Genomic DNA, 230686 nt, shown 5'->3' with positions numbered 1-230686 from the left:
CCGACCATCTGCGTGCCGTACGCCAGCGCCTGCTGGGTGTGGAACGTGCCGGTTTCACCCGTCATGCCCTGGGTGATGACCTTGGTGTTCTTGTTGACGAGGATGCTCATCTGCTTTTCGTCCTTACCGCCCCGGCGCAGGCCGGGGCCCAGTTGCGATACGGTTATGGCAGTGCGATGCGATCATACAGGTCATCCCAATCGGGATTCACCCCTTCGATCTCTCGCAGCTTCCAAAGCCGCTTCCAATTCTTCGTTCGCAGTTCGCGTTGCCGCGCTGCTTCCCAGCTATCATGCACCTCGTACCATACGAGCCGATGACAGCGGTTATCCCGCGTGAACCCAGCCACCACGTCGTTGCGATGTTCCCACACGCGCCGCGGCAAATTTGTCGTCGAACCGAGATAGATCGTTCCGTTCCGACCGCTGGCCATGATGTAGACGAAGGCTTGCGCTTCGATCACCCTGGCCAACCCAACTGGGCCCCGGCCTTCGCCGGGGCGGTGTTATTCCTTCAATAGATTACGCCAGGCTCTCGTCGATGCCCTTGCAGGCGACGAGCAGTTCCTTGACCGCGTCGACCGAGACCTGAAGATTCGCCTTCGCCTCATCCGACAGCTTGACCTCGACGACCTTCTCGACGCCGCCGGCGCCGATCACGACAGGCACGCCGACGTACAGATTGTCGATGCCATACTCACCCGAAAGGTGGGCAGCGGCGGGCAGGATGCGCTTCTGGTCGTACAGATACGCCTCGGCCATCGCGATGCCGCTGGTGGCGGGCGCATAATAGGCCGAGCCCGTCTTGAGCAGCGCAACGATCTCGCCGCCGCCGCCGCGCGTACGCTTGACGATCTCTTCGACCTTTTCCTTGGTCGAGAAGCCCATCTCGATCAGGTCGCTGACCGGGATGCCGCTGACGGTCGAATATTCCAGGACCGGGACCATGGTGTCGCCGTGGCCGCCGAGCACGAAGGTGTTCACGTCCTTCACCGACACGCCGAACTCCTCGGCGAGGAAGTGCGAGAAGCGCGCCGAGTCGAGCACGCCCGCCATGCCGACGACCTTGTTCGCCGGGAGACCCGAGAATTCGCGCAGCGCCCAGACCATCGCGTCGAGCGGGTTGGTGATGCAGATCACGAAGGCGTCGGGCGCGTTGTCGCGGATGCCCTCGCCGACCGCCTTCATCACCTTCAGGTTGATGCCGAGCAGGTCGTCGCGGCTCATGCCGGGCTTGCGCGCGACACCGGCGGTGACGATGATGACATCGGCGCCCGCAATGTCGGCGTAATCGTTAGAGCCCTTGATGTTCGCGTCGAAGCCTTCGACCGGGCCGCACTGCGACAGGTCGAGCGCCTTGCCCTGGGGCACGCCTTCGACGACGTCGAACAGGACGATGTCGCCCAGCCCCTTGAGCGCGGCGAGGTGCGCCAGCGTGCCGCCGATATTGCCGGCGCCGATCAGCGCGATCTTCTTGCGAGCCATTCCAATCCTACTCCGTAGTGGACGTGCGTGATTGGTCACGCGGCCTACGCCCATATGGGCGTCGGGGCAACCGATAATCCACAGAGTTTAAGATTTTAAACGATAATGGTTCGCAAGTGCATTAGGCTGTCACAATCCCGTCATCGGAGCCATGACCTTGGGCCAGATACTCCTCGGATCGCATCTCTTCGAGGCGGCTGATCGTGCGTTCAAACTCGAACCGCCCGTCCCCCGTTTCATAGAGTTCGGCAGGCTGGGCATCGGCTGCGGCGAGCAGCTTGACCTTGTGTTCATACAGCGCGTCGATCAGCTGGACGAAGCGCGCCGCCTCGTTGCGATTCTCCGGCCCCAGCTTGGGGATGCCCACCAGGATGACGGTGTGGAAACGCCGCGCCACCGCCAGATAGTCCGCCGCCCCCCGCGCCTCGCCGCACAGCCGCTTGAACGAGAAGACCGCGACGCCCTTCAGCGCCTTGGGGACATGCAGCACGCGCCCACCGACCTTCAGATCCTCCGAGGGCACATGCGCGGCATCCTCGACCGGATAGTCGGTCAGGCGGAAGAACGCCGCCGAGAGCGTTATCGTCGCCTTCGGCCCATTAGGTACCAGCCAGGTGTCCAGCCGCCCCAGCCGGTCGCGCCGGTAATCGGTCGGCCCGTTGAGCGCCAGCACGTCCAGCCGCGCCTCGATCAGCGCGATGAAGGGCAGGAAATGCTCGCGGTTGAGACCGTTCTTGTAGAGGTCCTTGGGCGGACGATTGGAGGTGGTGACGATCGTCACCCCCGCCTCGATCAGCGCGGTGAACAGCCGAGAGAGGATCATCGCGTCGGGGCTGTTGGTCACCATCATCTCGTCGAACGCCAGCAGCCGGACTTCCTCGGCCAGCGCGGCGGCGACGGGGGCGATCGGGTCGCCTGCCTGCTTGGCCCGCTCGGTGGCGATACGGGCATGGACCTCCAGCATGAACTCGGCAAAATGGACCCGGCGCTTGGCCTCGACCGCCACATGGTCGAAGAACAGGTCCATCAGCATCGACTTGCCGCGCCCGACATCGCCCCAGAGATACACGCCCTTGGGCGCGGGGGCGCTTTTACCCGTCAGGCGGGCGAAGAAGCCGGACTTGCGCGGGGTTTCGAGCTCGGTGGAGAGTTGTTCGAGTCGGGCGGCGGCGGCGGCCTGTTCGGGATCGGGGCGGAGCTCTTCGGCGGAGACCAGGCGGCGATAGGCGTTGAGGATGTCGGGCATATTAGGGGCGATGTCTGCCTCTGGTCCGGATGCGTCAACCCCCTCCGCCCTCACCCTTCCCACCCGCTCCGCCGGCGGGCCCCTTCCCTCTCCCGACGGGAGAGGGAGGGAGGCGCGTTAGCGCCGGAAGGGTGAGGGTATCCGGCGATTCCCACCGGCCACGAAAAAAGGGGGCCGTTTCCGACCCCCTTTCGATTTCCGTCGAACCAACCGGATCAGATGATCCGCTCGGCCTCCATCTTCTTGATTTCCGCGATCGCCTTGGCCGGGTTCAGGCCCTTGGGGCAGACATTCGCGCAGTTCATGATCGTGTGGCAGCGATAGAGGCGGAAGGGGTCTTCCAGCTCGTCCAGACGCTCGCCGGTCATCTCGTCGCGGCTGTCGGCCAGCCAGCGATAGGCCTGGAGCAGAATCGCCGGGCCGAGGAACTTGTCCGAATTCCACCAATAGCTGGGGCACGAGGTCGAGCAGCAGGCGCACAGGATGCACTCGTACAGACCGTCCAGCTTGGCGCGGTCGTCGGGCGACTGGAGCCGCTCCTTGCCCGAGGGGGCAGGCGACACGGTCTGGAGCCACGGCTTGATCGACGCGTACTGCGCGTAGAAATGGGTGAAGTCGGGGACCAGGTCCTTGACCACGTCCATGTGCGGCAGCGGGGTGATCTGGACGGTGCCCTTCACATCCTCGATCGCGGTGGTGCAGGCCAGGCCGTTGCGCCCGTCGATGTTCATCGCGCACGATCCGCAAATACCCTCGCGGCACGAACGGCGGAAGGTCAGCGAGCTGTCCTGCTCGGCCTTCATCTTGATCAGCGCGTCGAGCACCATCGGGCCGCATTCGTCCAGATCGATCTCGAACGTGTCGTAACGCGGATTCTGGCCCGAGTCGGGATCGTAGCGATAGACCTTGAACTTTTTCAGACGGCCGCCGGTGGTCGCCTTATGCGTTTCGCCCTTCTTGATGACGCTGTTCTTCGGCAGGGCAAATTCGGCCATGGTCACAAACCCGCTGGATAGGCCGACAGGCATGTCGGCAAAGGATCGCCCCCGCCGATACATGACAGGGGCGCTTGTCGCAAATGTCTTGACCGATTTAGGCGCTGCTTCAGATCACATCAAGAACGAGGCCCAGCTCGCGCGCCTCCTCGGCGTCGATATACCAGTTGCTGCGGGCCTTTTCCTGAAGCGTCTCGAAGGTCACCTTCGATCCGTTGACGATCGCGCGGAAGCCCTCCTCCTGGATCAGCACCGACTGCTCGATCTCGTGCAGCTTGGCCTTCAGCACCACGGGCAAGTTGGTGAGCGGGCCGGACAGGTCGATGCTGCCGCTCATCTGCCGCTCGTGCAGCATCAAACGGGTCCCGCGCGTCAGGAAACGATGCTCGACCGGAAAGGCCGACATCAGGGTCGCGCCCGCCGAATAGACCGCGACCTTGCCCAGGAACAGCGTGTCGCGGCCCGTATAGTCGCGGAGCAGCCGGATCGAGTCGCCCATCGCCCGCGCCATTTCCGGATCGCCGCCCAGCGTGGTGATCGACACCACCAGCGGGCCATCGGTGGGCGCAGCATCGAGCTGGTCCTTGAAGCCGGCATACATCACCTCGTCCACCGTGCCGTAAAGCTGGATGTGCGGGCGGGCGAGCAGCGGATAGTTTACCGCATTGTTGGGCTGGTCATGCATGGTGCAGCGAACCGGGAGCGGGGGCGAAGGTTCCGCGTCGTCAGTTCGGGCGTGGGCTTCGACTTCGCTCAGGCTGAACAGAGTTTGGTATCCAGCCCTTGCCCCCTCTGCTCAAATCCCACTCCCCACAGCCGTTCAGGCTGAGCCCTTCGGCTGGCTGGCAAGCCAGCCGCTCAGGATAAACTTCGGCGCTTTGCGCCGAAGTCGAAGCCCAAGGGAATCCCTACTTGGTCTTCGCCCGAGCATAGGCCTGCGTCCCGCGCGTCACCACGTCATCCCCGTCCACGATCTCGGCCACCGGAATATCCGGCAACGCCTTGATCTCCGTATAGAGCGGGGCGAAATCCGTCTCCAGCGTGGTGCGCAGCAGTTCCTCGTAACTCGGGATCACGAAATAATTCTGCTGGAAATCGTCGATCCGATACTCGGTGCGCATCACGCGGGCGAGGTCGAAGCCGATCCGGTTGGGGCTCTGGTCCTCCAGCGCGAAGCGGCTTTCCGAATAGCTCGACACGATGCCTGCGCCATAGATGCGCAGGTCCCCGTCCTCACGCACCAGCCCGAACTCGACCGTGTACCAATAAAGCCGCCCGAGATATTTCAGCGCATCCATCCCCAACGCGCGCTGCCCGCCGCGCCCATAGGCCGCGAGGTAATCGGCGAAGACCGGGTCGGCCAGCATCGGCACATGGCCGAACACGTCGTGAAAGACGTCGGGCTCCTGAAGATAATCGAGCTGGTCGGGCCGCCGGATGAAGTTGCCCGCGACAAAGCGGCGATTGGCCATATGATCGAAGAACACATCGTCGGGCACCAGCCCCGGCACCGCCACCACCTGCCACCCGGTCAGCGTCATCAGCCGTTCGGACAGTTCCTCGAAATCGGGAATGCCCGGCCGCGACAGCTTGAGCACGTCGAGACCGCGCAGATACGCCTCCGACGCGCGGCCGGGGAGTAGTTTGGATTGGCGCGCGAACAGCGTATCCCAGGTCGCATGATCCTCCGCCGTATAATGCTCCCATCCTTGCGGGATGGTCCAGTCGGCCCCTGCTCCTTCAGGCGGGGCGGCAAGAACATGGGTATCCTGAGCCATAAGCGGAGCCTATCATGAGGATGGTGACAAATGAAACCATATCGTGGCGACGGGTGGGCCGGGTTGCAAGGGGGGCGCTGGCAGCCATGGCGCTGCTCCTGGCCTGCTATGTCGCGGCAGGCCTGACCCTGGGGGCGATCCCTCGCCAGACCATCGCGGCTCCTGCCGCCGGGCCGGATGCGATCACCATCTTCGTCGAATCGAGCGCGATCCACACCGCGATCATCGTGCCCAAACAGGCGGCGGGGGTGGACTGGCGCGATTGGGCGCGGCCGCAGGATCTGCGCGACCCGCGCTATGCGGGCTTTCCCTATCTTGCCATCGGCTGGGGTGAGGCTGGCTTCTTTCGCGAAACGCCGCATTGGCGCGATGTTCGGCCGGGGACGATCCTGCGCGCTGCGCTGGGCAGCGCGCGGACGCTGATCCATGTCGACCATCTGCCGCTCCCCCGTGCCAATGGCGACGATGTGCGGATGATCCGCCTGTCGCCCGAGGCGTATCGCCGCATGGTCGCGTTCATCCAGGCAAGCTGGCGGAGGGATGGCGCACATTATCCCGGCTATGACCTGTACGATGCCTTTTACGAGGCGAAGGGGCGGTACAGCGCGGCTCATACCTGCAACAGTTGGACCGGTGACGCACTGGCGGCGGCGGGGGTGCGGATGGGGTGGTGGACGCCCTTTCCCTGGACGGTGATGCATTGGCTGTGATCCCGCCCCCGTCCAAGGCGCTCTGGGCTGCCGAACTGCCGCGTGCCCTATGGATGGGCGCGACCTGGTGGCGGCACCGCGCGGAACTGGCCGCCGCGCCGCATGGCGACGGGCGGACGGTGATGCTGCTGCCCGGCCTGGGCAATGACGATCTGTCGAACATCGTGCTTCGGCGCTATCTCGCCGCCAAGGGCTACCGCGTCCATGGCTGGGGACTGGGCCGCAATCTGGGCGTGCGCAGCATCGGACGGGACGCCGGGCGGCTGATCGCGCGGCTCGAGTCGCTGGCCGATAACGGCCCGGTCACGTTGATCGGCGTCAGCCTGGGCGGGATCATCGCGCGGATGGCGGCGCAGGCTCGGCCCGATCTGGTCGCGGGCGTCGTCACCATCGCCTCGCCCTATATGGGTCCGGCGCGGGCAACCAATGTCTGGCGCGCCTTCGAGCTTCTGACGGGCGAGCGGGTCGACGATCCGGCGGTCATCGCGCGGGGCGCGGTGATCGCTGGGCCGCTCCCCTGCCCTGCGGCGGCGATCTGGAGCCGGAGCGACGGGCTGGTCGCCGGCCGAATCTGTCGCGACGACACGATCCCGGCGGTCGAGGTCCGCTCCAGCCATTTATGGGTGCAACACCGGCCGCAGGTGCTGGCGGCGGTGGCGACCCTCCTGGCGGGATGGCCGCGCGTCAGCGATCAGTAACCGGCGCGATAGCCGTCATAGCCCTGCTGACTGGGTTGGCCCTGCTGACCTTGCTGGCACTGCTCGGGGTGCTTGCGACACTGTTTCTCGTAATCGCGCCGCTCGCGGCCTTCGCGCGCTTCCTGCTTGCGCATCTTGCGACCGTAATTGCGGTCGGCCTCGTCCTGGCTGGTCGTCGTCCAGTCGACCACCTGCCCGGCCGCCTGGAACGGTGCCTTCACGACGCTGGCAACCGTCTTCACACAGCCTCCGGTCGCCAACGGCAGGGTCAGAACGGCGAGTTTCAGGACGAGGTTACGCATGATCACGGGGTCTTTCAGCGGGCGCGCACGACGGCGTTGCGCGTTTCTACCCCGATTTGCGGGAAATCGGTGAAGAATCCGTCGATGCCCTGGCCCAGCGCGGCGCGAATTTCGCCCGCGACATCGCCATGTGTCTTGGGGTCGGTGCCTTGACGGAAGGTGGGCCGCACGAAAACATTCTCGGCACGGTACGTCCAGGGATGCACGCGAAGCCCCGCGCCATGGGCATCCGCCACTAGCGTCGTCGGGGCATCACCCTTCCACAGCATCGCCTTGTCGGGCCCGATCCCCCAAGCATAGGTGGCGACCTGGCTCAGCCCCTCGGGCGTCATCATCTCGGCATAGCTGGGCGCGGCGCCATCCGCCGGACCGCCCTCGCCCGCGACCAGCTGGATCAGGCGGATGCCGGTCATCGTCTTGAGATGCTTCAGGTTCTTCACCTCGAACGACTGGATGAAGACGGGCGCATCGGCAGTCTTCCACCCCGCCTTGTCGAGCGCGGCGACCAGCGGCGCGTCGGTGCCCTTGCCGATCGAGGCGAAATAGGTCGGATGCTTGGTCTCGGGATAGATGGCGATGGTCCGCCCCAACTCCTTCGACCGCTGCTTGGCGAGCGCGATGATCTCTTCCAGGGTAGGGATCTGGAATTGCCCGTCATAAGCCGTCGAGCGGAATTGCGGCAGGCGTTCGCGGGCACGCAGCGTCTTCAATTCGGCCAGCGTGAAATCCTCGGTAAACCAGCCGGTTTCGCTCTGCCCATCGATCGTCTTCGTCGTCTTGCGATCGGCGAATTCGGGGTGCGCCGCGACATCGGTCGTCCCCGAAATCTCGTTTTCATGCCGCGCGACGAGGTGACCGTCCTTGGTCGGCACCAGATCGGGCTCGATCACGTCCGCACCTTCCCGGATCGCCAGGTCATAGGCGGCCAGCGTATGCTCAGGCCGCTCCCCGCTGGCCCCGCGATGCGCGATGACGATGGGAGACGAGAGCGGTTTCGACCAATCGGCGGACATGGCCTCAGACTGCCCCAAGACCAAGGCGGCGGCAATGAGAGTGGTTCGCAAAGGGAAACGCAGGGAAATCATGGCGTTTGTTCATCCAACTGTAATCCCAAGGGGATGGCGCGATGCATTTCACAATCAATGGTCAATCGCATGACATCGAGGTCGATGTCCGCACCTCGCTGCTCGATCTATGTCGCGAACATTTGGGGCTGACGGGTTCCAAGAAAGGTTGCGATCATGGCCAATGCGGCGCCTGCACGATGCTGGTCGACGGGCGGCGGATCAATAGCTGCCTGACGCTGGCGGTGATGCATCAGGATGACGAGATTACCACGATTGAGGGTCTGGGCCAGCCGGGCAACCTCCACCCCCTGCAGGATGCGTTCGTGCGGCATGACGGGTTCCAGTGCGGCTATTGCACGCCGGGCCAAATCTGTTCGGCGGTCGGCATGCTCGACGAGGTGAAGAAGGGCTGGCCCAGCCATGTCACCGAAGATCTGGGCCATGCCGAACTGACCGTGGAAGAAATCTCCGAGCGGATGAGCGGCAATCTGTGCCGCTGCGCCGCCTATCCCAATATCGTCGACGCGATTCGCGAAGTCGCCGGGCAAGGTGACCGCGACCCCAATGAGGAAGTCGGCCAGGAGGTCGCGGCATGAAGCTGTTCGACTACGCCCGCGCCGACTCGATCGGCACCGCCACCCGCGACGGCGCGGTGCCGGGTGCGCGCTTCATCGCCGGGGGGACCAATTTGCTCGACCTGATGAAATTGCAGGTCGAGACGCCCGACACGCTGATCGACATCAGCCGCCTCGCCCTGACCGAGATCGAGGAACGCGAGGATGGCGGCCTGACCATCGGCGCGCTGGTGCCCAATAGCGACCTCGCCGCCGACCCCCGCGTGATCGAACGCTATCCGGTCTTGTCGCGCGCGCTGCTGGCAGGTGCGTCGGGTCAGTTGCGCAACAAGGCATCGACCGGGGGCAATCTGCTCCAGCGGACCCGCTGCTATTATTTCTACGACCCCGCCACCCCGTGCAACAAGCGCGATCCGGGCAGCGGCTGTTCGGCGATCGGCGGCGAGAACCGTATCCTCGCGATCCTCGGCACCTCGGACCAGTGCATCGCGACCCACCCCAGCGACATGGCGGTCGCGATGCGCGCGCTGGAGGCCGTCATCATCACGCGAAAGCCAGACGGCGATCGCCGCCGCATCGCGATCGGCGAATTCTATCGCCTGCCGGGCACCACGCCCGAGATCGAGAATGTCCTGGAGCCGGGTGAACTCATCACCCATGTCGAACTGCCTCCCGCCCCCGAGGGTAAGCAGACCTATCGCAAGGTGCGCGACCGAGCTTCCTACGCCTTTGCGCTGGTCTCGGTCGCCGGTATCGTGGCGGTCGAGGGCGGCAGGATCGCCTCTGCGCGTCTGGCCTTCGGCGGTCTTGGCCCGATGCCGTGGCGGAACGAGGCGGTCGAGGCCGCGCTGGTCGGACAGGAGCCCACCGACGCCGCCTTCCACGCCGCCGCCGATGCGCTGCTGGCCGACGCGCGGGGCTATGGCTCGAACGACTTCAAGATTCCGCTGACGCGCCGCACTTTGGTCGCGACGCTCAGTGAACTGACGCAGGAGGGCTGATCCCATGTTCGGATTCGGCAAGGACGACACGCATTCGCTGACCATGAATCAGCCGCATCCCGACAGCCTGCTCGATACGGGCGTGCAGGGGGTGATCTCCAAACCGTTGGATCGGGTGGACGGGCCGAAAAAGGTGACGGGAACCGCCACCTATGCCGCGGAATATGCCATCGAGAATATCGCGCACGGCGTGCTGGTCAGCGCCACCAAGGGCTATGCCAAGGTCAAGTCGATCGACACCGAAGCGGTGAAGGCCATCCCCGGCGTGATCGACGTCATCACCGACTATGCCAGCTTCATCCGCAACCCGCAGCAGGGCGGCGAGACCGAGGCCCCGACGCAGGGCGTACGCACGGTCGACTATTTCGGCGAGATCATCGCCATCGTCATCGCCGAAAGCTTCGAGGTCGCGCGTGATGCCGCCAAGCGGCTGAAGGTCGACTATGAGCCGCTGGGCGACGGTGCGTTCGACTATGAGGCGAACAAGGACAAGGCCGAACCCGCCCCCGATGGCCTGATCAAGGGCCATTACGACCAGGGCGATTTCGACAAGGCGTTCGAGAATGCCGCGGTCAAGATCGACGTCACCTATACCACCCCCAGCCAGAATTCGGCGGCGATGGAGCCCCATGCCTCGATCGCTGCGTGGGAAGAGGGTGCACTGACGCTGTACGGCGCGTACCAGATGCCGACCTCCGACGCACAGCAACTCGCCAAGGCATTGGGCGTGTCGCAGTCCAAGGTGCGGATCATCTCGCGCTATATCGGCGGCGGCTTCGGGTCGAAGCTGGGCATCGCGCCCGAAAGCGTCGCCGCCGCCATCGCCGCCAAGCGGCTGAACCGCCCGGTCAAGGCGGTGATGCTGCGCCAGCAGGTGTTCGACGCCACCGTCCGCCGCTCCAACACCGAACAGCGGATGCGGCTGGGCGCCGAGGCGGGCGGCCGGATCGTCGCGCTGGGACATGAGGCGATCACCTCCAACCTGCCCGACGAGGATTTCTTCGAGCCCGTCGGGATCGGCACGCACTTCCTCTATGCAGGCGAGAATCGGCGGATCAACCATGACGTGGTGCGGCTGAACTGGCTGCTCTCCGGCTCGATGCGCGCGCCGGGCGAGGCGGTGGGCATGGTCGGCATGGAATGCGCCATGGACGAACTGGCCGAAAAGATCGGCATCGACCCGATCGATCTTCGCAAGATCAACGATCCCGAACAGGACCCCGAACTCAAGGTCCCCTATTCCTCGCGCAACCTGACCCGTTCGCTGGAAGAGGGCGCGAAGCATTTCGGCTGGGACCAGCGTCAGGCGGCGGGTCAGCGACGCGAGGGCGACTGGCTGATCGGCATGGGCGTGGCGTCCGCCTGCCGCTCCAATCAGTTGCAGCAGTCCGCCGCCAAGGTCGAATTGCATCCCGATGGTAGCGCGACGGTCTCGTCGGCGATGACCGACATCGGCACGGGCAGCTACACCATCATGGCGCAGATCGCCGCCGAAATCCTCGGCCTGCCGGTCGAGCGCGTGACGATGGCGCTGGGCGATACCAACGATCCCCCTGCCGCCGGGTCGGGCGGATCCTGGGGCGCGGCTTCCGCCGGGTCGGCGGTCTATCTCGCCGCCGAGCGGGTGCGCGAGAAACTGGCCAAGGCGATGGGCGTGAAGGCCGATGATCTCACGCTCAAGGACGGCATGGCGATCGGAGACAATCGCTCGGTCCCGCTGAGCGAACTGGTCGGCAAGGACGGCCTGTCCGCGATTGGCGAGATCAAGCCGGGGCAGCAGGAAAAGCAGTTCCAGCAGGCCAGCTATGGCGCGCATTTCGCCGAGGTCGGCGTCAACGTCGTCACGGGCGAAGTGCGCGTGCGGCGGATGCTGGGCGTGTTTGCGGCGGGGCGCGTGCTCAACGCCAAGACCGCGCGCTCGCAATGCCTGGGCGGCATGACCTTCGGCATCGGCACCGCGCTGACCGAGGAACTCATCCACGACCCGCGCACCGGCAAGCTGGTCAACCATGACCTCGCTGAATATCATGTGCCGGTGAACGCCGACGTGCCCCAGTTGGAGGTGCATTTCCTCGACGAGCGGGACATCCATGCCAACCCGATCCACGCCAAGGGGATTGGCGAGCTGGGCATTTCCGGCGCGGCGCCGGCGGTGGTCAACGCCATCTACAACGCCACGGGCGTCCGGGTGCGCGAGATGCCGGTGACGCTCGACAAGCTGCTCGATCATCTCCCGGCGCTTTGATGAGCGACCATGACAGTGTCCTCGCCGCCGCTAGGGAATGGCGGGGCGAGCCGATGGCGATCGCGACGGTGGTGTCGACCTGGGGGTCGGCACCGCGTCCGCGTGGCAGCCATATGCTGGTCCATGCCGATGGCCGGTTCGAGGGATCGGTGTCGGGTGGCTGCGTCGAGAACGATATCCTCCACACCGCCGCGGAGGTGATCGCGGGCGCCCCGTTTCAGGTGAAGCGCTACGGCGTGGCGGATGCCTCCGCCTGGGAAGTCGGACTGCCCTGCGGCGGCGAGATCGCGGTGATGGTCCAGCCGGTATCGGCGGACGGCTTCGACCCCGAATTGTTCGACCGGATCGCCGAAGCCCGCGAGCAGGGCCGGGCGCTGACCGTCACCACCGACTTGGCCACTGGTCATTCCGACCTTCGCCCGGTCGAGACGGGCGAAGTCTTCGCCAACCGTTACGACCCGCCGCGCCGCTTGCTGATCGTCGGGGCGGTGCAGATCGCGCAGAGCCTGGCCCAGCTCGCCCAGACTTTGGGTATTCAGACGGTGGTGATCGACCCGCGTGCGCGCTTCCTGACCGAAGAGCGCTTCCCCGCCGTCACGCTCGACGATCGCTGGCCCGATGAGGCGGTGGCGGCCTATGCGCCCGGCCCGGCAACCGCCGTCGTGACGCTGAGCCACGATACCAAGATCGACGATCCCGCGCTGGTCGCCGCGCTCGCCACCGATACTGCCTATGTCGGTGCGCTGGGCAGTCGGCGCAGCCATGCGGCGCGGCGGGAGCGTCTGGCGGCGATGGGCGTTTCCCCTGAGGCGATCGACCGGATCGATGGCCCGGTCGGCCTGGACATCGGCGCGATCGGCCCGTCCGAGATCGCTCTGTCGATCGCGGCGGCGATGATAGGAGCCTTTCATGATCGACGCTGAAGATGTGGTCCTGGTCCTGCTGGCGGCGGGACAGTCGAGCCGCTTCGGGATGGAGAACAAGCTGGAGGCCGAATTCCTCGGCAAGCCGGTGGGTTTCCACGTCACCACCGCGCTGGAGAGCATCCCCTTCGCCGATCGCATCGTCGTCACCGACGGATGCCAGCTCGACTTCGCCTCGCGCGGCTACCGCGTGATCCACAATGACGACATCGCCAAAGGCATGTCCTTCTCGCTGCATCTGGGCGTGAAGGAGGCGATCAAGTCCGGCCCCAAGGCGATCCTGATCGCACTGGCCGATATGCCGCGCGTGACGGCGGCGCATATCTATCGCCTGTTGGACGCCTTTGACGGACCCAACGCGGTCGTAGTGTCGAGCAATGGCGAGCATCCCACCCCGCCCGGCGTCTTCGGATCGGGCCAGTTCGAGGCGCTGCTCAAACTGGAAGGCGATGAGGGCGGCCGAAAGCTGGTCGCGGGCGGGCGGCATGTCGTCACCGCGCCGGCCGAGCTGATCGACATCGACACGCCCGATGATCTGGAACGGCTACGCCAACTGGTCCACGCGCCCGAGCGGATCACTCGTGCCGTAGAGCATCGATCGGATTGAGCGCCGCCGCGCGTCGTGCGGGGAAATAGCCGAACACCACCCCGATCACCGCCGAAATCGCAAAGGCGATGACGTTGATCTGCGGATCGAAGGTCCACGGCACCTGCATCAACGGCACCAGCGCGGCGATGATTGCCTGCGCCAGGATCAGGCCGATGATCCCGCCCAGGCAGGACAGCACCACCGCCTCGACCAGGAACTGCATCAGCACCTCGCGCGCGACCGCGCCGATGGCCAGGCGAATGCCGATCTCGCGCGTCCGCTCGGTCACCGACACCAGCATGATGTTCATGATGCCGATGCCGCCGACCACCAGGCTGATCGCCGCCACCGCCGCGACGATCCGGGTCAGCATCGTCGTCGTGCTGGTCAGCGTGTCGCTGATCTGCTTGGTGTCGAAAATGTTGAAATCATCTTCCTTGCCGCCGGTAATGTTGCGCCGTTCGCGCAGCAGGTCGGTTAGCGAGGCCTGTACCGCGTTCGTCTGATAAGTTTGATCGATGCCGACCAGCATCAGGCGGATATCGCGGCTGCCGGTGAAGCGGCGCTGCACTGCCTTGATCGGCATGAGCACCACATCGTCCTGGTCGCCGAACCCGCCCTGCCCGCGCGTCGTCAGCACGCCGACCACATCGCAACTGATCGCCCCGATGCGGAAGCGCTTGCCGACCGCCTCGGTGCTGGGGAACAGGTTCTTGCGGACGGTATTGCCGATGATGCACACCGCCTTGCCCGACGCTTCCTCCGCCGGAGTCCAGAGCCGCCCCGATGCCAGCGGCCAGGGCTGCACCGTGAAATAGGCGAGCGTCGTGCCGGTCACCGTGGTCGACCAGTTCGCGCCTTCATAGATCGCGGTCGCGGTCGTCTGGGCCTGGGGCGCGACCGCCGTCACGCCCGCGATCTGGTCGGCGATCGCCTCGACATCCTCGGGCTTGAAGTCGGGCGGACGCGGGCCGCCGCCGCCGCGCCCGAAGCCCTGGCCGGGCCGGACCTGAAGGATGTTGGTGCCCAGCGACGATATGGACTGCTGCACCGCCGCCGTGGTCGCCTTGCCCAGTGTCACCATGGTCACGACCGCGCCGACGCCGATGATGATGCCCAGCGTCGTCAGGAACGACCGCAGCATATGCCGCCGGATCGATCGGATCGCGAGAAGAAGCGTGGTGCCGAACATCAGTGCATATCCGTCGCGGGCGCATCCGGCTCCGGCATGGTGCCCGGCCGGTGCTGTGCCTCTATCCGATCGACCAGCCCGTCCTTGAAATGGATGACGGTGCGCGCGAACGCCGCCATGTCGGGTTCGTGCGTGACCATCAGCACGGTGATGCCGCTGTCCCGGTTGAGCCCGGTCAGCAACTCCATGATCTCCACCGAGCGTTCGGAATCGAGATTGCCGGTCGGCTCGTCGGCCAGCAGCACGTCGGGGCTGGTGACGATGGCGCGCGCGATCGCCACGCGCTGCTGCTGCCCGCCCGACAGTTCGGCGGGGGTATGGTCCCACCATTGGTCGAGCCCGACCTTCTCCAGCGCCGCCATGCCCATCTCGCGCCGCGTCTTCTTGTCCTCGCCGCGATAGAGCAGCGGCAGCTCGACATTCTCCAGCGCAGTGGTGCGCGACAGAAGGTTGAACCCCTGGAACACGAAGCCCAGATAGCGCCGCCGCAGCATCGCGCGCTGGTCGCGGTCCAGCGTCTCGACATGATGGCCGCGGAACAGGAAATTGCCGCCGCTCGGGACGTCGAGACAGCCCAGAATGTTCATCGTGGTCGACTTGCCCGACCCCGAAGGCCCCATCACCGCGACGAAATCGCCGCCCGCAATGTCCAGATCGACGCCCTTCAGCGCCTGGAACTGGGTCGCGCCACTGCCATAGGTCTTGGTGACGCCGCGAAGCTGGATCAGGGGCGCGTCAGCCACCACCGCCGCCCCCGCGCTGCCCCTGACGACGCTGGCCGCCCGCCGCCGGCGCGCTCTGGCCCGCCGCAAGCTGGCCGGTGATGACCTGCATCCCCGGCTTCAGGCCGCCCGACAGGACTTCGGTCATCGATCCGTTGGTGTCGCCGGTGACGATCTGCACCGGCTGCGGCTTGCCGTCCGTACCCTGGACATAGACGGTCTGGGTCGCGCCGCGCTGGACGGTGGCGGTACGGGCCGCCCGGTCGCGGCGCGGACGGAAGGTCAGCGAGCCCGCAATGCCGCCGCCACCCTGGCTCGCCCCATCGGACGGCTGGAAGCGCAGCGCGGCATTGGGGATCAGCATGACGCCGCGCTTGTCCGAGGTCACGATATCGGCCGTCGCGGTCATGCCGGGGCGGAGTTGCAGGTCGGGATTGGCGACGGTCAGGTCGGCGGCATAGCTAACCACCTGTCCCGTGGTCGACGTGCTGCTGGCGGTCGAGGAGGTGGACGAGGTCGCCGCGCTGACCGTCAGGTTCGATCCCAGATCGACGCGGGTGATCGTCGCCGGGAAGGTCCGGCCCGGAAAGGCGTCGACGGTGAAATTGGCCTTTTGCCCGACCTTCACCTCGCCGACATCGGCCTCGTCGATCGCGACCTCCAGTTTCATCTGGGTCAGGTCTTCGGCGATGACAAACAGGGTCGGGGTGTTGAACGACGCCGCGACGGTCTGGCCCGGATCGACCTGCCGCGCCAGCACCACGCCCGACACGGGCGAGCGGATGATCGCACGCTGGCGCTGAGTCTGCGACTGGGCGAGCTGCGCGCGCGCGGCGGCGACATTGGCTTCCGCGACGCGGAGCGCGGCGACCGCCCGCTGGGCATCGGCGCGCCCGGCCTGAAGTTCGGTGCCGGAGGGCACTCGGCCGTTGGACAGCTTGTAAACTTCCTCCAGCCGCCGCAGCTGCGCCTGCGATTCGGCCACGGTCGCGCGCGCCTGCGCCACCTGCGCCTGGTTGGCGGACAGCGTCGCCTGCGCCGCCCGGATCTGGTCGTCAATCTGTTCGGGATCGATCAGCGCCAGCGCCTCGCCCGCCTTCACCCGGTCGTTCACATCCACCACGACCTTCGTCACCAGACCCGACAGCTGCGAGCCGACCGTCACCTGGTTGGTCGGGGCGAGTTTGCCGGTGGCCGAGACGGTCACGGTCAGGTTGCCGCGCGAGACGGGGGCGGTGGCATAGCCCGCCTGGTCCGACCCGCCGAAACAGCTTTTGAGCAGCAGCGCGAGCAGCAAAACGCCGAGGATCACGACGCCCCATTGCACCCATTTGCGCCAGCGCGGTTGCGGCTTCACGCCCAGGAAATCGTCGAGAGTCTGATCGGCCATCAGCGGTTGTCCGGGGTTTGCGTCGCGCGCGGCGGCGCTTCGGGGGTGGTGCTGTCGTCCCATCCGCCGCCCAGCGCGGCAAACAGCGCGACCTGCGCGGTGGCGGCGTCCGAGCGCGCCTGGACCAGCCCGTTCTGGGCGCTCAGCAACGACGCCTCCTGCTGCGACAGGGTGGTGAAATCGGTCAGGCCCGTGCGATACTGGCTGCGCGCCAGGATCGCCGAGTTACGCGCCGCGTCGAGCTGGATCGCGAACAGCCGCTCCCGCTCGCGCGCGGTGTTGAGCGCGACGATGGCGTTCTCGACATCCTCCAGCGCCAGCAGGACGGTGCCCTGATAGGCGGCATAGCTCTGATCGGCGAGCGCCTGGGCGTTGCGGACCTGGCTCCGCAGCCGGCCGCCGTTGAAGATCGCCTGGGTCAGCCCGGCGAACAGGCTGCCGGTGATCGCATCGCCGAGCGAGCCGATGCTGGTCGCCGCAGCGTTGATATTCCCGGAGATCGCGAGCGCGGGGTAGAGCGCCGCCTGCGCCACGCCGATCCGCGCCGTGGCGGCGGCCAGGTTGCGCTCGGCCGCGCGGACATCGGGGCGGCGCCGCAATATGTCGGCCGGGATGCCGACGCCGATCACTGCCGGTCCGCTGGGGATCGGTCGCGCCGCCTCCAGCCGCGCCTTGAGCGCACCGGGCGCCTGCGCGGTCAGCACGCCCAGGCGCGAGACGGCGGTATTATATTGCTGCTCCAGCGTCGGGATGGTGGCGGCGGTCTGCGCCCGCTGTCCCCGCGCCTGCTCGGCGTCGAGCGAGGAGACCAGTCCCGCCCGCACCCGGAAGCCCGCAATCTCCAGATTGTCGTCCTGCAACGCCAGGCTGGCCCGCGCATTGGCAAGCTGCGCCTGATAGGCCCGCGCGAGCATATAGTTGCGCGCCAGCTCGCTCTCGACGGTCAGCAGCGTCGCGGCATAGGTGAACCCCGCGCCCTCATAGGTCGCGCGCGTCGCCTCCACGGTGCGGCGCAATTCGCCGAACAGGCCGACCTGATAGCTGGCGGACAGGCCGACAGTGAAGCTGTTGCTGCCGCCCCCGCCGGTATCGACCACCGTGCCGTCGGGCAGGGTGAAGCTGCGCCCGCCGCCGCGCAGATTCTCGTTGCGCTGATAGCCGGTCGAACCGGACACGGTCGGCAGCAGCGAGGCGCGGCTCTGGATCAGGCTTTCGCGCGCCTGCCGCACTCGGGCGATGGCTTGCACGACATCCGTATTGGCGACCACCGCCTGCTCGACCAGTTCGGCCAGCAACGGGTCGTTGAACGACCGCCACCACCGGCCAAGCTCCTGTGCCTGCGCGTTAGCTGCGGGTACCGACCAATTGGCGGGCACCCCCAGCTCTTGGGGAGCAGCGGGACGGTAATCGGGGCCGACCGTACAACCAGACAAGGCGGCTGTGGCCAGGAGAAGGACGCGGGTGCGAGGCTTCATGGCGGCGAACCTGCCCCGCCGTTACGGGCCCGTCCAGTGCGTTTATGTCGCAAAATGTGACGGATGCGGCAGATTGCCGTCATCTCACATCGCACGTTTTGGCGGGGTAAAAGTTCCGCGTTGGTCAAAAATTCCTCCCCTGCAAGGGGAGGTGGCAGGGCGAAGCCCTGACGGAGGTGTGTCACACTCTCGATAGGATGGACACCCCTCCACCATGCTGCGCATGGTCTCCCTCCCCTTACAGGGGAGAAACAAGGGTCCTTACCGCCCCACCCAGTCAGACACCTGCTGCGCCACCTGGTTCGCCGCCTGGTTCAGCGCGGGGCCGACGCTTTCGGCGTCGATCTTGCCGACCGGCAGGCGTGCTTCGAAGCGACGCTTCTCGATGCTCGTCTGGCCGTCGCGTTGCAGGGCGGCGTCGAACATCACCACCGCCTCGCGCCGGGTCGCGTCCATGCCGAACTGGCGCAACTCGCCGCCCAGCCGATCGCCCGGATCGCCGATCGAATCGCGCGTCGACAGCACCACCCGGCCGGCCCGCGCGGTCAGCGTATCCGCCATCAGCCGCGCGAACAGCCGCGTCGGCGGCTCGGCCCATTGCGCGTCCTTGACATAGGCGATGCTGGTCGCGTCCTCCTGCACCGGCACGCGCGCGGTGGCGAGTTCCTGCGGCGCGCTGGGCACCTGAACGGTGATCGACTTGCCGCGCCCCGAATCCTGCGTCTGCCCCACCACGGGGGCCGACTGCGCCTGAAGCGTCAGCAGCGAGGGCGGCGGCTTGGCGCCGAAGCTGATGCAGCCCGCCAGCGGAAGCGAAGCCATCAGAACGATCAGCGGAGTCTTCATGACGGTCCTCATCGGCTTCCTCACTTGCCCTTATAGTCCGGCAGCTTCTGCTGCCCGATCAGCGACCCCGCGCCCTGCTGGTCGACCTTTTCGGCCACCGCCGACAGCGACTGGGTCATGACGCGCAGGTCCTTCACCAGACGATCCACCTCGGGCACCGTCTGCTTCGAGAAGGTCTGCAAGCCCGGCCGCGCATCGCCGATCGCCGAATTCAGCGTATCGGCGCTCTTCTGGGCCGAAGCGATCGCCTTGTTCAGATTGACCATGGTCGGCTTGACGTCCTCGGCGAGCAGGCCGTTGGTCGTCGCCGCCAGCTGGCCGATCGACTGCGCCGCATCGCCCGCCTGCTGGATCGCCACGCGGGTCTGCGCCAGCGTCGCCGCGATCTCCGGCCCGCGATCGGCCAATGCATCGGTCAGGCGGTTGGTATTGTCGAGGATGCCCGCGATCGACGCCTGGTTACGATCCGACAAGAGGCCGGTCAGCCGCTCGGTCAGCGTCGACAGCCGCTCCAGCAACTGCGGCGCGGAGTTCAGGATCGCGCCGATGCCGCCCTGCTTGGTCGGGATGACCGGCACGTCATAGGGGCAGACGGTCCGGTTCTCGGGTGTCGGACAAGTGATCGGCGGCGCACCCTTGCGCGCGCCATCGAGCGAGATGGTGCTGGTGCCCGTGAAGCTGGCCGAGATCGAGGCGGTGGTACCCTGGAGGATCGGCGTCTGGTCTTTGACCGCGACGCGGACCCGCACGAACTGCGGATCTGGGCGCCACAGGGCGATCTCCTTCACCTGGCCCGAGGGCACACCCGAATAGGTGACTCCCGAACCCACTGCCAGACCGTCCACCGACTGGCGGAAAAAGATGTCATATTGCTTCTCCGACGTACCGCCCAGCCGGGCGATCCAGACGGTGAAAAGCGCCAGCACGACGAGCAGGATCAGCACGACGGAGCCGACAAGGACGTGGTTCGAACGAGTTTCCATCAGCGTGTCCCTGGTTCGCCTCTCGCATGGGCATCGGCCTCACTCCCCTGCGAATGCTGGCCGGTGATATGGGCTTCGACTTCGGTCGGATGGCGCGCGGCGTCGGTGTCCGCCGAACGGGGCCGGACGTCGGCCACTTCATCCTTGGCGGCGATCGCGGCACGTCCGCGCGGCCCCTTGAAATATTCCTCGATCCACGGATGGTCGAGCGCGATCAGCTCGTCGATCGTCCCGACCGCGATCACCTTCTTGTCCGCCAGCACCGCCACCCGGTCGCAGATCGCATAGAGCGTATCGAGGTCATGGGTGATGAGGAAGACGGTCAGCCCCAGCGTCTTCTGGAGCGACGCGATCAACTGGTCGAACGCCGCCGCGCCGATCGGGTCGAGCCCCGCGGTCGGCTCGTCGAGGAAGAGCAGTTCGGGATCGAGCGCCAGCGCCCGCGCCAGACCGGCGCGCTTCTTCATGCCGCCCGACAGTTCGGCCGGATATTTGGGCCCGGCATCGGCCGGAAGGCCGGTCATCACGACCTTGTAGGACGCGATCTCGTCCATCAGCGCCTGGGGCAGGTCGCGGTAGAATTCGCGCAACGGCACCGCGACATTCTCCGCCACGGTCAGCGTCGAGAACAAAGCGCCGCCCTGGAACAGCACGCCCCAGCGCTTGCGCACATCGACCGCCTCGGTCGCTTCGCGCCCGATGGTCGGCTCGCCGAACACGGTGATGTCGCCCGCATCGGGGGTCTGGAGGCCGATGATCGTGCGCATCAGCACCGACTTGCCGGTGCCCGACCCGCCGACCACGCCCAGAATCTCGCCCTTGCGCACGTCCAGGTCGAGCCCGTCGTGAATCACCTGCTCGCCAAAGCTGTTGCGCAGGCCCCGGACCCTGATCAGATGTTCGTCCTGTTCGGCCATCAATCCCATCCGATCCAGGTGAAAAAAACCGCGAAGAACGCGTCGAGCACGATCACCAGGAAGATCGCCTGCACCACCGCCGCCGTGGTGCGCAGGCCGACCTGCTCGGCGTCGGACTTGACCTGCATCCCCTGGAAACAGCCCGCGATCGCGATGATTGCGCCGAACACCGGCGCCTTGATCAGTCCCACATACAGGTCGGTGATCGGCACCACCTCGCGAATGCGGGCGATGAAGGTGATCGGGGGAATACCCAGCGACACCGCCGCCAGGAAGCATCCGCCGATCATCGCGATCAGCGACGAATAGAAACCGAGCAGCGGCATCAACGTGACCGCCGCCAGCGTGCGCGGCAGCACCAATGCCTCCATCGGCGACACGCCGATGACGCGCATCGCGTCGATTTCCTCGGTCAGCTTCATCGTGCCGAGTTGCGCCGCAAAGGCCGAGCCGGAGCGGCCCGCGACCATGATCGCGGTCATAAGCACGCCCAGTTCGCGCAGCGTCAGGCGCCCGACCAGATTGATCGTGAACACCTCCGCGCCGAATTGGCGAAGCTGTACCGCGCCCTGTTGCGCGATGACGATCCCGATCAGGAAGCTCATCAACCCGACGATCGCCAGCGCGGTGACGCCGACCGTCTCGAATTCATGCACCACCGCATTGAAGCGGAACCGACGCGGATGGCGGATCACGGCCAGCGCGGCCAGCACCGTCGCCCCCATGAAGCCGAGCAGGCCGTACAACGTCTTGAACGCGGCGACGACCGCGTCGCCCACCTCCCCTGCCACGCGGGTAAAGGGGCTGATCGCATGGGGCCGCATCGCCACGGGTTGATCTGCCTCGACCACCTTGTCGAGCAGATGGCGCTGATCCTCGTCCAGTCCGTCGATCCGCGCATCGTTGCGCGCGGCGAAGCGGTGGACCAGCCAGGCGCCGACCGTGTCGATCCGCTCGACCTGCGACAGGTCGAGCCGCTGGACGGGTGCCTTCTCGCGGTCGAGCCGCTCCGGCAGGTCGCCCAGCGTCGCCAGCGACAGGCTGCCGGTAAAGCGCATCGCGCCACCGTTCGCCGGATCCAGCTGATAATCGGCCTTGGCGTTCATCACCTGCCTCTTTGAGCGAAAGCGAAGGTATCGACAAGGCGCTTCGTGGGAACGACGAATCGACCTCGACTGGTAATTAGACGTTTGCGTGACGTTTTCAAAGCAACCTGTCCACGGCGTGAAGGACTAGGCCGACGCTGCCGCCGACCAGCGTCCCGTTGATCCGGATATATTGCAGGTCGCGGCCCACCGCATTCTCCAGCCGCGAGGTGACCGTGTCCGCATCCCATCCGCGCACCGTCTCCGACACCAGCCGGACAATGCCGTCGCCATAATCGGCCGCGACACCCACCACCGCGCGGCGCACGAAACGGTTGATCGTCGCCGCCAGTCGCGGGTCGCCCTGAAGCGTCTGTCCCAGTTGGCGCAGCGTATCGCCCAGCCGCCCGGCGGTCACCGCCTGCGGATCGCGTGCCATGCGGAGCAGCGCCTCGCGCGCCTGTTCCCACAGTCCGTCGAGCCATCGCTGCATCGCCGGATTCGCGATCAGGTCGTTCTTCATCGACTCCACCCGCGCGCGCGTGTCCGGATCATATTGCAGGTCCCAAGCGAGCCGATCGAGACCTTCCTCGATCTTCAGGCGCAGCGGATGCTCGCGGTCCTCGGCGACATCGTGGAGCAGCTTGTGCAGCCCATCGATCAGCTTGTCGGCCAGCGTCTCGTCCAGCCCCGTCCAGCGCAGGATCGCCCCGGCGCGCTCATGCACCATCGCCCGGACGATCGGCTCATTCGCCTCCAGCGCGCTCGCCGCCCAGCGCAGCACGGAGTCGAGCAGTGGCAGATGCCGCCCTTCGGCGATGGTGGCCTTGAGCAACTGTCCCAGGATCGGCGACACCTCGGTCGCGCGGAGCCGGGAACCGATCCCCGCCTTGACCATGCCGCCCAGCCTTTGGGGATCGAAGGCGGTCAGCATTTCGGCGAACAGCCGCGACGCGCCGCGCCGGATGCGCCCGCCCTCCTGCGGCGGCTGCGCCAGCCAGCGCCCCGCCGCCCCCGCCACGTCCAGCCGGTTCATGCGCCGCGCGACGACGCGGGGGATCAGGAAATTGGTGCGCAGGAAATTGGCGAGCGTATCGCCGATACGATCCTTGTTGCGCGGCACGATCGCCGTATGCGGGATGGGCAGCCCCAGCGGATGGCGGAACAGCGCGGTGACGGCGAACCAGTCGGCCAGTCCGCCGACCATCGCGGCCTCGGCAAAGGCGCGGACGAAACCCCAGGCCGGATGCACCGGCTGCATCGCCCGCGATACCAGATAGAGCGCCGCCATAGCGACGAGCAGCCCGGTCGCCACGACCCGCATCTTCCGCAGGGCGGGTGGAACGGTCTGGCTACCCCCCGATCGCATCGCGACTTCCATCGAGCAGAACAATCCGCGAGCGGCGGGTTTGTTCAAGCGGAATCTTTCCTAAGCGTAACGAAACGGGGCCGCTCTCCATTCCTTCCCTGCGAAGAGAGGTGGCGCGCGTAGCACGCCTGAGGGGTGTTCCCCCCTCGACAACGCGACACCCCTCCGCCGGGCCTGCGGCTTGCCACCTCCCCTTCCAGGGGAAGAAAGCGCCTGTCACTCGGCCGGGCCGTAGCCCAGCTTGCCCGTCGCGGGCGGCAATGCGGGGCCGCCAGCCGGTCCCTCGATCACCGGCCCGCCGCCCAGTTCGTCGCCGGGCTTGTAGGTCAGCAGGCGCTTGCCGAGGCGCGGACCGATCCAGCGCTCGACCCCCACCGCCAGGCTGAATGCCGCGGGTACGATCAGCAGGGTCAGGATGGTTGACAGCGCCAGACCGCCGATCACCGTCACGCCCATCGGGCTGCGCCACGATCCGTCGCCGCCCAGCGACAAAGCGGTGGGGATCATGCCCGCGACCATCGCGACCGTGGTCATCACGATCGGCTGCGCGCGCTTGTGGCCCGCATCCAACACCGCGTCACGCACCGGCACGCCCTTGGCGATCTCCTCCAGCGCGAAGTCGATCAGCAGGATCGAGTTCTTGGCGACGATGCCGAGCAGCATCAAAAGGCCGATATAGACCGGCAGCGACAGCGGATTGCCGGTGAAGTACAGCGCCAGCAACCCGCCCAGCGGCGCGAGCAGCAGCGAGGCCATGTTGACGAAGGGCGGCAGGAAGCGGCGATAGAGCAGGACCAGCACCGCGAAGACCATGAAGATCGCCGAGATGATCGCCGTGAAGAAGTTGGTCATCATCTCGTTCTGCATCTTGGCCTGGCCCAGCACCATTTCGCTGACCCCCATCGGCAGATTCTTCATGATCGGCAGGTCATGGACCTTCTTCATCGCATCGCCGCTGATGACCCCCTTGGCCAGGTCGGCGCCCACCGTCACCTGACGCCGCTGGTTCACGCGGTCGATCTGGGTCGGCCCCGCGCCCAGTCCGATGTCGGCGACCACGCTCAGGGGCACCGAGCCGCCGGTCTGGGTCTGCACCGGCAGGTTCTGGATGGTCGAAAGCCGCGCGCGGGCATTCTGGTCCAGCGCGACGCGGATCGGCACCTGACGATCCGACAGCGAGAAGCGGGCCGAGTTCTGGTCGATGTCGCCCAGCGTCGCGATGCGGATCGCACTCGACAGCGCCTGGGTCGTCACGCCCAGATTGGCCGCGAGGTCGAGCCGCGGGCGGATGACGATCTCCGGCCGGTCGAGATTGCCGACGATACGCGGCGCGACCAGGCCGGGCACGGTCCCCATCTGCTCGACGATCTTGTTGGCGGTATCGCGCAGCACGGCGGGGTCGTCGCCGCCCAGGGTGATGGTCAGGTCGCGGCCGCTCGATCCCCAGCCGAATTGCGACTGGAACGACACGCGCGCATCGGGGATCGCCGCCAGTTCGGGAGCGAGCGAGCGTTCGAAGTCGGTGCTCTTCATCGAGCGATCCTCCTTCAACGTCGCGACCACCCGGCCATTGCCGACGCCGGTGCGCGAATAGACCGATTCGACATCGGGCTGCTTGCGCAGGAATTGCGCGACCCGCTTCACCACCTGATCGGTCTGGGCCAGCGTCGTGCCGGGCACCATCTCGATCTTGGCGACCGCCTGGTCATTGTCCTGCGGCGGCTGGAACGTCTTGGGGATGATCGCAAACATCGCGACGGTCAGCACGAAGGCGAGCACGCCGATGCCGATCACCCACAGGCGATGGTCGCGGAACCGCCCGAAGAACCGCCGGAAGACCCCGCGCCGCACCCCATCCGTGGGCCGATCATAGCGCAGCGACCAGCGAAGCGTCGCCATATAGGCGTCCATCAGCCGACCTTCGCCATGGCTGGCATGGCCGGCGGATTTCAGGAAATAGGCGGCGATCATCGGCGTGATCATGCGCGCGACCGCCAGGCTCATCAGCACCGAAACGACGACGGTCAGGCCGAAATTCTTGAAATACTGGCCCGGCACGCCCGGCATGATCGACACGGGCAGGAACACCGCGACGATCGCCATGGTGGTGCCCAGCACGGCAAGGCCGATCTCGTCCGCCGCGTCGATCGACGCCTGATAGGCGGATTTGCCCATGCGCATGTGGCGCACGATATTCTCGATCTCCACGATCGCGTCATCGACCAGCACGCCCGCCACCAGGCTGAGCGCCAGCAGCGTCATCTGGTTGAGCGTGAAGTTCATCAGGTCCATGACCCAGAAGGTCGGGATCGCCGACAGCGGAATGGCCAGTGCCGAGATCACCGTCGCGCGCCAGTCGCGCAGGAACAGGAACACGACGATCACCGCCAGCACCGCGCCCTCGATCATCGCATGGATGGCGCTTTCATATTGCTGTTCGGTATATTTGACGCTGTTCGAGCGGAGGACGAACTTCACCTCCGGATTGCGCTTTTCCAGCCCCTTCAGCTTCTCGACTGCCCCGTTATAGACGCTGACGTCCGAGGCGCCCTTGGCGCGCTGAAAGTCGAAGCTGATGACCTGCCGCCCGTCGACCGCCGCCTGCGAACGCTGCTCGGCATAGAGATCGCGGACCGTGGCGATATCGGCCAGCCGCACCGTGCGCCCGCCGCGAACGTTGATCTGGGTCTGGCCCAGGTCATAGGCGTTGCGAGCATTGCCCAGCACGCGGACCGCCTGCTCGGTGCCCGCAATCTCGGCCCGGCCACCGGCGGCGTTGAGGTTGGTCATGCGAAGCTGTGCATTGACCTCGCTGGCGGTCAGGCCCTGTGCCTGCAACTTCAGCGGGTCGAGGATAACGCGGATCTCGCGCGTCACGCCGCCGTTGCGGATGACCTTGGAAAGGCCGGGGACCGACAACAGCTCCTTGGTGACGTTGTTGTCGATATACCAACTGAGCTGTTCGGGCGTCATGTTGGACGCCACCGCCGAATAGCTGGCAAGGTCGTTATCGGTCGAATCGACGCGGATCACCTGCGGCTCGAGAATACCGTCGGGCAGCATCGAGCGGATCTGGGTGATCGCGTCGCGCGCATCGCTGACCGCGCGATCGATCGGCGTGCCGATGTCGAGCTGGACCAGCGTCTGCGACGTGCCCTCGGTCACGGTCGAGGTGATCTGGTCGACGCCCTGAAGGTTCCGCAACGCCGCCTCGACCCGCTGGGTGACCTGAGTCTCCAGTTCGGTCGGTGCCGCACCCGGCTGGTTCACGACGACCACGACGATCGGGAAATCGATGTCGGGATCGTTGTTCACGTCCATCCGCATGAAGCTGACGATCCCCGCCAGCGTCAGCGCGACGAACAGGACGATCGGCGGAACCGGGTTCCGGATCGCCCAGGCGGAGATGTTGCGGAAACTCATGTCACTTGGCCTCCCGGCCTGCGAGAATCGGACGGACCAACTGGCCAGCCGCCAGGAAGCCACCCGCCGAACGCACCACCCGCTCGTCGCCGTTCAGGCCCGATGCGATGGTCACGCCATCGTCCGATACCTGCCCGATCTTGATGTTGCGGCGCGCGACCTTGTTGTCCGAGCCGACGATATACACGAAACTGCCCTTGTCGTCGCTCTGGATCGCCGAGTCCGGCAGCACCGGCGCACGCCCCGCGCCGCCGCGGATCGTGGCGGAAGCGAAGCCGCCCGGACGCAGTTCGGGACTATAGGCCAGCGCGATACGCGCAACGCCCTGACGCGTCTGCGGGTCGATGACCGGCGACACCTGCCACACCTCGCCGTTGAAGCTCTTGTCGCCACCGACCGGGGTGACGGTGGCGGGCGCGCCGACATTCAGGCCGACCAAGTCCGATTCGGCGAGTTGCGCCCGCAACTCCATCTGTCCGCCCATCGCCATGCGGAACAACACACCTGAGCCCGAGCTGACGATCTGCCCCGGTTCGGCGGCGCGGGTCAGGATCAGTCCTTCGGCGGGAGCGCGAATGTCGAGGCGGCCGTTGCGCGCCTGCGCTTCCTTGTACGTCGCCTGCGCCGCGCGGACGCGGGCGGCGGCGGCATCGCGGGTCGCGGCCCGGCGCTGAAGATCGGCCTTGGAGATGAAGCCGCGATCGACCAGTTGCTGCGCGCGGTCGAGCTCGGCCTGCGCGATCTGCTGATCCGACTGCGCCACCGCGACCTGGGCATTGAGCGCCGAGGCGGTCTGGGTCTGCACCGAGCGATCGACCGTCGCCAGCACCTGTCCCGCGCGAACCCACTGGCCCGGTTCGACCAGGACGCGGGTGATCATGCCCCCCTCGCCCGCGACGCCGACCGGCATTTCCCGCCGCGCGGCCAGCGTCCCGGTCGCGGAGACGACGCGGCTGACCGTCTGCTGTCCGGGGACGACGACGGTGATGTTGGGAATCTGCGTGCTTGCGGACGCGCCCGCCGGCGAATCATGCTTCTTGCCGGCTAGCAGATACCAACCCAGCAGCGCCACGAGGACCAGCACCACCACGACCGGAATCCAACGGCGCCGCGCGGGTGCGGGGCCTTCCAGTGCCATGTGGCTGCCGCCGCCGATCGCCCCCGTTTCGTAATTCATGTTCGTCATCGATCCCCGATCCGCATCCTAATGTCGTGGCCCACGCCGCAGATGCGCCCAATTCGCGGCTGTATTATAGAAATACATCACCATGCTCAAGGGACTTTGCCTATTGGAAGATTAAGGCGGCTCTAAGATGCGGCGGGCGCGTTCATCGCACGTTTCGGCGTGGTCGGCCAAAGGCTCGGCAGCATCAAAGGGAGTTGATGATGAAGTTTTTCCTGTTCACCGCCGCACTGGCCCCGATCGCGGTCGCGTCGGGCGTCGCCGCCCAATCGCTACCCGCGCCGACCACGGTCGAGCCGCTGGTTCCGGCGGCCGGCACCGTGCTCGACGTCTCTGCGGAGGGGCGCACGACGCGCGTGCCCGACCTGGCGACGATCCGCGCGGGCGTGGTCAGCCAGGGTGCGACGGCGGCCGCCGCGCTGACCGACAATGCCCAGCGCATGGCGCGCGTGCTGGCGGCGGTGAAGCGGGCGGGCGTCGCCGACCGCGACATCCAGACTGCAACCGTCCAGCTCCAGCCGCAATATCGCTATGGCGAGAATGTCCCGCCGACGATCACCGGATACCAGGCGACCAACACGCTGAGCATCCGGTTCCGCGATATCGCGAAGTCCGGCACGGTGCTGGATGCGCTGGTGGCGCAGGGCGCGAACCAGATTGACGGCCCCAACCTGTCGATCGACAAGCCCGATGCGGCGCTGGACGAGGCGCGGACCGATGCCGTCGCCAAGGCGCGCGCCCGGGCCGAGCTTTATGCCAAGGCGGCGGGAATACGCGTCGCCCGGATCGTGTCGATCACCGAAAACGGCGCGGATGCGGGTGGTCCGGAACGGCCGATGATGATGGCGCGTGCGATGGCCGCCGACGCCTCGGCCAAGACCAGCATCGCACCGGGCGAGCGGGACGTGACGGTCAATGTCTCGGTCCGCTTCCTGCTGAATTGATCGCGCGCCCCCTTCGCCCGACGGCGGAGGGGGCGACGCCCGCCCCTGGTCGGGGCCGGACATTCGCCGTACCCGACATACAAAAGAGGCCGCCCGGCATCCCGGACGGCCTATTTGTTTCCGCTCGGAGCGTGTGAGTGCTTAGCGCACCCGACCGCGACGAACGAGGTTCACGATCGCCAGCAGGACGACGGCGCCCAGCAGCGAAACGAGGAACGAATAGAGCGACAGACCAGCGTTGTTGATCGAGCCACCGGCAAAGATCAGGCCGCCGATGAACGCGCCGATGATGCCGACGACGATGTTCAGGAAGATGCCCTGCTGGGCGTCAGTACGCATGATGATGCTGGCCAGCCAGCCGATGACACCACCGATGATAAGCCACAGGATAATACCCATTGTCTTTCCCTCCGTTGGGCCCGCGAGCGGGACACGGGGGAAAGACGTGCGAATGGCGGTTATTGTTCCGTCCCCGTACCGTCAATTCGATGAACTGATTTCGCAAACGATTTGGATGTCAATATTTCTGCTGGCGTTCGTAGAGCGAGCGATAATGCTGGATGCGGGTCACCCGCAGGCCGGGCATGCCCGAGCGATCGATGGCGCGCTGCCACCCGGCGAATTCCTCGACCGTCAGGCCATAGCGTTCGCAAACCTCGTCGACCGAGAGCAGTCCGCCATTCACCGCCGCGACCACCTCCGCCTTGCGACGGACCACCCAGCGGGTCGTGCTAGGCGGGGGAAGCGATTCGAGTGTCAGCGGTTCGCCGAGCGGCCCGATTACCTTGGCAGGCCGAATCTTCTGATTCTCGATCATCATACAACCTCTTTGGGGCTCCCTACCCCATGTCGTCTGTAAGGGACGTCCTGACGCAGGCCCTTCAACATCTCTTAAATCCGAAAGGTTAACGGTTTATTCATTCTTTCGCCACCGGGCCAGATATCGCGCCATCGGGCCGTTGAACGCGCCATCGAGCGGTGCGAACAGTGCCGGGTCGGGGGCGGCACGGACGAAACCCGCCTGCACCGCCGCCGTGCGGCTGGCAGCCTGCCGAGCCGTCGCACCGACCATCAGCACCGCCAGATCGGGCGGCAGCACCGTCAGTTCGGCATCCCGGTCAAAGCGGTTGAAGCTCAGGTCCAAAAGCGCAATCCATCCCGATCGTGAACCGCCCTGTTATCGGACGGATATGAAAGCCGGGTAAAGGGTGCAGGGCTTTTCGCACTTTTCTTGGGCCCCGACCCGATCCGCATGCCCCTGAACAGAGGCGCCTGCTTTGCAACCGTGGCGGGAAAAGCGTATGGGGCGTGCATGGAGCAGATGGTGGATTTTCAGCTTGGGGGCGATCCCCGGGCCCGTCGGATCGTGGTGGCGATGTCGGGCGGCGTGGACAGCTCGGTCGTCGCCGCGATGGCCCATGCGACGGGGGCCGAAACCATCGGCGTGACCCTGCAACTCTATGACCATGGCGAGGCTGTCGGCCGCGCGGGTGCCTGCTGCGCCGGCCGCGACATTCGCGACGCGCGCGCGGTCTGCGACCGGCTGGGCATCGCACACTATGTCTTCGACCATGAGGACAGTTTCCGCACCCAGGTCGTCGATCGCTTCGCCGACGAATATCTGGCCGGGCGGACGCCGATCCCGTGCGTCCAGTGCAATATGGGGCCGAAATTCACCGATCTGCTGAAGCTGGCGCGCGATCTGGGCGCGGATTGCCTGGCGACGGGCCATTATGTTCGGCGCGTCGCGGGGGTGAACGGTGCGGAGCTGCATCGCGGGGCCGATCCGGCACGCGACCAGAGCTATTTCCTGTTCGCGACGACGCAAGGCCAGCTCGACTTTCTACGCTTCCCGCTGGGGGCGCTGCCCAAGTCCCGCGTGCGGGAAATCGCCGCCGAACTGGGTCTTGGCGTCGCGGCCAAGCCCGATAGCCAGGACATCTGCTTCGTCCCCGATGGCGACTATGCGGGGCTGGTGAAGAAATTGCGTCCGGAATCGGATACGCGCGGCGACATCGTCGATCTGGCGGGCGCGAAGCTGGGCGAGCATCGCGGCCTGATTCACTATACGGTCGGCCAGCGGCGCGGGCTGGAGATCGGCGGCAGCCCCGAGCCGCTCTATGTCGTCCGGCTGGAGCCCGACACCAGGCGCGTCGTCGTCGGCCCGCGCAGCGCGCTGGCGGTCGAGGCGGCCCGGCTGACGGGCATGAACGTGCTGGGCCCGCTCGACGGTCCGCTCCTCGCCAAGGTCCGCTCCATGGCCAAGCCTGTTCCGGCGCGGATGGTCGGCGACCGCCTGGTCTTCGACACACCCGAATATGGCGTGTCGCCGGGGCAGGCGGCGGTGCTTTATGACGGCGACCGGGTGCTCGGCGGCGGCTGGATCGCGCAGACCGAGGCGGCACGGATCGCCGCCTGACGCGTTGATCCCGGCATGACCGGCCCCACCATCGAAGACCTGCGCCACCAGATGGAGGCGGCCGCCGAACGCCTTGATTTCGAGGAGGCGCGGGCCTTGCGCGACCGCATCAACCTGTTGCGCGGCGGGGCGGAGGATATGAGCGTCGACACCAGCGGCCTCACTCGGCAACAGCCGGGCGCCATGGGCCTGGGCACCAGCCAGTCCCGCCCCGAGCGCCCCGATGGCTGGGTGCCCCCGAAAAAGCCCGACCCGATGACCAAGGGTCGCGGGCGGCGACAGGGTCGATCCTAAGCCGCCAGGTCGAGACGGAAGAACTGGTTATGCGGGCTGGGCGAATAGTCCGCAAACGCTTCGCATGCCACGAACCCCGCGCTGCCGTACAGCGCGGTGGCGGGCGCATAAAACGGCGCCGTCCCGGTTTCGAGGCTCAGGCGCGCATAGCCGCGTTGCCGTGCCTGTTCGACGATGTGCGTCAGCACCCGTCGTCCCACGCCCCTGCGCCGTGCCGCCGGCGCGGCCCGCATCGACTTCACCTCGCCATGATCCGGCGCTAGCTGCTTCAGGGCGCCGAAGCCCATCAGGGTTTCCCCTTCCCACACCGTCCAGAAGGTCACGTCCGGGGCCGACAAGCCCGACGCGTCGAGCGCGAAGGAATATTCGGCCATTTCCCCTCGCAACTCGCGCAGGTGCAGCGCGAGCAGGTCCGCGACATAAGGCGCGCTCGGATCGTCCTGCCGTATTTCCATCATTCCCCCTTCGCTGTCGGCGAAATCCTACTGCCGTTCCCTCTCTTGCCAAGCCCGATCGCTATGGCTGCTCGGCAGGAACGAAGCGAAGCACCCCGGCCAGCCTTGCCGGCGCATGGGTGTCGCTGGGGTGATTGATGCCGTCATTGACCGGCACTTCGGCGAAATCAAAGGGGGACAGGCCGTCCAGACACGCGACGTTGACGCCATATTGATCGCGATTGGATCGCCTTTGATGATGGGTGTAGATGCCGCAGATCGAACAGAAGAAATGTTCGGCCACGCCCGTATTGAACCGATAGCGCGTCAGGCGATCCTCCCCGCTTAGGATCGTGATGCCGCCCATTTCGGCGGAGACGACCACGGCACCCCGCATTCGGCAATAGGAGCAATTGCAGCGCCGCACGCTATTCAGGCCGGCGCTGAGCGTCGCCTCGAAACGGACCGCACCGCAATGGCATTGTCCGGCCCAGCGATCCTTCCGCTCTTCAGCCATCACGACTCCGTCTCCCCTCATGGCGTCGGGACGAAATCATAGAGGGAAGGCGGTCCGATCCACCCCTCTTGCGCGCCCCGACCTGGCTTTCCCGTCAACGCCCCAAGGCGAAGGCTGCGCGATAGGCGGGCTTCACCGCCCCGGCGATCGCCCGCGTGACCGGCAGCGTCACCTCATAGCTGCCCTCGGCATAGGAGCCCGCGACATAAGGGTCGGCAAGCAATCCGATCCGGTCGATCGCGCGGCCGTTGGTCGATCCCAGCAATATGGTCAGATCCTTAACCGGCGGGCAGACATTCATCGAAGAGCCCTCGCCCTGGTTGCGCCGCCGCTGTTCGATCCGAAGATGCGCGCAATAATCGATCCGCGTCGCGCTTTGCAGCGCGGCGAGCGAGACGAAAACCGCCTTGGTGTCCAACCGCCGCCCCGCCGCCTTGTCCCAGAGCAGCGCCGACGAAGCAGGCTGTCCATGCGCCCCGCCCGTATAGTCATAGCTGTCGCTCGACAGGCTGAGGAAACGCGGCGTGTCGGTCACGACCTTCCACGTCTTTTCATAGGAATAGGGCCGGAACGGAAAGCCGGAAGCCTTGGCCTCGCGCCGATCCGATGCGGCGTCGTGCGCCGTTTTCCGTCGGAGATTGGCCGCTTCGCCATCGAGCGTGCGCTTCAAGGCGGGGATGCGCGCGACGGCGGCGGGGTACCGATAGGCGAATTCATAATCCGCAGTCTTGGCGTGGCTTGCCACCGTCTGCGCGGCCAGCGGGGCCGTCATTCCCCATAACGCCAGCCCGATCATTACCTTGCGCATCGCCCATCTCCTCCCGGAGCGAATATGTCTGGACCAGTCGGGCTGTACGGACGATGACCGGCCGCGTTCGTCTTGTTCACGACATGCCAAGAACGTATATCGAACAAATGGCGCAACTCGACACTCGTGAGAAGCTGGCGATCCTGGCGGACGCCGCAAAATATGACGCCTCCTGCGCGTCTTCGGGCACGTCCAAGCGCGACAGCCGCGACGGCAAGGGGATCGGCTCGACCGAAGGGATGGGCATTTGCCACGCCTATGCGCCCGATGGCCGATGCATCTCGCTGTTGAAGATCCTGCTGACCAATAGCTGCATCTTCGACTGCCATTATTGCATCAATCGCAAGTCGTCCAACGTCCGCCGCGCGCGCTTCACCACGCAGGAGGTGGTGAACCTCACCCTCGCCTTTTACCGGCGCAATTATATCGAGGGGCTGTTCCTCTCCTCGGGGATCATCAAATCGTCCAACTACACGATGGAGCAGATCGTCGAGGTCGCGCGGTCCCTGCGGGAGGATCATGGCTTTCGCGGTTATATCCATCTGAAGACGATCCCCGATGCCGATCCCGAACTGGTGCGGCTGGCGGGCGTCCATGCCGATCGCGTATCGATCAATGTCGAACTGCCCACGGTCGGCGGGCTGAAGCGGCTCGCGCCCGAAAAGGACGCCGCCCGGATCGAAGGCGCGATGGCGGAGGTGAAGACCGCGATCGACGATCGACAGGATGCGGCGAAGAAGTACAAGTCCGCCCCCGGCTTCGCCCCCGCCGGCCAGTCCACGCAGATGATCGTCGGTGCGGACGCCGCGACCGACCGCGACATCGTCGGGCGCGCGGCGACGCTCTATGACCGTTTCCGGCTGCGTCGCGTCTATTATTCGGCGTTCAGTCCGATCCCCGATGCGTCAGCCGTATTGCCGCTGCAACGGCCGCCCCTGATGCGCGAGCACCGGCTTTACCAGTCCGACTGGCTCATGCGCTTCTACGACTATCAGCCGCGCGAAGTGGCCGCCGCCGCCGATGAGGCGACGGGAATGCTGCCGCTCGACATCGATCCCAAGCTCGCCTGGGCGCTCAAATTCCGTCAGCATTTCCCGGTCGATGTGAATCGCGCGCCGCGCGAAATGCTGCTCCGCGTGCCGGGTCTCGGGGTGAAGGCGGTGGACCGGATCATCGCCAGCCGCAAATGGCGGCGATTGCGGCTGGAGGATATTGCGCGGCTGACCGTGTCGATCGCCAAATTGCGGCCTTTCCTGATCGCGGAGGACTGGCGCCCTGTCGCGCTGGCCGAGCAGGCGGACCTCCGGCCGCTGGTTAAGTCGCAGGTCAAACAGCTCGAACTTTTCGGCTGAGTGAGAGTGATTCGCGGGTGAAACGACCGCCGCGCTTCGGTGTTGGATGCGCGAAGGAGACAGGATCATGGCGACCGCCGACATCTATGCCGATCTGAAGCGCGATCACGACAAGCAGCGCGAAATGCTCAAGGAACTGGCCGAGCTGAAGGGCGACGGGGCCAAGCGCAAGAAGCTGTTCGAGACCTTTCGCATCGAGATTCAGAGCCACGCGGCCGCCGAGGAGGAATCGCTCTACGCCACCATGCTGGGCGAACCCGAACTGCGCGACGACGCCCGCCACTCGGTGTCCGAGCATAAGGAGATCGACGATCTGCTCGGCGAGATGATGGACCTCGACTTCGCCTCGGACGAATGGGAATCCAAATTCTTCCACATGCGTCATCGCTATGAACATCATATCGACGAGGAAGAGGAAGAGATGTTCCCCGCCGCCGAGAAGGAGCTCGACGACGCGACCGAGCAGAAACTGGCGGAGATTTATGAGACCCGCAAACCGATCGAGGCGAAGGAGGCCAAGGCCAACCCGCCCGGCGGAGACGAACGCGATTGATACCGGATGCCATGGAATTCCTCCCCTGCAAGGGGAGGTGGCAGGCCGCAGGTCTGACGGAGGGGTGTTCCGGGTCGCGAGCAAGGCGTACCTTTTCAAGTGGTAACACCCCGCCACCATGCTGCGCATGGTCCCCCTGCCCTTACGGGGGAGGAATAGGGGTCTTTCCATGCGCATCATAACCCTGTCCGCGCCCGATGACTTCGACGCCTGGCGTGAGGCGGCACGCGGGCTGATCGCCGACGGCGTGCCGCCCGATCAGGTCGTATGGCAGGTCGGCGATCAACCCGCCGACCTGTTCGGCTCGGTGGCCGATGACAGCCCGACCACCCCCGCCCCGCGCTTCACCGTCTCGCGCGGTTTTCTCGACCTTGCCCGCAGCGTGATTCTGTCCAACGACCAGGAACGTTTCGCGCTGCTCCACACCGCGCTCGACCGGTTGCGGCGACAGCCTCGGCTGATCGAGGATCAGGCCGACCCACTGGTCCGTCGTCTCGACCGACTGGCCAAGGCGGTTCGCCGCGACATTCACAAGATGCGGGCGTTCCTGCGCTTCCGCGAGACCGAGGATGACGACGGCCCGCGCTATGTCGCCTGGTTCGAACCGGAGCATCATATCGTCCGGGCCAATGCGGCGTTCTTCGTCAACCGCTTCACCACGATGCGCTGGTCGATCCTGACACCCGAGGTGTCGCTCCATTGGGACGGCAAGACGCTTGCCGAAGGACCGGGCGCCAGCAAGGCCGACGCGCCCGAGGGCGATCCGACCGAGGCGGTGTGGAAGACTTATTATGCCAGCATCTTCAACCCCGCGCGCGTGAAGATCGGCGCGATGTTGAAGGAGATGCCGCGCAAATACTGGAAAAACATGCCGGAAACCGCGTTGGTCCCGCAACTGATCGCAGGCGCGCAGGCACGGGAGACGGGCATGATCGACACGGCCAAGGTAGATGTCCGCTCGGGGCGCGGCGGCAATGCGCAAGCAGCCTGGGCGGCGCTCCGCGACGAGGCGATGGGCTGCACCCGCTGCCCGCTCTATGCGCCCGCAACGCAAACGGTGTTCGGCGAAGGCCCGGTGGACGCCCCGCTGATGTTCGTCGGCGAGCAGCCGGGCGACCAAGAGGATCTGGCGGGCCATCCCTTTGTCGGCCCGGCCGGACAGGTCTTCGACCGCGCGGTGGCGGAGGCGGGGATCGACCGCGCGCGTGCCTATGTCACCAACGCGGTCAAGCATTTCAAATTCGAACCGCGCGGCAAGCGTCGTATCCATAGCTCGCCCAATGCGGGCGAAATCCAGGCCTGTCGCTGGTGGGTGGAGCAGGAACGCCTGCTGATCCAGCCACAGGTGACGGTCGCACTGGGCGCGACGGCGGCGCGCTCGCTGTTCGGCAAGGTGATGACGATCGGGCGGGAGCGAGGCAAGGCGCTGACCCTGCCCGATGGCGGCACCGCGTTCATCACGGTGCACCCCAGCTTCCTGCTCCGCCTGCCCGATCCGGAGGCGAAGAAAGTCGAATATGCGCGGTTCGTGGAGGACTTGAAGCTGGCGGCCTCAGCGCTCCCGTAGCGCGGGGTACATTGTCGAGTGGTACCGCAACCACTTCTCACGACAGAGGCCGGGTGCAAGACACACCCGGCCCCGTCGAACAATCAGCCGTGGCAGGTGCAACCGGCGTGGTCGCAGCCATTGCCGCCCTCATGATGCTGGGCGCAGGCATCGCTGCAGAAGCTGCGGCCCTCGGCCTCGATAGCATTGTTGACGCTGACGATGCAGACGCAGTCGGCGCACGCACACTTCACTTGGTCGACGGTGACGGCCATTGGAATCACTCCTCATCTACGGATTCAGGTTCGAGCACATGGTCCATCATGTTGGTCAGCATGGTGCGGATATGGCAGTCGGGCAGTTCGTAAAGGACGTTGCGTCCCTGCCGGCTCTGCTTGAGCAGACGCCCGGCGCGCAGCAATCGCAGATGCTGCGAAACCAGGCTCTGGCTCACGCCTACCTCCTGCGTCAGCTCGCTCACGGTACGCGGCCCGTCCAGACACGCGACCACCAGCCTCAGCCGATTGGGTTCGCCGAGAAGACGAAACACATCGGCGAGCAACGCCCCTTCATCCGGTGTCATGCAAATATCAACATATGAACGCGTATGTTCACATGAAAGTTGATGTCAATCAACATTCCGATGCGGAGCGCCTGAATGGGCAGATTGCGGCGCCGTCCGTCACATCGTCCTCGGGTCCGGCCCGATCCGGCCGTCCTCATCGTCCAGCGCATCGATCGCCGCCATATCCTCGGCGTCCAGCGTCAGTCCGATCGCGGCGAAATTGTCCGCCATATGCGCCGCATCCGCCGCCTTGGGGATGACCGACAGGCCATGCGCCAGATGCCAGGCCAGCACGACCTGCGCCGCCGAGCGACCATGCTTGTCCGCAATCGCGGCGATCGCAGGCATCTTCAGCAGTTCGCCGCCCTGGTCCAGCGGGCTCCAGCTCTGGGTCACGATGCCCTTCGCCGCATGATATTCGCGCGCCTCGCGCTGCTGGAACCGGGGATGCAGCTCGATCTGATTGACGGCGGGCACCACACCCGTCGCCTCGATGATCCGCTCGAGATGTTCGGGCAGAAAGTTCGACACGCCAATCGATCTGGCCTTGCCCGCCTCACGCAATGCAATGAGGCTTTGCCAGGCCTCGACATAATCGTCCTCGGCCGGAACCGGCCAGTGGATGAGATACAGGTCGACCGCGTCGACGCCCAACAGCGCCAGGCTTTCGTCCAGCGCCGCCCCGGCGTCGCGGTGGCGGTCGTTCCACAGCTTTGTGGTCAGAAAGGCGTCGGTGTCGCGCAGCCCCTCACCCACGCCGCGCTCATTGCCATAAAGGGCGGCGGTATCGATCAGCCGATAGCCGGTATCCCATCCGCGCCGTACGACCAGCGCGACCTGCGAGTCCGGGATCTGATAGGTACCAAGGCCCAGTCGGGGCATGGCGCGGCCGTCATTCAGGGTCAGCATCGTCATGCCGTCCCAAACCGACCGGCTTGCGCCCCGGTTCCGATTGACCACTGCGGCCGGATCGCGCAAGTCGCTGGCCCCATGGTCGAACACATTCTTTCCGCGCTGGCGGGCTTTGCCATCTGGGTGATTTCCACCGGCGGCTATCTGGGCATCATGCTGCTGATGGCGATCGAGAGCGCGTGCATCCCGCTGCCGTCCGAGATCATCATGCCCTTCGCGGGCTATCTGGTGTCGACCGGGCAGTTCAATCTCTACCCCGCCGCGACGGCGGGGGCGCTGGGATGCAATCTGGGCTCGATCGTCGCCTATGAGATCGGCAAGCGTGGCGGGCGTCCGGTCGCGGAGCGATGGGGCAAATATCTGTTGATCGGTCCGGGCGAGCTCGACGCCGCGGATCGCTTCTTCGCGCGATATGGCTCGATCGCGGTGCTGATCGGGCGGCTATTGCCGGTCATCCGCACCTTCATCGCTTTTCCGGCGGGGGTGGCGCGGATGAAGCTCGTGCCCTTCCATCTCTACACCTTTCTGGGCAGCTGGCCCTTTTGTCTGGTGCTGGCGATCGTCGGGCGCGAACTGGGTGAGAAATGGGATTCGGACCCGCGCGTAAAGGCGTTCTTCCACCGCGCCGACCTGGCCATCGGGATCGTGCTGGTGGTGCTGATCGGCCTCTACGTCTGGCACCGCGTGCGCGGGCTCAAGCGCGCGCAGGACTGAACCAGCCAAAGGGTCAGCGGGATGGCCACCACCGCCCACAGGGCCAGGCCATTCCACGTTCTCCAGCCCCACCATTCGGACGCCACGGTGCGAAGGTCTCCATAGCGGAAATGCTGCTGGATCACCGCGTCCCACCAGACCCAGCGGAATGCCGATGGCGCGAAGATTTCCGCCGCCGCGATGGTCATGTTGATCCCGATCGACACCAGCAGGATCGCGGCGTTCAGCCCCCGCAACCCGACCGAGCGCGTCGCCGCCCAGAAGGGGGCCAGCCCGAGCGCCGCCACCCCGGCCAGCGGCATGGCATGACGCGGCCCGGTCGCGTTGCCGCCGTCCCAATAGACATAGGCCGCGTTGATCAGCAGCGCGATCACCGCCACCCCGCCCGCCGTCAGCGCGAGGCCACGCGTCTCCCGCTCCTCCGCCAGTCGCCACAAGCCCATGGGCGCCAGAAGCAGGATCGGCGCGACCCAGATCAGCCCGCGTGTCGGCCCGGCCAATATCGCCCATAGCACCCCCGGATCGGGCAGGGTCAGGCCGAACAGGCCCTGATTCATCCCCTCGAACCCCACCACACCCGAATAGCCGATGCGGAACGGCGTCCCGAAGGCGAAGATATTATAGCCCAGCAGCGGCAACAGTCCGATCACGCCACCGGCGATCATCGGCCACAACGCGGCAGGCCGACGGCGATGCCGCCAGACCGCCCATAAGCCGATCAGCGACCCGGCGAGCACCGCCTGATACTCGACCACCACGGCCCAGCCCAGCGCGAGCCCCGCCACCGCCAGCCACCGGCCTCCCCCTCGTTCGACGGCGGCCAGCGCGATGACGAACAGCGCCGCGACGCCGGCATGGCCCATCAATGTGGTCGAATAGCCCCAGATCGGGGTTCCAAGCGCATAGCCCAGGGCGGCGAACAGCGCCGCGCCGCTCTGCCCGGTCACGCGCCACGCCAGATCGAACAGCAGCACCGCCGCGATCGCGGTCAGCAGCGCCGATCCCAGCGCGGCGGCGACACGCGTCCGCAACCGTAGATAGCGAACGAAACCCTCGTCCCCCGCCGTCATCGCATGATGATCGGCCCGGTCGCCGGTGATGCCATCGACCAGTGCGACGGCGGGCAGCGCCATCAGGGTCATGCCCGGCGCCTTGTCGAGATAGGCATGGTCGCCGAACTGCGCCTTGTCGATGGTCAGCGGTGCCATGGGGTCGATCGTCGCCGTGCCATTCTCGACCATGCGGATCGCGGCGAACAGGCGGGTGGCGTTATTGGGATTCAACTCCCATGATCCGAACCAGCTGGCGGAGAACCAGATCAGCAGGAACAGGCCGATCCGAATGCCGCTCAAGCCCTGCCACCTGCTCATCGCCAACCCCCTCGCCTTGCCGCCGCGCGCTATCCGGCTGGCCGCCGCGATGCAAGGCAAGCCCTACCATCGACGGAGGGGCGTCAGGCTTGCGCGATGGGCAGCGCGCTGGTCGATTTGATCTCCGACAACGCCACGGTCGAATTGATTTCCTGCACCCCCGGCAGGTTCGACAGGCGCTCGAAAAACAGCCGTTCATAGGATTCGATGTCTGCCGCGACGATACGCAGCATGAAGTCGACCGAGCCCATCAGGACATGGCATTCCATCACCTCGGGGATTTCGCGGATCGCGGCGGCGAACTGGTCCAGATTCGCGCGGCCATGCGCGTTCAGCTTCACCTGCGCGAAGATTTGCGCCTTCAGCCCGACCTTCGCCCGATCGACCAGCGCCACGCGCCGCTTGATGATGCCATCCCGCTCCAGCCGATCGATCCGCCGCCAGCATGGAGAGGCGGACAGGCCGACCGCCTCGGCGATGGCGGCGGTGGACAGGCTGGCATCCTCCTGAAGCAGGGCGAGGATTCGCCATTCCCAAATATCGAGGTCGTGCGGCATGTTCATTCCGATAAGTGAAGCATCCGGGTCATTTCAACCGGATTTCTTACTTACGACCGTCAAATACGGCCAGTTTCGCCCGGCGTCATGCGCTATTCACTCTATTGCCAGACCATTCAGGGATCACACCATGTCGCTCACCACCCATCACCGCCAGGATCTGCCACCCGAAGAGGTGGTGACTTTCTACGACCGGGAAAGTGGTGCGCGGGGAATCATCGCACTGCACTCGACCGCCCTGGGGCCAGCGGCAGGCGGATGCCGGCTGTGGCGCTATGCCGATCATCAGGCGGCGACGCTGGACGCGCTGCGGCTGGCCGAGGGCATGGCGCTGAAGAATGCGCTGGCCGAGCTTCCCTTTGGTGGCGGCAAGGCGGTGATCTGCCTGCCCGACGGCCCCTTCGACCGTGCGGCGCTGTTCCGCGCCTTCGGCCGGGAGGTCGCTTCGCTCAAGGGCCGCTATGTCACCGCCGAGGATGTCGGGACCAGCGTTGCGGACATGAGCGAGGTTGCGACCCAGACGCACCATGTCGCGGGATTGCCTCCCAAGGGGGCGCAGCCGGGCGGCGATCCGTCGCCCTGGACCGCGCTGGGTGTGTTGCAGGCGATGAGGGCCGCCGTTCGGCATCGTCTGGGCGCGGATCTTTCGGATATGACGGTGGCGGTGCAGGGGCTCGGCCATGTCGGCTTTGCCCTGTGCGAATTGCTGCACGAAGCGAGTGCGACGCTGATCGTCGCCGAGCCGCGCAGTGAGGTCGCCGCGCGCGCCGCCGACCGGTTCGGCGCGATGGTGATGAGCAGCCGCGCCTTGCTGTCGGCCCGCGCCGATGTGTTCGCCCCTTGCGCACTGGGCGGCGTACTGAACGCGCAGAGCGTCGCCGACCTGAAAGCCAGCGTCGTATGCGGCGCGGCCAATAACCAGCTGGCCGACGACGCCATGGCCGAACGGCTGGCCGAGCGGGACATACTCTATGCGCCGGATTTCCTCGTCAATGCGGGCGGCATCGTCAATGTCGCGGGCGAATATCTGGGCTGGCGCAAGGCCGAGGTTCGCCGCCGCGTCCTGGCCATCGGCACGCGGATGGAGGACACGCTGGCCCATGCCGCCAGCGCCGGATTGACCCCGCATCACGCGGCCCGCGCCATCGCGCAGGACCGCATGGCGCGCGGCCCACGGGTGCAGGCGCAGGCGGCCTAAGCGGCCCTTTGGCTTTCGACGTCGCTCAGGCCGGACGGAGGGTAGGATAGACGCCTGACCTCCGTTCACCCCGAGCGACGTCGCAGCGCACGTTCCGCCCCATGAACGACACCCATTCCGCCCCTGCAAGGGGAGATAGTGAAGGGATGCCCTCCTATCGGAAGCGCGGATACCCCTCTGTCCGACCTGCGGCCAACCACCTCTCCATATGGGGGAGAGAAGGCTCCAGCCATCACTGATTCCGCGGTTCCTCGTCCCGCCTGCGCTGGGCATTGATCGCGCGGTTCTCGCGGGCGCGCTGGACGAAGCACCCCGTCGCGCCGCCCGCGCCCACCGCCGAGCAACTGCCGATGCTGTTGACGCCGGTTCCCTCATTCAGTGTGCCCGTCGAACGCGCCGCCCAGCTCTCATTCTCGGGCGTCACCTGAAGTTCGCGCAGTTCCTTGGGCACGCGGAATTGCTCCTCGGCGCTACGGCGAACGCAGACCACGATCTCATTGCCATTATTGTCGGTCGGGCAACGTTCATTGCCGAACAGGGTCAGCACGCCGTTGACTGGTGCATTGCGCGACACTTCCCCCGGCCCCTCGATCGGCCGGGCCTTGATCGCACCGGGCGCGGCGACCTGTTGCGCCAGAGCGGGTTCGCCCGCTGCGATCATGCCGAAACCCGCCAGCGCCGCGATGCGCCATGAACGGTGGAACATCCTCTCTCTCCCGCTCGCCCGGTGTCAGATTCGCTTGGCCGCGGCGATCGCGACCTTGCAGCCTGCCCGGATCAAACCATACATCACCGGATAGGCGATCGCCTCTTCCGCACCCGCGCCCAGCGCGTGGTCGCGATGCTCCAATTCTTCGGCCTGGAAATCGGCGATCGCGTTCGACAATTCGGGGTCGCTATCGCCCAGTTCGTCGAGCTGCGCCTGATAATGTTTGTCGATCTCGGTCTCGACCGCCGCCGTGCAGGCCATCGCCGCCTTGGGACTGATCGCCGCCGTGATCGCGCCCAGCGCAAAGCCCGCCTTGTCCCAGAAGGGCTGGAACAGCGTCGGGCGGACCCGGCGTTCGGCGATCATCCGGTCGAAAAAGGCGCGGTGCCGCTCCTCCTGCTCGGCCATGTGATGGATGGCGCGCGCAAAGGGGTGGCGGTCGCCCAACACGGCCAATTGCCCGGCGTAGATGCGGGTCGCGCCATATTCCCCGGCCTGGTCCACCCGGACCATCGCCTTCATCGGTTCGCGCCGGTCGCCCGGCATCCAGCGCAGCTGGCTCATCGTGCCTTCCTCATCAACACCAGGATCGCCGCCGCCCCGCCCAGCGAGAAGATCGCATTGAACCCGGCCAGCGAAATCCCGCCCAGGGTCCATTGCGCCACGTCGCAGCGGATGACCGGCGCCTTCAAGATCGCGTTCAGCCGGTCGGCCGCAGAGCCACCCGTGAAATCCACCGTCGAGGTGCAGGCGGTGAAACCCTGCCACCAGCCATATTCGACTCCGGCATGGGCGACACCGATCACCCCCGACACTGCGATCAACAACGCGGCGAGGATGACAAGCGATCCCCGGATGCTGCGCTGGCCGATGAAGAAGGCGGCGAAGGCAGGCAGCAGCGCGGCATAATGCGGCCAGCGCTGCCAATGGCACATCTCGCATGGATAGAGGCCGCCGAACAACTGGCTGCCCCAGGCGCCGGCCAGCAGCGCGAGCGGGAGGAAGAAGGCGATGAGGTTGGCCAGCCTCTCGCCGCGGGTACGGAGCACGGCCATGGTCACTTCACCGGCGGCTTGGTGGCGGCGGCGACCTGGGTGGGTCCGCCCAGCCGCGCGATGGTCTTGAGAGCATAGTAAAGCTGGAAGTCCTCGACCCCCTGCTTCTTCAACGCGTCGGGCGTCATCGCGAAACGCGGATCGTCCTTTGTATCCTCTTCCAGGATCGCGTTATCCGCCTTCACCTCGTTGATCAGGTGGCGGCGCAGATCGGCCTCGCGGAAGACGGGGCGCGTCTTGTAATCGGGGTCGGAAATCTGCGGCACCTTGATATCGGGCTCGATCCCGCCCTCCTGCACCGACCGGCCCGACGGGGTATAATAGCGCGCGGTGGTCAGGCGCAGTGCCGTCTCCGGCCCCAGCGGCAGCAGCGTCTGCACCGATCCCTTGCCGAAGCTGCGCTCGCCCATCACCAGCGCGCGGTGATGATCCTGGAGCGCACCGGCGACGATCTCGGAGGCCGAGGCGGTGCCCGAGTTGGTCAGGACAATCACCGGCAGGCCATGCGCGTCGTCGCCGGGCTTGGCATAATAGCGTTCGATGTCGGACTTTTCGCGCCCGCGCTGCGACACGATCTCGCCATGATCGAGGAAGGCGTCGCTGACCGCGATCGCCTGGGTCAGCAGGCCGCCGCCATTGTCGCGCAGATCGACGACATAGCCCAGCGGCCGGTGCCCCAGCGCCTTGTCGATCGCCATGATCGCCGCGCGCGTATCGGCGCCCGTATTCTCGGAGAAGGTGTTGATGTTGATATAGCCGACATCGCCCTTCACTTCCCATTTCACTGGGCGCTGGACGATGACCTCGCGCGTCAAGGTCAGCTCGATCGGCTTGTCGCGACCGGGGCGGACGATGGTCAGCTTGATCTTGGTGCCGGGCTTGCCCCGCATCTGGCCGATCGCCTCGTCCAGCGACTGGCCATAGATCAGTTTGCCGTCGATATGGGTGATATAGTCGCCCGACTTCACGCCCGCGCGACCTGCCGGGGTATCCTCCTGCGGTGCGATGACCTTGATCGCGCCGTCCTCCATCGACACGGTCAGGCCCAGCCCGCCATAATTGCCCTCTGTCTGGATTTTCAGATTGTCGAAATCGAGCGCATCGACATAGCTGCTATGCGGATCGAGCGCGGCCAGCATCCCCTGGATCGCGCCCTTGATCAGCGTGTCGTCATCGACCTTGTCGACATAATCGGCCTTGATCCGGTTGTAGACGTCGAGAAACCGGTCGAACTGGCGGACGGTAGAGCTGTCGACCGCCGCCATCGCGGAGGTGGTGATCGGCACCATGGCAAGCGCGCCGACGATGGCAGTAGCAGTCAGAAGCGGACGTTTCGGAAGCGTACGGGGCATCGAGGGTCCTGGACCAGAAAAGCGGTCCGCCTGTGTAGCGGGAAGCCGACTGCAATCAAAGCGCAACCGTGCTGAACGGGGGCCGAACGGCGGACGGGAAAAGGCGGGCGGCACGGCCCGCCAGCCCAACAGCCGTCCACGCTGGGCCAAGTTGAGGCGCACGCCCCGCCCTCACCCCAGAATGGCGGCAATATCCATCGGTCGCCCATCCCGCCGCAGTTCGACGGTCACACGCGGATCGACCCCGCCCCGTCCACGTCCCGCTCGGCCCAGCACCGCACCCGCCTCGACCCGCTGGCCTGCCCGGACCGCGATGCCGCCCAGGCCGGTGACCAGGCTTGTCCAACCCGCACCGTGATTGAGGATGACGATCCCGCCATAGCCCCGGAACGGCGCGGCATAGCGGACCTCGCCAGCGGCGGGAGCGACCACGGACGCATGGGGGACGGTGGTCAGGGTGATGCCCCGCGCCCGCACGCCCGAATCCGAAATCTCGCCAAAGCCGCCCGCAACCTGTCCTGCGACCGGCAGGCGATAGGCGCCTGCCGCGATCGCCGGGCCCGCTACGCCGGGCGCGAGCGGCCGAGCCACCGGCCCCGCCAGAGCGCGCAATTCGCTTTCGGTCGCACGGGCTTCGCCGCGTTCGGCCATGCGGTCGACGATGTCGCGCGCCGCCTCGCCCAATGCCAGGGCGCGGTTCGACTCGTCCACCGCCACCTGCCCCAGCGCATCGGCGCGCCCGCGATGACCGGCCTCCAGCCGCGCCAATGCCTGACGTTCGCCCTCCAGCTTGGTCGTGGTCGCCGCCAGCGCGCGGGCGGCCAGTGCGGCCTGGGCCCGCACGCGCCGGGTCGCGGCCAGTTCGGCCCGCACCGCCGCCGACCGCGCAGCGATGACCGGAGAAATGGTTCCGAAGATCGCCCGGACATGGGCCAGATCGGCGATCGAACCGGGCTGCGCCACCGCCGCGACCGGAGGACGCGCCGCCATGCTCTGCATCGCCGCCAAGAGATGCGCGAGCGGGGCCTGCGCCTCCGCCAGTCGCGCCCGTTGCTGCGCCAGAAGGCTGGCGACGAGATCGACCCGCGCGCGCGCCGCCGTCACGTCCGCCTCCGCCGCCGCGACTCGGGCGGCCATGGCGCGCTCCTTGGCCTGGGCGATCGCGGCGGCATCACGCTCCGCGCCCGCCTGTCGCTCCAGCGCCTGCGCCCGCGCGCGCGCCGCCGCCGCGCCCGTGCGGGCATCGGCCAGCCGTCGCTGATCGCCCGCAATATCGGTCGCGCCGAGCAGCAGCAGAGCCGCCAGCGCCATTCCGCTACGCCAGCCGCCCGCCATGCTCACCCCTCGCGGTGGTAGGGGTGGTTGGCCAGGATGCTGGTCGCGCGGAACAATTGTTCGGCGAGCATCGCGCGCGCCATCATGTGCGGCCAGGTCGCGCGGCCATAGGAAATGAGCAGGTCGGCACGCGCCCGATCGGCATCCTCGAACCCGTCCGCCGCGCCGATCATGAAGCGGCATTCGCGCACGCCATCGTCACGCCAGCGCTCGAGTCGCTTGGCGAAATCCATCGAGGACAGATTCTCGCCCTTTTCGTCCATCAGGACGAGACGCGCCTGCCCCTCCAGCGGTGGAACCTTGCCGCCGGTGTCGGGCAGTTCGGTGATCTTGGTCGGCCAGCCAATCCGCTTGAGATAGCGATCGACCAGCTCGGCCTCGGGCGAACGGCCGATCCGCCCGCGCGCGACGATATGCAGCAGCACGGGCGGGCTCTAAAGCGTCAGAGCTGGCGGTCGGCGGGACTCGGCATCGGGTTGCCGGCTCCGCCGGTTGGCGGAGTCGGCGCGTCGCCGAACGCCCACATACGTTCCAGATTATAGAAGGTGCGGACCTCGGGCCGGAACAGGTGGACGATCACGTCATTGGCGTCGATCAGCACCCAGTCGGCGGTCGGCAGACCTTCGATCCGCACCGAACGGCCGAACTCCGCCTTGATCTTCTCGGCGAGCTTCATCGCCATCGAGGCGACCTGCCGGGTCGAACGACCGCTGGCGATCACCATAAAGTCTGCGATCGACGACTTGCCCGCGAGCGGGATCGAAATCGTCTCCACCGCCTGGTCGTCGTCGAGCGAGGCGAGAATGAGGCGGTGCAGCGCCTCCACCTCAGCAGGATCGGACGGACGCGGCGATTGTGGGGAAGTGGCCAAGTGAGCTCCTGTTCAGGGGACGTTTCGGCCCATATGCCGAAACCAGTCCGGATCGCGGGCCCGAAGGCCCGTGGCGGAAGTCGGGTCGGGGCGGAAGCGCAACAGCACGAAGGCCGGCAAACTCCACATCGTCCAGTTCTTCGCCTGGTCCGGACGCCTCTGGAAACGCCTGAACCAGCCCAGCGCGGGTGTCGCGTGGGCGGCGGCATTGTACCCCGGACGGCCGATAACCGCAATCGGGATCGCGCGCGCAATCGATCGCCATCCGCGCCAGCGGTGAAATTGTTCCAGATTATCCTCGCCCATCAACCAGATGAAGCGATGGCCGGGGTAGCGGCGGGTGATCGCGCGCACCGTGTCCAACGTATAGCGGGTGTGCAGTTCCTGCTCGATCGCGCTGGCCCGGATCGGCGCGCGCCGAGCCATCCGCCGGGCCGATGCCAGCCGCGCGGCAAAGGGCGCCATGTCCCCCGCCCCATCCTTCAACGGATTGCCGGGGGAGACCAGCCACCACACTTCGTCGAGGTCGAGCGCGCGCATCGCGTCCAGCGTGATGCGGCGATGGCCACCATGCGCGGGATTGAACGACCCGCCGAGCAGGCCGATTTTCATCCTCGGATCTGGCCCCGCCCTCGCCCGATCCATTTATAGGTCGTCAGCCCCTCAAGGGCGACCGGCCCACGCGCATGGAGCCGCCCGGTGGCGATGCCGATCTCCGCGCCCAGTCCGAATTCGCTCCCGTCCGCGAACTGGGTCGAGGCGTTCCACAGCACGATGGCGCTGTCGACCTCGGCCAGGAAGCGCTCGGCCAGGGCCTCGTCCTCCGCAACGATCGCGTCGGTGTGGTGCGATCCGTGCGCGGCAATATGCGCCATCGCACCGTCCAGCCCATCGACCAGCGCGACGCTGGCGATCGCGTCGAGATATTCGGTGTCCCAATCCTCGGGCGTGGCGGACTCCAGTCCAGGAACGATCTCGCGCACATCGTCGTCGGCGCGCACCGTGCAACCGACATCGACCAGGGCCGCGACCAGTTCGGCGGGGTGGCAATAAGCGCGGTCGATCAGCAACGTCTCCATCGCCCCGCAAATGCCGGTACGGCGCATCTTGGCGTCGCGCACGATACGCGTCGCCATCGCATGATCGGCGGATCCATCGACATAGACATGGTTGATCCCGTCGAGATGCGCGAGCACCGGCACCTTCGCCTCGGCCTGTACCCGCGCGACCAGGCTCTTGCCGCCGCGCGGGATCAGCAGGTCGATCAGCCCATCCGCCGCCAGCATCGCGCCCACCGCCGCACGGTCGGTGGTCGGGACCAGTTGCACCGCGTCCGCCGGACCGCCCGCCGCCGTCCAGCCCTCGACAAAGGCGGCATGAAGCGCCCGATTGCTATGAACCGCTTCCGAGCCGCCACGCAGGATCGCGGCATTGCCCGCCATCGCGCACAGCGCGGCGGCATCGATGGTGACATTGGGGCGGCTCTCATAGACGATACCGATCACCCCGACCGGCACGCGGACGCGGGACAGGTTCAATCCGTTGGGCCGGGTCCGCTCATCGATCCGCTCGCCCACCGGATCGGGCAGCGCCGCGACGGCCTCGACACCGGACACCACGCCCGCAATCCGCGCCTCGTCCAGCTTCAGCCGATCGAGCATGGCGGGAGAAAGGCCGTTGGCGGCGCCGGCCGCCATGTCGCGCGCATTGGCATGGAGGATGTTCGGAGTCGCCGCTAGGATCGCCTGCGCACCCGCCCGCAGCGCAGCGGCCTTAGCGGCGGTCGGCATCTGCGCCAGCGTCCCGGCGGCGGAACGCGCGCGGCGTCCCATATCGGCGATCAGGGCGGCTATGTCGTGATGGTCGGCCATGACGGGTTCGCTATCACGGTCGGGGCGGGCGCGCCAAAACAAGATTCTTGGCAGGCTGCAAGCACAGATGCCCGGCCCGCACGCACGCCCCCCCCTCGCCGGGGTCAGCGCGCGCCACAAAGAAAAACCCCGGCGCGACCAAGGCACCGGGGTTTTCCATCATTATCATCACGCCCGGAGCATCGATACCCCGAGTCGCATCCGATCACTTGGGCGCGAGCACCATCAGCATCTGGCGGCCTTCCATGCGCGGATAGGCTTCGACCTTGGCAACCTCGGCCACCTGCTCGGCGACGCGCTGGAGCACGTTCATGCCGAGCTGGCCATGGCTCAGCTCGCGGCCACGGAAGCGCATGGTGACCTTCACCTTGTCGCCCTCGCCAATGAATTCGACCACCTTCTTCATCTTGGTGTCGTAATCATGGTCGTCGATGTTCGGACGCATCTTGATCTCCTTGATCTCCTGCGTCTTCTGCGACTTGCGGGCGAGGTTCGCCTTCTTCTGCGCCTCGTACTTATATTTGCCGACGTCGAGGAACTTGGCGACGGGCGGATCGGCGTTGGGCGACACTTCGACCAGGTCGAGGCCGAGCTCCTGGGCCTGCGCCATCGCCTCGCGCGTGTACATCACGCCAAGGTTCTCGCCCTCATGGTCGATCACGCGAACCTTGGGGCTTTGAATCCACTCGTTGAACCGAGGACCGTTCATCGGCGGCGCCTGCATCGGACGGCGCATCATGGGAGGACGTATGGGTATTTCTCCTGTGGCAATTACGATTTCAATATAAGCGATCGGGCACAAATTTGAAAGGGCGAGACAAACGTCCCGCCCTTTCCTTTAGCTTATGAGGATTCAGCCGCGCAGATCGGGCGGGGTCGCCTCGGCTCGCAGCATGGCGATGGCCTCGTCCAGCGTCATCACCTCCTGCGCCTGGCTGCCCAGACGGCGGACGGCGACCTTGCCCTCCTCGGCCTCGCGCTTGCCGACGACCAGCAGCACGGGGACCTTGGCGACCGAGTGTTCGCGCACCTTGTAGTTGATCTTCTCGTTGCGCAGATCGGTCTCGACGCGGATGCCCGCCGCCGCCAGCTTGGCCGCCGCCTCTTCCGCATAGCCGTCGGCATCCGACACGATCGTCGCGATCACCGCCTGCACCGGCGCGAGCCAGACGGGGAAGCGGCCTGCATAATGCTCGATCAGGATGCCGATGAACCGCTCATAGGAGCCGAAGATCGCGCGGTGGAGCATGATCGGGCGGTGCCGCTCGCCATCCTCGCCGATGTACGACGCGTCGAGTCGTTCGGGCAGGACCCGATCGGACTGGATGGTGCCGACCTGCCAGGTCCGGCCGATCGCGTCGGTCAGGTGCCATTCCAACTTGGGCGCATAGAAAGCCCCCTCGCCCGGCAGTTCTTCCCAGCCATAGGCTTCCGTGGCGAGCCCCGCCGCGACGACCGCGTTGCGCAGCTCCTCTTCGGCCTGGTCCCACATTTCCTCGGTGCCGAAGCGCTTTTCGGGACGCAGCGCCAGCTTGATCGAATAGGTGAAGCCGAAATCCTTGTAGATCCGGTCCGCCAGTTCGCAAAAGGCGCGGACTTCCTCGACGATCTGGTCCTCGCGGCAGAAGATATGCGCGTCGTCCTGGGTGAACTGGCGCACGCGCATCAGGCCGTGCAGCGCGCCGTGCGGCTCGTTGCGGTGGCAGCAGCCATTCTCATAAAGGCGCAGCGGCAGGTCGCGATACGACTTGATCCCCTGGCGGAAGATCAGGACGTGCGCCGGGCAGTTCATCGGCTTCAGCGCCATCCACTGCGCATCGTCCGACACCAGCGGGCCCTCGTCCTCGGTGTTGGGCACTTCGTCGGGGATGACGAACATATTCTCGCGATATTTGCCCCAATGGCCCGACTGCTCCCACTGGCGCGCGTCCATCACCTGCGGGGTCTTGACCTCGCGGTAGCCGGTCGAGTCGATCGCACGGCGCATATAGGCCTCCAGCTCGCGCCAGATGCGATAGCCCTTGGGATGCCAGAAGACCGAGCCATGCGCCTCCTGCTGGAGGTGGAACAGGTCCATCTCATTGCCCAGCTTGCGATGGTCGCGCTTGGCGGCCTCTTCCAGACGCGTCAGATGCTCGGCCAGCTGCTTTTTGTTGAGCCAGCCGGTGCCGTAGATGCGGCTCAGCATCGCGTTCTTCTGGTCGCCGCGCCAATAGGCGCCCGACACGCGGGTCAGCTTGAAGGCGTTGGGATCGAGCTTGCCGGTCGAAGCCAGATGCGGCCCCCGGCACATGTCGAGCCAGGCATCCTCGCCCTTGCCGGCGCGATAGACGGTCAGTTCCTCGGTGTCGGGTAGTTCGGCGGCCCATTCGGCCTTGAAGCTCTCGCCCTGCGCGGTCCAGCGCTCGATCAGCTGCTCGCGGGTCCAGACCTCGCGGATCAGCGGCTCGTCCTTGGCGATAATCTTGCGCATCTCGGCTTCGATCGCGGGCAGGTCCTCCTCGGTGAAGGGGCGATCCTTGGGGGCGAAGTCGTAATAGAAGCCATCGTCGGTCGCCGGACCGAAGGTGATCTGCGTTCCGGGGAACAGCGCCTGCACCGCCTCGGCCAGCACATGCGCATAATCGTGGCGCGCGAGTTCGAGCGCGTCGGCTTCGTCCTTCGCAGTCACCAGCGCCAGCGCGGAGTCGCCCTCGAACGGGCGCATGATGTCGCGCAGCTCACCATCGACGCGCGCGGCGATCGCCGCCTTGGCCAGACCCGGTCCGATCGCGGCGGCAATGTCCGCGGGAGTAGTTCCGGGCGCGACCTCACGGACGGAACCGTCGGGCAGCGTGATACGGAACATCGCGGACATGGATACTCTCTTCGATAAGGATAGGTGACGCACCGGCGGAGCCCGGCGCGGGGGCGCTCTATAGGGGAGAATGGCCGCGAGGTATATGGGGTGGCTGAGCGCCTATTGCACGCGGACGGCGGGCAGCATTTCCAGCGCCGGCCGGGCATACCAAAAGCCCTGGTGATAGCGCACACCCAGTTCGACCAGCGCGGCGGCCTCGGCCTCGGTTTCGATCCCTTCGGCGATCAGCAACGTGTCGAGTTCGCGGCACATGCCGACGATCGACCGGACGATCGCGCGCCGCCGCGCGTCGCTGTCAATGTCGCGCACCAGGGCCATGTCCAGCTTCACCTCGTCCGGGGCGAAGCGGACGAACCGGTCGAGCCCCGAATGCCCCGACCCGAAATCGTCGATCGCGACCGAAAAGCCGATCTGCTTATAGGTGTCGATGATCGAGGCGACGTGATCGGGCGAGCCCATTTCCTCGTTTTCGGTGAATTCGAAGATCAGGCGATCGATCGGCAAACCTTCGGCCTGGGCAGTACGCAGCGTCAACTGGATACAGGCCATCGGCGAATAGACGGCATTGGGCAGGAAGTTGATCGACAGTTTCGCATCAGCCGCCATGATCCCCGCGGCCATCGCCGTTTCGATCGCCTTGACCCGGCATGCCTGGTCGAACGAGTAGCGATTGGCCTCGTTCACCTGCGACAAGATGCTATAGGCGCTTGCGCCATCGGTGCCCCGGATCAGCGCTTCATAGGCGAAGGGGCGGCCGGTCGTCGTATCGACGATCGGCTGGAACGCCATCGCGAACGGGATCTCGAAATCGACACCGTCGCGGCATCCGCTGCATATTTTGCGCATTTCCATTCGGTTATCATAGAACCCAATGGTTAACGCCATTCCCCCTGGCAAAAGAAAAGGGCGGCGCCGGCCCGTCACCGACGCCGCCCCAGCCGGTCAGCGCCCGCCGCTATGACTGGCCTGCCCGCCCTTGGAGCCGGCTTCCGCCGCGCGCTCGGGGTCGTTCTTGAAGTTGCCGCCGCTTTCCTGACCGCCCTTGCGCCCGGCTTCGGAGGCCTTTTCGCGATCATTGGCAAAATTGCCCGGATTATTCTCGCGGCCGCCGCCGCCATTGCTGTCTGCCACTTTATCTCTCCTACTGCGCCCCCGGGCGGAAAGACGAAGCGACAGGACCTCAAGTTTCTAAAATTGCGTCAATAATAATATTCTGCATAACCGATGGATCATAATCTGATTTATGGACCGAAGCGGCAGCATGGATGCACCGCTTTACCCATATCATTATCGTCCGAAGACAAGAACGCACCGCTACATCACAAATATGGGACGACCATTGGCCGACCTCATGCAAGCGAGGATGGGATCACTGATCGATTGCGTAAGCCGCCATCAACCGGACATTCGTCTCGATCGGTTGCGGCGCCAAGTCGACCCGGATCGGGGCAGGAGGCGCAGGTGGTGCCGGTGGTGCCGGTGGCGCCGAGGGATAACCCGTTACGGCTTCCGGTGGGAGCATCTCGATCATGACTTCACGGTACTCGCTATCCTGCACGCGGATCAGCGGCCCCAACTTGCTGCCCGACCCCTCGGCGATCAGCGTCGCCTGCGTCCTGGCATTGGCCAGCGCGGCACGCATCGCCTGTTGCCGTGCGGTGGCATCGTTGCCCAGCCAGAACCGCGCAATGCTCGCCTGCAATCCGCCCAGACGTCCGATGAGGCCAACCAGCGTGCCCGCATCGGCAACGCGCGGCGTGACGACCGACACCGGCATCGTCGCGACATAGCCCAGGATCGCACATGGCCCGGTCGAGAGCTGTGGCGGACCATAGGAACTGGCATTGCATTCCCGCGAGCGGACCGGCGCGATGTCGAATTGCGACGCCCGAAACTCGACCGCACCGCGCAGCAGGCCTTGAACCCCGGCACGAATGGCCTGTGCCTGATCCCGCAGTTTGGCGGTCGCCTCGTCGGAGGTCACCCCCTCGCCGCGCACCATATAGCCGACCGTCACCCGGTCGGGCGGCGTACGCGCCGTACCCAAGGCTGACACCAGAATCTGGCGCGGCGGAAGTGCTTGCGTCTGCGCCAGTGCGCTCGTCGCCGACAGGCCCAGCAATCCGGCGAACAACGACGTTCTCATGGCCTTCCCCTCACACGATCCCGAACGGGACCAGATGATTGTCCTGGATATGCCCGACCCGAGCCCGCCCCAGATAGGGCACGCCCATCTCGCCGCACCAGCGCTGGATCATGAACTCCAGAGTCTCGCCCCATTCCGGGTCGTTGTCCTGTACGTTGCTGACCGCGCCCAGACGCACGCCCGCGACGCCCTTCAACTGGGTGGCATTGGCCATGGTGAACAGCATCCGGTCCACCGCATACATATGCTCGGACACTTCCTCGATGATCAGGACATGGTCGGTCAGGTCGGGTAGCCAGGGCGTGCCGATCAGCGCATGGAGGATCGACAGGTTGAACGCCGCCGCCGGGCGTTCATCGAGGCCGGGCTCCAGCCCCTGCCGGTCGCCGCCGGTCAGCCAGCCGAGCGAGCGCGCCACCGTCACGTCGCCGCCTTTGCGCCTGATGTCGCTCGCCATCGGCCCGTGCACCGGCCGCCCGATCCGCCGCGCGTACAGCGCCGCCAGCACGAAGCCGAGATCCGAGTAGCCGATATAGGTCTTGTGCCCCGCCGCCGCGTTCAGGTTCGGCATGACCCGCGACAGGATGCGGTTCGATCCATAGCCGCCGCGCAGGAACCAGATCGCGTCGATCCCGGGATCATTGGCGAATTCCAGAAAGGCCGAGGCGCGGCGCTCGTCACTGCCGGCGAAATGCCCGTCCTGTTCATAGCATTGCGGGTGAAAGACCAGGTCGACGTCGGGATAGGCGATCGCGGCGAACGCGCTGACCGGCGCTTCGGCGGCGGGGTTGCCGATGCTGGCGGGCGCCAGGATTCCGATCTTCATGTGCGCGCATTCCTCCGATCGGTCACCCGGCCGGGCATTGCCCTGCACGGCATATTTCCCGATAGCGTGTGCCGATGGACAACGGCAATTCCTGTTTTCTGGTGGGCATCGGCGGATCGGGGATGATGCCGCTTGCCATGATCTTGCGCGCACGGGGCTGGACGGTCGCGGGCTCCGACCGTGGGCTGGACCAGGGGCGGGTCGCGGCCAAGTTCGATGCGCTGCGCGCCGCCGGGATCGCGCTCTACCCCCAGGACGGATCGGGCGTGACCTCCGCCGATCAACTCGTCATCGCCTCCGCCGCGGTCGAGGAGACGGTGCCCGACATCGTCGCCGCCAACCGGCTGGGCTGTCCGCGCGCCAGCCGCGCCCGGATGCTGGCGAGCCTGTTCAACGAAAGCCGCCTGCCCATCGGCGTGGCGGGGACCAGCGGCAAGTCGACCGTCACCGGCATGATCGCCTTCATCCTGCACGAGACGGGCCGCGATCCGACCGCGATGAACGGCGCGGTGATGAAGGATTTCGTCTCGCCCGACAGCCCCTTTGCCAGCGCCCTGGTCGGCGGCGGCGAGGCGTTCGTCAGCGAGGTGGACGAAAGCGACGGTTCGATCGCAATCTACGACCCGGCGATCGCGGTGCTGAACAATGTCAGCCTCGACCATAAGTCGCTGGAGGAATTGCGGGCCCTGTTCGGCGGGTTCGCGTCGCGTGCGCGCCATGTCGTCGCCAATGCGGGGGATGCGGAGACGGCGGCGCTGCTGGCCGACCTGCCCAACCTCACCACCTTCGCGGTCGAGGGCGCGGCCGACCTGGTGGCAGAGGCACTGAAGCCCGAACCCTTCGCCATCGGCTTCGACCTGGTGACCGGCGGTGCGGGCTATCATGTGCGGCTGTCGGTGCCGGGTCGCCACAATGTCTCCAATGCGCTGGCCGCGATCGGGGCGAGCGTGGCGGCGGGCGTGCCCCTGATCGACGCGATCCGCACGGTCGAGCGCTTCACCGGGCTCAAGCGGCGGTTCGAGAAGGTGGGCGAGGCGAACGGCGTGACCGTGATCGACGATTTCGGCCACAACCCCGACAAGATCGCCGCGACGCTCGATACGCTTCACGCCTTTCCGGGCCGCTTGCTGATGCTGTTCCAGCCGCATGGCTATGGCCCGCTCAAGGTCATGCGGCATGAGCTGGTCGACAGCATCGCCACACGGATGAGGCCCGGCGACGTGCTCGCGATGCCCGACCCCGCCTATTTCGGCGGCACTGTCGCGCGCGAGGTGACCAGCGCCCACATCGTCGCCGATCTGCGGGAGCGCGGGGCCGATGCGCGTCATATCGCCGACCGGACGGCGGCGGCGGATGCGCTGGTCGCGGAGGCGCGCTCCGGCGACCGCATCATCGTGATGGGTGCGCGGGACGATACGCTCAGCCTGCTGGCGCAGGACATGGTGGAGAGGCTGGCCACGACATAGAAACACCAAACGTAAAGGACGCTTGACGTAAAGCGAGCTTTCCATGTAAAGTCTCCTTCACATTCGAAGGAGGTTCGCCATGCCTGCATTGTCCGCCAAACGCCGTTATCAGCGTCGGGTCATCGTCCTCGCCCTCATCTATGTCGCGTTGCTGTTTCAGGCTGTTTATCTGCTGAATCGGCATCTGGTCGAAGGGGCGGCGGCCTATGCGGTGGGCATTCTGCCCGCGCTGCCCGTGGTCGGTTTCTTCGGGGCGATCGGCCTGTTCCTGACCGAGGAGCGCGACGAATATCAGCGGATGCTGCTGGTTCGGCAGTCGCTGGTCGCGACCGGGCTTGCGATGACAGGCGCGACGTTGTGGGGCTTTCTGGAGGGGTTCGAGCTGCTGCCGCATCTGGTCGGCTATGCCTGGCCGATCCTGTGGTTCGGCGGTCTCGGGCTGGGAGCGTGCGTCAACCGGTTCGCCGAAGGTCGGGCGGAATGAACAACCATCTCCGCGCCCTCCGTGCCGAAAAGGGCTGGAGCCAGCAGGATCTGGCCGAGCGACTCGAGGTCAGCCGCCAGAGCGTCAACGCGATCGAGACCGGACGCTATGACCCCTCCCTCCCCCTGGCCTTCAGGATCGCCGAACTGTTCGGACTGGCGATCGAGGAGATTTTCATCAGCCCCTCGCGCGGCTGACCATCGGCGGTTTGGCCAATCCCCATCGCCGTGATAGGATCGGTGCGAACAGTCATTGGAGAGCCTCGATCATGTTCCATCGCCTGTTTACCGAGCATCCCGAAAGCGTCGGCGAGAGCTATGCCGAGCATTTCGGAGTCGCGGCGCGGTTCGGCGCGATCATGATCGTCGGCGGGCTGGGCGCGTTGGTCCATGCCGTCGTGCCGGGGCTGTGCACCACGACCGGCAGCGACACGATCGCGCGGCTGCATGCCGAGATGGTCGCCAAGCGGCGTAAACAGCAAGCGGCGCAGACCCAGATGAAAAGCGTGGAATATGTGATCTGAGGGGCGCCTCACTCCCCCCTCCGTTCAGCCTGAGCACAGTCGAAGGCCACACCTGACCCCGAAGACGCATCGGTTGCGAGGGACTGGCAGTCCTCGCCACGCGACACAAAAGCTTTCCCGGACAAGGCCCTTCACCGCTCGACGTGGGCGATATGGCCATGAAGCCGCTCGGATGAATGCGCGGGACATGGCCTTCGACTTTGCTCAGGCGGAACGGCGGTGGGGATCGTGCCGGTTTCAATCCCGGCGGTGCCATCCTAAATCCCGGTCATGACCGACACCCGAGCGTCCCGCCCCAACCTCGCCTATCACTGGACCGAGGGCACCGGCCCCGCCATCGTCTTCCTGCCCGGCTATGCCTCGGACATGCAAGGGTCGAAGGCGCTGGCGCTGGAGGCCTGGGCACGTGCGGAGGGCCGCGCCTTTCTGCGATTCGACTATGGCGGCTGCGGCCAGTCGGAGGGGGCGTTCGAGGATCAGGCGCTGGCGGATTGGCGCGACGACGTGCTGGCCATGCTCGACGATGTGGTGAAGGGTCCGGCGGTGCTGGTCGGATCCTCGATGGGGGGCTGGTTGATGCTGCTGGCCGCGCGCGCCCGGCCCGAACAGGTCAAGGCCTTGGTCGGCATCGCGCCCGCGCCCGATTTCACCGAGTGGGGATTTTCGACCGAGGAGAAGATGGCGATCCTCCAGGCCGGTCGGCTGGAGCGCCCCAATCCCTATGGCCCCGCCCCCACCGTCTATACCCGCCGCTTCTGGTCGTCGGGGGAGGCCAACCGCCTGACCTTCGGACCGATCGCGTTCGACGGACCGGTCCGGCTGTTGCAGGGCATGCAGGACAGCGATGTGCCATGGCACCGCACCACCCATCTGGCGCAGCTTTTCCGTTCAGCCGATGTGCAGACTCTGTTGATCAAGGACGGCGATCACCGCCTGTCGCGTGATGGCGACATCGCGCTGTTGATCCGCGCCGTGGAGGAAGTGTCGAGCCGCCTATGATCCTGTTCCCCCTCGCGCTCGCCGCCGCCGTCCAGACGGCCCCCAAAGCCAGCACCGGGCCGCTGCCCAAACCGACCGCCCCAGCCGCTTCGCTGCCCGACGATCCGCGCGAGGCCCGTTATGAGCGCTGCGTCGCCATGGCCGAGCGCAGCCCCGCCGCCGCGCGGTTGGAGGCGGGAAGCTGGACGCTGGCCGGCGGCGGCTATTTCGCGCAGCAGTGCCTGGGACTAGCCTATACCACCGAGCGGCAATGGCCGGCGGCGGCCAATGCGTTCGAACAGGCGGCCCGCGCCGCCGAAATCGCACATGACGTCCGCGCCGCCAATTACTGGGCGCAGGCGGGCAATGCCTTTCTGGCGGCGGGCGACGCGACCAAGGCGCGCGCGGCGCTGGATGCGGCCCTGGCCTCGGGCGACCTGACCGGCTTTGCGCGCGGCGAGGCGCAGCTCGACCGCGCCCGTGCGCTGGTTGCGGCGGGCAATCCCGGGGCGGCGCGGGTCGATCTGGACGCCGCGCTGGTCAGCGCCCCGGCCGATCCGCTCGCCTGGCTGTTGTCGGCGACGCTGGCGCGGCGGATGAAGGATTTGCCCCGCGCGCAAAAGGACATCGCCCAGGCGCTGGCCCGCTCCGCCGACGACCCCAGCGTCCAGTTGGAGGCGGGCAATATCGCCGCCACCGCCGGGGACGAGGCAGGCGCGCGAAAGGCGTGGAGCGAAGCCGCCCGGCTCGCCCCGCCCGACAGCCCGATCCGCGCCGAAACCGCCAAGGCGCTGGCGCAATTCCCGTCGCGTTGACCTTATCGCAGGTCAAGGCCGCCCGGAGTCATGCGGGCTAGGATGACGATCAATCAGGGGCGATCATCGAGGTCCGTACCCGCCGACCCGCCCCCCGCGCCACAGCCAGGAGCTTTCATGCGCTATCTTCACACCATGATCCGCGTCAGCGACCTCGACGCGAGCATCCGCTTCTTCGACCTTTTGGGACTGAAGGAGGTTCGCCGCATCGACAATGAGGCCGGACGCTTCTCGCTGATCTTCCTGGCCGCGCCCGGCGACGAAGGGCGCGCCGAGGTCGAACTGACGCATAATTGGGATCCCGAAATCTATACCGGCGGACGCAATTTCGGCCATCTCGCCTATCGCATCGACAATATCTACGAGACGTGCCAGCGTTTGATGGACGCCGGGGTGACGATCAACCGCCCGCCGCGCGACGGGCATATGGCCTTCGTCAAGACGCCCGACGGCATCTCGATCGAACTGCTGCAAGACGGTGCGCTGCCTCCGGCCGAACCTTGGGTCTCGATGCCGAACGTCGGAAGCTGGTAAGAGGCGTCCTTGGAAATCGTCCGAGTCCCCGTCCTCAGCGACAATTACGCCTGGCTGCTCCACCATGCGGGCCACACCGTCGCGCTCGATCCGGGCGAGGCCGCGCCGGTCGCCGCCGCCGCGACTGCGCGCGGCTGGACCATCGGACAGATCTGGCTGACACATTGGCACCCCGATCATGTCGGCGGCGCGGAGGCGTTGCGCGCCCATGGCGCCACGGTCGCAGGCCCGGCGGCGGAAGCGGACAAGATCGCGGGGCTCGACACGCGGCTGGCGGAGGGTGACCGGATCACCATCGGCGGCGCGAGCGCCACCATCTGGTCGGTCCCGGGACATACGGCGGGGCATATCGCCTTCCATTTCGAGGACCGCGCGGTGATCTTCACCGGCGACACGCTGTTCGCCATGGGATGTGGTCGGCTGTTCGAAGGAACGGCGGAGCAGATGCACGGCAATATGCGCCGCTTCGCCGCGCTTCCCGGCGACACGCGCGTCTATTGCGGGCACGAATATACGCTGTCGAACGCCCGTTTCGCAGCGGTGGCAGAGCCCGACAATGCCGCCATCGCCGAACGGCTGGTCGAGGTGACCGCGATGCGAGAACAGGGCGAGCCGACCATTCCGACGACCATCGCGCTGGAGCGGGCGACCAACCCCTTCCTCCGTTCGGTCGATCCGGCCGAGCTGGCGGAGCGGCGTGCAGCCAAGGACGCGTTCAAGGGTTGAGGGTAATGCTACAGGGGAATTTCGTGATGGAGGCTGAAAAATGCGTATCCTGACTTTGCTTCCCCTGACGACCATCGCCGTGGCGATCGCCGGGTGCACCCCCACCCCCGCCGAACGCGCCCGAATAGCGCAGGTCGCCGCGACCAACCAGGCCGACCTCGCCACCACCTTGCGCGGCCTGACCCCGGGCAAGCCGACCCAGTGCATCGGCCAATATACGACGCGCCAAGTGAACGCCTATGGCCCGACCATCGTCTATACGATCAGCCCACGCCTGAAATTCGTCAGCCAGACGGCGGGCGGGTGCGAGGGGATCGGGCAGCGTTCGCGCGGCGACATACTGGTCACGCGGACGACCACGGGCCAGCTCTGCTCGGGCGACATCGCGCAGACGGTCGACCGTAGTTCGGGCTTCTTCACCGGCAGTTGCAGCTTCGGGGAGTTCGTCCCCTATCGAAAGGAACGGTGATGCGCCGGCATGTCGCGACCGTCACCGCTCTGACGCTGGCGTTTACCCTGACGGCGGCCAAATCCGATCCCCTGGCCGGGCGCGTCGCCGGACCGCCTGCGCGGTGCGTCGATAGCAGCGTGGCCATGTCGGGCCCGTCAATCTACGACGACAATGTGATCGTCATCAACGGCGGCGGAAAACGCATGTGGAAGGCCAAGGTGCGCGGTCAGTGTCCGGGGCTCCGGCCGTTCAATACGCTGATCGTCGAGCGCTGGGGCTCGCAGATTTGCCGCAACGACCGGTTCCGGGTGTTGCAGCAGGGCATGTCGATCCCGTCGCAATATTGCTTCTTCGACGGGTTCGTACCTTACGACAAGGCCACGAGGTAAGGCGGCAAATGGGGGGCCCGGCGCATGACCGGGCCCCCGATGGTCACAGGACGAAGCGGCTGAGGTCGGTGTTCCGCGCCACCGCCGCCAGTTGCTTGTCGACATAGGCCGCATCGACGGTCAGAACCGTGCCCTGCCGATCCTCCGCCTCGAAGCTCACCTCCTCCAGCAGCTTCTCCATCACCGTCTGCAACCGCCGCGCGCCGATATTCTCGACTTGGCCGTTCACCTCCGCCGCGATCCGCGCAATCGCCGCGATACCATCCTCGGTAAAGGAGATTTCCACCCCCTCGGTGCCGATCAGCGCCTTGTACTGGGCGGGCAACGACGCTTTGGTGTCCGACAGGATCGCGACGAAATCGCTCTCGGTCAGCGCCTTCAGCTCGACCCGGATCGGCAACCGGCCCTGAAGCTCGGGCAGCAGGTCGGACGGCTTGGCGACATGGAAGGCTCCGCTCGCGATGAACAGGATATGGTCCGTCTTCATCGGGCCATATTTGGTCGAGACGGTCGTGCCCTCGATCAGCGGCAACAGGTCGCGCTGCACGCCCTCGCGGCTGACCGAGCCGCCGCGCACGTCCGACACCGCGATCTTGTCGATCTCGTCCAGGAAGACGATCCCGTTCGCCTCGGCATCGGCCAGCGCGGCGCGGCTGACCTCATCCTGGTCGAGCCGCTTGTCCGCCTCTTCCTCGACCAGCTTGGTCCAGGCGGCGCCGACCGTCAGCTTGCGCCGCTTGAGCGGCTGGCCGCCGCCGAACGCCTTGCCCATCATTTCGGACAGGTTGATCATCTGCGGCGCGGCGCCCGGAATCTCGAACGGCATGGCCGGGGCCTGTTCCAGTTCGATCTCGATCTCGGTCTGGTCGAGATGGCCGTCGCGGAAGCGCTGGCGGAACGCCTCGCGCGTCGCCTGGCTCGAATCCTTGCCGACCAAAGCGTCGAGCAGGCGGTTCATCGCCGCCTCTTCCGCCTTGTCCTTCACCGCGACGCGGCGGCGTTCCTTTTCCAGCCGGATGGCTTCCTCGACCAGGTCGCGCGCGATCTGCTCGACGTCGCGGCCGACATAGCCGACCTCGGTGAACTTGGTCGCCTCGACCTTAACGAAGGGCGCGTCGGCCAGCTTGGCCAGACGGCGGCTGATCTCGGTCTTGCCGCACCCCGTCGGGCCGATCATCAGGATGTTCTTGGGCGTCACCTCGTCACGCAAATCCGCGCCGAGGCGCTGGCGACGCCAGCGGTTGCGCATCGCGACGGCGACCGCGCGCTTGGCGTCGGCCTGGCCGATGATATGCGCGTCGAGCGCGGCGACGATCGCCTTGGGGGTCAACTGGTCGTTCATGGGAACCCTAAATTACTGCGCGCCGTCGATGGCTTCGAGCGTGACGCGGTCATTGGTGTAGACACAGACTTCGGCGGCGATCGCCATCGCCTTGCGCGCGATCGTCTCGGCATCCTGTTCGTAATCGACGAGCGCGCGCGCCGCCGCGAGCGCGTAATTGCCGCCCGACCCGATGGCACAGATGCCGTTCTCGGGCTCCAGCACGTCGCCGTTTCCAGTCAGGATCAGCGTCACGTCCTTGTCGGCGACGATCATCATCGCCTCCAGGTTGCGTAGGAACTTGTCGGTCCGCCAATCCTTGGCCAGCTCGACCGCCGCGCGCAGCAACTGGCCGTTATGCCGCTCCAGCTTGGCCTCCAGCCGCTCGAACAGAGTGAAAGCATCCGCCGTCGCGCCCGCAAAGCCGCCGATGACCGAGCCATCGCCCAGGCGCCGAACCTTCCGCGCATTGGGCTTCATGACCGTCTGGCCCATCGAAACCTGACCGTCCCCGGCCACCACCACCCGGCCGCCACGGCGCACCGAGCAAATCGTCGTGCCATGCCAGGTGGGCATGGCGTGTTCATTCCCGCTCATGCGAGGCGATATGGAGGTGGGTGGCGCCGGGTTCAATGGAGGGGATGGGTAGCCGATCAGCTGTCGTCCGTTCAGCCTGAGCGAAGTCGAAGGCCATGCGAGTCGCTTGCCGCACAAACCCATTGAAGAAGGATTCCCTTGGCCTTCGACTTCGCTCAGGCTGAACGGGGGCGGGGTTTGGGAGTTACTCCCCCAGCTTCTCGATCTTGTCCTTCAACGCCGCCAGTTCCGCCTTCAACGCGGCCATTTCCGCATCCTTGCCGCCGGTCGGGGCAGCGGCAGGCGCAGGTGCCGCCGCACCGGGCTTGAAGCCCTGCGTGGCGGCCTCGAACATCGCCAGGTTGCGCTTGGCGAGGTCGGCGAAGGGCGTGTTGGCGAAGGCGCCCTCGACCGCCGACTTGAACTGTTCCTGATTGCGGCGGAAGCTGTCCATCGACGCCTCCAGATAGCCAGGCACCATCGCCTGCATCGAGTCGCCGTACATGGAGATCAACTGGCGCAGGAAATTGACCGGCAGCATCGTCTCGCCCCGGCTTTCCTCTTCCATGATGATCTGGGTCAGGACATTATGGGTGATGTCCTCGTCGGTCTTGGCGTCGACGACCTTGAAGTCACGGCCTGCGCGGATCATCGCCGCCAGATGGTCGAGCGTGATGTAGGAGGAGGTTTCGGTATTGTAGAGCCGCCGGTTCGCATATTTCTTGACGATCACGACGCCGTCCGCTGCCTGCTTCTTCATCGATCCCCGCCTTTCATGATTTTGGTGTAGCCTAACGCCATGGATTTCGCATCGCAACACGGTCCGCGCCCCTTGCCGCTGTTCCTGGCGATGTTGCGCAGCGAGGCCGCGGAAAATCCCGATCTGGTGCAGCGCGCCATGGATGGGTTGCGGCGGTTCCAGGCGGCGAAACGCGAACGGCCGATGCGCGCGCTGCCCGTCCGGCGGCGGCGCGGACGGGTGCGGTTGCGCGATGCAGGAGGCGAAGGACGGCCGGTGCTGTTCATCCCCTCGCTTATCAACCCGCCGTCGATCCTCGATCTGTCCCGCGACCGCTCGCTGATCCGCTGGTTGCGCGGGCAAGGCTTCCATCCCTGGCTGATCGACTGGGGGACGCCGGGCGCGAAGGATCGCGACGTGGATGTGGCGGGCCATGTCGAGCGATTCCTGCTTCCCCTGATCGCGACATTCCCCGAGCCGCCGGTGCTGGTCGGCTATTGCCTGGGCGGGACCCTCGCGATGGCGGCGGCGGCGCGGAGCAAGGTGGCCGGGCTCGCCGCCATCGCAGCACCTTGGCATTTCAGCGGCTATGGCGACGAGGCGCGGGCCGCCATGGCCGCGCAATGGGCCGCGATCAAGCCGATGTCCGAGACGCTGGGCCTGGTGCCGATGGAGGCGTTGCAGGCGGGGTTCTGGCGGCTCGATCCAGCACGCACCATCGCCAAATATGCCGCCTTCGCCGACCTCGATCCCCGTAGCGACGCCGCGCGCCGCTTCATCCGGCTGGAGGACTGGGCCAATCAGGGCGCCCCCCTGCCCCATGCCTTCGGCCTGGAGCTGTTCGAGCACCTGATCGCCGAGGATCGTCCCGGTCAGGGACAATGGCGCGTCGGCGGCGCGATCGTCACACCATCGCAATGCGACGCCCCTAGCGTCGAGTTCGTCGCCACTGCCGACCGGATCGTTCCCGCCGCCACAGCCACCGGACTGTCCGACCGGCGAGCGGGTGGCACGGGCCATGTCGGCATGGTCGTCGGCGGTCGTGCGGAACAACAGCTTTGGCAACCGCTGGCCGACTGGATCGCGGGCCTGCCTGCCCCTAGATAGAGTGTAAGTAGAGAGGAGCCTTCATGACCGAGATCGTCATTACCGCCGCCAAGCGTACCCCCGTGGGCAGCTTCCTGGGCGCTTTCGCCGCCACGCCCGCGCATGAACTGGGCCGGGTGGCGATCACCGCCGCGCTCGAACAGGCGGGCATCAAGGGCGAGGATGTGTCCGAGGTAATCCTGGGCCAGGTGCTGACCGCCGCGCAGGGCCAGAACCCCGCGCGCCAGGCGTCGATGGCGGCGGGCATTCCCAAGGAAGTGCCTGCTTACGGCGTGAACCAGGTCTGCGGCTCGGGCCTCCGCGCGGTCGCGCTGGGGCTTCAGGCGATCGCCAATGGCGATGCGACCATCGTCGTCGCAGGCGGCCAGGAATCCATGTCACTTTCGCCCCACGCCCAGACGATGCGCGGCGGCACCAAGATGGGCCCGCTGACCATGGTCGACACCATGGTGCATGACGGCCTGACCGATGCCTTTGCCGGCTATCACATGGGCATCACCGCCGAAAATCTGGCCGAACAATATCAGGTGACGCGCGACGATCAGGACCAGTTCGCGGTCCGCTCGCAGAATCTGGCCGAAAAGGCGCGTGGCGAAGGTCGGTTCAAGGACGAGATCGCGCCCGTCACCATCAAGACCCGCAAGGGTGAGACGGTGGTGGCCGACGACGAATATATCCGCGCCGGCGCCACCATCGAGAGCGTCTCGGGCGTCCGCCCTGCCTTTAAGAAGGACGGCACCGTGACCGCCGCCAATGCCTCGGGCCTGAACGATGGTGCCGCCGCCCTCGTCCTGATGAGCCGCGATGAGGCCGAGAAGCGCGGCACGCCGGTGCTGGCGACGATCAAGAGCTGGGCTTCGGCGGGCGTCGATCCGTCGGTGATGGGTATCGGACCCGTCCCGGCCACCAAGCGCGCGCTGGAAAAGGCGGGCTGGAGCGTCGGTGACCTCGATCTGATCGAGGCGAACGAAGCCTTTGCCGCCCAGGCGCTGTCGGTTGGCAAGGAGCTGGGCTTTGATCCCGACAAGGTCAACGTCAATGGCGGCGCGATCGCGCTGGGCCACCCGATCGGCGCCAGCGGCGCGCGCGTGCTCACGACCCTGATCTATGAAATGCAGAAGCGCGACGCGAAAAAGGGCTTGGCCACGCTGTGCATCGGCGGCGGCATGGGAATCGCGATGTGCGTTGAGCGCTGAGCGCTGAGGCTTTCGCCTCGACCCAATCCGATCGGACTTGCGGGGGTATGACGGGTGCGTCGTACCCCCGCATTGTATTGGGCAGCAGGCTTTCGGAAGCCTGTGCACTGTGTGTCGACGACAATCCGTAAAGCGCTTCAAAGCGTATTGCTGTAATAATACAATAATATTGCGAATAGGAATTCGCGGCGTTTGCCGAATTCCGTGACGTTCCCACGTCACCAACAAAAGTTTCTTAAAATTGCGCAACTTAGCGCGAAGATGCAGTTTAGTGACAAACCTGTCACCAAGCTGCCACATCTTCGTCACAAATTACGGTTGCCGTTCGGTATCACCTTGTTTTTGATCGAATAATTTCTTTCCCTTGGCGCAGCGGACGCAATGATCCGCGCACAAGGGGGTAAAATAGAATGAAGATGCGTACCCTGCTGGGAGCGTCGGCGCTCGCCAGCACTCTGACGCTTTTGCCGGTTGCCGCTTTCGCGCAAACCAGCACCACCTCGACCACCGCGCCGGAGGTTCAGGAAGAGGATGCGGACACGACGTCCGACGCGGCGACGCCCGGCAATCGCGCCGGCGGCGGCGATGTCATCGTCACCGGCTCGCGTATCCGCCTGACCAACAAGTTCGACGCGGCCATCCCGGTCGAGACGGTCAACGCCGCCGAACTGCTGGGCACGCGCGGCGACGTTTCGCTGGGCGACGCGATCAGCCAGTTGCCGCAGCTCCGCAGCACCTTCACCCAGGCGAACTCGACGGGCTCGATCGGCACGGCCGGTATCAACCTGCTCGATCTGCGCGGCCTGGGCACGGCGCGAACGCTGACGCTGGTCAATGGTCGCCGTGTCGTGACGGCGGTGCCGGGCGCCTACACGCCCGACGTGAACACCATTCCGTTCGACCTGCTCGACGGTGTCGACATCATCACCGGGGGCCAGTCGGCGGTCTATGGATCGGACGCGATCGCGGGTGTCGTCAACTTCCGTCTGAAGCGCGATTTCGAGGGCACGCGCCTGCGCGCACAGAGCGGCGTGACCAGCTATGGCGATCGCGGCACCTATCTGGTCAGCGGGATCACCGGCGCGAATTTCGCCGAGGGTCGCTTCAATCTGACCGTCTCGGCCGAATATTCGAAGAGCAACCCGGTCTTCTATGACCAGCGTGACTATCTCGGTGCCTATGGCGGCACGCCGGGCTTCATCACGACGCAGATCACGAACGCACCGAACCGCAATTTCGACGGCATTCCCAATACCGGATACGTGCCGCGCGGCATCGTGTTCGGCAACCGCTCGATCGGCGGTACGGTCGTCACCGCCTGCCCGACGACGGCCACCGCCGCCAATGCGGCCCAGCGCGCGGCCATCTGCACCGGGCAAAACTCACCCACCGGCAGCCCGATCGCCTATAATTATCTGTTCCAGCCGGACGGCTCGCTGTTGCGCGATTCGCCGTCCACGACCGGCCTGGTCGACAACCGTGCAATTGGCGGCGGCGTCCTGGGCGGCGGCACCGCGACCGGCGTCGAAGGCGCGATGCTGATGCCGGGTCTCGACCGTTTCCTGGCGAACATCCTGCTCAACGGCGATATCTCGCCCGCGTTCAAGCCGTTCGTCGAGTTCAGCTTCGCCAACGTCAAGGCGACGCAGCAGTCGACCCAGCCCACCTTCACCGGCGGCACGCTGACCAGCACGTTCAGCGTCAACAATCCGTTCCTGACGCCAGCGGCCCGCGCGACGCTGGGAACGATTCTGGCCCCGGGCGCCACCTCGTTCACGCTCAACCGCTTCAACAACGATCTGGGCACCCGCGCCGAGTTCCACACCCGTCGCACCTATCGCGGTGTCGTCGGCGTACGCGGCGACCTGACCCCGTCGGGCGATCTCTATTACGAGATTGCGGGCAATTACGGCCGTACCGAGAATTTCTATCGCACCGGCGGCAACGTCCTGCTCGCCAATTATCGCAATGCGGTCAACGCGGTCGTGGCACCCAGCAACTATGCGGGATCCAACTTCGTCCTGAACTCGCAAGGCCAGCGCGTGGTCTGCGCGGTCAATGCCAATGCCAGCGCGGCGGACGACGCCCCCAACTGCGTGCCGCTGAACCTGTTCGGCCAGAATGCGGCCGATCCGCGCGCGGTCAACTACATCATGCACACCTCCACCCGTAACCAGTGGGCGGAGCAGATCGATGCGACCGCGTTCATCTCGGGCAATACGGGTTCGTTCTTCAACCTGCCCGGCGGTCCCGTCGGTTTCTCATTCGGCGGGGAATATCGCCGGGAGGACGCCTTCTCCGGCCAGGATGCGATCACGGCGGCAGGCCTGACCTTCCTGAATCCGGCGGCGACGTTCGATCCGCCCGCGGTCAACATCAAGGAAGCGTATGGCGAACTTCGTCTGCCGCTATTGGCCAATATCCCGTTCATTCAGGAACTGACGGTCGAAGGCGCGGGTCGCGTCTCCGACTATGGCGGCCAGACGGGATCGGTCTGGGCGTGGAATGCGGGCCTGATCTGGGCGCCGGTGCGCGACTTGCGCTTCCGTGGCACCTATTCGCGTTCGGTCCGTGCGCCGAACCTAAGCAACCTCTACGCCACGCAATCGACGACCTTCGTCTCGGTCGCCGATCCTTGCGACCAGCCCGGCGGCAACAACGCCAACAACAACATCACCTCGAATCCGAACCGCGTCCGCAACTGCGCGGCGGCGGGCATCCCGACGACGATCACCTTCACCGATCCGACGACCGGTGCACAGCTGGTACGCCCCTGGACCAACCAGTCGCCATCGACCCTGCCAGGCGTCAACCAGGGCAATCTGAACCTGACCCCCGAGGTCGGGAACAGCTTTACCCTAGGTCTGCTGTATCAGCCGCAGCAGGTTCGCGGCCTGGTCTTCAAGGTGGATTACTATAACATCCGCGTGTCGAACGTGATCTCGGGCCTGACCGGCCAGCAGATCATCAACCGCTGCTATGACGACGCCAGCGGTATCGACAATCCCTTCTGTGCGGCGGTGTTCCGTCGTCAGTCGGCCGATCCCGTTCAGAACGGCACCTTCCTGGGCCAGACCGGGCGCACGATCGACCAGACGCAGTTCTCCTTCTCGCAGGCGGGCAACGGCATCAGCTTCATCAACCAGCCGTATAATTTTGCGGCGCTGAAGACCAAGGGCATCGACTTCGACGTCCAATATGCCAAGCGTTTCAGCGAGAACGCATCGCTGAACGCCAATCTGACGGTCAGCTATGTCATCAATCGCCTGAGCTATTCCTATATCGCGGAGCCGGATCGCTACGATCGGTTCGACAGCACGCTGGGCGATCCGAACTGGCAGGGCCGTTTCAACCTGAACGGCAAGGTCGGCTTGGTCGATTTCGGCTATACCGCCCGCTATATCGGTCGCCAGATCGTCTCGGGCCTGTCCTATGAGACGTTCTTCGCCTCGCAAGGGCGTCCGGCGCTCAATCCGGATGCGCGGCCGTTCGTCTATTACAGCCCGATCGTCTATCACGACGCCCGGATCGGGGTGAATGCGACCGACAAGTTCCGCCTCTATATGGGCGTGGACAACATCACCAACCAGCTGCCGCCCTATGACCTGACGGGCACGGGCAATGACGCGATCTATCCGAATATCGGTCGCTTCCTGTATGCTGGCGTGGAAGCGCGCTTCTAAGACTTACGGTTACCCACAGCCTTAGGGGGTCGCCTCGAAAGAGGCGGCCCTTTTTTTATGCCCGCGCGAAACGCTGGGCCAGGCCGGTCAGCAGCTCATATTGCGACACGCCGGACAGGGCCGAAGCGACGGCCAGGTCATAGTCCATGCGCAACCAGTCGCCCTCCGCCAGCTCGGGCCGCGCGGTGACGTCGATCGCAAGCAGGTCCATCGACACGCGGCCCAATAGGGGCAGGCCGACACCCTCGGCCAGCGCCATCCCCAGCCCCGACAGCGCACGCCGATACCCATCGGCATAGCCCAGATTCAGGATCGCGACCTCGGTATCGGCCGGGGCCGTCCAGGTCGCGTTATAGCCGACCGTCTCTCCGGCGCGCACGGTGCGGCGTTGCAGGATCTGTGCCTCCGGACAGGCGACCTGCCGCAAATGCCCCGCCATTTCGGGGCGCGGCACGCCGCCATAGAGGGCGAGCCCGGGTCGGGTCAGATCGAAATGATAGTCGTCGCCCAGACCGATTCCCGCCGAATTGGCGAGGCTCATCCGCCGTGCGCCGGTCCGCCCTTTCAAGCCGGCAAAGGCGGCCCGCTGATCCGCGTTCATCGGCACATCCTCGTCGGCGCAGGCGAGATGGCTGAGCAGCGTCTCGATCTCCAGTCCGTCGAGCAGGCCTTCGCCCACCGCCCGGACCGAGACGCCCAGCCGGTTGATGCCGGTATCGACCATCACGTCGCAACGCCCCCCGCCGCTCTCGCGCCAGCGGGCGATCTGTTCGGGGCTGTTGAGGACGGGGCGCGCAACACCGGCGCGTGCCGCCTCGACATCCTCGGCGCGCAGCCCGTGGAGGACCGACACGCTCAGCCCCAGCGGCGCCAGCGCCAGCGCCTCCGCCCAATTGGCGACGAAGAAGTCGCGGCACCCCGCCCCGGCCAGCGTCTTCGCGACCAGCGACGCGCCCAGGCCATAGCCATTGGCCTTCACCGCGGCGCCGCACGCCGCCGCACCGCTCAATCGGTCGAGCGCCTGCCAGTTGGACACAAGCGCATCGCGGTCGACATGCAGGCGGAGGGGAGCGGCTATATCCATCACCCACCGGGCTTTAGGCCGCATTGCCGGGTGGGAAAAGGCGGGTTCGGTTTTTCCGGGCCCATCCCATCATCCGTTCAGCCGGAGCGAAGTCGAAGGCCACGCCAAGTCCTCGCCATAAGCCCGTGACGGGGGATTCCCTTGGCCTTCGGCTTCGCCCAGGCTGAACTCGCGTAGGATCAGGGGCGTTATCGCAGAACGCGGATGATCCCGGAAAAATCTACCGGCGGCTGTTCCTCGCCGACGAATGCGGCGTAGAGTTCGGCCGCGCGCTCACCCATCGGCGTGGTCGCGCCCGCGTCGTGGGCGGCCGCCATCGCCAGCTTCAGATCCTTGAGCATCAACGCCGCTGCGAAGCCGCCCTGATAGTCATGATCGGCGGGTGTCTCCGGCCCGACGCCGGGCACCGGGCAATATTTGGTCATCGACCAGCTCTGCCCTGACGAAACCGAGGCGATATCATAGAAAGTCTGCGCGTCCAGCCCCAGCTTCTCGGCCAGCACGAACGCCTCGCATGTCGCGATCATCGTCGCGCCGAGCAGCATGTTGTTGCAGATCTTGGCCGCCTGCCCCGCACCGTTGCCGCCGGCATGGATCACCGCCTGTCCCATCGCCGACAGGAAGGGTTCGGCCCGTTCGAAGGCTTTCTGCGCGCCACCGACCATGAAGGTCAGCGTCCCCGCCCTGGCCGCCGCGATCCCGCCCGATACGGGGGCATCGACCGCCATCATGCCCTTGGCCTGCGCGGCCTCGGCAACCCTCCGCGCGGTGGCGACGTCGATGGTGGAGCAGTCGATCAGGATGGCGGAGGGCGGTGCGGCGGCGAAGACGGCGTCGGCATAGACGCGCTCGACATGGGTTCCGGCGGGCAGCATCGTCACCACCGCCTCGACGCCTTCCATGGCCGCGACCGCGCTGTCGACGGGCAGGCACCCAGCCGCCTTCGCCGCCGCCAGCGCATCCGCCGACAGGTCGAAGGCGCGGACGTCATGCCCCGCCTTCGCCAGATTGGCGGCCATCCCGCCGCCCATATTGCCAAGGCCGATAAAGGCGATCCGCGCCATAGATGCTCTCCTGATGTCGTCGACTGCGAGACCGGGTTATTTCCCGGTCCAGTTGGGCGTGCGCTTTTCCACGAATGCCGCCATGCCCTCCTTCTGGTCGGCCGAGCCGAACAGGCCATGGAACAGCCGCCGCTCGAACTGGACGCCTTGCGCCAGCCCCATGTCGAAGGCGGCGTTGACCATCTCCTTGTTGGCGCGAACCGCGATCGGGGCCATTCCGGCGATCGTCGCGGCGGTCTTCAGCGCATCCTCGACCAGATCGGCGGCGGGCACGATGCGCGCGACGAGTCCCGCACGCTCAGCTTCCTCGGCGTCCATCATCCGGCCGGTCAGGCACATCTCCATCGCCTTGGCCTTGCCGACCGCATGCGCCAGTCGCTGCGACCCGCCCATGCCGGGCGTCACGCCCAGCTTGATCTCGGGCTGACCGAACTTGGCGGTGTCGGCGGCCAGGATGAAGTCGCACATCATCGCCAGCTCGCACCCGCCGCCCAGCGCATAGCCCGCGACCGCCGCGATGATCGGCTTGCGGGTACGGGTGAAGTCGTCCCAGCCGGAGAAATGGTTGCCGCCATACATGGCGGCGAAGTCCATCTCCTGCATCTCCTTGATGTCCGCCCCCGCCGCGAACGCCTTGGGGCTGCCGGTGATGACGGCGCAGCGCTGATCGGGATCGGCGTCATAGGCGCGCATCACGTCCAGCAATTCGGTCAGCAATTCGGCATTGAGCGCGTTCAGTGCCTGCGGCCGGTTGAGCGTCACGAGGGTCACCGCTTCGCGGCGCTCGACGATCAGTGTGTTGTAATCGGTCATGCTCGTCCTCTTCAGCGATCGTCGGGGGTCCAGGCCTGCGCATCCGGCAGCGGTGCGAAGATATGGTCGATCATCGTATCGGTGACGCCTTCCGGGGTCGCCGGGTTCCAGCGCGGGGCATTGTCCTTGTCCACGATCAGCGCGCGGACGCCCTCGATGAAGTCGGGCCGCTGCACCACGCGGCTGGCGACGCCGTATTCGCGGCGCATCTCGTCGGCGAACTCGGTGGTCAGTCCGCCCTCGTGGAGCAGACGCAGAGAGACCTTGCAGGCTTGCGGCGATTTGGTGCGGAGTATGGCCAATTGCTGCGCCGCCCATTCGCCGCCATCGGCTTCCAGGGCTGCGAGTATGTCCTCCAGCGTATCGGCGGCGAAAAGCCGATCAATGTCCCCCGCCCGCTCCTTGATCTTCGCCTCGGGCGCGGGAGTGGACAGGCGGTCGAGCGTCGCGGCGATGTCCTGCGCCGCCGCGACAATCGCGGCCTTGGCCTCCTCGACGGCCGAGGAGGACAGATAATGGGTGGCAAGACCCAAGGCATGGGCCTCCGCTCCGTCCAGCCGATGCCCGGTCAACGCCAGGAACACCCCCATCCGCCCGGGCAAGCGCGAGAGATACCAGCCGCCGCCGACATCGGGGAACAGGCCGATGCCCGTCTCCGGCATGGCGAACCGGGTATTTTCGGTCGCGACCCGAAAGCGCGCTGGCGCGGAAATGCCGACACCGCCACCCATGGTAATGCCGTCCATGACGGCGACGATCGGCTTGGCATAGGCAAACAGCCGGTGGTTCATCCGGTATTCGGCATGGAAGAAGCCACGGGCCGCCTCGCCATCGCCCGCCCCGCTTTCGGCGAGCAACCGGATGTCCCCGCCCGCGCAAAAGCCACGCCCTTCGGCATGGTCGATGATGATCGCCTCGACCGACAGGTCGCCGCGCCAGTCCTCCAGCGCGGCCAGCACGCCCTCGCACATCTCGCGGGTCAGTGCGTGAATCGCCCTTGGCCGGTTGAGCCGCAGCCGCCCGACCGGGCCTTCGCGGGTGACGATCAGATCCTGGGTCATACCCGTCCTTCTATCCTCTTCTTAGACCCCGGCGAAGGCCGGGGCCCAGATGCCGCGCATCACGTGGCGCGCCACCGGCCGGATGGCAACTGGACCCCGGCCTTCGCCTGGGTGTGCCAAGCGGACGGATCAGTCCTTCAACAAATCCCGCCCGACGATCATCCGCATCACCTGGTTGGTCCCTTCCAGGATCGAATGCACGCGCAGGTCGCGCCAGAAGCGTTCAATCGGGTAATCCATCAGATAGCCGTAACCGCCATGGAGTTGCAGCGCCCGATCGACCACCGAGGATCCGGTATCGGTCGCCAGCCGCTTGGCCATGGCGGCGAAGCGCGTCTTGTCGGGCGCACCCGCCGTGACCTTGGCGGCGGCGAGATAGAGCAGCGCCCGCGCCGCTTCCAATTCGGTCGCCATGTCGGCCAGGGTGAACTGGGTATTCTGGAACTCGGCGATCGCTTTCCCGAACTGGCGGCGGTCCTTCACATAAGACACCGCCTCGTCCAAGCAGCGCTGCGCGCCGCCCAGCGAGCAGGCGCCGATGTTCAGCCGCCCGCCGTCCAGCCCCATCATCGCGATGCGGAAGCCCTCACCCTCGGCGCCCAGGCGGTTGGCGACCGGCACGCGGACATTGTCGAACGTCACCTGCCGCGTCGGCTGCGAATGCCAGCCCAGCTTGCGCTCGTTCGCACCGAACGAGACGCCGGGCATGTCCTTGTCGATCACCAGACAGGAAATGCCCTTGGGCCCCTCCTCCCCGGTGCGGACCATCGTGACATAGACCTCATTCTCGCCGCCGCCCGAAATGAACTGCTTGGAGCCCGAGACGACATAATGATCGCCGTCCCGCACCGCGCGGGTCTTGAGCGCCGCCGCGTCGGAGCCCGAACCCGGCTCGGTCAGGCAATAGCTGGCCATGCGTTCCATGGTGACGAGATCGGGCAGATAACGCGCCTTCACATCCGCATCGCCGAAGCGGTCGATCATCCACGACGCCATGTTGTGGATCGAGATGAAGGCCGAGGTGGAGGGGCAGCCATAGGCCATCGCCTCCATGATGAGCGCCGCCTCCAGCCGCCCCAGTGCGATGCCGCCCGACTCCTCGGACACGTAGATCGCGGCGAAGCCCAGTTCGGCGGCTTCGCGGATCGTGTCGCGCGGGAAGATATGCTTCTCGTCCCATTCGGCGGCGAAGGGGGTGATGCGGTCGGCGGTGAAGCGACGCGCCAGTTCCTGGATCTCGCGCTGTTCGTCGGTCAGGTCGAATTGGGTCATATCTGCCTCAACCCATGGTCGGGATGACGAAGGCGTTGCCGCCATCGGGTGCGCCGTCCGGCCAGCGCTGCGTCACCGTCTTCACCTTGGTCCAGAAGCGGACGCCCTCCATGCCGTGCTGGTTCACGTCGCCAAAGGCCGAACGTTTCCATCCGCCGAAGCTGTGATAGGCCACGGGCACCGGGATCGGCACGTTGATGCCGACCATGCCGACCTCGACGCGCGCGGCGAATTCCCGCGCGGCGTGGCCGTTGCGGGTGAAAATGGCGACGCCGTTACCGTACTGGTGCTCGCTCGGCAGGCGCACCGCCGTCTCGAAATCGGGCGCGCGGACGATCTGGAGCACGGGGCCGAAGATTTCCTCGCGATAGCTCTGCATGGCGGGCGTCACCCGGTCGAACAGCGACGGGCCGATGAAGAAGCCCTCCTCATAGCCTTGCAACGTGAAGCCGCGCCCGTCGACCACCAGTTCCGCGCCCTCGTCGACGCCGGTCTGGATCCAGTCCTCGACGCGGCGTTTATGCGCAGCATTGACGACCGGGCCGTAATGCGCCTGCGCATCGGTCGAGACGCCGACCCGCAACGCATCGATCGCGGGGATCAGCTTTTCACGCAGCGCATCCGCCGTCTTGTCGCCCACAGGGACCACGACCGGCAGCGCCATGCACCGCTCGCCCGCCGAGCCGAAGGCCGCGCCCGACAGGTCGGCGACCACCTGGTCAAGATCGGCGTCGGGCATGACGATGCCATGGTTCTTGGCCCCGCCCATCGACTGGACGCGCTTGCCCGCCGCGACCCCGCGGCCGTAGACATAATGCGCGATGTCGGACGAGCCGACAAAGCTAACCGCGCCGATCGCCGGATGGTCCAGGATCGCATCGACCATCGCCTTGTCGCCGTGGACGACCTGCAGGATGCCCTCGGGCGCGCCCGCCTCGCGCATCAGCTCGGCCAGGCGCACCGGGACAGAGGGATCGCGTTCTGACGGCTTCAGGATGAAGGCGTTCCCGCAGGCGATGGCGACGCCGAACATCCACATCGGGATCATCGCCGGGAAGTTGAACGGAGTGATCCCTGCGCCGATGCCGATCGGCATGCGCATCGAATAGACGTCGATGCCCGGTCCGGCGCCTTGCGTATATTCGCCCTTCAGCGCGTGGGGGATGCCGCAGGCGAACTCGATCACCTCCAGCCCGCGCTGGATGTCGCCTTTCGCGTCGGCGATCACCTTGCCATGTTCGGACGAGAGCAGATGCGCCAGCGCGTCCATATTCTGCTCGACCAGTTCCTTGAAGCGGAACAGCACGCGCGCCCGGCGTTGCGGATTGGTCGCGGCCCAGGCCGGTTGCGCGGCTTGCGCAGCGGCGACGGCATGGTCCAGCACGGCGGCATCGCCCAACGCCACACGAGCCTGGACCTGGCCGCTATTGGGGTCGAAGACATCGCCATGACGGGCGGTGGCACTATCGGTCGCGGCAAGTCCACCGGCGACCATATGGTCGATCACGCGCATAATCTCTCCAGTCGCGGGTCTGATGCCCGACTCCTTCACTTGTAATTATATTGCTCCGGCCTGAAATCCAAGTCGCGTCCGAACAAAAGCGGCAAAGCCCCCCGCGAACCGCGTCTCAGCATGACCTGTTGAGCCACCACGACGCCCCGGCGCCGATCGCCGCCGCAGCCGATGCCCCGACAAGGGCCACCACGCCCCATAGGGGAAACAGCCAGGCACCCAGAACTGCCCCCAGCAGGAACCCGGCCCATAGCGCCAGATAGGGCACCCATGCCCAACGGCCACGCCCCGCGATCATCCGCGCCAGATGCTGCCCGATCTTGACCAGCGTTCCGGTCATATAGGTGACGCCGATGCTGACCTCTCCGTCCCGCTCGAAGGTCGCGTTGAGCGCCCCCATGGCGACGACCATCGCCAGTGCGGCCCTTCCGTCGGACCCGGCAGCGACGGCCAGAAGCATCGCGACCAGCAGCAGGACCGCGACCTGTCCATGGCGGGGCAGGGTCAGTCGGATCAGCGTGCCGACCATCACCCCGCCAACGAACAGGCCGATCAGCAAGGCAAGGATCGAGGCCGCAGCCGAAGGCCGCCCCGTCGGCACCACAAGATGCACCGCGAGCATCGTGCCATTGCCGCTCATGAAGGAGACGAAATAGCCGCCCAGATGCTGGAAGCCGATCGAATCGACATATCCCGCCAACAGCGCCAGACCGGTTGCGAGGGGCCAGAAGCGTCGATCGGATCGGATCATGGCCACGCGTTATAGCAGCGGGAAACCGCGCCGACACTCCCCGTCATCCGCGCACGACATTCGGAGGATGCCGGATCGAATCCGCGACCTCCCGCGTTCGGACGGCTCCAGCTTTGGGAGAGAGCATGGCCGGGGCGCTTGTGGAGATATGGTTGGCTGTATCGGCGCTGTCGTCGCTGATCATCCTGTCGCTGGCCATCGGGCACAGCGATCTGCGCGTGGCGCGATGGCTACGCCCGAAAGCGGCAAGGCTTGGCAAGGTAACCGCTAGGCGGCGCCCCGCGCTTCGCTGAACTCCATGGTGCGAAACCGACGCCGCCAGCCATTCCCTCGGGCCAAATCAGATCAGGTGGAATAACCGGTGTAACAGGCTCGGGCGGCGCGACCGCATCGCCATATAGCGCGCGCGATCATCGGCAAAGCGACGATAAAGCGCATCCAGCCGCTCCTCGCGCGGAAGGTCGGAAATGCGCGGTGGCGGCATATGACTGGCCATGATTACCCCCTCCTGTTGAGCCGTTCGATTTCAACGACGAATGGGGTCATTGGTTCCGTTTCGATGACAATGCGGTCATCGCCCAGGTAGACGTCAATGCCTGCTCCGTCCTCCGCACATTCGATCGGCAGCATCGGGGGGACGGGTTCCGTCGCCCGTTACATGAACGTCTCGTAAGATTTCCGTAAGGGGTGCGTCAGGGCATGGCCCCTATCGCCCGGTGCAATATCCAGTCCTTCGCGCCGAAAGAAGCCGATGCACGCCAACCCTGCCGACGAAACGCTACCCGAAACCCGTCGCCTCTCCTCCGCGCAGCAATGGCGCTGGGTCGGAATCGCCGCCGCCGTGCTGGTGGGTGCGCTGATCCTGATCACGGTCATCGGCAAGCTGACCCATAAGGAAGAGGTTCCGCCCGCCCCGCCGCCGGCCGGCACGCTGCGCCTGTCCAAGGAGCAATTGGCCGCGATGCCGATGATGCGCGTCGGGCTGGGTGCGTCGGGCGACCAGACGATGGCGACCGGCGCGATCACCGTCGATGCCACCCGCTCGACCCCGGTGCTGATGCCCTATGCGGGGCAGGTGGTGCGCGTGTTGGCCGATGCGGGCCAAGTGGTGCTCCAGGGTCAGCCGCTGCTGATGATCAAGACCAGCGATTTCGTCGATGCGCGCTCCGGCCTGTTCTCGGCCCAGGCCGCCTATCAGAACGCCCAGGCCCAGCTCGTCGCGGCGCAGCGCAATGCCGACCGCCAGCAGCAAATTTATGAAACCGCGGGCGGCGCGCTGAAGGATTATCAGCAGGCCAAGGTCGACCTCGCCGCTGCCCAGGCGACCGCGCGCACCGCCGCCGCCTCGCTGGGCGCCGCGCGCGACAAGCTGGCGATCCTCGGCAAGTCGCAGGGCGAGATCAACCGGCTGGAGAATACGGGCCAGGGTTCGGGCATCCACGACATCACCACGCTGGTCGCGCCGATCAGCGGTGTCGTCGCCTCGCGCGATGTCGCGCCCGGCCAATATGTCTCGCAGGGCGGCGACAAGCCGGTGATGACCATCACCGATCCTTCGCGCGTCTGGCTGGTCGCGCAGGTGGCCGAGAGCGACGCCGAAAATGTCCGCGTCGGCGATCCCGTCGAAGTCACAACGCCCGCCATTCCCGGCCGCGTTTTCCACGCCACCATCGACCTGGTCGGTGCCGCGCTCGATCCGGAAACCCATCGCCTGCCGGTCCGCGCCTCCATCCCCAACCCGGACAAGGCGCTCAAGCCGCAGATGTTCGCCAGCTTCGCGATCAAGCATCTGAACGCCGGCGAGGCGATCCGCGTCCCCGCCGCCGCCGTGATCCATGAGGGCGACAATGCCCGTGTCTGGGTGGTCCGGCCCGACGGCCTGCTCCTCGCACGCGATGTGCAGACCGGTGATTCCGCAGGCGGCCTCGTCACCATCACGTCGGGCCTGAAGCCGGGCGAGAAGATCGTCACCTCGGGCGCGCTGTTCGTCAACGAAGCGGGGATCGGCGAGTAATGAACCGCATCGTCGACTTTGCGCTGCGTCAGCGACTGCTGATCGTCGGCCTGTTCTTCGCGATGATCGTCGCTGGCGTCATCGGCTTCATCAACCTCAACATCGAAGCCTATCCCGATCCCGTCCCGCCGATGGTCGAGGTCATCACCCAGACGCAAGGGTTGTCGGCCGAGGAGATGGAGCGCAACGTCACCATCCCGATCGAGGTCCAGATGGCGGGCATCCCGCATCTGACCGCGATCCGCGCCATCAGCCTGTTCGGCCTGTCGGACATCAAGATCCAGTTCACCTACGACTACACCAACGAACAGGCGCGGCAGCAGGTCATCAACCGCCTGTCGCAGTTGCCGCCGCTGGCCGGTGGGGCGCAGCCGACGCTGTCGCCGACCTCGCCGGTGGGTGAAATCTATCGCTACCGCATCGCCGCGCCCAAAGGCTATTCGGTGATGGACCTGAAGACGCTGCAGGACTGGGTGCTCCAGCGCCGGTTCAAGCGGATTCCGGGCGTGATCGACGTCACCGGCTGGGGCGGCAAGCTGCGCGCCTATGACGTGGTGATCGACCAGAACCGGCTGAATGCGCACGGCGTCACCGTGGCGCAGGTGCTGGCGGCGCTGTCCAAGAGCGATGGCAATGTCGGCGGCCAGACGATCAACTTCGGCGAACAGGCCGCGATCGTGCGCGGCATCGGGCTGATCCAGTCGCCCGACGCGATCCAGAACGTGCTGGTAGGCCAGGCGGGCGGCGCGCCCGTGCTCATCAAGGACGTGGCGACCGTCAAGGTCGGCAACGCGCCGCGCATGGGCATCGCCGGTTACAACAATGACGACGACATCGTGCAGGGCATCGTCCTGATGCAGCGCGGCGCCCAGTCGATGCCGACGATCAAGGCCGTCCAGGCCGAGGTCGCCAACATCAACGACAGCGGCGTGCTGCCCCCGGGCGTCCATCTGGAGCGGATCTACGACCGCTCCGACCTGATCAACCTGACCATCCATACCGTCATGGAAAACATGGTGGTGGGCATCCTCCTGATCTTCGCCTTGCAGTGGCTGTTCCTCGGCAATCTGCGCTCGGCGATCATCGTGGCGGCCACCATCCCCTTCGCGCTGGCCTTCGCGATCCTGATCCTAGTGTTGCAGGGGGAAAGTGCGAACCTGTTGTCGGTCGGTGCGCTCGACTTCGGCCTGGTGGTCGATGCCTGCGTCATCATGGTGGAGAATATCTTCCGCCACATGGTCGAACGCTCCGCCGCCGTGGAGAGCGGCCAGGGCCGCTACACCATGGCCAGCCGCTTCGGCGCGGTGCTGGGCGCCTCGTCCGAGGTCAGCCGCGGCATCTTTTTCGCCGCCGCGATCATCATCGCCAGCTTCCTGCCGCTGTTCACCCTGACCGGCGTGGAGGGCCATATCTTCGGCCCGATGGCCAAGACCTATGCCTATGCGATCAGCGGCGGCCTGCTGGCGACCTTCACCGTCGCGCCTGTGCTGTCGACGCTGCTGCTGCCGGACAAGCTGGCCGAGACCGAGACCTTCATCGTCGGCAAGCTGCGCCGCGTCTATGAACCCGCCGCGTCCTTCGCGCTGCGCAACAAGATCGTGACGATCGGCGGCGCGGTGCTGATGCTGGGTCTCGCGGTGGTCGGCGTGCGGTCGCTAGGCATCGAGTTCCTGCCGCACCTCGAAGAAGGCAATATGTACATCCGCGCCACCCTCCCCTCCTCGATCAGCCTGGAAGCTGGCGAGAAGGTGACCAATGAGGTGCGCAAGATCATCGCCAGCTATCCGGAAACCACAGCGGTCCTGTCCGCCCATGGCCGCCCGGACGACGGTACCGACGCGACCGGCTTCTTCAACGTCGAGTTCTTCGTGCCGCTGAAGCCGTTCGATACGTGGCCGTCGGGCGTGACCAAGGAGAAGCTGATCGACGAACTGTCGGCCCGCCTCGCCAAGAAATATCCCGGCGTCGACTTCTCCTTCTCTCAGATCATCGAGGACAATGTCGAGGAAGCCGCGTCGGGCGTGAAGGGTGCCAATTCGATCAAGCTGTTCGGCCCCGATCTGGTGACCCTGGAAAAGCTGGCCAACCAGATCAAGGCGCAGATGGCCAAGGTGAAGGGCATCGAGGATCTCGGCGTGTTCGAAATCCTGGGCCAGCCGACCGTGCGGATCGATGTCGATCGCGCCAAGGCGGCCCGCTATGGCCTGACGCCCGACGACATCAATTCGACCGTCGCCGCCGCCATCGGTGGCCAGTCACCCGCCGACCTCTATGAGCCCGGCACCGACCGCCACTTCCCGATCATCGTGCGGTTGCAGCCGACCCAGCGCGACTCGCTGGAATCGGTGCGCAACATCACGATCGGCGCGCCTAGCCCCGACGGCAACGGGACCATTCAGGTGCCGCTGTCCGAGGTCGCCAATGTCAAGCTGACCAGCGGTGCCTCGTTCATCTATCGCGAGCATCAGGAGCGCTACGTCCCGATCAAATTCTCAGTGCGCGGCCGCGATCTGGGTGGCGCGGTCGAGGAGGCACGCGCGCGGATCAACCAGAATGTCCATCTGCCGCCGGGCTATCATCTGGAATGGGCAGGCGAGCTGGATAACCTGAAGAACGCGATCGCTCGCCTCGAGATCGTGGTCCCGATCAGCCTCGTGCTCATCCTGCTGCTGCTCTATGCCAATTTCGGCTCGATGCGCGACAGCCTGCTCGCCTTCTCCGCGATCCCGATGGCGGTCGTGGGCGGCGTGCTGGCCCTGGCGCTGACCGGTACGGCGTTCAGCATCTCGGCGGCGATCGGCTTCGTGGCCTTGTTCGGCATCGCGGTGATGGACGGCATCCTGGTCGTCACCACCTTCAACAACGCGATCGACGAGGGTGCACCGCGCGAGAATGCGCTGGCCACCACCGTCAAGAACAGCCTGCGTCCCGTCGTCATGACCTGTCTGGTCGCCGCGATCGGCCTGCTGCCCGCCGCGCTTTCGCATGGGATCGGCAGCCAGGTGCAGAAGCCCCTCGCGCTGGTCGTGGTGGGCGGCATGACGCTGGCCCCCGTGCTGATCCTGCTGGTCCTGCCGGTGCTCATCAGCCGCTATTCGACCCGCCTGCCGCTGTCGCAGCGCAAGAAGAAGCATGATCCGATGGTCGACGACCAGGACGATACCACCACTCCTGAATCCGGGGTTCCGGCATGAAGCGTTTCCTGACCCTGCCGCTGCTCGCCTGTGTCTCGGCGTGCGCCGTCGGCCCGCATGACCTGGATGCCCATGCCAGCCTGCCGCCACTGACGCCTGCGCCGGTGATCGCCCCGGCCAGCGGTCCGGCGCAGACGGTGTCCGCGCAAGTCGCACCCGAATGGTGGCATGCCTTCGGCAATGCGCAGCTCGATGCGCTGGTCGCCGAGGCGCTGGCGCACAATAACGATGTGGGCGTCGCAGAGGCCTCGCTTCGCCAGGCGCAGGAACAGGCGCGGGCGACGCGCGGATCGCTGCTCTTCCCGCAAGGGGGGCTGAGCTATCAGGCGCAGCGGACCCGCATATCCAACGCGCTGTCGCCAGCGGTCGCGGATCCGAACCAGCAGCTTTACACGCTGCACACCGCGCAGGTCAGCGTGTCCTATGACGTGGATGCGTTCGGCGGGAACCGGGCGCAGGTGCGCTCCGCCGTCGCTCGCGCCGAAGTCGAGCGGCATCAGCTCGACGCGGCGCGGATGACGGTGGCCGCCAACCTCGTCACCGCGCTGATCGAGCGGGCGAGTCTGGCCGAACAGATCGCCGCCGCGCAAACGGCGGTCCAGGTCAATCGCGACATCCTGTCGGCGCTGCAACAGCGCCAGCGGCTAGGTGCGGTCGGCGCGTCGGACGTGTCGACGCAACAGGCCGCGCTTGCCACCGCCGAGGGTGCCCTGCCCCCGCTGGTCCGGGCCGAAGCCGCGCAGCGCACCATTATCGCCACGCTGATCGGGCGTGCCCCGGGATCGGCCCTGCCGCCGCTACCGGACCTGTCGCAGCTGACCCTGCCGACCGAACTGCCCGCGATCGTGCCGTCCGACCTGGTCCATCGGCGACCCGACATATTGGCCGCCGAAGCGCAGTTGCAGGGCGCCGGGGCCGATGTCGGCGCGGCCATCGCGGCGCGCCTGCCCAGCATTCAGCTCTCGGCCAATGCGGGTGGCTCGGCGCAGAATTTCGGCGACATGTTCAAGAGCGGCAATCCCTTCTGGGCGCTGCTCGGCGGGATCACCCAGCCGCTGTTCCACGCCAATGCGCTGCGCCACCAGCAGAAGGCAGCGGAAGCCGCGCTGGAGGGGGCCAAGGCGCAGTACCGCGCGGCGGTGCTCCAGGCGTTCGGTAACGTCGCGGATTCGCTGACTGGCCTGTCCACCGACGCCCAGGCGCTGGACGCGGCGCAGCGGGCGAGCAACGCGGCGGGACAGGCGCTGACCTTCGCACGGCGACAGCTCACGCTGGGCGATGTCGGGACGTTGCAACTGCTCAACGCGACCGTGACCGATGCCCAAGCACGGTCGCAGCTGATCCAGGCCAAGGCGGCGCGGATGACCGACACGGTCGCGCTGTTCCAGGCGGCCGGGGGGCCGGTTACGGGGTCTTGAGGGATTTCCGGGGGATGAGGCTGATGCCGCCCATCCCCCACCTCCGTTCAGCCTGAGCGAAGTCGAAGGCCACGGGGTTAGCTCGCGCAGAGGCGCGGAGGACGCGGAGAAGGCGCTCTCTAAATTAACGCCTTCCCTTGATATCTTTTTTCCTTCCCCGGCGAAGGCCGGGGCCCAGCTGCCATGCATTTGAAGGCGCGCTGCGTCGGTACGTGGGAGCCCTTACTAGCGCACCGCGACTGGATCCCGGCATACGCCGGGGTGGTGGCAGGGTTGACGATCGGACACGTCACCTCTGCGTCCTCCGCGCCTCTGCGCGAAACCAATCTGCTTCACTCAGGCTGAAGTACAAAGAAAAAGGGGAAGGCCCTCGCCCTCCCCTTCCTATCAGAACAACCGGGTCAGCAGGTAGAAGCCCGCCCCCATCGCGGCTGAAGCGGGGATGGTGATGATCCAGGCGATCACCACATTGCCCGCCACACCCCAGCGCACCGCCGAGGCGCGCCGCGCCACGCCCGCGCCGATAATCGAGCCGGTGATGGTATGCGTGGTCGACACCGGAATACCCAGCGCCGAGGCCGCGAAGATCACGATCGAGCCCGCGGTCGAGGCGCTGAAACCCTGATGCTGCGACAGCTTGGTGATCCGGGTGCCCATCGTCTCGATGATCCGCCAACCGCCGGTCATCGTGCCCAGCGCGATCGCGAAGTAACAGGCGATGGCGACCCAGTGCGGCACTTCGAACGGGCCCGACAGGCGCCCGGTCGAATAGAGGAGGACGGTGATGATCCCCATCGTCTTCTGCGCGTCGTTTAGGCCGTGGCTGAGCGAATAGGCCGCCGACGAGACGAGGTGCATCGCGCGGAAGCTGCGCTCCGCCTGCCCCGCGCTCGATCGGCGCATCGCCCAGCTGCTCACCAGCATGACCAGCATCGCCAGGAACATGCCCAGCATCGGCGACAGCACGATGGCGAGCAGCGTCTTGTTCAGCCCCGCCCACTTCACCGCGTCCATGCCCGCATGGGCGACGCCCGCGCCGACCAGCCCGCCGACCAGCGCATGGCTGCTCGACGAGGGGATGCCGCGCAGCCAGGTGATGACGTTCCACGCCATCGCCCCGCCCAGTGCGCCGAAGATCACGGCGGGCGTCACGATGCTCTGGTCGATCAGCCCCTTGCCGATCGTCTCTGCCACCTTGTGAAGGCTGGGAAAGGCCACGGTCAGGAAATAGGCCGCGAAGTTGAAGAACGCCGCGAAGCCCACCGCCGCGACTGGCGACAGAAGGCGCGTAGCCACCACGGTCGCGATCGAATTGGCCGCGTCGTGCAGCCCGTTGAGATAATCGAACGCCAGCGCGACCAGGATCAGGCCGACCAGCAACGGAAAGGCGAGTTCGTGCATGTCCCTCGCCTCAGGCGTGGTCGATGACGATGCCGTCGATCTCGTCGGCGACATCCTCGAACGCGTCGAGGATGCGCTCCAGATGCTTGTACACTTCCTTCTCGATCACGAAGCGCAGCGTGTCGCGCTCGCCGCATTCCTCCAGCGTGCGCTTCAGGCCCGCCGCGTGCATCTCGTCGGCACGACCCTCCAGGCGGACCAGCTCCTCGGTCAGCGCGTGCAGGCGATCGCCGTTGCGCGCGACGTCGCGCATCAGCGGCATCGCCTCGACGGTCAGCTTGGCCGCCTCGACCGCGACCGCCGCCATTTCACGCATCTCGGGCGCGAAGCTGGTCAGCCGGTACAGGCCGATCGCGGTGGCGGCGGCGTGCATCTCGTCGATCGTGTCGTCCATCGATCCGATCAGCGAGGTGATCGAGGCGCGGTCGAACGGCGTCAGGAAGGTCGAGCGGACCGAGGTCAGCACCTGGCGCGTGATCTCGTCGGCGTCATGCTCGCGCGCGGCGACGACGGCGATCTCGTCGGCGGTGCCGTTCTTCGCGTCGAAAATGCGGACGGTGGCTTCGGCCCCCGCCAGGATGGTGGCGGCTTGCGCCTCGAACAGCTCGAAGAAATTCCCCGTCTTCGGCAGGAGGCGTTGGAACCAGGCGAACATCAGTCGGTAAACCCCGATAGTGATCCGATATCGTGCGCATTCTCTGCGCATGGCCGATCGGGCCACGGCGACACGCCGGACCGAAAAAGGTCATGAACCCGAGACTGCACGAACGCCGCCCCCCTGACCAGCCACGACGTCCACGTCAAGCAAAACCCTGTTACAACAATGTGACACTGGGCGCTCATGGCATGACCGGCGGATGGTAGGTCAGGGTGAAGGACAGCGCCCAGAGCAGCCCCAGGACGACCGGCAGATGGACGATCAGTTGCAGGAAACTGAACCCGACAATGTCGCGTGCCTTCAGACCCAATATGCCCAGAAGCGGCAGCATCCAGAACGGGTTGATCAGATTGGGCAGCGCCTCCGCCGCATTGTAGATCTGAACGGCCCAGCCGAGATGGACATGGAGTTCATTGGCCGCCTGCATCACATAGGGTGCCTCCAGCAGCCATTTGCCGCCGCCTGAGGGAATGAAGAATCCCAGGATCGCCGAATAGGCCCCCATGGTCAGCGGAAAGGAGCCCGGCGTGTTGAGCGCGACGAAGGCATGGGCGATCCGGTCGGCGACTCCGATACCGGCCGCGTTCTTCGCGCCGGTCAGCATCGCGGCGATCGCGGCATAGAAGGGATATTGGATCAGGATGCCCGCCGTTGCCGGAACCGCGCGGGACAGCGCGGTCAGAAAGCGCCGGGGGCGCCAGTGCAGCACCAGCCCCGCCATCAGGAACAGGAAGTTATAGGTGTTGAGGTTGGAGATCGCGATCATCCAGTCCTGCCGCGCGAACTCCTGGACCAGCCAGCCCACCGCCAGCGCCCCGATCAGCATGGTGACCAGCGGCGCATGGTCCAGCCACTCGCCCGGCTGGGTGGGCGGGGGCAGGTCGTCATCCTCGCGCGCAGGATCGATGCCCATGTCCTGCGCGGTCATCGCGGCGTCACGCCCCGGTGTGGAGGCCATGGCGATCGCGGTCGACAGCAGGATCAGCACGCCCGCGATCAGCATCGACTGCCACAGGAAGATGGTCTGGCTGAACGGAATGACCCCGGTGATGGGCAGCAGCGCGGGCGGCAGGCTCGCCGGATTGGCCTGCAACTGCGCCGAAGACGAGGACAGCCCCATCGCCCAGGTCGCGCCCAGCCCCAGATAGGCCGCTGCCCCCGCCGCGCGATAGTCCATCCGCAGGTCCATCCGCCGTGCGCAGGCGCGCGCCAGCAGCCCGCCGAAGATCAGGCTCAACCCCCAGCTCGCCAGTGAGGAGATCATGGTGGCCAGTGCGATCATCCCGATCGCGCCGCGTGCGGTGCGCGGTCGCCGCGCCAGCCAGTCGATCAGCCGCTGCACGGGGCCCGAGGTCGCGACGACGTAGCCGCCGATCGTCACGAACGCCATCTGCATGGTGAAGGGGATCAGCGTCCAGAACCCATCGCCGAAGCTCTTGGTCACGGCGGGGAGCGACGCGCCATTGGCCAGCGCCGCCACTGCGACCACGATCACCGCGATGGCGACGAAGATGAAGGCATCGGGAAACCAGCGCTCGGCCCAGGCGGTGAAGCGCAGCGCCAGCCGGGCCAGCGCGCCATCGCGGGTCCGCATTCCGCCCTCTTCCATGCCACCCCCGATGGTTTCGCACCGTCCCGACGGCGATGGCCGCCAGGCGCTGCCTGTCCGTTCGACACATCATGCGCTTCGCGACCCGACAGGGCAACATTATCCGATGACTGTGCTTTTGGCGCATCACCTCTGTCACGCGAGCGCCATAATGCGCCCCTAACGGCTCCGCCCACCGGGAGTATTGAGTAGTCGGGCGGCACGTAACCGCCCACCGGAGCTGGGGAATAATATGAAGTCGGTTATCAAGACCGCGGCGCTGCTAAGCGCTGCGTGGGGAACGCTGGCGGCCGTACCGGCCATCGCACAGACTGCCGATCAGGGCGCGGGCACAACCACCGCGACCGGGGATCAGGCCGCACCGCAGGAGGGTCTCGGCGAGATCACCGTCACCGCCGAGCGTCGTTCGGAAAACCTGAATCGCGTGCCGGTGTCGGTCGGCGTCGTCGGCGGCCAGGACCTGCGCGCCTTCCAGCAAGGCGGCGAAGACATTCTCGCGCTGTCGGGCCGCGTCCCCGGCCTTTATGCGGAGACCACCACCGGCCGTATCTTCCCGCGCTTCTATATCCGCGGCCTGGGCAATATCGACTTCTATCTCGGCGCGTCGCAGCCTGTGTCGATCATCCAGGACGATGTCGTCCTCGAGCATGTCGTGCTGAAGTCGAACCCGGTGTTCGACGTCGATCAGGTCGAAGTGCTGCGTGGTCCGCAAGGGTCCCTGTTCGGCCGCAACACGACAGCAGGCATCATCAAGTTCGACACGATCAAGCCGACGCAGAGCTTCCAGAGCCGTGCCACCGCCTCGATCGGCAGCTACAACACGATCAGCATGGACGCCGGTGTCGGCGGTCCGCTGATCCGCGACGTGCTGGCGTTCCGCCTGTCGGCCCTGGTGCAGCACCGCGACAACTGGGTCGACAATGTCTATTCGGGGCTTAGCGCCGATGGCACGCTGACCCCGAAGAAGGACGCGATGGGCGGCTTTACCGAGCGCGACGTTCGCCTCCAGCTGCTCTTCACGCCGACCGACACGCTGTCGTTCAACCTCGCCGGTCATGCGCGCTGGTATGACGGCACCTCGACCCTGTTCCATCGCGGCGCACTGAAGAAGGGTTCGCGCGACGTGTCGGCCGAGCCGCGCGACCAGGTCGCACTGGACGAAGGGCGCGGCAATCCGCAGTCCTATGACACGCAGGGCGCCTCGCTGCGCGCCGCCTGGGATCTGGGCGCGGCCGAGCTGACCTCGATCACCGCCTATGAGACCACGGCCGGTTTCAGCAAGGGCGACACCGATGGCGGCGCGGCGGCCAACTTCCCGGTCAACGGCGTGGCCAATGGCTATGGCCTCAGCCAGGGGCAGGTCCGGGGTCTCGACCAGTGGACGCAGGAAGTCCGCCTCGCCTCGACCTCGGGTGGCCCGTTCAAGTGGCAGTTCGGCGGCATCTATTTCGACAGCCGCGACATCACCGACTTCTATCAGCGCGCCTTCCTAATCGGGGCCAATCCGAACAACTGGGTCCGCCTGCACGACGTCAACACCTCCTGGGGGCTGTTCGGGCAGGTCAGCTATCAGGCGACCGATCGCCTGACCCTGACCGCCGGTGGCCGCGTCAGCGAGGATACCAAGCGCACCCAGTTGCTGCGCACCGCCGACAGCGCCGCAGGAGTCTCGACCTATCGCGGTCGTCGCGACGTGCGCCTGTCGGACACCAAGCCGAGCCTGGACCTGTCGGCGCTGTATGAAGTCACGCCTGAACTGAACGTCTATGTCCGCGCGGCCGAAGGCTTCCGTGGCCCGACGATCCAGGGTCGTTCGGCGGTGTTCAACTCCGACTTCACCACCGCGAACTCGGAAACCAACCTGTCGTTCGAGACCGGCTTCAAGTCGAAGCTGTTCAACAACACGCTGCGCCTGAACGCGGCGGCCTTTGCCTATCGCGTGAAGGGCATCCAGCTGAACGGCAACGATTCGGACGGTAATGGTGTGCTGTTCAACGCCGACAAGGCCGTTGCCTACGGCATGGAAGCCGATGCGCAGTGGTTGCCGGTGCGCAACCTGGCGCTGTCGGCGGGTGTCAGCCTGCTGCACTCGGAAATCCGCGACAAGCGCGTCTTCGCCCAGACCTGCGGCCTGAACGGCGTGCAGGTGTGCACCGTGCTCGACCCGTTCGTCACCCGCCGCGTGTTCGGCGCGAACGCCTATTTCGCGCAGATCGACGGCAACCCGCTGCCCAACGCGCCCGAGTACAATCTGAACCTGGCGGCCAAGTACGACATGCCGCTGGAGGGTGGTGGCAAGGCGTTCATCAGCACCGACTGGAACCTGCAGGGCTATACGAACTTCGTCCTGTACCGGACCAAGGAGTTCACCTCGAACGGCAATTTCGAGGGCGGTCTGAGCATCGGCTATACCGCGCCGAACGACGACTGGAGCCTGTCGGTCTTCGCGCGCAACATCACGAACGAGAAGAACCTGAAGGGCGTGATCGAGAACTATATGGCGGCCGTGTTCAACGAACCGCGCATCATCGGCATCTCGTTCAGCGGCAAGTATCGCTGATCGGCATGACCGGTTGATGGGAAAGGCCCGTCCCTCGGCGTGAGGGGCGGGCCTTTTCTTATGCCGTTATCCCAAGGTCCGTTCAGCCTGAGCGAAGTCGAAGGCCATGCCCCTCACCGGCCCCGAACCTTGGCCCGCGCATGACGCTCGGCATGGGCGAGCAGCGTGTCCAGATCCTCGCGCGCGATGTCGAAGCTTTCGTGCATGTCTTCCAGCGCGGCGTCGACATCCTCGGGCTGGATCAGGGCGACAGGCGTGGGCGGGATCACCACCGGCTCGTGTGGATAGCTGCGCCCCGTCGCGCGGTGGAAGAACATGCCCAACGCCACCAGCGCGATCGAATTGATCGCGACCGGCGCGAAGGCGAAGGCGAAGCCCGCCACATGGATGCCCTGGCTTCCGATCACAGCGGTCAGCGCCGCCGCCCCACCCGGCGGATGCAGGCAACGCGCCAGCGACATGACCAGGATCGCCCCGCCCACCGCGCAGCCCGCCGCCAGCGGGAGCGAGGGGATCGCCTGAAACATCGCCACCCCGACCAGCGTCGACAGGACATTGCCCCCGACAACCGACCAGGGCTGCGCCAGCGGACTGCTCGGAACGGCGAAGACCAGCACGGCGGACGCCCCCAGCGGCGCGACGATGATCGGCAGGTCGGGGCCGAGCGGCGGCAATCCGCCGCACACGACAATGGTCAGGGCGATGCCGATCACCGCCCCGATACAGGCGATCAGCCGCCCCGGCCATGTGGCCCCGGCCAACAATAGTCTGAAGAAGCGCATGAGCGTGCGTCTATGCCCGCGCGACCATCCTCGCCACCGCCAAAGCCTTGGGACAGACCTATTTTCTCTTCGCGATCAGGCCTCTGCCAGGAACGCCACGCCTGGAATGGCGAGGCTCTGCCCCGTTGCGGTCAATCGCCCGTCCCGGCCGATACGAAAGGCATTGACCGTCCCCGACCGCTCATTGGCGACCAGCATCTCGCGTCGTCCCTCGCGCAACAGGAAGAAACGCGGCCAGTTGCCGCCGGTCGGGACATGCTGCACCAGCGTGGGCTCGCCCCTGGCGTCGAGGGAGAAGACGGTGATGCTGTTCGCCCCGCGATTGGAGACGTAGAGCGTCCGTCCGGCACGATCGATCGCGATATGCGCGGCATAGGATGCGGGACCACCCTCGGGCACCAGCGCGTGCTCGCCCGCCGTGCGGAACCGGCCATCGGGCAGGGCGTCGAGGACGAACAGCCGCGTCTGCAACTCGCACGCGACATAAGCCCGCGCCAGGGTCGGATGGCGGACCATATGACGCGGCCCCGCGCCCGCCGGCGCGTTCCAGGCCACGATTGGTTCGGCGAGGGTTCGCGCGGCGGGATCGAAGCGATAGGCGAAAATGGCATCCGCCCCAAGATCGACCGCATGCAGCCAGCGCTGATCGGGGCTGAACCCCACCCAATGCGCATGCGGCCCGGCCTGGCGCTCGGCGTTCGGGCCCTTGCCCCGATGCTGGAAGATCTGTGCCTCACCCGGCGCACCGGTCCGCCGGTCGAGCCGGAAGAAGGCGACCGACCCGCTGGAATAATTGGCGACCGCCAAGCAGGCCGAGGAGCGGTCGAGCACGGCGTGACACGGGTCTGCGCCACCGGTCGAGGCCCCGCCCCGCGACCGCCAGCCGGGGCCATAGGCAGCGACCCGTCCCTCCGCCTGTTCGCGCAAGAGGTAAAAGGCGCCGCCCGGACCGTTCCCCACGCCATAGGAGGCATTGACGATGTCCGCCACGGGACGCCCGACGCGTCCGTTCGCGATCGGATACAGGCCCTTGCCGCCCTCATTGGCATAGGTGCCCGCGATCAGGCGATCGCTGCCCGGTCCTTGTGCCAGTGCAGGCTCGATCGCCGTGCTCAGCCCGATCGCGGCCACCCCGACCATGATCTCGCGTCGTGTGGTCGTCATGCCTCTCCCCTTTTCTTGTCGCCCCTTCAAACGACAAAGCGGCGGGGAAGGCAATCACCTTCCCCGCCCCCGGCATCAACGATGCGGTCAATCGATCAGATTGCGACCACGCCGCCGTCATTCTTGGTGATGACGATGGTCGCCGAACGCGGGCGGATCGTCGCCGCCGCGCTGCCGCCCTGGCTGTCGGGCCAGTTGCTGGTCGGTGCCGACGGGGTGGAAGCGCCCTCGCCCGGATGCTGGATGTTGACGAAGACCGAGGTACCGTCCGGCGTCGAGTGGATACCGGTGATCTCGCACTGCTTCGGCCCCACCAGGAAGCGCTTCAGCGTGACGCCCGGTGCCTTGCCGATCCGCGTGGCGACGGTGGCCGAGGCCCCGCCCGCGCTGCTCGTCACCGAACGCGTGCCGCCGTCACCGACCCGGCCGGGAATCGCGGCCAGCATCATGCAGTTGGTGACGTCGGTGAAGGCGCCGTCATCGGTCTGGATCCACATCACCGGCGTCGCCTGGCCAGCGACATTGCTCGGCAGGCTGAACCACAGGCCGTCGGGCGACGAGAAGTCGTTGGTCGCGTCCAGCCCCGACAGATTGATGTTGGTCGGATCGAGGTCCGCGCCCGCGCCGAAGGCATAGACGTCCCAGGTGAAGCTGGTCGCTTCGGTCGTGTCGCCGGTCTCGCGGAGGCGGATGATGTGGCCATTGCGGTTGCCGACCGAGGTCGAGGGCGGATCGACATAGGCGCGCGGATTCGCCGCATCGACACCGGTCTGGCTGCCCGACGCGACCGGCTTGCGCGAACTGTTGTTGGTCAGGGTGCAATACATCTCGCCGGTCGCCGGATTGACCGCGGTCCATTCCGGGCGGTCCATCTTGGTCGCGCCCAGCGCATCGCCCGCCAGACGGGTGTTGATCAGGACATCGGCCTGGTCGGCGAAGGGATAGACGCTGTTCGACGCGGTCAGTCCGTTCTGGCCGAACACCAGCGGCATCCACTGACCGGTGCCGTCCGCATTGAACTTGGCGACATAGAGCGTGCCGTTGTCGAGATATTTGTCGCCCACCGCCAGACGGTCGCTGGCGCTCGCATCCGAGGCGTTCCACGGCGTCGCCGAGACGAACTTGTAGATATATTCGTTCTGCGCGTCGTCGCCCATATAGAAGGCGGGGCGGACACCCGCGATCATCCGGCCGCTCTCACAGCCCTCATGGTTCATGCGGCCGAGCGCGGTGCGCTTGCGCGGCGTCGAGTTCGGGTTGAACGGATCGATCTCGACCACCCAGCCGAACTGGAACGGCTCGTGGCGGAAATCGGCCGTGCCATCGGCGGCGAGCGCGGCATTGGCGGTCGCGTTCCAGCGGCGGAAGACGGTGCTCGACGCGTCCGACGGCGTCACCGTGGTCCAGCCATAATTGCCCGAGCGGCCTTCGGTGATGCCATAGCGGGCCAGCGAGGTGTTCTGCTTGGGCGTCGTCGCGGTGCGCACGGCCGCGTCACCGCTCGCCCGGCGGAAATAGCCCGCCCAATTCTCTTCATTGGTCAGGTAGGTATTCCACGCCATCGTGCCGTTGGCGCAGTTGTTGATCGTTCCGCGCCCCATGGTGCCATCGGCCGAATAGGCCGTCTTCAGCCACGCGCTGCCCTTGACCGGGCCGCTGAATGCCATCGGGGTGTTGGGCGTGATACGACGGTTCAGCGTGGAGGTCTGGACATAGGTCCAGCCGCTGCTGCTCCGCGTCACCTCGATCACCGAGACGCCGTGGCACTCGATTTCCTTGATCGCCTCGCCTTCGGGGCGGGGCGCCGGGGTCTGGCCGTTGACGTGCAGATACTGCTCGCTGATATTCTCATGGTTGAGAACCAGCAGGCCGCGCGTGCTGTTATTTGGGTCTGGGTTGGTGCCCGATGCCGCCAGGCCGAAATAGCTCATGCCGTCATGATGGTCGCCCGCGCGCTGCGCGAAATTGGTATCGGTGCCGTTATTGGCATAGGCCGCGACACCCGAGGCGATCGGATCGCCCAGACGATAGAGCACGGTTACGCTATAGCCCGAAGGCACGGTGACGACGTCGGCTAGGCTGTGCGGGACGGCAGTGAAGTCCAGCGAGATCGGCGTAACGGTGACGGTCACGCTGTTGTTCGTGACCAAACCGTCGCGGCTGGTAATCTCCAGATTGAAGCCGAGCTGGGTCGCGGTGGCGACCGCAGGCGCGCGGAACGAGGTGACCAGTTGATTGGCGTTGGTCAGCGTGACCGAGAGGCCTGCCGTCTGGCTCCAGTTCACATTGGCGACCTGCCCGCTGCCCACCGTGCCGGTCAGGGTGACGGGACGCCCCGCCGCGACGCTGGCGGTGCTGCCCGCGGCGGTGGCGGTGACGGCTTGCGGATTCTCGTCGTCGCACCCTGCCAGCAACATGCCGCCGAACAGCGCCGTCGTCATCGCCGATACGCCGTGGCGCAGCGTCTGGCGGCGCGACAGGCGGGTGGCGATCAGGTCGCTCATATGCATATTGGCGGAGCGGTTGGTATCGATGTCGCCATCGTCATAGGCGATCAGGCTGTTGATATCCGACATGGAATGTCCCCCGGCACCGCGCGAGGAAAGGCGCGGTCTCTCTTGCGCCGTTTGCAGTCCAACCAAGTCATTCCGGCTTCATTTCGGCGTCATGTCGGTGACGACGGAATGACGCCCGTATGACATGGGCGTCATGATGGCCTGGCGCTTGACTCCCCGCGCCGATCCGGCTAGGCGCACCCCCGCATCCGAATGGGCTTGCCTGTTCGGATTCCGTCCAAGACAGCAGGTGCCGGGGAATATGCCCTGGCTTAATCTCCTGCCGAGACGGGGAAAAGGATTTTGCCGGTCGCTCCAGCATCGCTGGTCACGTCCGGTCTGCCCCGCGTTACTCTGACGCGTCGGTTGCCCATTCCCCATCGCTGGACACCCCGAGGGGTGGTCACACCCCCCGGTCAAGCAACCGGGATGACCGTTCGCGGTCGTTCCAACCATGGAGAATGGCATGGATCGCGATCAAAAGAGCCAGGCCGTCGCCGAACTGAACCGCAACTTCAACGAGGTTGGCGTGGTGGTCATCACCCGCAACCACGGCATGACCGTCGCCCAGTCGACGGCCCTGCGCACGAAGATGCGGGAAGCCGGCGCGTCCTACAAGGTCTCGAAGAACCGGCTTGCCAAGATCGCAGCCCAGGGCACCGACTATGCCGGTGTCGCTGACATGCTGACGGGTCCCGTCGGCATTGCCAGCTCGATCGATCCCGTGGCCGCCGCCAAGGTGGCCGTGGAATTCGCCAAGACGACCGACAAGTTCGAGATCGTCGGCGGATCGATGGGTGCGAATGTCCTTGATGTCGCAGGCGTGCAGGCGCTGGCGACTCTGCCCTCGCTGGACGAGCTCCGGGCGAAGCTGGTTGGTCTTATCGTCGCTCCGGCGACGAAGCTGGCCACCATCACCCAGGCTCCCGCGGCGCAGATCGCCCGCGTCCTCGCGGCTTATGCCGACAAGGACAAGGAAGCCGCCTGATCTTCGGGCGAATACGACGATTTGAACTGACACACTCGGGCCATTTTAGACGGCCCGTATTGGAGATAAGAACATGGCAGACCTGAACGCGCTGGTTGACCAGCTGAGCGAGCTGACCGTCCTCGAGGCCGCTGAGCTCTCGAAGATGCTCGAAGAGAAGTGGGGCGTCTCGGCCGCTGCGGCCGTTGCCGCTGCTCCTGCTGCTGGCGGCGCTGCTGCTCCGGCCGCTGAAGAGAAGACCGAGTTCGACGTGATCCTCACCGGCGACGGTGGCAAGAAGATCAACGTCATCAAGGAAGTCCGTGCGATCACCGGCCTGGGCCTGACCGAAGCCAAGGCGCTGGTCGAAGGCGCTCCGAAGCCCGTCAAGGAAGGCATTGCCAAGGACGAGGCCGAGAAGATCAAGAAGCAGCTCGAAGAAGCCGGCGCGACCGTCGAGCTCAAGTAATCGGACTGCGGGGGGCAACCCCCGCACCCGTTCGCTTGGCGAGCTAAAGAAAGGGCGGCCCCTTCGCGGGGGTCGCCCTTTTCTTTTGCGCGGCGCCACCAAGCCGGAGGCGCGCCACCGCCCCCACATCGGGGCGGTCGGCATTCCCATCCTACCCTGCGACCCGGCTCCATGGCCGCGCCGCGCGCATGTCCAGCCGGCACATATTCTTCAGCCCATGCCGCCGGATATAGGTCATCGCCCGCGCATCATAATTCGCCGCGCCTGGGTCGTCGAAATGCCAGTCGGGGGGATTGAAGGTCGAAAAGCCGTTTACCGTCGGCACCCGCCATTGCTCGGCCAGGAACATCGCATCGACATTGTGCGGATAGAGCGCGTTTAGCTCCGCATTGACATAGAGGGGCTCGCCCACCCGCGTCGCCACCGCGTAGAAGCCATCGCATTCCGCCGGTGGCGGCGGAATCGCATCGAGCGCCGTACGCTGAATCCGGCGGCTGAGTTGTGCGGCCGTCTCCGCCGTCAGATTTTCCGCGAACAGGAGCGCGACGATCGCCCCCGCCCACAAGGGTCGCGACCGCATCAGCGCGGCGGCGCGCGCTCGCCAGGCGCCCACCACGATCAGGAGGAACGGCAGCGTCAGCCAAAGCTGATAGCGGGACACGACCCGCATCCCCTTCGCCCCCGGCACCAGGAAGAAGACCAGGTTCCAGGGCGACACCTTCCCGAATTGCAGCGTCAGCATCCAGGCGACGATCATCGCCAGCGCAAAGGCGCGCCACAGGGTGGAGGGCACGGTGCCGTCCATCATGCGGCGACGCATGACGATTCCCCATGCCGCGACGATCAGCAAACCGCACAGGATGGGCGGGATCCCGACCTCATGCTCCCCGCGCAGCACACGGCCCGGCAAGGCGGGATCCTGCGGCATTGCCTCATGAACCATCGCCAGCAACGGGCGGAACAGCCAGCCCCAGAGGTAATTGTCCGGGCCGACATTGATCATGTCGATGACCGGGGTGATCAGATAGCCCAGCATATCGTCATAGGCCTCGCCCCCCGTTTCGTGCAGCTTGGGCAGATAGACGATGAGGAAAGGCAGGATCAGGATCGCGAAAGCGCCCATTCCCCAGGCGATCACGCCCGCATGCGCCCGGATCAGCCGCCACAATGCCGCGGGTCGGGCATGACCGGTCAGGATGCACCAGCACAGCACGAACAGGCAGGCCGAGAAGATGGTGAACCAGGCCATGTAATAAGAGGTCATCAGCCATGCCGCCATCAGCGCCGCCAGCGCCACCGCCTGTGCGCGTGCGGGGCCGCCCCGCCCCTCGGCCTCCGCTCGCACGCACCCGATCGTCAGCATCATCGCCAGTGGCAGCAAGCCGACGCTCTGCAACTGTGCATGGACGGCCTGCAGCCCGATATTGCTCGCGATCGTCCAGGATAGCGCGACGAACAGCCCCGCCTTTCGCCCCCAGCCCAAGCTCCGGACGACCAGCGCATAGGCAAAGACGAAGCCAATCGTCTTGAAGGTCAGAATGTTCAGCGTATCGGCATGAAAGGGATCGACGAAGATCCGCCAGAAGGAATAGACGAGGCCATAGAGGAAATAGCCGTCATTATACCCCAGCGTGCCGCGATAGGGGTGAAAGTAGAGCGTGCTATCCCATGCCGACACGCCGTGCAGCACGTTGCGCCAATGTTCGAGGATGGTCATCTCGATCATCGCATCCGCCCGGTCCCCGAACCCCAGATCGAAACCGCTGGCGATCGGCACGTGGAAGACGATGAGCATCGCGATCACATAGGCCAAGGCAAACGCCACCATGGCGGTGACGCGCGACGCGCCCCCGTGCGGTGCAGACAAGGGAGAAGGCTGAGGGGATGGCGATCGATCCATGCCGGTCGCCTATGGGTCCGGATCGTCCCTGTCGAGCCCACTGATCGCCCCCTGGGCGCCCGTTTGGACGAGGCCGTATCGTAACCCCATGGTTTTGCGAAAAGCCTTGCCATCGAAAAAATCACGTCAAGAATAGGCTCAGCATCTCTCCGAGGGACTGCCCCCTGTCCACGCCATGCCTCGCTTCCGCCATGTTGCCCCGCTCACTCCGTTGGCTGACGATGGCGAGCGCGCCGTGGCTGATCGCATCGTCCGCGACCCGCTATGATTGGTCGACGGCCGACCTGTCCTATCTCGATGGCTCGCCCTATCGTGCCGAAGCCGCACCGTCGCAGGCCCTGTGTCGAAAGCTGATCGACCGCGAACCCGCGGCATCCGAACGGCCGAGCGTGGCGCAGGCGACGGCGCTGAAGGACTGCGACAGCGAGGCCCTGCTCTACGGTATCGGGCGACCGGCCGATCCGATGGCGGCACGGCAGTGCGCCATGCTGGAACGTGACAGAGGGAGCGATAAGCCCGATCCCTATTTCACCGGTCCCGGCATTCTGGCGGTCGCCTATGCCAATGGCTGGGGCGGCCCGCGTGACATTGAGCGGGCGATCCACATGGCCTGCGGAATCGACGACGCGCCCGCCGCGACACAGGATCGGATCGCAAATCTGTCCAGGCTGTCCAACGCGTCGGGTGCCAAGCCCTTCGACATTTGCGCCGACGCCAGCAGTGGCGCGAGCGGTGGCCTCTGCGCTTCGCATGATGCGCGGCTGCAGGACCAGAGCCGGGCCCGCACCATCGCAATATGGCACCGCTCCTGGTCGGGGTCTCGCCGCACCGCATTCGATCGGGCTTATGCCAGCATGGCCGACTATGCCCGGACGGCCCATGACCTCGATTGCTTCAGGGGCACGGCGGCGGCGGAGTGCATGATCCGCGGCACCCAGAAGGACCTTGATCGCTTCCTCGCCAAGGCCGGTGCCCTGCTCGGCCGCCCCCCCCTCCACCCGTGCCTCCCATCGAGGCGCGAGCCAACGCCGCCACGGCTGCCGATTGGTGGGTGAAGCAAGTGGCCGAACTCGATAAGGACGACCGCCCGGACTTTCAGGACAACGGTCGCAAGACGGTTGCTGCCCGCGCCCGATTCGAACGCGATCTGCTCGCCTTTGCCGCAACCATCCCCGGCACAACGCCCCATCAGACGCGCCAGTTGTTCTCGAACCCGTAGGATCGGGGCAGCGACTCGCTTCCGACACCGGCCGGCAGCGGTGGACCGTCACGCCATGGTCTCTTGCAAGAGGTCTCTTCGAAAGCGACCGCCTATTCCCTGACACGCCTCACCGGCCAAGGCAGGTATCCGGTTTGGCGTCGACCAGCGCTCCAAACCAAATTCCCGGCGTTCGCCGAGTGGGAAGAAGGGTGCAAACGTCGCCCTAGCGACCATAGCCACCCATCTCGCCAAAAGGGGGGTGTCCAGGCAAGCCAAGGCGACGATCCTGACACTGACGCCCCGCTCAAGACCCCGAAATCTCGGAAGATTTACTCCGCCGCCTCGATCACGGCCGTCGTGTCTGGTTGGCTGTCCACGCGGTCCAGATAATGGTTGGCGATGATATAATGGGCTCGAACCGCTGCCGGATGGGTCGCTTTCTGGGCCAGTTCGAGTTCGGTTTCGGCACGCTGGTAGAAATAGTCTTCGTCAATCTCGGGGGACGTCATTTCAGGTCTCCGGGACCCGTCGGCGTGCCAATAACCCGCGCACCTCCGGGATCTTCTCCAATATTTGTATATGGTTGGAAGGGTGTTTCGGTTCCCATTCCGGAGCTTTCCACACCCTCCATTCGGCGCAAATCCGCCATTTTCGTCGCAATGCGTCATGCCCGCCCGACCCGATCGGTGTCTTTATCAAAGGATAAAGCGTCGCCCATAAAAAACCGCCGCCCGGTTTCCCGGACGGCGGCCTTTCGTTTTCAATCCGTTAGCCGGATCAGTCGTTCAGATACTCACCGGCATCCGCATCGGTGCCGTGACCCGAAGGCGCGACCTCTGCCAGCGGATCGTTGCCGGTGCCGACGTCTTCACGCGGCGAACGAGCATTTTCCGCTGCCCGCTGCTCGGCGGCGCTGACCGGTGCGATGATCGCCTCCGCCAACTTGCGCTGCTGCGCGCGGAGCGCGGCATCGCGGCTGGAGGCCGCCACACGCAGGCGGTTCATGCCCGCACCGGTACCCGCCGGGATCAGGCGGCCGACGATGACATTCTCCTTCAGGCCCATCAGCGTGTCCTGCTTGCCCTGGACCGCCGCCTCGGTGAGGACGCGGGTGGTCTCCTGGAACGACGCCGCCGAGATGAAGCTGCGGGTCTGCAGCGACGCCTTGGTGATGCCGAGCAGGACGGGCTTGCCCTGCGCACGGACCTGGTTCGCGTCGAGCTTGTCGTTGATCGCGTCCATTTCTTCGCGATCGACCTGCTCGCCCTTCAGCAGCGTGGTGTCGCCGCCGTCGGTGATCTCGACCTTCTGCAGCATCTGACGAACGATCGTCTCGATGTGCTTGTCGTTGATCTTCACGCCCTGGAGACGGTAAACTTCCTGGATTTCGCTGACCAGATATTCGGCCAGCGGCTCCACGCCCATCGTTTCCAGAATGTCGTGCGGATCGGGCGAGCCGCCGATCAGGTTGTCGCCACGCTTGACGTAGTCGCCTTCCTGAACGTCGATCACCTTCGACTTGGGCACCAGATACTCGACGACCTCGCCGCCATCCTCGGGCTGGATGCCGATCTTGCGCTTCGCCTTATAGTCCTTGCCGAACACGACACGGCCCGAGACCTTGGCGATGATCGCCGAGTCCTTGGGAACGCGTGCCTCGAACAGCTCGGCTACGCGCGGCAGACCGCCGGTGATGTCGCGGGTCTTGGCCGACTCGCGGGCCACACGGGCCAGAACGTCACCACCCTGCACCTGCGCACCGTCCTCGACCGAGAGCGTCGCACCCGGCGCCAGCATGTAGCGGCCGGCCTCGCCCGAATTGTCGTCGAGCAGGGTCATGCGCGGACGCAGATCCTCCTTCGACTTGGTCGAGGCGCGGTACTCGGTGACGACGCGCTGGGCGATACCCGTGGCTTCGTCGACCTGCTCGGTCAGGGTCTTGCCCTCGATGAGGTCCTGGAACTTCACCGTACCGGGGTTTTCCGTGATCACCGGCATGGTGAACGGATCCCACTCGGCCATGCGGTCGCCCTTCGACACGATGTGGCCATCGTCGAACAGGACGTACGCACCGTAGGGGATACGGTCGACCGACAGCTCACGGCCGTCCATGTCGACGATCGCGATCTCGCCCGAACGGCTCAGCACCACGCGGCGGCCACGCTGGTCGACGATCAGGCGCAGGTCGCGGAACTGGACGACACCGTCCACCGCCGCTTCCAGGTTCGACTGCTCGTTCAGCTGCGCCGCGCCACCGATGTGGAAGGTACGCATGGTCAGCTGCGTACCCGGCTCACCGATCGACTGCGCCGCGATGACGCCGACCGCTTCGCCGATGTTCACCGGCGTACCGCGGGCGAGGTCACGGCCATAGCACTTGCCGCAGACACCAACCTTCGATTCGCAGACCAGCGGGCTGCGGATCTTGACCGACTGGGTGTTCGCCGCCTCGATCTTGGCCACCATCGGCTCGTCGAGCAGGACGCCCGATGCGATGATGACTTCGCCGGTCTTGGCGTTGACGATGTCCTCGGCCGTGGTGCGGCCCAGGATACGTTCGCCGAGCGACGCGATGGTCGAGCCGCCCTGCACGATCGCCTTCATCTCGAGGGCGCGGGTCGTGCCGCAATCCTCTTCGATGATGACGCAGTCCTGCGACACGTCGACCAGACGGCGGGTCAGGTAACCCGAGTTCGCCGTCTTCAGTGCCGTATCGGCCAGGCCCTTACGCGCGCCGTGGGTCGAGTTGAAGTATTCAAGAACGGTCAGACCTTCCTTGAAGTTCGAGATGATCGGCGTTTCGATGATCTCGCCCGACGGCTTGGCCATCAGGCCGCGCATACCCGCCAGCTGCTTGATCTGCGCGGGGCTACCACGCGCACCCGAGTGGGCCATCATGTAGATCGAGTTGATCGGCTTCTCGCGGCCCTCCATCGGACCGTCCTCGTAATGCCGGACCGCCTTGATCTCGTTCATCATCGAGTTCGCGACCTGGTCGCCGCAACGGCTCCAGGCGTCGATCACCTTGTTGTACTTCTCCTGCTGCGTGATCAGGCCGTCCTGATACTGCTGCTCGAAGTCCTTCACCTGCTCGCGCGTCTCATCGACCAGACGATCCTTGTCCGGCGCGATGATCATGTCGTCCTTGCCGAACGAGATGCCGGCGCGGAACGCGTGACGGAAGCCCAGCGCCATGATCGCGTCGGCGAACAGCACGGTCTCCTTCTGGCCGGTGTGACGATACACCTCGTCGATCACCTCGCCGACGTCCTTCTTGGTCAGGACGCGGTTGACGATGTCGAAGGGCACCTTGTGGCTCTTGGGCAGGCACTCACCCAGCAGCATGCGACCCGGCGTGGTCTCATAGCGCTTGAGATACTGGTTGCCCTGTTCATCGGTCTGCGGAACGCGGCTGATGATCTTGGTGTGCAGCGTGACGGCACCGGCGAAGAGGGCCTGATGGACCTCTTCCATGTCCGCCAGCATCATGCCCTCGCCCGGTTCCTTCTGCTTTTCGAGCGAGAGGTAATACAGGCCCAGCACCATGTCCTGCGACGGCACGATGATCGGCTTGCCGTTGGCGGGCGACAGGATGTTGTTGGTCGACATCATCAGGACGCGCGCTTCCAGCTGCGCTTCGAGCGACAGCGGGACGTGCACGGCCATCTGGTCGCCGTCGAAGTCCGCGTTGAACGCCGAGCAGACCAGCGGGTGAAGCTGGATCGCCTTGCCCTCGATCAGCACCGGCTCGAACGCCTGGATGCCCAGACGGTGAAGCGTCGGCGCGCGGTTCAGCATGACCGGGTGCTCGCGGATCACCTCGTCCAGGATGTCCCAGACTTCCTTGCGCTCCTTCTCGACCCACTTCTTGGCCTGCTTCAGGGTCATCGACAGACCCTTGGCGTCCAGACGGGCGTAGATGAACGGCTTGAACAGCTCGAGCGCCATCTTCTTGGGCAGGCCGCACTGGTGCAGCTTCAGTTCCGGGCCGGTCACGATGACCGAACGGCCCGAATAGTCGACGCGCTTGCCGAGCAGGTTCTGACGGAAGCGGCCCTGCTTGCCCTTCAGCATGTCGGACAGCGACTTCAGCGGACGCTTGTTGGCGCCCGTGATCGTGCGGCCGCGACGGCCGTTGTCGAACAGCGCGTCGACCGCTTCCTGCAACATGCGCTTTTCGTTGCGGACGATGATGTCCGGCGCACGCAGCTCCATCAGGCGCTTCAGGCGGTTATTGCGGTTGATGACGCGGCGATACAGATCGTTCAGATCCGAGGTCGCAAAACGACCGCCGTCCAGCGGCACCAGCGGGCGCAGCTCGGGCGGGATGACCGGGATCACTTCCAGGATCATCCATTCGGGACGGTTGCCCGATTCGATGAAGCTCTCGACGACCTTCAGGCGCTTGATGATCTTCTTGGGCTTCAGCTCCGACTTGGTCGTCGCCAGCTCTTCCAGAAGCTGCACGCGCTCGCCCTCGAGGTCGAGGCTCTCGAGCATGATGCGGACCGCCTCGGCGCCGATCCCGGCCGAGAAGGCGTCCTCGCCATATTCATCCTGCGCGTCGAGCAGTTCGTCCTCGGTGAGAAGCTGATACTTCTCCAGCGGGGTCAGGCCCGGCTCGATGACGATATAGGCTTCGAAGTACAGCACGCGTTCGAGCTGCTTGAGCTGCATGTCGAGCAGCAGGCCGATGCGGCTCGGCAGCGACTTCAGGAACCAGATGTGCGCGACGGGGGCGGCCAGTTCGATATGGCCCATCCGCTCGCGGCGGACCTTCGACACCGTGACTTCGACACCGCACTTTTCGCAGACGATGCCCTTGTACTTCATGCGCTTGTACTTGCCGCACAAGCATTCGTAATCCTTGATCGGACCGAAGATGCGCGCGCAGAACAGGCCGTCACGTTCCGGCTTGAACGTGCGGTAGTTGATCGTCTCGGGCTTCTTGATCTCGCCGAACGACCAGGAGCGGATCTTGTCGGGCGACGCGATACCGATCTGAATCTGGTCGAAGGTTTCCGGCTTGGCCACCGGATTGGCGAAGTTGGTCAGTTCGTTCATTTTGCTTTCCTCACAGGGAGGGAAAATTCATCGGGCGAGCGAGAAAGGCGCCGGTGAGGCTGATCGCCCCACCGGCTTCACCTGTCTTACTCCGCCGCCTCGGCCAGACCGTCGTCCTGCGCCTCTTCCATCGACTTGAGGTCGACGTTGAGACCCAGCGAGCGCATTTCCTTGACCAGCACGTTGAAGCTCTCCGGAATGCCCGCCTCGAAGGTGTCGTCGCCCTTGACGATCGCTTCGTAGACCTTGGTGCGGCCGACCACGTCGTCCGACTTCACCGTCAGCATTTCCTGGAGCGTGTACGCCGCGCCATAAGCTTGCAGCGCCCACACTTCCATCTCACCGAAGCGCTGGCCACCGAACTGCGCCTTACCACCCAGCGGCTGCTGGGTGACGAGCGAGTACGGCCCGATCGAACGCGCGTGGATCTTGTCGTCGACCAGGTGGTGGAGCTTCAGCATGTAGATGATGCCCACAGTCACCTTGCGGTCGAACTGATCGCCGGTGCGCCCGTCGAACAGGTCCGACTGGCCCGAGGTGTGCAGACCCGCCAGCTCCAGCATCTCCGACACGTCGCTCTCGCGCGCGCCGTCGAACACCGGGGTCCCCATCGGCACGCCGGTGCGGATGTTCTGGACCAGCTCGGCCACTTCCTCGTCGTCACGCGCCTGGATGTCCTCGGCATAGTGATCGCCGTAGATCTCCACGAGCCGCGACTTCACCGCTTCCGGCACCGCGCCTGGCTTGGCGTCGGGGTTGGCTTCGCGCCAATCCTCGAGCTGCGCCGCGACCTGCATACCCAGGTTGCGCGCCGCCCAGCCGAGATGCGTCTCGAAGATCTGACCGACGTTCATGCGCGACGGCACGCCCAGCGGGTTGAGCACGAGATCGACCGGCGTACCGTCCGCGAGGAAGGGCATATCCTCCTGCGGCAGGATCCGGCTGATGACGCCCTTGTTGCCGTGACGGCCGGCCATCTTGTCGCCCGGCTGCAGCTTGCGCTTCACCGCGACGAAGACCTTGACCATCTTCAGCACGCCCGGCGGCAGCTCGTCACCACGCTCCAGCTTGTCGCGGCGGTCATGGAACTTGTCCGTGATCCGCTTGGCGGCTTCGTCATACTGGGCCTTGACCGCTTCCAGATCGCTCTGGCGCGCGTCGTCGGCGACGGCGAACTTCCACCATTCGTGACGATCGACCGATTCCAGCACCTCGGCATCAATGACGATGCCCTTCTTCACGCCCTTGGGCGCGGCGGTGGCGGTCTGGTCGAGCAGCATCTCGCGCAGGCGGCTCCAGGTCGCCCGGTTGAGGATCGTGCGCTCGTCGTCGGCGTCCTTCTTCAGACGCTCGATCTCCTCGCGCTCGATCGCCATCGCGCGCTCGTCCTTGTCGATGCCGTGACGATTGAAGACGCGCACGTCGACGATCGTACCGGCCACGCCCGGCGGCAGACGCAGCGAGGTGTCGCGCACGTCGCTGGCCTTTTCGCCGAAGATCGCGCGGAGGAGCTTTTCTTCCGGCGTCATCGGCGATTCGCCCTTCGGCGTGATCTTGCCGACCAGGATGTCGCCCGGCTCTACCTCGGCCCCGACATAGACGATGCCCGCCTCGTCGAGGTTGCGCAGCGCCTCTTCACCCACGTTCGGAATGTCGCGAGTGATGTCTTCCGGCCCGAGCTTGGTGTCGCGCGCCATGACTTCGAACTCGTCGATATGGATCGACGTGAACACGTCGTCCTTCACGATCCGCTCGGAGATGAGGATCGAGTCCTCATAATTGTAGCCGTTCCAGGGCATGAACGCGACGAGCGCGTTGCGGCCCAGCGCCAGTTCGCCGAACTCGGTCGAGGGGCCGTCGGCGATCACGTCGCCCGCCTTCACGACGTCGCCCACCTTCACCAGCGGACGCTGGTTGATGCAGGTCGACTGGTTCGAACGCTGGAACTTCATCAGCGTGTAGATGTCGACGCCCGACTTGCCCGCATCGACCTCACCGGTCGCGCGCACCACGATACGCGACGCATCGACCTGGTCGACGATACCGGCGCGCTTCGCCGCAATCGCCGCGCCCGAGTCGCGGGCCACGGTCTCTTCCATGCCGGTGCCGACGAAGGGCGCTTCCGCCTTCACCAGCGGCACGGCCTGACGCTGCATGTTCGAGCCCATGAGCGCGCGGTTGGCGTCGTCGTTTTCCAGGAACGGAATGAGCGAGGCGGCGACCGAGACGAGCTGCTTGGGGCTGACGTCCATCAGCGTGATCTGATCGGGCAGCGCCATCAGGAACTCGCCCGCCTGACGCGCCGAGACCAGATCCTCGGTGAAGCGGTTGTCCGCATCCGTCGCAGCCGAAGCCTGTGCAACGGTGTGCTTCTGCTCCTCCATCGCCGACAGGTACACGACCTCGTCGGTCACCTTGCCGTCGATCACCTTGCGGTACGGCGTCTCGATGAAGCCATATTTGTTGACGCGGGCGAAGGTCGACAGCGAGTTGATCAGACCGATGTTCGGGCCTTCCGGCGTTTCGATCGGGCAGATGCGGCCATAGTGCGTCGGGTGAACGTCGCGAACTTCGAAGCCCGCACGCTCACGCGTCAGACCGCCCGGCCCGAGGGCCGAGACGCGACGCTTGTGCGTCACTTCGGAGAGCGGGTTGGTCTGATCCATGAACTGCGACAGCTGCGACGAACCGAAGAACTCGCGCACCGCAGCGACCGCGGGCTTGGCGTTGATCAGGTCGTTCGGCATGACGGTCGAGACGTCGACCGACGACATGCGCTCCTTGACCGCACGCTCCATGCGCAGCAGGCCGACGCGATACTGGTTCTCCAGCAGCTCGCCCACCGAACGCACGCGGCGGTTGCCAAGATTGTCGATGTCGTCGATCTCGCCCTTGCCGTCCTTCAGATCGACCAGCGTCTTGACGACCGAGAGAATATCCTCGGTGCGCAGCGTGGTGACCGTATCCGGGCAGTCGAGGTCGAGGCGCATGTTCAGCTTGACGCGACCCACGGCCGACAGGTCGTAGCGGTCGGGATCGAAGAACAGGCCGGAGAACAGCGCTTCCGCCGTTTCCAGCGTCGGCGGCTCGCCGGGGCGCATGACGCGGTAGATGTCCGACAGCGCCTGCTCGCGCTCTTCGGCCTTGTCGGCCTTCAGCGTGTTGCGGATCCAGGGACCGGTCGCGACATGGTCGATGTCGAGCAGCTCGATCGTGTCGACGCCCGCCTTGTCCAACGCTTCGAGGTTCTCGGCGCTGATCTCGTCACCGGCTTCGACGTAGATTTCGCCGGTCTGCTCGTTGATCAGGTCATAGGCCGAATAGCGGCCGAAGATTTCCTCGGTCGGGATCAGCAGCTGCGACAGGCCGTCCTTGGCCGCCTTGTTGGCGGCGCGGGGCGAAATCTTCTGACCGGCCGGGAACACGACCTCGCCCGAGTTCGCATCGACGATGTCGAACATCGGCTTGGCGCCGCGCCAGTTTTCGGCCTGGAACGGGATCTTCCAGCCGCCGTCGCCGCGAACGAAGGTCAGGCGGTTGTAGAAATAGTTGAGGATCTCTTCCGAGTTCATGCCCAGCGCATAGAGCAGCGCCGTCACCGGCAGCTTGCGCTTGCGGTCGATACGGACGTTGACGATGTCCTTGGCGTCGAACTCGAAGTCCAGCCACGAGCCGCGATACGGGATCACGCGCGCGGCGAACAGATACTTGCCCGAAGCATGGGTCTTGCCGCGGTCATGATCGAACAGCACGCCCGGCGAACGATGCATCTGGCTGACGATGACGCGCTCGGTACCATTGATGAAGAAGGTCCCGTTCTCCGTCATCAGGGGCATGTCGCCCATGTAGACGTCCTGCTCCTTGATATCGATGACCGACTTGGCTTCGGTGTCGGGATCGACCTCGAACGCGGTCAAGCGCAGGGTGACGCGCATCGGCGCGGCATAGGTGATGCCCCGCTGGCGGCATTCCTCGACGTCGAACTTCGGATCCTCGAGGACGTAATCATCGAAGTCGAGATAGGCGGTGCCGGCGAAATCCTGGATCGGGAAGACGCTGCGCAGCGTCTTTTCCAGCCCCGAGACATGGCCCGTGGACTTGTCCGAGCGCAGGAACTGCTCGTAGCTTTCGCGCTGAACCTCGATCAGGTTCGGCATCTGCACCACTTCGTGGATGTCGCCGAATACCTTGCGGATACGCCGCTTGGCGGTGCCGCCATCGCCCTTGCGCGGGGCGGAGCCGCTGTCGATCGCCTTGGTTGCCATGGGTCTGTCTGCCTCGTCAGCCATAAATCACTGCCCGGATGCCTCCGGACCAGACGCAACGACAGACGCCGAAAGGCCGCTCGCAAATATATGCGGCGGCATCCGGCGTCCGTTGAACCAGCAATCCTCCATTCGACCGACACGCTGCGCGAAGGCGCATCATTTCCCGAAGATTGTGGTGAGTGACCGCGATATAGGAGCGATACCCCCCGGTGTCAAACCCGCCACGCACCCGCGCGGGGAAAGTTCCCGGAAAGCGCGCTATCAGGGCGGCTCTGCCATATATTGGCCGCATATCGCGGTACACAAGGGCTTGCATCCGCCGGTCTCACCGGGCACGGCTTAGCGGTCGGGCCGGTGGCCCGAACGGCCGGTGAAGACTATAGTTACCACGAGGAATGCCTTTCATGACATCGTCCGGGCCGCGTCGCATCGCGCGCCTCCTTGCCCTGACGCTGGCGCCGGTGCTCGCTCCGATGCTGGCCGCGCCCGCCCTCGCCCAGACCGCGCCCCAGGATGGCGACGCCGCCGCCCGCCCCTCCACCAATGGGCTGGACGGGTTCAGCCTGAGCCCGCGCACCACCACCCCGTCGAGCACCCAGACGCCGGTGCCGACGCCGCCCACGCCACGCCTTGTCCTGCCGAGCCAGGCCACGCCGGAGCCGACCCCGACCCCGCGCGCCACGCCGACGCCGCGCCCCACGCCACGCGCCACCCCGGCTCCAGCGCCCAGCCCGACCCCGGTCGAGGCGCCGACGCCCGCCCCTTCGCCGGAGCCGCCCGCGACCCGCTTGCCCGACCCCGAAACGCCGATTGGCGTTCAACCCGATCCGGGCGCGGAGGGGATGACGATCACCAATGGCCAGACGGCCAATCCCGCGATCGTCGCCCCCGGCACCGCCGCGCCGGAGGCGGGCGAGCCCGAGCGTGACCTTCCCTTCTGGCCGCTGCTGATCGGTACGGGGCTGGCCGCGCTGGCCATCGGCCTGTGGCTGGGCCGCCGCAGCCGTCGTCCCCAAGCCCTGCCCGCACCGACGATCGCCCCCGCCACGCCGCCCGCCGATCGCCCGGCCGAATCCGCCGCGCCCCGCGCGCCACAACCTGCCGCGCAGCCGGTCCCGGCCCAGCCCGCCGCCCCGCCGCTGCCGCCCGAACCCAGCTTCCTGTCGGTCGAGGCACGCCCGTTGCGCGTCGGACTGAACATGCTGACCGCGACGATCGAGGCGGAGGTGACGGTGCGCAACACCGGCGCGACGCCGATCGGGCGGGGCGCGGTCGATCTGCGGCTGCTCAGCGCGCATGCCGGGCTCGACGCCCAGTTGATCGAACTCGCGCGTCAGCCGCAGGGCCGCCCGATCGTGCCGCCCTTCGTCCTGGCCGCTGGCGAAAGCCGCACGGTGCGCGGCGTCACCGCCCTGCCGCGCGAGGCGATCCATGTGATCGATGCCGCCGGACGCCCGATGTTCGTGCCCATCTTGGCCGCCGCCGCGCATACCGACTGGGGCGTATCGCGCTGCGCCTATGCGGTCGGGCTGGAGCGGACCGATTCATCCAAGCTGTCGCCGATCTGGCTGGATCAGCCGGGGCGGATGTACGATCAGGTCGCCGCCAGGCCGCATGTCATGAAGGGGTGAAGCCGGGGTCGAGGCGTCAGCTTCGACCTGCGCGGCGCCTTTGGATCAACCCGCCCGCATATCCTCGGTAATGACGTGCGGCGCGGTCTCGCCGAAGCGACGGACCAGCGTCTCGAAACCCTGACCCTCGATACGGATTTCGTTGAAGGCGGGCGGCGTCTTGCGCGTTCGCTTGGACAGGGTGCCCGCGCCGATCATCCGGATGATCCAGCCATGGCGGTCCACCGGCACGTCGAACGGGTCGTGGACATGCCCCGACAGCACCGCATGCGCGCCTGCCGCCGCCAATTGCGTCAATGCCTCGTCGCCATTGCGGGTCTTGGCGGTCCCCTTGGTGCCGCCCTCGATCAAGGGGTGATGCGCGGCGACCAGGATCAGATGATCCTTGGGCGCCTGTTCGATCAGCGCGAGCGCGCGGCGAAGCGAGCCGAGGCTGACCCGCCCTTTCGACCAGTTCCACCGCCACTGCGCCCGCGCCGTGGTCTTGAGCGGCACCACCGTCACGCCCGGCAGGTCGAGCGGCTTCTCGATCATCCGCTCGACCGCCGCATAGCGCTGATAGGGCGCGAAGAACCGGCGGAACGGGTCCCAATAATAGGGGATGTCGTGATTGCCGACCTCGACCGTCACCGGCACGCCCAGCGATTGCAGCCACTCGCCCCCCGCCTGGAATTCGCGCTTGGTCGCCCGCATCGTCAGGTCGCCGGTCATGATGACCGCATCGGGCTTTTCCGCCGCCACCCGTTCGGCGAACCAGGCGAGGGCGGCGGGGTCTTCGGCACCGAAATGCACGTCGCTGACATGAAACAGGCGGATCATGCCGCGCGTCCTAGCCTTTGCGCGCGCATCACGGCAACTCGGCCAGTTCGCGCGGCTCGTGCATCGGACAGCCATTCACCCGGCCGCGATACTCGGCCGAGAAGCGATACGTATCCTTGCGCGCACGGTTGATATTGCCCAGCGGCCGGTGCGCCGCCAGTCCGTGCCAGATGCTGTAGGACAGCGCATCGTCGATCGCATTGGTCTCACCGTCGCGCCAGCTGATCTGCGGGGCGGCGGTGAAGGTCGCGACGGTGACATAGGGGCTGTCGTCTTCGCTCCACTCGGCGGTCGCATCCTCGATCGGCATGGCGTCGAGATCGCGATTGAGCTGGACGCGCAACTCCCACTGGCCGCCTTGCTCGATCATCACCTCGCGCACCACTTCACGCAGCGCATCGGGGCGGTCCTGCGTGTCGACCGTATCGCCGGTCAGCTGGGTCAAGGCGGGGCTGATCGGGAAGAGTGCGAACTTGGCGATATGATCGCCGTACCGGAACGGCGTCTGGCTGTAATAGGTCTCGCCCAGCGGATGGACCTGCTTGGCCCCGCCCAGCGTCTTGAGCGTCGCGCTTTCGATCCCGACCGTCTCCAGCGTCGCCTCGACCCCGCGCAGGATGCCCGACAGCAGCTTCTTGCCGCCCTCGAACTTGTCGGTGGTGGAAGCGAGCATCTTCAGATTCTTGGCAAAGGCATCCGCGGTCGGCGCGGTGAAGACCGGTGCGTTGGCCATTACGAAATCCTGGGTCGCATCGCCTTCTGAGCCGGGCAGCCGCTCGCCCTCGACCCCGATCACCTTCAGCGCCAGTCCGCGCGACAGGCCGATCGCATCGTCCAATATGTCGCCCGGATTGGTCGAGATGCGCGCCACCGCGTCATACTCGCCGGGCGTCGCGAACAGCCCCTGCGCCAGTTCGGCGGGGAGAGTCGCGTGGACCTTCAGCTTGCCCCGGATGATGCCATGCGCCTTGGCATGGACCGCGCGAACGCCGTGGCCATAGTCCTTTGAGGTGGTGTCGAGGATATGTTCGAACGACTGTTTCATCTGGTCGACGGTTTCGCCCTCTTCGGGCTTCACGTCTTCGACCTGGGGGGTGAATGGGACGGGGGTCTTCATCGGGGCTCTCCCTGCAAGCCTCCTCCAACCCATGTTGCCCGATAGCGTTCCTTGCGGGGAATGGGACGTGCTCGTCGCCAAAGCCCCCGCGCCGGGGAGTAAAGCGCGATCTTCCCCCCGCCCCGACGATCCGCTAACCGGGCCGACATGGCCTTTTATCACCCGCTCCTCTTCGCCCTCGATGCCGAGCGCGCCCATGGTCTGACGGTTTCGATGCTGTCGCGCTGGGGGTCGCTGGGCGCACCGATGGGGACCGATCCGGCGCGCTATCCCCTGCTGGCGACCCAGGTGGCGGGGATCGACTTCGCCAATCCACTGGGGTTGGCGGCGGGCGTCGACAAGAATGGCGAGGCGATCGATGGCTTTTTCGGCCTGGGCTTCGGCATGGTCGAGATCGGCACGCTGACCCCCAAGCCCCAGCCCGGAAACCCGAAACCCCGTCTGTTCCGGCTGGTCGAGGATAAGGCCGTCGTCAACCGCTACGGCTTCAACAATGGCGGGCTGGACGCCGGGCTGGCGCGTGCCAAGGCGGCGAAGCGCAAGGGCGTGCTGGGCATCAATGTCGGTGCGAACAAGGATGCCGCCGATCGTATCGCGGACTATCGGCACGGCGTGACCCAGGCCGCGCCGATCGCGGACTATGTGACGATCAACATCTCCAGCCCCAACACGCCGGGCCTGCGCGACCTGCAACACGGGCCCGCACTGGCGGAGCTGCTGGCGGCGTCGCGCACGGCGGCGGGCTCCGTGCCGCTGTTCCTCAAGGTCGCGCCCGACCTCGATCCCGGCCAGATCGACGAGATCGCCCGCGCCGCGATAGATCACCGGCTGGATGCGATCATCATCGGCAATACGACCATCACCCGCCCCGATGTGACGATCGCCAACGCGGCCGAAACCGGCGGCTTGTCGGGCCGCCCCCTCGCCCCGCTCGCCCGCGCGCGACTGGCCGATTTCCGCAAGGCGACCGGGGCTGCGATGACGCTGATCGCGGCGGGGGGCATCGATAGCGGGGCAGAGGCCTATGCCCGCATCAGGGCGGGGGCGAGCCTGGTGCAGCTCTATTCGGCCTTGGTCTATGAAGGCCCCGGCCTTGCGGCCCGCGTGCTGGCCGATCTCGACGCCCTTCTCGCCCGTGACGGCTTTGCGAGCGTGGCGGAGGCGGTCGGCGCCTGACGTTACGGCTTGGCGGCGGCCGATCCTTGCCGCTAGGATCGGCGGCATGAAGCACTGGCTCCTTTCCGTGGCGGCGCTCGCGCTGGCCCCCGCCGCCATCCTGAACGCCGCGCCGGTCGAGGCCCGAAAGCCCGCCCCCAAAGCCCCGACGACCGGCATGGTCAGCGCCGCCGACCCGCGCGCCGCCGCCGCCGGGGTCGAGATTCTGCGGGCCGGGGGGACCGCCACTGACGCGGCGATCGCCACCATGCTGGCGCTCAACGTGGTCGAGCCGCAAAGTTCCGGCATAGGCGGCGGCAGCTATTGGGTCCGCCATGCCGCGAAGGATGGGCGGATCGACAGCATCGATGCGCGCGAAACCGCGCCGATGGCCGCCACCCCCGATTGGTTCTACGGCCCAGACGGTCGCCCGCTATCCCATGCCGAGGCGGTTCCCGGCGGCCGCAGCGTCGGCGTGCCCGGCGCGCTGCGCGGCATGGCGCTGGCCCATGCCCAAGGCGGCAAGCTGCCCTGGGCACGGCTGTTTCAGCCCGCGATCCGGCTGGCGCGCCAGGGCTTTGCGCTGACCCCGCGCCTCCAGACCGCGCTCACCCGCTATGGCGCACATGTCGATGCCCCCACCCGTGCCCGGCTGACCGGGCCGGACGGACAGGTGCTGCCGCTGGGCAGCATCATCCGCAACCCCGAACAGGCCGCGCTGTTGGAGCGGATCGCCAGGCTGGGGCCCGACAGCTTCTATGTCGGACCGCAGGCGCAGAAGCTGGTCACGACCGTCAACACCGCCCAGCGCAACCCGTCGAAGATGACGACGGGCGACCTGGCCTCCTATGTGGCCAAGCCCCGCCCGCCGCTTTGCGCGACCTATCGCGGCTATCGCATTTGCAGCATGGCCCCGTCCTCGGGCGGCGGGTCGACCATGTTGTCGATCCTGAAGCTCCTCGAACGCTTCGACATGGCCAAGCTGGGCAAGGATTCGCCAGAAGCCTGGCATCTGTTCGCCGAGGCCTCGCGCCTCGCCTATGCCGATCGCGACATGTATCTGGGCGATCCCGATTATGTTCGGGTGCCGCTGAAGGGGTTGTTCGACCCTGCCTATATCGCCGACCGCTCCGCGCTGATTGAGCCCGACCGGACCATGGCGTCGGTCTCGCCCGGCACGCCCCCCGGCGCGCCGCCACGCGTGCGAGCGCCGGTCAGCGAGGTGCCCGGCACCACCGACCTCGTCACGGTGGACGCCGCGGGCAATGTCGTCGAGGTGACGACCACCATCGAGGGCTCGTTCGGATCGGGCCTGTCGGTCGACGGCACCATGCTCAACAATGAGCTGACCGATTTCGACATCGTGCCGGTCAAGGACGGCGATCTGGTCGCCAACCGGGTCGAGGGCGGCAAGCGCCCGCGCAGTTCCATGTCGCCGACCATCGTCTATGGTCCCGACGGCAAGGTCCGGCTGGCGATCGGTGCGGCGGGCGGCTCCACCATCATCGCGCAGGTCGCCAAGGCGATCATCGGCGTCATCGACTGGAAGCTGAGCGCGCAGGATGCGATCGCGCAGGGGTTACTCTTCGCGCCGTACAAGGTCGCCACGGTCGAGCGCGGCACCTCGCTGGAAGCGCTCGTCCCCGGTCTGCAGGCGCTGGGGGAGACGGTGACGGTCGCCCCGCTGGGCCTGAAGGCCAATGCGATCGAGCGCGTCGGCAGCCGCTGGGTCGGCGCCGCCGATCCGCGCAGCGAGGGGGTGGCGATCGACGTGACCGGTCGAACCACCGTCATCCAAAGGGTCGGCGACAAGCCGGGCCGCCCGGCCGAGTAAGCGCCACGCAAGCAAACAAAGAGCCCGATCGCGCGTTGGAAACGGCGATACGGGCCGGTGGGAGAGTCATATGCGAACGCTCGAATATTTCCCCAATCTCGTCAGCATGTTCTTCACCCGCGCCGCGGAGAAGGGCGATGCGCCCTTCCTCTGGCGCAAGGAAGCGGGCGAATGGCGCGCGATCAGCTGGGCCGAGGCGGCGCGGCAGGTGGCGAGCCTGTCGGCGGCCCTGCGCGCCACCGGCTTGCAGCGCGGTGACCGGGTGATGCTGGTATCCGAGAACCGCCCCGAATGGTGCATCGCCGACCTCGCCGTCATGGCCGCGGGCTGCGTCACCGTCCCGACCTACACGACCAATACCGAGCGCGATCATACGCACATCATCGAGAATTCGGGCGCGCGCGCGATCATCGTCTCGACCCAGAAGCTGGCGACGACGCTGATGCCCGCCGCTTTGCGCTCCAACCACGTCCAGACGGTGATCGGCATCGAGGCGCTCAGGCTGGGACCGAGCCAGATCGAATGCCATCAATATGACGCGATGATCGCCAAGCATCCGGCCGATCCGCAGCAGGTCGCCGCACAGGCCGATTTCACCCGCGAGGATCTGGCCTGCATCATCTACACTTCGGGCACCGGTGGCGCGCCGCGCGGGGTGATGCAGCATCATGGCGCCATCCTGCACAATTGCGCCGGATGCAGCACGATCATCGCCGAGGATTTCGGCTGGGACGACGAGGTGTTCCTGTCCTTCCTCCCCCTCTCCCACGCCTATGAGCACACCGGGGGCCAGCATTTCCCCATCGCGCTGGGCGGGCAGATCTATTACGCTGAGGGCCTCGACAAGCTCGCCGCCAATATCGAGGAGGTCCGCCCGACGATCATGTTCGTCGTGCCCCGCCTGTTCGAGGTGCTGCACACCCGCATCGCCAAGGCGATCGAGAAGAAGGGCGGGCTGGGCGCACGGCTGCTCGACCAAGCGCTGACGCTGGGCGCGCGCAGCTATAACGGCCGCTTGCGGCTGATCGATCGTCCCGCGCAGGCCGCTGTCGCCACGCTGTTCAAGCCCAAGATCGCCAAGCGCTTCGGAGGCCGGTTGAAGGCGATGGTCTCGGGCGGCGCGCCGCTCAACCCGGAGATCGGGCTGTTCTTCCACTCGATCGGCCTCACTTTGCTGCAAGGCTATGGCCAGACCGAGGCCGCCCCCGTCATCGCCTGCAACCGACCGCGCGCGGGGGTGCGGATGGAGACGGTCGGGCCGCCGCTGGCGGATACCGAGGTGCGGATCGCCGAGGACGGCGAAATCCTGGTGCGCGGCGAGCTGGTCATGCATGGCTATTGGCGCAACCCGGTCGAAACCGATCGGGTGCTCACGGACGGCTGGCTCCACACCGGCGATATCGGCGAGTTCGACGATGTCGGGCGCCTGCGCATCACCGACCGCAAGAAGGACCTGATCATCAACGACAAGGGCGAGAATGTCGCCCCCCAAAAGGTCGAGGGAATGCTGACCCTCCAGCCCGAGATCGCGCAGGCGATGATCGCGGGCGACCGTCGGCCCTATATGGTGGCGCTGATCGTCCCCGATCCCGAATGGACGGCGGAGTGGTGCGCCAAGTCGGGCACCGGCTGCAACCGTGTGGCGCTGGACGATGACCTGGATTTCCGCGCAGCGATCTCGGCGGCGGTCGACCGGGTCAATCGCGACCTGTCGGTGACGGAGCGCATCCGCCGCTTCATCATCGCGCACGAGCCCTTCTCGATCGAGAACCAGCAGCTCACGCCGTCACTGAAGATCCGCCGCCATGTGCTGCGCGAGGTGTATGGGGAACGTTTGGACGCGCTCTACAAGAATTGATCCTCCCGCAAACGGGGAGGATCGAACTTCAAACGAATCGTTGTGTAAACACAACAAGTCATATAGCTTGCTCATATGCATAATCGCATCGCCCTGTTCCGCAACGACCGCAACGTGTCGCGGCGCGAGCTGGCGGAGGCGGTCGGCGTCAATCCGCAGACGATCGGCTATCTCGAACGCGGCGACTATAAGCCCAGCCTGGAACTCGGCCTGAAGATCGCTGCCTATTTCGACGCGCCGGTCGAGCTGGTCTTCTCCCTTGCCCCCTTCCCCTCGCTCACCGACGCGCTGCGCCGGGACGGAGACGCATGATGGGATATCGTTGGGCCGGCCGCCATGACGGACCGATGCCGCATCAATTCCGGGACTGGGCGACATGGGCGGTCGCGTTGCTGGTCATGGCCAGCGACCTGCGACGCTCGTCGAGTTTTGCATACCCTTTCCGGATCGGGAGGACATGACATGACTGGCTATCGTGACGGGTATGACATCAACAAATGGCATGCCAACGGAATGAAACGGCGACCGCGGCGTTACTGGGTGCGTTGGTTGCTGGCGGGATCGACGGTCAGTGCGGTGGGCGCAACCGCTCTGGCGCAGGGGGATCATCCACCAATATTTTTCCTGGTTCTGCCCGGCTTGTTCGCGTCCTACTCCCCCTTTGCTCGCGACACTTGGGCCACGGCACGAGGCCGCGCTGTCTATGACGAATTCGAACGAACCGCCCTGTTGACCGCAACGGCCCGCGCCTTTGCGACCTATATCGGCCTGATCACGGTTCTGCTGGGCTGGTTGGCGGCCGCATCCCAAATGGGCTGGCCGATGCCGATCCGGCCGATGCAATGGGTCGGCTGGCTGCTGGGCCTTCTCATCATCGGCGTCAGCCTGCCTGCGACGTTCGCCGAGTTCATGGTTCCGATGCCTGATACGGAAGACGAGATGCTGTGACCTAGCGGCTTTTCCGAACGGATCGATGCGATGGCGTCTGGGCGCAGGGGCGTTCGATCCGCCGCACGACCGCCTGATGCAGGGGTACGCAAACCTTGTTGCCGCTGGTGGCGATCGTCAATGCGATGCCGACAGCCCACATAAGTCGGTCGGTTCGGTGGCCACGAGACGAGAATCAAGCGGAGTGATGCCCGCCCGCCTTTGAAGGGCAGGGCGGGCGGCACCCATCACGCCGGGGTCAGCAGCCCTTCCTTGGCGATCTTGTCGCGCCATACCAGCGGGGCCAGCGTGTGGACGTTCTGGCCTTCGGAATCGACCGCGACGGTGACGGGGAAATTCTCCACGTCGAACTCGTAGATCGCCTCCATCCCCAGATCCTCGAAGCCGACGACCTTCGATCCCTTGATCGCGCGCGCGACCAGATAGGCCGCGCCGCCGACCGCCATAAGATAGGCGGACTGGTATTCGCGGATCGCGTCGGTCGCCGCCGGCCCACGCTCGGCCTTGCCGACCATCGCGAGCAGGCCCTGGTCGAGCATCATGCGGGTGAACTTGTCCATGCGGGTCGCGGTCGTCGGGCCTGCCGGGCCGACCACTTCCTCGCCGACCGGATCGACGGGTCCGACATAATAGATGACGCGGCCACGGAATTCGACCGGCAGTTCCTCACCGCGATCGAGCATGTCCTTGATCCGCTTGTGCGCGGCGTCGCGGCCGGTCAGCATCTTGCCGTTGAGGAGCAGCCGATCGCCATGCTTCCAGTTCTTCACCTCTTCGGCCGTCAGCGTGTCGAGGTCGACCCGCTTGGCGGTCTGCAGGTCGGGCTTCCAGTCGACCTTGGGCGATTCCTCCAGCTTGGGCGCTTCCAGATAGACCGGGCCGGAGCCGTCCAGCGTGAAATGCGCATGGCGCGTGGCCGCACAGTTCGGGATCATCGCGACGGGCTTGGACGCGGCGTGCGTCGGCCAGTCGAGGATCTTGACGTCGAGGATGGTGGACAGGCCACCCAACCCCTGCGCACCGATGCCCAGCGCATTGACCTTGTCGAACAGCTCGATGCGCAGCGCCTCGATATCATTACGCGGCCCACGCTCTTTGAGCTGGCCCATGTCGATCGCGCCCATCAGCGATTCCTTGGCGAGCAGCACCGCCTTTTCCGCCGTGCCGCCGATGCCGATGCCCAGCATGCCGGGCGGGCACCAGCCCGCGCCCATTTGCGGCACCATTTCCAGCACCCAGTCGACGATCGAGTCGGACGGGTTCATCATCTTGAACTTGGACTTGTTCTCCGACCCGCCGCCCTTGGCCGCGACATCGACCGTCACCTTGTTGCCCGGCACCATCTCGACATGGAGGACCGAGGGCGTGTTGTCCTTGGTATTGCGGCGCGTGAAGGCCGGGTCGGCGAGAATCGAGGCGCGCAGCTTGTTCTCCGGGTGGAGATAGGCGCGGCGCACGCCCTCATCGACGACCTCCTGCAACGACCGGTCGCCCGACAGGCGGCAATCCTGGCCCCATTTGACGAAGACGGTGACGATGCCGGTGTCCTGGCAGATGGGGCGATGCCCCTCGGCACACATGCGGCTGTTGGTCAGGATCTGCGCGATGGCATCCTTGGCCGCCGGGCTCTTCTCCGCCTCATAGGCTTTGCCCAGCGCGCGGATATAATCCATCGGGTGGTAATAGCTGATGAACTGGAGCGCGTCGGCCACGCTCTCGATCAGGTCGGTGTCGCGGATCAGGGTCGTCATGACCGGCCTTTTGCGCCAGCGGCGCGGCGCGCGCAACGCCAAGATGCACGCTCAGGCGACGACGACTTCAATCATTTTTAACACCACATATGGCACGAATGGACCCTGTTCCCCGGGGATCGCAAATCGCGCATGTCGTCCGACACCACCGACCGAATACCGTTTCTGGCCCTGATCGGTCTCGTCGAGGACAATGACGAGTTCCTGGTCGCTTTGCATCTCCATCGCCTGAAGTTGCTGTGCCGGACATGGCCGATGGCGATCGCGCAGAATCTGGCGGCGATCGGAGTGATTCTAGGGCTCAGCGCCCTGAACGATCCACATGCGATGCTGGTCGACAAGGCGGTGGCGTCCGGGCCGATCCTCTTGGTGGCGATGCTGATCGGGGCCATGCTCCATCATGGCATCTCGCGGCAGAAGCCGCTCTATCGGCTGAAGCAGAATCTTAGCCTGTCGAGTCTCATCCTCGCCCTGTCGACCGCGCCCCTGCTCTTCATCGTCGCGCATGCCCATCATGGCGCAAGCGGCTGGGGATCGACGATGGCCCTCGCCTGCGCGATCTGGGTGACCGCGGCGATGCTGAATCCGGTACGCGCGGCCTTGATCGGCTATTCCTTCGGCCTGGCGTTCCTGGCCCCGATCGCGGCGCTGGCCTGGGGCATCCCGGTCCTGCCCATCCTGGCCGGGGTCATACCGGCCATGCTGGTGCTGGTGCTGAAGGCGCGGTGCATGGGGCAGCTCGACTATGAAACCGCGCGCGCCCGTGCCCGCGAATTCGGCCAGGGGGTGCAGGCGGTCAAGATGATCGCCGAATTCGAGGAGCATGGCACCGGCTGGTTCTGGGAGACCGATCGGCGGGGGCGGCTGACCTATTTGTCGCAGAAGGTCGCCGACGATCTGGGTGCGTCGGGCATTGAGTCAAAGGGACGGATACTGACCGAGCTGTTCCAGATGGATCCCTCCGCGCCGGGCACCGAGCGGACGCTGTCGTTCCACATCGCCTCGCGCACCAGCTTTTCCGACTATACCGTCTGTGCGGTGGCCGATGGAGCGGTCACGGAACGCTGGTGGTCGATCTCCGGGCGCCCGATCATCGACAGCGTCGGGCGATTCCGTGGGTTCATCGGCTCGGGCTCCGACCTGACCGAGAAGCGCCGGTCGGAGGCAGAGATCACCCGCCTCGCGCTGTTCGACAGCCTGACCGGGCTGGCCAATCGACAGCGGATGAAGCTGTCGCTCGACAAGACGCTGAAACAATCGACCCATCCCTATCGCCCGACCGCGCTGTTCCTGATGGACCTCGACCGGTTCAAGGCGGTCAACGACACGCTCGGCCATCCGGCGGGCGATCTGCTGTTGCAACAGGTCGCGCGGCGACTGGAGCGGGTGGTCGGCGATGTCGGGCTGGTCGGGCGGCTGGGCGGCGACGAGTTCCAGATCCTGCTGCCCGGTATCGATGCGCGCGACCGACTGGCCTCGCTCGCCAATGAGATCATCGCGACGCTGTCGCACCCCTATGAAATCCAGGGCAATGAGGTGACGATCGGCTGTTCGATCGGCATCGCCATCGCCCCCCAGGACGGGGCGGATTCGCAGACGCTGATCCGCAACGCCGATCTCGGGCTGTATGCGGCCAAGGGCGACGGGCGCGGCGTCCACCGCTTCTACGCCGAGGCGATGCTGGAGGGCGCGCGCAGCCGCAAGCGGATGGAAGAAGACCTGCGCCTCGCCATCGCGCAGGGGCAGTTCCGCCTGGCCTATCAACCGGTGGTGTCGACGCGCGATTCCCAGGTCGTCGGCTATGAGGCGCTACTCCGCTGGAACCACCCGACCCAGGGAGAGATTTCGCCCGCGCAGTTTGTGCCGGTGGCCGAGGAATGCGGGCTGATCGAACAGATCGGCGAATGGGTGATGCGCACCGCCTGTACCGAGGCGGCAAGCTGGCCCCGTCCCGCGCGGGTGGCGGTCAACGTGTCGTCGATCCAGTTCGCCAAGCCGCATCTGCCCGCGCTCGTCGCACAGGCGCTGGCCCAGTCCGGCCTCGCCCCGTCGCGGCTGGAGCTGGAAATCACCGAGAGCGTCTTCCTGACCGACAATCAGGAATCGGAACGCCAGTTCGCCGCGCTCAAGGCGCTGGGCATTCGGCTGGCGCTCGACGATTTCGGGACGGGCTATTCCTCGCTCGGCTATCTGCGTCATGCGCCGTTCGACAAGATCAAGATCGACCAGTCCTTCGTGCGCGGCGCGATCCGTACCGGCAGCCGCAACGCCGCGATCATCCGCGCGATCGTGACGCTGGCCGATACGCTGGGCATGGAGACCACCGCCGAGGGGGTCGAGATCCAGGACGAGATCGAACTGATCCGCGATCTGGGGTGCAGCCATATCCAGGGCTATGTCTATGGCCGCCCCGGCGATTCGTCGGAGGTGCACCGGACGCTGGGCGAGCTGGATGGCCGGGCCGAGCCGGTCGGGCTCAAATCGCTCCGCCGCCCGCGTGTGAAGATCCTGCGCACCGCGCAGATCCAGTCGGGCAGCGCGATGATCGACGTACGCATCCGCGACCTGTCCAACACCGGCACGATGGTGGAGGGCCTGCCCCCCGCCTATATCGTCTGCGGCGCGGCGGTGGGTGTGCGCATCGGCGGGGAGAAATTCCTGCGCGGCTATATAAGGTGGGAGCGCGAGGGCCGCGTCGGCATCGCCTTCGCCGCGCCCTTGCCCGATGATCACCCCTGGCTGGAAACCGGCGAGGCCGAGGAACACCAGCGTCATATCGCCTGATACGCCCCGAACGTCGCGGGATAGGAACACGCCCCTGCACGTTCGCGCCCCATGACATCCCCCGCCCCCACGCGCGAAGCCGCCTCGCCCCGCATACCGGCGCTCAGCCTGATCTTCGGCTATGGCCCGGCGCTGGTCCTGCCGCTCGCCGCGCTGGCCGCCTGGGTGCAGCTTCCCTTGGCGCTTCTGGTCGGACAGATCTGGGGCGCCGCGATCCTGATCTTCCTGGCGGGCGTCACGCGCGGGTTGAGCTTTTTCACGCCCGGCGGCCCGCACATCTCGCAGATGCTGACGATGATCCTTCGCTTCTCGCTGGGCCTGGTGGCGCTGATCGCGGGGCCATCGACGGGATTTGCCCTATTGATTCTGGGCTATGGGTCGATCGCGCTGACCGACCCCTGGATTGCGCGATGGGGCGGGGCGCCACGGCACTTCGCACGGCTTCGCCCCCCACAGATGGTGGTCGCCTTGGCCGGGCTGATCGCGCTGTTCCTACTGTCGCTCGGCTGACCGCCAGCCGCAAAAAAAGTTTTTTGGGGCTTGCGCTTCACGAACCCCGCAGCAATCCACGCGTCGCGGCTTTCGCGCGGTTCCAGGCCCGTTCCATTCGTCGCAACCAACCCCCTCGCCAGGCTTTAACCTCTTGCGATGGTCGCCGGGATTTTCCACTATGGATTGTGGAAGAGGCCGGGGGTGGCCCCAAGCACTGGTAGTAGGGGTCATGCTCACCAAGCATGACGGAGATGGAAAACAGGGCCCGGAATCGGGGCTTTTGGAACCGTCTCGCCCATGCTGCCATGACGCCTGCGCGTCGTGCCGGGGCCATGCCGACGACCCGAACGGGACAAGAACAAGGGAGCGGCATCGATGATGGATTTCAGGGATAGCCGGGATAGCGACATGACGACTGATATGCTTGAGAAAATGGCCGCGGCGGACACCAGCCCGGCACCGGCCCCGACGCCCGCCGATACCAAGTCGGTGCGCCCGCAGCCCTATCCGGTCGAGGTCGACCATGCCCGCGATGCGCGGCTGACCGATTTCGGCAAGGAAACGCTGAACGACCGCTACCTCCTGCCCGGCGAAAGCTATCAGGACCTGTTCGTGCGCGTCGCCTCGGCCTATGCCGACAATGCCGAGCACGCCCAGCGGCTGTACGACTATATCTCGAAGCTGTGGTTCATGCCCGCGACGCCCGTCCTGTCGAACGGCGGCACGGGTCGCGGCCTGCCGATCAGCTGCTACCTCAACTCGGTGCCCGACAGCCTGGACGGCATCGTCACCACTTGGAACGAGAATGTCTGGCTCGCCTCGCGCGGCGGCGGCATCGGCACCTATTGGGGCCAGGTGCGCGGCATCGGCGAGCCGGTCGGCCTGAACGGCAAGACCAGCGGCATCATCCCCTTCGTCCGCGTGATGGACTCGCTGACGCTGGCGATCAGCCAGGGTTCGCTGCGTCGTGGCTCGGCCGCCTGCTATCTCGACATCTCGCACCCCGAGATCGAGGAGTTCCTGGAGATCCGGAAACCCTCGGGCGACTTCAACCGCAAGGCACTGAACCTGCACCACGGCGTGCTGATCCCCGACGCCTTCATGGAGGCGGTGCGCGACGGCGCCGAATGGCATCTCAAGAGCCCGAAGACCGGCGAGGTCCGCGCCACGGTCGACGCGCGCGCGCTGTTCCAGAAGCTGGTCGAGACCCGTCTGGCGACCGGCGAGCCGTACATCGTGTTCGCCGACCATGTGAACAAGAACATGCCCAAGCACCACCGCGAGCTGGGGCTGAAGGTATCGACCTCGAACCTGTGTTCGGAAATCACGCTGCCGACCGGCATCGACCATAAGGGCAAGGACCGCACCGCCGTCTGCTGCCTGTCGTCGCTGAACCTGGAAACCTGGGACGAGTGGAAGGACGACAAGCAGTTCATCGAGGACGTGATGCGCTTCCTCGACAATGTCCTGCAGGACTATATCGACCGCCACGAGCCGGGCATGGAGCGTGCCGCCTATTCGGCCGGGCGCGAGCGCTCGGTGGGCCTGGGCGTGATGGGCTTCCACAGCTTCCTGCAGGCGCGCGGCATCCCCTTCGAGGGCGCGATGGCCAAGTCGTGGAACCTGCGCATGTTCAAGCACATCAACGCGCAGGTGAACCAGGCGTCGATGACCCTGGCGGTCGAGCGCGGGCCCTGCCCCGATGCGGCAGACGTCGGCGTGATGGAGCGTTTCAGCTGCAAGATGGCGATCGCGCCGACCGCGTCGATCTCGATCATCTGCGGCGGCACCAGCGCCTGTATCGAGCCGATCCCGGCGAACATCTATACCCACAAGACGCTGTCGGGTTCGTTCTCGGTCAAGAATCCCTATCTCGAAAAAATCCTGATCGCGAAGTCGAAGAATTCGGACGCGGTGTGGAACTCGATCCTCGAGCATGGTGGGTCGGTCCAGCATCTCGACTTCCTGAGCCAGGAAGAGAAGGACACGTTCAAGACCTCGTTCGAGATCGACCAGCGCTGGCTGCTCGAACTGGCGGGGGATCGCACTCCCTATATCGACCAGGCGCAGTCGCTGAACCTGTTTATCCCGGCCGACGTGGAGAAGTGGGACCTGCTGATGCTCCACTTCCGCGCGTGGGAGCTGGGCATCAAGTCGCTTTATTATCTCCGCTCCAAGTCGGTGCAGCGTGCCGGTTTCGCCGGGTCGGGCGGCGTCGAGGCGGACAACACGATCAGTGCACCCAAGTTCGAAATCGGCGAGACGACCGATTACGACGAGTGCTTGGCCTGTCAGTAAGCAGGCTTTGACAAGGCAGGCTGCCCTCACCCTCCCACCCGGCTTATGCCGGGCGGGCCCCTCCCTCTCCCGAGGGGAGAGGGGTGAAACAGCCTGATCCCTCTCCCTTGGGAGAGGGAGCGAGCCGCACAGCGGCGGAAGGGTGAGGGCAGGTGCGCCTTTATGAGAAACAACCGATCGGTACAGTTCCTCGCGCCCGTCAGCTCCGCCGCGACGCGTCCGAACCCGAACGCCGCCTGCTCCGCGCGCTGCGTGAAACCTATCCGCATCTGAAATGGCGTCATCAGACGCCGCTGGGACCTTTCTTCGCCGACATGCTGTGCTTTTCCGAAAAGCTGGTCATTGAGGTCGACGGCGATACACACGCCGTCGCGGAAGGTTATGATGCGTCGCGCGAAGCCTTCATGGCGCGCGAGGGGTATCGGACGGTTCGCGTGACCAACGCGGATGTGATGACCAACCTCGAAGGGGTCTTGGCCCAAATCTCCTTCTCCTTGCGGGAGAAGAATGGGGCCCGCGCGGCGCAGCCTTGTGAAGAGGATGCGGGTATGGCGCCCACGGAAAAGGGCGGCGCCGCATGACCGACACCGCCCTCACCCTTCCGCGACCTTCGGTCGCGGGCCCCTCCCTCTCCCACAACGGGAGAGGGGTTGAGGAATCACTCGGCCTCTTCGAACTGGTCGACGGCGTTCTGCGCGGTCGCCGACAGGCGGACCTGGTCGCCCTCGACCTCGGCGACCAGGCCGATCGGCAGGTAATGATGCTTGGCGCCCTGCCCGTCTTCGGTCTGGGGGCTGTCGTTCTTGGTCAGCTTGATGCGGTCGCCCTGAACGTGATCGACGGTGCCGACATGGACGCCGTCCGCACCGATGACTTCCGCATGTTCCTTGATCTGGCTGACATCGACCATTGTTCGTCTCCTGTGTTGGGTTCGGTTTCGGAACGCGCAACACCGGAATTGGTCGCATGACATCGGCGTTCATCATGTACGCGGTGGCCGGAATACTGGCCGGGATCGGCATAGGGCTGCTGCTTGCCCTGCGTCGTCCGCAGGAGCCCGCGCGCATTTATGTTTACCGCATGGCCGGAATCATGGCGCTGGCGGCCGCGATCGTGCTCGGCTTTTCGGCGACCGCACTGCGGCAGTGGAGCATGGGGACATGATCTTGATCGAGCGGCTCCTGGCCCTGATCGCGGCGGTGGCGGTGGTCGGCTTCATCGTTCTGGGCTTCCAAGCCTATGCCGATGTCGATCTCAGCCAATGTTTCCTCGAAGCCCGTAGCCGCCGCGCCAGCTTCATCCGTCATTATCTTTGTAGCCCCTATCTGTTGGCGGGCCGTCCCCGTGACTGGTTTGCCTTTGTCTGGCTCTGGTCGTTCCCCGTGACGATCGCCGCCTTTTCCGTTTCCGCATGGCGCCACCAGTGCCGTGCATCCCGCACCAACACCATTCGTCCGGAGTAACCCCGATGCCTCTCCTCCAAGCCTCCAAGCAGTATAAGCCCTTCGAATACCCCTGGGCGTTCGAATTCTGGAAGCGTCAGCAACAGCTCCACTGGCTGCCCGAAGAAGTGCCGCTGGGCGAGGATTGCCGCGACTGGGCGCAGAAGCTGACCGATCATGAGCGCAACCTGCTGACCCAGATCTTCCGCTTCTTCACCCAGGCGGACGTCGAGGTGCAGGACTGCTACCACGAGAAATATGGCCGGGTGTTCAAGCCGACCGAGATCAAGATGATGCTGACCGCCTTCTCCAACATGGAGACGGTGCACATCGCCGCGTACAGCCATCTGCTCGACACGATCGGCATGCCCGAGAGCGAATATGGCGCCTTCCTCGAATATGCCGAGATGAAGGACAAGCATGATTACATGCAGAATTTCGGCGTCGACAGCGACGAGGACATCGCCCGCACGCTGGCGATGTTCGGCGGCTTCACCGAAGGCGTCCAGCTGTTCGCGTCCTTCGCGATGCTGATGAACTTCCCGCGCTTCAACAAGATGAAGGGCATGGGCCAGATCGTCAGCTGGTCGGTGCGCGACGAGAGCCTGCACTGCGAAGGCATCATCCGCATGTTCCACGCCTTCTGCCAAGAGCGCCAGTGCCTGACCAAGGCGGTCAAGGACGACATCGCCGATGTGTGCCAGACGACGATCCGCCTGGAGGATAATTTCATCGACCTCGCCTTTGAGATGGGCCCGGTCGAGGGGATGAAGCCCAAGGAGATCAAGAAGTATATCCGCTACATCGCCGACTGGCGCCTGGGCCAGCTGGGCCTGAAGCCGATCTATATGATCGACGAGCATCCGCTGCCCTGGCTGACCCCGCTGCTCAACGGCGTGGAGCATGCGAACTTCTTCGAGACGCGTGCGACCGAATATTCCAAGGCGGCGACGCGCGGCCAGTGGAACGACGTCTGGGACGCGTTCGACACGCGGCAAAAAGCCAAGACCGCCAAGGCGGCCAACGAGGAGCCGGGCGAGACCGGCGACATGTTCTCGGCCGCGGGCGTCGCGGCAGAGTGATTGTCGAAAGGGCGGGCTTCGGTCCGCCCTTTTTTTCGTGCGAAGCCGCGATGGCGCGAAGAGGTGTGGTTCGCGCGGAGGACGCGGAGGAAAGAAGGCAGGAGGAGGATCTCCTCACATCCGTTCAGCCTGAGCGTAGTCGAAGGCCACGGGATAACGCCTGTCACACTATGAAATTGCAAGTTTGGCCTGCGGCCGTGGGGCTGCGGGGAGAGGGTTTCCCTTGGCCTTCGACTGCGCTCAGGCTGAACGGAGATTGGGAGAGCTGGCCGCGCGCCTAAATGATCTCCGCGCCCTCTGCGCCTCTGCGCGAACCACACCTCTTCGCGTCTTCGCGTCTTCGCGCGAACCAAAATCACCGCGCCGCCCGCGTCGGCGCATGGAAATCCGTCGGTTTCCCGGCAATCCACTTCAGAAACCGCACTATGTCCGGATGCGCCCGCAACACCGCGAAATCGCTGTAATCCCGCGCCAGTTCCGTATTGGACAGCGTCGCATGGATCGTGCGGTGACAGATGGGATGGACCGGCACCGTCTCGCGCCCGCCTTCGCTCTTGGGAACGGGGTGGTGCCATTCCACCTTCGCCCCCAGCGGACGGTCGCACAGCGCGCAGGATCGCGGCGGTGCCCGCTCTACCCGTTGGGCGGCGGCCGCCAGCCCCGCCTTTCGCTTCACCCGTCCGACCATCGCCATCGATATGGGAAGCCTGTCCACAAAGGAAAACGGGGCCCGGCATTGCTGCCGAACCCCGCCACCTTAAGCCAACTGGATCCCGATGGGATCAGAAGTGTGCGACGACACCCGCCATCGGGCGGAACGAATGTGCGTCGTCGAAGGTCGAAACTTCCATGCGGAGACGCAGACCCGAATTGCCGGTCAGGCCACCCAGACCGATGTCCTTCGGGCCGACTTCCGCGCCGACGCCGTACACGGTGCCGTGATAGTCACGCTTCAGGTCGCCAGCGACGCCCGGCGCGAAGTTGTGGAAGTTGTTCCAGCGATAGCCGACCTTGCCGTAGAACAGGCCGCTCTCACCGGCGCGGAAGCCCGCGCGGCCATAGGCGCCATACTGCCAATCGATGTCGCCCGACACGCCCTTGGCGACCGAACCCTCGGCACCGATGAAGACGGGGCCCAGCGGGACGTTGGCACCAACGATGCCCTCGACCAGCGCGCCGTCCAGGTTATAGCCCTTGGGCTGCGCGGGGATGCCGGCGACCGACTGGCGATCGAACTGCTCCCAACCACCCATGATCGCGACGTACGGCTCGATACCGAAGGCGCGGGTGCCGTCGGGAGCGGTCGCGGTGTCGGTGGCGGGGGCCGCCGTGGTGTTCATGTCCTGGGCCATGGCAGGCACGGCGACGAACGCAGCCGCCGCAGCGGCGACGAGGGAAAGCTTACGCATACGAGATACCCTTCTCTTATTCTATGTGGGGCGGCGGATCGAACCGCTCAGCCCAGGCCCGCTTAACCGGCAAATGAGCCAGGAGTTGCACGGGAAACGCGAATTCTGGTCGGCTTCCGCAAAGCTGTGCCAAGAAAGTCACAGTTCCTGTCACTTAGATGAACCAATTGGGGCAGAATGGGGCGATCGCGGTTTTCAGCCATTTTTCGGCCTTTTTTGTTGGGCTGAGCTCAGCGGACTGCGGTGCAGCGAAGCGAATCGCCGGTGGGCCGTGTCAAAACAACCTCACCCCCCTTGCCGCGAAGGTCATGGCCGAAGCCTGCATAGTGGATGCCCGAGGCGACAGGCTGTCCCGCCAGGCGCACTTCCAGATCGCCATCCAGGCGCAGCAGCGCGCTGTCGTCGCGATTGTCGAAGCGCACCCAGAACCGACTGCCATTCTCGCACTGGAAATTCGTCGAGATCATCGGCGGCATGGCCGAGCGGGGATCGGGCATGGTCGAGCATCCGACCAGCACGATCCCTCCCGCCGCCAGCGCCACGGGCAACCGCATCATGGCCGCAGTGCGGCGTCGTCGGCTTCGTCGATATCGCCATCGGCGACGCTATCGTCCTCGAAATCCTCCTGGAGATCGTCCTCGTCGATATCCTCGGCATCCATGTCGACCGAGGCATCGCTTTCGCCCACCTCTTCGGAATCCATGTCGAGTTCGTCGATCGGCTCGTCCTCCACCGTATCGTCGCCCAGATCGGGTTCGATATCGGTCAACAGCACGCCGTCCGTCGGTCCGTTGCGCGTCGCCTCCAGAATCTCGGCACGCTGGCTCTCGTCATAGCCTTCTTCGTCCCAGCCATCATCGCCGGGTCCCTGGCTGGGAACCTGATGTCCGCCCATGCTTGCCTCCTGTCCTGGGTGTCGGAAGCAAAAACGGTGGGGCGGGCCGGGCGGTTCCCGCCGGGCCTGCGTTACTGGGGCCGGAACATCCGCCCGCGTTCGGTCAGGGCCACCACGGCGAAGGCCGCACATCCGGCGATTAGGAAGCCCAGCGTCAGCGGCCGCGTCGTCCCGTCAAAAGCCTGCCCGATGCCCGCCCCAATCAGCGAACCGATGGTGACGCTGGTAAAGCCCTGTACGCTGGATGCGGTGCCCGCGATCCGCCCCATATTCTCCATCGCCATCGAGGAGAAATTGGAGGTCGCCAGACCGAAACACGCCATGGTGATCGCCTGGAGCACGGCAAAGACGATCAGCGTTTCGCCAAAGAATTGCGCGACCGCCAGATGGATCGCCGACACGATGATCAGGATGGTCACCGAACTATGGCTGATCAACCGCGTGCCCAGCCTCATGACGATCCGCGAGTTGAGCAGATTGGCCGCCGCCATCGTGACCGAGGTGGTAGCGAAGATCAGCGCGAGCAGCTTTTCGCGCCCGAACGTCTCCGCCATGATCGGCTGTACCGAATTAAGATAGCCATAGAGCGCCGCCATCAGGGCGGTCGCCGCCAGCGTATAGCCGAGCGACAGCCGGTCGCTCAGCGTCTCACGCCAGCCATCGAGGATACGCGACAGCGAGATGGGGAGTTGCGCCTCGGGCGACAGCGTCTCGGGCATCCGAACCGCGAACCAGCCGAGCACCAGCGCCGCCAGCCCGGCGATGGTCCAGAAGATCAGCCGCCAATTGCCGAACAGCAGCACCAGTTCCCCAAAGGCCGGGGCCAGGATCGGCACGATCATGAACACCATGAAGGCGATCGACATGACCTGCGCCATGGCGCGCCCGTGATAGCAATCGCGGACCAGCGCCACCGTCGCCACCCGCGTCGCCGCGATCGCCGCGCCCGCACAGACGCGCGCGACCAGCAACAGCGTAAAGCTACCCGCCATCGCCGCCGCGCCATTGGCGATGATATAGATGACCAGCGCGACGATCAGCACCCGCCGCCGCCCATAGCGATCGGCCAGCGGCCCATGGACAAGCTGCGCCACCCCGAATCCGATCAGGAAGGCGGTGACGACGAAAGGCCGTGCGGCCGCCGAAGCGCCCAACGCCTCGCCGATGGCCGGCAGCGCGGGGAGCATCGAATCGATCCCCAGCGCGGTCAACGCCATCAGCGCCGCGATCAGAAGGACGAATTCGACAAAGCCGATCGGCGCGCCGGGCGGCTCGGCCGCGACGGACGCCGCCGGAGCAGCGGAACGGGTTTCGGACATGATGTTGGTCACATAAGGGCGTTTGATTGGCAGGGGAACCGGAAAACCCGCTTCGATATCCAATGTTGCCGAGCAGAGGGGAAAAGATCGTCATCGACGCCTCTGTCCGTCGGATCGGCGATGCTGGCACCGGTGACGCGCCTGCCCGACGCCGATCTTTGCTGTTCGCCATGACGATGAAAGCGGACGTGGCGGCGGCATTCAGCGCACCGTCAGCTTGTGCGGCACAATCTCCGCGCTCAATTGTATCAGCGTTACGGAATGCCCGAAGGAGTTTTGCCGCCATGATCACCCCGCATCGTATCGGCCTGGCCCTGCCGCTTCTTGCCGCACTGGCGCTGTCGGGTTGCGACCGGCCCACCGAGGGGACGTCGGTGACGATCAACAGTTCGGACGGAGAGACGCTGGCCGCCGTCGATGGCCGGTCGGGCGAGGTCAAGCTGGCACTGCCCGGCTTCACGGGTGCGTTCAAGCTGCCCAAAGTGTCGCTGGAGGCGGATAATTTCGAGCTGAACGGCGTCCATCTCTATCCGGGGTCGAAGATCCGCAACGTCGATGTCGGCAATGGTCGCGACAAGGCGTTCGTCATGACCTTCGACAGTCCCGCCGATCCCGCCACGGTGCGCGACTGGTTCCGCGAGAAGATGGGCGAGGCCGACTTCACGTTGAGCGATCAGGGCGGCGTGCTGGTCGGCAAGACAGCGGAGGAAAAGCCGTTCCGCGTCGATCTTCGTCCTGCTGGTGGCGACCGATCGACGGGAACGATCACGCTGGGCGGATAAGCGGCCCTGTTCGGACGTCGCAAGCGCGCTATAACGATGACAGCTTGTTAGATTTTCTGGACATATTGCCATGACCGACACCCGCTCCGCCGAGGTTCCGACGCTCAGCCTCGCCGATCAGGACCGCGATCCCGAGGGCTTTGCCGCAGCCCTTGGCGAATCGTTCGAGCGGTTCGGTTTCGCGATCGTCGCGGATCATGGCGTGCCCGCCGACCTGATCGACCGGGCCTGGGCGCAGACCAAGGCGTTGTTCGACCTGCCTGAGGAAGAAAAGCGCGGCTATCACGTCCCCGGCGGCGGCGGCGCGCGCGGTTATACCCCGTTCAAGACCGAGATCGCCAAGGATGCCAAGGTCGTCGACCTCAAGGAATTCTGGCATGTCGGCCGCGAACTGCCCGAGGGACATCGCTATGCCGATCGGATGCCCGCCAATATCTGGCCCGAGCGGCCCGAGGGGTTCCGCGAGGATTTCATCCGGCTCTTCGCGGCGTTCGACCGCGCGGGCGACCGGCTGTTGTCCGCCATCGCCCGGCACCTGAAGCTCGATCCGCACTGGTTCGACCCTGCGGTGAAGGACGGCAATTCGGTCCTCCGTCTGCTCCATTATCCGCCGATCCCCGCCGATGCCGAGGGTGTGCGGGCGGGCGCGCATGAGGACATCAACCTCATCACCCTGTTGCTGGGCGCCGAGGAAGCGGGGCTGGAACTGCTGGACCGCGATTCGGGCGAATGGCTGGCGATCCGTCCGCCAGAGGGTGCGATGGTGGTCAATGTCGGCGACATGCTCCAGCGGCTGACCAACCATGTGCTGCCTTCGACCACGCACCGGGTCGTCAACCCGCCGGTCGAGCGGCGTGGCTTCTCGCGCTATTCGATGCCCTTCTTCCTGCACCCCGCGCCCGACTTCCTGATCAAGACGCTGCCCGGTACGGTGAGCGAGGGGCATCCGGATCGCTATCCGGAGCCGATCACCGCGCACGATTATCTGTTCGAGCGGCTGGTCGAGATCGGGCTCATCAAGAAGTAGGGGCCAGGCGAGGCGGAAGGGTGCAACCGCTTTGGGTGCCCCCTCCGCCAGGCCTTTCGCCTGCCACCTCCCCCTTGCGGGGGAGGATTTTCTCATCCCAAAATATGCATGAGCAGCGGCTGCCCGACCAGGCTCTGGCTCCCGCGCAAGCGCTCCAGTGCCTGGGCGACCGCGCGCTCCGGCCCCTCATGGGTCACGATCGCGATCATCACGCCGCCATCCGCCGCCTCACCCCGCTGGATCAGGCTTTCGATCGAGACACCGGCATCGCGCATCGCTGCGGCGATCTCGGCCAGCACGCCGACCTTGTCCTGTACCGTGAAGCGCAGATAGGCCCGCCCGCGCCGCTCGCCGCTATCGGCCTTGGCCGCAGGGGTTAGTTCGTGCGCGGGCATGGCGAAGGACGCACCATATTCGCCGCGCGCGATGTCGATCAGGTCGGCGACGACCGCGCTGGCGGTCGGGCCATCGCCCGCCCCCGCGCCCTGGAACAGCAGGCGACCGACGAAATTGCCCTCCGCCACCACCGCATTGGTCGAGCCGGTGACATGCGCCAGCGGATGGTCGAGCGGCACCAGATGGGGATGCACCCGCTGGAACAGGCCGTTCGCCCCTTCCTCCGCCACGCCGACGAGCCGCACGCGATAGCCGAGCGAGGCGGCCTGCGCGATGTCGGCGGCCAGCACATGCCGCACGCCGCCGATCGCGACATCGCCGAACGCGGGCTGCGTGCCAAAGGCGATCGCCGCCAGGATCGACAGCTTGTGCGCGGCATCCACCCCGTCAATGTCGAAGCTGGGATCGGCCTCGGCATAGCCCAGCGCTTGCGCTTCCGCCAAAACCTCCGCGAAGTCGCGGCCTTCGGCTTCCATCTTGGACAGGATGAAATTGCAGGTGCCGTTGAGGATGCCATAGACGCGCGCGATGGCATTGGCCGCCGCGCCTTCGCGCAGCCCCTTGATGACCGGGATGCCGCCCGCCACCGCCGCCTCAAACTTCAGCGCCGCCTTGGACGCCTCCGCCTTCTGCGCCAGTTCCAGCCCGTGATGCGCCAGCATCGCCTTGTTGGCGGTCACGAAGCCACGCCCGGCATCGAGCGCGGTCCGCGCTAGCGTCAGCGCGGGCCCGTCCGATCCGCCGATCAGCTCGACCACCACGTCCGCATCCTCGCGCGCGGCGAGCGCGGCGGTGTCGTCCACCCATTCGAAGCGCGACAGGTCGACGCCCCGGTCCTTGGTCCGGTCGCGAGCGGAGACGGCGACGATCTCGATCGGGCGACCGGCACGCCGGGTAATCAGCTCACGGTTCGCGTCGAGCAGGCGAATGACGCCGCCCCCCACCGTGCCGAGTCCCGCCAAAGCCACCCGCAATGCGTCGCCCATATCGTCTTCCTGTATCCGAGCGTTCGTAGAGCCCTGGCGGGTAGCGGATAGAAATGGTCGCTGTCGAGCCATGAGGCGACCTTTTATTGCTCGAAACCTGTGATCGCGCTAAAGGCCGTCCATGACTCCCCCCGATTTCGTGGTCATCGACGTCGAAACCGCCTGTTCGCGTACCAGCAGCATCTGCCAGATCGGTATCGTCGGCTATGCGGCGGGCGTGGAGGTGCTGGCCTATGAAACGCTGGTCGATCCATGCGACGAGTTCAGCAGCTTCAATATCGGCATCCACGGCATCACCGCCGATCATGTGCTGGGCAAACCCACCTTCGCGCATCTGCATCCCGAACTGGCGGAGCATCTGGGCGGGAGGGTGACGGTGGCGCATTCGGGGTTCGACAAGGGCGCGCTGGGCCGCGCGTGCGAGCGCGATGCCCTGCCCCCGATCGCGGCGCGCTGGTTGGACAGCGTGACCATCGCCAGACGGGCCTGGCCCGAACTGCCCAATCACAAGCTCAACACGCTGGCGGCGTTCCTGGAACTGGAGCATCGCCACCATGACGCGCTCAGCGATGCACGCGCCGCCGGGCAGGTGGTATTGCGCGCCATGGCGCAGACCGGGCTGACGCTGGCCGACTGGTTCACCCCGCCCCCCTCGGCACGCGCCCGGGCACGGCGACAGGCGGGCGGCTGATCGCCGTCAATCCTGCCGATCGGCGATGGGAGGAGCCGCGCTTACAGAGCGTGGTGGTCAGCGGTCGGACATTGCCCTTCCCCGGCTATCGCTTGGCGGCTTCCCCTTCCCAGCCTGGCCAGGGAGAGGAACGGCATTCCTCTGTTGCCGTCAGGGTTCGAGATGCCCCTGCGGCCCCGGCCCGTCGAGCGCGATGGGGACGCGGTGGCTCTTGTCGCGGGACTTGTCGACCAGCTTGCTGATTCCGATCCGCGCCTCATTGGCGAGGAGGAGAGCGGGGCCGAGGATATTCATCCCGGTCTGGCATCCCCATTGCGTCGCCGCGCAGGGCGTGCCCGACGCCCGCAGCGCCCCGATACCGGTCAGTTGCGGATTGGACGGCACCGGCCCCGCCGGCACCTCATCGGGCACATCTGGGATACGGTCGTCCGCCTGCCGCCGTCCGCAGACGATGACATCCTCCCTGGTGCCCGCGGAGGACGGACAGGGATCGCGCGCCAGGATCGAAAAACGTTCGCTTCCCGATCCCGTTGGCGGCGGCGCGGCGGGTGTCGCCTGAAGGGCGATCAGCAACAGGGCGATCATCGCGTGGCTCTCCTCGACGTCATGGCGCAGGCTTGCGCAGCGTCGGCCCGTGGCCGCCGCGCGGATTGGTGTCCATCGTCACCCCCGCAAGACCGCCCCCCACCTGGAAGGGCGACAAGTCCTTCAACGGGGTGCTGCGCGCGAGCAGGCGGGTCCGCTCCTCCATCACGCCCTCGTGGCGGGGATCGCCCGGCTCCGGCGGTATCTCAAAGGGCATGCGGAACCGATCGGCATTGCGGCGACCGCATACGGTGATGTCGGTCGCATTGGGATCATACACGCAGCGCCGCCGGATACCGGTCATCTCGCTCGTCTTCGCGATGATCGCGTCGACCGATGGAGACGGCGGGGGCACCGTGTCCTGACCCGGCACCGCCATCACCAACATGGCCCATATCATCGCCACCATGACACCCTCCCGGCATCGCGTTCGCCCGGACCATGAGGTCACGGACACATGGCGTCCTATCCCGTCCGCCATGCGAAGCCGATAATGTCATTACGCCTGTGTCATTTTTAGGGCGTCAGTCGATTTGCGTGCGGAACAGGGTCCGTGGCTTGCTGAGGCAATATTTGTCGCCGACCACCGCGCAATAGGTGCCGTCATTGGCGAAGGCCCGCGCCTTCGAATCGATCGGAACGCTATGATCCTGCGACAGGCGATAGGGCGAAGGGCGCGCTGTCCCGACGCAGCCCCCGGACGCACAGGTGGGCGTCAGGCGCGGCAATGGCATCGCATTGCCGCGATGCGCCTGCGGCGCGGCCAATATCAGCAGGATCGGCACCGGCACCATCACAATTCTCCCCTGTTCTCTTCGTTCAGTCGTGGCCGACCGGCTCCACGCCCAGCCGGGGAATCTCGATCGCGGGACAGCGGTTCATCACCACCTTCAGCCCGGCGGCCTCGGCGCGCGCGGCGGCCTCGTCGTTGACGACGCCCAATTGCATCCAGATCGCCTTCGCCCCGATCGCGATCGCCTCGTCCACGATGGGGCCGACCGCATCGGAGCGGCGGAAGATGTCGACGATGTCGATCGGATTGCCCAACTGGCCGAGTTCGCGAAAGACGAACTCGCCATGGACATGCTCGCCGGTGATCTGTGGATTGACCGGGATCACGCGATAGCCATGATCCTGCATCCGCTTCATCACGCCATAGGACGGACGGTCTGGCCGATCGGACGCGCCGACCAGCGCAATGGTGCGCGCATCCTGCAACAGGGTGCGAATATCGTCGTCATCGGTCAGCGGCATGGATGGTCCCCTTTGCGGACCGCCCACCCGGCATTTCGCACATACGGGATACAGGCGGTCTAGCCGCTTCCAACGCCCCGAAGACGCGCCGGTTTCATGCCTGGGACAGCCAATCCGCCACCGCTTCGGCCAGCGGTGCGAAGACACTATCCCCTTCCCCCGCCGCCGGGGGCTGCCCCGCGTCCGAGGCGGTGCGAATCGCGATGGTCAGCGGCACCCGGCCCAGGAACGGGATGCCCAGTTCCTTCGCCGCCGCTTCCGCCCCGCCCGATCCGAACGGATCGGAAATGCCGCCGCAATGGGGGCAGCAATAGCCCGCCATATTCTCGACCAGCCCGATGATCGGCACCCCCGCCTTGGTGAACAGGTCGATGGCGCGCCGCGCATCGATCAGGGCCAGATCCTGCGGGGTCGAGACGATCACCGCCCCCGCCGGGCGGTGCTTCTGCACCATGGTCAGTTGCACGTCGCCCGTGCCCGGCGGCAGGTCGAGCACCAGCAGTTCGGTCGCGCCCCAGTCGCCGTCGACCAGCTGGCTCAGCGCCCCCGCCGCCATCGGCCCGCGCCAGGCGATCGCCTTGTCCGGCTCGACCACTTGCCCCATCGAGAGGAGGGACACGCCGTAAGGCGTCGGCACCGGTTGCAGCTTGCCGTCCTGCGCCACCGGCTTCACCCCCTCCGCCGCCATCAGCCGGGGCTGGGAGGGGCCATAGATATCTGCATCGACCAGCCCGGTCTTCATGCCCCGGCGCGCCAGGGCGATGGCGAGATTGGCCGACAAGGTGGACTTGCCCACGCCGCCCTTACCGCTGGCGACGGCGATGATTCGACGCTCGCGCTTCTCGGCGGTCAGGACGACGCGCACATCCTCCGCGCCCGACTGGATCGCGGCGGCCTTCACCTCGTCCTCCAGCGCCTGCCGCCCCGCCCCGTCGAGCCCCGTCGTGTCGAGCACGACGCCCGCCCGCGCGCCCTCCATCCGCACATTCGCGCGCTTGCCCGCCACCGCGGCGACCGCCGCCCTTACCGTCTCGATGATGCTCATCAGGCGCAGATAGGATGCGATACGCGGCTTGGCACTGTTTTTGTCGGCGAACCGTTCCTATAACGATGAACATGAGAAAGCTGACGGGCCGGTTTCAACGCCCCCCCATTCTAGCCGCCGAAACGCCGAAGGGCCCCTGGGGCGGGTCCGGCGAGGACTCCGATGGCGGCCCCCGCAACCCCTGGGCTGTCCCCCCGGGCGGCCGCAAGGCCTCGGCCAAACCCACCGCGCTGGATGAATTCATCCGCAAGGCGCGCGGTTCGGGTGGCGGCGGTCCGGGCGAAGGGCCCGGCGGAACGGGGGGCGGCTTCGGCGGCATCCCCGGCGCGCCAGGCGGACGCACCCTTTGGGCGATCGGCGCGGCGATCCTGGTCGGCATCTGGGTGCTCTACACCTCGATCCACCCGATCGGCCCGCAGCAGCGCGGCGTCGTCACCTATTTCGGCCGCTATACCGGCACGCTGGAGCCCGGCATCCAGCTGACCGCCCCGGCCCCCTTCGCCAGCGTCCGGGTGCTGGACGTGCAGAAGATCCGTACCGAGAATTTCCCCGAAGGATCGGCGGCGAATCTGGTGCTGACCGGCGATCAGAACATCATCGACCTGACCTATTCGGTACGCTGGGACATCGCCAATCCGCGCGACTACGCCTTCCGTCTTGCCCAGCCGCAGGAAACCGTCCGCGCCGCCGCCGAAAGCGCGATGCGCGCCGTGATCGCGCAGACCACGCTGGACCAGGCGCTGGGTTCGGGGCGCACCACCATCGAGCAGCGCGTGCAGGAACTGACCCAGTCGATCCTCAACGAATATCGCTCGGGCGTCCGTATCCAAGGCGTCGCAATCAAGCAGGCCGCTCCGCCGCAACAGATCGTCGATGACTTCAATAAGGTGACGGCGGCGCAGCAGCGCGCGGTCGCCGATGTGAACCAGGCGCGCTCCTATGCGCAGCAGGTGATCGCGCGCGCCCAGGGTGAGGCGGCGCAGTTCGACAAGATGTATGAACAATATCGCCTTGCCCCCGAAGTGACCCGCCGCCGCATGTATTACGAGACCATGGAGGCCGTGCTGGCCAAGTCGGACAAGACCATCGTCGAGACACCCGGCGTCGTGCCCTATCTGCCGCTGTCCAAGGCGCGCCCCGCCGCCCCGCCGCCGCCTGACATCGCGACATCCGCCACCCCGGCACAGGGAGGCGGCCAGTGAACGGCCTGCCCCTTCGCAATCCGATCGTGCTGGGCGTCGCCCTGCTGGTCGCGGTGATCCTGGCGGCGGCGACCTTCGCCATCGTGCCCGAGACGAAGCAGGCGGTCGTCTATCGCTTCGAACAGCCCCGGCGAATCGTCAACGGCTATCGCCCGAACGAGGAACTGGGCCATAGCGGCGCCGGGTTGATCGCGCGGATCCCGTTCGTCGATCGCATCGTGTGGGTCGACAAGCGGGTACTCGACCTCGACTTGGAAAAGACCCAGGTGCTGTCGACCGACCAGCTTCGCATGAATGTCGATGCCTTTGCCCGTTTCCGCGTGATCGACCCGCGCCGGATGCTGGCGACGGCGGGCAGCGAGGACGGGGTCATCAACCAGCTTCGCCCGATCTTCGGCTCGGCACTGCGCAACGAACTGGGCAAGCGGCGCTCGTCCGAACTGCTCAGCCCCGAGCGCGGGCAGGTGATGGACGCGATCCAGGTCCGGCTCGACCGCATCGCGCGGCAGTATGGCGTGCAGATCGTCGATGTCCGCATCAAGGAAGCCGAACTGCCGCCCGGCACCCCGCTGGAAAGCGCGCTCAGCCGGATGCAGACCGCCCGCCAGCAGGAGGCGATCACCATCGCCGCACAGGGTCAGAAGCAGGCGCAGATCGTCCGTGCCGATGCCGATGCGCAGGCCGCGCAAATCTATGCCCAGGCCTTCGGCAAGGATCCGGGTTTCTATGATTTCTACCGCGCCATGCAGTCCTATCGCCATACCTTCGGCGCGGACGGCAGCACGCAGGAACATGGGAACACGCAGATCATTCTCTCGCCTGAGAACAGCTATCTGAAGGAATTCACCGCGCCGGGCCGGTAAGTGATTTCCACCTTTCGGCCCGTTCATATTCAAGCGATGTTCAGCAAAATCGTGACATATAGGCCACGGTCAAACTGAATTTTCTTCTTTGAGAGGACCCTAGCCCAGTGCGCTACGCCTACGCCATTACCAGTGCGCTTCTCCTCGGTGGCGCGACCGCGACCCTGGCCCTTCAGCCCGGGACCGCGCAGGTCGCGCAGAACGAACCGGGTGCGATCCAGGCCGTCGCACCGCGCGCCGGTGCGCCGATGAGCTTCGCCGACATGGTCGCCAAGCTGCAACCCGCCGTCGTCAACATCTCCACCAAGCAGTCGATCACCGTCAAGCAGCAGGCGAACCCATTCGCCGGCACGCCGTTCGAAGGGTTTTTCGGCCAGTTCGGAGGCCAGGCCGGACCGCAGCCGCAAAAGCGCGAAGGTGCTTCGTTGGGCTCGGGATTCCTGATCTCGCCCGATGGTTACATCGTCACCAACAACCATGTGATCGCGCCGGGCGCGCAGGGTGCATCGGTCGATTCGATCACCGTCACGCTCAACGACCGCAAGGAATATACTGCCAAGGTCGTCGGCCGCGACGAGACGTCGGACCTCGCCGTCCTGAAGATCGACGGCCAGAACCTGCCCTTCGTCCGCTTCGGCGATTCGTCGCGGGCGCGGCCGGGCGACTGGGTGCTGGCGATCGGCCAGCCCTTCGGTCTGTCGAGCACCGTCACCGCCGGTATCGTCTCGGCTGTGCACCGCGTCACCGGTCAGGGCGGCGCGAACGACCGCTTCATCCAGACCGACGCCGCGATCAACCAGGGCAATTCCGGTGGCCCGATGTTCGACATGAACGGCAACGTCATCGGCATCAACAGCCAGATCTATTCGCAGTCGGGCGGCAATATCGGCATCGGCTTCGCCATTCCGGCGGAGGATGCCAAGCCGATCATCGACCGGCTGATGAAGGGTCAGAAGATCGAGCGCGGCTATCTGGGCGTCCAGATCGGCGGGCCGGTCAATGACGATGTCGCCGCATCGCTGGGCGTGCCCAAGGGCCAGGGCGAGATCATCGCCAAGGTCGAGCCGAACGGTCCCGCCGCCAAGGCCGGGCTGAAGGCGTTCGACGTGGTGACCAAGGTCAACGGCCAGTCGGTGACGCCCGAGCAGACCCTGTCCTATCTGATCGCCAACGTCCCACCGGGCGGCCGTGTCCAGTTGGAGGTGCTGCGTGCCGGCAAGCCGGTGTCGCTGACCGCAACCGCCGCGACCCGCCCGTCGAACGAGGAACTCCGCTCGACCCTGGGCGATGGCTCGGACGCCTTCCCCGACAATGACGATGACGCACAGGTGGCGCCTACGGCGGGCGGCGGGCTGGGCCTGTCGGTCCAGCCGCTGACCCCGGCCATCGCTCGTGCGATCAACGTCGATCCCTCGACCCAGGGCGTCGTCATCGCGGCGGTCGATCCGTCGAGCGATGCCGCGTCGAAGCTGAAGCGTGGCGATGTTGTCACCGCGATCAACGGCACCGCCGTCCGCACCGCCGCCGACATCCAGCGGATCGTCGCCGAGGCCAAGGCGGCGGGCCGTCCGCAGGTGCTGGCCCAGATCACCCGTGCCCGCATTGCGGGTGCGCTGATCCCGCTGCGCATCAAGTAAATCCCCTTGTTCTTCCCTTTCCCGGCAGGAAAGGGAGGGGCGAGGACGGCGAAAGCCGATCATGAAAAGGGCCGTTGCATCCTCGCTATGCAGCGGCCTTTTTCTATTCCTGTTCGCATCCATCGCGGTAAGATGTGGGCATGGACGGCATCTTCATCGGCATGGGCGGCGGCAAGCCGCAGGCGATCGACCTCAAGCGCGCGAACCGGCACGGGCTGATCGCGGGCGCGACCGGCACCGGCAAGACGGTGACGTTGCAGACCATGGTCGAGGGCTTCTCGCGCGCCGGGGTTCCCAGCTTCGTCGCCGATGTGAAGGGTGACCTGTCGGGCCTGGGACTGGCCGGATCGGCACTGGGCAAAACCCATGCCGCCTTCGCGGCGCGCGCCGCCGAGCTGGGCATGACCGATTGGGCCTATGACGCAGCGCCGGTGCAGTTCTGGGATTTGCTCGGGCGTCAGGGGCACCCCGTCCGCGCCACCGTATCGGAAATGGGCCCGCTGCTGCTCGCGCGGATGATGGGGCTGAACGAGACGCAGGAGGGCGTGTTGACCATCGCCTTCCATCTCGCGGACAAGGAGGGGCTGCTGCTCCTCGACCTGGACGATCTCCAGGCGATGCTGGCCGAGTGCGCCGCACGGGCCGAGGAACTGACCACCACCTATGGCAATGTCTCGAAACAGTCGGTCGGCGCGATCCAGCGCGCGCTGCTGCAATTGCGCACGCAGGGGGGCGAACATTTCTTCGGCGAACCCGCGCTGGAACTCACCGACCTGATCGCCACCGATGATTCGGGGCGCGGCGTCGTCAACATCCTGGCCGCCGACCAGTTGATGGCGAGCCCCAAGCTCTACGCCACCTTCCTGCTCTGGCTGCTGTCCGAACTGTTCGAGCAGCTGCCCGAAATCGGCGATCCCGACAAACCCAAGCTCGTCTTCTTCTTCGACGAGGCGCATCTGCTGTTCGACGATGCCGCGCCCGCCCTGGTCGACACGATCGAGCGGGTGGTGCGGTTGATCCGGTCCAAGGGCGTCGGCGTTTATTTCATTACCCAGAACCCGATCGACGTGCCCGACAAGATCGCGGGACAGTTGGGCAACCGGGTGCAACATGCGCTGCGCGCCTTCACCCCGCGCGACCAGGCGGCGGTCCGCTCCGCCGCCGAGACGTTCCGCGCCAATCCGGGCGTCGACGTGGCGAGCGCGATCACCGAGTTGAAGGTGGGCGAAGCGCTGGTTTCGCTGCTCCAGCCCGATGGCTCCCCCTCTCCGGTCGAGCGGACGATGATCGCCCCGCCGCGCAGCCGGGTCGGCCCCGCGACCCCGGAGGAGCGCAAGCTGCTGATCGAGACCGACGCGGTCGGCGCGAAATACGATCAGGCGATCGACCGCGAATCGGCGGAAGAACTGCTTGCGGCCAAGACACAGGAAGCTGCTGCTGCGGCGGCGGAGGCCCGGGCGCAGACCGAAGCGGACAAACAGGCCGCACAGGCCGCCAAGGCGGACGCGAAAGCCGCCAAGGAAGCCGAACGCGCACGAATCGCCGAGCAACGCGAGGCGGCCAACTCCCCTTGGGCCAAGATGGCGACCAGCGCGGCGCGCTCGGCCAGTTCGTCGATCGGGCGACAGGTGGCCAATGAGATCGGCAAGCAGGTGTTCGGCAGCGGCTCGCGCCGGCGCTCGAACAGCGGTGGGGGGATTGTCGGTGCGGTGGTGCGCGGCGTGCTGGGGAATCTGTTCCGGGGATAGTCCCGCCCACGCCGCCGCCTACCCGAACCTCCGTTGGGCCTCGACGATGGCGAAGGAAACCACCCGCCGCAAAGTTCGCCGCCACCCCGGCGAAGGCCGGGGTTCAGCTGCGATGCGCTGTCGAAGGCGCGAGGCCTTTGCCTCCTTGCGCTCGCCGGATTTGGCGGCACCTGGACCCTTGCCTCCGCCGGGGTGAGCGCTTGAGACAACCGGATTCCCTTGGCCTTCGACTTCGCTCAGGCTGAACGGGGGTTGGGTGATTGTGCCCCGCCGCGCTCCCGCTAAGCGAAGTCGAAGCGCACCCCCTTCCCCTCGACCCGACATGAAATGCTAGGCGAGCGCGCCGCACTCTGCCACATCTGCGCGCATGAACCGCACGCCCACCGTCGCCCGCCCCGTTGCCGAACTCACCCTTCGCGGTATCGCGCTGGGCGGGATCATCACCCTGCTGTTCACCGCCGCTAATGTCTATCTGGGGCTGAAGGTCGGGCTGACCTTCGCCACCTCGATCCCGGCAGCGGTCATCTCGATGGCGATCCTGCGCTATCTGCCGAACAGTTCGATGCTCGAGAACAACATCGTCCAGACGGTCGCCTCGGCGGCGGGGACGCTGGCGGCGATCATCTTCGTGCTGCCGGGCCTGGTCATGATCGGATGGTGGCAGGGCTTTCCCTATCTCCTGACCGCGGGGATCACCGCGACGGGGGGCATATTGGGCGTGATGTTCTCGGTGCCGCTGCGCCGCGCGCTGGTGGTCGATACCGACCTGCCCTATCCCGAAGGGCGCGCCGCCGCCGAAGTGCTGAGGGTCGGCGCGGGCAGCCGCGAGGGCGAGGCGGAAAGCGCCATCGGCCTGCGCCTGATCGTCACCAACGCCCTCGCCTCCGCTGGGTTCGCGATCCTGACCCAGACCAAGCTGGCGGCCGCCGAAGCGGCCATCTTCTTCCGCACCGGGGCGGGCGCGACCGGGATCGCGGGCGGCCTGTCCTTTGCGCTGGTCGGGGTCGGGCATCTGGTCGGCCTGTCGGTCGGCTGTGCGATGCTGGCGGGCATTGCGATCGGTTGGTGGGTGGCGCTGCCCATCCTGACCGCCATGGCCCCCTCGACCGGGCCGGTCGCCGAATGGGCGAGCGGCGTGTTCAGCCGGGACGTGCGCTTCCTGGGCGCGGGCGTGATCGGGGTGGCGGCGATCTGGACGCTCCTCAAGATCATCGGGCCGGTGATCGGCGGTATCCGCTCCTCGCTCGCCGCCGCCTCGGCCAAGCGCGACGGCGCGGTGCTGGCGGTGGGCGAGCGCGACCTGCCGATCGGAATCGTCGCCGCCGTCGCGCTGGCGACGCTGGTGCCGATCGCCGGGCTGCTCTGGTCGGTGATCGCGGGCGGGCCGCTGGCCGCATCGGGCGTCGCGCTGATCGGCGGGGCCTTGCTGTTCATCCTGCTGATCGGCCTCGTGATCGCGGCGGTGTGCGGATACATGGCGGGCCTGATCGGCGCATCGAACAGCCCGGTGTCGGGGATCGGCATCCTCTCGGTCCTGGCCGCCGCGCTGTTGCTGGTCGGACTGTTCGGGCGCGGCACGCCGCCCGAAACCACGCAGGCGCTGGTCGCCTATGCGCTGATCGTCACCGGCGTCGTGTTCGGTGTCGCGACCATCTCCAACGACAATCTTCAGGATCTGAAGACCGGCGAACTGGTCGGCGCGACGCCGTGGAAACAACAGGTGGCACTGGTCATCGGCGTCGTCTTCGGCAGCCTGGTCATTCCCCCTGTCCTTGACCTGCTCAACGCGACGCTGGGCTTTGCCGGTACGCCGGGCGCGGGGCCGAACGCCCTGTCCGCCCCTCAGGCCGCGCTGATCTCGGCATTGGCCAAGGGCGTGCTGGGCGGTGATCTCAACTGGACGATGATCGGCATCGGCGCGGTTGTGGGCGTCGGCGTGATCCTGGTCGACGAGGTGCTGGGCAAGCTCGGCTGGATTCGCCTGCCGCCGCTGGGCGTCGGGCTGGGCATCTACCTGCCGATGACCGCGACGCTGCCGGTCGTGCTGGGGGCGGTGATCGGCCATGTCTATGACCGCTGGGCACGGCGGAGCGGCAATCCCGAAGCGGCCGAGCGGCTGGGCGTGCTGGCCGCCACGGGGATGATCGTGGGCGAAAGCCTGTGGGGCGTCGGCTTTGCGGGGATCGTCTACCTGACCAACTCGGACGCGCCCCTGGCCCTGGTCGGTGACGGGTTCGCGACCCCCGCGCTGATCGGGGGGACGTTGGTATTCCTTGGAATCGTGGCGGCGCTGTATCGCAATACGCGCCGCCAGGTCATAGGCTTGCCGCCAGCGGCACGCTGACGCCTACCATAAGAGCGAACACCATTTCTTACCCGTAAGGGGAGGTGGCAGGGCGCAGCCCTGGTCGAGGGGGTGTCCCGGTGAAAGGGGCGGGCCTCGCTTCCCCGGGTTCACACCCCTCCACCATGTTCGCACGGCCCCCCTCCCCTTACAGGGAAGGAATAGAGGGCGGCCGCCAGATCGTTACATTGCCGCCAGCAACTCGCTGATCTTCACGAAGGCGAAGCCGATCGAGCTGTCCGCGATGCCGTAGGGCAGGAACAGCGAATCGCCGTGCCGGATCGCGCCGCAGGAATAGACCACGTTGGGCACATAGCCCTCGCGGTCCTGATCCTTGGCGGCGAGGATCGGCAATTTCGTCCGGCCCAGCACCTTGGACGGATCGTCCTTGTCGAGCAGCGCGGCGCCGATCGAATATTTGCGCATCGCGCCGACGCCGTGGGTCAACAGCAACCAGCCCTCGTCCACCTCGATGGGCGGGCCGCAATTGCCGATCTGCACCAGCTCCCACGGATAGACCGGGGTCAGGATCTTCTCGCCCTCGTCCCAATGGGTCAGCGAGTCGGACTTGAGCAGGAACAGATTCTCGCCGTCCTGCCGCCCCATCATCATATATTGGCCCGCCACCTTGCGCGGGAACAGCGCCATGCCCTTGTTCCGCGCCGCCGAGCCGGTCATCGGCACCAGATCGAACGCGCGGAAATCGCGGGTGCGCATCAGTTCGGACTGGATGCCCGAGCCGTCATAGGCGGTATAGGTGCCGATCCATTCCACCGCGCCATCGTCATGCGTGAACTGGACGATCCGCATATCCTCCAGCCCCTTGGACTGGGCTTGGGTGATCGGGAAGATGACCGTGCCCGACAGCGTCGAGTCGCGGTGGCGATGCACCGTGATCGGGCCGCTGGGTGCATCCTCTTCGCCCCAGCCGTGCACGTCGGTCGCAGTCGCGAAAGGCGGCTCGGGCGCGAGGCGAAGCTGGTTCTGATCGTTGATGATGCCTTCGCGAAAGGCGACCGAGGAGATATGCCCCTCGCCCACCGCGCGCATCGACATCAGGATGCGCTGCGACCCCGGCTGGATGCCGGTCTGGTCGAAATGCGGCACCGCCGACGGGTTCATCAGCGCCGCGGCGGCGTAGCTGTATTCGTGGCAGAAATAGGCGCCGATCAGCTGGCGCTTCTCGTCCCCGATCTTCGACCCGTCGAGCTTCAGCAGATCCTCGATCTGGTCGTAACGGGTCATGAAGACGCGCCGCGTCTGCCAGTGCCGCGCCTCGAAATCCTTCAGCACGGTTTCCAGCTGGTCGCGCGCTTCCTGCGGCGTCATCGCCAGCACTTCGCCGACCAGCCGCTCGGTCCGGCTGGGCGGTGCCCCGTTGCCGCCGCCCCAGGCAATATGGAACGGCCGCACGACGACGCGGGAAGGATCGGCATGAAGCCGCAGCCGGTGGTTGAACAAATCCATCGCGCTACCGTCTCGCCACTTTAACCAAAAACGCTTGTCCCATCCCCTTTGCGCAAGGCGTTTCAGGCGATGTGACGATCGGCTCCTGCCATGGTTGCGGCGGAATGGCAAAGGCTAGCAATGGCGCAATTCGCCAGTTGCAGCGCAAGGATCGATTCGGCGCCCTGGTTCCGGTTGAGCCCGGTCGGCATCAACCCGTCGAAACAACCGCCGTCATGCGCGGTCGCCAGCGGCAGGTCGAGGTCGTTGGCCCCCAGGAACCAGCCATAGGCCCGCTCGGCTTCGGCAATCCAGCGCGGATCGCGCGTGGCGGCATAGGCCGAATGACAGGCCTCGACCGTCGCCTGCGCCTCCAGCGGCTGCTGGTCGAACTGCAACGGTTCGGCATAGGGGCGGCCGAAGCTCTCGCTGCCGACCGCGCGGAAGCGGCCTTCGGGCGAGGTCTGCTTGGCTACGATCCATTCGAGCGTCGAAATGCCGCAATCGATCAGGTCCTGCCGCCCCAGCGCACGCCCCGCCTCGATCAGCGCCTGAGGCACGCGGGCATTGTCATAGGCCAGCACGATCTCGAACCACTGCCATTCGGGCCGCCGTGCCTCTTCCAGCAGGGCGAGATGCAGGTCGGGCATCTTTTCGAGGATCGAGCGGGCAAGCTGGTGCCCCGGCCGCGCCTCCAGCATCGCGGCGGCGCCCAGCATCGCAAAGGCCTGGGCCCGCAGCGATCCCAGATCCAGCGCCAGCGAGGCGGTGGCATCGAACCACATCTGCGCCCAGTCGCGATGCTTGGCCAGTTGCGCATCGCGCGCGGTGATGCCCAGCGCCCAGAGGGTGCGGCCATTGGAGTCTTCCGACCCCACATCCTCGCACCAACTCCGGTCGAAGCGCATGAAGTTGCGATAACGGCGCGCTTCCGGGTTCCAGGCATATTGCAGGAACGAGGCGTAGATGGTCGTCCACTTGTCGCGCGTGACGGGGTCGATGTCCGGCGCCTGCGTCATGAAGATCAGCGCGCGGGCATTGTCGTCGATGCAATAGCCATGGCGGCGATCGGGCACCGAATAGATGGCGTGCTGCAGCATGCCGGTCGAATCGCTCATCCGCTCGACAGCGGAGAGGTCGGGCGACAGCGGCTTGATCGCGCTATGCTGCCCCGTCGCGATCCGGCGAGGGCGGGTGGTGATCGCGGTGCCGATCTGCTTGATCGCCCCTTCGGCCAGGCGCGGCCAGATCATGGTACGGCCACGGGCATAGGCACGGCGGGAGATATGATCACGGGCGCGCTCGTCGGTCAGCAGCCGGTCGATGTCGCGCGCAAAGGCCTGGACATCGCCAAAGGGTACCAGCACGCCATGCTCGTCCGCCAGAATCTCGGTCGCATGGACATAAGGCGTGGAGATCACCGCCTTGCCCACGCCCACGGCGTAGGACAGCGTCCCGCTCGTGATCTGGGCGGGGTTGGTATAGGGGGTGGCGTAGATGTCCGCCGCCTGGAGGTAATCGAGCAGCTCGTCATGCTCGACAAAGGCGTCGATGAATTCGACATTGTCCGACACGCCCAAAGTCGCCGCCAGCGCTTTCAGCCGGTCGCGATACGCCTCGCCCTCATGCGCGATCAGATTGGGATGCGTCGCACCCAGTACGACGTAGAGGAGTTCGGGATGGTTCTTCGCCACCGCCGGGAGAGCCTCGATGATCGTCTCGATCCCCTTGTTCGGCGCGAGCAGGCCGAAGGTCAGCACGACCTTGCGGCCTTCCCAGCCGAAACGCGGTTTCAGCGCGTCGGGCGACATGAGTTCGCGATCGGGCACACCGTGCGGGATCATCGCGATCTGGCGCGGATCGGCGCCATAGACCCGCTTGAGGATGTCGCAGCCCTTGTCGGCCATGACGATGATCTTGGCGCAACGGCGAAGCAGCCCCTCCATCACCCGTCGCTCGTCGGCCGAGGGCTTTTCCAGCACCGTGTGGAGCGTGGCGATCACCGGCAGCGTGGTGCGGTCGAGCAGCGCGAGCAGATGTTCGCCCGCCGCGCCGCCATAAATGCCATATTCGTGCTGGACCCAGATGGCCTGCGCGCCGCTCGCCTCGATCCGGCGGGCCATGTCGATATAGGCCGAGCGCTCATTCTGCGGAATGGCGGCCGTCACCGCCGGGGGATAGGCGTAACGGCCGGGATGATCGTCCATCGCATAGACGTCGACCGCCAGATTGGGATAGCGATCGCGAAGGGCCGAGTAGACGTCGGTGGTGAATGTCGCGAGCCCGCATTGCCGGGGCAGGAAGTTTCCGATCAGCGCCAGTCGTTCGATCACGGTTCCGTTCGCATCCGCCATATTGCCAGTCCTTGAAGCACGACATGTCGGGGCGGGTTTCCCACCGGACACATCGTTTCAAGGTTAACCCGCATTTGGCAGGAAGGTTGCAGACCGTATTACATATTTGCTGCACCGCAACCGTGTCTGGCGACCGGGCGCTGCAAAGGCCCGGTCTGCCGACGAAAAGGGCCGCTCAGGACCCTATTGCGAGGCGGAATATCCTATCGAAAGGGATTGTGACGGGGCGACGGCTTCTTGCCATCTAGCATCCGGTACAGCGTCCATTCCTCGACGATCTTCTTGCCGGGCAGATAGCACAGACCAATCTGCGCCTTGTCCGGCAGGGTCGCGACAACCGAGCGCCCACCCATCTTGCCGCAGAAGACTGAAGCGGGGTTGGATATGGCCTGTGCCGTGGCCGGTGCCGCAACGACGAGGCAGACAGGGGCAAGGGCGGCGATCGTCAACGTGGTCTTCACGACGGGTCCTCTATCTATGAGGCGACCCGTTTATCATGACACGCTGAACGACCGCTGACCGGCCCGGCCGAGGGCCGTCAGCCGCGGCCGCGATAGCCCGCGACGCCCTGGTCGGGCAGCCAGAGATCGGCGGGCGGGGCCGAGGACTGCCAGAACACGTCGATCGGGATGCCGCCGCGCGGATACCAATATCCGCCGATGCGCAGCCAGACCGGCTTCATCTCCTCGAACAGGCGCTCGCCGATGCCGACGGTGCAATCCTCGTGGAAACCGGCATGGTTGCGAAAGCTGCCCAGGAACAATTTCAACGACTTGGACTCGACGATTGACTCGCCGGGCACATAGTCGATGACGAGATGCGCGAAGTCCGGCTGCCCCGTCACCGGGCAGAGCGAAGTGAACTCCGGCGCGGCGAACCGGATCAGATAGGTACGCCCCGGTCGGGGGTTGGGAACATAATCGAGCACTGCCTCTTCCGGGGAAGCGGGCAGCGCGCTGGTCTGGCCGAGATGCTTCATGAAAGGCCATGTAGGATAACCATGCCCAAATCGCCAACGCTGATCCCCATTCTCGGCGACCAATTGTCGATGGATCTTTCGGCCTTGGACGGCGCGGACCCGAAACGCTCGGTCCTGCTGATGATGGAGGTGGCGGATGAGACGGGCTATGTCCGCCATCACAAGGCCAAGATCGCCTATATCCTGTCCGCCATGCGCCACCATGCCGAGGCGTTGCGAGAGGCAGGCTGGACGGTCGATTACATCAGGCTGGACGACGCCGACAATGCGGGCAGCTTCACCGGCGAGGTCGCGCGCGCGGTCGAACGCCACAGCCCCGAGCGGATCGTCGTCACCCAGGCGGGAGAATGGCGCGTCGCCGCCATGCTGGAGGCGTGGGAAACGATATTCGGCATTCCCGTCGACATCCGCCCCGACACCCGCTTCATCGCGACCCAGGCCGAATTCGAACAATGGGCGGAGGACCGCAAGGAACTCCGCATGGAGTATTTCTACCGGCTGATGCGGCGCAAGACCGGGCTGCTGATGAAGGGCGACAAGCCGGAGGGCGGAAAATGGAATTACGATGCCGACAATCGCAAGCCCGCGCCCAAAAAGGACGTTCCACCCGAACCCCTGCGCTTCGTCCCCGACCGGATCACCCGCGAGGTGCTGGAGATGGTCGCCGCACGGTTCGACAACCATCCCGGCTCGCTCGACGGCTTCGCCTATGCGACCACGGCGGAGGACGCGCAGAAACAGGCCGAGGCGTTCATGGCGAACGGCCTGCCCAAATTCGGCGACTATCAGGATGCGATGCTGACCGGACAGCACCAGCTCTGGCACTCGGTCCTGTCGCCCTATATCAATTCGGGGTTGCTCGACCCGCTCGAACTCTGCCGGATGGCAGAAGGGGAATATGAGGACGGGCGTGTCAGCCTCAATTCGGTCGAGGGCTATATCCGCCAGATCATCGGCTGGCGCGAATATGTGCGCGGGCTCTACTGGCATGTCGGGCCGGACTATGTGAACCGTAACGCCCTGCGCGCGACCCGGCCGCTGCCCGGCTTCTACTGGACAGGCGAGACCGACATGCACTGCATGGCCGAGGCGCTGGGCCAGACGCTCGATACTGCCCATGCCCATCACATCCAGCGGCTGATGGTGACGGGCAATTTCGCCATCCTGATCGGCGCGGACCCGGCGGAGGTGCATCGCTGGTATCTGGAAATCTATATCGACGCCTATGAATGGGTCGAGCTGCCCAATGTCGTGGGCATGAGCCAATTCGCCGATGGCGGCATCATCGCCTCCAAGCCCTATGTCTCGTCCGGAGCCTATATCAACCGCATGTCGGATTATTGCGGGGCGTGCCGCTATGACGTGAAGCAGCGGGTGGGCGAGAACGCCTGCCCGTTCAACGCGCTCTATTGGGATTTCCTGGCGCGGCACGAGGAGCGTTTCGGCGAGAATCCGCGCATGGCGATGCCCTATCGCAACTGGAACCGGATGGAGGAGGAGGAGCGGACAGCGATCCGGGCGCAGGCGGCGGGGTTTCTGGACGGGTTGGGGTGATTCCCTTTCCCTTCGACTTCGCTCAGGCTGAACGAGCGAGGGAGGAAGTCATTCACAACATCCGTTCAGCCTGAGCGAAGTCGAAGGCCACGTCCCACCCTCCCACCGGCCGGTAGAGGCTTGCGCGCTCCCGCTTGCGACCCCGCCCCCAACGCGCCTAGGTACGGACCCACCGACCGAGGAGCCTAGGATGCCGCCACTCATCACCCCGGAAGACCTCGCCGCGATGGCGGGCGAAGCGGATGTGCGCATCCTCGACGTCACCTATTTCCTCGACGATCCCGGCGACGCGAAGGCACGCCGCGGGTTCGAGGACGGGCATATTCCCGGCGCGCGCTTCCTGGCGCTGGGAGGGCTGGCCGATCCCGACAGCGACCTGCCGATGACCCTGCCCATGGCCGAGCATTTCGCCCATGCAATGAGCGAGGCGGGCGTCGGCCATGCCGACCGGATCGTCCTCTACGACCGTTCCCCGCTGCACAGCGCGGCGCGGGCCTGGTGGATGCTGACGCTGTTCGGCGCGAAGTCGGTCGCCCTGCTCGATGGCGGGCTGGAGGCTTGGACCGCCGCGGGGCATCCGGTCATGACGGGCCCGGCGGGCGCGGTCGATACGCCCGGCCTCTTCGTCGCCCATGCCGATCTGGCCCGGCTGCGCACGCTCCGCGAAGTCCATGCCCATGTCGATGCCGGGGACGCGCAGATCGTCGATGCCCGCTCGCCCGGCCGCTTCGCCGGTGCCGAACCCGAACCCCGCCCCGGTGTCGAGCCGGGCCATATTCCGACCGCGCTGAACCTGCCCTATTCGCGCCTGTTCGAGGCGGGTGGCCGGTGGAAGTCGCGGGACGCCATCGCGGCCGAATTCGCCGCCGCCGGGGTCGACCCGACCAGGCCGATGGTCGCCACCTGCGGATCGGGCATCACCGCCTGCGTGCTGGCCTTCGGGGCCGAGCGGATCGGCGGGACGATGCCGGTCTATGACGGCAGCTGGACCGAATGGGGCTCCGACCCCAGCACCCCCAAAGCGAAAGACGCGTGACGCCGATGACCGACGACGACCTGCCCATCAAGCCCGCCACCCGTCTCGTCCAGGCGGGCCGCCGCGCGGAATGGACGAAGGGCGTGGTCAACGTCCCCGTCTGGCGCGGCTCAACCGTGCTGTACGACAATGTCGCGCATATGCGCGCCACCGGTGCGGGCAACCTGCACGAAAAGCTGTTCTACGGCCGCAAGGGGCTGCCCACCCAATGGTCGCTGGCCGATGCGCTGACCAGCCTGGAGCCGGGGGCGGAGGCGACCTTCCTCTACCCTTCCGGCGTGGCGGCGATCGCGGCGGCGCTCTTGTCGGTCTTGTCGCCGGGCGACGAATTGCTGCTGGTCGACAGCGCCTATGATCCGACGCGCGGGCTCGCCACCGGATTGCTGGCGCGGATGGGGATCACCACGCGTTTCTACGACCCGCTGGTGGGGGCGGGCATTGCCGAGTTGATCGGTCCGGCCACCCGCGCGATCTTCCTCGAAAGCCCCGGCTCGCTCAGCTTCGAGGTGCAGGACATTCCCGCCATCGTCGCGGTCGCCAAGGAACGCGGGATCACCACGATCCTCGACAATACCTGGGCGACGCCGCTGTTCTTCCCGGCAATCGAGAAGGGCATCGACCTGACGGTGCTGGCCTGCACCAAATATGTCGTCGGTCATTCGGACGCGATGTTGGGATCGGTGACGGCGTCCCCGTCGCACTGGACCGCACTTCGCGACACCAGCTTCCAGCTGGGGCAGGTCGCCAGTCCCGACGATGCCTATCTGGGCAGCCGGGGCTTGCGCACCATGGGGGTGCGGCTGGCGCAACATCAGCAAAGCGCGCTGACCATCGCGAAATGGCTCTCCGAACAGCCGGGGGTGGCGCAGGTGCTCCATCCCGCGCTCCCCTCCTGCCCCGGCCATGCGATATTCGCGCGCGATTTCCTGGGGTCGAGCGGGCTGTTCGCCTTCGTCCTCGACGGCGGCAACGATGCGGCGCGCACCGCGATGCTCGACGGGCTGGCGCATTTCGGACTGGGGTTCAGCTGGGGCGGTTATGAAAGCCTGGCCATCCCCGCCGACCCGCACCGCTATCGCAGCGTCACCAAACGCGATTTCGCCGGACCTTTGATCCGGTTGCAGATCGGGCTGGAGGACACCGACGACCTGATCGCCGACCTCGACCGGGGGCTGGCCCGCTTCCGGGCCGCACGCGGATGACGCTGATCGAATGGCTCCAGGCGAGCGGCATCGAACTGCCGACCCGCATGGAGGCCATGGAAGCCGGAATCGCCTCCGCCCTGACGCTGGCGATGCTGGCTGGCGGGGTGGTGGCGGGACGCAGGATCGGCCCGCACGTCGCCGGGCTGGTCCAACGCTTTGCGGTCGCGCATGGCGAGCCGTTGCACGCGCGCATCTGTGCGATCACCCGGCATCTGACCGCCGCGTTCCTGCTGATGACGCTGGGCGCGATCTGGCCCTGGGAATCGCTGGCGGGGGTTCCGATCGGGCTGGCGCTGGGTGCGTCGGTGGCGCGGGCGGGGTTCCAGTTGCTGCGCGGGCTGAACCTGCCGCGCTGGCTGGCCTGGGTCTTTGCCATCGTCTGTTTCGTTGCGCTGTTCAGTCGCGAGATCGGCGGGCTGGAGCCGGTCACGCGGCTGGCCGAACAGATCGGCTTCACCGTGGGCTCGCGGCGATTCTCGGTCATGCTGCTGGTGACGATGCTGGTCACCGTGGTCACGATCCTGGCCGTGACCCGCGCAGTCACCCGAATCACCGAGCAATGGATCGGCCATGCGCGCGGGCTGGACCCCACGCAGAAGCTCCTGGCGCAGAAGCTCGCCAGCATCGCGATCGTCGTCATCGCCTTTTTCTTCGCGATGGATCTGCTGGAGATCGATCTGACCAGCCTGGCGCTCTTCTCGGGCGGGTTCGGTCTGGCGATCGGCTTCGGCTTGCAGAAGACGATCGGCAATCTGATCGCGGGGATCATCCTGTTGATGGATCGCTCGATCAAACCGGGCGACGTCATCGCGCTGCAAAGCGAGATCGGCTGGGTCAACAAGATCGGCGTGCGCGCCGTTTCGATCATCACCCGCGACGGCAAGGAGCATCTGATTCCCAACGAGAATCTGATGACTCAGGAGGTAGAGAACTGGTCCTATTCCGACCGCAACGTCCGCGTCCGCATTCCCGTGTCTATCGCCTATGACAACGACCTGAAGCTGGCCCAGGAACTGATGCTGCGTGCCGCCCGCGAATCACCGCGCGTGCTCAAAAGCCCCAAGCCGACCGTCTGGCTGATGAGCTTCGGCGACCATGCACTCCAGCACGAGATATTGGCATGGATCAGCGACCCCGAAAGCGGGGTCGGCAATGTCCGCTCCGATGTGCTCAACCGCTTGTGGTTCCTGTTCAAGGAGCATGGCGTCGGCCTGCCCTATCCACAGCGGGACATCCATATCCGCTCACTGCCGGGCGGGGTGCGGCATGAAAATTTAGGCGGATAACCTGTGTTATTCGCGCAACATCGCGTCACATGAAAGCCATTCGGTGTTAGATTATACTTGTGCGGCGCATCATGCCCTGCCAATCCTTCGGTCCTCGCAACGGATGACGGCTCGCCGGGCTCGCCCCGACATATAGAAGCCGCACCGACGCGGGGTTGCAGGTGAGAACATCGAATTTCCGTTTGAAAGGGAAACGATGCGCTTCTCCACGATCCTCCTTGGCGGCCTCTCGCTGGTCGCCGCGACGCCCGCCTTTGCGCAGGACAGCGGCACCGAAACCGCACCGCCCTCACCCATCACGGTCAGCGGCAGCGCGGCGATCCTGACCGACTATCGTCTGCGCGGCGTGTCGCAGACCAACAAGAACGCCGCCGTCCAGGCCGCGCTGACCATCGCGCATGAAAGCGGCTTCTACATCGGCACCTTCGCGTCGAACCTGGCCGGCTGGGGCACGTTCGGCGGCGCGAACATGGAGCTGGACGGCATTGCCGGGTACAAGCACACCTATGGCACCGCGACCGCCGATGTCGGCGTCACCTGGTACACCTATCCGGGCGGCGCGTCGGAAACCGATGTGGTCGAATTCTTCGGTCGCCTGTCAGGCACTGCCGGTCCCGCCACGCTGACTGCGGGCGCCTATTATGCGCCCAAGCAGACCTCGCTGGGCAACTTCTCCAACACCTCGTACAGCCGGGGCCAGCGTTGGGATAACATCTATCTGACCGGCGACGGCGCGGTCGGCATTCCCAGCACGCCGATCACCGCCAAGGCGCATATCGGCTATTCGAAGGGCAATCCGGGCCTGGGCCCGAACGGCACCAGCCTGTCGCCGACCGGCAGCTATTGGGACTGGTCGCTGGGCGCCGATGTCGCGGCGTACAAGAACCTGACCTTCAACGTGTCGTACATCGACACCGACATCACCAAGTCGAAGGCGGCCTATATCCAGCCGAACTTCTCGCAATATCAGACGCCGGGGGGCGCCTCGATCTCGGATGCGACGGTGGTGTTCTCGTTGACGGCCGCATTCTAAACGACATGGCTTTTCGGGGGTGAAGGGGCGGTGCCGGGAACGGCGCCGCCCTTTTCCATTTATGCCTTGGCTTCCGCAAGATGGCCTCCATAGACTGGCCGCGCCGATCCGGGTTCGGGCGTGCCGCAGGCGCGGATCGTGCATCGTCCAGCGAGTGGAGCGTCCGTCATGCCGCGTGCCTTACGCCTGATCGCCTTTATCTCCCCCATCGTGGCCACCTTCGGCGCAGGGCTGTCGGCTTTTCCCGGCCAGGCATCGGTTCCGGCTCCACCCACCGATCGCTCGCTGGTCGGCTGGACGCCCGGTGCGGTCCGCTGCGGGACCAGCATCGTCCCGGGGCAGCCCATCCGACGCCCGTGGAACACGCTCGCCTGGGGCACGCCGCCATCGTCGGACAGCATCACCTATCGATTCGACATCGACGCCAGCGGACGCCCGGTGTCGATCACGCGCGAGGCCCCGCGATTCATTCCTTTTGCCGAGGATGTCGGCCCCGCCTTGGCCGTCAGCCGCTTCGCCCCCGGCGCGCCGCAGCAGGGCTGCACCGTGACCTTCACCAAATGGAGCAGCACGCTGGCGCAGGCGGACGTGATCGAACTCATGTCCTATACCGTCCATCCCGACGCGGGCGTGCTGCCCAAGCCGGGCTGGGATCGTATCCGCAGCGTGGCGGGCAGCTGTTTCGACACGCCCTATCCCCAACCGCTGGTGCGCCGCTTTCCCGATTTTGCGGCGCTCCCCGCAACTCCGGGCGTGCCGAGCTGGTCGATGATCGCCTATGATCTGGATGCGGGCGGGAAGCCGTTGCGGCCACGCGTTTTCGCGGGCACCGGCAATGCCGCGCTCGACAAGGCATCGCTTGCCGCGATCCGCGGGTCGCGCTTCACCAGGGGCGCACGGACGGGCTGTTTCTATCCCTTCCGCCGGGCCCCCGCCAAGCTCGAAGCCCCGGCCATGCCGCAGGTGATTCACGACGCAAAAGTGGAGGGCGGGACCTGTCCCGACGAGCATGGCTGGACCAGCCCGCCGCAATTGCGCTTCTCCGAACCGTGGCGCCGCCGCTCGATCGAGGGCTGGGCGGTGATCCGCTATGACGTCGCCACCTGGGGCGAGTTGGGCAATATGAAGGTCATCGCCGCCCAACCATCCAGCGAATTCGGCGAGCAGGCGATGAACGTCCTGCGCACCGCCCGCTTCGCCCCCTCGGCGCGAGGCTATGTCGGTTGTGTCGACCGGGTGAAGTTCGTGATGGGGCCGGAGAATAAGTCCGCCATCAATGACGACGGCGAAGGCACACCGCCGCCGCCTGCCTATTGAGCAAGGAAAAGGGGCCGGGAAGCATCCGCCTCCGGCCCCTTTTCACCACATCCATCGGGATCAGTTGGTGGCGGCGCGCGCGTCCTGACCGTCGCCTTCGGGTGCGGCGACGATGTCGCGGGTGGTCGCGCCCTTGTCGACCACATTGGTCGCCGGATCGCCGACCGACGAGCGGATGCCCGGATCGGCGCTGTCGGCCCCGGCATTCTGCACCAGACCATATTCCGACTGGCTGCGCGCCGCCTGACCACCGAACAGCGCGTCCAACGTCTGCTGCTGGCCGCTGCGGGCCTGGACCGGCGCGGCGCCCGGCTGCGGCGGGACCAGCGCGAAATCGGGCGGGATGATCAGCGAGGGCTGACGTGCGACGGCGAATTCGTCGGGACGCGCCCGGTCGAGGCCGCGCCCGGCCCCACATCCCGTCAGCAACGCGGCGCAGGACAGACCTGCGATGACGGGCACCAACTTACGCATTGCTCTTCTCCACAGGAGCGGGCCGGTCGCGCACGAGAAGCGCGCGCGCCAGCAGAACCAGAACGCCTATCGTAATCGCCGCATCGGCGACATTGAAGACCAAAAAGGGACGCCACTCGCCGAAGTGCAGATCGGCGAAGTCGACGACATAACCGAAGCGCACCCGGTCGAGGATATTGCCCAGCGCCCCGCCCAGCACGCAGCCGAGCGCGACCTGGTCGACCGGGTTGCGTTCGCGGGTCATCCAGAAGGCCACCGCCAGCGCGATCGCGCCGGTCATCGCGACCAGCGCCCAACGCGAGGCGTTGCTGTCGGCGGTCAGCAGGCCCAGCGAGATGCCGTAATTGGGGACGAAGCGCAGGTTGAAGATCGGCGCGATCTCACGCACGTCGCCCAGCGCCCGCAGGCCCATCGGTCCGGTGATCGCCCATTTGATGACCTGATCGAGCAGGAACAGCGCGACCGCCGTCACCAGCCCCAGCCGGGGGAACTTAGCCATGCGCGACCACCTCGGCGCAACGGCCGCACAGATCGCCATCGACCGCCACATCGGGCAAATGCCGCCAGCAGCGGCCGCATTTGTGCTTCGTGGTGCGTGTCACCGTCACCGCATCGGCCTGCGCCACATCGGCGACGATGAACGCCTCCGCCAGCGCCTGGGCCTCCAGCGGCAGCGACGGCACCGTCACCTCGGCCTCGTTGGACGACCGCACCGTCTTTTCGCGGCGCAGCGGTTCGATCGCCTCCGTCACCTGCGCGCGAAGCCCGCGAGTCTCGGTCCAGCGCGCGATCAACGCCTCGTCCTCGCCCAGTTGGGGCAGCACCGGCCATTCGAGCAGATGGACCGAACCCTCTTCCGACGGGAAGCGCGACTGCCACACTTCCTCCGCAGTAAAGCACAGGATCGGCGCGGCATAGCGGACCAGCGCATGGAACAGGATGTCGAGCACGGTGCGATAGCTACGCCGCTTCGGATCGGTCGCGGCATCGCAATAGAGCGAGTCCTTGCGGATATCGAAGAAGAAGGCCGACAGGTCCTCATTCGCGAAATCGGTCAGCGCGCGTAAGTAGCGGTTGAACTCATAGGCGTCGGCCGCACGACGCAGCTCGGTGTCGAGGGCGGTCAGGCGGGCCAGGACGTAACGCTCCAGCTCGGGCATCGCGTCGAACGAGATGCGCTCCTCTTCCGTGAATCCGTCGAGCGCGCCGAGCAGATAGCGGAAGGTGTTGCGCAGCTTGCGATAGCTGTCCGAGGCGGTGGCGAGCACCTCCTTGCCGATGCGCACATCCTCGAAATAATCGGTCGAGGCCGTCCAGATGCGCAGGATGTCCGCGCCCGACTCGCCGATGATCTTCAACGGATCGACGACATTGCCCAGCGACTTGGACATTTTACGGCCCTGCCCGTCGAGCGCGAAGCCGTGGGTCAGCACCGCGTCATAGGGCGCACGCCCACGCGTACCGCACGACTCGAGCAGCGACGACTGGAACCAGCCGCGATGCTGGTCCGAGCCCTCAAGATACAGGTTCGCGCGGGTGCCCTCGCCATAGCGCGCCTCGATGACGAAGGCATGGGTCGAGCCGGAGTCGAACCACACGTCGAGAATGTCGTTGACGGGCTCGTAATCGGCCAGGGCGTAATCGGCCCCGAGCAGAGACTGATGGTCGGCGGTGAACCAGGCGTCCGCCCCGCCCTCGCGGAAGGCGGCGATGATGCGGGCGTTGACCGACTTGTCGTTCAGATATTCGCCGGTCTGGCGGTTCACATAAAGCGCGATCGGCACGCCCCAGGCGCGCTGGCGGCTGATGACCCAGTCGGGACGCCCCTCGACCATCGACCGGATGCGGTTGCGGCTGCGCTCGGGCACCCAGCGGGTCCGCTCGATCGCGTCGAGCGCGGTTTCGCGCAGCGTCGCACCGTTGCTCGCCGGCAGGGTGAGGAGCGGCGTCACGCCCGAGATCGGATCGACATTCGCCATCGCCACCGTGGGATCGAACGTCGCCTCGGCCCGGTCCATCGGGATGAACCATTGCGGCGTCGCGCGGAAGATCACCTTGGCCTTGGAACGCCAGCTATGCGGATAGCTGTGCTGGAAATCGTCCGACGCCGACAGCAGCGCGCCGACTTCGCGCAGGTCCGAACAGATCGGCCCTTCGGCGGAGACGAACTTCTTGTTGATGACGCTGCCCTGGCCGCCCAGCCAGGCCCAGTCGGTGCGATAGGTGCCGTCGCCCTGCACCGCGAAGACGGGGTCGATGCCATGCGCCTTGCACAGCAGGAAGTCGTCCTCGCCGTGATCGGGGGCCATGTGGACCAGGCCCGTACCTGCGTCGGTGGTGACGAACTCGCCCGCCAGGAACGGGCGGGGCTTGGCGAAGAAGCCGCCCAGCGCGTGCATCGGGTGCTTGGCCGTCGCGCCTTCCAGCACCGGCCCCTTCACCAGACCGATAAAGCCCTTCATCGTGATGCCGGTACGCTTGGTGAAGGCGGGCAGCAGCGGCTCGGCAACCAGATAGCGGCGGCCATCGCATTCGAAGTGCAGATAGTCGATCGCCTCGCCATAGCTCAGCGCCTGGTTGACCGGGATCGTCCACGGGGTCGTCGTCCAGATGACCGCCAGCGTGCCGACAAGATCGGGATATTCGGGGCAGGATGCGACCTCGAACCCGACATCGATCTGGGTCGAGACGATGTCTTCATATTCGACCTCGGCCTCGGCCAGCGCGGTCTTTTCGACCGGCGACCACATGACCGGCTTGGCACCGCGATAGAGCTGGCCCGATTCGGCGAACTTCAAAAGCTCGCCGGCGATCACCGCCTCGGCGTCATAGGTCATGGTCAGATAGGGGTTGGCCCAGTCGCCCATGATGCCCAGCCGCTCGAACTGCGCCTTTTGCGTGCCGACCCAGGTATCGGCATAGGCGCGGCACTCGGCGCGGAACTGCGCGACGGGCACCTCGTCCTTGTTCAGCTTCTTGGCGCGATACGCCTCCTCGACCTTCCACTCGATCGGCAGGCCGTGGCAGTCCCATCCGGGGACGTAAGGCGCGTCCTTGCCCATCAGGCTCTGCGAACGAACGATGATGTCCTTCAGCACCTTGTTGAGCGCATGGCCCATGTGAATGTCGCCATTCGCATAGGGCGGACCGTCATGCAGGATGAACCGCTCGCGCCCCTCCCGCTCGCGGCGGAGGCGGTCATACAGCCCCATTCTGGCCCAGCGATCCAGAATCGCCGGTTCCTTGGCGGCAAGCCCCGCCTTCATGGGGAAATCGGTCTTCGGCAGGAAGACGGTGTCGCGATAATCGGGCGCGTCGGTCATAGGGGACACGCCCTTAACGGGTTTAGGTTAACACGTCATGCCGGATTATGCGATGCCGGTGAAGGGCCCAACAGGGCGCGGGCCCGCGCGCAATCCGCGTCCATCTGCGCCACCAGGGCGTCCAGCGTATCGAACTTCGCCTCGGGCCGCAGATATTCGACCAATTCGACCGACAGCGCCTGGCCGTACAGACCCTCGGCAAAGTCGAAGAAATAGGGCTCCAGCAATTCCTTGGGCGGGTCGAAGCTGGGCCGGATGCCCAGATTAGCTGCGCCGTTCAGCACCCGCCCATCGGCCAGATGCCCGCGCACCGCATAGATGCCATAGGCGGGTCGCAGATATTGCCCCATGTCGAGATTGGCGGTCGGATAGCCGATCGTCCGGCCCAGCTTGTCGCCATGCTGTACCCTGCCCTCGATCGTGAAGGGCCGGGTCAGCAGCCGCGCCGCCGTGCGTGGATCGCCCGCAACCAGCGCGGTGCGGATGCGACTCGAGGAGATCGTCTCGCCATCCAGCGACACTGGCGCGACCGCATCGGTGGAAAAGCCAAGCACCCGCCCCCATTCGCGCAAGGTGGCGATGTCGCCACTGCGTCCGCGACCGAAGGTGAAGTCTTCGCCCGTCACCACGCCGCCGACCCGCAACCGGCCGAGCAGGCGCTCCTCGACAAAGGCTCGTGCCGACAAGGCCGCCAGTTCGGCATCGAAGCGGAACACCAGCATCGCATCGGCCCCGGCCGCCGCGAACAGCCGCTCGCGCTGGTCGAGCGTGGTCAGTCGAAAGGGCGCGGCATCGGGTTTGAAATAGCGGATCGGATGCGGATCGAAGGTCGCGACCAGGGCGGGCCGCCCCTCCGCACGGGCGCGCGCCACCGCGGCACCGACCACCGCCTGATGACCGAGATGGAATCCGTCGAAATTGCCCAGCGCGACGATACCGCCCGCCAGATGCGCCGGGATCGATTCCGCGCCGTCAACTCGCTGCATGGGCGCGCGCTATAGCAGGCCGGACCGAATTGGCTAGGCGCGTGACAGGACGCGGTTGCCGATCCCCTCGCCCGCCAGCATGCGCAGCCTTTCGGCACGGTCGAACGTCTCCTGCATCGGCACGCCGATCCCCACCGCGACCCCGGCGGACATGGTGACGACGCCGATCGGCTCGCCCGATCCGCGAAGCCGCAGCGTCCGGCGCTGCATCGCCGCGCGCGCCTCCTCCATCATCCCCGCCGCCATCGACAGGGGGCGACCACGCAGCACGAGGACGAACAAATTGCCCTGCCAGCGGATGATCTCCGCCCCTTCGCTCACCTGGCGCAGCGTGGCGACGAAGGCGCGCAGGACATTGTCGGCGACGGGACGACCATAGCGCTCGTTGATCCCCTCCAGATCGTCCAGGCTACAGGCCGCGATCACATAGCCATGCGGATCGGCCGCCAATCCCTCGATCAGCGCCCGCGCGCCCGTGCGGCTCATCACCCCGGTCAGCAGGTCGATGTCGTCACTGGGGGGCACCGATTCGATTCGGGTGCGCAGATGCGCGATGCTGCCCGACAATTCCTCCAGATCGCGCTCGGTCTTGGAAATGCGCGCGATCAACTGTTCCAGCAGCAGCGCGATCGCCGTCGAATCGGGGCCCAGATCATTGTCGCGGCGATGGGCGTCCGACAGGGCGGCGACGTCGCTGGTAAAATGGCCGGTGATCTGGCGCGCCTCGCTGGTCAGCGAGTCCAGCGCCTCGGCATGATCGCTGAGGTCCCGGTCGAGTTGCGCACGGTCGGGCAACGGCTCGATCGCTTCATGCGCGCGGACCATCGGCATGAGCTTGCCCACATCCTCCTCGGTCAGGCGGATACCGCCATCGGTACGGCGCGCGACCTCCTGTCCCAACGGGCCATAGGGATGGAGGACGGCCTGGAGCGCCAAGGCATAACTGTTCGTCGTGCGGGCCAGTCGATGTTGATCGAGGAACAGCAACGCCTCGCGACTGGCGTCGAACAATCCCGGCGGATCGATGTTCAGCCCATTTCGGCCTTCGCCCTCCCAATCCATGATCATCATGTGGCATCCGCCCTAAAGATGATGTCGGCCAAAGCCGCAATCTTTTCTCCTTACCCGATATTTACGATCGTTCAGGCCGCAAGTGAAGACGGATGGATAAAAAATTCAGGGAACGTCATTAACCGATCTTTACCATTGTCGCGGCCCTGTCACCTCGCCAGCGTCACAAAGGCATAGGCAGGACGGCCGTCCGAGGCAGGACAATGCTTTCTGTCAACTTCGCGCCAACCGATGAACGGGGGGACGATGGTATCCCCCTCCGCATCCATGTCGATCTCGGTCAGTTCGACCCGGTCGGCCTGCTCGCGAAACAGCGCGAAAATCTCCGCCCCGCCGATCACGGATATGGCGCCCTCCCCCGCCAGCGCCAGCGCGCCCGCGACATCATGTGCCACCTCCGCCCCCTGCGCGGACCAGTCACGGTCGCGGGTCAGGACAATGTGCCGCCGCCCCGGCAGCGGCGCGGGAAAGCTGTCAAAGGTCTTGCGGCCCATGATCATCGCCTGCCCCATGGTCAGCGCCTTGAAGTGTTTCAGATCGGCAGGCAGGTGCCAGGGCAATTGACCGTTGCGCCCGATCACGCCGTTGCGCGCGCGCGCCAGGACCAGCGTGATCATATCGCCACCGCCGCCTTGATATGGGGTTGCGCGACGTAATCGTGCAGCACGAAATCCTCGGGCTCATACCCGTCGATCGCATCCGGGCGGCGCAGGATTTCCAGCCGTGGCAGTTCGCCTGGCTCTCGCGCCAACTGCGTCCGCGCCTGGTCCAGATGGTTCAGATAGAGGTGGCAATCGCCACCGGTCCAAATGAACTCGCCGACCTCCAGATCGCATTGCTGGGCCAGCATATGGGTCAGCAGGGCATAAGAGGCGATGTTGAATGGCACCCCCAAGAAGATATCCGCCGAGCGCTGATAGAGTTGCAGCGACAGCCGGCCATTCGCAACATGGGTCTGGAACAGGCAGTGGCACGGTGCCAGCGCCATGGCGTGAAGGTCGCCCGGGTTCCAAGCGGATACGATCTGGCGCCGCGACGCGGGCTGGGTACGGATTTGCTCTATCAGTTCAGCGATCTGGTCGATATGGCGACCGCCCGCCGTCGCCCAGTCGCGCCATTGTTTGCCATAAACCGGGCCGAGATTCCCCTGTTCATCCGCCCATTCATCCCAGATGCTGACCTTTCGCTCCTGCAACCAGCGGATATTGGTGTCCCCGCGCAGGAACCACAGCAGTTCGACGATGATCGAGCGCAGGTGGAGTTTCTTGGTGGTCAGCACCGGGAACCCGCGGGCCAGGTCAAAACGCATCTGATGGCCGAAAACCGAAAGGGTGCCCGTACCGGTCCGGTCCATCTGCTGGACGCCGTGGGTCAGCACCCGGTCCATGAGGTCGAGATATTGCCGCATGACGTGGGCCTAGCGCCGTGCGGCGCGAACGCCAAGCCGCGCCGGAACGGAGCGGGACGAAGATGCCCGGACGCGCGGCGCGAGGCAGAGCGTGAAATGTCGCTTTCCCGCCCCAGCCCACGCCAGATCAAAACCCGCGACGACGCGTTTCGACTGTTCGCGGGGCTGGCACGCGGACGGCAAGAGGCGTTCGGCGTTGCCTTTTTAAGTCGGGAACGGACCATATTGGGATTGCGCCACGCCTGGGGGCGTGAGGATTCGGTGGTGGTCCCCCTCGTCCGGATCGCGCGGGACGCGCTGTTGCTCGCCGCGCGCGCGGTGCTGATCGCGCATAGCCACCCCGATGGCGACACCTGCCCCAGCGTCGCCGACCTGGCCTTGACCCGGCGGCTGTCGCAGGGGCTGGGCGCCCTCGACGTGGTGCTGCTCGATCACCTGATCGTGACCAGTGCCAAGATCGTCAGCCTGCGCGAACAGGGGCTGCTCTAGGGCGGCCCCTGACGGCCCTAGACGGGTCGCGTCAAAAGCCGAACCGCACCCGCCCGACGATCCGGTCCCCCGAATGCCGCGCATTGGCCAGCAGGAAGGCGGAAGCGTCCCGCTCCGACACGTCGGTCCCGACATAGTCCAACCCCAGCGTCACCGGCCCGGTCACATGCGCCACGCCCAGCCGCCAGTCGCTATAGTCGCCACCGGGACGAAGCCGGGCAGAACGAAAGGCGTTGTCGACCTGGCCCGAGGAATGGCCGACGCCCGCCGACAAGGTCCAGGGCGTGCCGGGAATGCCCGCCTGCGCCCCGACATGAATATAGAGATTGTCGCCGCCGATCGCATCCTGCGACGGCGCATAGTCCGCACCCGCATCGACCTGTACCGGGCCCAGCGTATAGGCCGCCAAGCCGCCCAGTTCGACATAATCGGCGTCGAAGGCCGCACCGCCGAACACATGGCCCGTCACCCGCCCCCGCACGGTGACGGAGCCCAGTCTGGTGCCCGCGCCCAGCGTCAGGTCGCCGACCACGCCCGCCCCGCCATGCCGATCCGATTCGCGCAAGGCGACGACACGCCCGCTCGCCTCGAACGGCCCGCTGGTCACGAAAATATCGGCGGAGGGCGATACCCGCCCCCCGCTCCAGCTCAGGCCACGGCGATTCTCGTCGCTATTCAGCTCCACCCCGATCACGGGGCCCTGCTGCGCGCCGGCAGGCATGGCGGCCAGCATCGGAGCCACCGTGACGATGGCGGCCCACATGGTCTTCATATCGATCTTCATCCAGCGCGCGTCTCGGCATGAAGGCGGTCCATCTCGGCGCGCAGCAAGCCATGGTCCTCCTGTGCGACCGCCTGCAGGTGGTCGCGGACCGAGTCCTGCCGCCGGGCGACCTCCTGCGCAATCGCGCTGCGGTTGGCGCTGCACCAGCCGGGACGACTGCCCTCGATCACCCCGTCACGGCTCGCGCTGCGCAACAAGGTGGCGCCGGTGCCCGCTTTCGCCTCGCGGTGGACGGTGACGTTGGCGCTCCACTGGCACCGCAGCGTCGAGGGCCGCCCGCCGGTGGCCACTGCGCCGATCTGCTTGTGGGTTACGCCGACATCGGCGCTGTAACGGACCGCGACCGGGCCGGAATGATGGTCCATCTGCATCCGATGTTCCAACGCCCCATCGGACGCCGCCATCGATCCCAGCATCAGCCCGGCCACCAAAAGCATGTTCATCATCGTCTCCATCTGCGGGGCCCCGACCCATGCTGGTCGGTGACCTGTCGGCACCGATCAGCGCCGATGGCGGACAATGTATGACAAAATTTTCATGATTCAATCTGTCGCCGCAGCGGTGACTTAGTTTTCCTTCGCTCGGCAGGGGCGGATGGCGGCCGGTTGGGGACGCGGCCGGGTCGCCCGGAACGCGGCCAGATACCCGCCGGCCGAGGGCATGTTCTCGAACGAGACCTGGGTGAAGCCCACCGCCTCGAACTCGCATTTCAGCAGCGCCGGGGGCGTACCATGGGCACGGATGCGGCGATTGGCGTCGACCACCACGACCAGCCCGTCGGGCTTCAACGCCGGATAGAGCCGCCAGAGGAACTCATAAGGCTGCTCGATCTCATGATACATATGCACCATCAGCACCCGGTCGAAACTGTTCGGCGGCAGCTTGGGATCGGCGGGCTCGCCCAGCCGGACGCTGACATTGTCCAGTCGCTCGCGCGAGACCCGCTCGGCCAGCCGATCGCGCCAGGCGGCGACGATGTCCTCGGCCAGGACGCGGCCGGTCTTGCCGACCCGCTGCGCCAGGCGGACGGTGTAATAGCCTTCGCCCGCGCCGATGTCGGCGACGGTCATGCCGGGATCGATCCGCGCCCGGTCCATCACCTGATCCGCCTCGCGCAGCCGGTCGCGCGCATCCTCGCTCGACCAGCGTGACGAGACGACATCGGCGACCGGCCGGTCCGCCGCCGGAAAGGGGCCGACCTTGTCGTCATCGTCGTCGCGCTGCTGGATCAGCGGTTTCGAGCCGTCGCACCCCGCCACCGCGCCCCCCAGCGCGATGACCAGTGCCGCCGCCATGATGGGCCCCCGCCGCCCCATCTTAATCGACATCTTCCACGGCGACGGCCTCGCCGGTCACCCGCTGCGACAGCGCCGCCGCCATGAACGGGTCGAGATCGCCGTCCAGCACGTCGCCCGGCGCGGTCGAGGTGATGCCGGTGCGCAGGTCTTTCACCAGCTGATAGGGCTGGAGGACATAGGAACGGATCTGGTGACCCCAGCCGATATCGGTCTTGGTCGCGTTCTGCGCGTTCGCCGCCGCCTCGCGCTCGGCCAGTTCGCGCTCGTACAGGCGGGCGCGAAGCTGGTTATACGCCTCCGCCTTGTTCTTGTGCTGCGATCGCTGATTCTGGCACTGCACCACGATCCCGGTGGGCAAGTGCGTGATACGCACCGCCGAGTCGGTGGTGTTGATGTGCTGGCCGCCCGCACCCGATGCGCGATAGGTGTCGATGCGCAGCTCGCTCTCGTTGATCTCGACCTCGATATTGTCGTCGATCACCGGATAGACCCAGACCGACGAGAAGCTGGTGTGCCGCCGCGCCGAGGAGTCATAGGGGCTGATGCGGACCAGCCGGTGAACGCCCGATTCCGTCTTGGCATAGCCATAGGCATTCTCGCCCTTGACCAGCAGGGTCGCCGACTTGATGCCCGCCTGTTCGCCCGCATGATAGTCGATCAGCTCGACCTTCATGCCGTGCCGCTCCGCCCAGCGCGTATACATGCGCTGGAGCATTTCGGCCCAGTCCTGGCTCTCGGTGCCGCCCGCGCCCGAATTGATCTCGATATAGGTGTCGTTGGCGTCGGCTTCGCCGGCCAGCAGCGCCTTGACCTTGTCCGCCTCTGCCCGCTTGGCGAGTTCGGCCAGGCTGGCGACGGCTTCCGTCTCCAGTTCCTCGTCGCCCTCCATCTCGGCCAGTTCGATCAGCTCGACCGTGCCCGACAGCTCGTTCTCGATCGCGCGGGTGGCGGTGATGGCTTCGTCCAGACGGCGACGCTCGCGCATCACCTCCTGCGCCTGTTTGGGGTCGTTCCACAGCGCCTGATCCTCGACGCGCGCGTTCAACTCGTCCAGGCGGCGCAGCGCGCGGTCCCAGTCGAGGAAGCGGCGCAGCAGCTCCAAAGCGTCCTTGATCGTATCGACATGAGCCTGCGCTTCAGCGCGCATGAATATTCTCCGAATCGGTCGTACGTCCGCCCGGCGGGCGAACATGATCTATATGGGAAGCGGGCTAGTAGATTCCGCCTTCCCTTTGCAAGAAATCGCTGTCGCGCGGGGGCGCGGGCGTCGCCGGACCGGTGGGGGTCGGCGGCGTTTCGACGGTCGCCTGGGTCCGGCGGGCGCGGCGGCGCGGTTCGCTTTCGGGCTTGAACGCTTCCCAGATGACGGCGGGCTTGGGATCGTTGCCGGTCGGGAAGGTGCCATAGACCGGCCGTCCGCTCGACCGGTCGATCCGCACCATGCGAATGCCCGGCGGCGCGCGGAAGGGCAGCTTGTCGAGCCCCTCATAGGCCTTTTCGGCGAATTGACGGAAGATCGGCACCGCGATCGTCCCGCCCTGCGCATAGCCGCCCAGCGAACGCGGATGGTCGTAACCGAGATACAGGCCGCCGACGAATTGCGGCGTGCCGCCGACGAACCAGACATCAGTCGGTCCATTGTTGGTGCCGGTCTTGCCGAACATCGGGCGGTCCAGATCGCGCAAGCCCGTCGCGGTGCCGCGCTGGACCACGCCCTCGGTGATATGAACCATCTGATAGGCGGTCATTGCGTCCAGCACCTGACGCTGGCGAGAGATCGGGCGCGGCATCGGCTTGCCGTCATAATCGGCGGCGTTGCACCGATCGCAGGCATGCCAATTTTCCGGCCAGATCACCTTGCCGTGCCGGTCCTGGACGAAATCGATCAGCGAGGGATCGCCGCCGCGCCCGTTATTGGCGAGGATCGCATAGGCGTTGACCATCTGCCCCACCGTCGTCTCGCCCGCGCCCAGCGCATAGGCGAGATAGGGCGGGAAATCGCCGATCCCCATCTGCTTGATCATCGCGACGACATTCTTCATGCCCACGGTCGCGGCCGTCCGAACGGTCATCAGGTTGCGCGACTGCTCGATGCCCCAACGCATGGTATGCGGGCCGGCCCCGGCCGAATTGCCGAAGTTGCGGAAGCATTTGGTACCGAGATTCGCCCCCTGATCGACGCAGAAGGGCCCGTCGACGATGATCGAGGCGGGCGTCATGCCATGGTCGAGCGCGGCGGAATAGACGATCGGCTTGATCGTTGAGCCCGGCTGGCGCTGCGCCTGGGTGGCGCGGTTGAACGCCTGGAGCCGCGCGTCGAAGCCGCCCTGCATCGCCAGCACCCGGCCGCTGGCAGGTTCCTCGACCACGAAGCCGCCCGAGATGCGCGGGATCGAGCGCAGGCCGAGCACGCTGCCCTCCGGCGCGACCGCAACGATGTCGCCGACCTTCAGCGCGCTGAACGCGGTCGCCGCCGTGCCCCGGCGCGGCATCTGCGCCAGGCTGCGCGGCAGCGTGCCGGTGCGGCCATTGGCGAAACCGATCGTCGCCTGCCCCGAATCCTTGGCGGTGACGATCCCGGCCCGCCAGTCGCGATAATCGAGACCGATATTGGTGTTCAGCAGCACCTGCTGCCAATTGCCGTCTTCCACGTCTTCGTGCCGGATCGGCCCCGACCAGCCACGCCCGGCGTCGAACCGGACGAGTCCGTCGCGCAACGCCTCGGCCGCCAGATCCTGAAGCCGCGTATCGAGCGACGTGCGCACCCACAGCCCGCCGTCATAGACGCTGTTCGGCCCGCTTTCGGCCTTTTCGCCGTAGCGCTTGATCAACTGTCGGCGGACTTCCTCGACGAAATAGCCGCCAACCTGCGCATATTTGGGGGTCCGGCGCAGCACCGTGCCCAACGGCTCGTCCATCGCCGCCTGATATTGCGCACGGGTGATGAAGTCGTTGCGCAACATCTCGCCCAGCACATAGGCGCGGCGCTCCAGCGCGCGGTCGGGGTGGCGGACGGGATCGTAATTGGACGGCCCCTTGGGCAGCAGCGCCAGATAGGCCATCTGCCCCAGCGTCAGCTCGTCCAGTTCCTTGTCGAAATAGGCATGCGCCGCCGCCTCGACGCCAAAGGCGTTCCGCCCCAGCGCGATCTGGTTCAGATAGAGTTCCAGAATCTGCTGCTTGGTCAGCGCATTCTCGATCTTATAGGCGAGGATCGCCTCGCGAATCTTGCGCGTCGGGGAATAAGCGTTGCCGATCAGCAAATTCTTGGCGACCTGCTGGGTGATGGTCGATCCGCCGCGCGCGCGCCGGCCGGTGCCGAACTTCTTGGCATAATCGAGCACCGCACCCGCCAGCCCCGGATAATCGACGCCGCCATGCTCGAAGAAGCTCTTGTCCTCCGCCGCCAGAAAGGCGCGGATCAGCAGCGGCGGATATTCGCGGAACGACAATTCGACCCGGCGCTCGCGCGCATAGGACTGGATCGGCGCGCCGTCGATGCCACGAACATGGGTGGGCAGCGGCGGTTCATAGGCCTTGAGCGCATCGACCGAGGGCAGGTCGCGCATGAACAGGAACCAGAACACCCCCGCCCCGATCGCCAGGAGCAGCGCGAGCGCGGCGAGCAGCCGCACCCACCACCGCTTCCACAGGGGACGACGCGACGTTTCGGGGGTTGCGGGCGGGGAAGAAGGTTCGACGGCCATGGCTTTGCGCGGGACCGTGTAGCAGGTTCGCCCCCGCTTGCCACCCGCTTGACTTTACTTGGGCATCAGCAGCCGGGCGGTTCGTCGCGCGGCTCGCCCGGATCGGGATAGCGCGCACCGACATGCGCCTCGCCTCGCGACGCAGCCAGCCGTTCCTGCCGATGCCGCTCGGCATAGGCGGCCAGCCGCTCCGCATCGCGCGTGCCGTGGCAGGCGGGGCAGCTCACCCCCTCGACATAAAGCGGCGAGGCGAGGTCCTCCGGCCCAACGGGCATCCGGCACCCATGGCACAGCGCGTGGCTTCCCTGCGCCAGCCCATGTCCGACCGCCACCCTCGCATCGAACACGAAGCATTCGCCCTGCCAGCGGCTCTGCGCCTCGGGCATGGTCTCCAGATATTTGAGGATGCCGCCATCGAGATGGAAGACGTCCTCCACCCCTTCCGCCTTCAGAAAGGCGGTCGCCTTTTCGCAGCGTATGCCGCCGGTGCAGAACATCGCGACCCTGGCCTTGCCCGCCATCAGCTCGTCGCGATTCTCGCGGAACCAGCGGGGGAAGTCGCGAAAGCTCTTCGTGCCGGGATCGACCGCACCGTCGAACGTGCCGATCGCCACCTCGTAATCATTGCGCGTATCGATCAGGACGGTCTGCGGATCGGCGATCAGCGCGTTCCACTCCTCCCCCGCGACATAGGTGCCGACCTCGCGCGTCGGGTCGATGCCCTCGACACCCATCGACACGATCTCGCGCTTCAACCGCACCTTCATCCGGTGGAACGGCATGGTCTCGGCGGTCGAGTCCTTGTAGTCCAGATCGGCACAGCCGGGCAGCGTGCGGATATGCGCAAGCAGCGTCTCGATGGCGTCGTGGGTGCCCGCGACAGTCCCGTTGATCCCCTCGTTCGCGAGCAGCAGCGTACCGCGAATCCCGTTGGCCTCGGCGACGGCCAGCAACGGTGCGCGCAGCGCGGCGGGGTCGGGGAAGCTGGCAAAACGATACAGGGCACAGACGCGGATCATGGCAGGGCCCTTACGCCGATCCGACGAGCGCGGCCAGATGCCTGCCCTGTGGGCCGTCATGGGACGAGGCCCTCTTTACCCGGAATATCGCTGGTCGAAGAGGCGGCTGGCGTCGTCGACTACTCCGTCGCCCCCTACCGCGCCGCCATCCGCCGCGCGAAGTGAACCTCCACCGCCTGCAACACCGCCTGCGCGATCCGCTCCCGGCCATCCTTGCTGTCGAGAAAGGCCGCGTCCTGCATGTTGGAGATATAGCCCGTCTCGAACAGGATCGACGGCATGTCCGGCGCCTTGAGCACCATCAGCGAGGCCATGCGGTGGAAGGTCGGCTTGACCGGGATCAGCGGCTGCGCCTCGCGGCCCAGCAGGCGTGCGAAGCTGGCCGAGGCATTCATCGTCTCGCGCTGGGTCAGGTCGATCAGGATCGAGGAGACGTCGCTGTTCCCGCCCAGATCAACCCCCGCGATCACGTCCGCCTTGTTCTCGCGCGCCGCCAGCCGTGCGGCTTCCTTGTCCGAGGCGACGTCGGACAGGGTATAGGCGGTCGCGCCGCGCGCCTCGCCCGCGCCCGCACTGTCGCAGTGGATCGAGATGAACAGATCGGCATGCAGCCGCCGCGCAATGCCATAGCGCTCGCGGTGGAGGATATAACGGTCGTCCTCCCGCGTCAGGGCCGCGCGCACCCGCCCCGACGCGACCAGCGTATCGCGAATCGCCTTGGCGATGGCGAGCGTCACGTCCTTTTCGCGAAGCCCCGTCTGCGGATTGATCGCACCGGGATCGACCCCGCCATGGCCCGCATCGATCACCACCAGCGGGCGATTGTCCGCCCCCCGAACGCGCGGCAGGGGCAGCGTGCGCGAGGGGCTCGGCACGGGGACGGTCAGGGTGTAGTTCGGCTTGCGCTGAAAATGGAACGGGAAGAAGTCGAGCGCACCGGCAAAGCTCGCCTGGGTGTAGCCCTTGTTCACCGGCTTGAGGGTCAGCGACAATTGCCGCGCTTCGTCATCGAACCCGCCGTCGAAGATCGCCGCGTCCTGGGCCAGGGCGAAGGTCAGCCGGGTGACGCCCGGCCTGACCAAACTCTGAGTTAGTCCGCGTACCGCGCCCTCGCTGACCGGAATCCTGCCCGGCGAAGCCCCGGTCACGTCGATCGCCACCCGGCGCGGCTCGTTCAGCATGACGCTGCGCGCACGCTTGACCGGCGAATCGAACCGGATAAGCAACTGCGCCCCCCGCACCACGACCTTCTGCACCGTGGCCGCGAACGCGCTGACGGGTGCGAGGAACCCGAACAGAAAAGCAAACAGCATCAACACGACCCGGCAACCATGCCGCGCCCGCCCGCCGCTGGTCCAGCGAAAAGCCATTACCGCACACCCTTTTTGGCGACCTCATAGGTCGACAGTCGGGCATAATGGACCGTGGCTGACGCGGGACTTTCCATAATTGGTTAACCGGCAATTCGGCATTTTGGTCACGGCAAAAACGGCAGATTCCCGCCTGTTGCGCAAACGTTCCGATGATGCTAGCAATCCGGTGGACCCCGGCCTCGATCACCTCTCCCAAACGATCGGGACGGGGCCATCTCCAAAAAGGACCGGGACGGCGATCCGATTCGCGCCCGGACCAATCAGGTTGACGCTCGCATGACGCATATGATCCACCCCGCTGACCGACCGGCCTTTGCCGGCGGGATCGCGGTGTCGTGGGTCCGCACCGGCCCCGTTGCCGGCGCTGTGGCTGCGGCCGACACGCATTCCGTTTTTTCCAGCGGACCGGCGCCCCGCGCCGCCGCCCACCTTATTTACCGCGCGCGACGGCTGCCACTGGGCCCGACGCGCGCGTGGAGACTTCATAATGACCACGCGTATGCTGATCGACGCACGCCACCGGGAAGAAACCCGCGTGGCCGTCGTCAAGGGTAACCGGATCGAGGAATTCGACTTCGAATCGGCCGAGCGCAAGCAGCTCAAGGGCAATATCTACCTCGCCAAGGTGACCCGCGTCGAACCGTCGCTGCAGGCGGCGTTCGTCGATTACGGCGGCAACCGTCACGGCTTCCTGGCCTTTTCGGAAATCCACCCCGACTATTACCAGATCCCCAAGGAAGATCGCGAAGCCCTGCTCCGCGAAGAGGCCGAGCATGCCGCCGAAGAGGCCGCGCTGCGCGCCGAACTCGACGCCGAGGATGACGAGGATCTGGACGGCGAAGGCGAGGACGATCACGCCGACGACCATCACGACGACGAGGATGGTGACGCCGCCCCGCGCCCCAAAAAGTCGACCGTCAACGACGATCAGGTCGAGGCGCTGCGCCAGCGTCGCCAGAATCTGCGCCGCCGCTACAAGATCCAGGACGTCATCCACCGCCGCCAGGTGCTGCTGGTCCAGATCGTCAAGGAAGAGCGCGGCAACAAGGGCGCGGCGCTGACCACCTATCTGTCGCTGGCGGGCCGTTACTGCGTGCTGATGCCCAACACGTCGCATGGCGGCGGGATCAGCCGCAAGATTTCGAACGCGGCCGATCGCAAGCGGCTGAAGTCGATCATGGCGGACATGGCGCTGCCCTCGACCATGGGCTGCATCGTCCGCACCGCCGGGCTCCAGCGCACCAAGACCGAGATCAAGCGCGACTTCGACTATCTGGCGCGCCTGTGGGACGGCATCCGCGAAAAGACGCTGCATTCGTCGGCGCCCGCGCTGATCTATGGCGACAGCGACCTGATCAAGCGCGCGATCCGCGACATCTACAATCGCGAGATCGAGGAAGTGATCGTCGAGGGCGAGGAAGGCTATCGCCAGGCGAAGGACTTCATGCGCCTTCTCATGCCCGCCCATGCCCGCCGGGTGAAGCAGTACGCCGACGCCGTGCCGCTGTTCCAGCGCGCGCATGTCGAGGATCAGCTCGCCGCGATGTACAATCCGGTCGTGCAGCTGAAGTCGGGCGGCTATCTGGTCATCAACCCGACCGAGGCGCTGGTGTCGATCGACATCAACTCCGGGCGTTCGACCCGCGAGCACAATATCGAGCAGACCGCGACCGCGACCAACCTGGAAGCCGCGCAGGAAATCGCGCGCCAGCTGCGTCTGCGCGACATGGCGGGCCTCGTCGTCATCGACTTCATCGACATGGACAACAACTCCAATGTCCGGAAGGTCGAGAAGGCGATGAAGGAGGCGCTGAAGAACGATCGCGCCCGTATCCAGGTCGGCCGCATCTCGTCCTTCGGCCTGATGGAGATGAGCCGCCAGCGGCTGCGCACCGGCGTGCTGGAAGCCTCGACCCGCCCCTGCCCGCATTGCGAGGGCACCGGCCTGGTCCGCACCGCCTCGTCCTCGGGCCTGTCGGCGCTGCGCCTGATCGAGGACGAGGCCGCACGCGGCCGCGGCTCGATCCTGACGCTGCGCGCCAGCCAGGAAGCGGCCGTCTATGTCCTGAACCGCAAGCGCGCGGACATCGCCGAGATCGAGGATCGCTACGGCGTGACCGTCGAGATCATCCCCGACCGCGAGGAAGAGGGCGCGCGCATGACGGTCGAGGCATCGGGCCCGCCGCCGGCCTATGCGCCCAAGATCGACATGCTCCTGCCCGTCGAGGAGGATGAGGACGATCTGATCGACGAGATCGAGGAGGAAGAAGAGGAAGAGGTCGAGGAAGAAGCGACCGAAGCCCCTGCGCCTCGCGAATCGCGTGAGGACGGTGAAGGCGGCGGCCGCAAGCGCCGTCGCCGTCGTCGCGGACGTCGCAATCGCGGCGGGGCGGAAGACGCCGTGCAGGGCGAAGAGGCCGATAATGGCGAGCACACCGAACTCGAAGAAACCGACGAGGTCGAGGACGAGACGGTCGAGGCGAACGACGTCGAGGCTCGTGAGGCCGAGACTGGCGAGACCGAAGCGGGCGAAGCGCGCGAAGGTGGCCGCCGCCGCCGGGGTCGTCGCGGTCGTCGCGGTGGCCGTCGCCAGGACAATGGCGCGACGGAGGCCGGTGAGGCTTCGACCGAAACCGCTGGCGAAAACGACGTCGCCGAAGCGCCGCTGTCCGTCGAAGAGCCGATCGAGGCGGGCGATGCCGCACCGGTGACGACGCCGCTCGCGGTGGCCGAGGCGGAGGCGACTGAAGCCCCCAAGACCCGCCGTCGCCCGCGCGCTCGCAAGGCCGCTCCGGCGGTGACCGAGACGGTCGAGACGCGGGTGGGGGAGGCCCCGATCGCCGAGCCGGTCGTCGAGGAAGCTCCTGCGGTCGCAGCGGAGGCGGAAGCCCCCGCCAAGCCCAAGCGCGTCCGCAAGAAGGCTGCCCCCAAGGTCGCCGCCGAGCCGGTCGTTGAAGAGGCCCCCGCCCCCGAAGCGGAAGCCCCCGCCAAGCCGAAGCGCGTCCGCAAGAAGGCCGCTCCGAAGGTCGCCGCCGAGCCGGTGGCCGAGGAAGCACCTGCAGTCGAAGCCGAACCCGCTCCGGCGGCGGAACCGGCGGAAGCCGATGCGACCTCGTCGGAAACGCCGCGTCGCGGCTGGTGGCAGCGCACCTTCGGCGCCTGATCCCCGCCACTCTCAAACGCGAGACGCCCTCCTTCCCCGCGGAAGGGGGGCGTTTTGTTTTGGGAGGCCGCTCCTCGCGCCAATTGATCCGGCCCGAAGCCTATCACCCCTCCCCGATCGCCCGCGACGCGGTGCATAGCTTCGCCCGGCCTCGAAGCGGCATCGGCACCGGCGCGCTTGCCCCATGCGGGCCATCGCGAAACGCCAGCAGGCGAAAGACATGCGCGATGCCGCCCTGCTCGACCCAGACCAGCCACAGGTCGCGCACGCGATAGGCGCGCAGGAATCGCGTTCGCGGCGGTGAGCCGGGCGACACCATGTCGGATCCGTTGAACGGCGACCCCGCCTCTGCGACGGGGTTCCCTATCGCATGACGCAGAGCCTGCCGGACCGAAGGGGGAAGGTCGGCCATCCGCCGCATCTCGGGTCCCGCCCCCTTGATCGGGCAGCCTGGCAGGTCGGGCATGGGCGCGACCCATGGCCTGGCCGGTCGATCGGCGATCATCGCCATCATCATCGTGCCACCCATTTCGTTCGCCGGGCGTTCAGTCGCCCGATGCCAAGGCTGACCGGTCCCGCCCCAATTGCAAAGCCGGTTGTGTCCGCAGGCCGACCCGCCGATAGAGGAAGCATGAAGCGTCTGATCGCCGCCTTCGCCGCCACGATCCTGCTCTGGGCGCAACCCGCCGCCGCGCAGTCCATCTTGCGCGATGCCGAAACCGAATCGCTGTTCGCCGACATGTCCGCGCCGATGATCAAGGCGGCCGGGCTGTCCCCGCGTGACGTGAAGATCGTCCTAATCAACGACGATTCGATCAATGCCTTCGTCGCGGGTGGGCAGATCGTCTATGTCCATTCCGGCCTGCTCCAGGCGGCGGACAATGTGAACGAGGTCCAGGGCGTCGTCGCGCACGAGCTGGGCCATATCGCCGACGGCCATGTCATCCTAAGCGAGCAGGCGATGAAGCCCGCCATGAAGATGCAATTGCTGTCGATGGTGCTGGGCCTCGCCACCATTGCCATGGGCGGCGGTGCGGCGGGCATGGGCGTGCTCGCGGCGGGGCAGCAGGCGGCGATGGGCCAGGTGCTGGCCTTCACCCGCAATCAGGAATCGGCCGCGGACGCGGCGGGCGCGCGCTACCTGACGACCGCGGGGGTGACCGGCAAGGGAATGCTGAGCTTCTTCAAGAAGTTGCAGAACCAGCAATATCGTTATGGCTATGTCAATATCGATCCGTTCGCCCAGACCCACCCGCTCTCCTCGACGCGTATCCAGGCGCTGACCGCCGATCTTCAGGCCTCACCCGCCTGGAACAAGCCGATCGACCCCAAATTGCAGGAACGCTTTCTGCGGGTGAAGGCCAAGCTGTACGGCTATATCTCGCCGCCCGAGACGACGTTGCAGAAATTCCCCGACAGCGACCAGTCGGTCTATGCGCATTATGCCCGCGCCTATGCCTATCACAAGGCGGCCTATCCCGACAAAGCCGATGCCGAGGCGAGCGCGCTGATCGCCAAGGATCCCAACGATCCCTATTTCCAGGAAATCCAGGGCCAGATCCTGCTGGAGGCGGGCAAGCCGCAGGACGCGCTGGCCCCCTTGCGCGCCGCGACCATGGGATCGGGGCAGAATGCGCTGATCGCCACCACCTTCGGCCATGCGCTGATCGCGACCGAGGACAAGCGCAACCTGCCCGAAGCGGTGAAGGTGCTGAAGGTCGCGGTCCAGCGGGACGAGGACAATCCGTTTGCCTGGGTCCAGCTCGGCACCGCCTATGAGCAACTGGGCGACACGCCGCGCGCCGCGCTGGCCACCGCCGAGCGGGCCAGCATGATGGGCGACACCCGCACCGCCATCCAGAGCGCGCGCTACGCGCTCGCCAACCTCACCCCCAACACGTCCGAATGGATTCGGGCGCAGGATATTGCCATGACCTCTGCCGACGCCGCCGCCAGTTCGAAGAAGAAGCGCCGCTAATGGGCGTGAAGACATTGGCCGCGGTGGCGGTCGTCGGTGGCCTGGTCGGCGGCGGCACCGCATTGGCGCTGGCCCCGCTGGTCGCGCCCGGCGGCGCATCGGGCGACAGCGTGCGCGTCTATCTGCTGGACCATCCCGAAATCATTCCGGAAGCGATGCAGCGGCTTCAGGATCGCGAACAGGGCAAGGCGGTGGCCGCCATCGGTGGCGACCTGACCAAGCCCTTCGGCAGCGCCTATACCGGCAATCCCAGGGGCGATGTGACGCTGGTCGAATTCTATGACTATAATTGCGGCTATTGCCGGGCCAGCCTGCCGCTGCTCAAGCAATTGACGGACGCCGATCCCAAGCTCCGCATCGTCTATCGCGAATTGCCGATCCTCGCGCCGTCGAGCAAGGCGGCGGCGCGCGCCAGCCTGCTCGCCGCGACGCAAGGCAAGTTCGCCGCATTCCACGACGCGCTCTACGCCGGGGGGCCGGTCAGCGACGCGACCATCGCGGCGGCGGCGGCCAAGGCGGGCGTCGACATGAGCAAGATGGCCGCCTTCCAGCCCCAGGCCGATGCCGAAATCCGGCGCAATCTCGAGGCTGCGGGACGATTGGGTCTGACCGGCACGCCGAGCTGGATCGTCGGCAACCGCATCCTGTCGGGTGCGCTGCCGCTCGAGGAATTGCAAAAGGCCATCGCCGCCGCGCGAAACGGTTGATAAAGCGGCGATCTTCCAACGGGGGACTGCCGCATGACCGACCCGATCCTGTCCGTCGAGGGCGTGACCAAGACCTATAAGAGCGGGGTGACCGCGCTCCAGCCGGTCGACCTGACCATCCGGCGCGGCGAGATTTTCGCGCTGCTCGGCCCCAATGGCGCGGGCAAGACGACGCTGATCTCGATCGTGTGCGGCATCGTCACCCCCTCTGCGGGCGCGATCCGCGTCGCCGGGCATGACGCCCTGCGCGATTATAAGGGCGCGCGGCGGAAAATCGGGCTGGTGCCGCAGGAACTGTCGGTCGACATGTTCGAGCGGGTCATCGACACCGTCAATTTCAGCCGGGGCCTGTTCGGCCGGGCACCTAACCCCGCTTATGTCGAGCAGGTGCTGCGCGACCTGTCGCTGTGGGACAAGCGCCATGCCAAGCTGATGGAACTGTCCGGCGGCATGAAGCGCCGGGTGCTGATCGCCAAGGCGCTGTCGCACGAACCCGACCTGCTGTTCCTCGACGAACCCACCGCGGGCGTCGATGTCGAGCTGCGCCGCGACATGTGGAAGCTGGTCCATCGCCTGCGCGAGCGCGGCGTCACCATCATCCTGACCACCCATTATATCGAGGAGGCAGAGGAAATGGCCGACCGGGTGGGCGTGATCGCCAAGGGCCGCCTGCTCCTGGTCGAGGAAAAGGCCGAGATGATGAAGAAGCTCGGCAAGCGCGAAATGGTGCTGACGCTGGCCGAGCCGATGGCGGCGATCCCACCCGCGCTGGCCGAATGGCATCTGGCGCTGGAGGATGACGGCAAGCGGCTTCGCTACATCTTCGACGCGCGGGCCGAGCATACCGGCATCCCCTCGCTGTTGCGGATGCTGGGCGTACTGGGGATCGGGTTCGTCGATCTGGAAACCTACAAATCCTCGCTGGAGGATATTTTCGTCGATCTGGTTGAGGGGACGCGCGCATGAACCTGCATGGCATATGGGCGATCTATCGCTTCGAAATGGCGCGGTTCCGGCGGACCGTGTGGACCAGCCTGATGGTGCCGGTCATCACCACGACGCTGTACTTCGTGGTGTTCGGCACCGCGATCGGATCGGCGATGAACCAGGTGTCGGGCGTGCCTTATGGCGCGTTCATCGTGCCGGGGCTGATGCTGCTCTCCATCTTCTCGGAAAGCATCCTGAATGCGAGCCTGGGCATCTACATGCCCAAATTCACCGGCACCATGTACGAGATATTGTCCGCGCCGCTGTCACCGATCGAAACGGTGCTGGGCTATGTCGGCGCGGCGGCGAGCAAGTCGATGGTGATCGGACTGGTCATCCTCGCCACCGCCTATCTGTTCGTCGACCTGTCGATCCTCCACCCGATCGCGATGATCTTCTATCTTCTGCTGGTGGCGGTGACCTTTTCGCTGTTCGGCTTCGCGATCGGCATCTGGGCGCGCGGGTTCGAGCAGTTGCAGGTCATTCCGCTGCTGATCGTCACGCCGCTGACCTTTCTGGGCGGCGCCTTCTACTCGGTGACGATCCTGCCCGAGCCATGGCGGACGGTGACGCTGTTCAACCCGGTCGTCTATCTGATCAACGGCTTCCGCTGGACCTTCTTCGGCACGTCGGACGTGACGCCGGGGGTCAGCCTGGGCGTGACGGGGCTGTTCCTGCTGGCATGTCTGGCGTGGATCGGCTGGATCTTCCGCACCGGCTGGCGGCTGAAGAACTGATCCTCTCGAACGTCGCCCCGGCGCAGGCTAAGGCCTCTGGCAAGCACACCGTTCCACCTTCAACGGCGTAGCGTCCCGCTCAGCAATGGCGTGACGACGAGGCCGTTCAGGTCCACCAGCACATGGACCAGCATCACCACCCACAAGGCCCCGGTCATCAGGTACAGCCCGGTCATCACCGCCCCCAGGGCGGTAGTGGCGATGATCCCGGCCCAACCCTGATAGCGATGCATCGCCCCGAACAGCAGGAGCGACGCCAGGAAACCGACCCCCGCCTGCCCCGTCACCATCGCGATCAACAGCGGCAGATAGAGGCGGAAAAACGCCTCTTCCGTCACGCCCGCCATCACGCTGAGCGCCGCGCCATATTTCAGTTCGCGCCGTTCGCGGGGAAGAAGGGCCGACACATCGCCCAGCGGCTTGCGCTTGCGCAGGCGTGCCAGCACCGCCCCCGCCACGAGCCCACCGACCGCACCGCCGATCAGCATCGGCCGTATCGCATCGTCGTCGTGGAAGATCGACGGCATCGCACCCGCCAGCCCGCCAAACTCGCCCGGCATGACCGCCATCGCCTCCAGCCGCCCGAGCAGGAGCAGTCCGACCAGCACCGGCGCCAGAAAGGCGAGCGCCGAACGGGCCAGCCACAGCCGGAACCGCATCCGGCGCGAGTGACCATCGTTCAGCGCCTTGAACCGCCGATACTCGCCCAGATCGCCCTTCTGAAACCACCATATCCCCGCCAGCGAGGCGAGGAGGAGGACGGCGGCGAGGATCATAGGCGATGCTGCCCCTTCACCCAGCGGACCGTGCCGGACGAGGCGCGCATCACGACGCTCTCGGTCGTCATCACTTTGGCGTGCCGCTTCACACCCGCCAGCAGCGAGCCATCGGTCACGCCGGTCGCCGCGAAGATGCAGTCGCCCTGCGCCAGTTCGGTCAGGTCATATTGCTTGTCGAGATCGGTCACGCCCCATTTATGCGCACGAGACCGCTCGGCGTCATTACGGAACAGCAGCCGCCCCTTGAACTGCCCCCCAACGCAGCGCAGCGCGGCGCAGGCCAGCACTCCCTCCGGCGCGCCGCCCGACCCCATATAGACGTCGATCGTCGTTTCCGGGTCGGTGGTCGCAATCACGCCCGCCACATCGCCATCACCGATCAGCACCACGCCGCAACCCAGCGACCGCAACTCGGCGATCAGCCCTTCGTGACGCGGACGGTCGAGCACGCAGACCACGATATCGCCGGGCTTCACCCCCTTGGCCTCGGCAATGGCGCGAATATTGTCGCTGGGGCTGCGGTCCAGGTCGATGACGCCCGCCGGATAGCCGGGGCCGACCGCGATCTTGTCCATATAGACGTCGGGCGCGTTGAGCAGATGCCCCTTCTCCGCGATCGCCAGCACCGCCAGGCTGTTCGGCCCCGCCTTGGCGCAGATGGTCGTGCCCTCCAGCGGATCGAGCGCGATATCGATCTCCGGCCCCTGACCGGTGCCGACCTTTTCGCCGATGAACAGCATCGGCGCCTCGTCGCGCTCGCCCTCGCCGATGACGACGGTGCCGTCCATATCGAGTTCGTTGAGCGCGGCGCGCATCGCCTCGACCGCGGCCGCATCGGCCGCCTTTTCGTCACCCCGACCGACCAGCGTGGACGCAGCGATCGCCGCCGCCTCGGTCACGCGCACCATTTCGAGGACGAGGACCCGGTCGAGGACATGGCTGGCGGTCTGATGGTCGATCTGGCTCATAACTCTCCTGACGCCAAGGCGTTTGTTGAACATGTTTTACATGCCTTATCGCGCCGGATCGACGAGGAATAGTCCGAAAGCTTCGACGTCTGCGGCGGAAAGGGTGATCGGGGCGTTTGACCGATCCATGTTGCATCCTCATGATCGCCCACCATGCCCGACCCGATGATCGCGCTCGACCATCTGTGCCGCCGCTATGGCGCGGTGACGGCAGTCGATCATGTGTCGTTGACGATCGCGCGCGGTGCGTTCGTTGCGCTGGTCGGTGCGTCGGGATCGGGCAAATCGACTTTGCTGCGGACGATCAATCGGCTGGAAACACCCGATAGCGGTCACGTCTTCATCGACGGGCGCGACGTCATGGCGGAGCCGCCCCACGCCCTGCGCCGCCGAATCGGCTATGTCTTTCAACAGCATGGCCTGTTCCCTCACATGACGGTGGCGGCCAATATCGCGATCGGCTTCCGCCTGACCGGACGCACGACAGGCGGACGGGTCGAGGAGATGCTCGATCTGGTCGACCTGCCCCGCGATGTGGCGAACCGCATGCCCGATGCCCTGTCGGGCGGTCAGCGCCAGCGGGTCGCGATCGCCCGCGCCCTGGCGACCGAACCGCCGATCCTGTTGCTCGACGAGGCGTTGGGCGCGCTCGACCCGGTGACCCGCGATGCGGTGGCGGGGCGGTTGGTGGCGCTTCATGAAAGACTGGGGCTGACGACGCTGCTCGTCACCCATGACATGGCGGAGGCGCTGCTGACGGCGGACCGGGTGCTGGTGATGGAGCGCGGGCGGATCGTCGCCGACGCCACGCCCGCGCAACTGGTCGCGGGCGAAGGCGGCGCGGCGGCGCAAGCGCTGATGGCGGTGCCCCGGCACCAGGCCGAGCGGCTGGCGGCGCTGCGGGCATGAGCGGTTTCCTCGACGCCCTGTCGCGCATACCCCCGCTCCTCGCCCAGCATGTGCTGGTCAGCATGGCCGCGCTGCTGCTCGGCATCGTCATCGCGGTGCCGCTGGCCTTTGCCTGTGCGCGGCGACCGGGCCTGTCGCGGGTCGCGCTGGGCCTGGCAAGCCTGGTGCAGACCATTCCGGCGCTGGCCCTGCTCGCGCTCTTCTATCCGGTGCTGCTCAGCCTGTCGGGGTTGGTCGGCGGCGGGATACCGGCGCTGGGTTTCCTGCCGTCCCTGCTGGCGCTGACGCTGTATGCGCTGTTGCCGATCCTGCGAAACGGGGTGACGGGGCTGCTCGGGCTCGATCCGGCGGTGTTGCAGGCCGCCGACGCCGTGGGGATGACACGGGGCCAGAAGCTGCGTCTGGTCGAGGCTCCACTGGTCGCACCGGTGCTGGCGGCGGGTATCCGGACGGCGGCGGTGTGGACGATCGGCGCGGCCACGCTGTCCACCACGGTCGGGCAGCCGTCGCTCGGCGATATGATCTTTGCCGGGCTGCAGACCCAGGCCTGGACATTGGTGTTGGCCGGATGCGTGGCGGCGGCGGCGCTGGCGCTGGCGGTCGATGCGTTGATCGGGCTGATCGAGCGGGGTCTGGCACGTCGCAAGCGGGGCCTGTGGATCGGCGGGCTGGTCGCGCTGGCGCTCGGCTGCGGGCTGGCGACGCAACCGCTCTGGCCGCATGGGGGCGAGCCGCGCCGCGAGGTCGTGATCGGCGCCAAGAATTTCTCCGAGCAATATATCCTCGCCCGACTGATCGGCGACCGGCTGACCCGTGCGGGCTATTCGGTCAGCTATCGCGACGGGCTGGGTTCGGCGGTGTCGTTCGAGGCGACGGCGGCGGGCCGGGTGGACGTCTATGTCGATTATGCGGGGACGCTGTGGACCAGCGCGATGCACCGGCATGACTCCCCGGCTCGAAACGCGATGCTGGCGGCCCTCGAACAATGGACGGCGACCCGCGATGTCACGATGCTGGGGCCGCTGGGGTTCGAAAATGCCTATGCCTTTGCGATGAAGACGCCGCTGGCGAACCGGCTGGGCGTGCGGTCGCTGACCGAGCTGGCGGGGGTCGCGCCGCGTCTGAAACTGGGCAGCGATCTCGAATTTCTCGGCCGGCCCGAATGGGCGGCGGTGCGCGATGCCTATGCGCTGCAATTCGCCGGCATGACGCCGTACAGCCCGACCTTCATGTACCGCGCACTGGATAGCGGGCGGGCGGATGTCATCTCCGCCTTTTCCTCGGACGGGCGGATCGCGGCGGATCGACTGACGGTGCTGAGCGATCCGAAGCGGGCGATCCCCGGCTATGACGCGGTGTTGCTGGTGGCGAAGGATCGCGCCGGCGACTCGAAATTCGTGGAGGCGCTGCGCCCGATGCTGAACCGCATTCCGGTCGAGGCGATGCGCGAGGCGAACTACCGGGTCGACCGCGATGACGCGGCCAAGGAAAGCCCGGAGGCTTCGGCGCGCTGGCTGGCGAAGCGGGTCGGTTTGTAGTTTGGGTTCACGCGAAGCCGCGATGCCGCGAAGCAGGGAAGATTTTGTTCGCGCGGAGGCGCGGAGAACGCGGAGGCGTCGTACCAAGCGGCGAGCTCAGCCCACTCCCCCGGCCGATGCTGAATACAGGAGGACGCAAAGCGCGACCTCTCTCTGCGTCCTCCGCGCCTCTGCGCGAACCCAATAACTCTTCGCGCTTTCGCGGCTTCGCGTGAACCAAGATGACGATCCGGCCCGAACCGGATCGTCATGGCCGGAATCAATCCCGCAGCAGGTCGTTGATGCTGGTCTTCGAGCGGGTCTGTGCATCGACGCGCTTGACGATCACCGCGCAGTACAGGCCCGGCTTGCCATCCACCGACGGCGTCGTGCCGGGCACCACCACCGAATAAGGCGGCACATGGCCGCGGAAGACTTCGCCCGTCTCGCGATCGATGATCTTGGTCGAGGCCCCCAGATAGACGCCCATCGACAGCACCGCGCCCTCACCGACGCGAACGCCCTCGGCGACTTCGGCCCGCGCGCCGATGAACGCGCCGTCCTCGATGATGACGGGACCGGCCTGGAGCGGCTCGAGCACGCCGCCGATGCCCGCGCCGCCCGACAGGTGCACATTCTTGCCGATCTGGGCACAGCTACCGACCGTCGCCCAGGTGTCGACCATCGTGCCCTCACCGACATAGGCGCCGATATTGACGAAGCTGGGCATCAGGATCGCGCCCTTGGCGACATGCGCGCCGCGCCGCACGACCGAACCGGGCACCGCGCGGAAGCCGGCAGCGCGGAATTCGGCTTCCGACCAGCCGCTGAACTTCGACGGCACCTTGTCGAACCAATGGCCCGCACCGGGCCCATTGTCGATCAGGACATTGTCGTTGAGGCGGAACGACAGCAGCACCGCCTTTTTCAGCCACTGGTTGACCGTCCAGCCGCCATTGCCATCGGGCTCGGCGACGCGCGCCTCGCCCCGGTCGAGCAGCGCCAGCGCGCGGTCGACGGCGATCCGCGCCTCACCCTGGGTGGCGAAATCCAGCTCGGCCCGGTTTTCCCAGGCGGCATCGATGGTGGCGGCCAGTTCGTGAGCCATCGTCAGTCCTCCAATATGCTCGTCAGCCACGGCGTCAGCGCGTGGACGGTGTAGTCGATATGGTCGCGGGCGGCCTCGGGCCCCTGTTCGGAGCCGTTGTCGACCCACACGGTCGTCATCCCGATCGCCTTGGCGGGGATCAGGTTGCGCGCCATGTCCTCGAAGAAGATGGCACGGGTCGGATCGATGTCGAACGCCGCGCACAGCCCCGCATAGGCGGATGGCTGCGGCTTGGGGACGAGACCCATGGCGGTGATGTCGTGCACCGCCTCGAAATGGCTGCCCAGCCCCAGCCGGTCGAGCACCTTCAGCGCATAGGGCTTGTCGCCATTGGTGAAGACCAGCTTGCGCCCCGGCAGCTTCGCCAGCGCGGCGGCGAGCGGCGCGTCCTGTTCCAGCACGTCCATCTCGATATCGTGGACATAGGCCAGGAAGGCGGCGGGATCGACATCATGCTCGGCCATCAGCCCGGCCAGCGTCGTGCCGTGCGCGTGGAAATATTCCTTCTGCACGCGGAACGCCTCGGCAGGCTCCAGCCCCAGCAGCTCGCCGACGAACGCGGTCATTCGCCGGTCGATATGCGCGAACAGATTGGCGCTCGCCGGATAGAGCGTATTGTCCAGATCGAAGATCCAGGCGTCGATATGGGCAAGGGCGGGCAGCATCGCGGCCAGCGTTTAGGCGCGCGGCCGAAGCGTCGCAAGCCGTGCATCGCGGATCGGGCCATCATCCGGGCGCGATCGTCCCGACTTGTCCTTTCCCCCTCTCGCGCCCCCTTCGCACCGGGTGCAACCCGCTCTATGACAATCCGACAAGCCAAGGGCGCGGGGCGAAGGGTAAAATGGCGGGGATCGGTTCGGCGCGCGGAATGGCGATGGGGGGCATGGCCTGTGCCATGACGGCGATGCTGTCGGCCTGTGGCGGGGGTGGCGGCGTCCAGTCGACCCCGACACCCCCGACCGTCACGCCGACACCGACTCCATCCCCCACGCCGACACCGGCACCGGCACCGACGCAGAATTACGACACGGCGGGCTACCGCGCGACGAGCGGCGCGGTGTCGATGAACGCGCTGGCCGCCTATCAGCGCGGGGCGACCGGTGCGGGCGTGACGCTGGGCGTGATCGATTCGGGGCTCGATACGCGGACCGGGCTGTTCACCGGACGAATTGCCAGCGCCTCGACCGATCTCGCGGGCACCCGGGGCACCGGGGACGAGGATGGGCACGGCACCGCCGTCACCTTCACCGCCGCGGGCGGACGCGGCGGCAACCGCGCCCAGGGCGTGGCGTTCGATTCGACCATCCTGGTCCTGCGCGCTGACGAGCCGGGCAGTTGCGGGACGAGCAGCGGCACCGATGGCGGGCTGGGCGGCAAATGCTCCTTCTCCTCCACCTCGATCGCGCGCGGGCTGGACGTCGCGCGGCAGGCGGGGGCCCGGGTGGTCAACATCTCGCTCGGCTCCAACGACACCCCGCCCTCCGCGCTGCTGGCCGCGATCAACCGGGCTACCGCCGCCGGAATGGTGATCGTCATCTCCGCCGGGAATGACGGCGAGTCTGATCCCACCTTGCTGGCGCAGATCGCGAACAATGATTCGGTGGCGCGCGGACAGGTCATCATCGCCGGATCGATCGGACAGAGCGGCACCATCTCTTCCTTCAGCAACCGGGCGGGTCAGTCCGCCGCCCATTATCTGACCGCGCTGGGTGAGCGGGTGGAGGCCCCGGATGCCAGCGGTACGCGGCTGCTCTGGTCAGGTACCTCTTTCGCCGCGCCGCAGATCACCGGCGCGGCCGCGCTGCTGGCCCAGGCCTTTCCCAATCTGACCGGGGCGCAGATCGCCGACCTGCTGCTTCGCACCGCGCGCGAGGCGGGGACCGGCGGGACTGACAGCATCTATGGCCGGGGCACGCTGGACCTGACCGCCGCCTTCCAGCCGGTCGGCGCGATGAGTGTCGCGGGCGGCACCGCCGCGGTGTCGATGACGGTCAATGCGCGGCTGTCTCCCGCCATGGGCGATGCGCGGGCGCAGGGGCTGAATCTGGTCGCGCTGGACGGCTATGCCCGCGCCTATCAGGTCGATCTGTCCGCCACCGTGGCGCAGGCGAGCCCCCGCGCATTGCTCGCCCCCGCGCTGCTCGGCCGGATCGAGGGCGCGGCGGTCCGCGAAGGAGCCCGCACGGTTGCGCTGACCAGTGCGGTGCAGATGCCCGGCGAAGCCCGGCTGCGTGCCATCGTCCCCGCCGATGCGCCCGGCGCTACCCGCCGGATCGTCGCGGGCAGCGTGACCCAAATGCTCAGCCCGGACACGATCGTCGGGTTCGGCTTCGCCAGCGGCGGGGACGCGCTGATCTCCGGCTGGACGGGGCAGTCGGGCGCAGCCTTTCTACTCGCGGATCCCGGCTTCGGCGTCGACCGAGCGCCCCGCGCCTCGGCCGCGCTGCATCACCGGCTGGGCGGCCTGGGGGTGAGCATGATGGCCGAGAATGGCCGTTTCGCCGCCCCCGCCCCGGGGATGGTCGCGCCGACCTATGACCAGGCCAGCCTGGCAGTCGACCGGCCGCTGGGGCCGGTGGCGTTGATGATGGGCGTCACGCGACTGGCCGAGCGATCGACCGTGCTGGGCGGCTGGTTCGGCGGCGCGCTGGGACAGGCGCGGGGGACGAGCTGGTTCGCCGACACCTCCGCCCGGTGGAGCGATGCGGGCGGCGGCTGGGCGCTGGCGATGCGCTGGCGCAGCGGATGGACCCGCGCCGATGGCGGACTGGGCGGCGGGATGCTGGCCAGCCGGTCATGGTCGGTCGAGGCGGGCAAGCGCGGCCTGTTCGGCGGCGACCGGATCGACCTTCGCCTGTCCCAGCCCTTGCGGGTGATGGCCGGTGGGCTCGACCTGCGCCTGCCGTCGCATTGGGACTATGCCGGGGTACAGGTCGATGGCTGGACCACCAACCGCCTGTCGCTCGCCCCGACGGGGCGCGAGTTGTTGGCGGAGCTGCGCCATGCGGTGCCGCTGGGCGCCGGGCAATTGTCGACCCATCTCTTCTGGCGGCGCGATCCCGGCCATATCGCCGCCCTGCCGCCCGAGCGCGGGATGGCGATGAAGTATGGCTTGACCTTCTGATACGCGGTCTTGGCTGGCGTGGACGACGGCGCGTCCCCATCTTACTGTCATGACACGCTATTCCTTGCTCGATCTGGTGCCCGTCATCGAAGGTGGCACCGTGGCGCAGGCGTTGGCCAACGCCGCCGACCTCGCCGCCCATGCGGAGGCAAGCGGCTTCCACCGATATTGGACCGCCGAGCATCACGGCATGACGGGCATCGCATCGGCCGCAACGGCCGTGGTGCTGGCGCATGTCGGTGCGGCGACCAGGACGATCCGGATCGGTGCGGGCGGCATCATGCTGCCCAATCACGCACCGCTGACCATCGCCGAGCAGTTCGGGACGCTCGATGCGCTGTTCCCCGGCCGGATCGACCTGGGGCTGGGCCGCGCGCCCGGATCGGACCAGCGCGTCGCCCGCGCGCTGCGCCGGACGCTGGACAGCGATCCCAACGCCTTCCCGCGCGACGTGATGGAGCTGCAAAGCTATTTCGCCGATGACGGCCAGACCGGCATCGTCGCGACGCCCGGCGCGGGTGCACGGCCGCAAATGTGGATTTTGGGGTCGAGCCTGTACGGCGCGCAACTCGCCGCCGCGCTGGGGCTTCCTTACGCCTTCGCCTCGCATTTCGCGCCCGACGCGCTGGACGATGCGCTGGCCATCTATCGGCGGGATTTCCGGCCCTCGGCGGTGCTGGACAAGCCCTATGCGATGGCGGGGTTCAACGTCTTCGCCGCCGATACCGATGAGGAAGCGGAACTACTGGCGAGTTCGCAGCAACAAGCCTTCGTCGCCCTGCGCACCGGTCGCCCGGGCAAGCTGCCCCCGCCCGTCCCCGGCTATCGCGATAGTCTCGGCGTACAGGGCGCGGCAATTCTCGGATCCGTCCTGTCCTGCTCGGCGATCGGCTCGCCGGAGACGGTAGAGCGTCAGCTTGCCGCCTTTGTCGAGCGGACCAAGGTCGATGAGGTGATGGTGGTGAGTGCGATCTTCGACCATGAGGCGCGCAAGCGCTCGATTGGCATTGCGGCGCGGGCGATGGATGCCTTGGAGACGGTGACGGCCTGATCCTGGAATTTCGTGCGGAGGCACGACGGCGCGGAAATTTTGTTCACGCGGAGGCGCAGAGAACGCGGAGGTGTCGTACTTGGCGGCACTGCCCGTCCTTCATCCTCACCGGCTCGTGAGGAAGTATCGAGCGCGCCGCTCGGCACACCCCCTCCGCGTTCTCCGCGCCTCCGCGTGAACCAGCCTCTTTCTTTTCTCTTCGCGTAAACCGGAGAGCCGGAAGGTCCTACCCGACGGCCGCCGGAAGCCGGAGCCGCACCAGCAGCCCGCCCAGATCCTCGCTTTCCTCCAGCGACACCGTACCGCCGTAAATCTCCGCCACGTCGCGCACGATGGCGAGGCCCAGGCCGGTGCCGGGCTTGCCCGTGTCGAGCCGGACGCCGCGGTCGAAGATGCGGACGCGTTCGTTCTCGGGAATGCCGGTACCGTCGTCCTCGACCAATATCTCGACGAACCCGGCCTGGGCGCCGACCGTCACGAAGACGCTGCCGCCGCCATATTTGGCCGCGTTCTCGACCAGATTGCCCAGCATCTCGTCCAGATCCTGCCGCTCGACATGGACCGCCAGGTCCTTGGGCCCGTCAATGTCGATACGGACATGGCGATAGAGACGGCCCACCGCGCGCTCGACCGATTCCAGGCTGGGCCAGACATCCGCCCGGCTATGCGCGGAGCCGCGCCGCCCGACCGCACGGGCGCGGGCGAGATGATGGTCCACCTGCCGCCGCATCGTCCGCGCCTCACGGATCACAGTCTCGGACAGATCTTCGGACTTGGCGGTCGCGGCGTTCATGATGACGGTCAGCGGCGTCTTGAGCGCATGGGCGAGATTGCCGGCATGACGCCGCGCTTCCTCGGCCTGCTTCTCGTTATGCTCGATCAGCGCGTTGAGTTCCTCGACCATCGGCGCCACTTCGTTGGGCATCGCATCGGAAATGCGATTGGCCCGCCCGGCGCGCATCTCGGCAATCTCCTCACGCACCCGGCGAAGCGGATAGAGGCCGTAAAAGGTCTGCATCGCGGCCATCAGCAACAGGCCGACTCCGAGCAGCGCGAAGCTGCGCACCAGGGTCCGGCGAAGCGCCCCGATCTGCGCATCGAGCCCCGTCGTGCGCTGCGCCACCTGGAACCGCCAGCGCACGTCCGATCCGGGCAGTTTCACATCGCGTTCGACGATGCGCAGCCGTTCATCGGGAAACTGGTTGCTGGTATAGACGTGGATCGTATCGTCATTGTGTGGCGTGCCATAGGCCAGATGCCGATCCCACAGCGACCGGGACGGAAAGGGATCATGCCCCTTGCCCGACACCTGCCAATAGACGCCCGATCCGGGTTCCAGAAAACCCTGATCGGCGGGTTCGCGATTGAACCAGACCTCGCCCTGCGAATCCACCGCGGCGGATACGAGCAGGGATTGCAGCACATAGGCCTGGCGATCGTCGAAATTCTGCGTGACCGCCGTCACCAAGACCCGGTCGAGTGCGAAGCCGCCGCCGGTCAGCAGGACCAATATCCACGCCGCCGCGATCAGGATCATGCGACGCGACAGCGATCCCGTCCGCAGGGTCGGGCGCGAGGTGTGTCCGTCCTTCACGAGGAACTGGCCTTCAGGCCACTGCGCCTGCCGCGCCGCCCGCTGCCGGATCGTCCAGGCTGTACCCCAGGCCCCGGATAGTCGTGATCACATCCTGGCCCAGCTTCTTGCGAATACGCGTCACGAACACCTCGATCGTGTTCGAATCCCGGTCGAAATCCTGGTCGTAGATATGCTCGATCAGCTCGGTACGGCTGACCACCTTGCCCTTGTGATGGAGCAGATAGGAGAGCAGCTTATATTCCTGCGCGGTCAGCTTCACCGGCTCGCCCGCGCGGGTGACCTTGCCCGAACGCGTGTCGAGGCGGACATCGCCCGCCGTCAGCTCGGACGAGGCATTGCCGCTGGCGCGGCGGATCAGCGCGCGGAGGCGGGCGATCAGTTCCTCGGTCTGGAACGGCTTGGCGACATAATCATCGGCCCCAGCATCCAGCCCGGCGACCTTGTCCGACCAGCTGTCGCGCGCGGTCAGGACGAGGACCGGCGTGGTCTTGCCCTCCTTGCGCCACCGGTCGAGCACCGTCAGCCCGTCGATTTCGGGCAGACCCAGGTCGAGGACGATCGCATCGTAACTCTCGGTCGAGCCCAGGAAATGCCCCTCCTCGCCATCGGTGGCAAGGTCGATGGCATAGCCCGCCCCCTCCAGGGTGGACTTCAACTGCTGGCCGAGATTGGGCTCGTCCTCGACGATCAGAACGCGCATCGCAAAACTCCTATCATTCCCCTTTGGCGGAAGCGGCGGCGGTCAGCCGTCGGTCCGGCCGATGACCTTGCCGGTACGCCCGTCCACTTCCACCCAGATGACCGTTCCATTGCGCAGGAATTTGAGCGTGTAAATCTGCGCGCTCGCATCATAGTCGAAACCGATATATTGCGAATCGCGCATAGTGGGCACGACCCGCTGTTCGATTTCACGTAACGACAAATTGCCTTCCCGGCGCGCCTGGAACGCACGCATCTGGTCACCGCGACGCTGATCGGGGGCCATTCCCATCAAAGGCTCGACCATCGGCGGCGAACCCATTGGTGCGGCAAGCAGAGCCAAAAGGACGGTCATCGACATGAAACTGGCATAGCGGGCAACCGTTGAACAGCCTCTGAATGGATCATACAGCGGCGCGACAGCGCGCGAGGCGCTTGCCCGGTTCCCCCCGCGCCCCTAACTGCAATGCCATCATGGCAGCACCCGTTCTTTCCTACGAAGACCTGGGCCTTGTTCAAGGCTCGGGCTGGCTCTTCCGGCATCTCGACATCCATATCGGTCCGCGCGACCGGCTGGCGCTGATCGGGCGTAACGGGGCGGGCAAATCGACGCTCCTGAAGCTGATCGCCGGGATCATCGATTCGGACGAAGGGCGGCGTATGATCGTGCCCGGCACCCATGTCGTTTATCTCGAGCAAGACCCCGACCTGACCGGCTGCGCCACGCTGATGGACTATGTCCTGTCGGGCGAGGGGGCGCCGGAAAGCTATGAGGCGGAGGCGATCGCCGGACAGCTGGGCATCGACCTGGCCCGCGAGGCCGCGACCGCCAGCGGCGGCGAGAAGCGGCGCGCCGCGATCGTGCGCGCGCTGGCGATGAACCCCGACGTGCTGCTGCTCGACGAGCCGACCAACCATCTCGACCTCGCCGCGATCGAATGGCTGGAGGACTGGCTAAAGCGCTTCACCGGCGCGTTCGTCGTCATCAGCCATGACCGCACCTTCCTGACCCGCCTCACCAAATCGACGCTCTGGCTCGACCGCGGCCAGATGCGGCGCAACGAGGTGGGTTTCGGCGGCTTCGACGCCTGGACCGAACAGGTCTATGCCGAGGAACAGCGCGCCGCCGAGAAGCTCGACGCCAAGCTCAAGATCGAAGAGCATTGGCTCCACCGGGGCGTCACCGCGCGGCGCAAGCGCAACCAGGGCCGTCTGGAAAAGCTGCACCAGATGCGCGCCACCCGCGCCGCGATGATCGGGCCGCAGGGCGCGGCGAAGCTGGGCATCGCGTCGGACGATGTGAAGACCAAGGAGGTCATCAAGGCCGAGCATGTCACCAAGCGCTATGGCGACCGCACGATCATCAAGGACCTGAGCCTGAAGGTGACGCGCGGCGACCGGATCGGCCTGGTCGGCGCAAACGGCGCGGGCAAGACGACGCTGCTCAAGCTGCTGACCGGCGAGATCGAGCCGGACGAAGGCACGGTCTTCCTCGCCAAGACGCTGGACGGCGTCATCATCGACCAGCAGCGCAAGCTGATGGCCCCGGAAAAGCGGGTGCGCGAGGTGCTGGCAGACGGCGGCGACTGGATCGACGTGCGCGGGGTCCGCAAGCATATCCACGGCTATCTCAAGGAGTTTCTGTTCGACCCCTCGCTGGCCGAGGCGAAGATCGGGACGCTGTCGGGCGGCGAGCGGTCGCGTCTGCTGCTCGCCCGCGAATTCGCCCGCGAATCCAATCTGCTGGTGCTCGACGAGCCGACCAACGATCTCGACCTGGAGACGCTCGACCTGCTTCAGGAGGTGATCGGCGACTATGACGGCACCGTCCTGATCGTCAGCCACGACCGCGACTTCCTCGACCGCACGGTGACGGTGACGCTGGGGCTCGACGGGTCGGGCACGGTCGATGTGGTGGCTGGCGGCTATGCCGATTGGGTCGCCAAGCGCAAACAGCCGACGGAAGCGAAGAAGGCCCCGGCCAAGGCCGCCCCCTCCCCCGCCGCCCCCGCACAGGCCAAGACCAAGCTGAGCTACAAGGACCAGCGCGACTACGAACTGCTGCCCAAGCGGATCGAGGAACTGGAGTCGGGAATTGCACGCGACGAGGCGAAGCTCGCCGACCCCGACCTCTATGCCAAGGACCCCGCCCAGTTCGACCGGTTGATGAAGGCGATCGAAAAAGCGCGCGAGGAAAAGGACGCGGCCGAGATGCGTTGGCTGGAACTGGCCGAACAGGCGGAGGCGCTGGCGGGGTGACCCCCCGCCCCGCGCGCGTCAGTTGGTGATGCGCGCGGTCGCCACCGCATTCTGGAACAGCGCGTCGAGAGCGCTGTATATGTCCTGGTCGGTCGTGACCTTGGTATAGAGGCCGGCGGAGGCGCAGGCCTTCAGCGCCGGTTCGACCTTGTAGAGATAGGGCGCGACCGCCGATTGCCCGAACCGGTTACCGGTCAGCGATTCCGGCAGATATTCCGTATAGAGCACCGCGATACGAACGCCGCGCGCCTTGATCATGTCGCATTTGGCGGTGTCGATCACGACCTCCGGCTGGTTGTTGGTCCGGCGTTCGTCGCGCACCCCGTCGGTGACGATGAACATCACCGCCTGCGGCGCATTTCTGTTGATCCCGGTGCCGGGGTCGGTGATCAACTGGCTGTTCATCTGTTCCATGGCGTCGCTCACCGCCGTGTCATTGTCCCCATAACCCGGATCGGTCGTCTTGCAGGCCGAGGTGGGGCACCCGTTCTTGTAGAATTGATAGGGGACCAGGTCCTGCGTGGTCTGCGCCGCATCGGCCATTCTGTCGGTTCGCCGCTGAAGAATGGAGAACGCACCCTGTCCGCGGAAGGTCGCGATCGCGATCCGATAGTCGGCGCCATTCTTGCTCGACGTGCTGGTGGCGTTCGCGGCAAGCTTGGACACCGCGCGTCCCTCCTCATCGATACGCAGGGGCAGGCCATAGGATTTGGCGACGCCGTACAGGTCCGTCATATTGCCGTTCCTGTCCCGCCCCATCGGCGTGCCGGTGACCGTATGACAGGCGAATTGGCAACCGCTCGAATTGCTGGCCGCGACCTTGGCCAATCCGGCGGTGGTGGTGGGCAGCGCCATCGAGTTGGACACGTCGAGCAGCATGTAGAAGTCGATATCCGGCGCGGTCGCGTTGGTCGTCGCCGACTTGCCCGAAATGGTCAGGTTGTTCAGCCCCATGACGCGGGCAAAGACGTTGCTCGATGTCGCGCGATAGCTGACCGTCGCGGTCCGGCGGCCACTGGCGTCGGTGGGGGCCTGGATCGTCAGGTTGAACAGCGTGATCCCGCTGGACCTGATCAGGGACGCCGATTGCAGCACGAAGAACTGCCGGGCGACATAGGCCGCATAGCCGTCATCCGCCTGCATCGCGCTCTTGCTGACCGCCAGCAGGGCGGCGGCGTCGGCAATGGCATTCAGCTTGGTCTGCGACTTCATGGCGCGGGCGTAATCGACCCCCATGCCGATCGAGCATGTCAGCGGCGCCAGTGCCAGCGCGAACATCATCATGACGTTGCCACGACGCTGGCGGAGCATGGTACGGAGCGAAAAGCTCCGGGTAATGGCCATGGTCACAGACAGTCCGGACAATTGATCTGGTCGGTGTTGCGGGGGATCATGTAAAGCGAATCCTTGAGCGCCAGCGGCCCGATCGCCCCGAAGGAATTGGGCGGGCGGTAGGCATAAGTGACTTCGGCAAACAGGAAATAGGTGCCGTTCAGTCGCATTTCGGGCGGAATGGTGATCGCACTGCCGCGGGCATAGGGCGCGATGTTCAGGCCCCGGCTCCACATCACGCTCGTCCGGCCGTCGACCGTCCCGACCTGGGTGACGCGGACCGTCGCCCCGCTCGCGGCATAGGGCAGCAGCACCTGCGTCGCGAGTTTCAGATTGTCGTCGACCTCGCGCGCAGAAATCTGGCTGGTGGTGTTCTGCGAGATCAGGTCGCTGGCCGCACGGGTGGCGATCGTCACCTTGCGGTTGCAGGCGATCCCGTCCTGAAGCTGAACCCCGCCCAGATACAGAACCAGCATCACCGGCAGGGTCAGCGCGAACTCGACCATCGCGACCCCGCGCCGGTCGCGCATGGCCGCGACGCGGCGCGACAGGCCCCGGATCACGTATAGGCCTCGGACTTGGAGACCGAGGTCGCCATCAGGACGGTCTGCCCACTGCCCTTGCCGGTCAGGTCGGCGTTCGGCGCGACTCGCATCGGCCAGAGATAGATGAAGCGGACCATGACCAGCGCCCCTTGCTCGCCCAGATCATAGGAAAAGCTGTTGGTCGGCTTTCCATTCGCATCGAAGGTCAGCGACATGGCATTGCTGCCCAGTGCGGTGCCGGTCGCGGCACTCTTCACATCGACGTAAAGCCGGGCGCAGGACATGAACGAGGGCAGCGCGGCGCATCCGTTCCGACGGAAGCGCTCGGCGAGCTGGGCCTGGGTCATGCCAGTGCCGCTGCCCTGTATGTCGCCGGCCTGGGCCTGGCCGGTGATGACGCTGCGCGCCGCGACCTCGACCGCGCTCTCCAGCGCCTCCTGCGCCAGATAGGCCAGGCTGGCCTGCATGATCGCGAGCAGCAGCGCGATGAACGGCGTCGCGACGAGCGCGAACTCGACGATCGTCGCCCCACGCGAATCGAAAAGGATCGAACGCGAAGGGCCGGAGCGACGGCGCGGGAGGGAGGGGAATGGCATGTCTGGGCAGGTCTCTTGCCTGCCCATATCGGTCACAACTCGTTAAAACTTCCGCAAGCGATCGCGGACCCGAAACGATTTTTTCGTTACGGACCCGATATTTCCGCCCTATCGAAGCGCACGGGCATAGAGCGCCAGCGTCCAGCCCATGGCCTGGAGAAACAGGGCCGGATCGTAACGCGGCCCCTCATCGCGCAGAAAGGCGTGCTGCCCCGCCACCTCATGCCATTCGTACGAAGCGCCGACCTCTTCCAGCCGCGCACGGATCGTCTCACGCCCGGCATAGGGGACGTGCGGATCCTGCCGCCCCCAGACGAACATCGTCTCCGCCTTCAATTCGGCCATCCGCGCCAAGCTGTCGTCCGAACGCCCTTCGCCCAGCGTGCCCGAATGGATGTCGGTCGCATAGAAACAGGCCGCCGCCGACACGCGCGGGTCGAGCGCGGCGCGATAGGCCAGATGCCCGCCCAGGCACACGCCGAACGTCCCGAGCCGCCCATTGCAGGCCGGATGCGCCGCCAGCGCGCCCAGCCCCGCCGCCGCATCCGCGTCATAGGCCGCAACCGGCTTGGTGAATTTCAGGTCGTTGCCGCGATCCGTGCCCGGCTTGTCATAGGCCAGCACCGTGCCCGCCGGTTCATATTCATGATAGACCTCGGGCACCGCCACGACATAGCCCTGTCCCGCCAGCATCGCCGCCAGCCGCCGGATCGGCGCGGTCACCTGATAGATTTCGGAAAACAGCATGACGCCGGGAAAGCGCCCCTCGATCGCGGGGCGGAAGATATGCATCCGCATCGTGCCCGATCCGGGCACCTCGACATCCTGGAACTCGTCGCTGCGTATGATCATGGCGGGCCTTCCTTTGCTGGGCAACGTCCTTCGCATCCCGGCGCGGCGGCGGCAATCGGCCTGGTTGCGCTTGCGGGGGGCGTCAGGCCATTATCGTGCCGGTGATGGAGCGGGGAACGAGACGACTGGCGTTGTTGAGCGCGGCCTGGACAATCGGGCTGATCGCATCGGGATGCCACCCCTTCGACCGGGCGACATGGTGGATGGAGATCGCGCCTGTGCTGATCGCACTGCCTCTGCTCTGGGCGTGGCGGCGGCACTTTCCGCTGACCGAGCTGGCAATGCTGCTGATCGGGGTGCATGGGCTGATCCTGATGCTGGGCGGCGCGTACAGCTATGCGCGGGTTCCCGCCGGAGGCTGGGTGCAGGACTGGCTGCATCTGGCGCGCAATCCCTATGATCGGCTCGGCCATTTCGCGCAGGGCTTCGTGCCCGCGATCGTGTTTCGCGAATGGCTGGTCCGGCGCGGCGGCTTGACGAAGGGCGGGATGCTGACCCTCTTGGTCCTCGCCTGCTGCCTGGCGGTCAGCGCGACCTATGAACTGATCGAGTTCGGGGCCGCCATGGCACTGGGTCAGGGAGCGGATGAGTTTCTGGGGACGCAGGGTGATCCCTGGGATACGCAATGGGATATGCTGATGTGCCTGATCGGCGCGGTAACGGCGGTGTCGACGCTGTCGCGCGTCCACGATCGGCAGATGGCGGGCCTGGTGAGGGGGCAGGCACGGGGGGATGATTCCATGCCCCACCGGTGGTAGAAGCACCGCACCCGAAACCCGGAGTTCTCGACATGGTCCAGCGGCACCGCTGACGCGGCACAGGTCATCACGGCGGTACGAACCGCCTCCCCTGCCCCCAATGTTTTCGAGAAACTTATGCCACGTTTGCAGAACAAGACGTGCGTCGTCACCGGCGCAGGCCGCGGAATCGGCCATGCCATCGCCCGCCGCTTTCACGAGGAGGGCGCGACCGTCATCCTGACCGACCGCGACAGCGAAACGGGATCGCACGCCGCCGCGGCGATGGGATGCCGGTTCGAACCGCTCGACGTCACCGAGGAAGCGGACTGGACCCGGCTGGCCAGGATCATACCCGTCGCCGATGTCGTCGTGAACAATGCCGGGATCACCGGGTTCGAGCATGGCCCCGTCGCCCACGACCCGGAACATGCGAGCCTGGAGGATTGGCGCGCGGTACACCGGGTCAATTTGGACGGCACCTTTCTGGGATGCCGCTATGCGATCGGCGCGATGAAGACGAAGGGAACGGGCGCGATCATCAATATCTCGTCGCGCTCGGGCCTGGTCGGTATTCCGGGGGCAGCGGCCTATGCCTCGTCCAAGGCGGCGATCCGCAACCATAGCAAGACGGTCGCGCTTTACTGTGCACAACAGGGATGGACGATTCGCTGCAACTCGGTCCACCCGGCCGCCATATTGACGCCGATCTGGGAGCCGATGCTGGGTGAAGGCGCGGAACGCGATGCGCGGATGGCGGCCCTGGTCGCCGACACGCCGCTCAAGCGCTTCGGCGATGCGGATGAGGTCGCGGCAATCGCGGTCATGCTCGCCTCGGACGAGGCGACCTATGTGACCGGTGCGGAGTTCAACATCGATGGCGGCCTGCTGGCCGGGTCGGCGGCGACGCCCGGTTGATTTTCGGCCGCGATCGCAAGGTTATGGCGTCCGGCGATCGTGGCCGATAGGCTGGTCCCATGAATCGCAACCTTATCGAAGACCGCCCGACCTTCGTCACCCATCTGGAATGCTCGCTGACCGGCGAACGCTATGAGGCGGACCGGCTTCACGGCCTGTCGCGTGCGGGACGACCGCTGCTGGTACGGTACGATCTGGAGGCGCTGGGCCGGGCCGTCTCCCGCGACGCGATCGCCGCGCGTCAGACCGATTTGTGGCGGTGGCGCGAACTGCTCTCCGTGCGGCGAACCGAAAGCATCGTGTCGCTGGGCGAGATCGAGACGCCGTTGGTCCCCATCCCCCGTTCGGGCGGCGCGTCGGTGCTGGTCAAGGATGAGGGGCGGCTGCCGACCGGATCGTTCAAGGCGCGCGGACTGGTCATGGCGGTGGCGATGGCGCGCGAACTGGGCGTGACGCGGATCGCCATGCCGACCAACGGCAATGCGGGCGCGGCGCTGGCCGCCTATGCCGCGCGGTGCGGAATCGAGACCGTCATCCTCTGTCCCGAGGAAACGCCCGAGGTGAATGTCCGCGAAATCGCCGCGCAGGGCGCCCGCGTGTGGCGGGTCAATGGCCAGATCGACGAATGCGGCGCGATCGTCGGGCGCGGCGCGGCTGAGGGGCGCTGGTTCGACTTCTCGACGCTGAAGGAGCCCTATCGGATCGAGGGCAAGAAGACGATGGGCCTGGAACTGGCCGCGCAGATGGGCTGGGAATTGCCCGATGCGATCTTCTACCCCACCGGCGGCGGCACCGGCCTGATCGGCATGTGGAAGGCGTTCGACGAGATGGAACGGCTGGGCTGGATCGGCTCGAAACGCCCGCGCATGTATGCGGTGCAGGCGAGCGGCTGTGCGCCTATCGTCCGCGCCTATGAAGCGGGCGAGGAGCATGCCGAGCGCTGGGAGGATGCCGCGACCGTGGCGGCGGGCATCCGCGTACCCAAGGCGGTGGGCGACTTCCTGATCCTCCGGGCGGTGCGCGAGTCGGGCGGGGCCGCGCTGGCGGTCGGCGACCCGGCGATCCTGAAGGCGGTGGAGGATTGCGCCCGGCGCGACGGATTGCTGCTCTGTCCCGAGGGGGGCGCGACGCTGGCCGCCTATCATCAGGCGGTACGCGACAATCTGGTCGATGAGGATGAGCGGGTGGTACTGTTCAATTGCGCCACCGGGCTGAAATACCCGTTGCCGCCTGCGGGGCAGTGGCTGGACAAGAACGGGCCGATCGATCTGGACGCGCTGTAAGCCCAACCTCCGTTCCCATGGAGCGAGGTTTGGAAGTGTTATCCGATCGCCAACCGGATCCCCAACGCCGCCAGCAGCGCCAACGGCATCGCCACCGCCCCAACCTTGAGGAAGGCGAGGAAACTCACATCCTCTCCTTCGCGCCGGATCGCCTGAAGCCACAATATCGTCGCCAGCGACCCCGTGACCGACAGGTTGGGGCCAAGGTCCACGCCGATCAGCAGCGCGTCGGTGACGATCTGGGGCGGCTGCGCCTGCGCGATGGCGCTGCTGGCGACCAGGCCTGCGGGCAGGTTGTTCATCGCATTGCTGACAAAGGCGAGGATCGTGCCCGACACCGCCGCCGCACGCGTCGGATCGGTCAGCATGGTGCGAAGCCCCCGCGCGACCCAGGCGATCACGCCCGTCCGGTCCAGCGCCTCGACCAGTATGAACAACCCGGCGACCAGCGGCAGCACGCCCCAGGACACCGACTTGGCCAGCGTCACAGGCGATCGACCCGCGAGCAGCGAGACGATCACCGCCGTCGCAATCCCCGCCAGCGCGGTGGGCAGGCCCAGTTCCACGTCCAGCGCCGACATGGTCAGGAGCAGCAGCGCTGTCAGCATAATTCCCGCCATCGCCAGCTTGCCCCCGGTCGACAGGGCGTCGCGCACCACATCGGCCTCGCAATTCCCCGCGATCCGGGCCCGCTGCGTCCAGCGCAGCACCGCGTAGGTGACCGAGATCGACGCGATCGAGGGCAGTGCGAAGGCCTTCATCCACGCCCCCAGCGGCGGCATGTGCCCGCCATAGAGGACAAGATTGGCGGGGTTGGAGATGGGCAATACGAAGCTGGCGGCATTGGCGATCAGCGCGCAGGCGAACAGCAGGGGCAGCGGATCGGCCTTGGCCTTCTTCGCCGCGACGAAGACGGCGGGCGTCAGGACAACGGCGGTGGCGTCGTTGGACATGAAGGTCGTGACGACGACGCCGGTCGCATAGACCAAGGCGAACAGCCTGGCCCGCGACCGCCCCGCCATGTTGACCGCCGTTGCCGCGATCCAGTCGAACGCGCCATGTTCGCGCGCGGTCTCGCTGAGCAGCATCATGCCGATCAGGAAGAGATAGACGTCGAGCCCCTTGGCAACGGCCTGCCCCGCCGCGTCCCATGGCATGAGGCCGAGCAGGATCAGCAACGCCGCCCCCGCCACCGCCCAGATCCATTCGGGCCAGCGCATCGGCCGCGCGATCACGCCCGCGGTCGACAGTCCCGCAATCGCCCAGGTCGTGCCCGTTGCCAGCGTCACCATCGGCTTCATCCCCCTGCGGGCCGGGCTGGCCCCTTTCGACATCGCGCGCGATAGGCGAGAGGCGGAAGCCGTGGCAATGCCCACCGCCCGTCATCGCCCATCGACGACCGCGCTCCCAACCCGATAGCGAAACAAACGATCCGATCCGGCCGGGACCCGGCCCGGGATTTCACCGATTTCAGCCAAACGTCATGCTGGCGCTGCCACCCTGCCGCGCGAGTGTGCCGGAACGGATGAAGACGGGATCGGGTAAGACACTCTGCCTATCCCTCCGGACGGTCCGTGGCGAAGGTCGACCCCACCACCCCGGCGATGGCCGGGGACGGTGTGACGGGTTTCGCCATCCTACTCCCCCGGAAAGGAGGAGGAGAAGGATGACCCGATCAGAACGACTTGGATACGCCGACGAAGAAGCCGCGACGCGGACCATATTGCGGCGCGCCGACGCCCACGCCGCTTCCATCGCGGATTTCATAGTCATGGTCGAACAGGTTGATGACATCGAAGCGTATGTCGATGTTCGGCCCCGCAAGATGCTGGCTCGCGGTCAGGTTGAACTGCGCATAGGGTGACAGCTTGGCCCCGTTGGGGATGGAGTGGACGTCGTCGTCCCGCCGCAGCCCCGAGCCGTAGATCATGCTGCCGCCCAGCTTGGTCCCCTGACCAAAGGCATAGGACAGACCCGCCGAACCGGTGAACGTCTGGTCGTGATCCAGATAGATGTAATGCCGCGCGATATAGTCCAGATCGTCCTGGCCGAAGCTGAACTGGCTGGAGACGATGTTGCGCCCCTTGGCCTTGGCCGCCGCGAAATTGGCATAGGCGAGCAGGCCACCGCGCGCATAGCTCATATTCGCCTCGATCCCGCCGATACGTCCTTGACGATAGTTGAACGGGGTCAGGATGATGGGCGCGCCGAACTGCCCCTCGTCGATCAGGTTCCTCGAGATGCGGTAATAGGCGTCGATGCCATAGGTGAAATAGCGGCTGAGCCGGGCCTGGAACCCGGCGTCGAAATAATCCTGCCGCTCGGCATAGGGCACGTCATTGGCCGTGACGGACGGATAGGCGCTGGTCCCGATGAACTTACCGATGCTGGTATTGCCGACCAGTTCGAAGGGCGGCGGCACGAAATAGCGCGAATAGCCCGCATGCAGCGTATAGACCCCGTCCGGCTGCCACACCAGATTGACGCGCGGCGACAACTGCCCCTCGCGCCGATAGCCGTTATAGAGGTCGTAGCGCCCGCCATAGTTGAGGGTCAGCTTGGGCAACAGCTTCCACTCGTCCTGAAGATAGGCACTGAAGCTGGTCGCGGTCTTGCCGCTATTGTCGACGATCGCGATGGGCTCGCCCGCCTGGTTGCCGCCTGCATCGACCGGGAAGACGTTGGTCGTCGTATCGCTGGTCGAACGGTCGCGCGTCACCAGCAACCCGCCGCGCAGCGTGTGCGCATCGCCCAGATGATAGACGGCATCAACCTGTCCGCCGATCGCGAAGTCCTGCTTATAGGCCTGCTGTGCCTGCCCATTATAGAGCAACTCGCCGAGCACATCGGGTCGATAGCGCAGCGAGGAATAGCGCGCGAACAGCGACGCCTGCACGGTGAAGGGCTCGGCATCGTGCAGGAACGCGACCTGGCCGAAACCGGTCTTCTCCAGCTGCGTCTCGTTCAGCTTCTCGCTGGGGAAAGCGCTCTGCCCGCCCACGGTCCACGTCCCGCTCGGCTGTTGGCCCACGGGGTTGGGAATCCGGAACCACTGGTTGGAATAACCGCCGACGAACGACACCCGGTTCTGATCATCGAGGATATGATCGACATAGGCAAAGCCCTGATACTGATCGGTATCGTCATGGACCGGGTTGGACCGGCCATCGACGCTCTCGATGCCCAGCCCGCTATGCCGATAATCGCCCGAGACGAAATAGTTGGTGCTGCCCGAGGAGCCGCCATAGGTCAGGCTCGGCTGGATGGTGTTGTGGCTGCCGCCATAAATGGAGGCGGTGCCGCCATTGTCGAACAGCCCGCTCTTGGTGGTGATGTCGATCACGCCCGCGGTGCGCAGGCCATATTGCGCAGGCAACGCGCCGGTCAGGATGTTGACCTTGTCGACCAGGCGCGGCGACAGGGTCTGGCCGAACACCGCCAGCCCCTCGGGCAGGATGGTGCCGTTGATGCGATATTGCAGGCCGTTATGGTCGTCGCGGACGTGGAACTGGCCGAACCCGTCCTGTACGACGCCGGGGGCCTGGAGCAGGATCTGGTTGAACTGCTGGTTCTCGCCGCCGGGCAGCGCCTTGATCGTGTCGCTGGTGATCTCGTAATTCGACGCGCCCAGGCTCGGCTGGATATGCGCGCGCGCGGTGTCGAGCCGCTTGGCGGTCACCACGATGTCGCTGGTGTCGTCGCTCGCCTTGGTCTGGTCCGTATCGGGCGTGGGAACGCCACGCGTCTGGGCCAGTGCCGGAAAGGCTATTGCGGACGACGCGACACAGCACAGCAGGGCATAAAGACGCATAGACATACTCGCATGATATATAGTCTCCCGGTGATGCCTGCTTCGCTGCGCCGCAATGCGAAGGCAAGCCGAGTCGCGCTCCATGACGCATTTGTAAGCGAGCCATCATGCGCCCGGCCGCCATGGTCAGGGCCGCCGAACCCCGCTATGCTACGGATATGGCCGAACGTTTCGAGAGACACCGCCAGCCCTGGCGGCCCGACGAGATTCAGAAACTCCACACGCTTGTCAAAAAGGGCATGGCGCTGAAGGCGATCGCCAAGGCGCTGACCCGCAGCGAGGAATCGGTCAAGGCCCGCGCCAAGGAAGACGGGCTGTCGATCGCCAAGCTCCACTAGGGGCCGATCGACCTGGGGCAAGGGCTCCTATCGGATGATCCGTCCGATCCGTACCAAAACCCCGCTGGGATCGCTCACCGCGAATTCATAGGTGCCCCAGGGCTTGGCTTGCGGCGCGTCGGGCTCGATGATCCGGTCGCGCACCCGGTCGGCGACCGCATCGACGTCCTCGACATAGAGATACAGGCCGAACGGATTGTTCTCCACTTGCGCAGGCCAGCCGGGCATGTGGTTCAGATGCAGGTGCCAGCCGCGTCCGTCCTCCAGGATGCGATACGCACCGAAGTCCGCCGCGACCTCAAAACCGAGCAGCCGGTAGAAGGCGGTGCTGTCATCCATATCGCTGGTGGGGACGATGGCGACGCAATGGTGGTTCATGGCCCTACCCTTTCGACGGGACGATGCGGCACCCTGCCGCGCCGTGCCCGCCAAGGCCAGTGCTAGAGCGGATCGCCGTCGCGACAGCGTTCCCATTCGACCGGATCATGGGCGCAGGTGATCGCCACTTCGTCCCGCCGCTCGATCGACAGCGCGCGCAGCCGCCTCTGATTGGACAGGCGGGCGGTCGCATCGACCTCCATCAATCGCTGATAGGCGCGCAGGCCCGGCGTGCAGCGGCGCTTCGCCGTGCGCATCTCGCCCCGGTAGAAATAGGCATCCCCCGCATGGAGCAACCAGCGGCCGCCGGCCTGCCGGATCGCGACGCCCGCATGGCCCCAGGTGTGACCCGGTAGCGGAACCAGCAGGATTTCCGGTGGCAGGCCGGCCAGGTCGCGCACCGCGTCGAACCCGAACCAGCCTTGCCCTCCCGCGCTGTGCAATTGCCACCGCGCGACCTCGTCCCATTGCGGTGCGCGCCAGCGATTGCGCGCGACGACCCCGGCATGGGGGCCCGCCGCATCGTCGAATTCGCGGCGCATCACATGCACCGTCGCATTCGGGAAATCCTCCAGCCCGCCGGCATGATCGAAGTCGAGATGGGTCAGGACGATATGGCGCACATCGTCGCGCCGATATCCCATCGCCTCGATCTGGCGGACCGCCGTCTCCTCCTCGCGCAGGCGGATGTTGAGCATCGCGCGCCAGGGCACGGGAATACGCGGATCGGGTCGGCGATGCGGATGGGCGACGTCGCGCAGGCCATAGCCGGTATCGACCAGCACCAGTCCGCTCGCCTCGGTCTCGATCAACAGACAGTGGCAGACGAGATGGCCGAGCAATCCCCGGCTTCGCCCGTCGAACAACGCACCGCCCAGCGGGCAGTCTGTACCGCAATTGAGATGGTGAATCCGCATCCCATCCCAACCCGACCCCGTAATCCCGGTTCCTATAATCCTTTTCTTACAATCGCTTGAACACACTGACCTGGATCATGAGCGGGAAACGCCCGCCCCGCCCGACGCGCTCATGGATCAACGTCATGGGAGGCTTTTCATGTCGGCCGGACTCTTCGCCATGCTGTTGGGCCTCGTCTTGCTGGTCGCCGGGGTGCCGCTCGTCACGGGCTATTTCGGCTTCGTCCACCACGAGCCGTTGCGGGCATCGACGCTATGCTGAGGCCAGAGCGCCCGCCATCCCCCCCATGTTGAGACATCAGACCGTGATCAGGCTCTCTGCCGCTGCGGTAACCTGCGCCAGCCGTTCGGCCAGTTCGCGCTTCCGGAACGGCTTGGTCAGGCGGGCCAGCGACGGCGCGACGCCGTCCGTCTCGGCATAGCCCGACACCAGCAGGATCGCCACGCCGGGCCGTCGCGCCTGGACCAGACGGGCGAGTTCGGTGCCCGACAGACCGGGCATCAGATGGTCGGTCACCAGCAGGTCGAATGCCACCCCTTCATCGAGCAACGCGATCGCCTCCTCGCCCGACGCCGCCTCGACCACGTCATAGCCGAGATCGGCGAGCATGTCGGCGGTGGTATGGCGCACCAGTTCCTCGTCATCGACCAGAAGCGCACGCCCGCTACGCCGGGTCGGCCCCGCACAGGGGATGTCCGCCACGCCCTCATGCCGCGCCAATCCGCTGACCGGCAGGAACAGCGCCACTTCGGTCCCCTGCCCCGGCTCGCTATCGATGGCGAGCGCGCCGCCCAGTTGCAGCGCCAGGCCATGCACCATCGACAGGCCCAGCCCGGTTCCCTTGCCAACCCCCTTGGTCGAAAAGAACGGCTCCACCGCGCGGGCCAGCGTGGCCGCGTCCATGCCGGCACCCGTATCGGTGACCGACAGGCGGATATAGTCGCCCTCCGCCACCGGCAGGCCCAGTTCCGCCCCCACCCGCTGCTGGCGAAGCGCGATGCGCAGCCGACCGCCCTCCGCCATCGCATCGCGCGCATTCACCGCCAGGTTGAGCAGCGCCATTTCGAGCTGGTTGGGATCCGCATCGGCGGGCGGCAGGCCGGGTTCGACATCGACCTCGACCGCGATCTGCGGGCCGGTGGTGCTGGCGACAAGCTCGCCCATCCCGGCGACCAGCTCCGCCAGATCGACCGCGATCAATTGCAGCGGCTGGCGACGGGCAAAGGCGAGCAGCCGCTGGACCAGCAACCGCGCCCGCTCCGCCGACTGGGCCGCCCCCGCGATCAGCCGCTGTTCGCGCTCCCCGCCCAGCCCCTTGTGCTGCAACAGGTCGAGCGTGCCGACGATCGGGGTCAGCAGATTGTTGAAGTCATGGGCGACGCCACCGGTCAGTTGGCCCATCGCCTCCATCTTCTGTGCCTGACGCAAGGCGGCCTGCGCTTCGGCCAGTTGCGCCTCGCCGCGCAACCGCTCGGTGACGTCGGCGACGAATTGATAGACGCCGACCTGCCTGCCCTCCTCGTCGAACAGGGGATGGAAGCTGATCGAATAGGAGCGACGGGTACGGTCCGGGTCGCCGAATTCGTCGACGAAGCTGACATGCTCCCCCTGCATCCCGCGCATCCAGCCCGCACGCACCTCCTCGCGCAGGCCGGGCCGGTCGGCGAGCAGATCGAGCATATTGTCGCCGGTCTTCGGACGCACGCCGAAGACGCGCTCGAACTCATTGGCATTGGCGAGGTTCAGGCCCAGAATGTCGAACTTCATATCGACCGCCATCACCATGATGTCGGTATTCTCGACCATCGTCGCCAGCATGTTGCGCTCGGCGGTCCGCTCCGCCACCCGCTGTTCCAACGTCATGTTCAGCGCGTGAAGCTGATCCTCGGCAAGCTTGCGGTCGTGAATGTCGACCGACGAGCCGAACCAGCGGACGATCCGGCCGCTCGCCGGGTCGCGATAGGGATGCGCCCGGTCGAGGAACCAGCGATACTCGCCCGATGCCGAACGGATGCGGTGCTGGCATTTGTGGACGCCGCCACTGTCGCGTGCCGCCTGGAACGAGGCGACGACGTGCGGCGCGTCATCGGGGTGGATATGGGCCGCCGCGATCTCGGCCGGCGTCAGCGATTCGAAGGGCGCCCCGGTATAATCGGAGAAGCGCCGGTTGAGGAATTCCATCCGGCCATCGGCGTCCGCGATCCATATGATCTGCGGCACCGCATCGACCATCAGCCGGAAATGGGTTTCGCTGTCGACCAGCGCCGTCTGCGCCGCGACCTGGTCGGTCATCTCCGCCAGAACGCACAGTACGCCCCCCGGCCGGCCGTCGTCGTCGATCACCGGCGAGTAATCCAGATTCAGCCAGACCCGTTCGGCGACGCCGTCGCGATAGAGCGTGAAGGGCCGGTCCCGAAAGCTGAGCGTATCGCCGGCCAATCCGGTGCGCATCACATGATCGTTGAACTCGACCGCTTCGGGCCAGGCCCGCCGCACCGGCGTCCCCAGCGCATCGGGATGCCGCCCCCTCGCCATCCTGGCATAGGCGTCATTGTACAGCATGACGCCCTCTTCACCCCATAGCAGCACCATGGCGACGGGCGATCGCAGCACGAGCAGCGTCGCGGCGCGCAGCGAGGCGCTCCACCCCTCCAAGGGGCCAGGCGTCCCCTGCGACCAGTCCCGCCGCGCGATCAACGCACCGCACGGCCCAGCGCCCAACAGGCTGTCGCGAAAGCTGGAAACCAGGGCCATGCGGGGATCGACCGTCCTTCACGCCGCACCGCCCAATCGGCCACGGGGTTAACCCGTGATAGACGATCGAACATCGCGATGCACCGCCCTTTCGACAGGATCGCGGCTCGCCCCCGGCCTCAAGAATCTGTAGCACGAGGAAAAACAGATATGGGAGTGGGCATGAGCGATCTGGAACAGGCGACGGTCCGCCGGGTGACGTGGCGGCTGATGCCGCTGCTCGGCCTGCTGTATCTAGTCGCCTATATCGATCGGCAGAACATCTCCTATGCCAAGCTGCAGATGGTGGACGCGTTGGGGTTGAGCGAGGCGGCGTTCGGCCTGGGCGCGTCGCTGTTCTTCATCGGCTATTTCCTGTTCGAGGTGCCGAGCAACATCCTGCTCCACCGGGTCGGCGCGCATCGCTGGTTCGCGCGGATCATCGCGAGCTGGGGCGTGGTGACCGTGCTGCTGGCCTTTACCCCCAACGCCACGATCTTCTACCTGCTGCGCTTCCTGCTGGGCGTGGCGGAGGCGGGGTTCTTTCCCGGCGTCCTCTATGTCCTGACCCTGTGGTTCCCGGTCCGTTACCGCGCACGGGCGGTCGGCCTGTTCATGCTGGCGAGCGCGGTGGCCAATGCGGTGGGCGGCGCGGTCGGCGGGCTGTTGCTCGACCAGGACGGCACGCTCGGGCTGGCGGGATGGCAATGGGTGTTCCTGGCGACCGGCCTGCCCGCCGTGGCACTCGCCCCGATCGTGCTCTTCGCCCTGCCGCGCACGCCCGAGGTCGCGGCTTGGCTGACCCGGCCGCAAAAGGACTGGCTGGCCGCCGAACTGGCGACGGGACAGGCGGAATCGGCGCATGGCGGCACCCTGTCGGTGCTGCGCGATCCGCGCGTGCTGCTGCTCTGCCTCGTCTATATCGGCTTTCCACTGGCGGCTTATGGGCTCAGCTATTGGTTGCCGACGATCGTGCGGGGGTTCGGGGTGTCGAACACGGTCAACGGGCTGCTCGGCATCATTCCCTGGACGCTGGTCGCGATCGCCTTATGGGCGGTGCCGCACCATGCCGCGCGGTTCCGCAATCCGGTCTTTCATGCCGTCGGACCGGCGCTGGCGGGGGCCGTCCTCTTGGTCGCGAGCGTGATGGTCAGCTCGATCCCCTTGCGCTTCGCCTGCCTCAGCCTGGGGGCCGCCGCGATTTTCTCGGGCCAACCCGCCTTCTGGACCCTGCCGCCACGCTTCCTGTCGGGCGCCCGCGCCGCCGCGGGCTTCGCCGCGATCAACTCGGTCGGCAATCTGGGCGGCTTCATCGCCCAGGCGATCGTGCCCGCGATCCGCGACCGGACGGGCAGCGATGGCGCGCCGATGCTGTTCCTGGCCGCCTGCCTCGCTCTGGCGGCACTGGGCGTGCTGCTGGTCGAGCGGATGCTGCCGAAGCCCGCATAGCCCGCCCGGCACCGGGCGAGGATCAGGCCAGGCTGATCCGCCGTCCTTCGCGCGCGGAGCGATAGATCGCCTCGATCACCCGCATATCCGCCAGCCCCTCCTCGCCCGCCACCAGCGGCCGGGTGTCGTTCAGGATACATTCGGCCAGATGGTCGAGCTGCCCGGCATGCTGCCCCTTGCCCGCGGGCACTTGCCGCTCCTCAGTCCGGCCGTCGCGGCGGATCCACATTCTCTGCCCCTCATAGGACGTGGCGGGCTCCAGCTCGATCCAGCCTTCGGTCCCCGTCACCCGGTACATATTGTGGTTCGAACTATAGCTCGACACGCAGGTCGTCTCGATGCCCGAGGGAAAGCGCAGCAAGAAGCTGATCCGGTCCTCGACGGTGCGAAAGCGCGGGTCGTTGCGGTCGGTCGCCTCGATCGCGCTGACCTCGACCGGTTCCTCACCGGTCAGGTAGCGGACGGCGTTCAGGCTGTAGATGCCGATGTCCATCAGCGACCCCCCGCCCGACAGCGCCCGGTCCAGCCGCCACTGATCGGGCCGCGCGTTGAAGCCGTGATCGGCGGTGATGATCCGGGTCGGCCCGACAAAGCCCTTTTGCGCCAGGTCGATCGCCAGCCGGTTGTGCGGCTCGAACCGGGACCGGTATCCGATCATCAGCTTGCGCCCCGCCTTGCGACACGCCTCGATCATCGTCCGGCATTCGGCGACCGATACCGCCATCGGCTTTTCGCACATCACATGCTTGCCCGCCTGGGCCGCGCGCACCGTATATTCGGCGTGCATCGCATTGGGCAGGATCACATAGACGACATCGACGTCCGGATTGTCGCGAATGCTGTCGAACGTGCGGTAGCTGTAGCGGTGGCTTTCGGGCACGCCATATTTCTCGCCGAAACGCTTCAGCTTATCGGGCGTCCCGCTGACCAGCGCGGTCAGCCGGGCATGGTCGCACTCGGCGAATTTGGACATGATCAGTTCGGCGTAGCTGCCCAGGCCGACGATCGCATAGCCGATCTTGCGCCCGCGCGGCGCGGCGCAGGCATTGCCCGCGGCAAGCGCCAGGCCCGCTCCCAATCCCGCGATGACGGTCCGACGGTCGGCGTTGCGCATGATCCTCTCCCATTGGCATGACCGGCGATATTGGCCAGCCTTGTCATGAAGTTATCATGCTCGCCCGCGCGGCACCACTGACATGGGCTAGACGGTCACCGCCGTCGCCTGTCGCCCCTCCTGCCCGAAAATGCGCAGATAGCGCGCGATCTCGCTCGGCTGGCCGGTCGCCTTGGCGGGATTGTCGGACAGCTTGACCGCCGGTCGGCCATCCGCGCTGATGACCTTGGCCACCAGCGAGATCGGCTCCAGCCCCGCCTCGCCCGCCGGATCGCATCCCCGGAAATCATTGGTCAGGTTGGTTCCCCAGCCGAAGCTCATCCGGACCCGGCCATGGAAATGGCGATAGGTCGCCTCGATGGTGTCGATATCCATGCCGTCGGAGAAGATCAGCAGCTTGCCACGCGGATCGCGGCCATGGGCGCGCCACCAGTCGATGATCTGCTCGCCGCCCTCGATCGGCGGCATCGAATCGGGGCGAAAGCCCGTCCAGTCGGCCAGCCAGTCGGGGGCGTGGCGCAGAAAGGCGCTGGTCCCGAACGCATCGGGCAAGGCGATCAGCAGGTTGCCGTCATACAGCGCCTGCCATTCGGCCAGCACCTTGTACGGCGCCGCCGCCACCCCCGCATCGTCGGGCGCGAGCGCGGCCATCACCATCGGCAGCTCATGCGCGTTGGTGCCGATCGCCTCCAGGTCATTGTCCATCGCCAGCAGCACGTTGGACGAGCCGATGAAGCGCGCGCCCAACCCTTCCTTCAACGCCTCGACGCACCAGCGCTGCCACAGAAAGCCGTGCCGCCGCCGCGTTCCGAAGTCGGAAAGCACCAGGTCGGGCAGTTCGCGCAACCGCTCGACCTTGTCCCACAGCTTGGCCTTGGCGCGGGCGTAGATAATGTCGAGTTCGAACCGACCCTTGCCCTTCAGCGCCGCGCGCGAACGGAGCTCGTTGACGATGGCGAGCGCAGGGATTTCCCACATCGTCGTATGCGCCCAGGGCCCTTCGAAATGCAGCTCGAACTGGCCATCGACGGTGCGCAGTTCATATTCGGGAAGCTGGAACCGGGCGAGCCAGTCGATGAATTCCGGCTTGAACATCCGCTGCTTGCCGTAAAAACTGTTACCCGCCAGCCAGATCAGCTCCTTCTTCGTAAAGCGCAGCGTGCGGGCATGATCGAGCTGTTCGCGCAACTCGCGCTCGTCGATCACCTCGGCCAACCGGACCGAATGGCTGCGGTTGATGAGCGAGAAGGTCGCATGCACATCGGGATGCAGTTGCCGGATCATCTGCAACATCAGCAGCTTGTAGAAATCGGTATCGAGCAAGCTGCGCACGACCGGGTCCAGCCGCCAGCCATGGTTGTAGACGCGGGTGGCGATGTCGGTGACGGGCATGATCGGTCCTTGGCCATGGCGCTGCGCATGCGACGGGAGGTACCGACGCCGGAACGCGGCACCCCGTGCATCCGGTTGCAAGACCATGATCGCGCCCGGATGTCAGCCCCTTTGTGTCTTTGTCCGCCCCTCGCCGCCTGCTTGGCGAGCGTCCGTGGTCGCCCTATGCCGACCTCCCCCATGCGATCAGGACGCGACACTCTTCGATGACATCTCCCACCCCTGGCCTGTTCGGCCATATCGAGCGGCTTCATGGCGACCGTCCTTGGGGCACGATGCTGGATGCCGGGACGGGGACGGGATCGCTGCGCTGGATCGCCACGCTTCCGACCGAGCGCTGGACCGCCGTGACCGGGGCGGCGGGCTATGCCCGGCAATTGCGCGAACAGACCAGGGCCAGCCGCCGTCCGGGCGACCGCATCCTGCTGGGCAATTGGGAACAGCCGACACTGCTGGCGGGCGAGCGATACGACACGGTGCTGGCCGACTATCTGCTGGGCGCCATCGATGGCTTCGCGCCCTATTTTCAGGACCGCCTCTTCGCCCGCCTGCGCCCGCTGACCGCCGGGCGGCTCTATATCGTCGGACTGGAACCCTATGTCACCGCCGAGCCGCCCATCGACCCGGCGGAGCGGATCATATGGCGGATCGGGCGGCTGCGCGATGCCTGCCTGTTGCTGGCGGGCGAGCGGCCTTATCGCGAATATCCCGCCGACTGGGTGATGGACAATCTGCGCCGCTCCGGCTTCCGCCCGGTCGATCTGCAGCATTTTCCGATTCGCTACGGCACGCGCTTCGTCGAATCCCAGATCGCGATGCTACCCCCGCGCCTGGCCAAGCTGACCGATCGCGCCCTTGCCGCGGCCATGAACGCCCAGGCGGCGGCCCTGCGCGAGGAGGCATTGGCGGTGATCGCGGAACAGGGCGCGCTGGCCTGCGGGCGCGACTATGTGATTGCGGCGGAGCCCGAATAGGCCGACCATGAATCGTGCCGTGTCGGCGGCAGGTTCGAAGGGATCACATTCGACCAGGCCCTTTGGACGACGTGGCACCAGGCATCCGCACCATCGGATGCCGAAATCAAGTGACCGGTCGCGCCGGAGTGCCCCAGGTCGGACGCGAGGCGCCGGTCCATGTCTCGACCAGACGGTGTTGCGCCCTGGCCGAGAGTCCCCGCCATCGCGCCTGCTCGCGCGGCGACAGCGCATAGAGGGTCCAGCCGCGCATCCTCATACATTGTTCGATCGTGTCGGGGACGGGCGCGATCGGCTTGGGCAGGTCGGGGGCGGTTTCGTCCGGCGACATCAGGGCGCGGTCGGTCTCGATCATCGGTCCCGTGGTGATCGCGCGACAGCGTCGCAGGTCGGCGTCCCGCCCGGCGATGGTCGCGCCCGGACGGTTGTAGAAATGACCGGGCGGAGGTGCCGGGACGGGCAAGCCCTGGCCCATCAGGGACGTAGTCGCGATGAGCAGACGAAGCATCCGGGCATCTTCCTCCTTCCCGTCCGGGGAGCGGATCGGCCACCGCCCCCCGGCTCAGCCGGATCAGAACGCGATGGCGAGCCCCGCGCGATAGGCCTGGTTGCGGACATCCGAGCGCGCGACCGTGGTGTCGGCCGCGACCGAGACCGTCATCCTGCCCGTGCGATAGGACAGCCCCGCCGACAACTCGCCCCAGTCGCGATCCTGCGTCGCGACGGCGAAGGGAATGCGCAGCGCGGTGCCGTTCGCGAAGCCGACAAAGGCCACGTTCGGGCGATCCTCAAAATCATGGACATAATAGGCGGAGGCGAAGGGGCGCAGGCCCCCGGCATCGCCATCGAGTTGCAGGCCCGCACGCCCCTGCACGCTCAGGAAACTGTCCCGATCATAGGCCAGGGCCGGGCCGGTGCCGCGCTCGGGGGTCGGGGTGAAGTCGATCCGGTTGGCGCGCATCGACACGCGCGGGCCGAAGCGCAACGCCTCGCTGCCCGCCTGATACGCCGCCCCCAGTTCGGCCGACAGCGCCAGGGCGTTGTCGCGAGCGCGCAGGTCATAGGGCGTGCCGAGGAAATCGCCGGTCCGACGGGTGGTCGACTGATAGACCCCGGCGCTCGTCTGGACGTCGAGTACGGGGCCCAGCGATCCGCCGACACGCCCGTATAGCGTCCCCTGGATCAGCTCGCCGCGCGCCGACTGGCCCAGCCGGATCTTGCCGTCCAGTTTGGAATAGGACAGGCCGAAGCCGAGCATCACGGCATCGCTCGCGCGCGCCTCGACACCGGTCGCGACATAAAAGCCGTCGAACCGGTCACGCCCGCGCGGGAGCGTGCCCGGCATCGCCGCGCCCGATCCGTCGATATAGCCGCCCGCCAGATACATGGCCGCATTTTCGGGCAGCACGCCTTCGCGCAAGGTCGTGGCCGGCGTGTCGCTGACCATCGCGGCCTGACCGGGCATCGCGATTTCGTTGGCGGCGAACTCCATCGGCTTGCCGATCATCGCGATCGATCCCCCCTGGAACCGATCGGGGGCCATGGCGGCGATACGGTCGCGGTAGAAGCGGGCCATATTGTCGGTCGCGGTAGTGCCGATCGCACGGCGCATCGTCTCCGAACGCGGGGCCAGCGACTCCAGCGTCCCCTGGATCGTCGCGACCGACTGGAGATCCAGCGGGTCATACACGCCGGACAGCGCCGCATAGGCCGAGCGATTGCCGTCGAGCAGACGGCCATAGGCCGCCTGGACCGGCGTCGCCGCCAGCTTGGCATAGGAGGATGCCGCGACGCTCGCGGTCACCGTGGTCGCGGCATAGGAGAGTTGCGGATAGAGGATGGCGCTGAACGCGGTCGCATCCCCGAACCCGCCAAAGACCCCGCTGCTGGCGGTCAGCACGGTGTAGCGGTCGCCGAAGCGCGGCACATGGCCCAGCGGGCGCAGCGTGATCGTGCCGCCCCCCAATATCGCCTGGTTGGCGATCAGCAGGTCGGAGGTGCCGTTGGCGCCGATGTCGACGACATAGTGGCTGCCCGCGGCCAATATGGCGGTGCCGGCCACGCTCAGCGTGCCGATCGCCCCCGCATTGCCGGGGGACAGGATGCCCCCGCTTTGTACCGACAGCGCGGCCAGCCGGCCATTGCCGCCGATGGCCCCGCCGGACGCGGCGGTCAGTGCGGAGCGGGTCAGCGCGCCGTTGACGGTCAGCAACCCCTGTTCGACCCGCGTCGGGCCCGAAAAGCTGTTGCTGCCGGTCAGGATCAGCTCGCCGCCGCCGCGCTTGGTCAGCCCGCCGATATCGCCCGAAAAGCCCGCCAGCACCGCGGCCGAATAGCGGTCGCGCGCATCCTGGATGTCGTTGCTCCAGACATCCACACCGCCCGTCGCGACATTCACCTCGCGCGTCTGGCGCAGCGCGGTCGGCCCGCGCAGCGCGACCTCCATCTGCGGCATCCCCCAGCCCGAGCGCAGGTCGACCCCCGGCGTATCGAGGTCCTTGGAACTCGACACCAGAATATCGGAAATCAGGCCGGTATTGTAATCGGGAAAGCGGCTCATGAGCACCGCGGCGAAACCCGAGACGTTCGGGGCGGCCATCGACGTGCCGGTCAGCGCAGCATAGCCGGGGCCGGTCAACGTCAGGAACTGCTTCATATCCGCCTGAAGCTGGGCATTGGCCTTGGTCAGCACCGCCCGGGAGAAATCGACGCCGAGCAGATCGGCATTGCTCGCCACGATCCCGGCAAGGCGGCTGGTATAGCCGTCCGGATCGCCACCGGCGAAGCGGATGCCATAAGCCAGCGAGATGCCGACCGCCTGCTGCGCGAGCAGCGTGCTTTCCGCATCCTCGTCGAAGGCGGCACGGGTCCGCTGCGCGGCGGACTTGCGGCTGAGATAGCCGTTGAGCACGCCGATCCAGGCATTGACCGCGGCATTCTGAAGCGTGGCCAGGGTCGTGGCGCTATAGATGGCCGGATAGGCGGCGCGGGTATATTTGGCGCGGATCGCGGCGACGTCGAGCGTATAGGTGGCGACACCCGAGACGATCGCGCTGCCCGGCGCCGCGACGCACCAGGTCGCGGTCTGGCCGCACAGGCTGGAACTGGGCGCGGCGGTCCCGTCGGCCAGATAGTTGGCGACCGACAGCCAGTTGGAGCGCAACCGCATGTCGCTCAGCGGGGTGACGGCATCGATGCTGGCATGGACGCCGCCGCCATTGCCCGCCGAAAAGACGACCAGCACGTCGTTCTTCAGGACCGGATCGTAAAAGCCGTTCAGCGTCTGGGCGAACTGCGCCCGCGCCGTCGCGAGCGAGACGGTATAGGGCAGCGTGGTGCCCGATCCCCAGCTATTGTTGATGATCCGGACCCGACCGGTGCTGGCAAGGCCGACGATATTCTCCTGCGCATTCGCGACGGGCAGGTCGTCCAGGACGCCGTCGCGCCACCACAGGAAATCGCCCGCCGCGAAATTGGTCGTCGCGGCCAGGATGTTGGCGCCATAGGCGTTGCCGAACATCACGCCGTTCGCCAGCCGGTCGCCCGCCGCGGTCCCGGCGACATGCGTCCCATGGATTTCCCAGGGGCGGCGTGGATTGACCCGGCCGTCATTGCCGTAACCGGACGGCACATCGGTGCGATAGCCGGTCAGCTTACCGGTACCGGCGAACAGCGGATGATCGAAGGCGACACCGGCATCGTTGATCCCGATCGTCTGACCGCGCCCCGTCAAGCCCAGCACATAGGCATATTCCATGCCCAGCGCCGCCTTGGAATAATCGACCCTGAACTGCGCATCGTTGCGCCACGATGCGAGGGCGGCGTTATAGTCGGCGGTCTGCTGGCCATTGGCCAGGATGTAACCACCCGGGGGCGGAGGCGGCGGAGTCGCCTGGGTCTGTGCCTCGGCGGGCGACAGGGACAAGGCCCCGCTCAGGGCAGCGCCAGACAGGGCGATACGCAACAACGTACGATAGGACTTCACGGTCATGCAGAATTTCCCCGGTCGGACGCCTGTCGCGCCGACCCCGATTCCCGCAATCATGACAGTTTTGGTTTAATGACAATGCTTTGTCGGCGGATTTTCTGACTATTATGGTCAGAATGGCAAAATTGTCACAGAAGCCTGATTTTTCTTATGAATATGAGAATCAAGGATAAAATTTGCTCAGCTTGTGATCCAGGGCGGCGACCGCCACGAAGGCTGGTCGCCCGGTACGACAGAACCGGGAGGCTGTGAGTAACTTCGGCTTTTTCGCAATGACTTAACAGGATGTCGGCGCGATGTTTGGGCGGGGTGTCGGCGCTGCCGCGCCGGGCGATAGCGCCTCCCATTCCTGAACGGCCAGCCCCGCGTGGACGCCCTTCATCCCCGACGCTTCCATTACCGCACGCAGGCAACGGGTCGTAACGGTGGGGAAACGGACCGTCTGGAACCCGTCTATCCCGGTCGGATAACGGGCCGCGATTCGCCGCCAGCCCTTATCCCAATATTCCAGATGCCAGGCCGCAGGCGGGGCGACGCCTTCGCTCGCCCCGGCGGGATGGTCGGCGAAGAAGCGGATGCGGCTGGCGTTCAGCGTCACCGGCGCGGGCCAGCGATATTCGATCCAGGCGCTCGGCGGGTTCGCCTGCGTCCAGTTGCCCCACATGTCGGGCGGCAGCGGGCTGGTACGCACCACACCATCGTTCAGCGCCGCGATCCAATATTGCACCGGCCCCGGCGCGTTGGAGGCGGTGGCAAAGGCGCCTGGAGCGACATTGCGCGTCGGCCGGGGCGGCGGAGCAGGGGCCTTGGTCGGTGTGACCGGGCGGATCGCGGGGGGTGAGACGCTGTCGTCCCAGCGCATCGGATCGATCGCGACCGAGCGGCGGAAATGCCCGCCCCCCGTCGCATCCGCCGTATGATAGGCGAGATACCAGCGCCCCTTGAACTCCACGGCTCCGGCATGGGAGGTGGTCGACGATACCGGTCGCAGCACCACCCCGCGATATGTCCATGGCCCCATCGGCGAGGGCGCGGAGGCATAGGCCTGGCACGCATGGTACAGCGTCGGGGTACAGGGACTGTCGGGCCCGGCGTTGTTGGCGGCGTAGAGCAGATAATAGGTGCCGCGCCGCTTCATGATCCAGGGCGCCTCGAAGAAGCCGGTCGCCCCGGTGACGACCCGTTCGGGGCCCTTGGGGGTGACCATATCGGCGGCCAGCTCCATCGCCCGCAGCCGCCCGAAGGTGCCCCAATAGATATAGACGCGGCCGTCCCCACCCTTGGCATCGTCGATCAGAACGCTGGGGTCGATATTCTGGATGTCGTTGGCGACGGGCGTCTGCTGCGAGATGATCGGCCCGGATGGATGCGCATCGCGCCATGGCCCGGTCGGGCGATCGGCCACGGCCACGCCGATCGCGAAACGATCCTTCGCTCCGCCGCCCCGCTGGAGCACCGGCGCATAGAGATAGAAGCGCCCATCCCGCCCCTTCACCATCTGTCCGGCATAGGCACGACCCGGCTCGGCCCAGGCGAATACCGCCTCGGGCCGGGCGATGGCGGGGTCATGCCGCCACACGCCGCTGGCGGGGTCTTTCGTCGACAGCAGCTGCCACTCGTTCATGATGAAGTCGTTGACGCCTTCGGGCGCCTCGTCCCGCCCCGCCAGGATCCAGAGCGTGTCCCCATCGACCAGCGGCGCGGGATCGGTGGAAAAATAGCGCCCGTCGGACAGGATCGGATTGCCAGCCGCACGGACCGTTTCCGGCGTCGAGGGCGCGAGAAGCGCAGCGAGGAGGATGGGGATCATGGCGCGCATCCTGACCCGCCCCATCGAGTTTGTCGATATAGTATACGGTTCTGTCAGGGTATCGCCAGTATCGCGGTACTGGGGCAATGGTCGGGCACTGCCCCCGGCCCGCGTCGATAAACCAGCCGTACCCGGCTAGGTCCCGTGGGGATACAGGCGGCGAGATGATAGTCCTTGGCCAGCACGTCGCTCAGCACCTTGCGCGTGGCGGGGTTGCCGAAGGTGAAGCGGGGATAGTCGTCGACGATCGCGCCCGGCCGCGCGGCCAGGATGCGGCGGATTTCGAAGACCGGATCGACGCCGAGCGCGGCCGCGCGCGCCTCGTCGCTCGTATTAAGATGGCCGGGAAAGACCCATTTCGACGGCAGGCAGCTATGGGTCAGCATGTAGAGCGCCGGATAGCCGTCATAGACATAGAGGCAGCCGCGATCCGGCATGGCCGCACGGGCGATCGCCATCGCCTCCGCCGCGCCGCCCTTGGCGCGTTCGCTCAAGGTCAGCACGATCTGTCCGGCCACCGCGATCACCAGGATCAAACCCAGCAGCCAGCCGCGCCGCCAGCGCCCCAGCGCGGGCGCGGCGGCGAGGGTCGCGGGCAGGACGATGGGCATGGCGTAATGCGGGCTGCCGAACCGGCCATAGAGCAGGACCGCGACCGCCGTCACCGCCAGCCAGACCAGCAGAAAGCCGAACCCGTCACGCCGTTCGGGCGCGACATGCCGCCATGGCCGCCCCAGCGCGATGACCAGGCCGAGCGGTAACAGGATGCCGACACAGCCGGCCAGCCCCTCCAGCTCGGTCGCCAGCGGCCGCGCCGCCTGTCCGCCGAGCGAGACCAAATTGGCGAACAGCCACGCTTCGCCCTGCCCCATCGCGGCATAAGCGCCCCAGGCCGCCAAGGTCGGCAGCAGCGCCAGCGCGACCCAGACCAGCGCCATGACGGCCAGCCGGACCAGCGGCACTTGGCTGTGCCAGCCGAGCCACAACAGGATGCAGCCAAAGGCGATCCCCTCGGGCAGCACCGAATATTTGATCTGGAGCGCCAGCCCGACCGCGCTCATCGCGCCCGCGCCACAGGCGAACAGCCGCCCCCGCCGCTCGACCGCGCGCAGCACCAGGCTCGCCGCGACCAGGATCAGCGCATTGTAGAAGACGGGCGACTGCCCCCCTTCCCCCTCCATCAGGTTCAGCCACAGAATATAGAGGATCGCCGCGCCGATCGCGGCGGCTGGCGGGGCGAATGCCCGCGCGATACGCTGCACGCCGTACGCGGTGGCGACGACGAATCCCGTCGCGACCAGCTTATAGGCGAGGAAACCCCCTTCCCCAAATATAGCGCCCAGCGCCCGCGCACCGGCATAGATCAGGAACAGCCCGATCGGCTTGCGATCGAAAATGTCGACATAGGGTAGTGCGCCGTGCAGCATCCGATCGCCGACCAGCAGATAGAATTGCTCGTCGAACCCGATCACCGGATTGCCGAAGCCCTGCGCCCGCACGATCACCGCCACCAGCGCCAGCAGCCCCCAGGTGGCGACCGGCCCGATCCCGCGACCCTGTCCGCTCATGTCGTTCATGCCCGGCGGGTGGGTCGCTTTGCGGGCAAAGGCAAGCGGAATTGGCGCGGGCCGGCAGGACAAGGGGTGGGACGCCGCGCGACGGCCGAACATGACAGCGACGTCACCAGTGCTTATAGGCGGGAATATCGACCATTTTCTCTGGCCGATCTATGGATGGGGTGATGGGGCGACTTCCGCGACGATTGGGGCACGGCTTGGGGCGGGCGGCACCTTGCGCGTTCTGACTTTTCTGCACAGTTTCGAGCCTGGTGGGGTGGAGCGGATCGCGCTGCGCCTCGTCCGCCGCTGGCGCGAGACGGGGATCGATGCGCCGCTTTTCCTGGGGCGGACCGATGGGGCGATGGCCGAGGATGTCGGCGCGGGCCTCGATTATCTGAGGCCGCCCCGCCGCTGGCCGGGGATCGCGCATTGGGAAACGATCTGGATGGTCCTGACCCTGCCGCGCGTGGTGCGCGCGGTGCGGCCCGACCTGCTGTTCTGCGCGGGCAATACCTATGCCTTTGTCGCGGTCATGCTGAAGCTGGTGCTGGGGCGGAACTGCCCGCCGATCGTCGCCAAGATCAGCAACAATCTGGACCGGGCCGACGCCTCGCCACTCTACCGGCTCTTCTATCGTTTCTGGCTACGTATCCAAGGGCTGGCGATCGACCATTTCGTCGGCATGGAAAAGCCGATGCGTGCCGAGATCATGCAGGGCGTGCGCGTGTCCCCCGCCCGTGTCGCGATCATCCCCGACCCCGCCTTGTCCGAGGCGCAGATCCTGGCGCTGCGCGAGCCGGTCCCGGCGCCGATCCCCGCCCCACCCCCGCCCCCCGCACGCCGCTTCGTCACCATCGCCCGGCCGGCCCCACCAAAGAACCCCGCGCTGATGCTGCGGGGTTTCGCGCGGGGAGCGGCCCCGGCGACACGCTGACCCTGTTCGGCGAGGGGGGGGGGGGGGGGGGGGGGGGGGGGGGGGGGGGGGGGGGGGGGGGGGGGGGGGGGGGGGGGGGGGGGGGGGGGGGGGGGGGGGGGGGGGGGGGGGGGGGGGGGGTTTCGCGCGGGGGAGCGGCCCCGGCGACACGCTGACCCTGTTCGGCGACGGGCCGGAGCGCCCCGCGCTGGAGGCGCTGGCATCGTCGCTGGGGATTGCCGGACGGGTCGATTTCCGGGGCTATGTCCCCAACCCCGCCGCGCTGCTCAGCCAGTACGACATGCTGCTGCTGTCCTCGCATTATGAAGGCGTGCCCGCGGTGATCCTGGAGGGGCTGGCGGCCAATATCGGCATCATCGCCACCAATTGCAGCCGGTCGATGGCGACCCTGTTGCAGCAGGGTGCGCTGGGGACCTTGGTCCCGGTCGGCGACGAAGCCGCCTTCGCCGCCGCGATCGCCACCGCCCGTCCCCATAGCCAGGATACCCGGCGCACGCTGCATCAGGCGCGGCGCTTCACCATCGAACATGGCGCGGACCATTATATCCGGGTGATGCGCGGCGTCCTGCGCACCCGAAGGGCCCCGGCCCCGATGCTAGCCGAGCCGGCAACGCCGACGCGCTGACCCGGTTCGGGCCGCTCGCGAAGATGTCGCACGAGGAGGATGCGACGAAATGCTTTCGCTTGCCCGACGCTATAAGTCGTTCGGATCGCGCTCATTTTGTCCATGCCGCGATCTCTTCAACATGCACGTCAAGCTCTTCCCGGAAAAATGCCTTAATTGTGACATGGTTGCCACAGTATTTGCCGACTTCACGTCGGCGATGGGAGTGGCTGGACGATGGGATGCAAAGGGAGCGCGCAGGCCATGCGCCGCGCGGCATGGTCGATCGTCGCGATGGGGTTGTCAGGGCCGGCCTTCGCGCAAGACGAGGCGAGCCCCGCCCCACAGACGGACGCTCCACCCGCCGAAGTCACCGTCACCGGCAAGCGCATCCCCGGCTCGGTCATCGGCGCGGTCGCACCGGTCGCAGTGCTCGATGCCCAGGCGATGGAGGCGATGGGCGCGACCAGCCTGAGTGACCTGTTGAAGAAGGTGAAGGCGCTGACCAGCTCCGTCAGCGGGGGCGAGCCGGTGATGCTGCTCAACGGACGACGCGTCTCGGGCTTTTCGGAGTTCCAGTCGCTGCCCTATGAGGCGATGGAGCGGGTCGAGGTGTTGCCCGAACAGGAGGCGGCGCGCTTCGGCTATCCGCCGACGGTGCGGGTGATGAACTTCATCACCAAGAAGAAATTCCGGGCGGTGACGGTGCAGCAGCTCCCCAGCCTGATGACGGACGGTGGCGGCGCGACCAACTATGCCGAGATCACCTCGGCCCGGATCGACGGACCGCGCCGCCTGACCTTCAGCGCGACGCACCTGCATGTCGATCCCGTCTTTCAAAGTCAGCGCGACATCGTTCCCGACCCCGATATGATGTTCGCGACGACAGGCAATGTGACGGGTGTTGGCGGGGCCAGCCTGGACCCTCGGCTCGACCGCCTGACCGGACGCGCGGTGACGGTGGCTGGGGTACCGACCGATCCGGCCGCGCGTCGTTCGCTTGACGCCTATGCCGATAGCCCGGTCGCGGTCACCGATCCGGGCCGCTATCGCACGCTACAGCCGCTGACCGACACGATCGAGGCCCAGGGCGGGCTGGCTTCGCCCATCGGCAAGACCATGTCGGGATCGCTGACGCTGTCGATGAAAGCCGATCGGAACAAGGGGCTGAATGGCCTTGCCCCCGCGACGCTGCGCGTGCCGGGCGGATTGGGGGCGTTTCCCTTTGCCGATGATACGCTCCTCTATCGCTATCTGCCCGACAGCGTGCTGCACCAGCGGACGACCAGCATGGCGCTGCATGCAGGTGGCACCCTGTCCGGCGATGTACGCCGCTGGACCTGGACTGTGACGGGCAATTACGATCGGCTGGTGTCGCGCAGCATGTCGGAGACCGGCGTGCCGTTGGGCGCGTTGCAGGCCGCGATCAATGCGGGCGGCGATCCGATGGCGACGGTCGATCCGGCGATCGCGACCGCCCGTACCGTCAATCGCAGCCGGGCGGCATCCGACACGCTGGGGATCAAGGCGACCGCCAATGGCCCAGTCGTCCGCCTGCCCGCGGGCGAAGCTCAGCTGACCGTCACCACCGATTACAGCCGAATCGACAGCGATGCGACGACCAACCTGGCCCTGATCTCACCGGAGCCGTTAGAGGGTGTCGAGCGCACTATGCGCGGGGCTAGCATCAATGCCAGCGTCCCCCTCGCTTCGGCGCGGGAAGGCGCGCTGTCGCTTCTCGGCGAGTTGCAGTTGAGCGCCATGGCGGGCGTATCACAGGTGTCGAATTTCGGACGCCTCAACACATCCAATTGGGGTTTGAACTGGACGCCGTTCGGCCCGGTTCAGCTCAACGCCTCGGTCAATGTCGCGCAGACCGCACCCGCCGTCACGCAACTCGTCGCGCCGGTGCAGGCCACGCCCAATACGCCCTTTTTCGACTATGTGACCGGGCGCAGCACGCTCGTCACCACCCTGCTCGGAGGCAATCCCGACCTGGCGCCCGAACGGCGGCGGATCACGACGCTGGGCATCGCGGTACAGCCGATCAAGGACAAGGACATCCGCTTCGGCCTGGATTATCTCGATACGCGGATCGACAATCAGGCCGCCTCGCTGGGCGGGGCGACCCCGGCGTTCCAGCGGATCTTTCCCGACCTGTTCGTCCGCAATGCGCAAGGTGCGTTGACCAGCGTCGATCTGCGCCCGGTCAACCTGGCGTTCGAGCGCGAGCGCAAGCTGCGCCTAACCCTGACGTTCAGCGGCCCGCTGGGCAAGAGCCCGACGCCTCCGGCCGCGCCGCCCGCCCCCGACTCCGCCAAGGCCAGCCCGCCGCCTCGCCCGCCCAAGCGCCCCCTATCTGTCGGTCACGGCGACGACCAATTACCGACTGGAGGACCGGTTGACGCTTAGGACCGGGGGGCCGGCGCTCGATCTGCTCGACGGTGCGACGCTGAACGGCACGGGCGGGCGTCCGCGCTGGGATGTCGATCTGAACGGCTTCTTTTCCTATGGGCCGTTCAATGCCGGTATCTTCGGTCGCATCCAGGGGCCGAGCCGTATCCGCAGCGACATCGCTGCCTCCGACCTGCGCTTTTCGGGGCTGACCTCTCTGGGGTTCTTCAGCTCGATCGACGCACACAAGCTGATCGACAAACCCTGGACGGACAAGATGCGCATCCACTTCATCGTGGACAATCTGCTGAACGATCGGATCAACGTCACCGACCGCAACGGCGATACGCCCAACCGCTTCCAGCCCGCCTATATCGATCCCGTCGGGCGGTCGATCCGGATCGGGGTGCGCAAGCTGTTCTGATCCCGCCCTTCCCCGTCAGGGGAGGGGCGGGCCGAGTCCTACAGGCCGAGCGCCTTCGTCACCTCCGCCCAGCTGACATATTTGAAATTCTGGGTATCAGGCGCATTGTCGCCGTCCTGCGCCACGAACAGCCCCTTGGGATAATCGGGGCCGAAATCGCCCAGCGCCAGCTCGATCCCGTCAGTGTCGCTGGTCCCGTCGATCGCACCCCCGCCGATACGGAAGCGTCCGGCATAGATCACGCCCGGCAGGCGGTAGAGCGTATAGGCGTTGTCGCCCTGGCTGGAGACGACCAGATAGCCGCCCTTCGCGCCCCGGGGTGCCAGCGCCAGCCCCTCGGCATCGGCGACGAGGGTGCGGCCATCGACCTGGGCGATCGGGGTGGCGGTGCCGGGCGCGGCGGGGTCGGCCGCAAAGCGCCACAGCCCGACATCCTCCTCGGCCACGTAAAGCAGGCCCGTGCGATCATCGACGACGCAGCCCTCGGCCTGGGTGCCCAGCTTCATGCTACGCACCGTCTCTACGCGCGGGGTGGCCCCGGACAGGTCGATGCGGACCTGGTCGATCCGCCCGTCCTTCAGCACGATAAAGCCGAACAGCACCTTGTCTCTGGCGCGGGTCCACAGGCACATGCCATAGGCCTCCCCCGCCCCCACCGGATAGCGACCCATCGGCACCAGTCGGCGGGCGACGGTGTCGAGGGTGAACAGCGCGACATGCGCCTGTGCAGTGTCCGCCCGGTCGCTGGCGGCGACGATCACCCGGCCTCCCGTCTCACGCAGATCGACATTGTTGAGCCGCGCGGCGGGGGTGAAGGACAGGCGCTTGCCCTTCAGGTCATAGACATGGATGCCCGCCTGCTTGTCGGTGCCGATCACCAGGCTGGCAGCGGGATTGGCCGCGTTGCGCCAGATGGCGGGATCGTCCGCCGCATCGGAGCTGCTGTCGACCGGATCGGTCTCCGCGCTTGCCGCAACCACCGGTGCCTCGGCGGTCGGCGTGGCCGCTGGCACGCTGGCGCATCCTGCGAGCAGCAGCGCAAGGAACGCGGCCCTCACAGCTTCACCCGCACGCCACCGAACACGGTGTAGCCGAACTTCTCATATTCATAGGTGCGGAACCGCTCGCCAAAATAGCGCACGCCCGGCGTGTTGGTCAGGTTCTTGCCCTCGGCGAACAGGTTGATGCCACGGGCGAGCTGCACGCTGCCCGTCACGTCGAGCTGGCCGCGCCCCTCCCAGTACAGGTCGAGCGCGGGGTTGTCGGCGTTGATCTCGTCCAGATAGTCGCTGCGCTTGGTATAGGCGACGCGGACATTGACCGGCCCTCGCTCGTAGAAGACGCTGGCATTCCACATATGCGTCGACTGGCCCGGCAACGCGAAGCGGCTGCGCCCGCCATAGACGGCGTCGAAAGTCGCATGCCCCTTGGTATAGGTGTAATTCGCAAACACGCCGAGCCCGCTCAGCACGCCCGGCAGGAAGCTGAAATGCTGCTGCCAGTTCAGCTCGACGCCGTAGAGCTCGCCCTTGCGCGCATTGATCGGACGGCTGAGGATCGCACCGCCCACGCCGTTGTAAATGCCGGTGTTGTTGAGCGTGTAGCGATAGTCGGACAGATCCTTGTAGAAGCCGTTGACCGAGATCACGCCCAGCGGCCGGATGTAATATTCCAGCCCCGCATCGGCATTGTTCGACAGGGTCGGCTTCAGGTCGGGATTGCCGAACTCGACCCGCACCGTGTTGCCTTCGCTCGTCTCCAAGACGCGGGGCGCGATCTGCGGGAAGTTGGGGCGATTGATCGCCCGGCTGAGCGCGGCGCGCAGGATCAGGTTGGGGGTGAAGGCCTGGCGCAGCGTCAGGTTCGGGAAAAAGTCGGTATAGCCATTATGCCCGCGTGCGGTCACGACCGCGCCGGTGCGCGAGACGCTGGGCGCTTGGGCGTCGAAATCGGTGGTCTCGACGCGCAGACCCGCGATCAGGGTCGTGCCGTCCTTGACGTACTTCGCCATGCCGAACAGGCCGAAAATCTTTTCCTCCGCCGTATAATCGGCGGTCAGCGACTGGGGCAGACGACGCTCGGACGCGGCCTTGGTCGCGTCGAAATAGGCGTCGGCCAGCCCGGTATCGAACCGCTTGCCGAGATCATAGTCGAAATTGCGCGAATCCTCGTCGGACAGCAGCCCGGCCAGGCTCTGGCTCGGCGCGGCGGACGAACGGCGATCGCGGAACCGCTCCTCATCGGCATTGATATGCCGTTCGCGATATTTGCCCCCGGACGAGAAAGTGACGGTGTCCCCCACCGGCAGGTCGGAGCGCACGGCGACGGTCAGTTCGTCATTCTTGGTCGTGTTCGAGCGATAGGCGTTTTCGCGGAAGGCGAAGGTGCCGGTCTGAAGATGCTCCTTCGTCGTGAACAGCGAATAGTTGGGCAGGTCGGCATTGCTGAAATCATAGGACAAGGTCGGCCGCAGCGAGGAACGGAACAGCAGCTCGTCCCGGCGCGGATAGGTTTGCGAGCTTTCGCTATAGGCGACATCGGCGCGGATCGTGCCCTCGCCCAGCCGCTGTTCGATGCCTGCGGTCGCCGACCAGATCTCGTTGACCTGCTTGCGGTGGCGCACCTGCTTTTCGATGCGGGTGTTGCGATAGGTGGCGGCACGGTCGGTCGATCCGGCCTGCAGCGTGCCCTCGCTCCACAGGATACCGATGCGGTCGCGGAACTCGTCATCCTCGAACCGGGCATAGGTGCCGCGCACCCAGGCGTGCGTCGCGTCGGTCGGGCGCCATTCGAACGCGCCCGTCCCTGCGATCCGCTGGCGCTTGGTGTCGTAATCCTTGAACAGCGTCTCGGTGACGCGAAGGCCGGCGGGCGTTTGGCTCCAGGTGTTCTCGACATTGTCGGGGCGGCGATGGGTGCGCGAATAGCTGCCCGAGAAGAGCAAGCCAAACTGGCGATCGGGGCCGAACGTGTCGCTGACCGCGGCCGATCCGCGATAGTCGCTGCCCTTGCCATATTGGTTGTAGCTCGCCCCCGCCATGCCGGTCAGCGCAAAGCCCTTGCGGTCGAAGGGCGAGCGGGTGGTGATGTTGACCGCGCCCGCGATCGAGTCCGCATCCTGATAGGGGAGCAGCGACTTGGTGACTTCCAGATTGGCGACGATGTCGGACGGCAGCGTGTCGAGGTCGACCGCGCGGGTCGTCGGGTCGACCGAGGGGATCTGAATGCCGTCGACCGACACGGCCGACCATTCGGACGGCGCACCGCGCACGTTGATATAGCGGCCCTCGCCCTGGTCGCGCTCGATG

The 230686-nt window shown here is 66.3% G+C and carries 211 protein-coding genes (2 of these 211 cut by a window edge); 86 read left to right on the top strand and 125 right to left on the bottom strand.

What is annotated here, in order from left to right:
• From sucD to phhA, 7 genes are all read right to left on the bottom strand, one after another.
• Positions 1-110 carry the beginning of a succinate--CoA ligase subunit alpha gene (gene sucD, locus ACWPWT_RS07900; protein ID WP_042484035.1) on the bottom strand. The gene continues 775 nt to the left of window position 1, outside the view, so only the first 110 of its 885 coding nucleotides appear in the window; its start codon is at positions 108-110; the stop codon falls past the left edge of the window.
• 53 nt (positions 111-163) lie between these two features.
• Positions 164-463 (bottom strand): GIY-YIG nuclease family protein, encoded by a 300-nt coding sequence (locus ACWPWT_RS07895; protein WP_454279233.1) that lies wholly within the window; start codon positions 461-463, stop codon positions 164-166.
• A gap of 58 nt (positions 464-521) precedes the next feature.
• Complete coding sequence (mdh, locus tag ACWPWT_RS07890; protein ID WP_261268936.1) at positions 522-1484, bottom strand: malate dehydrogenase; 963 nt, start codon at positions 1482-1484, stop codon at positions 522-524.
• Between the two features lie 121 nt (positions 1485-1605).
• Entirely contained in the window at positions 1606-2730 is a 1125-nt protein-coding gene (gene zapE / locus ACWPWT_RS07885) for a cell division protein ZapE (RefSeq protein ID WP_454279232.1), read from the bottom strand.
• Positions 2731-2945: 215 nt separating this feature from the next.
• The gene (locus ACWPWT_RS07880) at positions 2946-3725 is read right to left on the bottom strand and encodes a succinate dehydrogenase iron-sulfur subunit (RefSeq protein WP_261268934.1); all 780 of its coding nucleotides are present in this window, start codon (positions 3723-3725) and stop codon (positions 2946-2948) included.
• Positions 3726-3834: 109 nt separating this feature from the next.
• Positions 3835-4410 (bottom strand): ClpP family protease, encoded by a 576-nt coding sequence (locus ACWPWT_RS07875; RefSeq protein ID WP_454279231.1) that lies wholly within the window; start codon positions 4408-4410, stop codon positions 3835-3837.
• 223 nt (positions 4411-4633) lie between these two features.
• Positions 4634-5503 carry a phenylalanine 4-monooxygenase gene (gene phhA / locus ACWPWT_RS07870; protein ID WP_454279230.1) on the bottom strand — a complete coding sequence of 290 codons (870 nt, stop codon included), beginning with the start codon at positions 5501-5503 and terminating at the stop codon, positions 4634-4636.
• 86 nt (positions 5504-5589) lie between these two features.
• Here phhA and ACWPWT_RS07865 point away from each other — a divergent pair, with 86 nt between their 5' ends.
• Both ACWPWT_RS07865 and ACWPWT_RS07860 read left to right on the top strand, forming a co-directional pair.
• Complete coding sequence (locus tag ACWPWT_RS07865) at positions 5590-6213, top strand: TIGR02117 family protein (protein ID WP_454279229.1); 624 nt, start codon at positions 5590-5592, stop codon at positions 6211-6213.
• Positions 6174-6911, top strand: coding sequence for an esterase/lipase family protein (locus ACWPWT_RS07860; RefSeq protein ID WP_454279228.1), 738 nt, complete (start codon positions 6174-6176; stop codon positions 6909-6911). Before ACWPWT_RS07865 ends, ACWPWT_RS07860 begins: the two co-directional genes overlap by 40 nt.
• Here ACWPWT_RS07860 and ACWPWT_RS07855 read toward each other — a convergent pair.
• Together ACWPWT_RS07855 and ACWPWT_RS07850 are read right to left on the bottom strand one after the other, a co-directional pair.
• Complete coding sequence (locus ACWPWT_RS07855; RefSeq protein WP_261268929.1) at positions 6905-7213, bottom strand: hypothetical protein; 309 nt, start codon at positions 7211-7213, stop codon at positions 6905-6907. The genes ACWPWT_RS07860 and ACWPWT_RS07855 overlap by 7 nt on opposite strands.
• 14 nt (positions 7214-7227) lie before the next feature.
• Positions 7228-8226, bottom strand: coding sequence for a glycerophosphodiester phosphodiesterase (locus tag ACWPWT_RS07850; protein ID WP_454279227.1), 999 nt, complete (start codon positions 8224-8226; stop codon positions 7228-7230).
• Between the two features lie 113 nt (positions 8227-8339).
• On the opposite strand from ACWPWT_RS07850, the gene ACWPWT_RS07845 reads away from it, so the two are divergent.
• Genes ACWPWT_RS07845 through ACWPWT_RS07825 form a run of 5 tightly spaced genes read left to right on the top strand, consistent with a single transcriptional unit; the run spans position 8340 to position 13631 of the window.
• Positions 8340-8876 carry a 2Fe-2S iron-sulfur cluster-binding protein gene (locus tag ACWPWT_RS07845; RefSeq protein ID WP_454279226.1) on the top strand — a complete coding sequence of 179 codons (537 nt, stop codon included), beginning with the start codon at positions 8340-8342 and terminating at the stop codon, positions 8874-8876.
• Positions 8873-9856: an FAD binding domain-containing protein gene (locus ACWPWT_RS07840; protein WP_454279225.1), complete on the top strand. Its 984-nt coding sequence runs from the start codon at positions 8873-8875 to the stop codon at positions 9854-9856. The genes ACWPWT_RS07845 and ACWPWT_RS07840 overlap by 4 nt, the downstream gene beginning before the upstream one ends.
• Before the next feature lie 4 nt (positions 9857-9860).
• The gene (locus ACWPWT_RS07835) at positions 9861-12101 is read left to right on the top strand and encodes a xanthine dehydrogenase family protein molybdopterin-binding subunit (protein ID WP_454279224.1); all 2241 of its coding nucleotides are present in this window, start codon (positions 9861-9863) and stop codon (positions 12099-12101) included.
• The gene (locus tag ACWPWT_RS07830) at positions 12101-13024 is read left to right on the top strand and encodes an XdhC family protein (RefSeq protein WP_454279223.1); all 924 of its coding nucleotides are present in this window, start codon (positions 12101-12103) and stop codon (positions 13022-13024) included. Before ACWPWT_RS07835 ends, ACWPWT_RS07830 begins: the two co-directional genes overlap by 1 nt.
• Positions 13011-13631 carry a nucleotidyltransferase family protein gene (locus ACWPWT_RS07825; protein ID WP_454279222.1) on the top strand — a complete coding sequence of 207 codons (621 nt, stop codon included), beginning with the start codon at positions 13011-13013 and terminating at the stop codon, positions 13629-13631. The genes ACWPWT_RS07830 and ACWPWT_RS07825 overlap by 14 nt, the downstream gene beginning before the upstream one ends.
• Here the strand turns inward: ACWPWT_RS07825 and ACWPWT_RS07820 are convergent.
• The 11 genes from ACWPWT_RS07820 to ACWPWT_RS07770 form a co-directional block, all read right to left on the bottom strand.
• A complete protein-coding gene (locus ACWPWT_RS07820; protein WP_454279221.1) occupies positions 13600-14805 on the bottom strand; it encodes an ABC transporter permease in 1206 nt (401 codons plus the stop codon). The two genes, ACWPWT_RS07825 and ACWPWT_RS07820, sit on opposite strands and share 32 nt — an antisense overlap.
• Positions 14805-15548: an ABC transporter ATP-binding protein gene (locus ACWPWT_RS07815; RefSeq protein WP_454279220.1), complete on the bottom strand. Its 744-nt coding sequence runs from the start codon at positions 15546-15548 to the stop codon at positions 14805-14807. Before ACWPWT_RS07815 ends, ACWPWT_RS07820 begins: the two co-directional genes overlap by 1 nt.
• Positions 15541-16917, bottom strand: coding sequence for an efflux RND transporter periplasmic adaptor subunit (locus ACWPWT_RS07810; protein WP_454279219.1), 1377 nt, complete (start codon positions 16915-16917; stop codon positions 15541-15543). Before ACWPWT_RS07810 ends, ACWPWT_RS07815 begins: the two co-directional genes overlap by 8 nt.
• Complete coding sequence (locus ACWPWT_RS07805; protein WP_454279218.1) at positions 16917-18392, bottom strand: efflux transporter outer membrane subunit; 1476 nt, start codon at positions 18390-18392, stop codon at positions 16917-16919. The genes ACWPWT_RS07810 and ACWPWT_RS07805 overlap by 1 nt, the downstream gene beginning before the upstream one ends.
• Before the next feature lie 261 nt (positions 18393-18653).
• Positions 18654-19238 carry an ABC-type transport auxiliary lipoprotein family protein gene (locus tag ACWPWT_RS07800; protein WP_454279217.1) on the bottom strand — a complete coding sequence of 195 codons (585 nt, stop codon included), beginning with the start codon at positions 19236-19238 and terminating at the stop codon, positions 18654-18656.
• Positions 19239-19258: 20 nt separating this feature from the next.
• Complete coding sequence (locus tag ACWPWT_RS07795) at positions 19259-20221, bottom strand: MlaD family protein (protein ID WP_454279216.1); 963 nt, start codon at positions 20219-20221, stop codon at positions 19259-19261.
• A complete protein-coding gene (locus ACWPWT_RS07790) occupies positions 20221-21147 on the bottom strand; it encodes an ABC transporter ATP-binding protein (RefSeq protein ID WP_454279215.1) in 927 nt (308 codons plus the stop codon). Before ACWPWT_RS07790 ends, ACWPWT_RS07795 begins: the two co-directional genes overlap by 1 nt.
• Complete coding sequence (locus ACWPWT_RS07785) at positions 21138-22244, bottom strand: MlaE family lipid ABC transporter permease subunit (RefSeq protein WP_454279214.1); 1107 nt, start codon at positions 22242-22244, stop codon at positions 21138-21140. The genes ACWPWT_RS07790 and ACWPWT_RS07785 overlap by 10 nt, the downstream gene beginning before the upstream one ends.
• Positions 22245-22341: 97 nt before the next feature.
• Entirely contained in the window at positions 22342-23547 is a 1206-nt protein-coding gene (locus ACWPWT_RS07780) for a DUF445 domain-containing protein (RefSeq protein ID WP_454279903.1), read from the bottom strand.
• A 261-nt stretch (positions 23548-23808) separates the two neighbouring features.
• Complete coding sequence (locus ACWPWT_RS07775) at positions 23809-27015, bottom strand: efflux RND transporter permease subunit (RefSeq protein ID WP_261268914.1); 3207 nt, start codon at positions 27013-27015, stop codon at positions 23809-23811.
• A gap of 1 nt (position 27016) precedes the next feature.
• A complete protein-coding gene (locus tag ACWPWT_RS07770; protein ID WP_261269052.1) occupies positions 27017-28192 on the bottom strand; it encodes an efflux RND transporter periplasmic adaptor subunit in 1176 nt (391 codons plus the stop codon).
• A 206-nt stretch (positions 28193-28398) separates the two neighbouring features.
• On the opposite strand from ACWPWT_RS07770, the gene ACWPWT_RS07765 reads away from it, so the two are divergent.
• Entirely contained in the window at positions 28399-29142 is a 744-nt protein-coding gene (locus ACWPWT_RS07765) for an SIMPL domain-containing protein (RefSeq protein WP_454279213.1), read from the top strand.
• 141 nt (positions 29143-29283) lie between these two features.
• Here ACWPWT_RS07765 and ACWPWT_RS07760 read toward each other — a convergent pair whose 3' ends face one another.
• The 3 genes from ACWPWT_RS07760 to ACWPWT_RS07750 all read right to left on the bottom strand — a co-directional run bounded on the left by ACWPWT_RS07760 (position 29284) and on the right by ACWPWT_RS07750 (position 30286).
• Positions 29284-29541, bottom strand: coding sequence for a GlsB/YeaQ/YmgE family stress response membrane protein (locus ACWPWT_RS07760; protein ID WP_230482577.1), 258 nt, complete (start codon positions 29539-29541; stop codon positions 29284-29286).
• 118 nt (positions 29542-29659) lie between these two features.
• Positions 29660-29959, bottom strand: a complete 300-nt coding sequence (sciP, locus tag ACWPWT_RS07755) for a CtrA inhibitor SciP (RefSeq protein WP_261268912.1) — start codon at positions 29957-29959, stop codon at positions 29660-29662.
• 96 nt (positions 29960-30055) lie between these two features.
• Positions 30056-30286, bottom strand: coding sequence for a hypothetical protein (locus ACWPWT_RS07750; protein WP_454279212.1), 231 nt, complete (start codon positions 30284-30286; stop codon positions 30056-30058).
• Between the two features lie 168 nt (positions 30287-30454).
• On the opposite strand from ACWPWT_RS07750, the gene mnmA reads away from it, so the two are divergent.
• Both mnmA and ACWPWT_RS07740 read left to right on the top strand, forming a co-directional pair.
• Positions 30455-31561 (top strand): tRNA 2-thiouridine(34) synthase MnmA, encoded by a 1107-nt coding sequence (mnmA, locus tag ACWPWT_RS07745; protein ID WP_454279211.1) that lies wholly within the window; start codon positions 30455-30457, stop codon positions 31559-31561.
• Between the two features lie 15 nt (positions 31562-31576).
• Positions 31577-31855 carry a UvrB/UvrC motif-containing protein gene (locus ACWPWT_RS07740; RefSeq protein ID WP_261268910.1) on the top strand — a complete coding sequence of 93 codons (279 nt, stop codon included), beginning with the start codon at positions 31577-31579 and terminating at the stop codon, positions 31853-31855.
• Here ACWPWT_RS07740 and ACWPWT_RS07735 read toward each other — a convergent pair.
• The 3 genes from ACWPWT_RS07735 to ACWPWT_RS07725 all read right to left on the bottom strand — a co-directional run bounded on the left by ACWPWT_RS07735 (position 31852) and on the right by ACWPWT_RS07725 (position 33614).
• The gene (locus tag ACWPWT_RS07735) at positions 31852-32313 is read right to left on the bottom strand and encodes a GNAT family N-acetyltransferase (protein ID WP_454279210.1); all 462 of its coding nucleotides are present in this window, start codon (positions 32311-32313) and stop codon (positions 31852-31854) included. The genes ACWPWT_RS07740 and ACWPWT_RS07735 overlap by 4 nt on opposite strands.
• Positions 32314-32371: 58 nt before the next feature.
• The gene (locus ACWPWT_RS07730) at positions 32372-32806 is read right to left on the bottom strand and encodes a GFA family protein (protein ID WP_454279209.1); all 435 of its coding nucleotides are present in this window, start codon (positions 32804-32806) and stop codon (positions 32372-32374) included.
• Positions 32807-32900: 94 nt separating this feature from the next.
• The gene (locus ACWPWT_RS07725) at positions 32901-33614 is read right to left on the bottom strand and encodes a DUF4163 domain-containing protein (RefSeq protein WP_454279208.1); all 714 of its coding nucleotides are present in this window, start codon (positions 33612-33614) and stop codon (positions 32901-32903) included.
• A 107-nt stretch (positions 33615-33721) separates the two neighbouring features.
• On the opposite strand from ACWPWT_RS07725, the gene ACWPWT_RS07720 reads away from it, so the two are divergent.
• The 3 genes from ACWPWT_RS07720 to ACWPWT_RS07710 all read left to right on the top strand — a co-directional run bounded on the left by ACWPWT_RS07720 (position 33722) and on the right by ACWPWT_RS07710 (position 37086).
• The gene (locus tag ACWPWT_RS07720) at positions 33722-34966 is read left to right on the top strand and encodes a putative DNA modification/repair radical SAM protein (RefSeq protein ID WP_454279207.1); all 1245 of its coding nucleotides are present in this window, start codon (positions 33722-33724) and stop codon (positions 34964-34966) included.
• Positions 34967-35033: 67 nt separating this feature from the next.
• Entirely contained in the window at positions 35034-35519 is a 486-nt protein-coding gene (locus ACWPWT_RS07715; RefSeq protein WP_261268906.1) for a hemerythrin domain-containing protein, read from the top strand.
• 169 nt (positions 35520-35688) lie between these two features.
• Positions 35689-37086, top strand: coding sequence for a UdgX family uracil-DNA binding protein (locus ACWPWT_RS07710; RefSeq protein ID WP_454279206.1), 1398 nt, complete (start codon positions 35689-35691; stop codon positions 37084-37086).
• Positions 37087-37169: 83 nt separating this feature from the next.
• Here ACWPWT_RS07710 and ACWPWT_RS07705 read toward each other — a convergent pair whose 3' ends face one another.
• The 3 genes from ACWPWT_RS07705 to ACWPWT_RS07695 all read right to left on the bottom strand — a co-directional run bounded on the left by ACWPWT_RS07705 (position 37170) and on the right by ACWPWT_RS07695 (position 38545).
• The gene (locus ACWPWT_RS07705; RefSeq protein WP_058715199.1) at positions 37170-37340 is read right to left on the bottom strand and encodes a metallothionein; all 171 of its coding nucleotides are present in this window, start codon (positions 37338-37340) and stop codon (positions 37170-37172) included.
• Between the two features lie 5 nt (positions 37341-37345).
• A complete protein-coding gene (locus tag ACWPWT_RS07700) occupies positions 37346-37648 on the bottom strand; it encodes an ArsR/SmtB family transcription factor (protein WP_261268904.1) in 303 nt (100 codons plus the stop codon).
• Positions 37649-37747: 99 nt separating this feature from the next.
• A complete protein-coding gene (locus ACWPWT_RS07695) occupies positions 37748-38545 on the bottom strand; it encodes an aldo/keto reductase (protein ID WP_454279205.1) in 798 nt (265 codons plus the stop codon).
• 75 nt (positions 38546-38620) lie between these two features.
• Between ACWPWT_RS07695 and ACWPWT_RS07690 the strand changes: the two genes are divergently transcribed.
• The gene (locus tag ACWPWT_RS07690; protein ID WP_454279204.1) at positions 38621-39256 is read left to right on the top strand and encodes a DedA family protein; all 636 of its coding nucleotides are present in this window, start codon (positions 38621-38623) and stop codon (positions 39254-39256) included.
• On the opposite strand, the gene ACWPWT_RS07685 is transcribed toward ACWPWT_RS07690, so the two are convergent.
• Complete coding sequence (locus tag ACWPWT_RS07685; RefSeq protein ID WP_454279203.1) at positions 39211-40626, bottom strand: ArnT family glycosyltransferase; 1416 nt, start codon at positions 40624-40626, stop codon at positions 39211-39213. The two genes, ACWPWT_RS07690 and ACWPWT_RS07685, sit on opposite strands and share 46 nt — an antisense overlap.
• 83 nt (positions 40627-40709) lie before the next feature.
• Positions 40710-41183, bottom strand: a complete 474-nt coding sequence (locus ACWPWT_RS07680; RefSeq protein WP_454279202.1) for an Lrp/AsnC family transcriptional regulator — start codon at positions 41181-41183, stop codon at positions 40710-40712.
• A 130-nt stretch (positions 41184-41313) separates the two neighbouring features.
• Here ACWPWT_RS07680 and ACWPWT_RS07675 point away from each other — a divergent pair, with 130 nt between their 5' ends.
• Positions 41314-42381, top strand: coding sequence for a Glu/Leu/Phe/Val family dehydrogenase (locus ACWPWT_RS07675; protein ID WP_454279201.1), 1068 nt, complete (start codon positions 41314-41316; stop codon positions 42379-42381).
• Positions 42382-42613: 232 nt separating this feature from the next.
• On the opposite strand, the gene ACWPWT_RS07670 is transcribed toward ACWPWT_RS07675, so the two are convergent.
• The 15 genes from ACWPWT_RS07670 to ACWPWT_RS07600 form a co-directional block, all read right to left on the bottom strand.
• Positions 42614-43087: a hypothetical protein gene (locus ACWPWT_RS07670; protein WP_454279200.1), complete on the bottom strand. Its 474-nt coding sequence runs from the start codon at positions 43085-43087 to the stop codon at positions 42614-42616.
• A gap of 24 nt (positions 43088-43111) precedes the next feature.
• The gene (locus ACWPWT_RS07665) at positions 43112-43654 is read right to left on the bottom strand and encodes a demethoxyubiquinone hydroxylase family protein (RefSeq protein WP_261268897.1); all 543 of its coding nucleotides are present in this window, start codon (positions 43652-43654) and stop codon (positions 43112-43114) included.
• The gene (locus ACWPWT_RS07660; protein ID WP_454279199.1) at positions 43651-44145 is read right to left on the bottom strand and encodes a disulfide bond formation protein B; all 495 of its coding nucleotides are present in this window, start codon (positions 44143-44145) and stop codon (positions 43651-43653) included. The genes ACWPWT_RS07665 and ACWPWT_RS07660 overlap by 4 nt, the downstream gene beginning before the upstream one ends.
• Before the next feature lie 2 nt (positions 44146-44147).
• On the bottom strand, positions 44148-45497 hold the full coding sequence (locus tag ACWPWT_RS07655) for a S41 family peptidase (protein WP_454279198.1): 1350 nt from the start codon (positions 45495-45497) through the stop codon (positions 44148-44150).
• Between the two features lie 171 nt (positions 45498-45668).
• Positions 45669-46832, bottom strand: coding sequence for a murein hydrolase activator EnvC family protein (locus ACWPWT_RS07650; protein WP_454279197.1), 1164 nt, complete (start codon positions 46830-46832; stop codon positions 45669-45671).
• Between the two features lie 2 nt (positions 46833-46834).
• Positions 46835-47257: a 23S rRNA (pseudouridine(1915)-N(3))-methyltransferase RlmH gene (locus ACWPWT_RS07645; RefSeq protein WP_454279196.1), complete on the bottom strand. Its 423-nt coding sequence runs from the start codon at positions 47255-47257 to the stop codon at positions 46835-46837.
• A 17-nt stretch (positions 47258-47274) separates the two neighbouring features.
• Positions 47275-47703, bottom strand: a complete 429-nt coding sequence (rsfS, locus tag ACWPWT_RS07640) for a ribosome silencing factor (protein ID WP_261268892.1) — start codon at positions 47701-47703, stop codon at positions 47275-47277.
• Between the two features lie 12 nt (positions 47704-47715).
• A complete protein-coding gene (locus tag ACWPWT_RS07635) occupies positions 47716-48315 on the bottom strand; it encodes a nicotinate-nucleotide adenylyltransferase (protein ID WP_454279195.1) in 600 nt (199 codons plus the stop codon).
• Positions 48312-49574, bottom strand: coding sequence for a glutamate-5-semialdehyde dehydrogenase (locus ACWPWT_RS07630; protein WP_454279194.1), 1263 nt, complete (start codon positions 49572-49574; stop codon positions 48312-48314). The genes ACWPWT_RS07635 and ACWPWT_RS07630 overlap by 4 nt, the downstream gene beginning before the upstream one ends.
• Before the next feature lie 205 nt (positions 49575-49779).
• Positions 49780-50313, bottom strand: a complete 534-nt coding sequence (gene infC, locus ACWPWT_RS07625; protein ID WP_037569087.1) for a translation initiation factor IF-3 — start codon at positions 50311-50313, stop codon at positions 49780-49782.
• A 114-nt stretch (positions 50314-50427) separates the two neighbouring features.
• Entirely contained in the window at positions 50428-52431 is a 2004-nt protein-coding gene (gene thrS, locus ACWPWT_RS07620) for a threonine--tRNA ligase (RefSeq protein ID WP_454279193.1), read from the bottom strand.
• A gap of 102 nt (positions 52432-52533) precedes the next feature.
• Entirely contained in the window at positions 52534-53286 is a 753-nt protein-coding gene (locus ACWPWT_RS07615; RefSeq protein WP_454279192.1) for an EAL domain-containing protein, read from the bottom strand.
• Between the two features lie 90 nt (positions 53287-53376).
• Complete coding sequence (locus ACWPWT_RS07610; protein WP_261268887.1) at positions 53377-53565, bottom strand: con-10 family general stress protein; 189 nt, start codon at positions 53563-53565, stop codon at positions 53377-53379.
• Positions 53566-53803: 238 nt separating this feature from the next.
• On the bottom strand, positions 53804-54580 hold the full coding sequence (locus ACWPWT_RS07605) for an SIMPL domain-containing protein (protein ID WP_261268886.1): 777 nt from the start codon (positions 54578-54580) through the stop codon (positions 53804-53806).
• 10 nt (positions 54581-54590) lie between these two features.
• Entirely contained in the window at positions 54591-55406 is an 816-nt protein-coding gene (locus ACWPWT_RS07600) for an LD-carboxypeptidase (RefSeq protein ID WP_261268885.1), read from the bottom strand.
• A gap of 74 nt (positions 55407-55480) precedes the next feature.
• On the opposite strand from ACWPWT_RS07600, the gene ACWPWT_RS07595 reads away from it, so the two are divergent.
• From ACWPWT_RS07595 to ACWPWT_RS07550, 10 genes are all read left to right on the top strand, one after another.
• On the top strand, positions 55481-56872 hold the full coding sequence (locus ACWPWT_RS07595) for a UDP-N-acetylmuramate--L-alanine ligase (RefSeq protein ID WP_454279191.1): 1392 nt from the start codon (positions 55481-55483) through the stop codon (positions 56870-56872).
• Between the two features lie 79 nt (positions 56873-56951).
• Positions 56952-57356, top strand: a complete 405-nt coding sequence (locus ACWPWT_RS07590) for a hypothetical protein (RefSeq protein WP_454279190.1) — start codon at positions 56952-56954, stop codon at positions 57354-57356.
• Complete coding sequence (locus ACWPWT_RS07585; RefSeq protein WP_454279189.1) at positions 57353-57553, top strand: helix-turn-helix transcriptional regulator; 201 nt, start codon at positions 57353-57355, stop codon at positions 57551-57553. Before ACWPWT_RS07590 ends, ACWPWT_RS07585 begins: the two co-directional genes overlap by 4 nt.
• Positions 57554-57624: 71 nt before the next feature.
• Positions 57625-57879 carry a DUF6356 family protein gene (locus tag ACWPWT_RS07580; RefSeq protein WP_454279188.1) on the top strand — a complete coding sequence of 85 codons (255 nt, stop codon included), beginning with the start codon at positions 57625-57627 and terminating at the stop codon, positions 57877-57879.
• A 270-nt stretch (positions 57880-58149) separates the two neighbouring features.
• On the top strand, positions 58150-58878 hold the full coding sequence (locus ACWPWT_RS07575) for an alpha/beta hydrolase family protein (protein WP_454279187.1): 729 nt from the start codon (positions 58150-58152) through the stop codon (positions 58876-58878).
• Positions 58875-59672, top strand: coding sequence for a tetratricopeptide repeat protein (locus tag ACWPWT_RS07570; protein ID WP_454279186.1), 798 nt, complete (start codon positions 58875-58877; stop codon positions 59670-59672). The genes ACWPWT_RS07575 and ACWPWT_RS07570 overlap by 4 nt, the downstream gene beginning before the upstream one ends.
• A gap of 117 nt (positions 59673-59789) precedes the next feature.
• Positions 59790-60206 carry a VOC family protein gene (locus ACWPWT_RS07565; RefSeq protein WP_454279185.1) on the top strand — a complete coding sequence of 139 codons (417 nt, stop codon included), beginning with the start codon at positions 59790-59792 and terminating at the stop codon, positions 60204-60206.
• A 9-nt stretch (positions 60207-60215) separates the two neighbouring features.
• Positions 60216-60932, top strand: a complete 717-nt coding sequence (gene gloB, locus ACWPWT_RS07560) for a hydroxyacylglutathione hydrolase (protein WP_261268878.1) — start codon at positions 60216-60218, stop codon at positions 60930-60932.
• Between the two features lie 40 nt (positions 60933-60972).
• Entirely contained in the window at positions 60973-61401 is a 429-nt protein-coding gene (locus ACWPWT_RS07555) for a hypothetical protein (RefSeq protein WP_261268877.1), read from the top strand.
• Complete coding sequence (locus ACWPWT_RS07550; protein ID WP_454279184.1) at positions 61401-61772, top strand: DUF6491 family protein; 372 nt, start codon at positions 61401-61403, stop codon at positions 61770-61772. Before ACWPWT_RS07555 ends, ACWPWT_RS07550 begins: the two co-directional genes overlap by 1 nt.
• A 43-nt stretch (positions 61773-61815) precedes the next feature.
• Here ACWPWT_RS07550 and hslU read toward each other — a convergent pair whose 3' ends face one another.
• The 3 genes from hslU to phaR form a co-directional block, all read right to left on the bottom strand.
• Positions 61816-63114, bottom strand: coding sequence for an ATP-dependent protease ATPase subunit HslU (gene hslU, locus ACWPWT_RS07545; protein ID WP_454279183.1), 1299 nt, complete (start codon positions 63112-63114; stop codon positions 61816-61818).
• Positions 63115-63126: 12 nt separating this feature from the next.
• The gene (gene hslV / locus ACWPWT_RS07540; RefSeq protein ID WP_261268874.1) at positions 63127-63669 is read right to left on the bottom strand and encodes an ATP-dependent protease subunit HslV; all 543 of its coding nucleotides are present in this window, start codon (positions 63667-63669) and stop codon (positions 63127-63129) included.
• Positions 63670-63874: 205 nt separating this feature from the next.
• Positions 63875-64429 (bottom strand): polyhydroxyalkanoate synthesis repressor PhaR, encoded by a 555-nt coding sequence (gene phaR / locus ACWPWT_RS07535; RefSeq protein WP_454279182.1) that lies wholly within the window; start codon positions 64427-64429, stop codon positions 63875-63877.
• A gap of 39 nt (positions 64430-64468) precedes the next feature.
• Between phaR and ACWPWT_RS07530 the strand changes: the two genes are divergently transcribed.
• From ACWPWT_RS07530 to ACWPWT_RS07520, 3 genes are all read left to right on the top strand, one after another.
• Positions 64469-65515, top strand: a complete 1047-nt coding sequence (locus ACWPWT_RS07530; protein ID WP_454279181.1) for an alpha/beta fold hydrolase — start codon at positions 64469-64471, stop codon at positions 65513-65515.
• 23 nt (positions 65516-65538) lie between these two features.
• Positions 65539-66711 carry an acetyl-CoA C-acetyltransferase gene (locus tag ACWPWT_RS07525; protein WP_454279180.1) on the top strand — a complete coding sequence of 391 codons (1173 nt, stop codon included), beginning with the start codon at positions 65539-65541 and terminating at the stop codon, positions 66709-66711.
• A 410-nt stretch (positions 66712-67121) separates the two neighbouring features.
• Entirely contained in the window at positions 67122-70394 is a 3273-nt protein-coding gene (locus tag ACWPWT_RS07520) for a TonB-dependent receptor domain-containing protein (protein ID WP_454279179.1), read from the top strand.
• A 55-nt stretch (positions 70395-70449) separates the two neighbouring features.
• Here ACWPWT_RS07520 and alr read toward each other — a convergent pair whose 3' ends face one another.
• The 7 genes from alr to ACWPWT_RS07485 form a co-directional block, all read right to left on the bottom strand.
• Positions 70450-71478 carry an alanine racemase gene (alr, locus tag ACWPWT_RS07515; protein WP_454279902.1) on the bottom strand — a complete coding sequence of 343 codons (1029 nt, stop codon included), beginning with the start codon at positions 71476-71478 and terminating at the stop codon, positions 70450-70452.
• Between the two features lie 188 nt (positions 71479-71666).
• Positions 71667-72542: a 3-hydroxyisobutyrate dehydrogenase gene (gene mmsB, locus ACWPWT_RS07510; protein ID WP_454279178.1), complete on the bottom strand. Its 876-nt coding sequence runs from the start codon at positions 72540-72542 to the stop codon at positions 71667-71669.
• Between the two features lie 36 nt (positions 72543-72578).
• Complete coding sequence (locus ACWPWT_RS07505; RefSeq protein ID WP_454279177.1) at positions 72579-73355, bottom strand: enoyl-CoA hydratase; 777 nt, start codon at positions 73353-73355, stop codon at positions 72579-72581.
• Positions 73356-73366: 11 nt separating this feature from the next.
• Positions 73367-74416, bottom strand: a complete 1050-nt coding sequence (locus ACWPWT_RS07500) for an enoyl-CoA hydratase/isomerase family protein (RefSeq protein WP_454279176.1) — start codon at positions 74414-74416, stop codon at positions 73367-73369.
• A gap of 129 nt (positions 74417-74545) precedes the next feature.
• Entirely contained in the window at positions 74546-75688 is a 1143-nt protein-coding gene (locus tag ACWPWT_RS07495; RefSeq protein ID WP_454279175.1) for an acyl-CoA dehydrogenase family protein, read from the bottom strand.
• Positions 75689-75695: 7 nt separating this feature from the next.
• Positions 75696-77201, bottom strand: coding sequence for a CoA-acylating methylmalonate-semialdehyde dehydrogenase (locus ACWPWT_RS07490; protein ID WP_454279174.1), 1506 nt, complete (start codon positions 77199-77201; stop codon positions 75696-75698).
• 115 nt (positions 77202-77316) lie between these two features.
• Positions 77317-77952, bottom strand: coding sequence for a YoaK family protein (locus tag ACWPWT_RS07485; RefSeq protein WP_454279173.1), 636 nt, complete (start codon positions 77950-77952; stop codon positions 77317-77319).
• 125 nt (positions 77953-78077) lie between these two features.
• Between ACWPWT_RS07485 and ACWPWT_RS07480 the strand changes: the two genes are divergently transcribed.
• Positions 78078-78245, top strand: coding sequence for a hypothetical protein (locus ACWPWT_RS07480; protein ID WP_454279172.1), 168 nt, complete (start codon positions 78078-78080; stop codon positions 78243-78245).
• Positions 78246-78292: 47 nt separating this feature from the next.
• Here ACWPWT_RS07480 and ACWPWT_RS07475 read toward each other — a convergent pair whose 3' ends face one another.
• Positions 78293-78448: a hypothetical protein gene (locus ACWPWT_RS07475; protein ID WP_261268862.1), complete on the bottom strand. Its 156-nt coding sequence runs from the start codon at positions 78446-78448 to the stop codon at positions 78293-78295.
• Between the two features lie 255 nt (positions 78449-78703).
• Here ACWPWT_RS07475 and ACWPWT_RS07470 point away from each other — a divergent pair, with 255 nt between their 5' ends.
• From ACWPWT_RS07470 to ACWPWT_RS07460, 3 genes are read left to right on the top strand one after another with little or no spacing between them, the layout of a single operon-like run.
• Positions 78704-79966 (top strand): efflux RND transporter periplasmic adaptor subunit, encoded by a 1263-nt coding sequence (locus ACWPWT_RS07470; protein WP_454279171.1) that lies wholly within the window; start codon positions 78704-78706, stop codon positions 79964-79966.
• A complete protein-coding gene (locus ACWPWT_RS07465) occupies positions 79966-83160 on the top strand; it encodes an efflux RND transporter permease subunit (RefSeq protein ID WP_454279170.1) in 3195 nt (1064 codons plus the stop codon). The genes ACWPWT_RS07470 and ACWPWT_RS07465 overlap by 1 nt, the downstream gene beginning before the upstream one ends.
• On the top strand, positions 83157-84578 hold the full coding sequence (locus ACWPWT_RS07460; protein WP_454279169.1) for an efflux transporter outer membrane subunit: 1422 nt from the start codon (positions 83157-83159) through the stop codon (positions 84576-84578). The genes ACWPWT_RS07465 and ACWPWT_RS07460 overlap by 4 nt, the downstream gene beginning before the upstream one ends.
• 387 nt (positions 84579-84965) lie before the next feature.
• On the opposite strand, the gene ACWPWT_RS07455 is transcribed toward ACWPWT_RS07460, so the two are convergent.
• From ACWPWT_RS07455 to ACWPWT_RS07445, 3 genes are all read right to left on the bottom strand, one after another.
• Positions 84966-85979 carry an inorganic phosphate transporter gene (locus ACWPWT_RS07455; RefSeq protein ID WP_261268858.1) on the bottom strand — a complete coding sequence of 338 codons (1014 nt, stop codon included), beginning with the start codon at positions 85977-85979 and terminating at the stop codon, positions 84966-84968.
• Positions 85980-85989: 10 nt separating this feature from the next.
• On the bottom strand, positions 85990-86634 hold the full coding sequence (locus ACWPWT_RS07450; RefSeq protein WP_261268857.1) for a DUF47 domain-containing protein: 645 nt from the start codon (positions 86632-86634) through the stop codon (positions 85990-85992).
• Positions 86635-86818: 184 nt separating this feature from the next.
• The gene (locus ACWPWT_RS07445) at positions 86819-88231 is read right to left on the bottom strand and encodes a short-chain fatty acid transporter (protein WP_454279168.1); all 1413 of its coding nucleotides are present in this window, start codon (positions 88229-88231) and stop codon (positions 86819-86821) included.
• 247 nt (positions 88232-88478) lie between these two features.
• Here ACWPWT_RS07445 and ACWPWT_RS07440 point away from each other — a divergent pair, with 247 nt between their 5' ends.
• Entirely contained in the window at positions 88479-90806 is a 2328-nt protein-coding gene (locus ACWPWT_RS07440) for a TonB-dependent receptor (RefSeq protein ID WP_454279167.1), read from the top strand.
• 113 nt (positions 90807-90919) lie between these two features.
• Here ACWPWT_RS07440 and ACWPWT_RS07435 read toward each other — a convergent pair whose 3' ends face one another.
• From ACWPWT_RS07435 to ACWPWT_RS07425, 3 genes are all read right to left on the bottom strand, one after another.
• Positions 90920-91588 (bottom strand): HPP family protein, encoded by a 669-nt coding sequence (locus ACWPWT_RS07435; RefSeq protein ID WP_454279166.1) that lies wholly within the window; start codon positions 91586-91588, stop codon positions 90920-90922.
• Between the two features lie 75 nt (positions 91589-91663).
• Complete coding sequence (locus ACWPWT_RS07430) at positions 91664-92752, bottom strand: lactonase family protein (RefSeq protein ID WP_454279165.1); 1089 nt, start codon at positions 92750-92752, stop codon at positions 91664-91666.
• Positions 92753-92847: 95 nt separating this feature from the next.
• Positions 92848-95328: an alkaline phosphatase PhoX gene (locus tag ACWPWT_RS07425; RefSeq protein WP_454279164.1), complete on the bottom strand. Its 2481-nt coding sequence runs from the start codon at positions 95326-95328 to the stop codon at positions 92848-92850.
• Between the two features lie 445 nt (positions 95329-95773).
• On the opposite strand from ACWPWT_RS07425, the gene rplJ reads away from it, so the two are divergent.
• The gene (rplJ, locus tag ACWPWT_RS07420; protein WP_261268851.1) at positions 95774-96295 is read left to right on the top strand and encodes a 50S ribosomal protein L10; all 522 of its coding nucleotides are present in this window, start codon (positions 95774-95776) and stop codon (positions 96293-96295) included.
• A gap of 73 nt (positions 96296-96368) precedes the next feature.
• Positions 96369-96743 (top strand): 50S ribosomal protein L7/L12, encoded by a 375-nt coding sequence (rplL, locus tag ACWPWT_RS07415; RefSeq protein WP_007403895.1) that lies wholly within the window; start codon positions 96369-96371, stop codon positions 96741-96743.
• Positions 96744-96894: 151 nt separating this feature from the next.
• Here rplL and ACWPWT_RS07410 read toward each other — a convergent pair whose 3' ends face one another.
• Positions 96895-98610 (bottom strand): hypothetical protein, encoded by a 1716-nt coding sequence (locus ACWPWT_RS07410; protein WP_454279163.1) that lies wholly within the window; start codon positions 98608-98610, stop codon positions 96895-96897.
• 254 nt (positions 98611-98864) lie between these two features.
• On the opposite strand from ACWPWT_RS07410, the gene ACWPWT_RS07405 reads away from it, so the two are divergent.
• Positions 98865-99698 (top strand): hypothetical protein, encoded by an 834-nt coding sequence (locus ACWPWT_RS07405; RefSeq protein ID WP_454279162.1) that lies wholly within the window; start codon positions 98865-98867, stop codon positions 99696-99698.
• A 5-nt stretch (positions 99699-99703) separates the two neighbouring features.
• The gene (locus ACWPWT_RS07400; RefSeq protein WP_454279161.1) at positions 99704-99862 is read left to right on the top strand and encodes a hypothetical protein; all 159 of its coding nucleotides are present in this window, start codon (positions 99704-99706) and stop codon (positions 99860-99862) included.
• A 311-nt stretch (positions 99863-100173) separates the two neighbouring features.
• On the opposite strand, the gene ACWPWT_RS07395 is transcribed toward ACWPWT_RS07400, so the two are convergent.
• The 3 genes from ACWPWT_RS07395 to rpoB all read right to left on the bottom strand — a co-directional run bounded on the left by ACWPWT_RS07395 (position 100174) and on the right by rpoB (position 109173).
• Positions 100174-100353: a hypothetical protein gene (locus ACWPWT_RS07395; protein ID WP_454279160.1), complete on the bottom strand. Its 180-nt coding sequence runs from the start codon at positions 100351-100353 to the stop codon at positions 100174-100176.
• A 268-nt stretch (positions 100354-100621) separates the two neighbouring features.
• Complete coding sequence (gene rpoC, locus ACWPWT_RS07390) at positions 100622-104908, bottom strand: DNA-directed RNA polymerase subunit beta' (RefSeq protein ID WP_454279159.1); 4287 nt, start codon at positions 104906-104908, stop codon at positions 100622-100624.
• An 86-nt stretch (positions 104909-104994) separates the two neighbouring features.
• A complete protein-coding gene (gene rpoB / locus ACWPWT_RS07385; protein WP_454279158.1) occupies positions 104995-109173 on the bottom strand; it encodes a DNA-directed RNA polymerase subunit beta in 4179 nt (1392 codons plus the stop codon).
• Between the two features lie 407 nt (positions 109174-109580).
• Between rpoB and ACWPWT_RS07380 the strand changes: the two genes are divergently transcribed.
• Complete coding sequence (locus ACWPWT_RS07380) at positions 109581-110807, top strand: hypothetical protein (protein ID WP_454279157.1); 1227 nt, start codon at positions 109581-109583, stop codon at positions 110805-110807.
• A 45-nt stretch (positions 110808-110852) separates the two neighbouring features.
• On the opposite strand, the gene ACWPWT_RS07375 is transcribed toward ACWPWT_RS07380, so the two are convergent.
• Together ACWPWT_RS07375 and ACWPWT_RS07370 are read right to left on the bottom strand one after the other, a co-directional pair.
• Entirely contained in the window at positions 110853-111626 is a 774-nt protein-coding gene (locus tag ACWPWT_RS07375; protein ID WP_454279156.1) for a metallophosphoesterase family protein, read from the bottom strand.
• Positions 111627-111654: 28 nt separating this feature from the next.
• A complete protein-coding gene (locus ACWPWT_RS07370) occupies positions 111655-112743 on the bottom strand; it encodes a catalase family protein (RefSeq protein WP_454279155.1) in 1089 nt (362 codons plus the stop codon).
• 147 nt (positions 112744-112890) lie between these two features.
• Here ACWPWT_RS07370 and ACWPWT_RS07365 point away from each other — a divergent pair, with 147 nt between their 5' ends.
• The 5 genes from ACWPWT_RS07365 (at position 112891) to ACWPWT_RS07345 (ending at position 118538) form a co-directional block, all read left to right on the top strand.
• The gene (locus ACWPWT_RS07365) at positions 112891-113919 is read left to right on the top strand and encodes a quinone-dependent dihydroorotate dehydrogenase (protein ID WP_454279154.1); all 1029 of its coding nucleotides are present in this window, start codon (positions 112891-112893) and stop codon (positions 113917-113919) included.
• 46 nt (positions 113920-113965) lie between these two features.
• Entirely contained in the window at positions 113966-115732 is a 1767-nt protein-coding gene (gene ggt, locus ACWPWT_RS07360) for a gamma-glutamyltransferase (protein WP_454279153.1), read from the top strand.
• Between the two features lie 70 nt (positions 115733-115802).
• On the top strand, positions 115803-117590 hold the full coding sequence (locus ACWPWT_RS07355) for an AMP-dependent synthetase/ligase (protein ID WP_454279152.1): 1788 nt from the start codon (positions 115803-115805) through the stop codon (positions 117588-117590).
• A 75-nt stretch (positions 117591-117665) separates the two neighbouring features.
• Complete coding sequence (locus ACWPWT_RS07350) at positions 117666-117902, top strand: helix-turn-helix transcriptional regulator (protein WP_387433825.1); 237 nt, start codon at positions 117666-117668, stop codon at positions 117900-117902.
• A gap of 150 nt (positions 117903-118052) precedes the next feature.
• Positions 118053-118538, top strand: coding sequence for a hypothetical protein (locus ACWPWT_RS07345; RefSeq protein WP_454279151.1), 486 nt, complete (start codon positions 118053-118055; stop codon positions 118536-118538).
• A 227-nt stretch (positions 118539-118765) separates the two neighbouring features.
• Here ACWPWT_RS07345 and ACWPWT_RS07340 read toward each other — a convergent pair whose 3' ends face one another.
• Entirely contained in the window at positions 118766-120289 is a 1524-nt protein-coding gene (locus ACWPWT_RS07340; protein ID WP_454279150.1) for a fumarate hydratase, read from the bottom strand.
• 132 nt (positions 120290-120421) lie between these two features.
• On the opposite strand from ACWPWT_RS07340, the gene ACWPWT_RS07335 reads away from it, so the two are divergent.
• The 4 genes from ACWPWT_RS07335 to ACWPWT_RS07320 all read left to right on the top strand — a co-directional run bounded on the left by ACWPWT_RS07335 (position 120422) and on the right by ACWPWT_RS07320 (position 126444).
• Positions 120422-123073, top strand: a complete 2652-nt coding sequence (locus tag ACWPWT_RS07335) for a putative bifunctional diguanylate cyclase/phosphodiesterase (protein WP_454279149.1) — start codon at positions 120422-120424, stop codon at positions 123071-123073.
• 51 nt (positions 123074-123124) lie between these two features.
• Positions 123125-123583: a DUF3429 domain-containing protein gene (locus tag ACWPWT_RS07330; RefSeq protein WP_454279148.1), complete on the top strand. Its 459-nt coding sequence runs from the start codon at positions 123125-123127 to the stop codon at positions 123581-123583.
• Positions 123584-123943: 360 nt separating this feature from the next.
• Complete coding sequence (locus ACWPWT_RS07325) at positions 123944-125863, top strand: ribonucleoside-diphosphate reductase subunit alpha (protein WP_261269049.1); 1920 nt, start codon at positions 123944-123946, stop codon at positions 125861-125863.
• A gap of 152 nt (positions 125864-126015) precedes the next feature.
• Positions 126016-126444, top strand: a complete 429-nt coding sequence (locus ACWPWT_RS07320; protein ID WP_454279147.1) for an endonuclease domain-containing protein — start codon at positions 126016-126018, stop codon at positions 126442-126444.
• Between the two features lie 77 nt (positions 126445-126521).
• On the opposite strand, the gene ACWPWT_RS07315 is transcribed toward ACWPWT_RS07320, so the two are convergent.
• Positions 126522-126773 (bottom strand): DUF2171 domain-containing protein, encoded by a 252-nt coding sequence (locus tag ACWPWT_RS07315; RefSeq protein WP_261268835.1) that lies wholly within the window; start codon positions 126771-126773, stop codon positions 126522-126524.
• 56 nt (positions 126774-126829) lie between these two features.
• Between ACWPWT_RS07315 and ACWPWT_RS07310 the strand changes: the two genes are divergently transcribed.
• From ACWPWT_RS07310 to ACWPWT_RS07300, 3 genes are read left to right on the top strand one after another with little or no spacing between them, the layout of a single operon-like run.
• Positions 126830-127027: a hypothetical protein gene (locus ACWPWT_RS07310; protein WP_261268834.1), complete on the top strand. Its 198-nt coding sequence runs from the start codon at positions 126830-126832 to the stop codon at positions 127025-127027.
• Positions 127028-127029: 2 nt separating this feature from the next.
• A complete protein-coding gene (locus ACWPWT_RS07305; RefSeq protein WP_454279146.1) occupies positions 127030-127326 on the top strand; it encodes a hypothetical protein in 297 nt (98 codons plus the stop codon).
• A gap of 5 nt (positions 127327-127331) precedes the next feature.
• The gene (locus ACWPWT_RS07300) at positions 127332-128387 is read left to right on the top strand and encodes a ribonucleotide-diphosphate reductase subunit beta (protein ID WP_261268832.1); all 1056 of its coding nucleotides are present in this window, start codon (positions 127332-127334) and stop codon (positions 128385-128387) included.
• A 355-nt stretch (positions 128388-128742) separates the two neighbouring features.
• Here ACWPWT_RS07300 and ACWPWT_RS07295 read toward each other — a convergent pair whose 3' ends face one another.
• The 5 genes from ACWPWT_RS07295 to ACWPWT_RS07275 all read right to left on the bottom strand — a co-directional run bounded on the left by ACWPWT_RS07295 (position 128743) and on the right by ACWPWT_RS07275 (position 132010).
• A complete protein-coding gene (locus ACWPWT_RS07295) occupies positions 128743-129075 on the bottom strand; it encodes an HNH endonuclease (protein WP_454279901.1) in 333 nt (110 codons plus the stop codon).
• A 94-nt stretch (positions 129076-129169) separates the two neighbouring features.
• The gene (locus ACWPWT_RS07290) at positions 129170-129796 is read right to left on the bottom strand and encodes an opacity protein (RefSeq protein WP_261268831.1); all 627 of its coding nucleotides are present in this window, start codon (positions 129794-129796) and stop codon (positions 129170-129172) included.
• Between the two features lie 230 nt (positions 129797-130026).
• Entirely contained in the window at positions 130027-130353 is a 327-nt protein-coding gene (locus ACWPWT_RS07285) for an MliC family protein (protein WP_454279145.1), read from the bottom strand.
• Positions 130350-130691 (bottom strand): DNA polymerase V family protein, encoded by a 342-nt coding sequence (locus tag ACWPWT_RS07280; RefSeq protein ID WP_261268829.1) that lies wholly within the window; start codon positions 130689-130691, stop codon positions 130350-130352. Before ACWPWT_RS07280 ends, ACWPWT_RS07285 begins: the two co-directional genes overlap by 4 nt.
• 71 nt (positions 130692-130762) lie before the next feature.
• A complete protein-coding gene (locus ACWPWT_RS07275) occupies positions 130763-132010 on the bottom strand; it encodes a multidrug effflux MFS transporter (RefSeq protein WP_261269047.1) in 1248 nt (415 codons plus the stop codon).
• Positions 132011-132294: 284 nt separating this feature from the next.
• On the opposite strand from ACWPWT_RS07275, the gene ACWPWT_RS07270 reads away from it, so the two are divergent.
• Positions 132295-132792, top strand: coding sequence for a hypothetical protein (locus tag ACWPWT_RS07270; protein ID WP_454279144.1), 498 nt, complete (start codon positions 132295-132297; stop codon positions 132790-132792).
• Positions 132793-132862: 70 nt separating this feature from the next.
• Entirely contained in the window at positions 132863-133819 is a 957-nt protein-coding gene (locus tag ACWPWT_RS07265; protein ID WP_454279143.1) for an isopenicillin N synthase family dioxygenase, read from the top strand.
• Positions 133820-133911: 92 nt separating this feature from the next.
• Here ACWPWT_RS07265 and ACWPWT_RS07260 read toward each other — a convergent pair whose 3' ends face one another.
• Positions 133912-135201 (bottom strand): homoserine dehydrogenase, encoded by a 1290-nt coding sequence (locus tag ACWPWT_RS07260; protein ID WP_454279142.1) that lies wholly within the window; start codon positions 135199-135201, stop codon positions 133912-133914.
• A 121-nt stretch (positions 135202-135322) separates the two neighbouring features.
• Here ACWPWT_RS07260 and ACWPWT_RS07255 point away from each other — a divergent pair, with 121 nt between their 5' ends.
• Positions 135323-135892, top strand: coding sequence for a 3'-5' exonuclease (locus tag ACWPWT_RS07255; RefSeq protein WP_261268825.1), 570 nt, complete (start codon positions 135323-135325; stop codon positions 135890-135892).
• Positions 135893-136042: 150 nt separating this feature from the next.
• Here the strand turns inward: ACWPWT_RS07255 and ACWPWT_RS07250 are convergent, their stop codons facing one another.
• From ACWPWT_RS07250 to ACWPWT_RS07230, 5 genes are all read right to left on the bottom strand, one after another.
• The gene (locus ACWPWT_RS07250; RefSeq protein ID WP_454279141.1) at positions 136043-136477 is read right to left on the bottom strand and encodes a hypothetical protein; all 435 of its coding nucleotides are present in this window, start codon (positions 136475-136477) and stop codon (positions 136043-136045) included.
• Between the two features lie 19 nt (positions 136478-136496).
• Positions 136497-136865, bottom strand: a complete 369-nt coding sequence (locus ACWPWT_RS07245) for a hypothetical protein (protein ID WP_454279140.1) — start codon at positions 136863-136865, stop codon at positions 136497-136499.
• Positions 136866-137001: 136 nt separating this feature from the next.
• Positions 137002-137274, bottom strand: coding sequence for a hypothetical protein (locus tag ACWPWT_RS07240; protein WP_454279139.1), 273 nt, complete (start codon positions 137272-137274; stop codon positions 137002-137004).
• A 22-nt stretch (positions 137275-137296) separates the two neighbouring features.
• Positions 137297-137731 (bottom strand): CoA-binding protein, encoded by a 435-nt coding sequence (locus tag ACWPWT_RS07235; RefSeq protein WP_454279138.1) that lies wholly within the window; start codon positions 137729-137731, stop codon positions 137297-137299.
• A gap of 94 nt (positions 137732-137825) precedes the next feature.
• Entirely contained in the window at positions 137826-138776 is a 951-nt protein-coding gene (locus ACWPWT_RS07230; protein ID WP_454279137.1) for an Mrp/NBP35 family ATP-binding protein, read from the bottom strand.
• Positions 138777-138847: 71 nt separating this feature from the next.
• Here ACWPWT_RS07230 and hflK point away from each other — a divergent pair, with 71 nt between their 5' ends.
• From hflK to ACWPWT_RS07205, 5 genes are all read left to right on the top strand, one after another.
• Positions 138848-139978, top strand: coding sequence for a protease modulator HflK (hflK, locus tag ACWPWT_RS07225; RefSeq protein ID WP_454279136.1), 1131 nt, complete (start codon positions 138848-138850; stop codon positions 139976-139978).
• A complete protein-coding gene (gene hflC, locus ACWPWT_RS07220; RefSeq protein ID WP_454279135.1) occupies positions 139975-140841 on the top strand; it encodes a protease modulator HflC in 867 nt (288 codons plus the stop codon). The genes hflK and hflC overlap by 4 nt, the downstream gene beginning before the upstream one ends.
• A 107-nt stretch (positions 140842-140948) precedes the next feature.
• A complete protein-coding gene (locus ACWPWT_RS07215) occupies positions 140949-142478 on the top strand; it encodes a Do family serine endopeptidase (RefSeq protein ID WP_454279134.1) in 1530 nt (509 codons plus the stop codon).
• 140 nt (positions 142479-142618) lie between these two features.
• Entirely contained in the window at positions 142619-144226 is a 1608-nt protein-coding gene (locus ACWPWT_RS07210) for a helicase HerA-like domain-containing protein (RefSeq protein ID WP_454279133.1), read from the top strand.
• A 367-nt stretch (positions 144227-144593) separates the two neighbouring features.
• Complete coding sequence (locus ACWPWT_RS07205; RefSeq protein WP_454279132.1) at positions 144594-146570, top strand: OPT family oligopeptide transporter; 1977 nt, start codon at positions 144594-144596, stop codon at positions 146568-146570.
• A 183-nt stretch (positions 146571-146753) separates the two neighbouring features.
• On the opposite strand, the gene ACWPWT_RS07200 is transcribed toward ACWPWT_RS07205, so the two are convergent.
• From ACWPWT_RS07200 to queF, 4 genes are all read right to left on the bottom strand, one after another.
• A complete protein-coding gene (locus tag ACWPWT_RS07200; protein WP_261268814.1) occupies positions 146754-148037 on the bottom strand; it encodes a glycoside hydrolase family 130 protein in 1284 nt (427 codons plus the stop codon).
• A gap of 62 nt (positions 148038-148099) precedes the next feature.
• Positions 148100-150370, bottom strand: a complete 2271-nt coding sequence (locus ACWPWT_RS07195) for a glycosyltransferase (protein WP_454279131.1) — start codon at positions 150368-150370, stop codon at positions 148100-148102.
• A gap of 203 nt (positions 150371-150573) precedes the next feature.
• Positions 150574-150831 carry a DUF333 domain-containing protein gene (locus tag ACWPWT_RS07190; RefSeq protein ID WP_454279130.1) on the bottom strand — a complete coding sequence of 86 codons (258 nt, stop codon included), beginning with the start codon at positions 150829-150831 and terminating at the stop codon, positions 150574-150576.
• Positions 150832-150908: 77 nt separating this feature from the next.
• The gene (gene queF / locus ACWPWT_RS07185; RefSeq protein WP_454279129.1) at positions 150909-151349 is read right to left on the bottom strand and encodes a preQ(1) synthase; all 441 of its coding nucleotides are present in this window, start codon (positions 151347-151349) and stop codon (positions 150909-150911) included.
• Positions 151350-151370: 21 nt separating this feature from the next.
• On the opposite strand from queF, the gene ACWPWT_RS07180 reads away from it, so the two are divergent.
• From ACWPWT_RS07180 to ACWPWT_RS07155, 6 genes are all read left to right on the top strand, one after another.
• Positions 151371-152903, top strand: coding sequence for a cryptochrome/photolyase family protein (locus tag ACWPWT_RS07180; protein ID WP_454279128.1), 1533 nt, complete (start codon positions 151371-151373; stop codon positions 152901-152903).
• Between the two features lie 190 nt (positions 152904-153093).
• Entirely contained in the window at positions 153094-153939 is an 846-nt protein-coding gene (locus ACWPWT_RS07175) for a sulfurtransferase (protein ID WP_454279127.1), read from the top strand.
• Between the two features lie 5 nt (positions 153940-153944).
• Positions 153945-155141, top strand: coding sequence for a cystathionine beta-lyase (metC, locus tag ACWPWT_RS07170; RefSeq protein ID WP_454279900.1), 1197 nt, complete (start codon positions 153945-153947; stop codon positions 155139-155141).
• A complete protein-coding gene (locus tag ACWPWT_RS07165) occupies positions 155138-156430 on the top strand; it encodes a mechanosensitive ion channel family protein (RefSeq protein ID WP_454279126.1) in 1293 nt (430 codons plus the stop codon). The genes metC and ACWPWT_RS07165 overlap by 4 nt, the downstream gene beginning before the upstream one ends.
• Before the next feature lie 196 nt (positions 156431-156626).
• Positions 156627-157463: a TorF family putative porin gene (locus tag ACWPWT_RS07160; protein ID WP_261268806.1), complete on the top strand. Its 837-nt coding sequence runs from the start codon at positions 156627-156629 to the stop codon at positions 157461-157463.
• A gap of 168 nt (positions 157464-157631) precedes the next feature.
• Complete coding sequence (locus ACWPWT_RS07155; protein ID WP_454279125.1) at positions 157632-158780, top strand: energy transducer TonB; 1149 nt, start codon at positions 157632-157634, stop codon at positions 158778-158780.
• Positions 158781-158840: 60 nt separating this feature from the next.
• Here ACWPWT_RS07155 and ACWPWT_RS07150 read toward each other — a convergent pair whose 3' ends face one another.
• The 7 genes from ACWPWT_RS07150 to ACWPWT_RS07120 form a co-directional block, all read right to left on the bottom strand.
• Complete coding sequence (locus ACWPWT_RS07150) at positions 158841-159254, bottom strand: DUF3035 domain-containing protein (RefSeq protein ID WP_261268804.1); 414 nt, start codon at positions 159252-159254, stop codon at positions 158841-158843.
• Positions 159247-159753 (bottom strand): signal peptidase II, encoded by a 507-nt coding sequence (lspA, locus tag ACWPWT_RS07145; RefSeq protein ID WP_454279124.1) that lies wholly within the window; start codon positions 159751-159753, stop codon positions 159247-159249. The genes ACWPWT_RS07150 and lspA overlap by 8 nt, the downstream gene beginning before the upstream one ends.
• Positions 159746-162577, bottom strand: a complete 2832-nt coding sequence (gene ileS / locus ACWPWT_RS07140; protein ID WP_454279123.1) for an isoleucine--tRNA ligase — start codon at positions 162575-162577, stop codon at positions 159746-159748. Before ileS ends, lspA begins: the two co-directional genes overlap by 8 nt.
• A 35-nt stretch (positions 162578-162612) precedes the next feature.
• A complete protein-coding gene (locus ACWPWT_RS07135; RefSeq protein ID WP_454279122.1) occupies positions 162613-163563 on the bottom strand; it encodes a bifunctional riboflavin kinase/FAD synthetase in 951 nt (316 codons plus the stop codon).
• 33 nt (positions 163564-163596) lie between these two features.
• Positions 163597-164634, bottom strand: coding sequence for a GGDEF domain-containing protein (locus ACWPWT_RS07130; RefSeq protein ID WP_454279121.1), 1038 nt, complete (start codon positions 164632-164634; stop codon positions 163597-163599).
• Between the two features lie 149 nt (positions 164635-164783).
• Positions 164784-165251 (bottom strand): dihydrofolate reductase, encoded by a 468-nt coding sequence (locus ACWPWT_RS07125; protein ID WP_454279120.1) that lies wholly within the window; start codon positions 165249-165251, stop codon positions 164784-164786.
• Complete coding sequence (locus ACWPWT_RS07120) at positions 165248-166042, bottom strand: thymidylate synthase (protein ID WP_454279119.1); 795 nt, start codon at positions 166040-166042, stop codon at positions 165248-165250. The genes ACWPWT_RS07125 and ACWPWT_RS07120 overlap by 4 nt, the downstream gene beginning before the upstream one ends.
• Between ACWPWT_RS07120 and ACWPWT_RS07115 the strand changes: the two genes are divergently transcribed.
• The gene (locus ACWPWT_RS07115) at positions 165947-166531 is read left to right on the top strand and encodes a JAB domain-containing protein (protein ID WP_454279118.1); all 585 of its coding nucleotides are present in this window, start codon (positions 165947-165949) and stop codon (positions 166529-166531) included. The two genes, ACWPWT_RS07120 and ACWPWT_RS07115, sit on opposite strands and share 96 nt — an antisense overlap.
• A gap of 31 nt (positions 166532-166562) precedes the next feature.
• Here ACWPWT_RS07115 and ACWPWT_RS07110 read toward each other — a convergent pair whose 3' ends face one another.
• The 7 genes from ACWPWT_RS07110 to ACWPWT_RS07080 all read right to left on the bottom strand — a co-directional run bounded on the left by ACWPWT_RS07110 (position 166563) and on the right by ACWPWT_RS07080 (position 174709).
• Entirely contained in the window at positions 166563-167303 is a 741-nt protein-coding gene (locus ACWPWT_RS07110) for a TorF family putative porin (protein ID WP_454279117.1), read from the bottom strand.
• Positions 167304-167311: 8 nt separating this feature from the next.
• Positions 167312-167758 carry a hypothetical protein gene (locus tag ACWPWT_RS07105; protein WP_454279116.1) on the bottom strand — a complete coding sequence of 149 codons (447 nt, stop codon included), beginning with the start codon at positions 167756-167758 and terminating at the stop codon, positions 167312-167314.
• A gap of 123 nt (positions 167759-167881) precedes the next feature.
• Positions 167882-168610, bottom strand: a complete 729-nt coding sequence (locus ACWPWT_RS07100) for a class I SAM-dependent methyltransferase (RefSeq protein WP_454279115.1) — start codon at positions 168608-168610, stop codon at positions 167882-167884.
• 22 nt (positions 168611-168632) lie between these two features.
• Positions 168633-169760, bottom strand: coding sequence for a peptide chain release factor 2 (gene prfB / locus ACWPWT_RS07095; protein WP_454279114.1), 1128 nt, complete (start codon positions 169758-169760; stop codon positions 168633-168635).
• 64 nt (positions 169761-169824) lie between these two features.
• Complete coding sequence (locus tag ACWPWT_RS07090) at positions 169825-172320, bottom strand: penicillin-binding protein 1A (protein WP_454279113.1); 2496 nt, start codon at positions 172318-172320, stop codon at positions 169825-169827.
• Positions 172321-172385: 65 nt separating this feature from the next.
• Entirely contained in the window at positions 172386-173339 is a 954-nt protein-coding gene (gene trhO / locus ACWPWT_RS07085) for an oxygen-dependent tRNA uridine(34) hydroxylase TrhO (RefSeq protein WP_454279112.1), read from the bottom strand.
• Positions 173340-173473: 134 nt separating this feature from the next.
• On the bottom strand, positions 173474-174709 hold the full coding sequence (locus ACWPWT_RS07080) for an N-acetylmuramoyl-L-alanine amidase (RefSeq protein WP_454279111.1): 1236 nt from the start codon (positions 174707-174709) through the stop codon (positions 173474-173476).
• 490 nt (positions 174710-175199) lie between these two features.
• Here ACWPWT_RS07080 and ACWPWT_RS07075 point away from each other — a divergent pair, with 490 nt between their 5' ends.
• A complete protein-coding gene (locus tag ACWPWT_RS07075) occupies positions 175200-177875 on the top strand; it encodes an Rne/Rng family ribonuclease (protein ID WP_454279110.1) in 2676 nt (891 codons plus the stop codon).
• A gap of 103 nt (positions 177876-177978) precedes the next feature.
• On the opposite strand, the gene ACWPWT_RS07070 is transcribed toward ACWPWT_RS07075, so the two are convergent.
• Complete coding sequence (locus ACWPWT_RS07070; protein ID WP_454279109.1) at positions 177979-178392, bottom strand: hypothetical protein; 414 nt, start codon at positions 178390-178392, stop codon at positions 177979-177981.
• A 114-nt stretch (positions 178393-178506) separates the two neighbouring features.
• Here ACWPWT_RS07070 and ACWPWT_RS07065 point away from each other — a divergent pair, with 114 nt between their 5' ends.
• The 4 genes from ACWPWT_RS07065 to ACWPWT_RS07050 are packed head-to-tail and all read left to right on the top strand — an operon-like array spanning position 178507 to position 182284.
• Positions 178507-179853: a M48 family metalloprotease gene (locus tag ACWPWT_RS07065; RefSeq protein WP_261268787.1), complete on the top strand. Its 1347-nt coding sequence runs from the start codon at positions 178507-178509 to the stop codon at positions 179851-179853.
• Entirely contained in the window at positions 179853-180560 is a 708-nt protein-coding gene (locus tag ACWPWT_RS07060) for a DsbA family protein (protein ID WP_454279108.1), read from the top strand. The genes ACWPWT_RS07065 and ACWPWT_RS07060 overlap by 1 nt, the downstream gene beginning before the upstream one ends.
• Positions 180561-180593: 33 nt before the next feature.
• Positions 180594-181526, top strand: a complete 933-nt coding sequence (locus ACWPWT_RS07055) for an ABC transporter ATP-binding protein (RefSeq protein WP_454279107.1) — start codon at positions 180594-180596, stop codon at positions 181524-181526.
• The gene (locus ACWPWT_RS07050) at positions 181523-182284 is read left to right on the top strand and encodes an ABC transporter permease (protein WP_261268784.1); all 762 of its coding nucleotides are present in this window, start codon (positions 181523-181525) and stop codon (positions 182282-182284) included. The genes ACWPWT_RS07055 and ACWPWT_RS07050 overlap by 4 nt, the downstream gene beginning before the upstream one ends.
• A gap of 59 nt (positions 182285-182343) precedes the next feature.
• Here the strand turns inward: ACWPWT_RS07050 and ACWPWT_RS07045 are convergent, their stop codons facing one another.
• Positions 182344-183060 carry a CPBP family intramembrane glutamic endopeptidase gene (locus ACWPWT_RS07045; RefSeq protein WP_454279106.1) on the bottom strand — a complete coding sequence of 239 codons (717 nt, stop codon included), beginning with the start codon at positions 183058-183060 and terminating at the stop codon, positions 182344-182346.
• On the bottom strand, positions 183057-184031 hold the full coding sequence (gene glpX / locus ACWPWT_RS07040) for a class II fructose-bisphosphatase (RefSeq protein WP_454279105.1): 975 nt from the start codon (positions 184029-184031) through the stop codon (positions 183057-183059). Before glpX ends, ACWPWT_RS07045 begins: the two co-directional genes overlap by 4 nt.
• Before the next feature lie 153 nt (positions 184032-184184).
• On the opposite strand from glpX, the gene ACWPWT_RS07035 reads away from it, so the two are divergent.
• Positions 184185-184940 carry an ATP-binding cassette domain-containing protein gene (locus ACWPWT_RS07035; protein WP_454279104.1) on the top strand — a complete coding sequence of 252 codons (756 nt, stop codon included), beginning with the start codon at positions 184185-184187 and terminating at the stop codon, positions 184938-184940.
• Complete coding sequence (locus ACWPWT_RS07030; protein ID WP_454279103.1) at positions 184937-186478, top strand: glycine betaine ABC transporter substrate-binding protein; 1542 nt, start codon at positions 184937-184939, stop codon at positions 186476-186478. Before ACWPWT_RS07035 ends, ACWPWT_RS07030 begins: the two co-directional genes overlap by 4 nt.
• Positions 186479-186737: 259 nt before the next feature.
• Here ACWPWT_RS07030 and dapD read toward each other — a convergent pair whose 3' ends face one another.
• Together dapD and ACWPWT_RS07020 are read right to left on the bottom strand one after the other, a co-directional pair.
• Entirely contained in the window at positions 186738-187565 is an 828-nt protein-coding gene (dapD, locus tag ACWPWT_RS07025; RefSeq protein ID WP_261268779.1) for a 2,3,4,5-tetrahydropyridine-2,6-dicarboxylate N-succinyltransferase, read from the bottom strand.
• A 2-nt stretch (positions 187566-187567) separates the two neighbouring features.
• Positions 187568-188230 carry a pyrimidine 5'-nucleotidase gene (locus tag ACWPWT_RS07020; RefSeq protein ID WP_454279102.1) on the bottom strand — a complete coding sequence of 221 codons (663 nt, stop codon included), beginning with the start codon at positions 188228-188230 and terminating at the stop codon, positions 187568-187570.
• A 176-nt stretch (positions 188231-188406) separates the two neighbouring features.
• Between ACWPWT_RS07020 and ACWPWT_RS07015 the strand changes: the two genes are divergently transcribed.
• Positions 188407-190689 carry a S8 family serine peptidase gene (locus ACWPWT_RS07015; protein WP_454279101.1) on the top strand — a complete coding sequence of 761 codons (2283 nt, stop codon included), beginning with the start codon at positions 188407-188409 and terminating at the stop codon, positions 190687-190689.
• 49 nt (positions 190690-190738) lie between these two features.
• Positions 190739-191740, top strand: coding sequence for an LLM class flavin-dependent oxidoreductase (locus tag ACWPWT_RS07010; RefSeq protein WP_454279100.1), 1002 nt, complete (start codon positions 190739-190741; stop codon positions 191738-191740).
• Between the two features lie 226 nt (positions 191741-191966).
• Here the strand turns inward: ACWPWT_RS07010 and ACWPWT_RS07005 are convergent, their stop codons facing one another.
• From ACWPWT_RS07005 to ACWPWT_RS06995, 3 genes are all read right to left on the bottom strand, one after another.
• A complete protein-coding gene (locus ACWPWT_RS07005) occupies positions 191967-193277 on the bottom strand; it encodes a sensor histidine kinase (RefSeq protein ID WP_261269046.1) in 1311 nt (436 codons plus the stop codon).
• 70 nt (positions 193278-193347) lie between these two features.
• Complete coding sequence (locus tag ACWPWT_RS07000) at positions 193348-194037, bottom strand: response regulator transcription factor (RefSeq protein ID WP_261268775.1); 690 nt, start codon at positions 194035-194037, stop codon at positions 193348-193350.
• A 42-nt stretch (positions 194038-194079) separates the two neighbouring features.
• Positions 194080-194397: a hypothetical protein gene (locus ACWPWT_RS06995; protein ID WP_261268774.1), complete on the bottom strand. Its 318-nt coding sequence runs from the start codon at positions 194395-194397 to the stop codon at positions 194080-194082.
• Between the two features lie 113 nt (positions 194398-194510).
• Between ACWPWT_RS06995 and ACWPWT_RS06990 the strand changes: the two genes are divergently transcribed.
• The gene (locus ACWPWT_RS06990) at positions 194511-196295 is read left to right on the top strand and encodes an ABC-F family ATP-binding cassette domain-containing protein (protein ID WP_454279099.1); all 1785 of its coding nucleotides are present in this window, start codon (positions 194511-194513) and stop codon (positions 196293-196295) included.
• A gap of 18 nt (positions 196296-196313) precedes the next feature.
• On the opposite strand, the gene ACWPWT_RS06985 is transcribed toward ACWPWT_RS06990, so the two are convergent.
• The 4 genes from ACWPWT_RS06985 to ACWPWT_RS06970 form a co-directional block, all read right to left on the bottom strand.
• Entirely contained in the window at positions 196314-197639 is a 1326-nt protein-coding gene (locus ACWPWT_RS06985; protein ID WP_454279899.1) for a TadE/TadG family type IV pilus assembly protein, read from the bottom strand.
• Positions 197640-197641: 2 nt separating this feature from the next.
• Positions 197642-198190, bottom strand: coding sequence for a TadE/TadG family type IV pilus assembly protein (locus ACWPWT_RS06980; RefSeq protein ID WP_454279098.1), 549 nt, complete (start codon positions 198188-198190; stop codon positions 197642-197644).
• Positions 198187-198768, bottom strand: coding sequence for a TadE/TadG family type IV pilus assembly protein (locus tag ACWPWT_RS06975; protein WP_454279097.1), 582 nt, complete (start codon positions 198766-198768; stop codon positions 198187-198189). Before ACWPWT_RS06975 ends, ACWPWT_RS06980 begins: the two co-directional genes overlap by 4 nt.
• A 108-nt stretch (positions 198769-198876) precedes the next feature.
• Entirely contained in the window at positions 198877-199620 is a 744-nt protein-coding gene (locus ACWPWT_RS06970; protein WP_454279096.1) for a dienelactone hydrolase family protein, read from the bottom strand.
• Positions 199621-199724: 104 nt separating this feature from the next.
• On the opposite strand from ACWPWT_RS06970, the gene ACWPWT_RS06965 reads away from it, so the two are divergent.
• The 3 genes from ACWPWT_RS06965 (at position 199725) to ACWPWT_RS06955 (ending at position 202558) form a co-directional block, all read left to right on the top strand.
• On the top strand, positions 199725-200378 hold the full coding sequence (locus ACWPWT_RS06965; RefSeq protein WP_454279898.1) for a DUF2238 domain-containing protein: 654 nt from the start codon (positions 199725-199727) through the stop codon (positions 200376-200378).
• A 117-nt stretch (positions 200379-200495) separates the two neighbouring features.
• Positions 200496-201275 (top strand): SDR family oxidoreductase, encoded by a 780-nt coding sequence (locus ACWPWT_RS06960; RefSeq protein WP_454279095.1) that lies wholly within the window; start codon positions 200496-200498, stop codon positions 201273-201275.
• 59 nt (positions 201276-201334) lie between these two features.
• Complete coding sequence (locus ACWPWT_RS06955) at positions 201335-202558, top strand: threonine synthase (protein ID WP_454279094.1); 1224 nt, start codon at positions 201335-201337, stop codon at positions 202556-202558.
• A gap of 38 nt (positions 202559-202596) precedes the next feature.
• Here ACWPWT_RS06955 and ACWPWT_RS06950 read toward each other — a convergent pair whose 3' ends face one another.
• Entirely contained in the window at positions 202597-203847 is a 1251-nt protein-coding gene (locus ACWPWT_RS06950) for an arsenic transporter (RefSeq protein ID WP_454279897.1), read from the bottom strand.
• A gap of 386 nt (positions 203848-204233) precedes the next feature.
• Positions 204234-206369, bottom strand: a complete 2136-nt coding sequence (locus ACWPWT_RS06945) for a TonB-dependent receptor (protein WP_454279093.1) — start codon at positions 206367-206369, stop codon at positions 204234-204236.
• Between the two features lie 158 nt (positions 206370-206527).
• Here ACWPWT_RS06945 and ACWPWT_RS06940 point away from each other — a divergent pair, with 158 nt between their 5' ends.
• Entirely contained in the window at positions 206528-206707 is a 180-nt protein-coding gene (locus ACWPWT_RS06940) for a hypothetical protein (RefSeq protein WP_454279896.1), read from the top strand.
• Positions 206708-206734: 27 nt separating this feature from the next.
• Here the strand turns inward: ACWPWT_RS06940 and ACWPWT_RS06935 are convergent, their stop codons facing one another.
• A complete protein-coding gene (locus ACWPWT_RS06935; protein WP_454279092.1) occupies positions 206735-207085 on the bottom strand; it encodes a VOC family protein in 351 nt (116 codons plus the stop codon).
• A 62-nt stretch (positions 207086-207147) separates the two neighbouring features.
• A complete protein-coding gene (locus tag ACWPWT_RS06930) occupies positions 207148-208002 on the bottom strand; it encodes an MBL fold metallo-hydrolase (RefSeq protein WP_261268763.1) in 855 nt (284 codons plus the stop codon).
• A gap of 139 nt (positions 208003-208141) precedes the next feature.
• Here ACWPWT_RS06930 and ACWPWT_RS06925 point away from each other — a divergent pair, with 139 nt between their 5' ends.
• The gene (locus ACWPWT_RS06925) at positions 208142-208264 is read left to right on the top strand and encodes a hypothetical protein (RefSeq protein ID WP_454279091.1); all 123 of its coding nucleotides are present in this window, start codon (positions 208142-208144) and stop codon (positions 208262-208264) included.
• Positions 208265-208300: 36 nt separating this feature from the next.
• Here ACWPWT_RS06925 and ACWPWT_RS06920 read toward each other — a convergent pair whose 3' ends face one another.
• A complete protein-coding gene (locus ACWPWT_RS06920; RefSeq protein ID WP_454279090.1) occupies positions 208301-210757 on the bottom strand; it encodes a PAS domain-containing protein in 2457 nt (818 codons plus the stop codon).
• 162 nt (positions 210758-210919) lie between these two features.
• Between ACWPWT_RS06920 and ACWPWT_RS06915 the strand changes: the two genes are divergently transcribed.
• Positions 210920-212185 (top strand): MFS transporter, encoded by a 1266-nt coding sequence (locus ACWPWT_RS06915; RefSeq protein WP_454279089.1) that lies wholly within the window; start codon positions 210920-210922, stop codon positions 212183-212185.
• Positions 212186-212207: 22 nt separating this feature from the next.
• Here ACWPWT_RS06915 and ACWPWT_RS06910 read toward each other — a convergent pair whose 3' ends face one another.
• Both ACWPWT_RS06910 and pncB read right to left on the bottom strand, forming a co-directional pair.
• Complete coding sequence (locus ACWPWT_RS06910) at positions 212208-213299, bottom strand: Gfo/Idh/MocA family protein (RefSeq protein WP_454279088.1); 1092 nt, start codon at positions 213297-213299, stop codon at positions 212208-212210.
• An 87-nt stretch (positions 213300-213386) separates the two neighbouring features.
• Positions 213387-214691 carry a nicotinate phosphoribosyltransferase gene (pncB, locus tag ACWPWT_RS06905; RefSeq protein ID WP_261268758.1) on the bottom strand — a complete coding sequence of 435 codons (1305 nt, stop codon included), beginning with the start codon at positions 214689-214691 and terminating at the stop codon, positions 213387-213389.
• Positions 214692-214897: 206 nt separating this feature from the next.
• On the opposite strand from pncB, the gene ACWPWT_RS06900 reads away from it, so the two are divergent.
• Entirely contained in the window at positions 214898-215665 is a 768-nt protein-coding gene (locus tag ACWPWT_RS06900; RefSeq protein ID WP_454279087.1) for a class I SAM-dependent methyltransferase, read from the top strand.
• Between the two features lie 106 nt (positions 215666-215771).
• On the opposite strand, the gene ACWPWT_RS06895 is transcribed toward ACWPWT_RS06900, so the two are convergent.
• From ACWPWT_RS06895 to ACWPWT_RS06880, 4 genes are all read right to left on the bottom strand, one after another.
• Positions 215772-216173, bottom strand: coding sequence for a hypothetical protein (locus ACWPWT_RS06895; protein ID WP_454279086.1), 402 nt, complete (start codon positions 216171-216173; stop codon positions 215772-215774).
• 63 nt (positions 216174-216236) lie between these two features.
• Positions 216237-219656, bottom strand: a complete 3420-nt coding sequence (locus tag ACWPWT_RS06890) for a S8 family serine peptidase (protein WP_454279085.1) — start codon at positions 219654-219656, stop codon at positions 216237-216239.
• 274 nt (positions 219657-219930) lie between these two features.
• Positions 219931-221463: a family 43 glycosylhydrolase gene (locus ACWPWT_RS06885; RefSeq protein ID WP_454279084.1), complete on the bottom strand. Its 1533-nt coding sequence runs from the start codon at positions 221461-221463 to the stop codon at positions 219931-219933.
• Positions 221464-221516: 53 nt separating this feature from the next.
• The gene (locus tag ACWPWT_RS06880; RefSeq protein ID WP_454279083.1) at positions 221517-223040 is read right to left on the bottom strand and encodes a hypothetical protein; all 1524 of its coding nucleotides are present in this window, start codon (positions 223038-223040) and stop codon (positions 221517-221519) included.
• Positions 223041-223254: 214 nt separating this feature from the next.
• On the opposite strand from ACWPWT_RS06880, the gene ACWPWT_RS06875 reads away from it, so the two are divergent.
• From ACWPWT_RS06875 to ACWPWT_RS06860, 4 genes are all read left to right on the top strand, one after another.
• Positions 223255-223956 carry a glycosyltransferase gene (locus ACWPWT_RS06875; protein WP_454279082.1) on the top strand — a complete coding sequence of 234 codons (702 nt, stop codon included), beginning with the start codon at positions 223255-223257 and terminating at the stop codon, positions 223954-223956.
• A 151-nt stretch (positions 223957-224107) separates the two neighbouring features.
• On the top strand, positions 224108-224581 hold the full coding sequence (locus tag ACWPWT_RS06870; RefSeq protein ID WP_454279895.1) for a glycosyltransferase: 474 nt from the start codon (positions 224108-224110) through the stop codon (positions 224579-224581).
• Between the two features lie 243 nt (positions 224582-224824).
• Positions 224825-226972, top strand: a complete 2148-nt coding sequence (locus ACWPWT_RS06865; RefSeq protein ID WP_454279081.1) for a TonB-dependent receptor domain-containing protein — start codon at positions 224825-224827, stop codon at positions 226970-226972.
• Positions 226962-227378 carry a hypothetical protein gene (locus ACWPWT_RS06860; RefSeq protein WP_454279080.1) on the top strand — a complete coding sequence of 139 codons (417 nt, stop codon included), beginning with the start codon at positions 226962-226964 and terminating at the stop codon, positions 227376-227378. Before ACWPWT_RS06865 ends, ACWPWT_RS06860 begins: the two co-directional genes overlap by 11 nt.
• 38 nt (positions 227379-227416) lie before the next feature.
• Here the strand turns inward: ACWPWT_RS06860 and ACWPWT_RS06855 are convergent, their stop codons facing one another.
• Positions 227417-228436, bottom strand: coding sequence for a phytase (locus ACWPWT_RS06855; RefSeq protein WP_454279079.1), 1020 nt, complete (start codon positions 228434-228436; stop codon positions 227417-227419).
• A protein-coding gene (locus tag ACWPWT_RS06850; RefSeq protein WP_454279078.1) for a TonB-dependent receptor crosses the window boundary here: on the bottom strand, positions 228433-230686 show its 3' portion. Its footprint extends 548 nt past the window's final position; only the last 2254 of its 2802 coding nucleotides appear in the window; its start codon lies beyond the right edge, outside the window; its stop codon occupies positions 228433-228435. The genes ACWPWT_RS06855 and ACWPWT_RS06850 overlap by 4 nt, the downstream gene beginning before the upstream one ends.

This window comes from Sphingomonas sp. Marseille-Q8236 (assembly GCF_965112005.1).
This window is presented reverse-complemented; position numbering and strand designations above follow the sequence as displayed.

Coding starts and splice junctions, on each gene's coding strand:
- ACWPWT_RS07395 (WP_454279160.1), bottom strand. CDS start 100,353: ATGACGTCCCCCGAGATTGACGAAGACTATTTCTACCAGCGTGCCGAA.
- ACWPWT_RS07045 (WP_454279106.1), bottom strand. CDS start 183,060: ATGATCCTCGCCGCCGTCCTCCTCCTCGCCTCGCTGGCGGGGATATGG.
- ACWPWT_RS07615 (WP_454279192.1), bottom strand. CDS start 53,286: ATGGAAATGCGCAAAATATGCAGCGGATGCCGCGACGGTGTCGATTTC.
- ACWPWT_RS06885 (WP_454279084.1), bottom strand. CDS start 221,463: ATGATCCCCATCCTCCTCGCTGCGCTTCTCGCGCCCTCGACGCCGGAA.
- ACWPWT_RS07660 (WP_454279199.1), bottom strand. CDS start 44,145: ATGGCCGTGCTCCGTACCCGCGGCGAGAGGCTGGCCAACCTCATCGCC.
- ACWPWT_RS07570 (WP_454279186.1), top strand. CDS start 58,875: ATGATCCTGTTCCCCCTCGCGCTCGCCGCCGCCGTCCAGACGGCCCCC.
- ACWPWT_RS07530 (WP_454279181.1), top strand. CDS start 64,469: ATGGATTTCGCATCGCAACACGGTCCGCGCCCCTTGCCGCTGTTCCTG.
- mnmA (WP_454279211.1), top strand. CDS start 30,455: ATGGAGCAGATGGTGGATTTTCAGCTTGGGGGCGATCCCCGGGCCCGT.
- mmsB (WP_454279178.1), bottom strand. CDS start 72,542: ATGGCGCGGATCGCCTTTATCGGCCTTGGCAATATGGGCGGCGGGATG.
- ACWPWT_RS07450 (WP_261268857.1), bottom strand. CDS start 86,634: ATGTTCGCCTGGTTCCAACGCCTCCTGCCGAAGACGGGGAATTTCTTC.
- ACWPWT_RS07550 (WP_454279184.1), top strand. CDS start 61,401: ATGCGCCGGCATGTCGCGACCGTCACCGCTCTGACGCTGGCGTTTACC.
- ggt (WP_454279153.1), top strand. CDS start 113,966: ATGAAGCACTGGCTCCTTTCCGTGGCGGCGCTCGCGCTGGCCCCCGCC.
- ACWPWT_RS07735 (WP_454279210.1), bottom strand. CDS start 32,313: ATGATGGAAATACGGCAGGACGATCCGAGCGCGCCTTATGTCGCGGAC.
- mdh (WP_261268936.1), bottom strand. CDS start 1,484: ATGGCTCGCAAGAAGATCGCGCTGATCGGCGCCGGCAATATCGGCGGC.
- ACWPWT_RS07315 (WP_261268835.1), bottom strand. CDS start 126,773: ATGGTCGATGTCAGCCAGATCAAGGAACATGCGGAAGTCATCGGTGCG.
- ACWPWT_RS07100 (WP_454279115.1), bottom strand. CDS start 168,610: ATGGCGGCGGCACTGGTCATCGCGCTGGGGGGCGCGGTGGCGGGGTGC.
- prfB (WP_454279114.1), bottom strand. CDS start 169,760: ATGCGCGCTGAAGCGCAGGCTCATGTCGATACGATCAAGGACGCTTTG.
- ACWPWT_RS07010 (WP_454279100.1), top strand. CDS start 190,739: ATGACACGCTATTCCTTGCTCGATCTGGTGCCCGTCATCGAAGGTGGC.
- ACWPWT_RS07865 (WP_454279229.1), top strand. CDS start 5,590: ATGGCGCTGCTCCTGGCCTGCTATGTCGCGGCAGGCCTGACCCTGGGG.
- ACWPWT_RS06995 (WP_261268774.1), bottom strand. CDS start 194,397: ATGTCGATGACCGTCCTTTTGGCTCTGCTTGCCGCACCAATGGGTTCG.
- ACWPWT_RS07465 (WP_454279170.1), top strand. CDS start 79,966: ATGAACCGCATCGTCGACTTTGCGCTGCGTCAGCGACTGCTGATCGTC.
- ACWPWT_RS07835 (WP_454279224.1), top strand. CDS start 9,861: ATGTTCGGATTCGGCAAGGACGACACGCATTCGCTGACCATGAATCAG.
- ACWPWT_RS07440 (WP_454279167.1), top strand. CDS start 88,479: ATGAAGTCGGTTATCAAGACCGCGGCGCTGCTAAGCGCTGCGTGGGGA.
- ACWPWT_RS07690 (WP_454279204.1), top strand. CDS start 38,621: ATGGTCGAACACATTCTTTCCGCGCTGGCGGGCTTTGCCATCTGGGTG.
- ACWPWT_RS07485 (WP_454279173.1), bottom strand. CDS start 77,952: ATGATCCGATCCGATCGACGCTTCTGGCCCCTCGCAACCGGTCTGGCG.
- ACWPWT_RS07830 (WP_454279223.1), top strand. CDS start 12,101: ATGAGCGACCATGACAGTGTCCTCGCCGCCGCTAGGGAATGGCGGGGC.
- ACWPWT_RS07380 (WP_454279157.1), top strand. CDS start 109,581: ATGACATCGTCCGGGCCGCGTCGCATCGCGCGCCTCCTTGCCCTGACG.
- ACWPWT_RS06920 (WP_454279090.1), bottom strand. CDS start 210,757: ATGGCCCTGGTTTCCAGCTTTCGCGACAGCCTGTTGGGCGCTGGGCCG.
- ACWPWT_RS06930 (WP_261268763.1), bottom strand. CDS start 208,002: ATGCGGATTCACCATCTCAATTGCGGTACAGACTGCCCGCTGGGCGGT.
- ACWPWT_RS07685 (WP_454279203.1), bottom strand. CDS start 40,626: ATGAGCAGGTGGCAGGGCTTGAGCGGCATTCGGATCGGCCTGTTCCTG.
- hslV (WP_261268874.1), bottom strand. CDS start 63,669: ATGCCCACCTGGCATGGCACGACGATTTGCTCGGTGCGCCGTGGCGGC.
- hflK (WP_454279136.1), top strand. CDS start 138,848: ATGAGAAAGCTGACGGGCCGGTTTCAACGCCCCCCCATTCTAGCCGCC.
- ACWPWT_RS07175 (WP_454279127.1), top strand. CDS start 153,094: ATGCCGCCACTCATCACCCCGGAAGACCTCGCCGCGATGGCGGGCGAA.
- ACWPWT_RS07350 (WP_387433825.1), top strand. CDS start 117,666: ATGCATAATCGCATCGCCCTGTTCCGCAACGACCGCAACGTGTCGCGG.
- ACWPWT_RS07200 (WP_261268814.1), bottom strand. CDS start 148,037: ATGGATTTGTTCAACCACCGGCTGCGGCTTCATGCCGATCCTTCCCGC.
- ACWPWT_RS07275 (WP_261269047.1), bottom strand. CDS start 132,010: ATGTCCGAAACCCGTTCCGCTGCTCCGGCGGCGTCCGTCGCGGCCGAG.
- ACWPWT_RS07335 (WP_454279149.1), top strand. CDS start 120,422: ATGTCGTCCGACACCACCGACCGAATACCGTTTCTGGCCCTGATCGGT.
- ACWPWT_RS07765 (WP_454279213.1), top strand. CDS start 28,399: ATGATGAAGTTTTTCCTGTTCACCGCCGCACTGGCCCCGATCGCGGTC.
- ACWPWT_RS07705 (WP_058715199.1), bottom strand. CDS start 37,340: ATGGCCGTCACCGTCGACCAAGTGAAGTGTGCGTGCGCCGACTGCGTC.
- ACWPWT_RS07775 (WP_261268914.1), bottom strand. CDS start 27,015: ATGAGTTTCCGCAACATCTCCGCCTGGGCGATCCGGAACCCGGTTCCG.
- ACWPWT_RS07430 (WP_454279165.1), bottom strand. CDS start 92,752: ATGACGACCACACGACGCGAGATCATGGTCGGGGTGGCCGCGATCGGG.
- ACWPWT_RS07230 (WP_454279137.1), bottom strand. CDS start 138,776: ATGAGCATCATCGAGACGGTAAGGGCGGCGGTCGCCGCGGTGGCGGGC.
- ACWPWT_RS07375 (WP_454279156.1), bottom strand. CDS start 111,626: ATGATCCGCCTGTTTCATGTCAGCGACGTGCATTTCGGTGCCGAAGAC.
- ACWPWT_RS07695 (WP_454279205.1), bottom strand. CDS start 38,545: ATGACGATGCTGACCCTGAATGACGGCCGCGCCATGCCCCGACTGGGC.
- ACWPWT_RS07770 (WP_261269052.1), bottom strand. CDS start 28,192: ATGAATTACGAAACGGGGGCGATCGGCGGCGGCAGCCACATGGCACTG.
- ACWPWT_RS07580 (WP_454279188.1), top strand. CDS start 57,625: ATGTTCCATCGCCTGTTTACCGAGCATCCCGAAAGCGTCGGCGAGAGC.
- ACWPWT_RS06895 (WP_454279086.1), bottom strand. CDS start 216,173: ATGCTTCGTCTGCTCATCGCGACTACGTCCCTGATGGGCCAGGGCTTG.
- sciP (WP_261268912.1), bottom strand. CDS start 29,959: ATGATCGAGAATCAGAAGATTCGGCCTGCCAAGGTAATCGGGCCGCTC.
- ACWPWT_RS07565 (WP_454279185.1), top strand. CDS start 59,790: ATGCGCTATCTTCACACCATGATCCGCGTCAGCGACCTCGACGCGAGC.
- ACWPWT_RS07065 (WP_261268787.1), top strand. CDS start 178,507: ATGAAGCGTCTGATCGCCGCCTTCGCCGCCACGATCCTGCTCTGGGCG.
- ACWPWT_RS07285 (WP_454279145.1), bottom strand. CDS start 130,353: ATGATGCGGTTGCCCGTGGCGCTGGCGGCGGGAGGGATCGTGCTGGTC.
- ACWPWT_RS07330 (WP_454279148.1), top strand. CDS start 123,125: ATGACATCCCCCGCCCCCACGCGCGAAGCCGCCTCGCCCCGCATACCG.
- ACWPWT_RS07875 (WP_454279231.1), bottom strand. CDS start 4,410: ATGCATGACCAGCCCAACAATGCGGTAAACTATCCGCTGCTCGCCCGC.
- ACWPWT_RS07340 (WP_454279150.1), bottom strand. CDS start 120,289: ATGACGACCCTGATCCGCGACACCGACCTGATCGAGAGCGTGGCCGAC.
- ACWPWT_RS07070 (WP_454279109.1), bottom strand. CDS start 178,392: ATGATGATGGCGATGATCGCCGATCGACCGGCCAGGCCATGGGTCGCG.
- ACWPWT_RS07060 (WP_454279108.1), top strand. CDS start 179,853: ATGGGCGTGAAGACATTGGCCGCGGTGGCGGTCGTCGGTGGCCTGGTC.
- lspA (WP_454279124.1), bottom strand. CDS start 159,753: ATGGCTAAGTTCCCCCGGCTGGGGCTGGTGACGGCGGTCGCGCTGTTC.
- ACWPWT_RS07455 (WP_261268858.1), bottom strand. CDS start 85,979: ATGCACGAACTCGCCTTTCCGTTGCTGGTCGGCCTGATCCTGGTCGCG.
- ACWPWT_RS07445 (WP_454279168.1), bottom strand. CDS start 88,231: ATGCGGACCCGCGATGGCGCGCTGGCCCGGCTGGCGCTGCGCTTCACC.
- ACWPWT_RS07760 (WP_230482577.1), bottom strand. CDS start 29,541: ATGGGTATTATCCTGTGGCTTATCATCGGTGGTGTCATCGGCTGGCTG.
- ACWPWT_RS07475 (WP_261268862.1), bottom strand. CDS start 78,448: ATGGCCAGTCATATGCCGCCACCGCGCATTTCCGACCTTCCGCGCGAG.
- ACWPWT_RS07370 (WP_454279155.1), bottom strand. CDS start 112,743: ATGAAGACCCCCGTCCCATTCACCCCCCAGGTCGAAGACGTGAAGCCC.
- ACWPWT_RS07800 (WP_454279217.1), bottom strand. CDS start 19,238: ATGAAGACTCCGCTGATCGTTCTGATGGCTTCGCTTCCGCTGGCGGGC.
- ACWPWT_RS07255 (WP_261268825.1), top strand. CDS start 135,323: ATGACTCCCCCCGATTTCGTGGTCATCGACGTCGAAACCGCCTGTTCG.
- ACWPWT_RS07260 (WP_454279142.1), bottom strand. CDS start 135,201: ATGGGCGACGCATTGCGGGTGGCTTTGGCGGGACTCGGCACGGTGGGG.
- ACWPWT_RS07080 (WP_454279111.1), bottom strand. CDS start 174,709: ATGGCTTTTCGCTGGACCAGCGGCGGGCGGGCGCGGCATGGTTGCCGG.
- ACWPWT_RS07115 (WP_454279118.1), top strand. CDS start 165,947: ATGGCCGAAAACCGAAAGGGTGCCCGTACCGGTCCGGTCCATCTGCTG.
- alr (WP_454279902.1), bottom strand. CDS start 71,478: ATGGATATAGCCGCTCCCCTCCGCCTGCATGTCGACCGCGATGCGCTT.
- ACWPWT_RS07490 (WP_454279174.1), bottom strand. CDS start 77,201: ATGCGCGTGATCGACCATATGGTCGCCGGTGGACTTGCCGCGACCGAT.
- ACWPWT_RS07725 (WP_454279208.1), bottom strand. CDS start 33,614: ATGCGCAAGGTAATGATCGGGCTGGCGTTATGGGGAATGACGGCCCCG.
- ACWPWT_RS07000 (WP_261268775.1), bottom strand. CDS start 194,037: ATGCGCGTTCTGATCGTCGAGGACGAGCCCAATCTCGGCCAGCAGTTG.
- ACWPWT_RS07820 (WP_454279221.1), bottom strand. CDS start 14,805: ATGTTCGGCACCACGCTTCTTCTCGCGATCCGATCGATCCGGCGGCAT.
- ACWPWT_RS07135 (WP_454279122.1), bottom strand. CDS start 163,563: ATGCAGCGAGTTGACGGCGCGGAATCGATCCCGGCGCATCTGGCGGGC.
- ACWPWT_RS07805 (WP_454279218.1), bottom strand. CDS start 18,392: ATGAAGCCTCGCACCCGCGTCCTTCTCCTGGCCACAGCCGCCTTGTCT.
- ACWPWT_RS07005 (WP_261269046.1), bottom strand. CDS start 193,277: ATGATCCTGATCGCGGCGGCGTGGATATTGGTCCTGCTGACCGGCGGC.
- ACWPWT_RS07850 (WP_454279227.1), bottom strand. CDS start 8,226: ATGTCCGCCGATTGGTCGAAACCGCTCTCGTCTCCCATCGTCATCGCG.
- rpoB (WP_454279158.1), bottom strand. CDS start 109,173: ATGGCAACCAAGGCGATCGACAGCGGCTCCGCCCCGCGCAAGGGCGAT.
- ACWPWT_RS06925 (WP_454279091.1), top strand. CDS start 208,142: ATGTCGGCCGGACTCTTCGCCATGCTGTTGGGCCTCGTCTTGCTGGTC.
- ACWPWT_RS06915 (WP_454279089.1), top strand. CDS start 210,920: ATGAGCGATCTGGAACAGGCGACGGTCCGCCGGGTGACGTGGCGGCTG.
- ACWPWT_RS07780 (WP_454279903.1), bottom strand. CDS start 23,547: ATGCGGGTCGTGGCGACCGGGCTGCTCGTCGCTATGGCGGCGCTCTAT.
- ACWPWT_RS07110 (WP_454279117.1), bottom strand. CDS start 167,303: ATGAAGACCATGTGGGCCGCCATCGTCACGGTGGCTCCGATGCTGGCC.
- ACWPWT_RS07715 (WP_261268906.1), top strand. CDS start 35,034: ATGGCGACCGCCGACATCTATGCCGATCTGAAGCGCGATCACGACAAG.
- ACWPWT_RS06990 (WP_454279099.1), top strand. CDS start 194,511: ATGGCAGCACCCGTTCTTTCCTACGAAGACCTGGGCCTTGTTCAAGGC.
- ACWPWT_RS07235 (WP_454279138.1), bottom strand. CDS start 137,731: ATGCCGCTGACCGATGACGACGATATTCGCACCCTGTTGCAGGATGCG.
- ACWPWT_RS07665 (WP_261268897.1), bottom strand. CDS start 43,654: ATGAGCCAGCTGCGCTGGATGCCGGGCGACCGGCGCGAACCGATGAAG.
- ACWPWT_RS07480 (WP_454279172.1), top strand. CDS start 78,078: ATGGCCGGGGCGCTTGTGGAGATATGGTTGGCTGTATCGGCGCTGTCG.
- rplJ (WP_261268851.1), top strand. CDS start 95,774: ATGGATCGCGATCAAAAGAGCCAGGCCGTCGCCGAACTGAACCGCAAC.
- ACWPWT_RS07840 (WP_454279225.1), top strand. CDS start 8,873: ATGAAGCTGTTCGACTACGCCCGCGCCGACTCGATCGGCACCGCCACC.
- ACWPWT_RS07015 (WP_454279101.1), top strand. CDS start 188,407: ATGGCGGGGATCGGTTCGGCGCGCGGAATGGCGATGGGGGGCATGGCC.
- trhO (WP_454279112.1), bottom strand. CDS start 173,339: ATGATCCGCGTCTGTGCCCTGTATCGTTTTGCCAGCTTCCCCGACCCC.
- ACWPWT_RS07600 (WP_261268885.1), bottom strand. CDS start 55,406: ATGAAGATCGGAATCCTGGCGCCCGCCAGCATCGGCAACCCCGCCGCC.
- ACWPWT_RS06890 (WP_454279085.1), bottom strand. CDS start 219,656: ATGACCGTGAAGTCCTATCGTACGTTGTTGCGTATCGCCCTGTCTGGC.
- pncB (WP_261268758.1), bottom strand. CDS start 214,691: ATGCCCGTCACCGACATCGCCACCCGCGTCTACAACCATGGCTGGCGG.
- ACWPWT_RS07655 (WP_454279198.1), bottom strand. CDS start 45,497: ATGCCCCGTACGCTTCCGAAACGTCCGCTTCTGACTGCTACTGCCATC.
- ACWPWT_RS06955 (WP_454279094.1), top strand. CDS start 201,335: ATGAATCGCAACCTTATCGAAGACCGCCCGACCTTCGTCACCCATCTG.
- ACWPWT_RS06970 (WP_454279096.1), bottom strand. CDS start 199,620: ATGATCATACGCAGCGACGAGTTCCAGGATGTCGAGGTGCCCGGATCG.
- ACWPWT_RS07700 (WP_261268904.1), bottom strand. CDS start 37,648: ATGACACCGGATGAAGGGGCGTTGCTCGCCGATGTGTTTCGTCTTCTC.
- ACWPWT_RS07710 (WP_454279206.1), top strand. CDS start 35,689: ATGCGCATCATAACCCTGTCCGCGCCCGATGACTTCGACGCCTGGCGT.
- ACWPWT_RS06975 (WP_454279097.1), bottom strand. CDS start 198,768: ATGCCATTCCCCTCCCTCCCGCGCCGTCGCTCCGGCCCTTCGCGTTCG.
- ACWPWT_RS07300 (WP_261268832.1), top strand. CDS start 127,332: ATGCCTCTCCTCCAAGCCTCCAAGCAGTATAAGCCCTTCGAATACCCC.
- ACWPWT_RS07195 (WP_454279131.1), bottom strand. CDS start 150,370: ATGGCGGATGCGAACGGAACCGTGATCGAACGACTGGCGCTGATCGGA.
- ACWPWT_RS07210 (WP_454279133.1), top strand. CDS start 142,619: ATGGACGGCATCTTCATCGGCATGGGCGGCGGCAAGCCGCAGGCGATC.
- ACWPWT_RS07810 (WP_454279219.1), bottom strand. CDS start 16,917: ATGGCCGATCAGACTCTCGACGATTTCCTGGGCGTGAAGCCGCAACCG.
- ACWPWT_RS07160 (WP_261268806.1), top strand. CDS start 156,627: ATGCGCTTCTCCACGATCCTCCTTGGCGGCCTCTCGCTGGTCGCCGCG.
- glpX (WP_454279105.1), bottom strand. CDS start 184,031: ATGAGCCAGATCGACCATCAGACCGCCAGCCATGTCCTCGACCGGGTC.
- ACWPWT_RS06945 (WP_454279093.1), bottom strand. CDS start 206,369: ATGCGTCTTTATGCCCTGCTGTGCTGTGTCGCGTCGTCCGCAATAGCC.
- ACWPWT_RS07730 (WP_454279209.1), bottom strand. CDS start 32,806: ATGGCTGAAGAGCGGAAGGATCGCTGGGCCGGACAATGCCATTGCGGT.
- ACWPWT_RS06865 (WP_454279081.1), top strand. CDS start 224,825: ATGCGCCGCGCGGCATGGTCGATCGTCGCGATGGGGTTGTCAGGGCCG.
- ACWPWT_RS07590 (WP_454279190.1), top strand. CDS start 56,952: ATGCCTGCATTGTCCGCCAAACGCCGTTATCAGCGTCGGGTCATCGTC.
- ACWPWT_RS07500 (WP_454279176.1), bottom strand. CDS start 74,416: ATGACCCAGGATCTGATCGTCACCCGCGAAGGCCCGGTCGGGCGGCTG.
- ACWPWT_RS07075 (WP_454279110.1), top strand. CDS start 175,200: ATGACCACGCGTATGCTGATCGACGCACGCCACCGGGAAGAAACCCGC.
- ACWPWT_RS07785 (WP_454279214.1), bottom strand. CDS start 22,244: ATGAACGCCAAGGCCGATTATCAGCTGGATCCGGCGAACGGTGGCGCG.
- ACWPWT_RS07090 (WP_454279113.1), bottom strand. CDS start 172,320: ATGGCCGTCGAACCTTCTTCCCCGCCCGCAACCCCCGAAACGTCGCGT.
- ACWPWT_RS07790 (WP_454279215.1), bottom strand. CDS start 21,147: ATGGGATTGATGGCCGAACAGGACGAACATCTGATCAGGGTCCGGGGC.
- ACWPWT_RS07585 (WP_454279189.1), top strand. CDS start 57,353: ATGAACAACCATCTCCGCGCCCTCCGTGCCGAAAAGGGCTGGAGCCAG.
- ACWPWT_RS07845 (WP_454279226.1), top strand. CDS start 8,340: ATGCATTTCACAATCAATGGTCAATCGCATGACATCGAGGTCGATGTC.
- ACWPWT_RS07575 (WP_454279187.1), top strand. CDS start 58,150: ATGACCGACACCCGAGCGTCCCGCCCCAACCTCGCCTATCACTGGACC.
- zapE (WP_454279232.1), bottom strand. CDS start 2,730: ATGCCCGACATCCTCAACGCCTATCGCCGCCTGGTCTCCGCCGAAGAG.
- ACWPWT_RS06880 (WP_454279083.1), bottom strand. CDS start 223,040: ATGAACGACATGAGCGGACAGGGTCGCGGGATCGGGCCGGTCGCCACC.
- ACWPWT_RS06900 (WP_454279087.1), top strand. CDS start 214,898: ATGACATCTCCCACCCCTGGCCTGTTCGGCCATATCGAGCGGCTTCAT.
- ACWPWT_RS07635 (WP_454279195.1), bottom strand. CDS start 48,315: ATGAAAATCGGCCTGCTCGGCGGGTCGTTCAATCCCGCGCATGGTGGC.
- dapD (WP_261268779.1), bottom strand. CDS start 187,565: ATGGCTCACGAACTGGCCGCCACCATCGATGCCGCCTGGGAAAACCGG.
- ACWPWT_RS07825 (WP_454279222.1), top strand. CDS start 13,011: ATGATCGACGCTGAAGATGTGGTCCTGGTCCTGCTGGCGGCGGGACAG.
- ACWPWT_RS07130 (WP_454279121.1), bottom strand. CDS start 164,634: ATGATGATCATGGATTGGGAGGGCGAAGGCCGAAATGGGCTGAACATC.
- ACWPWT_RS07880 (WP_261268934.1), bottom strand. CDS start 3,725: ATGGCCGAATTTGCCCTGCCGAAGAACAGCGTCATCAAGAAGGGCGAA.
- ACWPWT_RS06985 (WP_454279899.1), bottom strand. CDS start 197,639: ATGGCCATTACCCGGAGCTTTTCGCTCCGTACCATGCTCCGCCAGCGT.
- phhA (WP_454279230.1), bottom strand. CDS start 5,503: ATGGCTCAGGATACCCATGTTCTTGCCGCCCCGCCTGAAGGAGCAGGG.
- ACWPWT_RS07050 (WP_261268784.1), top strand. CDS start 181,523: ATGAACCTGCATGGCATATGGGCGATCTATCGCTTCGAAATGGCGCGG.
- ACWPWT_RS07150 (WP_261268804.1), bottom strand. CDS start 159,254: ATGCGTAAGTTGGTGCCCGTCATCGCAGGTCTGTCCTGCGCCGCGTTG.
- ACWPWT_RS07265 (WP_454279143.1), top strand. CDS start 132,863: ATGACCGACACCCGCTCCGCCGAGGTTCCGACGCTCAGCCTCGCCGAT.
- ACWPWT_RS07495 (WP_454279175.1), bottom strand. CDS start 75,688: ATGACCCAATTCGACCTGACCGACGAACAGCGCGAGATCCAGGAACTG.
- ACWPWT_RS07250 (WP_454279141.1), bottom strand. CDS start 136,477: ATGATCGCCCTGTTGCTGATCGCCCTTCAGGCGACACCCGCCGCGCCG.
- rplL (WP_007403895.1), top strand. CDS start 96,369: ATGGCAGACCTGAACGCGCTGGTTGACCAGCTGAGCGAGCTGACCGTC.
- rpoC (WP_454279159.1), bottom strand. CDS start 104,908: ATGAACGAACTGACCAACTTCGCCAATCCGGTGGCCAAGCCGGAAACC.
- ACWPWT_RS07680 (WP_454279202.1), bottom strand. CDS start 41,183: ATGCCGCACGACCTCGATATTTGGGAATGGCGAATCCTCGCCCTGCTT.
- ileS (WP_454279123.1), bottom strand. CDS start 162,577: ATGACCGACGCGCCCGATTATCGCGACACCGTCTTCCTGCCGAAGACC.
- ACWPWT_RS07280 (WP_261268829.1), bottom strand. CDS start 130,691: ATGGGCGGACATCAGGTTCCCAGCCAGGGACCCGGCGATGATGGCTGG.
- ACWPWT_RS06935 (WP_454279092.1), bottom strand. CDS start 207,085: ATGAACCACCATTGCGTCGCCATCGTCCCCACCAGCGATATGGATGAC.
- ACWPWT_RS07675 (WP_454279201.1), top strand. CDS start 41,314: ATGTCGCTCACCACCCATCACCGCCAGGATCTGCCACCCGAAGAGGTG.
- ACWPWT_RS07525 (WP_454279180.1), top strand. CDS start 65,539: ATGACCGAGATCGTCATTACCGCCGCCAAGCGTACCCCCGTGGGCAGC.
- ACWPWT_RS07365 (WP_454279154.1), top strand. CDS start 112,891: ATGGCCTTTTATCACCCGCTCCTCTTCGCCCTCGATGCCGAGCGCGCC.
- ACWPWT_RS07795 (WP_454279216.1), bottom strand. CDS start 20,221: ATGGAAACTCGTTCGAACCACGTCCTTGTCGGCTCCGTCGTGCTGATC.
- ACWPWT_RS07470 (WP_454279171.1), top strand. CDS start 78,704: ATGCACGCCAACCCTGCCGACGAAACGCTACCCGAAACCCGTCGCCTC.
- ACWPWT_RS07310 (WP_261268834.1), top strand. CDS start 126,830: ATGACATCGGCGTTCATCATGTACGCGGTGGCCGGAATACTGGCCGGG.
- ACWPWT_RS07595 (WP_454279191.1), top strand. CDS start 55,481: ATGGACAACGGCAATTCCTGTTTTCTGGTGGGCATCGGCGGATCGGGG.
- hslU (WP_454279183.1), bottom strand. CDS start 63,114: ATGAACGACCAGTTGACCCCCAAGGCGATCGTCGCCGCGCTCGACGCG.
- ACWPWT_RS07165 (WP_454279126.1), top strand. CDS start 155,138: ATGACGCTGATCGAATGGCTCCAGGCGAGCGGCATCGAACTGCCGACC.
- phaR (WP_454279182.1), bottom strand. CDS start 64,429: ATGAAGAAGCAGGCAGCGGACGGCGTCGTGATCGTCAAGAAATATGCG.
- ACWPWT_RS07555 (WP_261268877.1), top strand. CDS start 60,973: ATGCGTATCCTGACTTTGCTTCCCCTGACGACCATCGCCGTGGCGATC.
- infC (WP_037569087.1), bottom strand. CDS start 50,313: ATGATGCGCCGTCCGATGCAGGCGCCGCCGATGAACGGTCCTCGGTTC.
- ACWPWT_RS07270 (WP_454279144.1), top strand. CDS start 132,295: ATGATCACCCCGCATCGTATCGGCCTGGCCCTGCCGCTTCTTGCCGCA.
- ACWPWT_RS06940 (WP_454279896.1), top strand. CDS start 206,528: ATGGCCGAACGTTTCGAGAGACACCGCCAGCCCTGGCGGCCCGACGAG.
- ACWPWT_RS07405 (WP_454279162.1), top strand. CDS start 98,865: ATGGCGAGCGCGCCGTGGCTGATCGCATCGTCCGCGACCCGCTATGAT.
- metC (WP_454279900.1), top strand. CDS start 153,945: ATGACCGACGACGACCTGCCCATCAAGCCCGCCACCCGTCTCGTCCAG.
- ACWPWT_RS07855 (WP_261268929.1), bottom strand. CDS start 7,213: ATGCGTAACCTCGTCCTGAAACTCGCCGTTCTGACCCTGCCGTTGGCG.
- ACWPWT_RS06965 (WP_454279898.1), top strand. CDS start 199,725: ATGGAGCGGGGAACGAGACGACTGGCGTTGTTGAGCGCGGCCTGGACA.
- ACWPWT_RS07650 (WP_454279197.1), bottom strand. CDS start 46,832: ATGGCGGGCGGCTGGCGTAGCGGAATGGCGCTGGCGGCTCTGCTGCTG.
- ACWPWT_RS07345 (WP_454279151.1), top strand. CDS start 118,053: ATGACTGGCTATCGTGACGGGTATGACATCAACAAATGGCATGCCAAC.
- ACWPWT_RS07020 (WP_454279102.1), bottom strand. CDS start 188,230: ATGCTGCCCGCCCTTGCCCATATCGACGCCTGGATCTTCGATCTGGAC.
- ACWPWT_RS07605 (WP_261268886.1), bottom strand. CDS start 54,580: ATGAGAACGTCGTTGTTCGCCGGATTGCTGGGCCTGTCGGCGACGAGC.
- ACWPWT_RS07630 (WP_454279194.1), bottom strand. CDS start 49,574: ATGGCCGACCATCACGACATAGCCGCCCTGATCGCCGATATGGGACGC.
- ACWPWT_RS07425 (WP_454279164.1), bottom strand. CDS start 95,328: ATGTCGGATATCAACAGCCTGATCGCCTATGACGATGGCGACATCGAT.
- ACWPWT_RS07435 (WP_454279166.1), bottom strand. CDS start 91,588: ATGCGCTTCTTCAGACTATTGTTGGCCGGGGCCACATGGCCGGGGCGG.
- ACWPWT_RS07520 (WP_454279179.1), top strand. CDS start 67,122: ATGAAGATGCGTACCCTGCTGGGAGCGTCGGCGCTCGCCAGCACTCTG.
- ACWPWT_RS07180 (WP_454279128.1), top strand. CDS start 151,371: ATGCCCAAATCGCCAACGCTGATCCCCATTCTCGGCGACCAATTGTCG.
- ACWPWT_RS07245 (WP_454279140.1), bottom strand. CDS start 136,865: ATGTTGGTGATGGCGGTGCCGGGTCAGGACACGGTGCCCCCGCCGTCT.
- ACWPWT_RS07355 (WP_454279152.1), top strand. CDS start 115,803: ATGCGAACGCTCGAATATTTCCCCAATCTCGTCAGCATGTTCTTCACC.
- ACWPWT_RS07460 (WP_454279169.1), top strand. CDS start 83,157: ATGAAGCGTTTCCTGACCCTGCCGCTGCTCGCCTGTGTCTCGGCGTGC.
- ACWPWT_RS07295 (WP_454279901.1), bottom strand. CDS start 129,075: ATGGTCGGACGGGTGAAGCGAAAGGCGGGGCTGGCGGCCGCCGCCCAA.
- ACWPWT_RS06910 (WP_454279088.1), bottom strand. CDS start 213,299: ATGCGCAACGCCGACCGTCGGACCGTCATCGCGGGATTGGGAGCGGGC.
- ACWPWT_RS07155 (WP_454279125.1), top strand. CDS start 157,632: ATGCCGCGTGCCTTACGCCTGATCGCCTTTATCTCCCCCATCGTGGCC.
- ACWPWT_RS06960 (WP_454279095.1), top strand. CDS start 200,496: ATGCCACGTTTGCAGAACAAGACGTGCGTCGTCACCGGCGCAGGCCGC.
- ACWPWT_RS07105 (WP_454279116.1), bottom strand. CDS start 167,758: ATGAACATGCTTTTGGTGGCCGGGCTGATGCTGGGATCGATGGCGGCG.
- ACWPWT_RS07720 (WP_454279207.1), top strand. CDS start 33,722: ATGGCGCAACTCGACACTCGTGAGAAGCTGGCGATCCTGGCGGACGCC.
- ACWPWT_RS07325 (WP_261269049.1), top strand. CDS start 123,944: ATGGATTTCAGGGATAGCCGGGATAGCGACATGACGACTGATATGCTT.
- queF (WP_454279129.1), bottom strand. CDS start 151,349: ATGAAGCATCTCGGCCAGACCAGCGCGCTGCCCGCTTCCCCGGAAGAG.
- ACWPWT_RS07290 (WP_261268831.1), bottom strand. CDS start 129,796: ATGCGTAAGCTTTCCCTCGTCGCCGCTGCGGCGGCTGCGTTCGTCGCC.
- thrS (WP_454279193.1), bottom strand. CDS start 52,431: ATGTCCGCGATGTTCCGTATCACGCTGCCCGACGGTTCCGTCCGTGAG.
- ACWPWT_RS07035 (WP_454279104.1), top strand. CDS start 184,185: ATGCCCGACCCGATGATCGCGCTCGACCATCTGTGCCGCCGCTATGGC.
- ACWPWT_RS07120 (WP_454279119.1), bottom strand. CDS start 166,042: ATGCGGCAATATCTCGACCTCATGGACCGGGTGCTGACCCACGGCGTC.
- ACWPWT_RS07125 (WP_454279120.1), bottom strand. CDS start 165,251: ATGATCACGCTGGTCCTGGCGCGCGCGCGCAACGGCGTGATCGGGCGC.
- ACWPWT_RS07055 (WP_454279107.1), top strand. CDS start 180,594: ATGACCGACCCGATCCTGTCCGTCGAGGGCGTGACCAAGACCTATAAG.
- ACWPWT_RS07740 (WP_261268910.1), top strand. CDS start 31,577: ATGACCGGCCCCACCATCGAAGACCTGCGCCACCAGATGGAGGCGGCC.
- ACWPWT_RS07670 (WP_454279200.1), bottom strand. CDS start 43,087: ATGTTCCACCGTTCATGGCGCATCGCGGCGCTGGCGGGTTTCGGCATG.
- ACWPWT_RS07030 (WP_454279103.1), top strand. CDS start 184,937: ATGAGCGGTTTCCTCGACGCCCTGTCGCGCATACCCCCGCTCCTCGCC.
- ACWPWT_RS07205 (WP_454279132.1), top strand. CDS start 144,594: ATGAACCGCACGCCCACCGTCGCCCGCCCCGTTGCCGAACTCACCCTT.
- ACWPWT_RS07505 (WP_454279177.1), bottom strand. CDS start 73,355: ATGACCGATTACAACACACTGATCGTCGAGCGCCGCGAAGCGGTGACC.